Origin of the sequence: Rhodococcus sp. NPDC056516 (assembly GCF_042794655.1) — a bacterium.
Taxonomy (GTDB): domain Bacteria; phylum Actinomycetota; class Actinomycetes; order Mycobacteriales; family Mycobacteriaceae; genus Rhodococcus_F.
In genome coordinates, this window is the sequence record NZ_JBHTTG010000006.1 from 172388 (window position 1) to 400476 (window position 228089).

219 protein-coding genes and 2 riboswitches (2 of these 221 running past the window's edge) are annotated in these 228089 nt (G+C 63.0%); of the genes, 104 read left to right on the forward strand and 115 right to left on the reverse strand.

Going from position 1 to position 228089, the window contains the following annotated elements:
* Positions 1–364, reverse strand: the start of a protein-coding gene (locus ACFQ6Y_RS19435; protein ID WP_374227984.1) for a DUF3152 domain-containing protein. It extends 683 nt beyond the left edge of the window; only the first 364 of its 1047 coding nucleotides appear in the window; the start codon lies at positions 362–364; its stop codon lies off the left edge, out of view.
* 330 nt (positions 365–694) lie between these two features.
* On the opposite strand from ACFQ6Y_RS19435, the gene ACFQ6Y_RS19440 reads away from it, so the two are divergent.
* The gene (locus tag ACFQ6Y_RS19440) at positions 695–1366 is read left to right on the forward strand and encodes a TetR/AcrR family transcriptional regulator (protein ID WP_230812633.1); all 672 of its coding nucleotides are present in this window, start codon (positions 695–697) and stop codon (positions 1364–1366) included.
* Between the two features lie 70 nt (positions 1367–1436).
* Here the strand turns inward: ACFQ6Y_RS19440 and ACFQ6Y_RS19445 are convergent, their stop codons facing one another.
* Together ACFQ6Y_RS19445 and ACFQ6Y_RS19450 are read right to left on the reverse strand one after the other, a co-directional pair.
* Entirely contained in the window at positions 1437–1667 is a 231-nt protein-coding gene (locus ACFQ6Y_RS19445) for a DUF3107 domain-containing protein (RefSeq protein ID WP_214886142.1), read from the reverse strand.
* Positions 1668–1774: 107 nt separating this feature from the next.
* Entirely contained in the window at positions 1775–2470 is a 696-nt protein-coding gene (locus ACFQ6Y_RS19450) for a ferritin-like fold-containing protein (RefSeq protein WP_029255047.1), read from the reverse strand.
* Between the two features lie 400 nt (positions 2471–2870).
* Here ACFQ6Y_RS19450 and ACFQ6Y_RS19455 point away from each other — a divergent pair, with 400 nt between their 5' ends.
* Both ACFQ6Y_RS19455 and ACFQ6Y_RS19460 read left to right on the forward strand, forming a co-directional pair.
* Positions 2871–4460 carry a DEAD/DEAH box helicase gene (locus ACFQ6Y_RS19455; RefSeq protein ID WP_378636770.1) on the forward strand — a complete coding sequence of 530 codons (1590 nt, stop codon included), beginning with the start codon at positions 2871–2873 and terminating at the stop codon, positions 4458–4460.
* A 9-nt stretch (positions 4461–4469) separates the two neighbouring features.
* Positions 4470–5672, forward strand: coding sequence for a hypothetical protein (locus ACFQ6Y_RS19460; RefSeq protein WP_378636047.1), 1203 nt, complete (start codon positions 4470–4472; stop codon positions 5670–5672).
* A 15-nt stretch (positions 5673–5687) separates the two neighbouring features.
* On the opposite strand, the gene ACFQ6Y_RS19465 is transcribed toward ACFQ6Y_RS19460, so the two are convergent.
* Positions 5688–6485: a ParA family protein gene (locus tag ACFQ6Y_RS19465; protein WP_378534032.1), complete on the reverse strand. Its 798-nt coding sequence runs from the start codon at positions 6483–6485 to the stop codon at positions 5688–5690.
* Between the two features lie 71 nt (positions 6486–6556).
* On the opposite strand from ACFQ6Y_RS19465, the gene ACFQ6Y_RS19470 reads away from it, so the two are divergent.
* The gene (locus tag ACFQ6Y_RS19470; protein ID WP_378544871.1) at positions 6557–7180 is read left to right on the forward strand and encodes an acid phosphatase; all 624 of its coding nucleotides are present in this window, start codon (positions 6557–6559) and stop codon (positions 7178–7180) included.
* 10 nt (positions 7181–7190) lie between these two features.
* A complete protein-coding gene (locus ACFQ6Y_RS19475; RefSeq protein WP_378636052.1) occupies positions 7191–7670 on the forward strand; it encodes a GNAT family N-acetyltransferase in 480 nt (159 codons plus the stop codon).
* A 41-nt stretch (positions 7671–7711) separates the two neighbouring features.
* Here the strand turns inward: ACFQ6Y_RS19475 and ACFQ6Y_RS19480 are convergent, their stop codons facing one another.
* Entirely contained in the window at positions 7712–8188 is a 477-nt protein-coding gene (locus tag ACFQ6Y_RS19480) for a hypothetical protein (RefSeq protein WP_378636057.1), read from the reverse strand.
* Positions 8189–8229: 41 nt separating this feature from the next.
* Here ACFQ6Y_RS19480 and ACFQ6Y_RS19485 point away from each other — a divergent pair, with 41 nt between their 5' ends.
* Together ACFQ6Y_RS19485 and ACFQ6Y_RS19490 are read left to right on the forward strand one after the other, a co-directional pair.
* Positions 8230–9186, forward strand: coding sequence for a diacylglycerol kinase family protein (locus ACFQ6Y_RS19485; protein WP_230812617.1), 957 nt, complete (start codon positions 8230–8232; stop codon positions 9184–9186).
* Between the two features lie 255 nt (positions 9187–9441).
* Positions 9442–9696 carry a WhiB family transcriptional regulator gene (locus ACFQ6Y_RS19490; protein WP_003940950.1) on the forward strand — a complete coding sequence of 85 codons (255 nt, stop codon included), beginning with the start codon at positions 9442–9444 and terminating at the stop codon, positions 9694–9696.
* 155 nt (positions 9697–9851) lie between these two features.
* Here the strand turns inward: ACFQ6Y_RS19490 and ACFQ6Y_RS19495 are convergent, their stop codons facing one another.
* Both ACFQ6Y_RS19495 and ACFQ6Y_RS19500 read right to left on the reverse strand, forming a co-directional pair.
* Positions 9852–11354: a sensor histidine kinase gene (locus ACFQ6Y_RS19495; RefSeq protein ID WP_230812615.1), complete on the reverse strand. Its 1503-nt coding sequence runs from the start codon at positions 11352–11354 to the stop codon at positions 9852–9854.
* A gap of 8 nt (positions 11355–11362) precedes the next feature.
* Positions 11363–11578 carry a biotin/lipoyl-binding carrier protein gene (locus ACFQ6Y_RS19500; RefSeq protein ID WP_007731208.1) on the reverse strand — a complete coding sequence of 72 codons (216 nt, stop codon included), beginning with the start codon at positions 11576–11578 and terminating at the stop codon, positions 11363–11365.
* Between the two features lie 136 nt (positions 11579–11714).
* Here ACFQ6Y_RS19500 and ACFQ6Y_RS19505 point away from each other — a divergent pair, with 136 nt between their 5' ends.
* Positions 11715–11789 carry a 50S ribosomal protein bL37 gene (locus ACFQ6Y_RS19505; protein WP_022597109.1) on the forward strand — a complete coding sequence of 25 codons (75 nt, stop codon included), beginning with the start codon at positions 11715–11717 and terminating at the stop codon, positions 11787–11789.
* Positions 11790–11891: 102 nt separating this feature from the next.
* Here ACFQ6Y_RS19505 and rsrA read toward each other — a convergent pair whose 3' ends face one another.
* Entirely contained in the window at positions 11892–12173 is a 282-nt protein-coding gene (gene rsrA, locus ACFQ6Y_RS19510) for a mycothiol system anti-sigma-R factor (protein WP_003940722.1), read from the reverse strand.
* Positions 12170–12871: a sigma-70 family RNA polymerase sigma factor gene (locus ACFQ6Y_RS19515; RefSeq protein ID WP_378447603.1), complete on the reverse strand. Its 702-nt coding sequence runs from the start codon at positions 12869–12871 to the stop codon at positions 12170–12172. The genes rsrA and ACFQ6Y_RS19515 overlap by 4 nt, the downstream gene beginning before the upstream one ends.
* 207 nt (positions 12872–13078) lie before the next feature.
* On the opposite strand from ACFQ6Y_RS19515, the gene ybaK reads away from it, so the two are divergent.
* Positions 13079–13573: a Cys-tRNA(Pro) deacylase gene (ybaK, locus tag ACFQ6Y_RS19520; protein WP_378636061.1), complete on the forward strand. Its 495-nt coding sequence runs from the start codon at positions 13079–13081 to the stop codon at positions 13571–13573.
* Positions 13574–13597: 24 nt separating this feature from the next.
* The gene (locus tag ACFQ6Y_RS19525) at positions 13598–14329 is read left to right on the forward strand and encodes an SIMPL domain-containing protein (RefSeq protein WP_378534043.1); all 732 of its coding nucleotides are present in this window, start codon (positions 13598–13600) and stop codon (positions 14327–14329) included.
* Positions 14330–14332: 3 nt separating this feature from the next.
* Here the strand turns inward: ACFQ6Y_RS19525 and ACFQ6Y_RS19530 are convergent, their stop codons facing one another.
* Entirely contained in the window at positions 14333–15085 is a 753-nt protein-coding gene (locus ACFQ6Y_RS19530) for an SOS response-associated peptidase (RefSeq protein ID WP_378534046.1), read from the reverse strand.
* Between the two features lie 49 nt (positions 15086–15134).
* Between ACFQ6Y_RS19530 and aroA the strand changes: the two genes are divergently transcribed.
* A complete protein-coding gene (aroA, locus tag ACFQ6Y_RS19535) occupies positions 15135–16448 on the forward strand; it encodes a 3-phosphoshikimate 1-carboxyvinyltransferase (RefSeq protein WP_378534048.1) in 1314 nt (437 codons plus the stop codon).
* Positions 16397–17434: a ribosome small subunit-dependent GTPase A gene (gene rsgA, locus ACFQ6Y_RS19540; protein WP_378447608.1), complete on the forward strand. Its 1038-nt coding sequence runs from the start codon at positions 16397–16399 to the stop codon at positions 17432–17434. The genes aroA and rsgA overlap by 52 nt, the downstream gene beginning before the upstream one ends.
* Positions 17435–17518: 84 nt before the next feature.
* Here rsgA and ACFQ6Y_RS19545 read toward each other — a convergent pair whose 3' ends face one another.
* From ACFQ6Y_RS19545 to ACFQ6Y_RS19570, 6 genes are all read right to left on the reverse strand, one after another.
* Positions 17519–18760, reverse strand: a complete 1242-nt coding sequence (locus ACFQ6Y_RS19545) for a fatty acid desaturase family protein (RefSeq protein ID WP_378544887.1) — start codon at positions 18758–18760, stop codon at positions 17519–17521.
* 138 nt (positions 18761–18898) lie between these two features.
* Positions 18899–20161, reverse strand: a complete 1263-nt coding sequence (locus ACFQ6Y_RS19550; RefSeq protein WP_378636065.1) for a fatty acid desaturase family protein — start codon at positions 20159–20161, stop codon at positions 18899–18901.
* Between the two features lie 24 nt (positions 20162–20185).
* On the reverse strand, positions 20186–21304 hold the full coding sequence (locus tag ACFQ6Y_RS19555) for a ferredoxin reductase (protein ID WP_230812599.1): 1119 nt from the start codon (positions 21302–21304) through the stop codon (positions 20186–20188).
* A 92-nt stretch (positions 21305–21396) separates the two neighbouring features.
* On the reverse strand, positions 21397–21897 hold the full coding sequence (locus tag ACFQ6Y_RS19560) for a DUF6912 family protein (protein WP_020969223.1): 501 nt from the start codon (positions 21895–21897) through the stop codon (positions 21397–21399).
* Positions 21898–21938: 41 nt separating this feature from the next.
* Positions 21939–23348 carry a wax ester/triacylglycerol synthase family O-acyltransferase gene (locus ACFQ6Y_RS19565; protein WP_378636070.1) on the reverse strand — a complete coding sequence of 470 codons (1410 nt, stop codon included), beginning with the start codon at positions 23346–23348 and terminating at the stop codon, positions 21939–21941.
* Entirely contained in the window at positions 23342–23767 is a 426-nt protein-coding gene (locus tag ACFQ6Y_RS19570) for an HAD-IA family hydrolase (RefSeq protein ID WP_378534052.1), read from the reverse strand. The genes ACFQ6Y_RS19565 and ACFQ6Y_RS19570 overlap by 7 nt, the downstream gene beginning before the upstream one ends.
* 131 nt (positions 23768–23898) lie before the next feature.
* On the opposite strand from ACFQ6Y_RS19570, the gene ACFQ6Y_RS19575 reads away from it, so the two are divergent.
* Entirely contained in the window at positions 23899–24417 is a 519-nt protein-coding gene (locus ACFQ6Y_RS19575; RefSeq protein ID WP_378636073.1) for an Rv3235 family protein, read from the forward strand.
* 36 nt (positions 24418–24453) lie between these two features.
* On the opposite strand, the gene secA is transcribed toward ACFQ6Y_RS19575, so the two are convergent.
* From secA to ACFQ6Y_RS19665, 18 genes are all read right to left on the reverse strand, one after another.
* Positions 24454–27297, reverse strand: a complete 2844-nt coding sequence (secA, locus tag ACFQ6Y_RS19580) for a preprotein translocase subunit SecA (RefSeq protein ID WP_378636078.1) — start codon at positions 27295–27297, stop codon at positions 24454–24456.
* A 131-nt stretch (positions 27298–27428) separates the two neighbouring features.
* Positions 27429–28109 carry a ribosome hibernation-promoting factor, HPF/YfiA family gene (hpf, locus tag ACFQ6Y_RS19585; RefSeq protein ID WP_378636083.1) on the reverse strand — a complete coding sequence of 227 codons (681 nt, stop codon included), beginning with the start codon at positions 28107–28109 and terminating at the stop codon, positions 27429–27431.
* A gap of 175 nt (positions 28110–28284) precedes the next feature.
* The gene (locus ACFQ6Y_RS19590) at positions 28285–28998 is read right to left on the reverse strand and encodes a ComF family protein (protein ID WP_378636087.1); all 714 of its coding nucleotides are present in this window, start codon (positions 28996–28998) and stop codon (positions 28285–28287) included.
* A 48-nt stretch (positions 28999–29046) separates the two neighbouring features.
* Positions 29047–30825 carry an MtrAB system accessory lipoprotein LpqB gene (gene lpqB, locus ACFQ6Y_RS19595; RefSeq protein WP_378534061.1) on the reverse strand — a complete coding sequence of 593 codons (1779 nt, stop codon included), beginning with the start codon at positions 30823–30825 and terminating at the stop codon, positions 29047–29049.
* The gene (mtrB, locus tag ACFQ6Y_RS19600; protein WP_269590691.1) at positions 30822–32561 is read right to left on the reverse strand and encodes an MtrAB system histidine kinase MtrB; all 1740 of its coding nucleotides are present in this window, start codon (positions 32559–32561) and stop codon (positions 30822–30824) included. The genes lpqB and mtrB overlap by 4 nt, the downstream gene beginning before the upstream one ends.
* Positions 32558–33235, reverse strand: a complete 678-nt coding sequence (mtrA, locus tag ACFQ6Y_RS19605; RefSeq protein WP_003941013.1) for an MtrAB system response regulator MtrA — start codon at positions 33233–33235, stop codon at positions 32558–32560. The genes mtrB and mtrA overlap by 4 nt, the downstream gene beginning before the upstream one ends.
* A 116-nt stretch (positions 33236–33351) precedes the next feature.
* A complete protein-coding gene (locus tag ACFQ6Y_RS19610) occupies positions 33352–33993 on the reverse strand; it encodes a dTMP kinase (RefSeq protein WP_378534063.1) in 642 nt (213 codons plus the stop codon).
* Between the two features lie 80 nt (positions 33994–34073).
* A complete protein-coding gene (ahcY, locus tag ACFQ6Y_RS19615) occupies positions 34074–35552 on the reverse strand; it encodes an adenosylhomocysteinase (protein ID WP_003940766.1) in 1479 nt (492 codons plus the stop codon).
* Positions 35553–35612: 60 nt separating this feature from the next.
* Positions 35613–36284, reverse strand: coding sequence for a TetR family transcriptional regulator (locus tag ACFQ6Y_RS19620; protein ID WP_378636092.1), 672 nt, complete (start codon positions 36282–36284; stop codon positions 35613–35615).
* 48 nt (positions 36285–36332) lie between these two features.
* Entirely contained in the window at positions 36333–36515 is a 183-nt protein-coding gene (locus ACFQ6Y_RS19625) for a rubredoxin (RefSeq protein ID WP_317825444.1), read from the reverse strand.
* On the reverse strand, positions 36512–36697 hold the full coding sequence (locus ACFQ6Y_RS19630; protein WP_003940827.1) for a rubredoxin: 186 nt from the start codon (positions 36695–36697) through the stop codon (positions 36512–36514). Before ACFQ6Y_RS19630 ends, ACFQ6Y_RS19625 begins: the two co-directional genes overlap by 4 nt.
* Positions 36697–37923, reverse strand: coding sequence for an alkane 1-monooxygenase (locus ACFQ6Y_RS19635; protein ID WP_378636096.1), 1227 nt, complete (start codon positions 37921–37923; stop codon positions 36697–36699). The genes ACFQ6Y_RS19630 and ACFQ6Y_RS19635 overlap by 1 nt, the downstream gene beginning before the upstream one ends.
* Before the next feature lie 111 nt (positions 37924–38034).
* Entirely contained in the window at positions 38035–39531 is a 1497-nt protein-coding gene (locus tag ACFQ6Y_RS19640) for an amino acid permease (protein WP_378636100.1), read from the reverse strand.
* Between the two features lie 86 nt (positions 39532–39617).
* Positions 39618–40574 (reverse strand): cation diffusion facilitator family transporter, encoded by a 957-nt coding sequence (locus ACFQ6Y_RS19645; RefSeq protein ID WP_378447621.1) that lies wholly within the window; start codon positions 40572–40574, stop codon positions 39618–39620.
* Positions 40575–40582: 8 nt separating this feature from the next.
* Complete coding sequence (manA, locus tag ACFQ6Y_RS19650; protein ID WP_378636107.1) at positions 40583–41800, reverse strand: mannose-6-phosphate isomerase, class I; 1218 nt, start codon at positions 41798–41800, stop codon at positions 40583–40585.
* Positions 41801–42895, reverse strand: coding sequence for a tobH protein (locus ACFQ6Y_RS19655; RefSeq protein ID WP_378447623.1), 1095 nt, complete (start codon positions 42893–42895; stop codon positions 41801–41803). It lies immediately after the preceding gene.
* A 163-nt stretch (positions 42896–43058) separates the two neighbouring features.
* Complete coding sequence (locus tag ACFQ6Y_RS19660) at positions 43059–44432, reverse strand: phosphomannomutase/phosphoglucomutase (protein ID WP_378534073.1); 1374 nt, start codon at positions 44430–44432, stop codon at positions 43059–43061.
* 126 nt (positions 44433–44558) lie between these two features.
* Complete coding sequence (locus ACFQ6Y_RS19665; RefSeq protein ID WP_007731177.1) at positions 44559–44945, reverse strand: DUF3499 domain-containing protein; 387 nt, start codon at positions 44943–44945, stop codon at positions 44559–44561.
* Between the two features lie 80 nt (positions 44946–45025).
* Between ACFQ6Y_RS19665 and ACFQ6Y_RS19670 the strand changes: the two genes are divergently transcribed.
* On the forward strand, positions 45026–45514 hold the full coding sequence (locus ACFQ6Y_RS19670) for a metallopeptidase family protein (RefSeq protein WP_003940797.1): 489 nt from the start codon (positions 45026–45028) through the stop codon (positions 45512–45514).
* A gap of 195 nt (positions 45515–45709) precedes the next feature.
* Here the strand turns inward: ACFQ6Y_RS19670 and ACFQ6Y_RS19675 are convergent, their stop codons facing one another.
* A complete protein-coding gene (locus tag ACFQ6Y_RS19675) occupies positions 45710–45988 on the reverse strand; it encodes a WhiB family transcriptional regulator (protein WP_020907098.1) in 279 nt (92 codons plus the stop codon).
* A gap of 380 nt (positions 45989–46368) precedes the next feature.
* Here ACFQ6Y_RS19675 and cofD point away from each other — a divergent pair, with 380 nt between their 5' ends.
* Genes cofD through ACFQ6Y_RS19690 form a run of 3 tightly spaced genes read left to right on the forward strand, consistent with a single transcriptional unit; the run spans position 46369 to position 49292 of the window.
* Positions 46369–47361 (forward strand): 2-phospho-L-lactate transferase, encoded by a 993-nt coding sequence (gene cofD, locus ACFQ6Y_RS19680; protein WP_378447627.1) that lies wholly within the window; start codon positions 46369–46371, stop codon positions 47359–47361.
* A complete protein-coding gene (locus ACFQ6Y_RS19685) occupies positions 47358–48728 on the forward strand; it encodes a coenzyme F420-0:L-glutamate ligase (protein WP_378636111.1) in 1371 nt (456 codons plus the stop codon). The genes cofD and ACFQ6Y_RS19685 overlap by 4 nt, the downstream gene beginning before the upstream one ends.
* A 3-nt stretch (positions 48729–48731) precedes the next feature.
* Positions 48732–49292 (forward strand): NUDIX domain-containing protein, encoded by a 561-nt coding sequence (locus ACFQ6Y_RS19690; RefSeq protein ID WP_317553315.1) that lies wholly within the window; start codon positions 48732–48734, stop codon positions 49290–49292.
* Here the strand turns inward: ACFQ6Y_RS19690 and ACFQ6Y_RS19695 are convergent.
* The 4 genes from ACFQ6Y_RS19695 to rfbD are packed head-to-tail and all read right to left on the reverse strand — an operon-like array spanning position 49283 to position 52962.
* Positions 49283–50053: an SGNH/GDSL hydrolase family protein gene (locus ACFQ6Y_RS19695; RefSeq protein WP_378534078.1), complete on the reverse strand. Its 771-nt coding sequence runs from the start codon at positions 50051–50053 to the stop codon at positions 49283–49285. The genes ACFQ6Y_RS19690 and ACFQ6Y_RS19695 overlap by 10 nt on opposite strands.
* Positions 50054–50085: 32 nt before the next feature.
* Positions 50086–51168, reverse strand: coding sequence for a sugar phosphate nucleotidyltransferase (locus tag ACFQ6Y_RS19700; RefSeq protein ID WP_378374021.1), 1083 nt, complete (start codon positions 51166–51168; stop codon positions 50086–50088).
* Positions 51165–52079 carry a glycosyltransferase family 2 protein gene (locus tag ACFQ6Y_RS19705; RefSeq protein WP_378534079.1) on the reverse strand — a complete coding sequence of 305 codons (915 nt, stop codon included), beginning with the start codon at positions 52077–52079 and terminating at the stop codon, positions 51165–51167. The genes ACFQ6Y_RS19700 and ACFQ6Y_RS19705 overlap by 4 nt, the downstream gene beginning before the upstream one ends.
* Before the next feature lie 43 nt (positions 52080–52122).
* Positions 52123–52962: a dTDP-4-dehydrorhamnose reductase gene (rfbD, locus tag ACFQ6Y_RS19710; RefSeq protein WP_378636130.1), complete on the reverse strand. Its 840-nt coding sequence runs from the start codon at positions 52960–52962 to the stop codon at positions 52123–52125.
* 114 nt (positions 52963–53076) lie between these two features.
* On the opposite strand from rfbD, the gene ACFQ6Y_RS19715 reads away from it, so the two are divergent.
* Together ACFQ6Y_RS19715 and ACFQ6Y_RS19720 are read left to right on the forward strand one after the other, a co-directional pair.
* The gene (locus ACFQ6Y_RS19715) at positions 53077–54561 is read left to right on the forward strand and encodes an LCP family protein (protein ID WP_378636775.1); all 1485 of its coding nucleotides are present in this window, start codon (positions 53077–53079) and stop codon (positions 54559–54561) included.
* A gap of 21 nt (positions 54562–54582) precedes the next feature.
* On the forward strand, positions 54583–55296 hold the full coding sequence (locus ACFQ6Y_RS19720; protein WP_378636135.1) for a TIGR03089 family protein: 714 nt from the start codon (positions 54583–54585) through the stop codon (positions 55294–55296).
* Positions 55297–55299: 3 nt separating this feature from the next.
* Here ACFQ6Y_RS19720 and ACFQ6Y_RS19725 read toward each other — a convergent pair whose 3' ends face one another.
* The 7 genes from ACFQ6Y_RS19725 to ACFQ6Y_RS19755 all read right to left on the reverse strand — a co-directional run bounded on the left by ACFQ6Y_RS19725 (position 55300) and on the right by ACFQ6Y_RS19755 (position 62717).
* The gene (locus tag ACFQ6Y_RS19725; protein WP_378636152.1) at positions 55300–57750 is read right to left on the reverse strand and encodes an ABC transporter permease; all 2451 of its coding nucleotides are present in this window, start codon (positions 57748–57750) and stop codon (positions 55300–55302) included.
* Positions 57747–58544 (reverse strand): ABC transporter ATP-binding protein, encoded by a 798-nt coding sequence (locus tag ACFQ6Y_RS19730; RefSeq protein ID WP_378636156.1) that lies wholly within the window; start codon positions 58542–58544, stop codon positions 57747–57749. Before ACFQ6Y_RS19730 ends, ACFQ6Y_RS19725 begins: the two co-directional genes overlap by 4 nt.
* A gap of 135 nt (positions 58545–58679) precedes the next feature.
* Positions 58680–59372 (reverse strand): response regulator transcription factor, encoded by a 693-nt coding sequence (locus ACFQ6Y_RS19735; RefSeq protein WP_003940960.1) that lies wholly within the window; start codon positions 59370–59372, stop codon positions 58680–58682.
* Positions 59373–59407: 35 nt separating this feature from the next.
* Complete coding sequence (locus ACFQ6Y_RS19740) at positions 59408–60595, reverse strand: histidine kinase (protein ID WP_378636160.1); 1188 nt, start codon at positions 60593–60595, stop codon at positions 59408–59410.
* A gap of 41 nt (positions 60596–60636) precedes the next feature.
* Entirely contained in the window at positions 60637–61014 is a 378-nt protein-coding gene (locus ACFQ6Y_RS19745) for a hypothetical protein (RefSeq protein ID WP_378636164.1), read from the reverse strand.
* A gap of 7 nt (positions 61015–61021) precedes the next feature.
* A complete protein-coding gene (purE, locus tag ACFQ6Y_RS19750) occupies positions 61022–61534 on the reverse strand; it encodes a 5-(carboxyamino)imidazole ribonucleotide mutase (RefSeq protein WP_283303547.1) in 513 nt (170 codons plus the stop codon).
* Complete coding sequence (locus ACFQ6Y_RS19755) at positions 61518–62717, reverse strand: 5-(carboxyamino)imidazole ribonucleotide synthase (RefSeq protein ID WP_378447830.1); 1200 nt, start codon at positions 62715–62717, stop codon at positions 61518–61520. The genes purE and ACFQ6Y_RS19755 overlap by 17 nt, the downstream gene beginning before the upstream one ends.
* 191 nt (positions 62718–62908) lie before the next feature.
* Here ACFQ6Y_RS19755 and ACFQ6Y_RS19760 point away from each other — a divergent pair, with 191 nt between their 5' ends.
* Positions 62909–63526: a GtrA family protein gene (locus ACFQ6Y_RS19760; RefSeq protein WP_378636170.1), complete on the forward strand. Its 618-nt coding sequence runs from the start codon at positions 62909–62911 to the stop codon at positions 63524–63526.
* A gap of 8 nt (positions 63527–63534) precedes the next feature.
* On the opposite strand, the gene ACFQ6Y_RS19765 is transcribed toward ACFQ6Y_RS19760, so the two are convergent.
* The 5 genes from ACFQ6Y_RS19765 to ACFQ6Y_RS19785 all read right to left on the reverse strand — a co-directional run bounded on the left by ACFQ6Y_RS19765 (position 63535) and on the right by ACFQ6Y_RS19785 (position 67790).
* A complete protein-coding gene (locus ACFQ6Y_RS19765) occupies positions 63535–64857 on the reverse strand; it encodes a HAMP domain-containing sensor histidine kinase (RefSeq protein ID WP_283303545.1) in 1323 nt (440 codons plus the stop codon).
* A 26-nt stretch (positions 64858–64883) separates the two neighbouring features.
* Positions 64884–65564 carry a response regulator transcription factor gene (locus tag ACFQ6Y_RS19770; protein ID WP_003940916.1) on the reverse strand — a complete coding sequence of 227 codons (681 nt, stop codon included), beginning with the start codon at positions 65562–65564 and terminating at the stop codon, positions 64884–64886.
* Between the two features lie 37 nt (positions 65565–65601).
* On the reverse strand, positions 65602–66168 hold the full coding sequence (locus tag ACFQ6Y_RS19775; RefSeq protein ID WP_378636174.1) for a PH domain-containing protein: 567 nt from the start codon (positions 66166–66168) through the stop codon (positions 65602–65604).
* A 74-nt stretch (positions 66169–66242) separates the two neighbouring features.
* Positions 66243–66818 carry an HdeD family acid-resistance protein gene (locus tag ACFQ6Y_RS19780; RefSeq protein ID WP_230812521.1) on the reverse strand — a complete coding sequence of 192 codons (576 nt, stop codon included), beginning with the start codon at positions 66816–66818 and terminating at the stop codon, positions 66243–66245.
* Positions 66819–66935: 117 nt separating this feature from the next.
* Positions 66936–67790 (reverse strand): biotin--[acetyl-CoA-carboxylase] ligase, encoded by an 855-nt coding sequence (locus ACFQ6Y_RS19785; RefSeq protein WP_378447640.1) that lies wholly within the window; start codon positions 67788–67790, stop codon positions 66936–66938.
* Between the two features lie 115 nt (positions 67791–67905).
* Between ACFQ6Y_RS19785 and ACFQ6Y_RS19790 the strand changes: the two genes are divergently transcribed.
* The 3 genes from ACFQ6Y_RS19790 to ACFQ6Y_RS19800 are packed head-to-tail and all read left to right on the forward strand — an operon-like array spanning position 67906 to position 70544.
* A complete protein-coding gene (locus ACFQ6Y_RS19790) occupies positions 67906–69546 on the forward strand; it encodes an acyl-CoA carboxylase subunit beta (RefSeq protein ID WP_378544939.1) in 1641 nt (546 codons plus the stop codon).
* A complete protein-coding gene (locus ACFQ6Y_RS19795) occupies positions 69543–69884 on the forward strand; it encodes an acyl-CoA carboxylase subunit epsilon (RefSeq protein ID WP_230812517.1) in 342 nt (113 codons plus the stop codon). Before ACFQ6Y_RS19790 ends, ACFQ6Y_RS19795 begins: the two co-directional genes overlap by 4 nt.
* 18 nt (positions 69885–69902) lie before the next feature.
* The gene (locus tag ACFQ6Y_RS19800) at positions 69903–70544 is read left to right on the forward strand and encodes a nucleoside triphosphate pyrophosphatase (protein WP_007731146.1); all 642 of its coding nucleotides are present in this window, start codon (positions 69903–69905) and stop codon (positions 70542–70544) included.
* A 124-nt stretch (positions 70545–70668) separates the two neighbouring features.
* Here ACFQ6Y_RS19800 and ACFQ6Y_RS19805 read toward each other — a convergent pair whose 3' ends face one another.
* On the reverse strand, positions 70669–71967 hold the full coding sequence (locus tag ACFQ6Y_RS19805) for a DUF222 domain-containing protein (protein ID WP_378636177.1): 1299 nt from the start codon (positions 71965–71967) through the stop codon (positions 70669–70671).
* A gap of 62 nt (positions 71968–72029) precedes the next feature.
* Positions 72030–73727: an MFS transporter gene (locus ACFQ6Y_RS19810; RefSeq protein ID WP_378636179.1), complete on the reverse strand. Its 1698-nt coding sequence runs from the start codon at positions 73725–73727 to the stop codon at positions 72030–72032.
* Positions 73728–73876: 149 nt separating this feature from the next.
* Here ACFQ6Y_RS19810 and ACFQ6Y_RS19815 point away from each other — a divergent pair, with 149 nt between their 5' ends.
* From ACFQ6Y_RS19815 to ACFQ6Y_RS19855, 9 genes are all read left to right on the forward strand, one after another.
* Positions 73877–75373 (forward strand): condensation domain-containing protein, encoded by a 1497-nt coding sequence (locus ACFQ6Y_RS19815; RefSeq protein ID WP_378636182.1) that lies wholly within the window; start codon positions 73877–73879, stop codon positions 75371–75373.
* Positions 75373–76836: a condensation domain-containing protein gene (locus ACFQ6Y_RS19820; protein ID WP_378636185.1), complete on the forward strand. Its 1464-nt coding sequence runs from the start codon at positions 75373–75375 to the stop codon at positions 76834–76836. The genes ACFQ6Y_RS19815 and ACFQ6Y_RS19820 overlap by 1 nt, the downstream gene beginning before the upstream one ends.
* Before the next feature lie 118 nt (positions 76837–76954).
* Positions 76955–77860 (forward strand): sulfurtransferase, encoded by a 906-nt coding sequence (locus ACFQ6Y_RS19825; protein WP_378544955.1) that lies wholly within the window; start codon positions 76955–76957, stop codon positions 77858–77860.
* The gene (locus ACFQ6Y_RS19830; RefSeq protein WP_378636188.1) at positions 77857–78273 is read left to right on the forward strand and encodes a SufE family protein; all 417 of its coding nucleotides are present in this window, start codon (positions 77857–77859) and stop codon (positions 78271–78273) included. Before ACFQ6Y_RS19825 ends, ACFQ6Y_RS19830 begins: the two co-directional genes overlap by 4 nt.
* A gap of 4 nt (positions 78274–78277) precedes the next feature.
* Positions 78278–79678: a condensation domain-containing protein gene (locus ACFQ6Y_RS19835; protein WP_378544958.1), complete on the forward strand. Its 1401-nt coding sequence runs from the start codon at positions 78278–78280 to the stop codon at positions 79676–79678.
* Between the two features lie 138 nt (positions 79679–79816).
* Positions 79817–81613 carry an acetyl/propionyl/methylcrotonyl-CoA carboxylase subunit alpha gene (locus tag ACFQ6Y_RS19840; protein ID WP_378534113.1) on the forward strand — a complete coding sequence of 599 codons (1797 nt, stop codon included), beginning with the start codon at positions 79817–79819 and terminating at the stop codon, positions 81611–81613.
* 76 nt (positions 81614–81689) lie between these two features.
* Positions 81690–82115, forward strand: a complete 426-nt coding sequence (locus ACFQ6Y_RS19845; protein ID WP_378447649.1) for a DUF1707 domain-containing protein — start codon at positions 81690–81692, stop codon at positions 82113–82115.
* Positions 82115–82465 (forward strand): hypothetical protein, encoded by a 351-nt coding sequence (locus tag ACFQ6Y_RS19850; RefSeq protein ID WP_378447650.1) that lies wholly within the window; start codon positions 82115–82117, stop codon positions 82463–82465. The genes ACFQ6Y_RS19845 and ACFQ6Y_RS19850 overlap by 1 nt, the downstream gene beginning before the upstream one ends.
* Positions 82462–82824, forward strand: a complete 363-nt coding sequence (locus ACFQ6Y_RS19855; protein ID WP_378534119.1) for a VanZ family protein — start codon at positions 82462–82464, stop codon at positions 82822–82824. The genes ACFQ6Y_RS19850 and ACFQ6Y_RS19855 overlap by 4 nt, the downstream gene beginning before the upstream one ends.
* Here the strand turns inward: ACFQ6Y_RS19855 and ACFQ6Y_RS19860 are convergent, their stop codons facing one another.
* Positions 82825–83625: a tyrosine-protein phosphatase gene (locus ACFQ6Y_RS19860; RefSeq protein ID WP_378636191.1), complete on the reverse strand. Its 801-nt coding sequence runs from the start codon at positions 83623–83625 to the stop codon at positions 82825–82827.
* A gap of 116 nt (positions 83626–83741) precedes the next feature.
* Between ACFQ6Y_RS19860 and uraD the strand changes: the two genes are divergently transcribed.
* The 6 genes from uraD to ACFQ6Y_RS19890 are packed head-to-tail and all read left to right on the forward strand — an operon-like array spanning position 83742 to position 90442.
* The gene (uraD, locus tag ACFQ6Y_RS19865; RefSeq protein WP_378636193.1) at positions 83742–84260 is read left to right on the forward strand and encodes a 2-oxo-4-hydroxy-4-carboxy-5-ureidoimidazoline decarboxylase; all 519 of its coding nucleotides are present in this window, start codon (positions 83742–83744) and stop codon (positions 84258–84260) included.
* The gene (uraH, locus tag ACFQ6Y_RS19870; protein WP_378534128.1) at positions 84257–84586 is read left to right on the forward strand and encodes a hydroxyisourate hydrolase; all 330 of its coding nucleotides are present in this window, start codon (positions 84257–84259) and stop codon (positions 84584–84586) included. The genes uraD and uraH overlap by 4 nt, the downstream gene beginning before the upstream one ends.
* Positions 84587–84620: 34 nt before the next feature.
* Positions 84621–85553 (forward strand): factor-independent urate hydroxylase, encoded by a 933-nt coding sequence (gene pucL / locus ACFQ6Y_RS19875; protein ID WP_378534573.1) that lies wholly within the window; start codon positions 84621–84623, stop codon positions 85551–85553.
* Between the two features lie 53 nt (positions 85554–85606).
* Positions 85607–86920 (forward strand): 8-oxoguanine deaminase, encoded by a 1314-nt coding sequence (locus tag ACFQ6Y_RS19880; RefSeq protein WP_378636780.1) that lies wholly within the window; start codon positions 85607–85609, stop codon positions 86918–86920.
* 7 nt (positions 86921–86927) lie between these two features.
* A complete protein-coding gene (locus tag ACFQ6Y_RS19885) occupies positions 86928–87737 on the forward strand; it encodes an FAD binding domain-containing protein (RefSeq protein ID WP_378636196.1) in 810 nt (269 codons plus the stop codon).
* On the forward strand, positions 87734–90442 hold the full coding sequence (locus ACFQ6Y_RS19890; RefSeq protein ID WP_378636199.1) for a molybdopterin-dependent oxidoreductase: 2709 nt from the start codon (positions 87734–87736) through the stop codon (positions 90440–90442). The genes ACFQ6Y_RS19885 and ACFQ6Y_RS19890 overlap by 4 nt, the downstream gene beginning before the upstream one ends.
* Here the strand turns inward: ACFQ6Y_RS19890 and lat are convergent.
* The gene (gene lat / locus ACFQ6Y_RS19895) at positions 90439–91767 is read right to left on the reverse strand and encodes an L-lysine 6-transaminase (RefSeq protein ID WP_378636202.1); all 1329 of its coding nucleotides are present in this window, start codon (positions 91765–91767) and stop codon (positions 90439–90441) included. The two genes, ACFQ6Y_RS19890 and lat, sit on opposite strands and share 4 nt — an antisense overlap.
* 65 nt (positions 91768–91832) lie before the next feature.
* The gene (locus tag ACFQ6Y_RS19900; RefSeq protein ID WP_003940830.1) at positions 91833–92297 is read right to left on the reverse strand and encodes an Lrp/AsnC family transcriptional regulator; all 465 of its coding nucleotides are present in this window, start codon (positions 92295–92297) and stop codon (positions 91833–91835) included.
* Positions 92298–92327: 30 nt separating this feature from the next.
* Here ACFQ6Y_RS19900 and ACFQ6Y_RS19905 point away from each other — a divergent pair, with 30 nt between their 5' ends.
* A complete protein-coding gene (locus tag ACFQ6Y_RS19905; protein WP_378636205.1) occupies positions 92328–93629 on the forward strand; it encodes a 2-oxoadipate dioxygenase/decarboxylase family protein in 1302 nt (433 codons plus the stop codon).
* A complete protein-coding gene (locus tag ACFQ6Y_RS19910; protein WP_378636208.1) occupies positions 93626–95131 on the forward strand; it encodes an aldehyde dehydrogenase family protein in 1506 nt (501 codons plus the stop codon). The genes ACFQ6Y_RS19905 and ACFQ6Y_RS19910 overlap by 4 nt, the downstream gene beginning before the upstream one ends.
* Here ACFQ6Y_RS19910 and ACFQ6Y_RS19915 read toward each other — a convergent pair.
* From ACFQ6Y_RS19915 to ACFQ6Y_RS19925, 3 genes are read right to left on the reverse strand one after another with little or no spacing between them, the layout of a single operon-like run.
* On the reverse strand, positions 95082–95867 hold the full coding sequence (locus ACFQ6Y_RS19915) for an alpha/beta fold hydrolase (protein WP_378636211.1): 786 nt from the start codon (positions 95865–95867) through the stop codon (positions 95082–95084). The two genes, ACFQ6Y_RS19910 and ACFQ6Y_RS19915, sit on opposite strands and share 50 nt — an antisense overlap.
* Entirely contained in the window at positions 95864–96928 is a 1065-nt protein-coding gene (locus ACFQ6Y_RS19920) for an isopenicillin N synthase family dioxygenase (RefSeq protein WP_378636214.1), read from the reverse strand. Before ACFQ6Y_RS19920 ends, ACFQ6Y_RS19915 begins: the two co-directional genes overlap by 4 nt.
* Complete coding sequence (locus ACFQ6Y_RS19925; protein ID WP_378636217.1) at positions 96909–98300, reverse strand: uracil-xanthine permease family protein; 1392 nt, start codon at positions 98298–98300, stop codon at positions 96909–96911. The genes ACFQ6Y_RS19920 and ACFQ6Y_RS19925 overlap by 20 nt, the downstream gene beginning before the upstream one ends.
* A gap of 134 nt (positions 98301–98434) precedes the next feature.
* Here ACFQ6Y_RS19925 and ACFQ6Y_RS19930 point away from each other — a divergent pair, with 134 nt between their 5' ends.
* The 3 genes from ACFQ6Y_RS19930 to ACFQ6Y_RS19940 are packed head-to-tail and all read left to right on the forward strand — an operon-like array spanning position 98435 to position 101183.
* The gene (locus ACFQ6Y_RS19930; RefSeq protein WP_007727247.1) at positions 98435–98998 is read left to right on the forward strand and encodes a helix-turn-helix domain-containing protein; all 564 of its coding nucleotides are present in this window, start codon (positions 98435–98437) and stop codon (positions 98996–98998) included.
* Between the two features lie 60 nt (positions 98999–99058).
* The gene (locus ACFQ6Y_RS19935) at positions 99059–100057 is read left to right on the forward strand and encodes an acyl-CoA dehydrogenase family protein (protein ID WP_378636784.1); all 999 of its coding nucleotides are present in this window, start codon (positions 99059–99061) and stop codon (positions 100055–100057) included.
* Between the two features lie 34 nt (positions 100058–100091).
* Positions 100092–101183 carry an N-formylglutamate amidohydrolase gene (locus tag ACFQ6Y_RS19940; RefSeq protein WP_378636223.1) on the forward strand — a complete coding sequence of 364 codons (1092 nt, stop codon included), beginning with the start codon at positions 100092–100094 and terminating at the stop codon, positions 101181–101183.
* Position 101184: 1 nt separating this feature from the next.
* On the opposite strand, the gene ACFQ6Y_RS19945 is transcribed toward ACFQ6Y_RS19940, so the two are convergent.
* The gene (locus tag ACFQ6Y_RS19945) at positions 101185–102516 is read right to left on the reverse strand and encodes an anaerobic C4-dicarboxylate transporter family protein (protein WP_378447664.1); all 1332 of its coding nucleotides are present in this window, start codon (positions 102514–102516) and stop codon (positions 101185–101187) included.
* 106 nt (positions 102517–102622) lie between these two features.
* Here ACFQ6Y_RS19945 and ACFQ6Y_RS19950 point away from each other — a divergent pair, with 106 nt between their 5' ends.
* On the forward strand, positions 102623–107170 hold the full coding sequence (locus ACFQ6Y_RS19950; protein ID WP_378636227.1) for an ATP-dependent helicase: 4548 nt from the start codon (positions 102623–102625) through the stop codon (positions 107168–107170).
* 63 nt (positions 107171–107233) lie between these two features.
* A complete protein-coding gene (locus ACFQ6Y_RS19955) occupies positions 107234–108025 on the forward strand; it encodes a DNA-formamidopyrimidine glycosylase family protein (RefSeq protein WP_378545006.1) in 792 nt (263 codons plus the stop codon).
* Here ACFQ6Y_RS19955 and ACFQ6Y_RS19960 read toward each other — a convergent pair.
* The gene (locus ACFQ6Y_RS19960) at positions 108012–108581 is read right to left on the reverse strand and encodes a TetR/AcrR family transcriptional regulator (protein ID WP_378545009.1); all 570 of its coding nucleotides are present in this window, start codon (positions 108579–108581) and stop codon (positions 108012–108014) included. The two genes, ACFQ6Y_RS19955 and ACFQ6Y_RS19960, sit on opposite strands and share 14 nt — an antisense overlap.
* A 103-nt stretch (positions 108582–108684) precedes the next feature.
* Here ACFQ6Y_RS19960 and ACFQ6Y_RS19965 point away from each other — a divergent pair, with 103 nt between their 5' ends.
* The 3 genes from ACFQ6Y_RS19965 to ACFQ6Y_RS19975 all read left to right on the forward strand — a co-directional run bounded on the left by ACFQ6Y_RS19965 (position 108685) and on the right by ACFQ6Y_RS19975 (position 111167).
* Entirely contained in the window at positions 108685–109626 is a 942-nt protein-coding gene (locus ACFQ6Y_RS19965; RefSeq protein ID WP_378636232.1) for an oxygenase MpaB family protein, read from the forward strand.
* Positions 109627–109643: 17 nt separating this feature from the next.
* A complete protein-coding gene (locus ACFQ6Y_RS19970) occupies positions 109644–110180 on the forward strand; it encodes a hypothetical protein (RefSeq protein ID WP_378534156.1) in 537 nt (178 codons plus the stop codon).
* 102 nt (positions 110181–110282) lie between these two features.
* Positions 110283–111167: an aldo/keto reductase gene (locus ACFQ6Y_RS19975; protein WP_378636237.1), complete on the forward strand. Its 885-nt coding sequence runs from the start codon at positions 110283–110285 to the stop codon at positions 111165–111167.
* 36 nt (positions 111168–111203) lie between these two features.
* Here the strand turns inward: ACFQ6Y_RS19975 and ACFQ6Y_RS19980 are convergent, their stop codons facing one another.
* A complete protein-coding gene (locus ACFQ6Y_RS19980) occupies positions 111204–111947 on the reverse strand; it encodes a 3-hydroxybutyrate dehydrogenase (protein ID WP_378636240.1) in 744 nt (247 codons plus the stop codon).
* Positions 111944–113320, reverse strand: a complete 1377-nt coding sequence (locus ACFQ6Y_RS19985) for an MFS transporter (protein ID WP_378447674.1) — start codon at positions 113318–113320, stop codon at positions 111944–111946. The genes ACFQ6Y_RS19980 and ACFQ6Y_RS19985 overlap by 4 nt, the downstream gene beginning before the upstream one ends.
* A gap of 114 nt (positions 113321–113434) precedes the next feature.
* Here ACFQ6Y_RS19985 and ACFQ6Y_RS19990 point away from each other — a divergent pair, with 114 nt between their 5' ends.
* Positions 113435–114415 (forward strand): LysR family transcriptional regulator, encoded by a 981-nt coding sequence (locus ACFQ6Y_RS19990; RefSeq protein ID WP_378636245.1) that lies wholly within the window; start codon positions 113435–113437, stop codon positions 114413–114415.
* Here the strand turns inward: ACFQ6Y_RS19990 and ACFQ6Y_RS19995 are convergent.
* The 3 genes from ACFQ6Y_RS19995 to ACFQ6Y_RS20005 all read right to left on the reverse strand — a co-directional run bounded on the left by ACFQ6Y_RS19995 (position 114391) and on the right by ACFQ6Y_RS20005 (position 117542).
* Positions 114391–115107 carry a GAF and ANTAR domain-containing protein gene (locus ACFQ6Y_RS19995; protein ID WP_378534166.1) on the reverse strand — a complete coding sequence of 239 codons (717 nt, stop codon included), beginning with the start codon at positions 115105–115107 and terminating at the stop codon, positions 114391–114393. The two genes, ACFQ6Y_RS19990 and ACFQ6Y_RS19995, sit on opposite strands and share 25 nt — an antisense overlap.
* Positions 115108–115157: 50 nt before the next feature.
* The gene (locus tag ACFQ6Y_RS20000; RefSeq protein ID WP_019747713.1) at positions 115158–115700 is read right to left on the reverse strand and encodes a hypothetical protein; all 543 of its coding nucleotides are present in this window, start codon (positions 115698–115700) and stop codon (positions 115158–115160) included.
* Positions 115701–115799: 99 nt separating this feature from the next.
* On the reverse strand, positions 115800–117542 hold the full coding sequence (locus tag ACFQ6Y_RS20005; RefSeq protein ID WP_378534168.1) for a glycerol-3-phosphate dehydrogenase/oxidase: 1743 nt from the start codon (positions 117540–117542) through the stop codon (positions 115800–115802).
* Positions 117543–117650: 108 nt separating this feature from the next.
* Here ACFQ6Y_RS20005 and glpK point away from each other — a divergent pair, with 108 nt between their 5' ends.
* A complete protein-coding gene (glpK, locus tag ACFQ6Y_RS20010) occupies positions 117651–119141 on the forward strand; it encodes a glycerol kinase GlpK (protein WP_378636250.1) in 1491 nt (496 codons plus the stop codon).
* A 204-nt stretch (positions 119142–119345) separates the two neighbouring features.
* A complete protein-coding gene (locus ACFQ6Y_RS20015) occupies positions 119346–120761 on the forward strand; it encodes an MFS transporter (RefSeq protein WP_378636255.1) in 1416 nt (471 codons plus the stop codon).
* On the opposite strand, the gene ACFQ6Y_RS20020 is transcribed toward ACFQ6Y_RS20015, so the two are convergent.
* The gene (locus ACFQ6Y_RS20020) at positions 120758–121654 is read right to left on the reverse strand and encodes a LysR substrate-binding domain-containing protein (protein ID WP_230812442.1); all 897 of its coding nucleotides are present in this window, start codon (positions 121652–121654) and stop codon (positions 120758–120760) included. The genes ACFQ6Y_RS20015 and ACFQ6Y_RS20020 overlap by 4 nt on opposite strands.
* Positions 121655–121738: 84 nt before the next feature.
* On the opposite strand from ACFQ6Y_RS20020, the gene ACFQ6Y_RS20025 reads away from it, so the two are divergent.
* Together ACFQ6Y_RS20025 and ACFQ6Y_RS20030 are read left to right on the forward strand one after the other, a co-directional pair.
* Positions 121739–122653 (forward strand): CoA transferase subunit A, encoded by a 915-nt coding sequence (locus ACFQ6Y_RS20025; protein ID WP_378636259.1) that lies wholly within the window; start codon positions 121739–121741, stop codon positions 122651–122653.
* The gene (locus tag ACFQ6Y_RS20030) at positions 122650–123435 is read left to right on the forward strand and encodes a CoA-transferase subunit beta (protein WP_378636264.1); all 786 of its coding nucleotides are present in this window, start codon (positions 122650–122652) and stop codon (positions 123433–123435) included. Before ACFQ6Y_RS20025 ends, ACFQ6Y_RS20030 begins: the two co-directional genes overlap by 4 nt.
* On the opposite strand, the gene ACFQ6Y_RS20035 is transcribed toward ACFQ6Y_RS20030, so the two are convergent.
* Complete coding sequence (locus ACFQ6Y_RS20035; protein ID WP_378636269.1) at positions 123416–124597, reverse strand: PLP-dependent aminotransferase family protein; 1182 nt, start codon at positions 124595–124597, stop codon at positions 123416–123418. The genes ACFQ6Y_RS20030 and ACFQ6Y_RS20035 overlap by 20 nt on opposite strands.
* Positions 124598–124778: 181 nt before the next feature.
* Positions 124779–126182: an NAD(P)H-quinone dehydrogenase gene (locus ACFQ6Y_RS20040; protein WP_230812434.1), complete on the reverse strand. Its 1404-nt coding sequence runs from the start codon at positions 126180–126182 to the stop codon at positions 124779–124781.
* 154 nt (positions 126183–126336) lie between these two features.
* Here ACFQ6Y_RS20040 and ACFQ6Y_RS20045 point away from each other — a divergent pair, with 154 nt between their 5' ends.
* On the forward strand, positions 126337–126807 hold the full coding sequence (locus ACFQ6Y_RS20045) for a gamma-glutamylcyclotransferase (RefSeq protein ID WP_003940753.1): 471 nt from the start codon (positions 126337–126339) through the stop codon (positions 126805–126807).
* Between the two features lie 38 nt (positions 126808–126845).
* Here the strand turns inward: ACFQ6Y_RS20045 and ACFQ6Y_RS20050 are convergent, their stop codons facing one another.
* Genes ACFQ6Y_RS20050 through ACFQ6Y_RS20065 form a run of 4 tightly spaced genes read right to left on the reverse strand, consistent with a single transcriptional unit; the run spans position 126846 to position 130993 of the window.
* The gene (locus tag ACFQ6Y_RS20050; RefSeq protein WP_378636274.1) at positions 126846–127922 is read right to left on the reverse strand and encodes a hypothetical protein; all 1077 of its coding nucleotides are present in this window, start codon (positions 127920–127922) and stop codon (positions 126846–126848) included.
* A 54-nt stretch (positions 127923–127976) separates the two neighbouring features.
* Entirely contained in the window at positions 127977–129125 is a 1149-nt protein-coding gene (locus ACFQ6Y_RS20055) for a M20 family metallopeptidase (protein WP_003940741.1), read from the reverse strand.
* Positions 129122–130282 carry a M20 family metallopeptidase gene (locus ACFQ6Y_RS20060; protein WP_378636278.1) on the reverse strand — a complete coding sequence of 387 codons (1161 nt, stop codon included), beginning with the start codon at positions 130280–130282 and terminating at the stop codon, positions 129122–129124. The genes ACFQ6Y_RS20055 and ACFQ6Y_RS20060 overlap by 4 nt, the downstream gene beginning before the upstream one ends.
* A 12-nt stretch (positions 130283–130294) precedes the next feature.
* Positions 130295–130993: an enoyl-CoA hydratase-related protein gene (locus ACFQ6Y_RS20065; protein ID WP_003940710.1), complete on the reverse strand. Its 699-nt coding sequence runs from the start codon at positions 130991–130993 to the stop codon at positions 130295–130297.
* Positions 130994–131060: 67 nt separating this feature from the next.
* On the opposite strand from ACFQ6Y_RS20065, the gene ACFQ6Y_RS20070 reads away from it, so the two are divergent.
* Both ACFQ6Y_RS20070 and ACFQ6Y_RS20075 read left to right on the forward strand, forming a co-directional pair.
* A complete protein-coding gene (locus ACFQ6Y_RS20070) occupies positions 131061–131858 on the forward strand; it encodes a purine-nucleoside phosphorylase (RefSeq protein ID WP_378636283.1) in 798 nt (265 codons plus the stop codon).
* A complete protein-coding gene (locus ACFQ6Y_RS20075) occupies positions 131855–133447 on the forward strand; it encodes a phospho-sugar mutase (protein ID WP_378636287.1) in 1593 nt (530 codons plus the stop codon). Before ACFQ6Y_RS20070 ends, ACFQ6Y_RS20075 begins: the two co-directional genes overlap by 4 nt.
* Here ACFQ6Y_RS20075 and upp read toward each other — a convergent pair.
* Positions 133444–134067, reverse strand: a complete 624-nt coding sequence (gene upp / locus ACFQ6Y_RS20080) for a uracil phosphoribosyltransferase (protein WP_007727319.1) — start codon at positions 134065–134067, stop codon at positions 133444–133446. The two genes, ACFQ6Y_RS20075 and upp, sit on opposite strands and share 4 nt — an antisense overlap.
* An 81-nt stretch (positions 134068–134148) precedes the next feature.
* On the opposite strand from upp, the gene ACFQ6Y_RS20085 reads away from it, so the two are divergent.
* Genes ACFQ6Y_RS20085 through ACFQ6Y_RS20105 form a run of 5 tightly spaced genes read left to right on the forward strand, consistent with a single transcriptional unit; the run spans position 134149 to position 137366 of the window.
* The gene (locus tag ACFQ6Y_RS20085) at positions 134149–134463 is read left to right on the forward strand and encodes a type VII secretion target (RefSeq protein WP_378636290.1); all 315 of its coding nucleotides are present in this window, start codon (positions 134149–134151) and stop codon (positions 134461–134463) included.
* Positions 134460–135434 carry a C40 family peptidase gene (locus ACFQ6Y_RS20090; RefSeq protein ID WP_378636295.1) on the forward strand — a complete coding sequence of 325 codons (975 nt, stop codon included), beginning with the start codon at positions 134460–134462 and terminating at the stop codon, positions 135432–135434. The genes ACFQ6Y_RS20085 and ACFQ6Y_RS20090 overlap by 4 nt, the downstream gene beginning before the upstream one ends.
* Before the next feature lie 8 nt (positions 135435–135442).
* Positions 135443–135784, forward strand: coding sequence for a hypothetical protein (locus ACFQ6Y_RS20095; RefSeq protein ID WP_378636300.1), 342 nt, complete (start codon positions 135443–135445; stop codon positions 135782–135784).
* Between the two features lie 17 nt (positions 135785–135801).
* Positions 135802–136080, forward strand: coding sequence for a YbaB/EbfC family nucleoid-associated protein (locus ACFQ6Y_RS20100; RefSeq protein WP_378545071.1), 279 nt, complete (start codon positions 135802–135804; stop codon positions 136078–136080).
* 47 nt (positions 136081–136127) lie between these two features.
* Positions 136128–137366: a primosomal protein gene (locus tag ACFQ6Y_RS20105; protein WP_378545074.1), complete on the forward strand. Its 1239-nt coding sequence runs from the start codon at positions 136128–136130 to the stop codon at positions 137364–137366.
* Between the two features lie 15 nt (positions 137367–137381).
* Here ACFQ6Y_RS20105 and ACFQ6Y_RS20110 read toward each other — a convergent pair whose 3' ends face one another.
* The 3 genes from ACFQ6Y_RS20110 to ACFQ6Y_RS20120 are packed head-to-tail and all read right to left on the reverse strand — an operon-like array spanning position 137382 to position 140169.
* Positions 137382–138467: an adenosine deaminase gene (locus tag ACFQ6Y_RS20110; protein WP_378447694.1), complete on the reverse strand. Its 1086-nt coding sequence runs from the start codon at positions 138465–138467 to the stop codon at positions 137382–137384.
* A 9-nt stretch (positions 138468–138476) separates the two neighbouring features.
* Positions 138477–139772 (reverse strand): thymidine phosphorylase, encoded by a 1296-nt coding sequence (locus ACFQ6Y_RS20115; protein WP_378636303.1) that lies wholly within the window; start codon positions 139770–139772, stop codon positions 138477–138479.
* Entirely contained in the window at positions 139765–140169 is a 405-nt protein-coding gene (locus ACFQ6Y_RS20120; protein ID WP_378636307.1) for a cytidine deaminase, read from the reverse strand. The genes ACFQ6Y_RS20115 and ACFQ6Y_RS20120 overlap by 8 nt, the downstream gene beginning before the upstream one ends.
* Before the next feature lie 253 nt (positions 140170–140422).
* On the opposite strand from ACFQ6Y_RS20120, the gene sdhC reads away from it, so the two are divergent.
* From sdhC to ACFQ6Y_RS20140, 4 genes are read left to right on the forward strand one after another with little or no spacing between them, the layout of a single operon-like run.
* A complete protein-coding gene (gene sdhC, locus ACFQ6Y_RS20125; protein WP_020969155.1) occupies positions 140423–140827 on the forward strand; it encodes a succinate dehydrogenase, cytochrome b556 subunit in 405 nt (134 codons plus the stop codon).
* A 1-nt stretch (position 140828) separates the two neighbouring features.
* A complete protein-coding gene (locus ACFQ6Y_RS20130; protein WP_003940699.1) occupies positions 140829–141284 on the forward strand; it encodes a succinate dehydrogenase hydrophobic membrane anchor subunit in 456 nt (151 codons plus the stop codon).
* A 15-nt stretch (positions 141285–141299) separates the two neighbouring features.
* Positions 141300–143051 (forward strand): succinate dehydrogenase flavoprotein subunit, encoded by a 1752-nt coding sequence (sdhA, locus tag ACFQ6Y_RS20135; RefSeq protein WP_019747692.1) that lies wholly within the window; start codon positions 141300–141302, stop codon positions 143049–143051.
* Positions 143051–143818 (forward strand): succinate dehydrogenase iron-sulfur subunit, encoded by a 768-nt coding sequence (locus tag ACFQ6Y_RS20140; protein ID WP_003940925.1) that lies wholly within the window; start codon positions 143051–143053, stop codon positions 143816–143818. Before sdhA ends, ACFQ6Y_RS20140 begins: the two co-directional genes overlap by 1 nt.
* Before the next feature lie 56 nt (positions 143819–143874).
* On the opposite strand, the gene ACFQ6Y_RS20145 is transcribed toward ACFQ6Y_RS20140, so the two are convergent.
* Complete coding sequence (locus tag ACFQ6Y_RS20145; RefSeq protein ID WP_378636787.1) at positions 143875–144897, reverse strand: LacI family DNA-binding transcriptional regulator; 1023 nt, start codon at positions 144895–144897, stop codon at positions 143875–143877.
* A 75-nt stretch (positions 144898–144972) separates the two neighbouring features.
* On the opposite strand from ACFQ6Y_RS20145, the gene ACFQ6Y_RS20150 reads away from it, so the two are divergent.
* Genes ACFQ6Y_RS20150 through ACFQ6Y_RS20165 form a run of 4 tightly spaced genes read left to right on the forward strand, consistent with a single transcriptional unit; the run spans position 144973 to position 148665 of the window.
* On the forward strand, positions 144973–145764 hold the full coding sequence (locus tag ACFQ6Y_RS20150) for an SDR family oxidoreductase (RefSeq protein WP_075832802.1): 792 nt from the start codon (positions 144973–144975) through the stop codon (positions 145762–145764).
* On the forward strand, positions 145764–146804 hold the full coding sequence (locus ACFQ6Y_RS20155; RefSeq protein WP_378545086.1) for a Gfo/Idh/MocA family oxidoreductase: 1041 nt from the start codon (positions 145764–145766) through the stop codon (positions 146802–146804). Before ACFQ6Y_RS20150 ends, ACFQ6Y_RS20155 begins: the two co-directional genes overlap by 1 nt.
* Positions 146801–147667 (forward strand): TIM barrel protein, encoded by an 867-nt coding sequence (locus ACFQ6Y_RS20160; RefSeq protein ID WP_378447699.1) that lies wholly within the window; start codon positions 146801–146803, stop codon positions 147665–147667. Before ACFQ6Y_RS20155 ends, ACFQ6Y_RS20160 begins: the two co-directional genes overlap by 4 nt.
* Positions 147664–148665, forward strand: a complete 1002-nt coding sequence (locus tag ACFQ6Y_RS20165) for a Gfo/Idh/MocA family protein (protein WP_378636311.1) — start codon at positions 147664–147666, stop codon at positions 148663–148665. Before ACFQ6Y_RS20160 ends, ACFQ6Y_RS20165 begins: the two co-directional genes overlap by 4 nt.
* Before the next feature lie 58 nt (positions 148666–148723).
* On the opposite strand, the gene ACFQ6Y_RS20170 is transcribed toward ACFQ6Y_RS20165, so the two are convergent.
* The 4 genes from ACFQ6Y_RS20170 to ACFQ6Y_RS20185 form a co-directional block, all read right to left on the reverse strand.
* The gene (locus tag ACFQ6Y_RS20170; protein WP_007727336.1) at positions 148724–149536 is read right to left on the reverse strand and encodes an ATP-binding cassette domain-containing protein; all 813 of its coding nucleotides are present in this window, start codon (positions 149534–149536) and stop codon (positions 148724–148726) included.
* A 3-nt stretch (positions 149537–149539) separates the two neighbouring features.
* Entirely contained in the window at positions 149540–150598 is a 1059-nt protein-coding gene (locus tag ACFQ6Y_RS20175; RefSeq protein ID WP_069145865.1) for an ABC transporter permease, read from the reverse strand.
* A gap of 63 nt (positions 150599–150661) precedes the next feature.
* Entirely contained in the window at positions 150662–151663 is a 1002-nt protein-coding gene (locus ACFQ6Y_RS20180; RefSeq protein WP_378636315.1) for a substrate-binding domain-containing protein, read from the reverse strand.
* A gap of 160 nt (positions 151664–151823) precedes the next feature.
* Complete coding sequence (locus ACFQ6Y_RS20185) at positions 151824–152819, reverse strand: LacI family DNA-binding transcriptional regulator (protein ID WP_378636319.1); 996 nt, start codon at positions 152817–152819, stop codon at positions 151824–151826.
* Positions 152820–152941: 122 nt separating this feature from the next.
* Between ACFQ6Y_RS20185 and ACFQ6Y_RS20190 the strand changes: the two genes are divergently transcribed.
* Entirely contained in the window at positions 152942–153967 is a 1026-nt protein-coding gene (locus ACFQ6Y_RS20190) for a Gfo/Idh/MocA family oxidoreductase (RefSeq protein WP_378636322.1), read from the forward strand.
* A complete protein-coding gene (locus ACFQ6Y_RS20195; RefSeq protein ID WP_378534240.1) occupies positions 153964–154740 on the forward strand; it encodes a TIM barrel protein in 777 nt (258 codons plus the stop codon). The genes ACFQ6Y_RS20190 and ACFQ6Y_RS20195 overlap by 4 nt, the downstream gene beginning before the upstream one ends.
* On the opposite strand, the gene ACFQ6Y_RS20200 is transcribed toward ACFQ6Y_RS20195, so the two are convergent.
* Positions 154737–155777 carry a Gfo/Idh/MocA family protein gene (locus ACFQ6Y_RS20200; protein ID WP_378636327.1) on the reverse strand — a complete coding sequence of 347 codons (1041 nt, stop codon included), beginning with the start codon at positions 155775–155777 and terminating at the stop codon, positions 154737–154739. The two genes, ACFQ6Y_RS20195 and ACFQ6Y_RS20200, sit on opposite strands and share 4 nt — an antisense overlap.
* An 80-nt stretch (positions 155778–155857) precedes the next feature.
* On the opposite strand from ACFQ6Y_RS20200, the gene ACFQ6Y_RS20205 reads away from it, so the two are divergent.
* From ACFQ6Y_RS20205 to def, 4 genes are all read left to right on the forward strand, one after another.
* Positions 155858–156880, forward strand: a complete 1023-nt coding sequence (locus ACFQ6Y_RS20205; RefSeq protein WP_378636332.1) for a Gfo/Idh/MocA family oxidoreductase — start codon at positions 155858–155860, stop codon at positions 156878–156880.
* A gap of 69 nt (positions 156881–156949) precedes the next feature.
* On the forward strand, positions 156950–158134 hold the full coding sequence (locus tag ACFQ6Y_RS20210) for a phytanoyl-CoA dioxygenase family protein (RefSeq protein ID WP_378636335.1): 1185 nt from the start codon (positions 156950–156952) through the stop codon (positions 158132–158134).
* 61 nt (positions 158135–158195) lie between these two features.
* Positions 158196–158513, forward strand: a complete 318-nt coding sequence (locus tag ACFQ6Y_RS20215; protein WP_378534248.1) for a hypothetical protein — start codon at positions 158196–158198, stop codon at positions 158511–158513.
* A 133-nt stretch (positions 158514–158646) separates the two neighbouring features.
* Positions 158647–159222, forward strand: coding sequence for a peptide deformylase (def, locus tag ACFQ6Y_RS20220; protein WP_378636339.1), 576 nt, complete (start codon positions 158647–158649; stop codon positions 159220–159222).
* Positions 159223–159257: 35 nt separating this feature from the next.
* On the opposite strand, the gene iri is transcribed toward def, so the two are convergent.
* The 4 genes from iri to ACFQ6Y_RS20240 all read right to left on the reverse strand — a co-directional run bounded on the left by iri (position 159258) and on the right by ACFQ6Y_RS20240 (position 164215).
* Entirely contained in the window at positions 159258–160685 is a 1428-nt protein-coding gene (gene iri, locus ACFQ6Y_RS20225) for a rifampin monooxygenase Iri (RefSeq protein WP_378636341.1), read from the reverse strand.
* Positions 160686–160806: 121 nt separating this feature from the next.
* On the reverse strand, positions 160807–162192 hold the full coding sequence (locus ACFQ6Y_RS20230; RefSeq protein ID WP_378636346.1) for an MFS transporter: 1386 nt from the start codon (positions 162190–162192) through the stop codon (positions 160807–160809).
* Positions 162193–162222: 30 nt separating this feature from the next.
* Positions 162223–163371 carry a Gfo/Idh/MocA family protein gene (locus tag ACFQ6Y_RS20235; protein ID WP_378636351.1) on the reverse strand — a complete coding sequence of 383 codons (1149 nt, stop codon included), beginning with the start codon at positions 163369–163371 and terminating at the stop codon, positions 162223–162225.
* A gap of 106 nt (positions 163372–163477) precedes the next feature.
* A complete protein-coding gene (locus tag ACFQ6Y_RS20240; RefSeq protein ID WP_283303395.1) occupies positions 163478–164215 on the reverse strand; it encodes a GntR family transcriptional regulator in 738 nt (245 codons plus the stop codon).
* A 201-nt stretch (positions 164216–164416) separates the two neighbouring features.
* Here ACFQ6Y_RS20240 and iolC point away from each other — a divergent pair, with 201 nt between their 5' ends.
* Genes iolC through ACFQ6Y_RS20280 form a run of 8 tightly spaced genes read left to right on the forward strand, consistent with a single transcriptional unit; the run spans position 164417 to position 173620 of the window.
* Positions 164417–165421, forward strand: coding sequence for a 5-dehydro-2-deoxygluconokinase (iolC, locus tag ACFQ6Y_RS20245; protein WP_003940877.1), 1005 nt, complete (start codon positions 164417–164419; stop codon positions 165419–165421).
* Positions 165414–166313, forward strand: a complete 900-nt coding sequence (locus ACFQ6Y_RS20250) for a hypothetical protein (RefSeq protein ID WP_021332504.1) — start codon at positions 165414–165416, stop codon at positions 166311–166313. Before iolC ends, ACFQ6Y_RS20250 begins: the two co-directional genes overlap by 8 nt.
* Positions 166314–166334: 21 nt before the next feature.
* Complete coding sequence (gene iolB / locus ACFQ6Y_RS20255; protein ID WP_378636356.1) at positions 166335–167207, forward strand: 5-deoxy-glucuronate isomerase; 873 nt, start codon at positions 166335–166337, stop codon at positions 167205–167207.
* 14 nt (positions 167208–167221) lie between these two features.
* Entirely contained in the window at positions 167222–169177 is a 1956-nt protein-coding gene (iolD, locus tag ACFQ6Y_RS20260) for a 3D-(3,5/4)-trihydroxycyclohexane-1,2-dione acylhydrolase (decyclizing) (protein ID WP_378636360.1), read from the forward strand.
* Positions 169178–169229: 52 nt separating this feature from the next.
* Positions 169230–170135 carry a sugar phosphate isomerase/epimerase family protein gene (locus ACFQ6Y_RS20265; RefSeq protein ID WP_378636363.1) on the forward strand — a complete coding sequence of 302 codons (906 nt, stop codon included), beginning with the start codon at positions 169230–169232 and terminating at the stop codon, positions 170133–170135.
* 26 nt (positions 170136–170161) lie between these two features.
* Positions 170162–171202 carry a Gfo/Idh/MocA family protein gene (locus tag ACFQ6Y_RS20270; protein ID WP_378636365.1) on the forward strand — a complete coding sequence of 347 codons (1041 nt, stop codon included), beginning with the start codon at positions 170162–170164 and terminating at the stop codon, positions 171200–171202.
* Between the two features lie 3 nt (positions 171203–171205).
* Positions 171206–172090 (forward strand): sugar phosphate isomerase/epimerase family protein, encoded by an 885-nt coding sequence (locus ACFQ6Y_RS20275; RefSeq protein WP_378636370.1) that lies wholly within the window; start codon positions 171206–171208, stop codon positions 172088–172090.
* Between the two features lie 24 nt (positions 172091–172114).
* A complete protein-coding gene (locus ACFQ6Y_RS20280; RefSeq protein WP_378545140.1) occupies positions 172115–173620 on the forward strand; it encodes a CoA-acylating methylmalonate-semialdehyde dehydrogenase in 1506 nt (501 codons plus the stop codon).
* Positions 173621–173682: 62 nt separating this feature from the next.
* Here the strand turns inward: ACFQ6Y_RS20280 and ACFQ6Y_RS20285 are convergent, their stop codons facing one another.
* A complete protein-coding gene (locus tag ACFQ6Y_RS20285) occupies positions 173683–174255 on the reverse strand; it encodes a dihydrofolate reductase family protein (protein ID WP_019747666.1) in 573 nt (190 codons plus the stop codon).
* Positions 174256–174451: 196 nt separating this feature from the next.
* Here ACFQ6Y_RS20285 and ACFQ6Y_RS20290 point away from each other — a divergent pair, with 196 nt between their 5' ends.
* Positions 174452–175762 (forward strand): D-alanyl-D-alanine carboxypeptidase family protein, encoded by a 1311-nt coding sequence (locus ACFQ6Y_RS20290; protein ID WP_378636375.1) that lies wholly within the window; start codon positions 174452–174454, stop codon positions 175760–175762.
* Here the strand turns inward: ACFQ6Y_RS20290 and yhjD are convergent.
* The 7 genes from yhjD to ACFQ6Y_RS20325 form a co-directional block, all read right to left on the reverse strand.
* Complete coding sequence (yhjD, locus tag ACFQ6Y_RS20295; protein WP_378447719.1) at positions 175759–176793, reverse strand: inner membrane protein YhjD; 1035 nt, start codon at positions 176791–176793, stop codon at positions 175759–175761. The genes ACFQ6Y_RS20290 and yhjD overlap by 4 nt on opposite strands.
* Before the next feature lie 51 nt (positions 176794–176844).
* A complete protein-coding gene (gene trpS / locus ACFQ6Y_RS20300) occupies positions 176845–177879 on the reverse strand; it encodes a tryptophan--tRNA ligase (protein WP_378545155.1) in 1035 nt (344 codons plus the stop codon).
* Between the two features lie 26 nt (positions 177880–177905).
* Positions 177906–178400, reverse strand: coding sequence for a barstar family protein (locus ACFQ6Y_RS20305; RefSeq protein ID WP_378636383.1), 495 nt, complete (start codon positions 178398–178400; stop codon positions 177906–177908).
* Positions 178400–178936, reverse strand: a complete 537-nt coding sequence (locus tag ACFQ6Y_RS20310; RefSeq protein WP_378534282.1) for a ribonuclease domain-containing protein — start codon at positions 178934–178936, stop codon at positions 178400–178402. The genes ACFQ6Y_RS20305 and ACFQ6Y_RS20310 overlap by 1 nt, the downstream gene beginning before the upstream one ends.
* 8 nt (positions 178937–178944) lie before the next feature.
* Positions 178945–179790, reverse strand: a complete 846-nt coding sequence (locus ACFQ6Y_RS20315) for an exodeoxyribonuclease III (RefSeq protein WP_378636387.1) — start codon at positions 179788–179790, stop codon at positions 178945–178947.
* A gap of 36 nt (positions 179791–179826) precedes the next feature.
* Positions 179827–180966: an MFS transporter gene (locus ACFQ6Y_RS20320; RefSeq protein ID WP_378636792.1), complete on the reverse strand. Its 1140-nt coding sequence runs from the start codon at positions 180964–180966 to the stop codon at positions 179827–179829.
* Between the two features lie 199 nt (positions 180967–181165).
* Positions 181166–182389: an NADP-dependent isocitrate dehydrogenase gene (locus ACFQ6Y_RS20325; RefSeq protein WP_378447725.1), complete on the reverse strand. Its 1224-nt coding sequence runs from the start codon at positions 182387–182389 to the stop codon at positions 181166–181168.
* 305 nt (positions 182390–182694) lie between these two features.
* Positions 182695–182835: riboswitch (SAM riboswitch) on the forward strand.
* Positions 182836–182978: 143 nt separating this feature from the next.
* Between ACFQ6Y_RS20325 and ACFQ6Y_RS20330 the strand changes: the two genes are divergently transcribed.
* The 4 genes from ACFQ6Y_RS20330 to ACFQ6Y_RS20345 all read left to right on the forward strand — a co-directional run bounded on the left by ACFQ6Y_RS20330 (position 182979) and on the right by ACFQ6Y_RS20345 (position 187960).
* Positions 182979–184304, forward strand: a complete 1326-nt coding sequence (locus ACFQ6Y_RS20330; RefSeq protein ID WP_378534288.1) for a bifunctional o-acetylhomoserine/o-acetylserine sulfhydrylase — start codon at positions 182979–182981, stop codon at positions 184302–184304.
* A complete protein-coding gene (locus ACFQ6Y_RS20335) occupies positions 184301–185437 on the forward strand; it encodes a homoserine O-acetyltransferase (protein ID WP_378636392.1) in 1137 nt (378 codons plus the stop codon). Before ACFQ6Y_RS20330 ends, ACFQ6Y_RS20335 begins: the two co-directional genes overlap by 4 nt.
* Positions 185438–185555: 118 nt before the next feature.
* Positions 185556–187385, forward strand: a complete 1830-nt coding sequence (locus ACFQ6Y_RS20340) for a DEAD/DEAH box helicase (protein ID WP_378636396.1) — start codon at positions 185556–185558, stop codon at positions 187383–187385.
* Positions 187385–187960 carry a hypothetical protein gene (locus ACFQ6Y_RS20345; protein WP_378636401.1) on the forward strand — a complete coding sequence of 192 codons (576 nt, stop codon included), beginning with the start codon at positions 187385–187387 and terminating at the stop codon, positions 187958–187960. Before ACFQ6Y_RS20340 ends, ACFQ6Y_RS20345 begins: the two co-directional genes overlap by 1 nt.
* Positions 187961–187965: 5 nt before the next feature.
* Here the strand turns inward: ACFQ6Y_RS20345 and ACFQ6Y_RS20350 are convergent, their stop codons facing one another.
* A complete protein-coding gene (locus tag ACFQ6Y_RS20350; RefSeq protein WP_230812347.1) occupies positions 187966–188250 on the reverse strand; it encodes a DUF3017 domain-containing protein in 285 nt (94 codons plus the stop codon).
* 5 nt (positions 188251–188255) lie between these two features.
* Complete coding sequence (locus ACFQ6Y_RS20355; RefSeq protein WP_378636405.1) at positions 188256–189113, reverse strand: bifunctional methylenetetrahydrofolate dehydrogenase/methenyltetrahydrofolate cyclohydrolase; 858 nt, start codon at positions 189111–189113, stop codon at positions 188256–188258.
* 31 nt (positions 189114–189144) lie between these two features.
* Between ACFQ6Y_RS20355 and ACFQ6Y_RS20360 the strand changes: the two genes are divergently transcribed.
* Together ACFQ6Y_RS20360 and ACFQ6Y_RS20365 are read left to right on the forward strand one after the other, a co-directional pair.
* Positions 189145–189657, forward strand: a complete 513-nt coding sequence (locus ACFQ6Y_RS20360; RefSeq protein ID WP_378636410.1) for a GNAT family N-acetyltransferase — start codon at positions 189145–189147, stop codon at positions 189655–189657.
* Positions 189658–189689: 32 nt separating this feature from the next.
* Positions 189690–189965 (forward strand): DUF1905 domain-containing protein, encoded by a 276-nt coding sequence (locus tag ACFQ6Y_RS20365; RefSeq protein ID WP_378636415.1) that lies wholly within the window; start codon positions 189690–189692, stop codon positions 189963–189965.
* A gap of 6 nt (positions 189966–189971) precedes the next feature.
* Here ACFQ6Y_RS20365 and ACFQ6Y_RS20370 read toward each other — a convergent pair whose 3' ends face one another.
* Together ACFQ6Y_RS20370 and ACFQ6Y_RS20375 are read right to left on the reverse strand one after the other, a co-directional pair.
* Positions 189972–190592: a pentapeptide repeat-containing protein gene (locus ACFQ6Y_RS20370; protein WP_378636796.1), complete on the reverse strand. Its 621-nt coding sequence runs from the start codon at positions 190590–190592 to the stop codon at positions 189972–189974.
* Between the two features lie 51 nt (positions 190593–190643).
* Positions 190644–191318 (reverse strand): DUF2510 domain-containing protein, encoded by a 675-nt coding sequence (locus tag ACFQ6Y_RS20375; protein WP_378636418.1) that lies wholly within the window; start codon positions 191316–191318, stop codon positions 190644–190646.
* Between the two features lie 135 nt (positions 191319–191453).
* Here ACFQ6Y_RS20375 and ACFQ6Y_RS20380 point away from each other — a divergent pair, with 135 nt between their 5' ends.
* The gene (locus ACFQ6Y_RS20380; RefSeq protein WP_378545187.1) at positions 191454–191918 is read left to right on the forward strand and encodes a tRNA (cytidine(34)-2'-O)-methyltransferase; all 465 of its coding nucleotides are present in this window, start codon (positions 191454–191456) and stop codon (positions 191916–191918) included.
* A 6-nt stretch (positions 191919–191924) separates the two neighbouring features.
* Here the strand turns inward: ACFQ6Y_RS20380 and ACFQ6Y_RS20385 are convergent, their stop codons facing one another.
* The 3 genes from ACFQ6Y_RS20385 to ACFQ6Y_RS20395 all read right to left on the reverse strand — a co-directional run bounded on the left by ACFQ6Y_RS20385 (position 191925) and on the right by ACFQ6Y_RS20395 (position 198281).
* A complete protein-coding gene (locus ACFQ6Y_RS20385; RefSeq protein ID WP_378636423.1) occupies positions 191925–196109 on the reverse strand; it encodes a molybdopterin-dependent oxidoreductase in 4185 nt (1394 codons plus the stop codon).
* Between the two features lie 179 nt (positions 196110–196288).
* The gene (locus tag ACFQ6Y_RS20390; RefSeq protein WP_378636427.1) at positions 196289–197122 is read right to left on the reverse strand and encodes a DUF3626 domain-containing protein; all 834 of its coding nucleotides are present in this window, start codon (positions 197120–197122) and stop codon (positions 196289–196291) included.
* Positions 197123–197129: 7 nt separating this feature from the next.
* Entirely contained in the window at positions 197130–198281 is a 1152-nt protein-coding gene (locus tag ACFQ6Y_RS20395) for an FAD-dependent oxidoreductase (protein ID WP_378636430.1), read from the reverse strand.
* A gap of 71 nt (positions 198282–198352) precedes the next feature.
* On the opposite strand from ACFQ6Y_RS20395, the gene ACFQ6Y_RS20400 reads away from it, so the two are divergent.
* On the forward strand, positions 198353–199033 hold the full coding sequence (locus tag ACFQ6Y_RS20400; RefSeq protein WP_378636435.1) for a TetR/AcrR family transcriptional regulator: 681 nt from the start codon (positions 198353–198355) through the stop codon (positions 199031–199033).
* Between the two features lie 12 nt (positions 199034–199045).
* On the opposite strand, the gene ACFQ6Y_RS20405 is transcribed toward ACFQ6Y_RS20400, so the two are convergent.
* A complete protein-coding gene (locus ACFQ6Y_RS20405; protein WP_230812341.1) occupies positions 199046–199957 on the reverse strand; it encodes a LysR family transcriptional regulator in 912 nt (303 codons plus the stop codon).
* A 90-nt stretch (positions 199958–200047) separates the two neighbouring features.
* Between ACFQ6Y_RS20405 and ACFQ6Y_RS20410 the strand changes: the two genes are divergently transcribed.
* Positions 200048–201133: a TDT family transporter gene (locus ACFQ6Y_RS20410; protein WP_378636440.1), complete on the forward strand. Its 1086-nt coding sequence runs from the start codon at positions 200048–200050 to the stop codon at positions 201131–201133.
* Positions 201134–201221: 88 nt separating this feature from the next.
* Entirely contained in the window at positions 201222–201863 is a 642-nt protein-coding gene (locus ACFQ6Y_RS20415) for a dihydrofolate reductase family protein (protein WP_378636442.1), read from the forward strand.
* Between the two features lie 48 nt (positions 201864–201911).
* Here ACFQ6Y_RS20415 and ACFQ6Y_RS20420 read toward each other — a convergent pair whose 3' ends face one another.
* Positions 201912–202220, reverse strand: coding sequence for a rhodanese-like domain-containing protein (locus ACFQ6Y_RS20420; protein ID WP_230813203.1), 309 nt, complete (start codon positions 202218–202220; stop codon positions 201912–201914).
* 85 nt (positions 202221–202305) lie between these two features.
* Between ACFQ6Y_RS20420 and ACFQ6Y_RS20425 the strand changes: the two genes are divergently transcribed.
* A complete protein-coding gene (locus ACFQ6Y_RS20425; RefSeq protein ID WP_378636445.1) occupies positions 202306–203145 on the forward strand; it encodes a CPBP family intramembrane glutamic endopeptidase in 840 nt (279 codons plus the stop codon).
* A gap of 33 nt (positions 203146–203178) precedes the next feature.
* The gene (locus ACFQ6Y_RS20430) at positions 203179–204069 is read left to right on the forward strand and encodes an alpha/beta hydrolase (RefSeq protein WP_378636447.1); all 891 of its coding nucleotides are present in this window, start codon (positions 203179–203181) and stop codon (positions 204067–204069) included.
* Here ACFQ6Y_RS20430 and ACFQ6Y_RS20435 read toward each other — a convergent pair.
* The 4 genes from ACFQ6Y_RS20435 to ACFQ6Y_RS20450 form a co-directional block, all read right to left on the reverse strand.
* Positions 204056–205063, reverse strand: coding sequence for an NAD(P)-dependent alcohol dehydrogenase (locus tag ACFQ6Y_RS20435; RefSeq protein ID WP_378636450.1), 1008 nt, complete (start codon positions 205061–205063; stop codon positions 204056–204058). The genes ACFQ6Y_RS20430 and ACFQ6Y_RS20435 overlap by 14 nt on opposite strands.
* 55 nt (positions 205064–205118) lie before the next feature.
* Positions 205119–205889, reverse strand: a complete 771-nt coding sequence (locus ACFQ6Y_RS20440) for an SDR family oxidoreductase (protein WP_378447743.1) — start codon at positions 205887–205889, stop codon at positions 205119–205121.
* 14 nt (positions 205890–205903) lie between these two features.
* Complete coding sequence (locus ACFQ6Y_RS20445) at positions 205904–206251, reverse strand: hypothetical protein (RefSeq protein WP_378545216.1); 348 nt, start codon at positions 206249–206251, stop codon at positions 205904–205906.
* Positions 206252–206466: 215 nt separating this feature from the next.
* Positions 206467–209754 (reverse strand): error-prone DNA polymerase, encoded by a 3288-nt coding sequence (locus tag ACFQ6Y_RS20450; RefSeq protein ID WP_378636452.1) that lies wholly within the window; start codon positions 209752–209754, stop codon positions 206467–206469.
* Between the two features lie 268 nt (positions 209755–210022).
* Between ACFQ6Y_RS20450 and phoA the strand changes: the two genes are divergently transcribed.
* Complete coding sequence (gene phoA / locus ACFQ6Y_RS20455; RefSeq protein ID WP_378636456.1) at positions 210023–211555, forward strand: alkaline phosphatase; 1533 nt, start codon at positions 210023–210025, stop codon at positions 211553–211555.
* 37 nt (positions 211556–211592) lie between these two features.
* Here the strand turns inward: phoA and ACFQ6Y_RS20460 are convergent, their stop codons facing one another.
* From ACFQ6Y_RS20460 to ACFQ6Y_RS20475, 4 genes are read right to left on the reverse strand one after another with little or no spacing between them, the layout of a single operon-like run.
* Entirely contained in the window at positions 211593–212363 is a 771-nt protein-coding gene (locus tag ACFQ6Y_RS20460) for a (2Fe-2S)-binding protein (protein ID WP_378636460.1), read from the reverse strand.
* On the reverse strand, positions 212360–213157 hold the full coding sequence (locus tag ACFQ6Y_RS20465; protein WP_378636464.1) for an ABC transporter ATP-binding protein: 798 nt from the start codon (positions 213155–213157) through the stop codon (positions 212360–212362). The genes ACFQ6Y_RS20460 and ACFQ6Y_RS20465 overlap by 4 nt, the downstream gene beginning before the upstream one ends.
* Positions 213158–213189: 32 nt before the next feature.
* Positions 213190–214230 carry a FecCD family ABC transporter permease gene (locus ACFQ6Y_RS20470; protein WP_378636469.1) on the reverse strand — a complete coding sequence of 347 codons (1041 nt, stop codon included), beginning with the start codon at positions 214228–214230 and terminating at the stop codon, positions 213190–213192.
* The gene (locus tag ACFQ6Y_RS20475; RefSeq protein ID WP_378447836.1) at positions 214227–215222 is read right to left on the reverse strand and encodes an ABC transporter substrate-binding protein; all 996 of its coding nucleotides are present in this window, start codon (positions 215220–215222) and stop codon (positions 214227–214229) included. The genes ACFQ6Y_RS20470 and ACFQ6Y_RS20475 overlap by 4 nt, the downstream gene beginning before the upstream one ends.
* Positions 215223–215337: 115 nt before the next feature.
* Positions 215338–215484: riboswitch (cobalamin riboswitch) on the reverse strand.
* 71 nt (positions 215485–215555) lie between these two features.
* On the opposite strand from ACFQ6Y_RS20475, the gene ACFQ6Y_RS20480 reads away from it, so the two are divergent.
* The 3 genes from ACFQ6Y_RS20480 to ACFQ6Y_RS20490 all read left to right on the forward strand — a co-directional run bounded on the left by ACFQ6Y_RS20480 (position 215556) and on the right by ACFQ6Y_RS20490 (position 219987).
* Positions 215556–217676, forward strand: coding sequence for an MMPL family transporter (locus tag ACFQ6Y_RS20480; RefSeq protein WP_378636473.1), 2121 nt, complete (start codon positions 215556–215558; stop codon positions 217674–217676).
* Between the two features lie 143 nt (positions 217677–217819).
* Positions 217820–217942 (forward strand): hypothetical protein, encoded by a 123-nt coding sequence (locus ACFQ6Y_RS20485; RefSeq protein WP_003940840.1) that lies wholly within the window; start codon positions 217820–217822, stop codon positions 217940–217942.
* Positions 217943–217992: 50 nt separating this feature from the next.
* Positions 217993–219987, forward strand: a complete 1995-nt coding sequence (locus tag ACFQ6Y_RS20490) for an SDR family oxidoreductase (protein WP_378636477.1) — start codon at positions 217993–217995, stop codon at positions 219985–219987.
* Positions 219988–220097: 110 nt separating this feature from the next.
* Here ACFQ6Y_RS20490 and ACFQ6Y_RS20495 read toward each other — a convergent pair whose 3' ends face one another.
* Positions 220098–220781, reverse strand: a complete 684-nt coding sequence (locus ACFQ6Y_RS20495; protein ID WP_378636482.1) for a response regulator — start codon at positions 220779–220781, stop codon at positions 220098–220100.
* Between the two features lie 41 nt (positions 220782–220822).
* On the reverse strand, positions 220823–222016 hold the full coding sequence (locus tag ACFQ6Y_RS20500; protein WP_378636485.1) for a sensor histidine kinase: 1194 nt from the start codon (positions 222014–222016) through the stop codon (positions 220823–220825).
* Between the two features lie 277 nt (positions 222017–222293).
* On the opposite strand from ACFQ6Y_RS20500, the gene ACFQ6Y_RS20505 reads away from it, so the two are divergent.
* The 4 genes from ACFQ6Y_RS20505 (at position 222294) to ACFQ6Y_RS20520 (ending at position 227525) form a co-directional block, all read left to right on the forward strand.
* Positions 222294–223379, forward strand: a complete 1086-nt coding sequence (locus tag ACFQ6Y_RS20505) for a serine hydrolase domain-containing protein (RefSeq protein WP_378636490.1) — start codon at positions 222294–222296, stop codon at positions 223377–223379.
* Positions 223380–223607: 228 nt separating this feature from the next.
* Positions 223608–224792, forward strand: a complete 1185-nt coding sequence (locus ACFQ6Y_RS20510) for a serine hydrolase domain-containing protein (protein ID WP_378636495.1) — start codon at positions 223608–223610, stop codon at positions 224790–224792.
* A 100-nt stretch (positions 224793–224892) separates the two neighbouring features.
* Positions 224893–226089, forward strand: a complete 1197-nt coding sequence (locus ACFQ6Y_RS20515; protein ID WP_378636499.1) for a serine hydrolase domain-containing protein — start codon at positions 224893–224895, stop codon at positions 226087–226089.
* Between the two features lie 284 nt (positions 226090–226373).
* Positions 226374–227525 (forward strand): MFS transporter, encoded by a 1152-nt coding sequence (locus ACFQ6Y_RS20520; RefSeq protein ID WP_378636503.1) that lies wholly within the window; start codon positions 226374–226376, stop codon positions 227523–227525.
* Between the two features lie 93 nt (positions 227526–227618).
* Here the strand turns inward: ACFQ6Y_RS20520 and ACFQ6Y_RS20525 are convergent, their stop codons facing one another.
* On the reverse strand, positions 227619–228089 hold the final stretch of the coding sequence (locus tag ACFQ6Y_RS20525) for an amidohydrolase family protein (protein ID WP_378636505.1). The gene runs 1155 nt beyond the window's last position; 471 of the gene's 1626 nt are visible here — the last part of the coding sequence; the start codon falls outside the window, past its right edge; it ends in the stop codon at positions 227619–227621.

Consider the following 228089-nt stretch of genomic DNA (forward strand, 5'->3'; position numbering starts at 1 on the left):
TGACGTCGGTTCCGTCGGTGCTGTGCGCGAGGTCGGCGGTGGCCGACGTCTTACTCGCGGACTCGGTGGTGTCCGGACGAACTGCATCGACGATCACGAGGATGGTGAGCACCACGAGAACCGGGATCGCGTAGGCACGCCAACCGTACGTCGAGACGAAGCGCCCGAGTTTGCTCTGCTTTCGCGCTGCCCGGTCCGGCCGCGGATTGCGCGGCGTACGACCCACTTCTCGTTTGGTCGGATCCCATTGGGCACGCAAAGGCTGATGGGAGGAAATGCCTCGATAGTCGCGTTCGCCGTAGGCACGATCGTCCGGCACCTCCGGCCGACGTTCGTCGCGGGGCGCACCAGTTCCGCTACGCATTCGAAGTTCCTCACGATCAGGGTTCTGCGTAGTTCGTCCACGCATGCGCGGTCCCCCTGGGTCAGTCACGTCGTCCAGAATCTCACACACGGCAAGTCGCTCGCCCAGGCTGACCGAAACCTGCTGGTCCTGGCGTGTCATGGCAACCCGCTCTGTAACGAGAAAGACCGCTGGTCTCGCTCACCGAGGCACACGCGGCTCGCCCGGGCGACACACGGTATCGTTCATTCGGTTACGACCGGTGTGACGGAGGATACTGGCGGGTACGCACACGCGACTCGCGGATCCGCGCGCCGACCGAATTTTACTTTTGCTCAGATTGGAAGCGACATGACAGAACTCGCGGATCGGACAGACTCCGATCGCGGTACAACGGCCGGCAAGCCTGCCGGAACACGTCGCAGCACCCGCCTCCCCCGCGATGCGCGCCGCCTCCAGCTCCTCGCAGCGGCAAGCGAGGTCTTCGTCGCGAACGGGTACCACTCGGCCGGTATGGACGAGATCGCCGAATGCGCCGGTGTCAGCAAACCAGTCTTGTACCAACATTTCCCAGGCAAGCTCGAGCTGTACGTAGCGGTTCTCCAGAGCTACGTCGACAGTCTCATCTCGGGAGTGCGCCAAGCTCTGCGATCGACGACGGACAACAAACAGCGTGTCCGCGCCGCAGTCCAGGCGTTCTTCGACTTCGTCGACAACGACTCGCAGGGTTTCCGCCTGGTGTTCGAGTCCGACATCATGGGCGAGCCCCAGGTGCAGACGCGCGTCGAACAAGCCACCGAAGCGTGCGTCGACGCCGTGTTCGACCTGGTCAGCCAGGATTCCGGACTCGATCCGTATCGCGCACGCATCCTTGCCGTCGGGCTTGTCGGTGCCAGCCAGTTCACCGCGCGGTACTGGCTCGAAGCTGCCCGGCCCATTCCCAAGGAAGAAGCCGTCGAGATCACGGTGGCACTGGCGTGGGGCGGCCTCTCTCACGTGCCGCTGCAGGCCGAAACCAAGTAACCGAACCCAGAACGAGAATGGGCGGGCAGTCGTAACGACTGCCCGCCCATTCTGCTGTTACAGCTGCGCGTCAGACGGTAGGCGCGAACCCGACCTTGCGGATATCGGACGGGCCGATCTCCACGTACGCCACACGAGAAGCCTGCACCAGGAACTTGCGGCCCTTGTCGTCGACGAGTGCCAGAACCGGCTCACGGCCACCGAGGACAGCCGCGACCTGTGTCTCGACCTCGTCAGGGGTCTGTTCGCTGTTGACGATGAGCTCACGCGGGCTGTCGATTACACCGATCTTGACCTCCACGGTCAACCTCCGAACTGTTCGTGAATTACATCCGTTGTCGACGCAAGGCTAATGCAGCAGCGACTGCCCACGCTCCTCTGCACGCTGTGCCCAGAGCGAACAGGCGCCTAAACGAGTCCGAGGATCGCCATCCGCTCGGCGTGCTTGGCCTGCATACCGTCGAACAACGCAACAACTCCGTTGAGATCGCCGGAGGCCGAGATCACCAGATCCGTGAGGTCCTCACGCTGAGCCAGCACGAACTGCGCCTGTGTGATCGCCTCACCGAGGAGTCGGCGTCCCCACAGCATCAACCGGTCCTTGGCGCGGGTACTGGCCTCTACTGCAGCCTTCACCTCGAGCACCACGAACTCCGAGTGGCCCGTCTGAGAGAGCACGTCCTCCACGATCTCGGCCACATCCGCCGGGAGTGAATGCCCGATCTCGCGGTAGAAATCGGCAGCGATTCCGTCTCCGACATACGCCTTCACGAGCGATTCCAGCCACGTCGACGGCGTGGTCGACGCGTGATAGTTGTCGAGAGCGCGAACGAACGGGTCCATGACGGCAAAGATCTCGTGGCCACGTTCCGTCAACGCTGTTTCGAGAGTCTCGAAGTGGTCCATCTCGGCGGCGGCCATGCTGGCGAACGCCACCTTGCCGCGCAGGTCCGGTGCCATTTGTGCGTCTTCCGCCAAACGGTAGAACGCCGAAATCTCGCCATACGCGAGAACGGCAAACAAATCGATCACGCCAGGGTGATCGGAAGCGACTCGGCCTCCGGTTCCAGCGTCCGTCGAAGCATCAAGATCGTGTGCGCCCATGACTACGAACTGTAGTGCTTCGACGGCCGACGCGACCGCCAAGGACCGCATGTCCGATTCGGTGATCTTCGACATGTCATCGCGAGGGGCGGACAATGTGCAGCTACAATGGTCTTGGGAGTTCGCCAGTTCCCCCGGCTCTTATGGTTAGCCGGGACGGCTGCTTTAGATCAGCCGACACGACTGTGCTCACGCGGACCCCACCGATAATGTGCGCGCACCTGCATCGACGGTTGTTGCCCGCTTCGCCGAGATCTCCGGACGGTTCGAATTCGTCCGAGTGGAATTCAGTGCTGAGGCGTAGGCATGACCGAAGAAAAAGAGGGCATCGACATCGGCCGACTTACGGCCTGGCCCCTTACCTTGTGCGTGCGTACCGCCACGAGGAAAGGCTAGTCCCCTGAGCAAGATCACTGTCGACCACGAAGACGAAGCAACCGAGAACACCGTTTCCGTCCAGCTCGACGACACCCACGTACCCCCGACCTTTGCCGAGCTCGGTGTCCGCGACGAAATCGTCCGCGCGCTGAACGAGATCGGCATCGAGCGCACCTTCGCCATCCAGGAACTCACCCTTCCATTGGCTCTCGCCGGTGACGACCTCATCGGTCAGGCACGAACCGGAATGGGCAAGACCTTCGGTTTCGGCGTCCCGCTTCTGCATCGCATCGTCACCGCGGAGAACGGCACGGCTGTCCTCGACGGCACGCCCCGCGCCCTGATCATCGTTCCCACCCGCGAACTGTGCATCCAGGTCGCCCGCGACCTCGAGAACGCCAGCAAGTACCTCCGCGTCGGCGATCGTGGTCTCCAGGTTCTGCCGATCTACGGCGGCCGGCCGTACGAGGCGCAGATCTCGGCACTCCAGAAGGGCGTCGACGTCGTCGTCGGTACCCCGGGCCGCCTGCTCGACCTCGCCAACCAGTCGCATCTGATCCTGGGCAAGGTCGGCGTCCTAGTCCTCGACGAGGCCGACGAAATGCTCGACCTCGGCTTCCTGCCCGACATCGAACGCCTCATGGGCATGGTCCCCGACAAGCGTCAGACGATGCTCTTCTCCGCGACGATGCCCGGCCCGATCATCACCCTGGCGCGCACCTTCCTGACGCAGCCGACGCACATCCGTGCCGAGGAAGCCGAATCGTCCGCCGTGCACGATCGCACGAGCCAGCACATCTACCGTGCACACGCACTCGACAAGGCCGAGATGGTCGCCCGCGTGCTGCAGGCCGAAGGTCGCGGCGCGACGATGATCTTCACCCGCACCAAGCGCACCGCCCAGAAGGTTGCCGACGATCTTGCCGAGCGCGGCTTCTCCGTCGGTGCCGTCCACGGTGACCTCGGACAGATCGCCCGTGAAAAGGCGCTGAAGGGCTTCCGTAACGGAAAGGTCGACGTTCTGGTCGCCACCGACGTCGCTGCCCGCGGTATCGACATCGACGACGTCACCCACGTCATCAACTACCAGTGCCCCGAGGACGAGAAGACCTACGTCCACCGCATCGGTCGTACCGGCCGTGCAGGCCGCACCGGCATCGCGGTCACACTGGTCGACTGGGACGACATCCCTCGCTGGCAGCTCATCGACAAGGCCCTGAGCCTCGGAATCCCCGACCCGGTCGAGACGTACTCGAGCTCGCCGCACCTCTACGAAGAGCTGTCGATTCCGGCCGATGCCAAGGGCACCGTTCGCAAGGCGAAGGCTGCGCCCGAGAAGGCCGCAACGGACAAGGCAGACGCGCCGAAGACGACCGACTCGGACGGTACCGAGGAGAAGGCCGCTCCCCGCCGCAACCGGACCCGTCGCCGCACCCGCGCCGGCGCTTCGGCCGACGCCGCGACCGGCACCACCGCTACCGCGACCACCGCTCCCCCTTCGGCACCCGCCGCAACCGGTACCGAGAACACGGACGACGACGGAGCAGCCAAGCCGCGTCGACGTCGGCGTCGTCGCCCCGCGGCTACCGCGACGGCAGGCGCCGCAGAGTAAGCTGCCGATGTGCTGGCTCCTGAAAGGCGTACTCGCTCAGATCTGATCGGTGCGCTGGCTCTCGCGCTGGCCGTAGTCGTAGCGGTGACCGTGGTGTGGTTGCGCAGTGATGCGCACGGAACCACCTCGGTCACCGCTGACACGTCACTCCCACCTCTGTCGACGTCGGTGTTGTTGCCCGACATCCTGAAGCAGACGTGGGAATCCCCCAGCGCCGCCTCGACGGCGCCCATCACCGTCGGAAATGCCGTCGTCACCGCCGACGGTTCCGAAGTGATCGGCCGCGATCCGGCTACGGGCGAAGAAGTGTGGCGGTACGCACGCAACATCCCTCTGTGCGGCGCGATCGGTTCGTGGGATCGCGTCGTCGGTGTCTACCAAGACAATCGTGGTTGCTCGCAGGTCACGTCACTGGTCGCCGACACCGGTGCCCGCAAGGACCAACGCAACAGCGACGCCGATTCCGCGGTCAGCCTTTCAGCGGACGGCACCTACCTGATTTCGCGCGGCAGTGAGCGAATGGAACTGTGGCGCTCGGACCTCGTCCGAACCCTCGAGTACGGCCGGGTCGACGCGAAGGTCAACCCCAACAAGCAACCCCGCACCGGATGCACGCTGCTCGATGCTGCGTCGAGCGCCAACCGAGTCTCGGTACTCGAACGCTGCCCCGGTGAAGCCTCCAACAGGTTGACGGTGATGAATCCCGCACCCAAGGACGCCCAGGAACCCGAAGAGTACGGATCCGCGATTCTCCTCGACTCCGAGGGCGCCCGCCTGCTTGCCGTGGCCGGCGAAAAGACGGCGGTCTATCTCCCAGCAGCCAACGGAACCGTTTCTCGCATAAGCATTTTCGACGGATCCGGCAATCCGATCGTCGACTATCCGATCGAGGGAGCGGTGACCGAAGGCGCCCGCACCCACGCCGACAAGGCTTCGATCACGTGGTGGACCGGCTCCCAGACCGTCAACCTACGCCTGAGCGATCTAGCTCCGACGTGGATCGTCAACGGAACGTCAGGGCCCGGAAGCATGGTCGCCGGTCAGATGCTCATCCCCGTTCCGGGCGGCATTGCAGCCGTCAGTCCTTCGGACGGAACGGTTCAGCGCATGATCGCCGTCGACCGCGGTGAGACGACGACACCGATCGTGCTCGCCAGTGCGGGCGAGACGATTCTCGAACAGCGCGGCGACACCGTGTTCGCGCTGCGCTAGTACTTCTCGCTGCGCTCAGAGCGTCAGTTCCGGCGCGAAAGTCACGACTTCGTTTCCAGCCCAATGCTTCAAAAGATTGTCGGCGAGTTCACGATAGGCGTCCGCGCCCTTGTTCTTTCGTCCCGCGAGCACCGTCGCACCCGAAGCAGAGGCCTCCGCGAACTTGACTGTGCGTGGGATCGGCGGCGCCAGAACGGCCAGGGAGTAGCGGTCGCTGACGTCGGCGAGCACGTCGCGACTGTGAGTGGTCCGAGCGTCGTACAGAGTCGGAAGTGCGCCGAGCAGAACAAGATCCGGGTTGGTGATGGCCTGGACTTCACGAACCGTACGCAGCAGCTGTCCGACGCCGCGGTGCGCGAGGGTCTCGCATTGCAACGGGACCAGAACCGACTGCGCCGCAGTCAATCCGTTGAGAGTGAGCACTCCCAACGACGGCGGGCAGTCGATGATGATGACGTCGTAACTACCCAGGAGCGGAGACAGCGCCCGCTTGAGCGCGAACTCGCGACCGGGTCGCATCAGGAGCAGGGCTTCGGCGCCCGCGAGGTCGATGGTCGCCGGCAGGAGGTCCATGCCGTCTTCCGTCTGCAGCACGGCGTCAACCGCGTCGAGATCACCCGCCAGGACCTCGTTGACCGAACGCTCGAGGCGATCCGGATTGTGTCCGAGCGAGAACGTCAGGCAGCCCTGCGGGTCGAGATCCACCACCAGGACTCGCTGTCCGAGCGCGGACAAAGCCGCACCGAGGGAGGCGACCGTGGTGGTTTTAGCCACGCCGCCCTTTTGATTCGCCACTGCGAGAACCGTCGTCACACGTAGATCCTTGCGCACTTCGCGCCAGGAGGCGAGCTACACACGCGAGGCAGCCTGCAATGATGGTCCACATGGCTTCCCAGTCCGCCCCCTCGGCTATCCCCCTCGACGCCCGCGTCGTACTCATGCGCCACGGTGAAACCGAGTGGGCACGCACCGGGAAACACACGGGACGGACCGAGGTTCCGCTGACTCCGCTCGGCGAGATGCAGGCCACCGCGACCGGAAACCGCCTGCGGACACTCGACCTCCGCAATCCCATGATTCTCACGAGTCCTCGCTTGCGCGCTCAGTTGACCGGTGATCTCGCCGGCCTTCCGGAGGAGCGAACCTGGGATGCGCTCTCCGAATGGGACTACGGCGACTACGAGGGCCTCACGACGCCCGAGATCCGCGCAACAGTGCCCGACTGGACCGTCTGGACGCACCCGTGCCCCGGCGGCGAGCAGTCGGATCAGATCCATGCCCGCACCGACATGGTGCTGTCGATGGTGCGTTCACAACTACCCGAGCGGGACGTGATCTTGATCGGGCACGGACACTTCTCGCGCGCACTCATCGCACGCTGGCTCGAGCTCCCGGTGACGGAAGGAAAGCGTTTCGCATTGTTCCCGGGTGCATACACGGTTCTCGGCTACGAGCACGGCGCCACCCACCTCGTTCATCACAACGTGCCGCCACTGGTCGAGGCTTAAGATTCTCTCCATGATTCGACGCGCCACGCCCGCAGACGTCCAGCCGATCACCGACATGATCTACGAGTTGGCGGACTACCAGAAGGCCCTCGACGAGTGCACCGTGAAGGCGGAACAGATCGGCGAGGCTCTGTTCGGGCCGGCCGCGACGGCCTTCGCACACGTAGCTGTGAATTCAGCCGACGACGTCGTCGGCATGGCGCTGTGGTTTCGCAATTTCTCGACCTGGGACGGCGCGCACGGCATCTACCTCGAAGATCTGTACGTCCAGCCCAGCCAGCGCGGATCAGGGCACGGGAAGGCTCTTCTGGCCGCACTTGCCAAGGAGTGCACCGACAACGACTACACGCGGCTGTCCTGGTCGGTGCTCAACTGGAACACCCCCTCGATCAAGTTCTACGAGTCACTCGGCGCCGACGCGAAAACCGAGTGGACCACGTATCGCCTGACCGGCGCCCACCTCGGAGCTCTCGCCGCCGAAGCCGAGTAGGCCCAAACAAAGTTGGTCCGAAGCAGAGTTGGCGGTCAGCCCTACTTGTCCCGCGGCTCTTCGGGCTCGTCAGCGCCGGGGTTTCCCTCTTCCGGCGATACCTCGTCTGCGTACGCGCCGTACTCCGCTGCCATCCACCGAGACGTCGGCGCCGAGAACAGGCAACCGAGAGCGCCGAGAACGACGACACCCAGAACGACGCCGAGCGGCACCTGATGCGAATCGGTCAGCAGCGACCAGGCGACAGGTAGGAGCAGCAACTGGGCGACGACGGCGATTGCGCGGCCCCATCGGCGACCGTTCAGCAAAGCGATACCGGCAGCCAACACCGCGCCGCCGAGAATCGCGACCCAGGCGGCGAAGCCGTACCCGTTGGTGACGCTCTGATCGTGCCCGGTTGCGCCGCGAATCACCGCGACGATCGCGAACCCGGCGGCAATCAGCCCTTGCAGCGTCACGAGGGCACCTGCCCATCTGACTGTCTTGGGCAGGGCGTTCGGACTGGCGGTATTCGGCACGAGGCCAGCCTAGAACACGACACCGGATAGGCTCATGCCCCGTGCGCGCACTGCTGATCGTCAATCCCAATGCCACCTCCACCACCGCCGCCGGTCGTGACCTGTTGGCACACGCCCTCGAGAGCCGGGTGCGACTTACTGTGGCGCACACCACACATCGTGGACACGCTGCCGAACTGGCGCGCGAAGCCCACGAAGACGGCTTCGGCTCGGTGATCGTCCACGGCGGCGACGGAACGGTCAACGAAGTGGTCAACGGGCTGCTCGGGGCACCGCATCCCGCGTCGATGAAATCGGTTCCGGTCGGTCCGATCCCGACGATCGCGGTCGTTCCAGGGGGCTCGGCAAACGTTTTCGCGCGTTCACTCGGTATTGCCGCCGACCCGATCGACGCCACAAACCAACTCGTCGACCTACTCTCGGAGCGGACGAGACGCCGAATCGGGCTCGCACATTGCGACAACCGTTGGTTCACGTTCAATGCCGGAATGGGCCTCGACGCCGATGTGTGCGAAGCCGTCGACGCCAGCCGCAAGAATGGTGACGCTGCCACTCCCGCCCGATATGTCCGAACCGCGATCGCAGCGTTCTTCCGCGCGAAGCGGGCCGAACCAGCCCTGACAGTCCACCTTCCCGATCAGGATCCCGTCTCCGGAGTCCACTACGCGTTCGTGTCGAACTCGAGCCCGTGGACATATCTGGAAGAGCGTCCCGTACACACCAATCCGGGAACCACCTTCGACAGTGGACTCGGAATCTTCGCCATGACGAGCACCAAAGTCCTACCGTCCCTGCGGGTTGTGCGGCAGCTCCTCGCACGCGGCGCAGAGCCGAAATCGAAGGTCCTCCTACGCACCGACGACGTCCCGACAATCACCATCGAATCGTCGCGACCGATCGGACTCCAGATGGACGGCGACTACATCGGACTTCGCGAAAAGGTCGAATTCACCTCGGTCCCGGATGCACTGGAAGTGTTCGCGCCGATTACGACGTGAGTCAGGCAACACGTTTGACCTGCAAAAACTCTGGTGCCGAATAGCCAAAATCGGGTAAAATGCCGGTGACGACCAGGTGGCCGTCAGGTGTGTCACAAATTAGTGAGTTGGCCCACGAACCCGTTCAAACCTATTGACATACCGCGAGTTCGTGAAAGCATTCACAAGTAACAGTGCGGAAACGTTGATGACGCACACACAAACTCATTGGTACCAAATGGTGTGAATACACACCCAATTAAGGAGCGAAAAAAGATGGACTGGCGCCACAACGCAATCTGTCGCGACGAGGATCCCGAACTGTTCTTCCCCGTGGGAAACAGTGGACCGGCCCTCGCTCAGATCGCTGATGCCAAGGTTGTCTGCAACCGCTGCCCCGTCACCGCCGAGTGCCTGTCCTGGGCCCTCGAGTCCGGTCAGGATGCAGGCGTCTGGGGCGGAATGAGCGAAGACGAGCGTCGCGCACTCAAGCGTCGTAACGCACGTACCCGTGCACGCACTTCCGTCTAGGTAGAACCGAGACGTTCGACTCGCGGCGGAGAACAGCCCCTCCACACAGTCGAAGACGACAGCCCGGCACCACATGGTGCCGGGCTTTTTGTCTGCTCGAATTAACAGCGCTGCTCGAATTAACAGCGCTGCTCGAATTACCGGCGCTGCTCGAATCAGTAACGCGCAGTGCGTCTACCGAGCGGCACACGCAGAACCGCGTCGGTGCCGCCGCCACTTCCCGGGTGCAGTCCGAGCGAGCCGCCGAGTTCGGCGCCCAGCAGAGTCCGCACGATCTGGAGTCCGAGGCGATCGGACTTCTCGAGGTCGAAGTTCTCCGGCAGGCCGCGCCCGTTGTCGTGGATGATCACGTCCAACCAGCGCGCAGAACGCTCGGCACTGAGTGTGACCGTGCCGGTGAGTCCCGGATCGAAAGCGTGCTCGATCGCGTTCTGCACCAACTCGGTCAGCACCATGACCAGCGGGGTGGCGCGCTCGGCGGAGAACACTCCGAAACTTCCCTCGCGCCGAATCGTCACCGGCACACCCACTCCCGCGACATCGGAGAGCATGGGAACCAACCGGTCGATCACCTCGTCGAGATCCACCTCTTCGTCCACCGACATCGACAGGGTGTCGTGGACGAGGGCGATGGATGTCACGCGTCGCACCGATTCCGTCAATGCTTGTCGCGCTTCGTCGTTGCCGGTTCGCCTGGCCTGTAGACGCAGCAGCGCCGCGACGGTTTGCAGGTTGTTCTTCACTCGATGGTGAATCTCGCGGATGGTCGCGTCCTTGCTCAGGAGCGCGCGATCACGACGCTTGACCTCGGTGACGTCGCGAACCACGACCGCAGCACCGACGTGCCGACCACCCGGCTTGAGTACCAGAGCGCGCAGCAGAACGGTCGCCCCACGCGCCTCGATCTCCATCCGACGGCCAGGCTTGTCCGCCAACGTATCTCGGATGTAACCCGCAGCTTCCTGAGACTCGAACGGGTCGGTGACCAACGAACGGGTCAATGCCGCGAGATCTTGTCCCACCAGATCCGAACTCAGACCCATCCGGTGATACGCCGAGAGAGCGTTCGGGCTCGCGTAGACGACGGTGCCTTCGGTGTCGAGACGGATGAAACCGTCGCCGGCACGTGGGCTCGAGTTCGTGTCGGAGCGCGATTCTCGGATCGGGAAGGTTCCGTCGCTGATCATCTGACACAGGTCTTCGGCGCAATCGAGATACGCGAGCTCGAGCGGACTCTGCGCTCGCTGGTGCGACAGATTGGTGTCGCGGCTCAGAACCGCGATGACTCGCCCGTCCAGACGCACCGGAACCGCTTCCTTACGCGGCGGCATTCCTTTACGCCACGTCTCGTCTTCCCCACGCACGACGCGCCCCTCGACAAGAGCGCGAAGGACCTGCGGATGCTCGGACTCGGAAACGACCGTTCCGACCGCGTCCTCCGGGAAAGCCGTCGATGCCGTGGTCGGCCGGCAGTGCGCTACGCAGATGACCGTCCCTTCGGATCGGTTCTTCTCCGATTCGGTGCCCACCCACAGGAGAACGTCTGCAAAAGAGAGGTCGGCGAGCAGTTGCCACTCCCCCACGACGCGCTGGAGATGGTCGACCGCCGCACCCGGCAGATCGGTGTGTTCGGCGAGGAGGTCACTGAGAGTGGACATCGGCTTACTTAGGAGATCACGGCGATCAGATCGCCTTGCTGAATCACGTCGCCGACCTTGACGCCCACCGTCGTCACCGTTCCCGGAACCTCGGCCAGGACGGGAATTTCCATCTTCATCGATTCGAGGATGACCAGGGTGTCGCCGTCCGCAACGACGTCTCCCTCGCTGACGACGACCTGGTAGACCGTCGAAACCATCTCGGCGCGCACGTCTTCTGCCATCGTGAACCTCACTTCTGTCGGAACTGCACTCTGACCACGAAAATACGTCGACGGATTACTCGATCGACCTGCCAATGGAACCACACCGGCATCGGCGTGAAACAATGACGCGAAAGAAACAGAAGGGAGACCAATCATGGGTAAGCGTGGTCGTAAGAAGCGCAGCCGTAAGGGCAACGCCGCTAACCATGGCAAGCGTCCAAACGCCTGACATGTAGCGCAACAAAACGTCCGAGGGGCGGGGAAGCAATGCTTCCCCGCCCCTCGGCGTTACTGCCTTCCGACTACTGCCGCTCAGATCTTCGCTGACGGGCTAGCTGTCGGTTTCGGTAGTCGTGATGACGATGGTTCGACGCAATTCGACGGTGAGCCGCTGACGCAGGCTTTCCGGTGCGTGATCCCCGCCGCACTTGCGGTTGATCAGGCTCTTGACCTTCTCCTCGATCCCGTAGGCCTCGAGGCACGATCCGCAGTCGTCGATATGACGTTGCAGACGAGCGCGACTGGAATCGTCGCATTCACCGTCGAGCATCAACCAGACGTCGGCGATGACTGCCGAGCAGTCGAGCCTTTCGAATTCGTCCTGCTCACTCATCGTTTGACACCTTCCGCCTCGGTGGCTGCGCCGGCCGTGGCCGTGTCGACCGCGCCGTCCCGATTGAATCCACGATCTTTGGCGACATCGGCCAAGAGACCACGCAATTGCTTACGACCACGATGCAGCCGTGACATCACCGTTCCGATGGGTGTGCCCATGATCTCCGCGATCTCCTTGTACGGGAATCCCTCGACGTCGGCGTAGTACACCGCCATCCGAAATTCCTCGGGCAGCGACTGCAGCGCCGCCTTGATGTCGTCGTCCGGCAGCGCGTCGAGCGCCTCCACCTCGGCCGAACGCAGCCCGGTGGACGTGTGCTCTGCGGTGGCGGCCAACTGCCAGTCGGTGATCTCGTCCGTCGGATACTGCGCGGGTTGGCGCTGCTTCTTGCGGTACGAGTTGATGTAGGTGTTGGTGAGAATCCGGTACAGCCAGGCTTTCAAGTTGGTACCGGCACGGAACGAGCGGAAAGCCGTGTACGCCTTGACGTACGTCTCCTGCACTAGGTCTTCGGCATCAGCCGGGTTCCTCGTCATGCGCAGTGCAGCGCCGTACAACTGGTCGAGCAACGGGAGCGCGTCACGCTCGAACCGGGCAATCAACTCATCCGCAGTTTCGGGCGTTTCGGACACCGCACCATCGACAGGTTCGGAAACCTCCGACGGTTCGTCCTTGGGCCGGTCGTGTTCCAGCACTCTGATCCCTTCACTAGCCGTAGGGATCAAGGTTACCGCCAACTGAAGATCCGACCCACGGGCCGGTGGTGGCTCACACACAGCCAGCACGGTCGCTCCTTCGCTTCTCGGGACAAGTTTCATCAACTGTTACCAACACGGGAGTCTGCGACTCTGTTCCCGGCCTGGTCGGAGTCCTTATAGAGGGGTCCACCTAAGGTCTTCGTCATGGCTGGAACAGCGACCCCTGCAACCGCACTGCTCGGCAAGTCGAAGACACCGCACCGCGTTCACAGCTACGACCACGACCCCCGCGCCGAATCGTTCGGCGACGAGGCGGTCACGGCGCTGGCCGAGTTGGTAGGCGTCGAGGCCGCCCAGATCTTCAAGACCTTGGTCGTCAAACTCGACACGGGCAAGCTCGCCGTCGCGGTTCTGCCGGTACCGGCCAAACTCTCACTCAAAGCTGCGGCCGCTGCCCTCGGCGCAAGCAAAGCCGTCATGGCAGATCGCGCCGAAGCCGAGCGCTCGAGCGGCTACGTCTTCGGTGGTATCTCACCGCTCGGCCAACGCAAGAAGCTGCCGACCGTGATCGACGCCTCGGCTCTCGACTGGGATCGGGTTCTCTGTAGTGCCGGACGACGCGGCCTCGAAATCGAACTGGCTCCGGCCGACCTTGCTCAGCTGAGCGGCGCGGTCACCGCACAAATCACCGCGGGCTGAGGATCCGGTCGCTACGGTCTGTTCATGCGTCCACAAACCAAGCGTCCACCCGTGAAAATTTTTGCACTGACCGCTGCAGCGGCGGCCCTCACCGTCTCGTTGACGGCCTGCGGGAGTTCCGACAGCGCCGCCAAGGAAGTCACGGTGGTCGGATCAGGACAGGTCCGCGGGGCGCCGGACATCCTCAACGCGGACATCGGCATCGAGGTTGTCGCCGCGGATGTATCGGGAGCGGTTTCCGAGTCGAATGACAAGGCCCGCCAGATGATTGACGCGATAGTCAATGCCGGCGTGGCCGCCGAGGACGTGCAGACAAGCGATCTGTCGGTTCAGCCGCAGTACGACGCCAGTGGTGGGCCGTTCGTCGGCGGCAACGTGACGGGCTACCGGGCAACCAACTCGGTACGGATCGTCGTCCGCGATCTCGACAAGGCTTCAGGTGTCCTGGACGCCGGTATCGCGGCGGGTGGAAACGCAGCGCGACTCGGCAACGTCGCCTTCGCCATCGACGACAACTCCCAGCTTCTGGCCGACGCACGCACTCGGGCTTTCGAGGACGCGAAGAACCGTGCCGAGCAGTACGCGGATCTGTCGGGTACGTCATTGAAGAACGTCGTGACCATCACCGAGGCGCACGACACGAGCGGTGGCCAGACCATGCGCGCTCCCGGCGACGCCTCGATGTCCGACATCGTTCTCGCCCCGGGAACCCAGCAGGTTTCGTTCGAAGTGACCGTCACCTGGTCTCTCGGCTGACCGCTAGAGCAGACTGATCTGCTCTCCGGCACGGTCGATGTCCGGCTCGATCAATTCGTGTCCATTGTTCTTGACACTGTTGACCAGCGGCCGGACTCGAGCGATGTCGATCCGCTCGAAAAGGTCCGGGGTCGGTTCGAGCAGGGCCGAATCGACTGTGTTGTCGGGATCGAGCCACGCCTCCCAGCGGTCACGAGGCAGGGCTAGGGGCATCCGGTCGTGAACCTGCTCCAGATGACCGAGTGAGTCGACTGTGACGATCGAGCAGCTCAGGACGGGGCTCGCATTCTCGACCTTCGGGTCTCGCCAGGCAGACCACACACCAGCCATGAACAGCCGTGATCCGTCGTCGGGGTGCATGTAGTAAGGAATCTTCGCTGCCTTTTTCCCGCCAGTGGCCTCGGTCTGCCACTCGTACCACCCGTCCATCGGGACCAGGCAACGCTTGAACTTGAACGCGGTCCGAAACGCGGGCTTGTCCGCCAACGAGTCGGCACGCGCGTTGAACAGGACCGGGCCTTTACCCAGTTCCTTGGTCCACGAGGGCACCAATCCCCAGCGCATCCGCCGAATCCTCTTGGTCGGATCGCTGTCGGGGTTTTCCCGATCGTGGCGTTCCACGACGGTCAACACCTCGGTCGTCGGAGCCACGTTGTAGTCGGCTTCGACGGGCGCCGAGTGGTCGGTCTCGTCGAGCGCATCGAGTTCCACCGCCAGGGTGGCCGGGTCCGCTGTGGTCGCATACCTTCCGCACATGACACCCAGGGTGGCACGGTTTCGACCATTCCCCCACCGATGAGAGAAGATGGACCATGTGAGTCTGAGTCTGTGGAGCGCCCCGAGGGCCCAAGCACCCGTCGATGCAGTGGTGACGCTGCCCGGATCCAAGTCCATCACCAATCGAGCTCTGATTCTGGCCGCGCTGGCGGATGGCCCCTCCACGATCACGGGTGCACTCCGCAGTCGTGACGCAGACCTGATGATCGCCGCTTTGCGCGACCTCGGTATCGGCGTCGAGGAAGCCGGCGATCCGACCACACTTCGCGTAGTTCCCGGTCCCCTCCGCGGCGGAGACGTCGACTGCGGACTCGCCGGCACCGTCATGCGCTTCCTGCCGCCGCTCGCCGCGATGGCCGACGGAATCGTCCACTTCGACGGCGACGAGCAGGCACGCACACGACCTCTCGGCACCATCCTGGAGGCACTGCGCGGACTCGGCGCACACATCGAGGGTGACGCACTCCCGTTCACCGTTTCCGGAACCGGATCCCTACGCGGCGGGACGGTCACCATCGACGCATCCGGTTCGTCGCAGTTCGTCTCCGGTCTCCTCCTCTCAGCCGCCGCCTTCGAGGAGGGTGTCACCGTCCATCACGACGGCAAGCCAGTTCCCTCCATGCCGCACATCGACATGACCGTCGAAATGCTCAGGCAGGCCGGCATTTCCGTGACGACGCCCGCCACGGGTGGCGACGCTGACACCTGGCGAGTGGCACCGGGGCCCGTACGCGCCGTGGACTGGGCCATCGAACCCGATCTCTCCAACGCCACACCGTTCCTGGCCGCTGCCGCAGTCACCGGAGGAACCGTCAGTGTCCCGATGTGGCCGTCGTCGACGACACAGCCTGGTGACGCGATCCGCGGGATCCTCGCGTCGATGGGCGCCGACGTCACTCTTGCCGACGGCGTGCTGACTGTTCGCGGTCCGGAGAAATTGCGCGGCATCGACATCGACCTCCACGACGAGGGAGAACTCACCCCCACCGTCGCGGCACTGGCCGCTCTCGCCGAGGGCACCTCGCACCTACGAGGTATCGCGCACCTGCGCGGGCACGAGACCGACCGTCTGGCCGCCCTAGCCGACGAGATCAACAAGCTCGGCGGCTCCGTCACCGAAACCGACGACGGACTGACCATCGTCCCCGCGGAACTCCATGGCGGACAATGGCTCTCGTACGCCGACCACCGCATGGCGACAGCCGGTGCCATCATCGGCCTGGTCGTCGACGGCGTCGAGGTCGACGACGTCGGAACCACCGCCAAGACGTTACCCGGCTTCGAGAACATGTGGGTCGACATGCTCGAAAGTTCGACCGCGACGCCGAAGGCAAGCTTCTGACTCCGCGGCAGTACGACGAGTCCGACGTCCGGGTACGCCCTGGACGCGGATCACGCCCCCGTACGAAGACACGGCCCGAACATCTGTCGGCTGAATCGGGGATGGTGGTGTCGAAGGATCGTGGCCGTTGGGGTTGCGTCCTGGGCGGCGATCCCGACCGGCTGATCGTGACGATGCGCGCCCGCGAGCTGGGCCGCACCCCCATCGTCGTCGGCGATCAGGTGGACATTGTCGGCGACCTGTCGGGCAAAACCGACACCCTCGCTCGCATCATCCGGGTCTCCGAGCGCTCGACGGTTTTGCGCCGAACAGCCGACGACACCGATCCCTTCGAACGCATCGTCGTCGCGAACGCCGAGCAGTTGCTCATCGTCGTGGCACTCGCGGATCCCCCACCGCGCACCGGCTTTGTCGAGCGCGCACTGGTCGCCGCCTACGTGGGTGGCCTGACGCCGATCGTCTGCCTGACCAAGAGCGACCTCGAACCACCCGAGGAATTCGCGAGCACTTTCGCCGACCTCGACATCCAAGTGGTCGTCGCCGGCCGTGACGATCCCCTCGACGAACTGACGCAGATCCTCGAGCACAAGTTGACCGCCCTGATCGGGCATTCCGGCGTCGGAAAGTCGACACTGGTCAATCGCCTTGTCCCCGACGCCAATCGGGCGGTCGGCATCGTGTCCGGCGTCGGCAAGGGGCGGCACACTTCGACCCAATCGGTGGCGCTCCCCCTAGCCGGTGGCGGCTGGGTGATCGACACCCCCGGCATCCGTTCATTCGGTCTGGCGCACATCTCACCCGAGAACGTGGTGGCGGCGTTCTCGGACCTGGCTGCGGCCATCGAGGATTGCCCGCGCGGATGCACGCACCTGGGGCCGCCGGCAGATCCCGAATGCAAGCTCGATCTGTTGGAAGGCAAATCGGCGCGACGCGTCGTTGCTGTGCGACAACTGTTGGAAGCGATCAAGTCCAACGATCAGTACTGAGCAAGACCCCTGAGCAAGAGAAGCGGCCCGACACCACTGAATGGTGTCGGGCCGCTTGTTTCCTCTTGTCAGCGAAGTCGGGAATCAGCGCAGGCCGAGGAGGCTGCGCAGCTTTCCACTCTTACGCTTACGTGCGATGGCGCTCTTGAGACCGTTACGACGTCCGGTCACGGGATCGACAGTCGACGTCGGATCCCCGTCGAACATCCGCTCCGACGCAGTCTCGGGCGCATTGTCGACGGTGTCCTTGAGGTACTTGTTGGGCAGCGACAGCTTGGCGATGGTGCGCCACGACTTGGCGTACTGCACGGCAAGCGGGCCCGTCGTGTACGGCAGGTCGTACTTGTCCGCGAGCTGACGCACCGTGACCGCGATGTCCTTGTAGCGGTTGCTGGGCAGATCGGGGAAGAGGTGATGCTCGATCTGGTAGCTCAGGTTGCCCGTCATGAAGTCCATGAGCGCGCTGCCCTCAATGTTGGCGCTGCCGAGCATCTGGCGCAGGTACCACTGAGCCTGCGTTTCCTTGTCGATGTCTTCCTTGGTGAACTTCTCGGCGCCGTCCGGGAAGTGGCCGCAGAAGATGACCGCGTTGGTCCACACGTTCCGCAGGGTGTTGGCGGTGAAGTTGGCCGACAACGTGCTCTTCCACGCCGGGCCGGTGATGGCCGGGTAGATGACGTAGTCGCGCAGGACCTGCTTGCCGATCTTCTCGCCGACCTCACGGAGCTTGCGCTGCGTCTCTTCCTTGTCGGCGCGGCCCTTGGCCACCTTGCCCAGCTCGAGGTGCTGAGCAGCGATGCCGTACTCGAAGAACAGGGCGAGCAGGGTGTTGTAGACCAGGTTGCCGGCGTTGAAGGGCTTCCACCGCTGATCGCGGGTGACGCGGAGGAGCCCGTATCCGACGTCGTCGTCCATTCCGAGGACGTTGGTGTACTTGTGATGCAGGTAGTTGTGGGTCTGCTTCCAGTGCGCAGACGGGCCGGTGACATCCCACTCCCACGAGGTGGAGTGGATCTCCGGGTCGTTCATCCAGTCCCACTGCCCGTGCATCACGTTGTGCCCGAGTTCCATGTTCTCGATGATCTTCGAGAGCGTCAGCAGGCCCACTCCGGCGAGCCACGCCGGACGGCGACGGCTGGCGAAAAGCACTGCACGGCCGCTGATTTCGAGCGAACGCTGCAGGCGAATGACGTTGCGCACGTAGCGCGCGTCCTTCTCGCCGCGCGACTCCTCGATGTCGCGACGAATCGCGTCGAGTTCGCGGCCGAGCGCCTCGATGTCAGCGTCCGTGAGATGTGCGTATTCCTTGACATCTGCAATCGCCATGGAAAGCCTCCTAGCAGTGAGTTAGGCGCAAAGTAGTAAGTGCAGAACGATCATGATTTCGAATCGTTCAGATCAACTGCACCTACTGTAGCGTAACTTACGGCACCGTAGGTTAGGTTTTTCCCGATGTAACCTATATCACTTCCGGCGCTTCGGCATGCGGGAACGGGCCTGCGACTTGAGTGCAGTCAACAATCCCAGACGCTTACCGGTGACCGGATCGGTACGCAGGTCCTCGACCATCGCCATGGCTGCATCCCGGAACCCTGAGTCACGGAAACGTAGTTCCGAGGACGTTTCCGGAGCATTGTCCGAGGTCGCAGTGAGCCACTTGTCCGGCAATGCCAGCTTGTGGATCGTGCGCAGTGCCAGAAGGTACTGCTTGAAGAGCGAACCGGTGGTGTACGGGAGATCGAACTTCTCGCACAGCGCACGCATCTTCACGGCAATCTCGGGGTAGCGGTTGCTCGGCAGATCAGGGAACACGTGGTGCTCGATCTGGTAGCTCAGGTTGCCACTCATGAGTCCCATGAGCCTGCCGGAATTGAAGTTCGCACTTCCGAGCATCTGGCGCAGGTACCACTCGTGACGAGTCTCCTGCTCGAATTCGGCAACTGTGAACTTCTCCGCGCCGTCCGGGAAGTGGCCACAGAAGATGACGACGTACGCCCACAGGTTGCGCACGAGATTCGCAGTGGCATTGGCCGTCATGGTCGACTTCCACGCCGGCCCCGTCAGCGCCGGGAACAAGATGAAGTCTTTGCCGACCTGACGAAAGATCTTGCGCGCGAAGTCTTTGTTCGCCTGCGAGTTCAGTTGGCCCTTTTCCGCGCCCTCCAACTCGGCTGCCGCTGTGAGGTCGTGCAGCGCGATACCCCACTCGAACGTGGCCGCCAAGATCACGTTGGCGATCGGCTGGAAGAGGTTGATCGGCTTCCACGGCTCGTCACGCGTCATACGCAGAATCCCGAAACCGAGATCCTCGTCCATCCCTACGACGTTGGTGTACGTGTGGTGCTGGTAGTTGTGTGCACGCTTCCAGTGCTCGGAAGGACCGGTCTGATCCCACTCCCACGAGACGGAGTGAATCTCGGGATCGTTCATCCAGTCCCATTGCCCGTGCATGACGTTATGCCCGAGTTCCATGTTCTCGATGATCTTCGACAGGCTCAGCAGGGTTGTACCGACCAGCCACGCCGGTCGATACCGACTGCCGAACAGCGCGATACGCCCGCCGAGCTCCAACGCGCGTTGCACGCGAATGACGCGACGAATGTAGCGGGCGTCCCGGATTCCGCGAGAGTCTTCGATGTCGAGTCGAATCTGATCGAGTTCACGTCCGAGAGCTTCGACATCGGCCTCGGTGAGGTGCGAAAACTCTTTGATATCGGTGATGGCCACCGTGGTCCTCCGTGTGCCTAGAAGCTATGCGTCCAGCGTACAGTCGCCCGCGGCGGCGGAGATGCACGTCTGGATGCGCTCACCCTCCGCGTGCTGTTTCCCCGAGCGTAGATCGATCGCGTGACCGGCAACGAGAGGTACGACACACGTCTGGCAGATGCCCATGCGGCAACCGAACGGCATCAACGCACCGGACTGCTCGCCGGCCTCCAGAAGCGTCGTCGCGCCGTCGACGGTGATCGTCTTACCCGACTTCTCGAACGTGACCGTGCCGCCGTCCGCCGAAGCGTCGATGCGCGATACCGCGAATCGCTCCATGTGGAGGCGATCCTCGATACCTTCCGCCTTCCAGACATCCTCGAGTTCGTCGAGCAACGGAAGCGGTCCGCACGCCCAGGTGTGGCGCTCGCGCCAATCGGGGCAGACCGTGTCGAGAGAGCTGAGTTTGAACTTTCCGTCACGCCGTGTGAGTTGGACGTGGCTGACGAAGTCCTCGTGCTCGACGTGCAGCGCCGTGAGTTCGTCGGCGAACATGACGTCGGATTCCGTCGGAGCCGAGTGGATGTGCATGACATCGGGCAATTGCCCGCGACGGTTCATCGTCCGCAACATGCCCATGACCGGAGTGATGCCACTGCCCGCAGTGATGAACAGGATCTTCTCCGGCGGCGGATCCGGCAGAGCGAAGTTGCCGGACGGCGTGGCCAGTCGAACGATGGTTCCCGACGGGACCGCGCCACTGACGAGGTGGCTCGACAGGAAGCCCTCGGGCATGGCCTTGACCGCGATGGAGATTCGCTTGTTCTCCCAGTTGGGCGGAGAAGTCAGGGAGTACGAGCGCCAATGCCAACGACCGTCGATGTGGAGGCCGATACCGATGTACTGCCCCGGCTGGTAGTTGAAGTCGAATCCCCAACCCGGCTTGATGACGATGGTCGCCGAATCCGTGGTCTCGGGCCGTACTTCGACGATCTGACCACGCAACTCGCGGGCCGACCACAACGGATTTGCGAGGTGGAGATAGTCGTCGGGAAGCAATGGTGTGGTCAGCCGAGCCGCCGCACCGCGAAGCAGATTGAGCTTCGACCGCGCTGCCGGAACTACCGACGCTGCCGGTGCCTCGATCCAGTCCTTCAGACCCATCAGACCTCCACCTCTCACCTTCCGAACCCACTGCCTACGGTACCGTAGGTTATCAGGTTACGGTACCGTAGGTTACTTAACAGTAAGCACATTCACAGCAGGTCGAGCAAGAACGGCAACTCCTGCGCGGCATACCACGCCAACTCGTGGTCCTCCGCGTCGCCGAGCGTGAACTCGGCATCGGCATCACCGAGATCCGCCGCGTCGACTATGCCAGCAGCGCGCTCGATGTCCGATTCTGCCTGTTCGAGGTCGACATGCACAGATGCGACCTGAGCCATCGTGACGGGACCTGCCAGTCGAACCACCGAATCGTCGAGATCGGGCCGCAGTTTGACGTCGGCATCGTCGACGTCGGCAGCGACGACGGCGCGCCGGAAGGTGACGTCACCCTCGGTTCCGGCGATCAATCGCAGCGACGCACGCGCAGCCTCACCCATGGCGACCTCGGCCAACTCGTCGTCGTCCCCCGCCGCATACGACTCGCGCAGAGTCGGGGTGACCGCAAAAGCCGTCCGGCTCATCGGGTCGAACTCCTGATCTGCGACCAACTTCTGCAAAATCTCGACCGTCGCCGGCACGTACACCCTCATGAGACCACCTTCATGCTCGTTCGTCCCTGCTCGTTCGTTCGTCACCGACTCGCATCCGTCAATTCCTCCAGTGACTCGAAGATCAGCGAACGAACGACGTCGACGTCCGACATCGCGTCACGGTCGGCATTCAAACCGTAGTAGACATTTCCGTCGTACGACGTCAGGGCGATGCTGAGTGTCTGATTCTTGAGCAGTGGCGACACCGGATACATCTCCAGCATCCGAGCCCCGCCGAGGTAGAGCGGGAACTGCGGACCCGGTGCGTTGGTGATCATCAGATTGAACATTCGCTGCGAGAGACTGCTGGCCGCACGTGAGCTCATCGCATGCAGCGTCGCCGGCGCAAACCCGGACATTCGGACCATCGTCTGCGCGGTGACCCGCCGGCCCTGGCGTGCAAACGCCTCCGTCGCATGCGCAACGTGCGAGAGCCGAACCACCGCGTTGGGTTCACCGACAGGCAGGTCGATCAGGAACGAGGAAACATGTCCCGGCGCCTGCGGATCGTCGACGTCGGGACTCTCGGGGCCGTCCGTGTAGACCGACATGGGCACCATCGCCCGCACGATGGTCGCCTCGGTCACCGGTTCGCCGCGCGAGAGCAGCCAGTTCCGCATCGCACCTGCGATGACTGTCAGAATCACGTCGTTGATCTCGCACCCGTACCTCGCCCGAATACGTCGGTAGTCCTCGAGAGACGTCTTGGCCACCGCAAGGCGTCGATTGCGCGAGATAGTGGCGTTGAGCGGGCTCGACGGAGCCACCTGCGTCGCCGTTCGGACCACTTCTGCAAGTTTTCCGAGTGCACTGACCGCCTCGGTGACGGACGTCGTCACGTCGTTGAACGTTGCTCGGGCCCGTGCGATCCCCTCCCCCGGGCTCGTCACGAGATCTGCCAGTGCACTGACCAACAAGCTGGTGTCGCTCGGCGGCCTGGCCGGCATCCACAGTTCCTCCGGTCCGGGCGCTCGATTCTTCTCCGGATCGAAGATCACCTGGCTGATCTCGGGAGCCGCTTCGCCGTCGACCAACGACGAATGAGACTTCGTGAAGATGGCAAATCTGTTTCTGGCCAGCCCCTCGACCAGGTACATCTCCCACAACGGCCTCGTGCTGTCGAGCGGTCTGGACGTCAGCCGGGCGATCAGATCCATCAGCTGTTCGTCGGAACCGGGCTTGGGCAGAGCCGATCGGCGGACGTGATAGGTGATGTCGAAATCCGAGTCGTCCACCCACACCGGACGGGCCAGGCCGAACGCCACCTCACGAACCCTCTGGCGGTACCGCGGAACCGATCCGAGCCGATCTTCGACCAGACGAAGCAATTCCTCGTGATCGATCCCGTTTCGCAGTTGCCTGAAAATCCCCAACGAGCCGACATGCATCGGCGTCGTCCCGGCTTCGAGGAAGTAGAAAGCCGCGTCCTGAGTGGTCAGTCTGTTCACCATGGCTTCGTGTCCCCTCCTTCGCCCAGATCGAACAGAATCGACAACTCCTCGATCGTGGATTCCGAGCCGACGTGATGGACGCCGACCATCCCGACGGCCACCGCCGCGCGCACGTTGACCTCGAGATCGTCCACGAAAACGAACTCCCCCGGGTCGACGCCCAACCGACTCGCCGCCAGCAGATAGATCTCGGCATCCGGCTTCGCCATCTCCACGTCACCGGACAGGATCACGTCGTCGACCAAGACCCCGTCGCCGAGATCCCGCAACCACTGAGCACTGGCGCCGCCGGGATCGTTACTGACGATTCCCGTCACGATTCCGCGGGCCCTCACAGCGCGCACGAGCGCGCTCAAGCCCTCGAGATCCGATCCCGGACCGAACAGCACGCCACCGACATCCAACAGAAGTCCCCGCACGCCATCACCCTAAGTCGCGATGGTGATCACGGCGACATCTCGAGCATTTCGTGTCATGCTTCTCACCATCGCTCGGGGGAGCGAAAGTCCGAGTCGGCCAACTCGGACGCACGATCATCCGGGGGGATGTCATGGAGCAGGACTGCAAAATTGTTCTCGAGCCGGCACCACAATTCGAGCCTCACGCGCACACCGTCGTGCTGTCGCGGCCGCAGTGCCGACCAGACCTGACGCAGTGCCGAACAGACCGGATGCTGCGTCGCCCGCGAAAGACGCCACACAACGGAACATCGCCCAGTACCGGGTTCACTCACGCTCCGGAACCGCGGCTGGCAGGTGCCGACATCTTCTGGAACCGATCACTGCGTCTGGTTCTCGAAACCGTCGACCGACGACGAAATCCACGCCAGCTCAGCGGCGTACTGACGCCAGGAGTCCTGGAAGTTGTTGCGCGACTTTACACTTCAGACCATTCGGCCCGAAAGATGGGCGGCGCGGCCGTTCACCGCACCCACGTTCAAGCGGTTTCGGAGCGCACCGCCGAAGTCTGTGCGACGTACACACGAGGCAAGCAGACATTTGCCGTCGCAGGTCGGATCGACCACACAGACGGAACAGGCTGGACGGTCACCGCACTACACGTGGTGTGACCGTCCAGCCTGTCGAGCACGATCCGTACTGAAACCTCAGCGCTTGCGCTTGGACTTCGGAGCTCGGTTGCTCTTCGACTGCGTCCGCGCTGCCTCACGACGTTCGCGACGTGAGGCTGCCCCGTCACCGGAGTCGGCGGCCGAGTCGCGGGTTGCCTTCGCCTTGCCGTCCTCGTCCGGGCCGGTGTACGTCAATCGTGACGGACCTTCGTCGTCAAGTCCCTTGGCGCGCAACGCCGTCGGGGCAGCCGTGCCGGTTGTCCTGGCCGCGGCTTCCTGCGTCGGGAGCGGCTTGGGCGCCGTGGCGGAAGCCGCAGCAGCCGAGCCCGCCGTGACGGAAATTCCGCTCGCGGGCTGTGCCGGAGCTGCCTCGACCTGCAGGTTGAAGAGGAATCCGACGGACTCTTCCTTCAATCCGTCGAGCATGCCGATGAACATGTCGTAGCCCTCGCGCTGATACTCGACCAGTGGGTCACGCTGGGCCATCGCACGCAGGCCGATTCCCTCCTTGAGGTAATCCATCTCGTAGAGATGCTCACGCCACTTGCGGTCCAGGACCGAGAGGAAGACACGACGCTCGAGTTCACGCATGCCGTTTTCGCCGGCGATCGCGTCGATCTCGGCTTCGCGCTTCTTGTACGCCGCGTGGGCGTCTTCGAGCAACGCGGTGCGCAGGTCGTCACGGCTCAGGTCGCTGTTGATACCTGCACCGTCCTCCCCCGCCAACGCCTTGTGATCGATGCCGACCGGGTACAGCGTCTTCAGCGCCGTCCACAGCTGCTCGAGATCCCAGTCCTCGACGTAGCCCTCCGCGGTGGCACCGTCCACGTAGGCGGTGACCACGTCGGTGATCATCTGCTCGACCTGGCCCTCCATGTCCTCACCCTCGAGGATCTGGCGGCGCTCCTTGTAGATGACCGTTCGCTGCTGGTTCATGACCTCGTCGTACTTGAGGACATTTTTGCGAATTTCGAAGTTCTGCTGCTCGACCTGCGTCTGAGCGCTCTTGATGGCCTTCGAGACCATCTTGGCTTCGATCGGGACGTCGTCAGGCAGGTTGAGGCGCGTCATGATCGACTCCAGTGCCGACCCGTTGAAGCGGCGCATCAGCTCGTCACCGAGCGAAAGGTAGAACCGCGATTCGCCGGGATCACCCTGACGTCCGGAACGACCACGCAACTGGTTGTCGATACGACGCGATTCGTGACGCTCGGTGCCCAGGACGTACAGGCCACCGGCATCGCGGACCTTCTCCGCGTCTTCCTTCACTTCAGCCTTGACCTCGTCGAGGACGGCGTCCCAGGCTGCCTCGTACTCGTCCGGCGTCGTCACCGGGTCGAGGCCCTTCTTGCGCAGCGCGATGTCCGCGATGATGTCCGGGTTACCACCGAGCACGACGTCGGTACCGCGGCCGGCCATGTTGGTCGCGACGGTGACCGCACCGGAGCGGCCGGCCTCGGCGATGATGGTCGCTTCCTTCTCGTGGAACTTCGCGTTGAGGACGTTGTGGGCAACGCCACGCTTGGTGAACTGCTTGGACAGGTACTCCGAGCGCTCGACGCTGGTGGTACCGATCAGAACGGGCTGGCCGTTCTCGTGACGCTCGACGACGTCGTCGACCACCGCGTCGAACTTGGCTTCCTCGGTCTTGTAGATGAGGTCGCCGTTGTCGACTCGGACCATCGGACGGTTGGTCGGGATCGGGATAACGCCGAGGGTGTAGGTCTGGTGAAGCTCGGCAGCTTCCGTCTCGGCGGTACCCGTCATGCCTGACAACTTGTCGTACAGACGGAAGTAGTTCTGCAAGGTGATGGTGGCGAGGGTCTGATTCTCGGCCTTGATCTCCACCTTCTCCTTGGCCTCGATCGCCTGGTGCATGCCCTCGTTGTAGCGGCGACCGACCAGCACGCGGCCGGTGAACTCGTCGACGATGATGACCTCGCCGTCGCGGACGATGTAGTCCTTGTCCTTGGTGTAGAGCTCTTTGGCCTTGATCGCGTTGTTGAGGTAACTCACCAACGGCGAATTCGCGGCTTCGTACAGGTTGTCGATACCGAGCTGGTCCTCGACCAGTTCGACGCCCGCCTCGTGCACACCGATGGTGCGCTTGCGGATGTCGACCTCGTAGTGAACGTCCTTCTTCAGCAGCGGCGCGATGCGGGCGAACTCGCTGTACCACTTGCTGGAGCCGTCGGCCGGGCCCGAGATGATGAGGGGGGTTCGGGCTTCGTCGATGAGGATCGAGTCGACTTCGTCCACGATGGCAAACGCATGGCCACGCTGGACCAGGTCGTCCAACGAATGCGTCATGTTGTCACGCAGGTAATCGAAGCCGAACTCGTTGTTGGTGCCGTAGGTGATGTCCGCTGCGTAGGCGACGCGGCGCTCGGCCGGCGTCATGCCCGAGAGGATCACGCTGGTCTCGAGGCCGAGGGCGCGGTGAACGCGGCCCATCCACTCGGAGTCGCGCTTGGCGAGGTAATCGTTGGTCGTGACGACGTGAACGCCGTCGCCGGCGATCGCGTTGAGGTAGGCCGGAAGAACCGAGGTCAGGGTCTTGCCCTCACCGGTCTTCATCTCGGCGACGTTGCCGAAGTGCAGGGCCGCGCCACCCATGATCTGCACGTGGAAGTGCTTCTGATTGATCACGCGCCACGACGTCTCACGGGCCACGGAGAAAGCCTCGGGCAGCAACTCGTCGAGAGTTTCCCCGGCGGCGTAGCGCTCACGGAACTCGGTGGTCTTGGCTTTGAGTTGCTCGTCTGTCAGGCCTTCGACATCGGGCGACAGAGATTCCACATGCTCGGCGATGTGCTTGAGCCGCTTGACCATGCGACCTTCACCAACACGGAGCAGCTTCGATAGCGACAGCGACGGCACAGTCTTCTTCGTCCTCAATCTTCGGCGACAGGGGGTCACACACTGAAAATCCGGCCGGGGTCCGAAAACTCCGGCCGGATTCCATGGTAGGCGCTACCGGCGGCGAGCGAGCAAACCCACCACCGATTGGGTCATGTCAGGCGGATCAATCCGTAGTCGAAAGCGTGACGACGGTAGACGACGGACGGCTTGTCCGACTCCTTGTCGTGGAAGAGAAAGAAGTCGTGTCCGACCAGTTCCATCTCGTAGAGAGCGTCGTCGATGGTCATCGGCTCGGCTGGGTGATCCTTCGTGCGGACCACGCGTCCCGGGCCGTCGTACTCGTCCGGTTCTTGACCGTTCAGCGAAATGTCCGGTGTGACTCCGAGTGAGTCTGCGTCGACGAGAGAGGCGGTTGCCTCCGCGACGGACACCGGTCGCTTGTCACCGTAATGGACCTTCTTGCGGTCCTTGGTTCGACGGAGGCGACTCTCGAGCTTGTCGATCACCGATTCGAAGGCGGCGTAGAAGCTGTCTGCGGACGCTTCGGCTCGGGCCACCGGGCCTTTACCTCGAGCGGTGATCTCGACGCGCTGGCAACTCTTGGCCTGTCGTCGGTTGCGTTCATGTTGGAGTTCCACGTCGAAGTGGAATATGGAGGGGTCGAAGTGTTCGAGTCGCGCCAGCTTTTCCGAAACGTAGATTCGGAAGTGATCGGGGATCTCGACATTTCGTCCCTTGACTACGACGTCGGATCTCGGAACTGCGGCATTCTCGGAACGCTCGATGGTGGCGTCCTCGATGAAAAACGAGGCTTGCGAAGGGGTCGTCACTCGTACCTCCCAATTACGGCCCCGCCCCACGGTGGGCGGCGGCAAATTCTGCAAGTACCGAGAGGGGATCCGCCCGGCACCAGTATCGAAGTACCACCTCCTACCAGTATTTTCGGGTGTGCCGCCGACGCTAGTACGTAACGCGCGCGAGTGCCACTGTTCCAACGAAATTCATCTAAGCCCCTGCAAGTACGAGCACGATAGTTGTCCGAATCCCACGGAGCGAGAGAGCCCGAACCGACTCTGCCGCAGTCGCTCCCGTCGTCAGGACGTCGTCGAGCAGGACGATGGCGCTGTCCCCCGCAATGGAACGGATCGCAGTGGTGTCGAGAGACACATGACCGTTCACATTGGTCACTCGGTCGGCCGCGGACAGTCCGACCGAGTCACGTACGCCTCGCGTCATCCGGAGAATCGGACACACTTGTATCGGGCGCCCCTCGACACAACCGGTTTCCCACGCTTCCACTCTGCGCTTGTCTCGCACACTTTCAGCTATCCGGCGAACCGGGTCACCTCCGCGAGATCGCGCCGCCCGGGCGCGCGTGGGAGCCGGAACCAGGACGATTGGCGCACGATTTCCGCCACCGAGCTCGCCCCACCGTTCCAGCATGGCCAGTGCACCGGCCACAGCGGCCCCCAGAGGCATCGCGAGATCGCGGCGACCGCGTTCCTTCATCTCGATCACACTGCGACGCCTGGGGCCGTCGTAGCGGCCGAGTGCCCACACCGGTACGCCCGGATCGACGCGCGGACTCAGTTGAACCGGATGGTCGCTCAGCAGCTCCGCGCACTCACGACACCACAGAGTCCCGCTGCGGGCGCACCCACCACACTCGCGTGGCAACAACAGATCGAGCAGGCCGGCACCGAATTTCTTGTCCCCCATGGCCGAATCATGAATGAGAGCACCGACATGAACAAGAACACCGACAAGTCAGCCAGGTAGAACCGGAATCGCTTTCTGTCCGGTCAGCACAGTCACTTCACGCCAACGACGATCGCCTGCAGGGTCGTTGTTGTTCAGTTGGAACACCGCACGCGCGTCGGCGACGTACTCGGTGGTCGGCGACGCATCCACGGAGGTGACGGGAGCGGTCAGGTTTCCACTGGGCAGCGCGTCCATTCGGGAACCGTCGATCGCAACCTGGACGACCGGTATGTCAGCGCCACTGCGTGCGATGACGATGGTGTCGCTGTTGCTCCAGTCGAGTGAGAGCGCGGTGCTTCCCAAGCCAGAGGCCACCGCGCGTGGACTCGTCAGGGCATAGACCCCGCTGGCGGTGCGCACGACCACAGCCAGGTAAACCTTGCCGTCGATGATCATCGCGGCTCGCACGCCGTCGCGCGAGAGACGCAGTTCGGAGATCGTGGAACCGACCGACGAGAGGGCCCCGACGTCGACATTGGTGACCGACACTCGACCTGTCCCGGGTTCGCGGACGACCCGAACGACGGTATTGCCGTTCACCGCCGCCCAGACCGCGTTGTTGTCCAGCTCCCACGAAGGTCGGGTAATGGCGCTGCCTTCGAGTACCGGAACGGAACCATCGCCGTATGTCCCGAGTGACAAGTCGAACCTGGTGCCTGGATCCGGCCGAGCGGTGTCCGCAACGGCTGCCACCAACTTGCCGTCCCGTGAGAGAGCAGCCGCCGTGAGGTTGCCCGCGTTGCCTGCGAAACCGGGCACCGGAGTCGCCTCCTGCTCGGTGACGCTCACCAGTGAACCGTTGCGCAAGGCATGCAGTCCGACGGTCGCACTGGTGGTGGCCAGCGGGTTGGTGGATGCGACGTCGGCAGTGGTCCAGCCGTCCGCATGAGCGGCGTCGAGTGGTTCGCCGTCGATCTCCAGAACGTACGGCCCCGCGACATCGGCATTGGCGAGCGTCCAAATGACCTGCGCTGCAAACAATCCGCGAGTCGCAGCATCCATCGGGTTGTCCAGGCGGAAGTTGATGCGCACGCCACCGAGACCGACTCCGACCTGCCCAGGCTTGCCGTCGGCCTTGGTGATCGGACCTATCACCGACACACCGTTGCCGAGCTCGTTTCGTACGGCCGGTGCCAGCGCCGCCTTCGGTCCGTCGATCATCAGACCGATCAACTGAGCCGCTACCTGGTCCTGACCGCCGGAGATCCAGCGAAGGTCGGGGACGACTGTCTGACTCGTCGGGTCGAGGAAGAACAACGACTTCCGCTGATAGGCGCCGAGGAACTGTGGGCGTTCCATGATCACACCGGGAGGCAGATCACTGATCCGCCATTCGCCGTCGGTCAACGTCAGCGTCATCCTCGCTTCGAAGCTGCCCTCTTCGGGAACATACAGCCCGCCCGGGTCGAGGCGACCGACCTTGTTCACACGAATCGTGTAGACGGCTTCGGTGCTGGTTCGAGAAACCGAGAGCACGTCGACCTTGTCGACGATGACAGCGCTGGACGCGTCGTCCCAGCGCGCCGACGCGTCTTTGGTGAGGTACTGACGTGCTGCGGCATGCCGGTTCGACGGGTCGGTACTCGCCTTGACGAAGTCGCGTACCAGTAGGTCCGGCTCTCGCCCCGATGCCGGTGATTCGACGGACGTCCCGGGCACGGCAGTTGCCAGAGTTCCGATTGCCTGCGGCGACGAGGACTCCGGCAAACTGGCGCACGCACCGGTCAGCAACAGCACGCTGAGCGTGGTTGCAAGAAGTCCCAGACGACGGCGGGCTGCGATCATGATCGATCACCACCGTTGGACTCGTTCCGTGAGTCCGGTTCGCGCGGAGTCGGCAGTGACGACGTGACCTCGCCGACGGTATCGGCGACGATGTCGGCTTCGCTCGGCGTGCGCACGAATTTGGTGGTCGTCGGCTTGAGCGGCAGCGGACTCGACACGACTTTCTTGCCGCGGGTACGCGAGAGCGTCAGCCGGAAGCAGGCGCCAACTCCCGGTTCGCCCCAGGCCTCGAGCTTGCCGTCGTGCAGATTCGCGTCTTCGACGCTGATCGCGAGGCCGAGTCCCGTGCCACCACTGCGGCGTACGCGGGACGGGTCCGAGCGCCAGAACCGGTTGAAGACCAATTTCTCCTCGCCCGGCCGCAACCCCACGCCGCTGTCGCGGACGATGAAGGCGAGGGCATTCTCGTCGGCGCGAAGGCGAAGCAGAATCGGCTTCCCCTCACCGTGGTCGATGGCGTTGGCCAGGAGATTTCGCAGGATGCGTTCGACGCGGCGCGGATCCACATCTGCCATGACCGGCTCGTCGGGCATGTCCACGATCAGCTCGGTGCCGGATTCGCGGGCGAGATGGCGAACGGTGGAGACCGCCGCTCGCGCACACATCCGCACGTCGAGTTGTTCGGACGCCAGCTCCGCGACACCGGCATCGTGGCGGGAGATCTCGAGGAGATCCGCCAGGAGCCCTTCGAACCTGTCCAGTTCGGCGACAAGCAGTTCCGACGACCGGCGCAGCATCGGGTCGAGGTTCTCGCTGCCGTCGTAAATCAAGTCAGCAGCCATTCGGACCGTGGTCAGCGGTGTGCGGAGTTCATGGCTGACATCGGATGTGAAGCGTTTCTGGAGACTGCCGAACTCCTCGAGTTGGGTGATCTGTTTGGACAGACTCTCGGCCATCTCGTTGAAGGACATGGCCAGGCGCGCCATGTCGTCCTCGCCGCGGACCGGCATGCGTTCCTTGAGTCGGCCGTCTGCGAAGCGCACCGCGATTCGTGAGGCCGAGCGGATGGGAAGCACGACCTGCCTGGCAACCAACAGCGAAATCGCTGCGAGGAGCACCAGCAACACGGCTCCACCGATCAGCAGGGTGCTTCGAACAAGTGACAGGCTTCGGTCTTCACTGGCGAGCGGGAAGATCAGGTACAGCTCGAGTCCCGAGATCGACGACGCGGTGGGGCTGCCGATGATCAGCGCGGGACCGGAGTAACCGTTCGGGTTGGACACCGTCGCGAATTGGTAGCTGATCTGGCCTCGCTTGACGAACTCGCGGAGGTTGTCCGGGATCTGCTCCACCGGTCCCGAACTGGTGGGCTGGCGCGGCCCGTCCCCTGGGACGATCAGTACCGGGTCGAAGGTGCCGGCAGACCCGGAGGCTTGGCCCGAGGTCTGGTTTCGACGACTCGTCAGTCCGGACGCAGCGCTTTCCAATTGGACGTTGAGCGCCGTCGAATCGTCGACGCCCGCGAGTTGGTCTTCGACGATGCCGCGGGCACGGTCCATTTCCTCGGTCGCTGCGGTGATCTTCGTTTCCAACAGCCGATCGGTGATCTGGCTGGTGAGCACGACACCGAGAATGACGATGACGATCAGAGACAACGTCAAAGTCGAGACGACCACTCGCAACTGGAGCGAGCGTCGCCACGTGTGCGCGAGGGTGTTGCTCATCGAGTGACACCACCGCAGAAATGGCGTCAGCCGTCGGTTGAGACGACGACGCCACCTGGAAACTCCGCTCACGGCGGTCCGGCCTTGTAGCCGACCCCCCTGACCGTCAGAACCACTTCGGGATTCTCGGGATCAGTTTCGACCTTGGCGCGCAAACGCTGAACGTGCACGTTCACCAGACGGGTGTCGGCGGCGTGGCGGTATCCCCACACCTGCTCGAGAAGGACTTCACGGGTGAACACCTGGCGCGGCTTGCGCGCCAATGCGACCAGCAGGTCGAATTCGAGTGGTGTGAGCGAGATCTGCTCGCTGCCGCGGCTGACCTTGTGAGCCGGAACGTCGATCACGATGTCGGCGATGCTCAGCAGCTCCGCCGGCTCCTCTTCGGTGCGGCGCAGACGAGCGCGCACCCGCGCCACCAATTCCTTCGGCTTGAACGGCTTCATGATGTAGTCGTCCGCGCCGGATTCGAGGCCGAGCACGACGTCGACAGTGTCGGTCTTGGCCGTCAACATCACGATGGGCACACCGGAATCTGCACGCAGAACCCGGCATACGTCGATCCCGTTCATTCCGGGAAGCATGAGATCGAGCAGGACGAGATCGGGGCGAGTCTCACGCACTGCCGCGAGCGCCAGGGTTCCGTCGCCTACCACGTAGGGATCGAAACCCTCACCACGCAGCACGATCGTGAGCATCTCGGCGAGTGCCGTGTCGTCGTCGACAACCAGAATCCTTGGTTTCATATCCCTATCGTTGCATCTCGGAGCGATGAATCAGACCGTTACGAGGCCGTGCGGCGTGCCGCGTCTTTCCCTCTACTGTGCCGGAAAGTTCGAATCCCGGCTGCAAGGGTGACCGATCACGCGAAATCCGCGAGCCTGCGCGCCAGGTCGGCCGGGTCCGTCTCCGGCCCCACGATCCACCAGGGTGAGACCCAGTCCGTCGCTGCCAACTGGGTGTACAGCTCACCGGTTCGGGCCTGCAGGCCGCCGTCACGCTCGTACGCGTCGAGCTGACGCGACGCGTCCTCGGCCTCGCGGGAGCGGGCGCGCTGCTCGGCGAGCGCTACCGGTACGTCGAGGTACAACTGCAGATCAGGAGAAGGGAGAGCGAGTCGGCCCAGCTCCAATTCACGGACCCAGGCGACCATCTCGCCGTCCACACCCTGATGCACCCGCGCCGCGTTGTAGGCAGCGTTGGACGCCACGTAGCGATCGAGGAGAACAATGTCGTTGGTGGACAACAGTTCCGATATCTGACCTGCAGCACCGGCGCGGTCCAAGGCGAACAGTACTGCCATCGCGTTCACGGACTCGGCCAGGTCTCCGTGTGAACCTTTGAGCGCCTCAGCAGCAAGATCCGCGTGGATCGACTTTCCGTACCGCGGAAAATCCAGAGTCGCGATCGACGTGCCGCCGCGGCGGAGTTCGCCCTCCACTTTGCCGATCAACGTCCGCTTTCCAGCTCCGTCGAGACCTTCCAATGCCACCAGTGTTCCCACGGCGGACAAGCCTATCCCCCGGCCTGCTTGCGCAGACCGGGGGACGGCGGGCACTACATCCTCAGCGATGAATCACCGGGTCAGTAGCGGTAGTGCTCCGGCTTGTACGGGCCTTCGACGTCGACGCCGATGTACTCTGCCTGATCCTTGGTGAGCTTGGTCAGCGTGCCACCGAGTGCCTCGACGTGGATCTTGGCGACCTTCTCGTCGAGGTGCTTGGGGAGGCGGTAGACCTCGTTGTCGTACTCGTCCGGCTTCGTCCACAGTTCGATCTGCGCGATGACCTGGTTGGAGAAGCTGTTGCTCATCACGAACGACGGGTGGCCCGTCGCGTTGCCGAGGTTGAGCAGGCGGCCTTCGGACAGCACGATGATCGAGTGTCCGTCGGCGAACGTGAACTCGTCGACCTGCGGCTTGATGTTGATCCGCGTGACGTCGCCGGACTTCTCGAGGCCGGCCATGTCGATCTCGTTGTCGAAGTGTCCGATGTTGCCCAGGATGGCCTGGTGCTTCATGGCCTTCATGTGCTCGAACGTGATGATGTCCTTGTTACCGGTGGACGTGATCACGATGTCGGCCCAGCCGATGGCCTGCTCGACCGTCTTGACCTCGAAGCCGTCCATGAGCGCCTGAAGGGCGTTGATGGGGTCGACCTCGGTGACCGCGACGCGAGCGCCCTGGCCACGAAGTGCCTCGGCACAACCCTTGCCGACGTCTCCGTAACCGCAGACCAGCGCAGCCTTGCCACCGATCAGAACGTCGGTGCCGCGGTTGATGCCGTCGAGCAGCGAGTGGCGCGTGCCGTACTTGTTGTCGAACTTGCTCTTGGTGACCGAGTCGTTGACGTTGATCGCGGGGAACGTGAGTTCACCGGCAGCGGCAACCTGATACAGACGCAGAACGCCCGTGGTGGTCTCCTCGGTGACGCCCTGGACGGACTCGGCGATCGCGGTCCACTTGCCCTTGTCGGACTCGAGGGACTGACGCAGAAGTGCAAGGAAGACCTTGTACTCGTCGGAATCCTGGTCGTCGTCCGTCGGCGGCACGACGCCGGCCTTCTCGAACTGTGCGCCCTTGAGCACCAGCATGGTGGCGTCGCCACCGTCGTCGAGAATCATGTTGGCAGGCTCACCCGGCCAGGTCAGCATCTGCTCCGCCGCCCACCAGTACTCCTCGAGGGTTTCACCCTTCCAGGCGAAAACCGGAACGCCCTTGGGCTCTTCCGGGGTGCCGTGCGGACCGACGACGATCGCGGCGGCAGCGTGGTCCTGTGTGGAGAAGATGTTGCACGAAGCCCAGCGCACCTCGGCACCGAGCGCGGTCAGCGTCTCGATCAGAACTGCGGTCTGAATGGTCATGTGCAGCGAGCCGGAAACGCGAGCGCCCTTGAGCGGCAACACCTCTGCGTATTCGCGACGAAGCGCCATGAGGCCGGGCATCTCGTGCTCTGCCAGACGGATTTCCTTGCGACCGAACTCCGCGAGCGAAAGATCTGCAACTTTGAAGTCGATGCCGTTACGGCTCTCGGCCACGGGCGTTGTTGAAACTGAGGTCGTCATCTGCCTCTCCTGGTTGACGTGCATACTCTGCACAAGCCTATCGGTGCACAAGGCTATCGGTTAGACGCCCTCTCCCGCCCGCCCCTCTACTGCGCGGCCCTCTACTGCGCGGCCCTCTCCTGCCCGGCCCGCGCGCGCCACGTCGATGAACGGTCCGAGCAAAGTACCCAGATCCTCCGCGACCGAAGCTCCGGACTCGGGCGGCATCGAAATGTAGCTCAGCCCGAGGCGCGCAATCGCCCTCGCCAGAATCCCGGCATCAGCAGGTGACGCTTGAATCCACCCTCGCTGGAAACTCTCCGCAAGCCGCGACGACGCCCGCTCGATGATGACCGCACTGTCGGTGGTGATCAGGCGAAGCAGGTCCGGCTTGGCCTCACCGGTGAGCAACGAGATCACCAGCGGGTCGGTGGCACTGGAGGCGAAAAACGACCCGAAGCCTGCCATCAGTGCTTCGACTGCACGCCCCTCGTGCGCCACCATGGCCTCGTCCACCGCGTCGACGAAGCCGTCGGCGAGCCTGAGCGCGTACGCCTCGGCGAGCCCTTGCCTCGAACCGAACTCGTTGTAGAGCGTCTGACGGCTCACACCTGCGTGCTTGGCCAGAACCGTCAGGGTCACCTCGGACCAGTCGCGTTCGGTCAACAATTCACGCATCGAATCGAGCACCGAGGTACGCAGCAGCAGGCGCGACGCTTCTTTCTGCGGCAGGCGGGTGGGCGTCGAAGTCATGGTGACGACATTACCGCCGCACCTAGGTCCGTTCGACGCCGACGCATCTCACTGCCGCTCGACCTCCACCATGAAGAAGTCGCTCTTCGCCGCCCCGCAGTCGGGGCAACTCCAGTCTTCGGGAATGTCGTCCCAGCGAGTCCCCGGTTCGATACCGTCCTCCGGCCAGCCGACCGCCTCGTCGTACTCGAATCCGCACTGCGCGCACTGATACAGCTTGTAGTCGTTCATGATTCACTCCCCGCCGTTGCCGGCATCGGCTCGAAGTCCAGCTTTTCCCTCACGCCGCAGTCCGGACAGCACCAGTCGTCCGGAACGGCATCCCACGGCGTTCCCGCCGGAAACCCTTCTCGTGGTGCACCCTTGGACTCGTCGTAGACGTATTCGCACACCGGGCATCGGTAGCTGCTCATCACGCTGCCCCGTATCGGGCAAGGATGCGATCGCGCTTGGACGGCTGAACGTTGACTCGGGTGATGTCACCGTCGTAATGGGCAAGCACTTTGGGGTCCATGACTTTTCGCCACAACGGCGGAACGTAGGCGAGCATGATCATGCTCGCGTACCCACTGGGCAGGTTCGGCGCACCGTCCATGCTTCGTAGCGTCTGATATCGACGCGTCGGGTTCGCGTGATGGTCACTGTGTCGTTGGAGGTGATACAGGAAAATGTTGGTGCAGATGTGATCGCTGTTCCAACTGTGCTCCGGTGCAGCGCGCTCGTACCGCCCACTGTCCAAGCGACGACGCTTCAGTCCGTAGTGCTCGAGGTAGTTGACCGTTTCGAGCAAGCAGAACCCGAACACGGCCTGCAGCACCAGGAACGGCAGCACCGAGAGCCCGAAAACGGCGACGAGGACACCGAAGAGCACAACGGACATCAACCACGAATGCAGGACGTCGTTGCGAATTGTCCACGGCTTCTTACCCAGTCGATCCAGTCTGGCTTTTTCCAGTGACCACGACGAGCGCAGGGATCCCCACACGCTGCGTGGGAGGAAGGTCCAGAAGCTCTCACCGAAGCGAGACGACGCCGGATCCTCGGGTGTGGCGACACGTACATGGTGTCCGCGATTGTGCTCGATGTGGAAGTGGCCGTAAAACGACTGCGCCAGAGTGATCTTCGACAACCAGCGCTCGAGATCGTCCTTCTTGTGACCGAGCTCGTGTGCGGTGTTGATCCCGATTCCCGCGACACAACCGATACTGATCGCCAGACCGATCTTGGAGATCAGCCCCAGCCCCCCGTCGATTCCGAGCCAGGACAGGTCCGCCGCCGACCAGAGATAACAGGCCAGGACCAGGCTGGCCAACTGGAACGGTATGTAGATGTACGTGCAGTACCGGTAGTACCTGTCGTTCTCGAGACGCTCCATCACCTCGTCCGGCGGATTCTCGCCGTCGGGGCCGAAGAAGATGTCGAGGATCGGGAGCAGGATGTAGACGAGCAGTGGCCCGATCCACCACCACACCGGCGAGACAGCATTCCAGCCGAGGCTGTTGAACAACGCGACCAATCCGACGGCGATGAAAACCGCCGTCGGCGGCACCAGGCCGAGCAGCCAGAGATACCTCTTCTTGTCCCGCCACTGCTCCGGCGGGAGCGTCTGCCCGGAGTGCGAGTTCACGTGCGTCGACACGGTCTACCTCCTCGATTCGGACCGACTCGACAACTGTGAGTCAGTTCACTATGAGGTAGACAGTACTACTTGATTTGTACAAGTGATAGACAAATAGCAAACTTTGTACAATTACTCGATTTCGCCGCGTTCACGCTTTCCGATCAACGAATGCTGTCTGCTGTAGGCGAAGTAGATGACCACACCGAGGGCCATCCAGACCACGAACCTCATCCAGGTCTCCACCGACAGGTTGAACATCAACCAAAGACACGCGAGTACGGCCAGGATCGGGATCAGCGGGACCAGCGGCACCCTGAAACCGCGGGGTAGGTCCGGCCGCGTCCGACGAAGCACGAGAACCCCCAACGACACGAGAACAAACGCGAACAGCGTGCCGATGTTGACCATTTCCTCGAGGGTTCCGATCGGAAACACTCCGGCGAGCACCGCGACCACAACGCCGACCAACACGGTGATCCGCACCGGCGTTCCGTGCTTGCCGGTCGGCGCCAGGCGTCGCGGCATCAGACCGTCGCGTGCCATCGCGAAGAGCACCCTGGTCTGACCGAGCATCAGCACCATCACCACTGTCGTCAGGCCGGCCAACGCACCGAACGAGATGACATTTTTCGCCCACGTGATGTCGTGGAAGGCGAATGCCGTTGCCAGGTTGGAGGTATCGCCCTCGAGTTCGGTGTATTTCACCATCCCCGTCAGCACGAGTGTCACCGCCACGTACAGAACCGTGACGATCAGGAGAGAGCCGAGGATGCCGCGTGGCAACGCCTTCTGCGGTTCCTTCGCCTCCTCCGCCGTCGTGGCGACGACGTCGAAGCCGATGAACGCGAAGAACACCAGACTGGCCGCCGCGAGCAATCCGTACCACCCGAACGTGCTGCCACCGGCCCCCGTCACGTACGAGAACAAGGACTGGTGGATGCCCTCCCCCGTCGATCCCGGCTGAGACGGCGGAATGTACGGCGAGTAGTTGTCGGTGTCGATGTAGAAGAGACCGACGATGATCACCAGCAACACCACCGCGACCTTGATCGCCGTGATCACCAGCGAAACCCTCGACGAGAGTTTGGTTCCGGTCGCGAGCAGCACCGTGATGACCACGATCACCAGGACCGCTCCCCAGTCGAAGGAGATCGGCCCCAACTCGACGATCGGACTCCGCGAGCCCATCACTTCGCCGAGGTACAGCGACCAGCCTTTTGCGACCACCGAAGACGCCAAGGCGAATTCTAGGATGAGATCCCAGCCGATGATCCAGGCGACGAATTCGCCGAACGTCGCGTACGAGAAGGTGTAGGCACTCCCGGCGACCGGCACCGTCGATGCGAACTCGGCATAACACAGCGCTGCCAGTCCGCAGGCGATGGCGGCAATGACAAACGCCAGGGACACCGACGGCCCGGCGACATTTCCCGCCGTCCGAGCCGTGAGTGTGAAGATGCCCGCGCCGATGACCACCGCGACACCGAACACGGTGAGATCCCACGAGTTCAGTTCTTTCCGGAGTTTGGTTTCCGGTTCATCCGTGTCCTTGATGGACTGCTCGATCGATTTCGTTCGAAACAGCTTCGACCGTCCAGATCCGGCCTGCTCGTCCTTGACAGCCATTGCCGCCTCCTTGCTGGGGACCAGCAGGTCCCACTATGGGCAAGTAGAGAGATGGCATCAGCCTAAGCCCGCAGGCGCGGCTTTGTTCAGGGTTTGTCGGGAGCCTGTAGATCTGTCCCAGGTCGATCTGTCCTGAGACGATCCAGGTCCGGCTCGAGGTAGATCACCCGCGCCGCAGGTACGGCAGCGCGCACGCGGGACTCGGCCTCGTCGATCGCCGTCGCCACATCCGAGATCGTCGATCCGATCGGCACCGCAACCTTGGCAGCAACAAGAATCTCCTCGGGACCGAGGTACTGCGTCTTGCAATGAATGACGCGTTCGATACGAGTTCCGTCGACCAGGGCGTTCAGGATCAGTTCGGTCTCCACCGCCGTTGCGCCCTCACCGATCAGCAGCGACTGCATTTCGATGATCAGAATGATCGCGATGATTCCGAGCAGGACACCGATGCACAGAGTTCCGATACCGTCGAAGACCGGATTTCCGGTCACCATCGTGAGGCCGACGCCGCCGAGTGCAAGGACCAGACCGATCAATGCGCCGGTGTCCTCGAGCAGCACAACCGGAAGTTCCGGGCTACGAGAGGTTCGGATGAAGTTCCACCACGACGCGTTTCCCTTGAGCGGTCGTGATTCCTTCGCTGCGGTCCGGAAGCTGTAGCCCTCCAGACAAATCGCGATGACAAGAATCGCAATTGCCACGAAGGCCGAATTGAGTTCTTCCGGATGCTGAATCTTGTGAATACCTTCGTAGATCGCGAACAGCGAGCCGAGGGTGAAGAGCACCAGTGCCACGACAAACGAATAGAAGTATCGGTTACGCCCGTAGCCGAACGGGTGCAGTTGATCTGCCTCACGTTCTGCCTTCTTCTGTCCCAGGAGCAGCAAACCTTGATTGGACGTGTCGGCCACCGAGTGCACCGATTCGGCGAGCATCGACGACGATCCGGTGATCAAGAATCCGGCGAACTTCGCTACGGCAATTCCGGCGTTGGCTGCGAGAGCCGCCAGAATTGCCTTCTTGCCACCATGAGCCGACACACGCTCTCCTAGTTCCCGACTACTGCACTGAAAACCTGCGCAGTCGGAGTCCGTGCGCTCAGGTGTATCGCGGGCTCGTCGGCCGCGATCCACGCCGCTCGGCCCCGATCGAGGTCGAGAGTGTCGGCGCCGCACGTCGCAGTGACCGCGCCGTCGGTGCAGATCAGAATCCGCGGGCCGGAAGAATCGACCACGAGGTCGGTGGAATTCGAGTCGAACTCCAGACGCGTCAGACGAAATTCGGGCGCCGGCGTGACGTACTCGTATCTACCCGAACCTGGGGCCGGAGCCGGATCGAGCACTTCGATGTCCGCCCCGACGAAGTCCAGAACCCTCAGCAGTTCGGGCACGTCGACGTGTTTGGGCGTCAGTCCCCCGCGTAGCACGTTGTCGGAGTTGGCCATGATCTCCACCGCGAGTCCATGGAGATACGCATGGAGATTGCCGGCAGCGAGGAACAGTCCCTGTCCGGGCTCGAGTGTGACGCGGTTGAGCAGCAGGGCCGCCAGTACGCCGGCGTCGCCGGGGTATGCCTCGCTCAATTCCAACGCGGTGCGGATCTCGGTCACGAATTCGGCGTCGTGATGCGCGACATAGGCGATGCACCCGGCAAGTACGGCAGGGAGCAACGTCCCGAGCACCGTGGACGGCAGCGTGATCCATGTGGTGAACAACGCCCGGAGCCCGTCGGAATCGGGTTGGCCTTCGAGCAGACCGATGTACGGCTCCAACTCGTCGACGGCCAGAGCGCGCAGCAATTTGACAGTGCGCGTCGGCTCACGGAATCCGGCAAGAGCTTCGAATCTGCTTAGCGCGACAACGAGTTCGGGCTTGTGACTGCCGTCCTTGTAGTTGCGAATCGGCGATTCCATGGGAACGCCGAGAGCGTTCTCACGACGAAAGCCCTCGTCGGCTTGAACCGCACTGGGATGAGCCTGAAGCGACAGTGGTTCTTCCGCCGCAAGCAACTTGAGCAGGAACGGGAGTCGCTCACCGAAAGCCTCGAGGTTCTCACGCCCGAGTTCACGCTCGGGTTCGCGGTGCAGGACCTCGAGCAACGACTCGCTTCCGGATTCGCTGATCACGCGCGCCGGGTCACCCGGATGCGCGCCCAACCACAACTCCGCTTCGGGATGATTCGACGGGGTCGCGAGGCCGCGCAGTTCGGCGATTGCCGTTCGCGAACCCCACGCGTAAGAACGAAGTGCACCTTCGAGTTCACGCACTTACTTCGCACCACCCGTCAACTGCACGTACGCCGCAGCCATGTCTACTCGAGACGCCAACACGAACACCTGCTCCATCTCCGATATCACCACGTTGGTCTGGTCTTCGTCTGCCGCCACCACCAGATCCGCGTCGGCCAGTGCGTCCATCCGCCGTTTCGCCTCCCCGCGCGTGGATTCGGTCGCGAAAACGAACGCCCGCGCCGGCGCGGTCGGCAGTGCGCCGTCCAGTTGCGGATCGTGAAAGAACGGGTCGTGGAAAACCGAATCACGCGAAGCTGCGTCGGGCGCGAACAACGCTCGTGCCGAACGGATCACCTCCGACATCTCGGCGGCAGCGGCGTTCAGGCCCGAGCTCATCAGCGAAACACTCGAGAACTCTGCGAGTGCTGTTGTCACGGAACCACTTCCGCACAGAACGACGCGTCGACCGCTCATTCTGGTGGCCAACGACTTGGCCGGGTTGTGGAATACCTCGTTGGCCGGCCCGTCCCGCAACGCTTCCGTGTCAACCGCGTCGGCGATTCGACCGAGCACCGCCGAACGGTCCTCGATCGATCCCTTGCCCTCGATTTCGGCGGCAACCGCGAGGAAAACGGCGAGGAACCGTGTCATCGTGTGCCTCGGCGAGGCGTAGAGCCGCGGCGGCAACGGCATGGTGCGCCCGGCCGCCACAGCTCGCATGGGCCCCTCGTCCGGAACGGCGACAACAACTTCGGCGCCACGGCGAACGGCACTGTCGACCGATTCGACAAGGCGTGGATCACCGGCATCGTCACCGGCGACGACGATCACGTCCAACGGTCCGGCCCACGACGGCGTCCGGTCGAGCACGATGAGCGGACACCCGATCGAATCTCCGACGAGGGCGAGCGCGATCCTGGCTCCGTGTCGAGCGCCACCGGCGCCGGCGATCAGCACGACGCTGCGCGGACGCAGACCGGCCAGCCGAGAGATCACACCCTCGCCGACGGCCGACGCGGTGGCTCGAATCTGTGCGCCCCCCATGGCCACAGACCGCAGTAGCCCCTCCGAATCGGCAGCCGACAAACCCTCGCTGTCGTCGAGGTCGAGAAGCGGCATCGGCGCTGTCATCTCACCGCACCCCCTTCTCCGTTAGCAGTTCCCGCACCATCCAGCATTCCAGCTCTACGCGGTTCGTGGTGGCAAAGCCTTCGTTCCCGACGCCGTCGTTCCCGAAACAGTCCCTCAACTATCCCAGGGCTTCGGCTCACCGACAAACCGATCAGACTCGGATTCAAGCCCGGACGATCGCCAGAATTTCGTTCACCAATGCGTCGACATCGGCGGACGTGGGTGCTTCGACGTTGAGTCGCAGCAAGGGTTCGGTGTTGGACGCGCGCAGGTTGAACCAGGCATTTCCCTCGAGGCTGACCGTGACTCCGTCGAGGCGATCCACCGACTCGGTGCGGTCCGCGAATGCTGCCAGGACGGCGGCCGTGCGATCGGCTGCGTCCGCCACCGTGGAGTTGATCTCGCCCGAGGCCGCGTAGCGCGTGTACTCCGCCATCAACTCCGACAGCGGGCGGTCCTGCTCGCCCAGTGCAGCGAGTACGTGCAACGCCGCGAGCATGCCGGAGTCGGCGCCCCAGAAGTCGCGGAAGTAGTAGTGAGCGGAGTGCTCGCCGCCGAAGACGGCACCGGTCTCGGCCATCTCCTGCTTGATGAACGAGTGGCCGACCCGGGTGCGAATCGCGACGCCGCCGAGTTCTTCGACCAGTTCGGGCACTGCCCGTGACGTGATCAGGTTGTGGATGATCGACGCGCCCGGTTCCTTCGCAAGTTCACGCTTGGCGACAAGAGCCGTCACCGCGGACGGCGAGACTGGGTCACCCTTCTCGTCGACGACGAAGCAACGGTCGGCGTCACCGTCGAACGCCAAGCCGATGTCTGCTCCGGTTTCACGCACGTAGGCCTGCAGGTCGACAAGGTTGGCCGGATCGAGCGGATTGGCTTCGTGGTTGGGGAACGTGCCGTCGAGCTCGAAGTACAGCGGGAGAACCTCGAGAGGCATCGGCCCGAATACGGCCGGAGAGGTGTGTCCACCCATGCCGTTGCCTGCGTCGACTGCGACCTTCAGCGGACGCAACGCAGCCAGGTCGACCAATCCGCGTAGGTAGCTCGCGTATTCCTCGAGGACGTCCTTGGTGGTGGCGGTGCCTGCCGGCCCGTCGTACGCGGGCACACCCGAGACGACCTCGGCGGAGATGGTCGCGAGACCGGTGTCCTGACCGACCGGCTTGGCGCCCGCCCGGCACATCTTGATGCCGTTGTACTTGGCCGGATTGTGACTCGCTGTGAACATCGCGCCAGGGCAGTTCAGCAAACCGGATGCAAAGTAGAGCTCGTCCGTCGACGCCAATCCGATGTAGACGACGTCGAGCCCTTGAGCGAGCACGCCGTCACCGAAAGCCGAAGACAGTGTGGGCGACGATGCACGCATGTCGTAGCCGATCACAACCGTCGTGGCGGCGCCGGCCTCGTCGCGGACCAGACGGGCGAACGATGCACCGACGTCGCGGACAAAATCTTCGTCGATCTGCTCACCGACCACGCCGCGCACGTCGTACGCCTTGATGATTGCAGCAACCGACTCGGCTGTTCGCCCCACTGAAAATCTCCTTGTGCATGCACCCTCACAGACGGGAACGGCCGGGCGCGTAGCGTCCGGAGATTCGCAGTACTCGGGTGTGGAAGTACTCGGTCGAGCCTAGCGTCTGCGGCGACGAATCTCGCGTCAGTTGGACGGGTCGGGCAGAACGCGGAGGTGTCCACGACGCCCTGTACGGGCAGTACTCGGAGCTGCGGGACGTATGTCCTCATCTGCGTCGACGTTGGACTTGCTGCGATCTCCGAGACCGGCTTCACGTACAGCTTCGGCCAAAGCGGTCAGATCGTCTTCGTCGGGAGTGCTCGACGCGAATCCGCCTTCGTGGCGGACGAGTTCCCAGCCCTTCGGGGCAGTGATTCGCGAACCGTGCGTGTCACACAAATCCCACGAATGAGGCTCGGCGACGGTTGCCAGCGGCCCGACAACCGCAGTGGAGTCCGAGTAGACATACGTAAGCGTCGCGACGGCGGGGTTCTTGCACCCGGGGCGGCAGCAGCGACGCAGAGATCTCACAGGTACGGAGCCTAGCCCTCCCCACGTCCGGAACCTACTCGGACACACCGAGCAGTTTCTTCTGTCGTAATCTGGGCGCCATGCCACAAGCCCGCCGCCGACGCTCGGTCACCACTCGTTCCATCGAGCGACACGGCCGTGGCCTGCGCGGACCGCTACTTCCCCCGGAGGTGCCCGCACGGCGTACCCGGGCCGAGAAGTTCGATCTCCTGGTGCTCGACGCCTTCTCGCCAGTCGACCTCGCGTGGCACGACCGGTTGACGAAACTCGACATCGCAGTCGACGAAGTCCCGAAGATTCACGCGCACGATCCGGAGTCCGTGACGTGGCCACCGGAGGTCATCGCAGACGGCCCGGTTCCACTGTCACGACTGATTCCGGCCGGAATCGACCGTCACGGAAATACCACTCGCGCAAGAATTGTGCTGTTTCGCCGCCCGCTGGAGCAGCGTGCGAAGGATCCGGAAGAACTCACGGATCTGGTGCACGACGTGTTGGTCCATCAAGTCGGCACATATCTGGGCGTCGACCCACAGGTCATCGACCCCACACTGCCCGACGAGGACTGAAACTTCCTGAACAGGACGGATACTGCCCGACGAGGACTGACGCACTGTCAGACGAAAAAACTGATGTCACACGAAGATGTAAATCCACACGAAGAACAAAACAGTCGTTGCTTGACCTGCAATTCCCCGTTGCAGGTCAGACTTTCGAAGACCGCCCGTCAGCCCCGACGCTGACAGAACCGATTCAGCAGCAGATCAGATGATCCCCCGCTTGAGTCGCCGACGCTCGCGCTCGGACAACCCTCCCCAGATTCCGAACCGTTCGTCGTTCGCGAGCGCGTACTCGAGGCACTCGTCACGAACTTCACAACCGAGGCAGATCCGTTTTGCTTCCCTCGTCGATCCGCCCTTTTCAGGAAAGAACGCTTCGGGATCGGTCTGCGCGCAGAGAGCACGCTCCTGCCACTGATCCTCGATGGTGTCGAACAATTCTTCGAAGCCGGTGACGAGACTCAGCACTGGCCGAGTACTCATACCGTCGAACTCACTGCTGCAGGCACCTTCTGCTGCGCCTGCTCGGGAATCGGTCTGCGGTTCGTCGCTTACTGTCATTGCGAGAGAACTGATCTCGACATTTTCATTGGGCATCGTTCCGCCTCCTCACCTGTAATAGCGCAGAATTTTCACTCCATCTTCAACCCCACCCCGTCGACCGTTCGAAACTGTGTTCGAAACCGGCCCCGCTGCAAGTGAACTCACAAGTAGCGGTTGGAATGACACATTTGAGATTACACACGTCCAGCGTGTCGCGGTCAAGCTAAACGAGATGAATCCATTAGTATTCCGGCCCCCAATTGACGGGACCTTCTGCCCGCCAGACACGACGACGCGCCGACCGCCTAGGCTCTGTTGTCGTGAACGTGACTGTATTGGTTGGCGGCGTCGGCGGGGCCCGTTTCCTTCAAGGTGTGCAAAATGCGCTCGGAATCGTCGGTGGTGAATCCCTCGAGAAATACGAAGGCCCACATCGCATCACGGCCGTCGTCAACGTCGGGGACGACGTCTGGATGCACGGTCTGCGTATCTGCCCCGATCTGGACACTTGTATGTACACACTCGGCGGCGGTATCGACACCGAACGCGGGTGGGGGCACGCCGGCGAAACCTGGAATGCGAAAGAAGAACTCGCGGCATACGGAGCGAAGCCGGACTGGTTCGGTCTCGGAGATCGCGATATCGCAACACATTTGATTCGCAGCCAGATGCTCCGAACGGGATATCCGTTGTCCGCGATCACCGAAGCGTTGTGCAATCGCTGGAATCCAGGTGTCGCACTGCTTCCCGTGAGCGACGACCGCAGCGAAACACACGTCGTGATCACCGATCCGGAAGACGGTGAGCAGAAGGCGATTCATTTCCAGGAGTGGTGGGTACGCCATCGAGCACAGGTGGAAACCCACAGCTTCGCTCACGTCGGCGCCGAGCAGGCCAAGCCCGCGCCAGGGGTGGTCGAGGCGATCGACGGTGCCGACATCGTGCTGATCGCACCGTCCAATCCCGTCGTGAGCGTCGGCGCGATCCTCGCGGTGCCCGGAATTCGCGGAGCCCTGCGAACCACTGCAGCGAAGGTTGTCGGGCTCTCCCCCGTCATCGGCGGAAAACCGTTGCGCGGCATGGCTGACGAGTGCCTCGACGTAATCGGGGTCGACACGACTTCCGAGGCGATCGGCCGCCACTACGGAGCCCGTTCGATCAACGGCATTCTCGACGGCTGGCTCGTCGACGAAGGTGACACGGCCGACATCGACGGGGTGGACGTGCGAAGCATCCCACTTTTGATGACGTCCCCCGAAGAGACCGCAAAAATGGTTCGAACTGCTTTCGAGATCGCCGGAGTCGAACTGTGACCGAACCCGGAGCTCGAGCAAACCAGGACAGAGATCACTCCCCCGGCGCCGCAATCGAAATCATTCCCGTGCTCGGCCTTCCCGAGTTCCGGCCCGGAGACGACTTGGCCGCCGCTGTCGTCGACGCGACGCCGTGGATCGAGAACGGCGACGTCGTTGTCGTCACGAGCAAGGTGTTCTCCAAAGTCGAGGGTCGCATCGTTTCCTCGCCGACCGATCCGGAAGAGCGCGACGCAGCACGGCGCCTCCTGGTGGATCAGGAAGCCGTCCGCGTCGTGGCGCGCAAGGGCCGCACTCTGATCACCGAGAACAAACTCGGGATCGTGCAGGCCGCATCGGGCATCGACGGCTCCAACGTCGACGGTGCCGAGTTGGCTCTGCTCCCCGTGGATCCCGATGCAAGCGCTGCGGGTCTGCGCGCCCGGATCCTCGAGAGCACGGGCAAGTCCGTCGCCGTCGTCGTCACCGACACGATGGGTCGTGCGTGGCGCAACGGGCAGACCGACGCCGCAATCGGTTCGTCCGGCATTGCGGTCTTGCACGGCTATCTCGGAGCACAGGACAGCCAGGGCAATGACCTGATCGTCACCGAGATCGCGATCGCGGACGAGATCGCCGCTGCCGGCGATCTGGTCAAGGGCAAGCTGGGCGGCGTTCCCGTCGCCGTTGTTCGCGGGCTTCGGTTCGAGGACGACGGTTCCAGCGGCCAGGATCTGATCCGCCGCGGCCCGGACGATCTGTTCTGGCTGGGCACCGAGGAGGCCACGGTGATGGGCCGCGGCCAGGCACTGCTGCTGCGTCGGTCGGTTCGGCAGTTCGCAGCTGACCCCGTCGACGCGGAGATCATTCGCAGCTCGATCGCCGAGGCACTGACCGCTCCCGCACCACACCACACGAGACCGGTTCGATTCGTGTGGCTGCGTAACGAGTCCGTCCGCACGGCTCTCCTCGCGAAGATGCGTGAGCAGTGGGCCGCCGATCTTCGCGCCGACGGTCGCAGTGACGAATCCGTCGACGCCAGGGTTGCACGCGGAAACATCCTGTTCGACGCCCCCGAGGTCGTCATTCCCTTCTGCGTGCCCGACGGCGCACACAGTTATCCGGATGCCCGACGTACCGCCTCGGAGTCCACGATGTTCACGGTTGCCGCCGGCGCGGCAGTACAGGGCCTGCTGGTCTCGCTGGCCACACGCGGCGTGGGAAGCTGCTGGATCGGCTCGACCATCTTCGCCGCCGACCTCGTACGTGACCAGCTCGATCTCCCGGCGGACTGGCAGCCACTCGGCGCGGTCGCAATCGGGCACCCACTCGAGCCCCTGACTCCGCGCACCGTCTCCGCCCCCGGGGACGCGTTGGTGGAGCTGTAAGTCATGTCAGCCGAATCGCTGCACGCCTCGGCCAAGGGCGTTCTGGAGGACTGGGCGACATCCTCCGAAGCGGACGAGTCACTGCGGCACACGATGCTCGCGTTCCTCGATTCGGCTCCGGACGGATGCCTTCGTCGCCATGCACCGGGACACATCACCGCATCGTCTCTGGTTCTCGACGAGAGTGGCTGCCACGTCCTGTTGACCCTGCATCCCAAGGTGGGCAGGTGGATTCAGCTCGGCGGTCATTGTGAGCCCGACGACGAGACGGTGGTCGATGCGGCCTTGCGTGAAGCTCGCGAAGAGTCAGGTATCCACGACGTTCGGATAGACGCGGACCTACTCTCCGCCCACACACATCCGATCACGTGCTCGCTCGGGGTTCCGACTCGCCATCTCGATCTACGGTTTCTTGTTGTGGCACCGGACAATTCGCATATCGTCCGGAGCGCGGAGTCCACCGACCTCCGATGGTGGCCGGTGGACGCGCTGCCGCCGACTGCCGAACGCGAGACCATCGACCACCTGGTCGCGCTCGCACATCAGCGCAAGAATCAGGACTGAAACGGAGACAGTTCGGGTTGCTTGGCACTCACGCCGTCGCCCGAAGACGTTCCCTTCACTCGCCGAGCTACCCACGGCACCAAGAACTCTCGCGCCCATTGACGATCCTCGCGGCGAGTTTCGGCTTTGGTGAGAACCGGCGCCGGCCCCAGATCTGGTGGGATCAAACCGTGTTCGACGCCCAGGACGTCGAGCACCCGCATCGCCATGTTCTCGTGCCCGGCGGGCGACATGTGCAGTCGGTCCCAGTCCCACATCCGCAGGTCCTGATACTCGGAGAATCGCCAGAAGTCGACGAGGGTCGCGCCGTGACGGTCCGCGACCTCGCGAACAAGCTCGTTGTAGATCGCCAAGCGTCCGCGGAGCTTGCCGAAGAAGGCGGACCATCCGGTGTCGTACGCGGTGAACATGAGAACCCGCGCGCCGGAAGCCGTGAGCTGGCCGATTGCCGAATCGTAGCGGGCGACGACCGCGTCGATGTCGAGCTTGGGACGCATCATGTCGTTTCCGCCGGCGTAGATGGTCACCAGATCGGGCTTCAACGCCAGAGCCGGTTCCACCTGCTCGTCGATGATCGGTCCGAGCAGGCGACCACGAATCGCCAGGTTGGCGTAGCGGAACTCGGGGTTGTTCACCGCCAACTGCTCGGCCACTCGGTCTGCCCACCCGCGCAGACCGTTGGGGAATCGTTCGTCGGCGTCGCCGACGCCCTCGGTGAACGAGTCACCGAGGGCAACGTAACGGCTCGGAAGAGAAGTCATACCCGCCAGTATTCCAGTAGGTCAGCTAACGATCACACATCTGTGCTGAAGCGCACGCCACCGTCCGGCAGCGTCACCCCCGGCCACACGCGTGCGCCGCGCAACAATTCGCACCGCGCACCGATGTCCGCGCCGTCACCGATGACGGCGTCGCGGACCAGCGCTCGGGGTCCGATACGGACGCCGAATCCGAGGATCGATCGCTCGACCACCGCACCGGCTTCCACTACGGCGCCGTCGAAGAGAATCGCACCGTCGAGACGCGCACCTGCGCCGACTTCTGCGCCTCGACCGACAACCGTGCCGCCGATCAGGACGGCCCCGGGTGCGATTCCGGCTCCGGGGTGCACCAACGACTCGCCGCGCGGACCCTCGAGAGCGGGTGAGGGCGCGATACCTCGCACCAGGTCGGCGGAACCGCGGACGAAGTCCTCGGGGGTTCCCATGTCACGCCAGTACGACGAGTCGACGTGGCCGAACACCCGCTTGCCCTCGGCGAGGAGATTCGGGAACACCTCGCGCTCGACCGACACCGGTCGTCCCTCGGGGATCTGCTCGATGATCTCGCGCTTGAAGACGTAGCAGCCGGCGTTGATCTGATCCGTCGGCGGATCCTGGGTCTTCTCCAGGAATGCCGAGACTCGTCCGTCCTCGTCGGTCGGAACACAACCGAATGCACGCGGGTCTCCCACGCGAACCAGATGCAGGGTCACGTCGGCGTCCGTCTTCTCGTGGGTCTCGAGAATGCCGTTCAGGTCTGTGCCACCGAGCACGTCACCGTTGAACACCATGACGTTGTCGCCGCGCAACTTCGGGAGCACGTTGCGAATTCCGCCGCCGGTGCCCAGCGGTTCGGTCTCGAAAACGTAGTCGATCTCGAGGCCCATCTTGGAGCCGTCGCCGAAGTAATCCTCGAATACCTCTGCCTTGAAGGACGTTCCGAGCACCACGTGCTTGATACCGGCCGCCTCGATCCGGGCGAGCAGGTGTGTCAAGAACGGCAAGCCGGCGGTCGGAAGCATCGGCTTGGGCGCAGACAACGTCAGCGGACGCAGCCGAGTGCCCTTGCCGCCTACCAGGATTACGGCGTCGGTCGGATTCTGATCGGACATCATTTTCCCCCGTGGTTCGAAACTGATGGGTTGTCGGTGGAGTTGTCGGTGCGAGCGCGCTCGCGAACAGCAGAAGCTACGGCGATCTTGGACCGCACGGCCAGGCCACCGCGCAACGCGAGTCGCAGCGGAGCCTGCCACCAGTGCGGATGGCGATCGGCCTGGAACTGATAGGCGCTGCGATGATGAGCGGGCAACATCAGTTCCGGATGACGTCCTGCCGCATGGCCTTTGGCATGCGTGACGACGGCCGAGGGGACGAAGACGTTCAGCCAGCCGGCTTTTCCGAGGCGGTCACCGAAATCGACGTCCTCCATGTACATGAAGTATCGCGAGTCGAACCCGGAGATGGAGTCGAAGGCGTCGCGTCGTACCAGCAGGCACGAGCCGGAAAGCCAGCCCACTGCGCGCTCGGTGACGGCCTCGTTCTCCTGACGGTACCGAGCAGTCCACGGGTTTTTCGGCCACACGGTGCCGAGCAATGCGTGCCCGACGCCCGAGGTGATGTCGGGCACGGTTCGCGCCGACGGATAGACGCTGCCGTCCGGTTCGAGGACCTTCGGCCCGAGTGCACCGGCCCTTGGCCACCGATTTGCCGCGGCGACCAATTCGTCGAGTGAACCGGGTGCCCATTGGACGTCTGGATTGGAAATCACGACAAATTCGATAGACGAATCGATCTCCGCAACTGCCCGATTTATCGCTCCGCCGTAGCCGATGTTTCCACCGGTTCGAAGCAGACGGACATGCTCGTACTTGGCATCAGCGGCCTCGGGGGCGCCATCGGTCGACCCGTTGTCGGCCATGATGACCTGGGGTTTTTCTGTCGTCGCCACGGCGAGCGTGCTCAAGAAATTCTCGAGATGCTCGCCTGGCGAGTAGGTCACCGTTACCACGGCCAGCTTGGGACTCACGCCGGTCAGCCTAGCCGTCCGCGGGCACTGCCCCGAACAAAGCTCACGCCAGAGCGGCGTGCAGAGCCTCTCGCCACGGACGCAGCGGCGTCATTCCCGCGGTAACCCACGCGCGCTCGGACAAGACCGAATACGCCGGGCGGGGAGCGGGGCGCACGAAGTCCGCGCTGCTGCACGGCCGCACCCGCGTCGGGTCTGCGCCGATCTCCTCGAACACAGCGCGTGCCAACTCGTACCAACTTGCCTGCCCACCGTTGGTCACGTGGAATGTCGACGAACCCGTGAAGTCCCGCAGCGCGAGTTCGACGATCCCGCCCGCCAGGTCGAGGCTGTAAGTAGGTGACCCGACCTGATCGTCCACGACGTTCACGAATTCACGTTCGGCTTCGAGCCTTCGCATCGTGGCGACGAAATCCGAGCCGACACCGGAATACACCCACGCGGTACGGACAACCGCCACGTCTGCCCCGGACTCCCGGACAGCTACCTCGCCGGCCAGTTTCGTTCGTCCGTATACCGTCGCCGGACCGGTCGCTGCGTCGACGTCGTACGGTGTGCTCGCGTCGCCGGGAAACACGTAGTCGGTCGAGACGTGGATCAATCGCGAACCCACCCGCGCACAGGCTTGCGCGAGATTCCCCGGTCCGATCTCGTTGACGGCCTTCGCTGCCTCCTGGTCGGTCTCGGCGGCGTCGACGGCCGTGTACGCGGCGCAGTTGATCAGCACCGAACCGGGCGAGACGAATTCGTCGACGGCGTGGCTGTCGGTGATGTCCAGCTCGTCGGATCCGACGGCCGTGACGGGAAGACCCGCCGAGGTAGCGAGGGCTTCGACACGGGTCCCGAGCTGCCCTCGGGCGCCGGTGAGCAGGATATTCGTCACACGGTTCAGTCTGGCACGCCGCGTCGAGGTACCCGCGGCCGAGCATCGGACCAGTAACCTGAAGGGGTGTCCCACCAGCAACCGCAGCGCCGCGCGCGTCCACGACCTGCGCCGATTCGGACCAAGACGAGCCCGGCTCGCATAGCGGTCGCGGTGCTCTCCGTGCTCGTACTGCTGGTCACCGGGTTCGCATGGCGGGGTGTGGACTCGTTGAGGAACAGCCTTGCCACTGCCAGCGGCCTCGGCCTCGGTGGCGGCAAGGACGGCGCCATCGACATCCTGATGGTGGGAACCGACAGTCGCACGGACGCACACGGCAACCCGCTCTCACAAAGCGAACTCGACTCGTTGCGCGCTGGTGAGGAAGTTGCGTCCAACACCGACACCATCATCTTGATCCGCGTCCCCAACGACGGAAGTTCCGCGACCGCGATCTCGATTCCCCGCGATGCGTACGTCAACGTCCCCGGTATCGGTATGTCGAAGATCAACGCCGCGTTCGGTGCCACCAAGGAAACCGAGCGACTGAAGTTGGTCAACAACGGGTCGTCCGACAGCGACGCCGACAAGAAGTCGACGGAAGCCGGCCGGACCGCGCTCATCGGAGCCGTGGCGAATCTGACCGGAATCACCGTCGATCACTACGCCGAAGTCGGTCTGCTCGGATTCGTCCTGCTGACCAACGCAGTGGGCGGAGTCGACGTCTGCCTCAACGCGCCGGTCGACGAACCGATGTCCGGGGCCAACTTCGCAGCCGGGAAACAGACACTCGACGGTGCCGACGCGCTGAGCTTCGTGCGACAACGACACGATCTTCCTCGCGGCGACCTGGACCGAATCGTGCGCCAGCAGGTGTTCATGGCTTCTCTCGTCAGCAAGGTGCTCAGCGCAAAAACCCTCAGTGACCCCAGCAAGCTCAGTCAGTTGACCTCGGCTGTCCAGCGTTCCGTCGTGATCGACGACGACTGGGACATCATCGAATTCGCCAAGCAGTTGCAGAATCTGGCCGGCGGCAAGGTGCAGTTCGAGACGATTCCCGTCCTCGACATCAACGGCATGACGGACTACGGCGAGTCCATCGTCAAGGTCGATCCCAAGGCCGTCAAGAAGTACATCGCCGGATTGGTCGGCGCCGACAGCGAGGACTCGGACGAGACCTCCGAGGCACCGACCACGGTGAATGCGTCCTCGATCACGGTCGACGTCGCAAACGCCAGTGACATCGCAGGATTGGCCAGTGGGGTCTCCGAGGCCTTGAGCGCCCTCGGGTACAAGCAGGGTCAGGTCGGCAACAACACCGGAGCGGACGTCACCGAATCCACGGTGTTCGCAAAGTCTGCGGACGACGACGCTGCACTCGCAGTCGCCGAGGCACTCGGCGGCCTGACGGTCAAGGCCGATTCGTCACTGTCCTCCGGCAAGGTTCGTGTTGTCATCGCCGAGGACTACAGCGGACCGCAGTCCGCCGACGCGGTGTCCCCGTCCGGCGGGGCGTCAACCACCACTGAATCGGCGAGCACCACCGAGACCAGCCCCACCCCGGCCCCTCCCGGTCCCCCGATCGACGCAGCCTCCAACGGCCCGCGCTGCGTTAACTGAACCGCTGCGTAAGCTGATCGGGTGCCTTCGCCTGTAGACAACCTGACCGATGCCCTTCTCGGACCGATCTTGACTGCCGACCCGGCCGGGCCTCGCGTGACCTACTACGACGACGCCACCGGCGAGCGCATCGAATTGTCTGCGAGCACGCTGGCCAACTGGGCGGCAAAGACAGCGAACATGGTTCGAGACGAGTTCGCTCTCGAGCCCGGCGGCAAGGTTGCCGTGCTGCTTCCCGCGCACTGGCAGAGCGTCGCTGTGCTGTTGGGTGTGTGGTGGGCAGGCGGCGAGGTGGTCCTCTCCCCCGACGCTGATGCCGAACTCGCTTTTGTCACTGTCGACCGCCTGGAAGATGTTGCGGACGTACCCGAAGTCGCCGCGCTCTCGCTCGACGCGTTCGGCAAGGGCCTGAGCGATCTTCCGCTCGGTGTTGCCGACTACGCGACCTCCATTCGAGTACACGGCGACCAATTCCGTAGCGCCGGAGCCGGTTCGGCACTGGAAGGCCGGTCTGTTGCGGACACGATCGACGCGGCCCGGGAATCGGCGAAGAACTCCGCACTGGCATCGACAGATCGTGTCCTCTCGAGCCGCACGTGGGAGACGGCAGACGAGTTGATCGACGGACTTCTGGCAGTTCTCGCTGCAGGCGCCTCACTCGTGCAAGTGGCCCACCCGGACGCGGAAGCTACCGCGCGCCGAGTGGGCACCGAAAAGGTCACGAAGCAGTTCTGAGTGTCAGCTCGCGAGAGCTGTCACCGGCGAGACCAATCCCGCCCGCCGAGCGGGGAGCAGTGACGCGATCACGCCGCAGATTCCGCCGATCAACACGATGGCCACCAACTGCACCCACGGGACTGCGCTGAGGGCGACGTCCTCGATCCCGAACACCGAAGCGGTACCGGCTACGCCGAACACCATCCCGAACAGCACTCCGATCACCGATGCAACTCCTGCCACCAGCAGTGCTTCCCAGATCAACATGGCTCGAATTCCCTTCCTGGTCAGTCCGAGTGCGCGAAGCAGTCCGGATTCGCGGCGCCGTTCGAGAACGGACAACGCCATGGTGTTTCCGACGCCGATCAAGGCGATCAACACCGCTACCGACAGCAATCCGGCAACCACCATGAGCATGGTGTCGAGGATCGAATCGAGGGCCGAACGCATTTCGGTCATCCCCTGAACTTCGCTCCCCGGGGCTTCCTGGCGTGCGAGTTCGGTGATGCGGTCGGTGGTGGCCAAAGCCTGTTCGTCAGTGTCCGTGCCCAACCTGACCCAGTACGAATCGGTGGTGGGCGCGGAGGCCGCTGCACCGAGATCTCCTCGATCCAGCAGTGCTGGTTGACCTTTCACCCCTTCGATCACGCTGACGTTCACGGCGCCGCGATCCCCGCGCACCGTTGCCGTATCGCCCGCCGAGAGGTTGTATCCGCTCAGATCGGCCGGAGAGAGCACCAGTTGACCGGCAGCAGGTACCGAGATCTCGGTACGCAGAACATCTTTCACCTGGGCAGCGTCGACACCGAATCCGGCCAACGAGCCGCGCCCGTCGATCGTCAGCTCGGCTTTTTCCAGACCGCTCACTGCGCCGACCCCGTTGACGGCGGCGATGTCGGTCCCCAAACCGGCCGGAAGGGGCGCCGAACCGGAACTGCTCACCATCACGTCGACGGGGAATTGGCTGTCCATCGCCGCGGGTGCAGCTTCCTTGACCGTCGCGATTCCCACGACGAGCGTGCTCGTCAAGGCGACGCCGATCAGCAGTGCCGTGGCTGTTGCCGAGGTGCGGCGTGGATTCCGGCCGGCGTTGCCTGCTGCCAGGCTGCCCACGGGACCGATCACCCTCGCCAACACTCCGCCGGCTGCATTGATCAGGGCAGGCACGATTCGACCGGACAGGGCTGCAATCCCGAGGAACGAGAACAGTCCACCAGCGGTCGCCGCCAGAACCTGCTGATTCGTCACTCCCAGGACGGTCATCGCGATGCCCGCGAGCAGGATCACTATGCCGAGAACCCGTCGGACCACCGATACCTGAACGCTCTCGGGCTTGGACTCCATCGGCTGCAGTGCTGCCAACGGGGACAGCCTCGTTGCCGCGCGACCGGGCGCAGATGCAGCGAGCATCGTCATCACGATGCCGACTGCAAGGCCGACCAGCACGGTCACCGGGGTGACGCTGAGTGACGAAAGTGGAACCGGCACATCCGCGGCCGTGGCCACGCGACCGATCGCCCAGGCGAGTCCGATACCGAGCCCGACGCCGATCACCGAGGCGATCACACCGACCGCCGCGGCTTCGCTGCGAATGCTCCGGCGAACCTGCTTGGCCGTGGCGCCGACGCACCGGAGCAACGCGAGTTCCTGAGTGCGCGCCGCGAGGAGCACGGCAAACGTATTGGCGATCACCAGCGCGGCAACAACAACGGCGATAGCGCCGAAGGCGAGCAGCACCGTGCTGAGGATCTTGGTGCCGCCCATGTACTTCGCTGCCGCGTTGTCGGTAGCTTCTTCGCCGGTCAGCACCGTGGAGTCCGCAGGCAACGCGCTCTCAACCGAATCCACCAACTGCTGCTGCGAGCGAGAGCCGTCACCGGCTACGCGGAATTCACGTGCGGCGCTGTCTCCGGCCCAAGCGCTCACTTGCTCGGCAGTGGTGAACACTTTCATCCCGCCCAGGCGCTGCGCCGAACCGGAGAGATCGACCAGTCCGACAACCTGCGCAGTGGGCGCAGCGGCACCTACCGTCGAATCCCGTGCCGTGACAGTGATTCGGGCACCCACCGGTATACCGGAGTCCGCACTCACCAACGCCTGACCGAGACCGACAGGGAGCGAACCCTCCGACAGCTTCTCCCAACGCAATTCGGGGTTGTCGGCGATCGAGAGCGCGTCCCCGTAGGACGCACCCTTCGCCTCGGAATCGACACGAACGTACGTCGACACGTCCTCGGCCACCGCCGAGACACCCGGCACTGCGCTCAGCAAGGCTTCCGTCACGCCTGGACCGGAGGCGACAACGTCCGTGGTTTCGTATTGCGACGCAAGTGATTTACTCACACTCGCGTCAACCGTCGAGCTCAATGTCAAAGTCGCGACGATGTATCCGACCGCGATCACCACGGCAAGTATCGACGCCACATAGCGCCCGGCATGCGCCCGCGCCTGGGCAAACGCCAGACCCTTCATCGCAGTGCGCCCGAAGCTACGGGAACATCGGCCAGGTCGTCGGCACCGAGGGCTCGCATGGCACTGATCACCGAGTCGACAGTGGGAGCGTCGATCTCGCCGGCAATGCGCCCGTCTGCGATCAACACGACGCGGTCCGCGTACGACGCCGCCACCGGATCGTGCGTCACCATGACGACGGTCTGACCGGTCTCCCGGACACTGGTGCGCAAGAGACCCAGAACCTCTGTCCCGGAACGGGAATCCAGGTTGCCGGTGGGCTCGTCGGCAAAGATCACGTCGGGCTGCGGCAGTAGTGCGCGGGCGACGGCTACGCGTTGTTGCTGACCGCCCGACAATTCGTGCGGCAGGTGATCGAGACGCTGCGACAGGCCCAGCTTGCCGATCACCTCGTCCATCCACTCGGGCGAGGGTTCACTGCCCGCCAACTTCATCGGCAGCAGCATGTTTTCCCGAGCAGTGAGCACCGGTAGCAGGTTGAACGCCTGGAAGACGAACCCGATTCGCTCGCGCCGCAGTTCGGTGAGTTCGGTGTCGCCGAGTTTCGTGACCTCGGTGTCGCCCAGGAAAACCTGCCCACCCGAGACCGTGTCGAGTCCGGCAAGGCAGTGCATGAGCGTCGACTTTCCGGAGCCGGACGGGCCCATGATCGCGGTGAAGCGCTCGCGCCCGAAGTCCACGTCGACTCCGCCGAGCGCGTGCACCGTGGTTTCACCGGTGCCGTACACCTTGGTGACGCCGCGGGCAGTGATCGCCGACACTTCGGCTGGTTCCGTCGTGGTGTGCGCATGCATTCTTTTGCCCTCCGTAAAGCTTCTCGCTATGACGGAATCGACGTTATTGCAGCGCAAGTGGTCTCCGCGTCGGAGCGCGGGGCGATCTTGGAAAGCCCGGTGTCATCCCGGGGTAGGACTGAACAGAGCTGCTCGTCAGCCCTCGGTACCGAGGAGATCCGCGCGCCGGACAAGTCCGATCTGGAAAGCGAAGACGACTGCCTGCACACGATCGCGTGAATGGGTCTTTGAAAGAACCCGTCCGACATGGGTTTTCACTGTCGTCTCGGAGACGTGGAATTTCGCGGCGATCTCCGAATTGGACAGCCCGTACGCCATGGCCTCGAGCACCTCTACCTCGCGCGGTGTCAACTCTTCGGGCAACTGCGCTTCGGGCGCCGAGCCTTCCAGGAGCGGACCGACGTGCTGTAGCAGGCGCCGAGTGGCCCGGGCTTCGATCACCGCGTCCCCGCGGTGCACGGTGCGGATGGCGTCGAGCAACTGCTCCGGTGGCACGTCCTTGAGCAGGAATCCACTGGCGCCCGCCCTGATGGCCGACATCACGTACTCGTCGTTGTCGAAGGTGGTGAGCACCACGACCTTCGGCGCATCGGGGTCGGCCAGGAGTCGACGAGTCGCCTCGATGCCGTCCATCTTCGGCATCTGGACATCCATCAGGACAACGTCGACGTGACGGGCGGCCAACTCGGTCAACGCCTGCTGACCGTCCGAAGCCTCGACAACCACCGACAGATCCGGCTGTGAGTCGATGACCATTCGAAAACCTGCGCGGACCAGCTGCTGATCGTCGATCAGTGCCACTGCGATCGGAGCCACGTGTTCGTCCATGCCACTCACCTTAAGACCTTCGGACGTTTCAAGACCTACCCAGACGTTCGTTCGTACGGCAGGACGGCCCGGACGCTGTATCCGCCGCCCGATTTCGGTCCGGCGGTTACTTTGCCTCCGTGCAGTTTGGCTCGCTCGGCCATCCCGATCAGTCCCTGTCCGCCTGGTGACGATTCGACCAGCGCGGCGCTGCCGCCTCGTCCGTCGTCGGTGATACCGAGAACGAGTTCGGTTTCAGCCCACGTCATCTCGACGCTCGCCTGTGCTCCAGGCCCCGCATGTTTGAGAACGTTCGTCAGCGATTCCTGCATGATGCGATACGCCGTCAACCCCGCACCCGCAGAGAGTTCGCGTGGTTCCCCGGTCACGCTGACGGCGATGTCGAGTCCGCTGCTGCGTAACTCGTGGAAGAGACTGTCGATGTCGCCGGCGCCCGGTATCACCGAGAAATCGCGGGGCGTGTCCTCACGCAGGACGGACAGCAGCGATCGCATGTCGGTCAACGCCTGGCGCCCGGTGGAGGCAATGGTTTCGAGTGCCTGAATTGCAGCCTGAGGATCTTTGGCCGCGCTGTAGCGTCCGCCGTCGGCTTGGGCGATGACAACCGTCAACGAGTGGGCGACGATGTCGTGCATCTCGCGCGCAATCCTCGAGCGTTCGCTGATCGTCGCAATTTCCGCTTCCTGCGCACGCTCGAGTTCGAGAAGCCGAGCACGCTCGGTCAGACCTTCCAACTGTTTGGTGCGCACTCGGCGCAGATCGCCGAACGCCCAGACAGCAAGCATGAAGATCATGACGGCCACGGACTGCATGACCTGCGAAGACACGGTGATTCGGTCGTAGCTGAAGTATCGAACACTCCCGGCGATCGACCCGAGCAATGCCAGCACCAGGCCGGTGAGGGAACTCCACCGTGCGCCGTAGGCAGCAAGTGCATACAGAGAGATGGGAACTACGACGGCGGACGCGAGCAGCGTATTGCCGATGACGATCACGTGCAGAACCGCGAACGCCGCGATGACCATGCCGGAGAGTTCCGGCCGTGAGCGTCGCCATGCCAGCGGAACGGTCATTCCCAGCGAGATGAACACCGCAAGTGGACTCGCCTCGACCGCAACGACAACGCTGAACAGTGCGGCAACCGTCGCAATGCAGATGTCCACACCGCGAGCATGATCCGCGCTCCAACGGACGAAGCGCTCACTAGTCGGAAAACGAGCCATGCCGCCAACAGTAGCTTTTACTCAGCTTCGGCAACTTCAACTCAGGCGCGGTAACCGCCGTCTTCGAGTCCGGCCTCGATTTCGAATCGGTTCCGCGGCCCCCTGTGACGCAGTTCCTCACGCAGGTACAACAACCCGAATGCGATTCCGTACCTGGCCCATTGGTCTGCGTGAACGGCCTCGTGACGAAGGACGGATCGAGTCGTGTTCCGTCGGGTGAGATATACACCACCGAGAGTTGTTCCGCCTCTGGCGAACCCGCGGCGCAGTCCGGAGGCGACAAAGATTCCGGACTCGTCGTCGAAGCGGATGTCCGCGCCGAGAATCCTGGCGTACAGCAGGGCGACGCGGGTGACGAACGCGGACTGCGTGCTGCCCCGACTCGCTCGGATCAGCGGCAGCCCGCGGCGTGCACACACGAGAAGATCAGCCCAGCAGTTTTTCGCGGAGCGCCTTGTCCTTGTCGAGCACCATGGACTCGAGGCTCTCCTGGAACGCCACCATCCGCTGCTGCAGTGCGGGATCCGAAGCACCGAGAATCCGAGCAGCCAGCAGACCGGCGTTACGAGCGCCACCGATCGACACTGTCGCCACCGGGACGCCGGCAGGCATCTGGACGATCGAAAGCAGCGAATCCATACCGTCGAGGTACTTGAGCGGCACCGGAACACCGATGACGGGCAACGGCGTAGCCGAGGCAACCATGCCCGGAAGATGCGCGGCGCCGCCGGCACCGGCGATGATGACCTTGATTCCGCGGCCGGCAGCTTCCTTGGCGTAGTCGAGCATCCGCTGAGGCGTGCGGTGCGCCGAGACGACACCGACCTCGAAGCGGATACCGAACTCCGCAAGAGCTTCGGCTGCAGCTTCCATGGTCGGCCAATCCGAATCGCTGCCCATGATCAGGCCGACCTGCGCGCTCTCACTCACCGTGTACATCCCATCCGTCGGTCCAAACTGCGTACGAAAGCCAATGTGCTGCGCGCTCGGCGCGTTCCCGAACTGCGGCAACGTAATTCGGATCGTCGATGGATCCGGCGCCGCCCACGATGTTGACGTGCCCGATCTTGCGATCCTTGCGCTCACCCTTGCCGTACAGGTGGATCTTCGCGTCAGGCATCCGCGCGAACAGGTGATGGACGCGCTCGTCCATCGTCATCTCGGGAGCTTCGGGCGCACCGAGAACGTTGGCCATCACGGTGACCGGCGCGATCGGCGACGTATCGCCGAGCGGGTAGTCGAGAACCGCGCGCAGGTGCTGCTCGAACTGAGAGGTGCGGGCGCCGTCCATCGTCCAGTGGCCGGAGTTGTGCGGGCGCATCGCCAACTCGTTGACCACGAGAGTGCCGTCGGTCGTCTCGAACAGTTCGACGGCCATCGAGCCGACCACACCGAGCTCCGACGCGATGCGCAGCGCCAACTGTTCGGCTTCCTCGGCAACGGCACTCGAAAGCTCGGGGGCAGGTGCGATCACGACGGCGCACTGGCCGTTGCGCTGAACCGTTTCCACGACCGGCCACGTAGCGCCCTGCCCGAACGGCGACCGCGCCACCATGGCGGACAGCTCCCGACGCATCGAGACCATTTCCTCGACGATCAGCGGAACACCCTTGTTGAGCTGCTCGGTGACGATGGCTTCTGCTTCGTCCTGATCGTCGGTGATCCAGACGCCGCGGCCGTCGTAGCCTCCGCGTGTTGCCTTGATGACGAGCGGCCAACCGTGTTCGGAGCCGAAACGCACGACGTCTTCCGCCCACGTCACTTCGGCGTACGCGGGTACGGGTGCGCCCAGTTCGGCAAGTTTGCGACGCATCAGCAGTTTGTCCTGAGCGAAGATCAGAGCCTGCGGCGGCGGCTGAACGTTCACGCCTTCGGCAACAAGAACCTCGAGGTGCTCGGTCGGCACGTGCTCGTGGTCGAACGTCAGTGCATTGGAACCGACCGCTGCACGGCGGAGAGCATCGAGGTCGGTGTGGCTTCCCAATACGACGTCGGGGCTGACCTGAGCCGCCGGTTCGTCCGCGGTCCCGGAGAGCACTCGGAGCGTCTGGCCCAGGGCCACCGCCGCCTGGTGCGTCATCCTGGCCAACTGTCCGCCACCGATCATGGTGACGACGGGCATGGATGCTTTTGCCGGTCGGGGGGTGGTCGGGCGGGCGGGGATCTGCGCGGGATCGTTGTTGCCGGTCACGGCTCTCTATGTTGTCATGTGCCGCGTTCGCCCGTTCATTCAGCGTTCCCAATCTGTGATTCTGCTGATGATTCCGCGGCAAATTGGTGGTAACGCGGTTTCGTTTCGTAAACTCATCTGTTGTGCCATTTGTCGACGGGGTCATTGCCCGAATACCCCAACCGTTTCGTGACATCGCTCTGCGTCACAGCGAGCTGATCAAATTCGCGATCGTCGGCGGCACGACCTTCCTGATCGACTCCGGCATCTTCTACACACTCAAGCTGTCGATCCTCGAATCCAAGCCGATCACGGCCAAGATCATCGCCGGCGTCGTCGCGGTCATCGCGTCGTACATTCTCAACCGGGAGTGGTCGTTCAAGAACCGTGGTGGCCGTGAACCAGCGCACGAAGCTGCGCTGTTCTTCATCATCAGCGCCATCGGTGTGGTCATCAGCTTCATCCCGCTGTACATCTCCAGCTACGTCTTCAACCTGCGCGTACCCGAAGTCAGCTTGGCGACGGAGAACATTGCCGACTTCATCAGTGCATACGTCATCGGCAACCTGCTGCAAATGGCGTTCCGATTCTGGGCGTTCCGCAAGTTCGTGTTTCCCGACGAGAATCCCGAACCGCTCGAACTGTCCGATACCACAGGATTGTCCGGAACCACAGCGTTGTCGGAAACCACAGCGCTATCGGAAACCACCGCGCCTGACCCGGTAATTCCGGATGCCGAAGAGGAACTCGGACACTCCTGAGTTTTCGGTCAACGCGGTTCGCGGTGCGGAACGACGTCCGCGGGCGGAGCAGTGTTGGCCACCGGCAGGAAGACCGCGAACAAGGCAGGCTTACGCCGCTGCAGTTCCAATCGCCCCCCGTCGGCTTCGATCAGAGCGCGTGCGAGCGCCAACCCGACGCCGGTGGACCCGGCGCCCGAGAATCCTCTGTCGAAGATATGGGGCGCAAGATCGTTCTCCACGCCGGCGCCTTCGTCGGTGACCTCGACGCACACCATCGAGTCACGACGAGACGAACTGCGCCCGGCACCGTCGATCAATCGGACAGACACCGTGCATGTGCCTTCACCGTGTTCGAACGAGTTGTCGACCAGAACGGAAACAGCTTCACGCAGACGCGATCCGGTGGTCGCGGCCATCACCGTGCGATCGCCTCGTAGGCGGAGCCTGCGCCCCTCTCCGTCGAACTGAGCCTGCCAGTCGCGGGTCACCTGTTCCAGCTCGCCGACTACCGACACCAAACTCGCCGATGACCCGCTGGTACGCGACGAGCGAATCAGATCGTCGATTCCGTCGGTGAGCCTGTCGACTTGAGCCATGGCTTCCTCTGCCTCGTTCACAACGTCAGGATCTTCGTGAACGGACAACTCGTCCAGGCGCAGCCGCACCGCGGTCAGTCGACTGCGCAGTTGATGCGAGACGTCCGCGACCAGCGCGCGCTCTCGTTGCAGCCGCACGGAGATCTCCACGGTTGCCGCGTCGAGGACGTCGGAAACGCGGTCGAGTTCGGGGATGTCGTGCCGACGAGGATCTGGACGGAAGTCACCTTCGGCGAGGCGCGCCGCCCTGTCTGCTACATCCTGCAGCGGATCGGCAAGCCGACGCGCGGTGACCACGGCGACCACGGTGCCTGCCGTGATGGACAGAAGCACGAGTACGCCGACCGCCATCACCGCCTGCTTCTGCTGGGTGCGCAGGTTCTCCGACGGCACCTCGAGGCGCAACGAGCCGGAGGTGCCCATCGCGAGCGATTCGACGAGTGCGTTCTTGACCGTCGCCTCGCCGACGTCGACACGCGCGGCGCCGTCGACGGCAGTCGGATACACGACAACCAGGCGCCCGTCGTTGGGAGTGAGGACTTTGAGCGAATCGGTGTTCAACGCACCTTCGACGAGTCCGTTGGTCCCCTCTTGCGCAATGACCTCAGCGGCCATCCGGTCGAGTCGCACCCGGAGATCACTCCGCGTGACGTCCTCCACCCAGAGCCACGCCGTGTAGATCAGCGGAACCCCCAGCAGCAACGCCGTCATGATCACGACAGCGAGAATCGACTGCAATATGCGACGCCGCATGCCGGCAGTTCCTGATTCTCGAGAAGCTAATCGGTGTTGATTCGGAAACCGACACCGCGGACGGTGGCGATTCTGCGTTCCACGGCCGGGCCTTCGTCACCGATCTTTCGGCGCAGCCACGACATGTGCATGTCGAGTGTCTTCGATCCACGTAGCTCGACGTCGCCCCACACCTCGCGAAGGATCGTATCGCGCGAGACTACTTCCCCGGCATGCTCGAGGAGGACTCGCAGAAGTTCGTATTCCTTGTTGGCCAAGGCGATTTCGGAGCCGTTGACGAGTACGCGACGCGCCGCCGGCTCGAGCCTGATGCCACCGACCTCTACGATCGTGTCCTCGCGGCCACCGTGGCGACGCAAGAGTGCTCGCACACGTGCCATCAACTCGGCGAGACGAAACGGCTTACTGACGTAGTCGTCAGCGCCAGCGTCCAGGCCGACCACGAAGTCGACTTCGTCGGTTCTGGCGGTCAGCATCAGCACGGCGAGCGAGGTGCGATGCGCACGAATCTGTCGACACACTTCGAGGCCGTCCATACCGGGAAGGCCGAGATCGAGAATCAGCAGATCGAAATCACCTTCGAGCGCCTGCTGCAACGCAGCGGGTCCGGTCGGTTCGACCGTCACCGAATACCCTTCACGCCCCAATGCGCGGGAGAGGGGTGCAGCAATGGCCTCGTCGTCTTCGGCTAGCAATACGGCAGTCACACGAACAGACTACGGACAACACGCCTTTGCACGTTGATTACCAGCCATTTCGATCGTTCGGGTCGTCGCTTTCACCTGGCGGCCGCTGTGGTGGAGGCGGTGGTGGCTGCTGCGTGGAATCGAAAACCTGGTGATACAGCAGGGCGTGAACGTGCTCGACATCCGGAATGTCGTCGAATTCGAGCGGATCGTCACTGGCAGAAGCGATGACCAGAGTTCCGGTCTTGAGCATTCGATCGACCAGGCCGTGGCGGAACTGAACATTGCTGATCCGCCCCATGGGAATGTCGATACCGGTGTGCGTGAGCACTCCGTGGCGGATGAGTACACGTCGATCGGTGACGATGAAATGCGTGAACTTCCAGACCGTGAACGGCGCAATCGATCTCCACGCCACGACGGCGAGCCAGACGATTCCGACGGCGATGGACGACACGGCCCGAGCCGTGCCGTCCAATCTCGTCTGAGCGAGGCCCAACAAGAACCCGGCGACGGCCGTGGCAAGCACGAACGTCAGCGCCGGAAGCACCAACATCTTCCAATGAGGATGGCGATGCAGTATCAGTTCCTCGTCCTGAGCGAGGGCGTCTTCGGGATATCCCATGACCGGAAGTCTGCCATCCCGCACCGACTTTCAGGCACACCGACTTTCAGGCACACCGACTTTCGGGCTGATGCTCAGGGCTGCGCGATCTTTCGCAGCACCAGCGGGGTCACGACGATGATGATGCCGTAGAGCACCATCCACACACCGACCACGATGCGGAAGACGTCGAGCGAAAGTTCCGGCTGCAACAGGACGATTGCACCGGCAACGATGCTGATGACTCCGAGCACGATCGACAGGCCGCGATCGACCGTGTGGCCGGATGCTGCATCGACCAGGTCGAGCACGCCTCGGAACACCCACCACGCGCCGATCACCAATGCGATCAGGACCACGGTCTGCAAAGGGCTTCGGAGAACGAGGAATCCGAGGAGCACTGCCAACGCTCCGGAGATCGCGACCAACGTCCGGGTTCCACCCGTAGCCGTCACGTCTGCGAACGAACGAATGATCTGGACGAGTCCGAATCCGAACAGCTGAATCGCGATGACAACCGCCACCACGAACAGGGTGGCATCCGGCCACGCGAGTACCGCGATACCCAGGCCCAATGTGAGGACACCGAGCAGCACCGTCACGCCGGTGAGTACGCGGCGGGCGCTCTCGGCCGTCTCGGCTTCAGTCGGAACAACGATCGGTGTGGTCATGACGCCCCTAGGCAGCTAAGTAGATCCCGCAGTCGAGTGAAATGAAGGACGGACGGTTGGTTCGAAACAGGTCCGGGCCAAAAATTAGCACTTTGGTGCCAGAAAATCCGGCAAGGCTCACGATTCGGTTACCGGGGCGGCCCGAAGGTGTGTGATGTCACCCGCTGCGACCGCAAAGGTCTCTCCTTCTGCTCCCTCGATTTCGATGACGACGCGGCCGGAAGTGTCGACGTCGGTCGCGATACCGAACACCTCCTTGTCGCCCGGCAAAACCGCGCGGACTCGTTTACCCAGCGTCCCGCAGCGCTGCCGGTACTCGGCAGCCAACACAGATGTATCCCATTTCGATGATTCCCAAGCACGGAATTGCGTCGCCAACTCACGGGCGATTGCTCGAACGAGGGTGTCACGGTCGACGGTCGATGCTTCTTCGATCAGGAGCGATGTGGCGGTCGGGACGGGCAGTTCCTCGACACCCAAGCTCACGTTCAGTCCGATGCCCACCACCACCGCGGGATCGGGCGCCGTCCTTGCCACCTCGGCCAGAATTCCGGCCACCTTCTTGTCACCGATGAGAACGTCGTTCGGCCACTTGAGTTCTGCGGGCACTTCCGCCACGTTGCGCAATGCATCGACGACCGCGATTCCCGACAGCAGCGGGAGCCAGCCCATGTCTGCGAGATTCATTCCGGGCATCGACAACAGAACCGACATCGAGATCTGCGCTTGGGGCGGACTCACCCAAGTGCGCGAATGCCGGCCGCGCGCACTCGCCTGATATTCGGCGATCAGAACATGACGGTCGGCATCCGGATCTGCCGCTCGCGCAAGGAGATCCGCGTTCGTCGAACCGGTCTCCGCGACCACGTCGAGGCGGTTCCAGAAAACGCGCGCGTCGTCGTTGTCGCTGCGCACGAGTGCGCGGCGTAGGGCATTGCCGTCGAGGGGCGGTCGGTTCAAGTCGGTCCACATTGCCCCAGCCTATGACGACGGCGAGAATGTACTGGTCAGTAGCTTGAGCCCGCGAAACCGCGACAATCGGACCTGCCTTCGAAGCCCCCCACACACTCTCGTTAAGCTCACGTCCATGACCACTGTCCAAGAGCCGAACGCGCCGGAGGCGGCGGCCGCACCCGATATCCACACGACCGCGGGAAAGCTCGCGGACCTGCGGAATCGCCAAGCCCAGGCGCAGGCACCGAGCGGCGAAGCCGCCATCGACAAGGTGCACGCCAAAGGCAAGCTGACCGCCCGCGAGCGCATCACCGCCCTCCTCGACGAGGGCTCCTTCGTCGAACTCGACGCACTGGCACGGCACCGAAGTGTGAACTTCGGTCTCGCTGACAACCGCCCGGTCGGCGACGGCGTCGTCACCGGTTACGGCACCATCGACGGCCGCGACGTCTGTGTCTTCTCGCAGGACGCCACCGTCTTCGGCGGATCGCTCGGCGAAATCTACGGTGAGAAGATCGTCAAGGTCATGGACCTCGCGATCCGCACCGGTCGCCCCCTCGTCGGCATCAACGAAGGTGCAGGCGCGCGCATCCAGGAAGGCGTCGTCTCGCTCGGTCTCTACGGCGAGATCTTCCACCGCAACGTCCAGGCCTCGGGTGTCATCCCCCAGATCTCACTGATCATGGGGCCCGCCGCCGGCGGCCACGTCTACTCCCCCGCGCTGACCGACTTCGTCGTCATGGTCGACGAGACCTCCCAGATGTTCGTCACCGGCCCCGACGTCATCAAGACGGTCACCGGTGAAGACGTCACGATGGAAGACCTCGGCGGTGCTCGCACCCACATGGTCAAGTCCGGTGTCGCCCACTACGTCGCTTCCGGCGAGCAGGACGCACTCGACTACGTCAAGGACCTGCTCAGCTACCTGCCGTCCAACAACCAGGCAGCAGCTCCCCGCGGCGAGATCACCGACCCCATCGTCGGTTCGATCGAAGAAAGCCTGACCGCCGAGGACATCGAACTCGACACACTCATCCCGGATTCGGCCAACCAGCCGTACGACATGCACGAGGTCATCCGTCGCATCCTCGACGACGACGAGTTCCTCGAGGTCCAGGCCGAGCGCGCGATGAACATCATCGTCGGTTTCGGTCGCGTCGACGGACGCTCGGTCGGCATCGTCGCCAACCAGCCCACCCAGTTCGCCGGCTGCCTCGACATCGACGCGTCCGAGAAGGCCGCTCGCTTCGTGCGCACCTGCGACGCGTTCAACGTCCCGATCATCACCCTCGTCGACGTTCCCGGCTTCCTCCCCGGAACCGAGCAGGAATACAACGGCATCATCCGCCGCGGCGCGAAGCTCCTGTACGCGTACGGCGAAGCAACGGTCGGCAAGATCACGGTCATCACCCGCAAGGCGTACGGCGGAGCGTACGACGTCATGGGCTCCAAGCACATGGGCGCCGACGTCAACCTGGCATGGCCCACCGCTCAGATCGCCGTCATGGGTGCATCCGGAGCAGTCGGATTCGTCTACCGCAAGCAGCTTCTCGAAGCCGCCAAGAACGGCGAAGACGTCGATGCATTGCGCCTCAAGCTTCAGAACGAGTACGAGGACACACTCGTCAACCCGTACGTCGCCGCTGAGCGCGGATACGTCGACGCAGTCATTCCCCCGTCGCACACCCGCGGACAAATCGTTTCCGCATTGCGACTGCTCGAGCGCAAGGCCGTTTCCCTTCCGCCCAAGAAGCATGGGAACATTCCCCTATGACCGCAACCACCGAGGACATTCTCAGCGAAGATGTCGCACTGGCGGAGACTGCACCGACCAACGGTGCAGTCGTCGAGGGAAGCGCGACGGACGTCTCGCTCACCGAGCTGACCGAGACGTCGACCTCCGACGCGTCGGTCATCAAGATCGTCAAGGGTTCGCCCACCGACGTCGAGATCGCGGCACTGGTCAGCGTGCTCGCTGCAGCTGCCGGCAGCGGTCAGGCTCCCGAGTCCAATGTTCCCGCGGAGACCTGGGGCGATCCGACTCAGTTCCACCGCACGCGTGCGCCGTTCTCGCCGTACGCGTACCTGAACCCCGCGATCCGTCGCAGCTGACAATCAGTATCTGCTGACGTGACTCAACTGGTTCTAGCTTCCGCGTCCCCGGCACGCCTCGCAGTTCTGCGGGCGGCCGGGGTTTCGCCGCTTGTCCGTGTCTCCGGTGTCGACGAGGACAAGATTGCCGACAACCTCGGCCCCGACGCCGCTCCCGAAAAAGTCGTGACGGTGTTGGCCGAAGCCAAGGCCGCCGAAATCGTCCCCGGCCTCGCCGCCGACAATCTCACCGACGTAGTCGTTGTCGGGTGCGATTCGATGCTCCTGATCGACGGGCAGCTTCAAGGTAAGCCGGGCAGCGTCGATATCGCCCGAAAGCGATGGGCTGCAATGGCCGGTCGCAGCGCCACCCTCTTGACCGGGCACTGTGTCCTGCGCGTGGCCGACGGCCGCATCGTTCGCATGGCCTCGGATCACAGCGCAACGGTCGTTCATTTTGCGCAACCTTCCACCGAGGATCTCGAGGCATACCTGGCAACGGGAGAGCCGCTCCAAGTTGCCGGAGCATTCACACTCGACAGTCTCGGCGGCTGGTTCGTGGAGAGGATCGAGGGTGATCCCTCGAGCGTCATCGGTATCGGATTACCTTTGGTGCGAACACTTCTCGAGCGCGTTGGAGTTTCCGTCTCGGATCTCTGGCGCACGCAGAGCATCTTCTGACGCGTTTTTCTTCAAGCCCGTTTTCCCCAAGCACGTTTTCTCCAAGCACCACTGACCAGCCCCGCATCGGGTCCATGCCGATGCGAAGCTGGTCTTTTTGTTGTCTCCGTAGAGGTTTGCGCCTTCAGGTTTTGAAGGTGGTGTTCGCCGGCCGCGGGTGCCGCTGCGGGTCGATCGAGGGCGGCGGGATGAACCACGGTTTGTTGTCGATGCCTATTCGGATTTCCCATTTTCCGACGAACCCGGATTTGCGGTGCATCAGCCGGTGATGCGAGCGGCACAGCAGGACAAGGTTGTTCATCACCGTCGGGCCGCCGTTCGCCCAGTGCTTAATGTGGTGCGCATCCGTCCACGCGGGCACGCATGAACACCCCGGGAAGGCGCAGCCTTTGTCGCGGGCGATCAGCGCCACTCTCTGTTCGGCGTTGACCAACCGTTTTCCGGGTCTCGCATCCAACGGCGCGCCGTGAGCGTCCAGTAGAACAGTCGACAGGAAACAATCGCACCCCAACAACCTCGTCTGCGAGACGGACAGCGGTCCGAGCCATGGCATGTGCCCGACATCAAGATCCGACCGAGTATCTCCACCATTCGAGGGCGCGGCGGCGCAGTCCCGATGCTCAGCGAGATCGCGAGCGTCGATGTGCACGTTCACGTGCGGGCGTTGGCCGCCGTCGGTACCGGTTTTCGCGCAGTCCAGATACCGGCGGATCAGTTCGGTGAACCCGTCCGCCGTCCGCTTCGCCGCCGACCGGGCATCGGGAGTTCCATCGGGCGCCGGGGTCGGCATCGTCAGATTCGACAACGCCGACAACAGCATTTCGCCGGTGAGAGCGTCGAAATCACCGCGCACCACCACCCGACCATTGAGCGTCGACGCGATACGGAGCTCGTTCCGATCCACATCTTCGGCAGGTGGAATCTCATCGGACTCGAACACCCGCTCCAAGGTCGCGATAACGTGCCGCACCTTCGTCGTTGTCGCCTCCGCACCCGACGCAGCCGCAAGCAGCAGGTCGATGCAGCGTGGCAGTGCTTCCTCCGGCATCCCCTTCGGCGGGGATTCACAGAACGCGACGATCAAAACGGCGTGATCGAACGAGCAGTCACCATCATCGAAGCCTGCTGCCACGGCCGGGAACGCGCGTAGCGCGGCGCCCAGGGCGGCGATCTTCTTCCCGTCCCGAACCTGCAGCATCGTGTTTGCTGCCAACCATGACCCGACACCGCGGCTGGCAATCACCTGATCGTCGGGACGAATCGAGAGTTCGTCTACCACCGCCACCCGAACGGCTTCCAGGCGCAGAATCTCCGCACTCGACGACACCGCAGCCTCACGTAACTCGGCAGCAGTCAACCGCCACAGGCGTCCGCGCAACCCCACCGCAGAACCCGAAACCACTTCCGACGACAAGACACTCATAGAATCCCCCGATCCCCTACACACAGGGTACTCGAACACTCGTTCGAGTCAAGGGCAAATTCTCAGACTGGCGAATTGACCCGAGGTAGGGCAGTCGACGCCAACCCGATGCCGAGCGCAATTGCTGCGATGATCGCGAGTACACGGCGCTGAGCTTCGAGAAACGCTTCGCCGGCAGCGGCCCGAGTGGATGCGTACGCGGCATCAACTGCCACCTGAACGGATTGACCCCCGGCACCGGCGGAGCTGTCCCGGCGACATTCCGGCGCCACCTCCATCGGTGTTCCCGATGCCAATTGGCTTGTCGCGCAATCGACAAAGGCCCTTTCGGCGATGTCGATCAGGCCGGGACCAACGCCGGCAGCTTCAAGGTTCGCAACGTACTCGGGCCGCTCCCCCTGCACCGCTTGCGGAGCCTGCCCTGCCACGAGCGAGAAGAACACCACGCCGATCAATGCCAGTCCGATGGAGCTACCGACCTGCTGAACGGTCGGGAGAAGCCCGGACACCGAACCTGCGTGCGCCGGCTCGACCGTCGAGAGAATCGCGGTTTGCAGAGGTGCCACGAACAGTCCCAGCCCAGCGCCTCCCAGAAGCAGTGGCCCGGCGAGCGCCAGCCAGCGCGGATCAGTTCCCTCGTGTTCGAGGATCACCGACAATGCGATCAGCGAACCGGCAAAAACCACCATCCCCAGAATCAGGACACGGTTTCCGAGCATCCGGTACACCGCCGACGAGAGAACTGCCGCCACACCCATGCCGACAGCCCACGGCAGCGTCATCACGCCCGCCCTCAGCGCGGAGAATCCGAATCCGAACTGCAGCGTGAGGCTGATGGTGAAGATCAGCGAAGTCAAGGTCCCGAAGAACACGAAGGCAAGAATCGCACCGATGGCAAAGGCTCGGTCGCGGAAAAGCTCGAGACGAAGGACGGGATCGCCGCCTCGTTTCCCCAGACGCGATTCGTAGAGCACAAAGGCCAATGCCACCGGCACAGACATCGCGAGCATCACCACCAGCCCTGCCGGCCATCCACGCGCCCTGCCCTCGGCCAGGGGAAGGATCAGCAAGAACAGCGCCAGCGACGACAGCGCAGCGCCGATGAGGTCGAGTGAGCGCACATGCTCCGCGCGAGCATCGACGAGATGGAAGAAGCCGAGGATCAAGGCGGCGATACCGATAGGGACGTTGACGAAGAAGATCAGGCGCCAACCCCAGTCGAACAGATTCCATTCGATGAGCAGCCCGCCGACCAGGGGTCCACTTACCGTTGCCAGTCCTATCGTCGCGCCGTAGATCCCGAACACCCGCGGATGCCTCGCCTTCGGGAACAGACCCGAGATGATGGCAAATGTCTGCGCGGACATCGAACCGGCCGCCAACCCTTGCAGGCCACGGAAGACGATCAACATGGTCGCACTCTGAGCGAGCCCGCACAGCAACGAGGCTGCGACGAATACGGACAGGGCGGTCAGAAATACAACCCTGCGACCGAACAGGTCCCCCAGCCGGGCCGCGGTGATCAAGGAACACGCGAAGGCCAGGATGTACACACTGACCATGAGCAACTGCGCTGAGACGCCGGCTTGAAGATCGACGGCGATGCTCGGAAGCGCGACATTGACGATGGTTGCGTCGAGCAACTGCATGAACGCCGCCGCCAGACTCGTGGCCAAACCGAGCCAGGGCGTCAGAGAAGTTGATCGCCGTCCGCCCTTGTGGTCGGCGCCGACAGCGTCACCTAAGGGGTCCGGAAGCACCGAATAATCCTAATCGACAAGAGGCTTCTAGAACCTGTTCTTGTTTAGATTGCGGTATTTCGGACAATTCAGTCCCGCAGATGGGATAGTTCGGCGTCTGCCCATTTTCAGAGCAGGCTTCTCGACGACACACGCAGGAGTTCTACTCGATGGATCTGAACTTGATCACCCATTGGCACCCGCTTCCTGGACGGGTAATCGAATGGGGCGTCACGCATGCTTCCGCTCAGCGAGCCGCCGAAGCCGAGATCGACCGAGAACTACCCCCGACCACGATGCAGGACCGCCACCTGCGACGCGCCCGCGTCACCGCAGAAAAGGGCGATCCTCAGTCTCCGTGGATCGGTATCGCCTTCGATTTCGCCGGAACCCTCGACCGCGACGCCATGACGCGAGCCCTGCAGCGATACGTCCGACGCCACGACACACTGCACAGCTGGTTCTCCTTCGACGAGGCCACCACCGACGCAGCGGACACCTCGTTCGAGGTCCGTCGACACGTCGTGCCGGTCGAGAGCGTCGAACTCGAGTACCGCCTCGGCGAGGACGTCTCCGAATCCGAGGCGATTCGCGCGCTCGTCGCCACCAAATTCGCCACGGAAACCAGCGCGCTGCAGTGGCCGGCATTCGTTTTCGGCGCCGTCGAGCACGATCACACGCACACGGAAGCCGAGCCGAGTTTCACCCTGTTTCACGCCGTCGACCACGCTCACTCGGACATGAACTCGATGGTCCTGATGTACGCAGAATTGCGTCAGTTGTACGCAGCGGAAACGACCGGGTCACAGCCCGAGCTGGGTCCCGCGGGAAGCTACGCACAGTTCGGTCGTGTCGAGCGCGCGCGAACAACCGAGCTGACGATGCAGTCACCCGCAGTGCATCAGTGGCTCGGTTACCTCATGCGCAGCGGCGGCTCGTTCCCCGGATTTCCCCTCCCGCTCGGCGCCGACGACGCCCCCAAACCGGCTATCGGTTCGCGATTCGACCTGGCCGACGACACCGAGTGCGAAAAATTCGGTGCGATTTGTAAAGCCAACGGCGCCAACTTCATCGGCGGAATTTTCACCGCCCTCGCGATCGCGGAATTCGAACTGGCCGGACGCGACAAGTACATCGCTCTCTCGCCGGTCAGCACGCGAACCGAGGCCGACTCGTTTGCGCAGGGTTGGTACATCAATCTGATCCCCGTCGGCATCGACGTCGACGACAAACGACGTTTCACCGAATTGGCGAAAGTCGGACAGCAGGGTTACCACGACGGCAAAGCGCTGCTGGACGTTTCCGTTCAGCAGGTCATCGATCTCGTACTCTCCAGCATGTCGGACGAGAACTCCTCAGCACCCGGCGGACTGTCGAAAACGCTCACGCCGCCGCCGATCGTCTCGTACATCGACGGTCGACGGATGCCGGATCCATACAGTTACGTCGAGACGAAGGCAACGGGAATCGTCGGCGGCAAAGAGACTCAGATCGCGTCGATGTGGATCAACCGGATGCACACCGGCACCTGGATTGCCGTGTCGCACCCCGACACCCCCATTGCCCACGAATCGGCCACCCGCTTCGCCGAGCACGTCTCGAACATCATCAAAACAGTTGCAGCTCAGGGCGACTACTCGTTCTCCGCACCAGAGGGAGTGTCCTGATGCATGTCACCTCGATCGATCGATACGGACTCGACCCCGGAATCGTCACCGAATGGTCGCTCCAACCCGCTGACGGCGCCGTCACGGAGTCGGAGGTACCACCGTCGTACAACCAGCATTTTCATCTCGAAACTGCGCGAACACACGGCATGGGCCGGAGTGTGTGGATGGCAGCCGCATTCGACCTTCCCGGCGAGCTGAATCGGCCGGCACTCGATCTCGCACTGCGCCTGTTCATCAGTCGCCATGACACGCTGCACACTGGATTCGAGGTGGGCGAGTTCACCACCACCCGTATGGGACTCGACCCTGACGGCACACACATCGAGACTTCCGAGCCTCTGAAATTCGATTCCACCGAAGAACTACGAGCGCACCTCAAGAAGCGATTCACGACGGTGTGCGATCCCCTGACCTTCCCTGCCTACACGTTTGCCACGGTCGAACGCGAAGAGCACTACACGGTTCTGAGCGCGTTCGATCACACACTCGTCGACGGCTATTCGTTGGTCATCGCCCTCGGGGAACTGCGACAGATCTACGAGGGACTGATCGTCCTCCCCGAACTCGGCGACCGCGAGGCCGTCGACGCAGTGATGAACCGGTTGGGTGACCCGGGAAGTTTCGTGCGGTACTGCGAATTGGAGGCCGACGCTCTGCTTCCCGTCGACAACGACCCCCGAATCCGCGAGTGGGCCAGGTTCTACGAGATCTGCGGTGGCACCTCGCCGAGTTTCCCCTTGGATCTCGGCGTCGAGGGCGGAAAGCCCGCGCCGCAGGGCGCCGATGTACGCGTGCTTCTCGACGAAGAACTGACGGCGACGTTCGACGAGATTTGCCTCTCCGCCGGCGGTAGCGTTTTCACCGGAATCCTCACTGCGATGGGCCTTTCCGTTCACTCGTACACTGGACAGTCGACACTTCCGCTGCAATTCCCGCTTCACATCCGCAAAGATCCTCGATGGGCCGACGCGATCGGTTGGCTCACCACGAGTGCGCCGATCACGGTGCAGATCACTCCCGATACGGATTTCGGTGCATCCCTTGCACATACGCACGCGTCGTTCCGAGTTGCGTTGACGCTCGAAGGCGTCACCATGGCTCAGGTTCGAGATGCTTTGGGCGACAAGATTCGACGCACGCGCACCGACGTCTTCATGGTGTCGTACATCGATTACCGCAAACTGCCCGGCACCGACGATCACGATCTCCTCAACGCTCATCACATCAGCAACGTTACGGTCGCCGACGATGCCCAGTTCTGGATTTCGCGGACGAACCGCGGTCTCTCGCTGCGCTCTCGCTTTCCGGACACCGACACCGCAAACGAAACCATGGTGAATTTCCTCACCGAGCTCGACCGGATTCTGAGAGAGGTCTGCGCCCGGGGCGTGACGCCGATCGGAAGTGTCACCGAACAATTGAGAGATTCGAGCGTCGGAGCAGGAACACCGAGAATTTAGTTTCGGCAACGGGTACGAGCAGGCAGAACCTGCTTCCAGGCGTCTCGCCTTGCGCACAGCGCATAGAATCGATCAAGTCCGTGTTCGAACCGAACGATTCGTCTTCAGGAGTACGCCCGTGCCCGTTGCCCCCGATCCCTCCACCGCGTTTGCCGAGTTCGCGCATCCCGACCGGTTGGTCTCGACGGAATGGCTCTCGGCGAATCTCGGTGCGCCGGGTCTCAAGGTCGTCGAATCCGATGAAGACGTGTTGTTGTACGACGTCGGCCACATCCCCGGTGCCGTCAAGATCGACTGGCATCTCGACCTCAACGATCCGGTCACCCGCGACTACATCGACGGCGCAAAGTTCGCGGAGTTGATGAACCGCAAGGGCATCAGCCGCGACGACACCGTGGTCATCTACGGCGACAAGAGCAACTGGTGGGCCGCGTACGCACTGTGGGTCTTCACCCTGTTCGGCCACGAGGACGTCCGCCTGCTCGACGGTGGCCGCGATGCGTGGATCGCCGAGAACCGCGACACCGCTTTCGACGTTCCCGACATCACGTCGACCGATTACCCGGTCGTCGAGCGCAACGACGCTCCCATTCGCGCATTCAAGGACGACGTCCTCGCACACTTGGGCGACGGGCCGCTCATCGACGTGCGATCTCCGCAGGAGTACACCGGCGAGCGCACCCACATGCCCGACTACCCCGAAGAGGGTGCGTTGCGCGGTGGACACATCCCCAGCGCTCTCAGCATTCCCTGGGCGAAGGCAGCGGCCCCGGACAGCCGCTTCCGCACCCGCGCGGAACTCGGCGAGATCTACGGCGACCTGTCCGCCGACGACGACATCGTCGCGTACTGCCGCATCGGTGAGCGTTCCAGTCACACCTGGTTCGTGTTGACCCATCTCCTCGGCTACCCGAACGTTCGGAACTACGACGGTTCCTGGACCGAGTGGGGCAATGCCGTGCGCGTCCCGATCGTCCAGGGCGAACAGCCCGGCGCCGTTCCTTCCTCCGTATCGGCGTCATGAGCGTTCTACCTTCGGCTCTGGCCGAAATCGTCGAAGACTTCGCAGCCGTCGGAGCCTCGGACAAGCTCACCCTTCTCCTCGAGTTCAGCCGAGAATTGCCGCCGTTGCCGGCGGAGCTCGAACAGAGCGCGATGGAGCCGGTCCCCGAATGCCAGTCGCCGCTGTTCCTCTCGGTCGACGATTCGGACCGCGACAATGTTCGCCTGTACTTCAGCGCTCCCCCCGAGGCCCCCACCACGCGTGGTTTTGCATCGATCCTCGCGCAGGGGCTCGACGGTCACAGCGCCGACGAGATTCTCGGTGTACCCGACGACTTCTATTCGGCACTCGGTCTCGCAGAAGCTGTGAGCCCGCTCCGTCTGCGCGGAATGTCGGCCATGCTCGCGCGCATCAAGCGGCACTTGCGGGGCTGAAAACATGGAGTTCACCGAACTGGCCGACTATGCGATTCCGGCCGGCGCACTCGTCGAATGGTTGCCGTGCGCAACCGGGCCCTGGGTTCCGGATCCGCGGCCCGTCTCCTACATTCACGAGGCACATCTCAACCGTTCCGCTGCCGGCGCAGGCGACAAGTCTTGGCTGGGAACAGCTTTCGAGATTTCCGGCCCGCTCGACGTCGACGCCTTCCGAGTTGCACTCGGCCGGTGGATCGACCGTCATGAAGTTCTGCGCTCGCATACCGTCCTCGAACCCTCGAGCGGCGAGATCACCCGGCACACCGTCCCGATCGGCGGCATCGACATCGGGGTCGTCAGCCACGGCTACGACGCGTCCAGCCAGGACAACTTCGATCACCTTCACCGCCTGTTCGACGACTACGCGTCGCCGCACAGTTGGCCGTCGTACGTCTTCGCGACGTTGACGCCGCGCGGTGGCGACGGTCCGTTCACCGTGTTCTTCGCAGCGGACCATTCGATCATCGACGGGTTTTCCATCGTGCTCGTCGCTCACGAGATCGCAGCGCTGTACCGCGAGGCGACGACCGGCAGTGCGGCGAATCTGTTCCCCGTGGGCAGCTACGTCGATTTCGGTGCCGTCGAACGCGAGCAGATGGCCGACATGGAGGCCGAAAAGGCTGCGGTCGAGATCTGGCGCGGCGCGCTCGGCAGTGACGGATTACCCCAGTTCCCGCTACCGATCGGTGAACGTGGAAATGAATCTCAGAACGGCTTGTCGACCTGGCTTCTCGACGCTGACCAGTCCAAGGCCTTCAGTTCTACGTGCGCAGCCTCTGGCGTGGGGTATTTCGCCGGACTGCTCGGCGGCCTTGCCGCCGTGGGTCGTGAAGTCGCGGCAGCCGATCGATTCGAGGTCGTGACTCCGGTTCACACCCGTAGCGCCCAGGAATGGGCGGGTGCGCTGGGCTGGTTCGTCGGACTGTGCCCGGTCGAGTTCGTGGTCGGATCGGACTGTTCGTTCGGCGACCTCGCGAAGCGCGCCGCCGACTCGATCGCTTCGGTCAAGCCTGCCGCCGCTGTCCCGTTCGATCGGATCGGCGAGCACCTCGGAACGCCCATCCGACCGCGATTCGTGGTGTCCTACATGGACGTTCGCTTTGTACCCGAGGCCGCACAGTGGCCCGAATGGAACGCCAGAGCACTCCGAAGCAAGGCATACACACACGACGTCTACATCTGGATCAACCGCACACCCCAGGGCCTCAACCTCGCAGTCAGGTACCCAGGCAACGAGACGGCGAATGCCGCGGTACACGCCTACGTGGCCGCACTGCGCCGGACCGTCGAAGAAATCGTCACCGAACCGGACACCGGCACCCCCGACAGCTACTCATCGGTAGTTTTCGAAACCGTTTCCTAAGCCGGAGTGGGCTTTAGCGATCCGGTTACAACCAGCCCCGAAGCGATGCATACACTCCGAAGTGATGCCAATCCCCCGATGGTGAAATCCCAGAGGAATACACCGCGGAGACAGACTATGCGAACCACAGGAGGCTCAGTGCCCAGTCATGCCAGCGCGCACATTACGAAGGTGCTTGTCGCGAACCGCGGTGAAATCGCGGTACGGGTCATCCGGGCGGCCAAGGATGCCGGCTACGGCAGCGTTGCCGTCTACGCCGAGCCCGATGCAGAAGCGCAGTTCGTGAAGCTCGCAGACGAGGCATTCGCCCTCGGTGGACAGACGTCCGCCGAGTCCTACCTCGTGTTCGACAAGATCCTCGACGCAGCCAAGAAGTCCGGCGCCGACGCCATCCACCCCGGCTACGGTTTCCTCTCCGAGAACGCCGACTTCGCCCAGGCCGTCATCGACGCGAACCTGATCTGGATCGGTCCCTCGCCGCAGTCCATCCGCGACCTTGGCGACAAGGTCACCGCTCGCCACATCGCGGAGCGTGCGAAGGCACCGATGGCGGCCGGCACCAAAGATCCCGTCAAGGGCGCCGACGAGGTCGTCGCATTCGCCAAGGAATACGGCGTACCGGTTGCGATCAAGGCTGCCTTCGGCGGCGGTGGACGCGGCATGAAGGTCGCGCAGACCATCGAGGAAATCCCCGAGCTGTTCGAGTCGGCAACCCGTGAGGCCATCGCAGCCTTCGGTCGCGGCGAGTGCTTCGTCGAGCAGTACCTCGACAAGGCCCGCCACGTCGAAGCTCAGGTCATCGCCGACCAGCACGGCAACGTCGTCGTCGCCGGTACCCGCGACTGCTCGCTGCAGCGTCGCTTCCAGAAGCTCGTCGAAGAGGCTCCGGCCCCCTTCCTGACGGACGACCAGCGCGCACGCATCCACGCGTCCGCGAAGGCCATCTGCAAGGAAGCCGGCTACTACGGCGCCGGAACGGTCGAGTACCTGGTTCAGGGCGACACCATCTCCTTCCTCGAGGTCAACACCCGCCTCCAGGTCGAGCACCCCGTCACGGAAGAGACCGCGGGCATCGACCTCGTGCGTCAGCAGTTCCTCATCGCCAACGGCGAAGAACTCTCCATCAAGGAAGATCCCACCCCGCGTGGACACTCCTTCGAGTTCCGCATCAACGGTGAAGACGCCGGACGCGGCTTCATGCCTGCCCCCGGCCCGGTCTCCGTCTACCGCGAGCCCACGGGCCCCGGCGTTCGCGTCGATTCCGGTGTTGTCGCCGGCGACGTCATCGGCGGACAGTTCGACTCCATGCTCGCCAAGCTCATCGTCACCGGAGCCACGCGCGAAGAAGCCCTCCAGCGGGCTTCGCGCGCCCTGGCCGAGTTCGAGATCGACGGCCTCGCGACCGTCCTCCCGTTCCACCGCCACATCGTCGAGAACCCGGCATTCGTCGGTGACGGCGAGAAGTTCGACATCTACACCAAGTGGATCGAAACCGACTGGGAAAACCCCATTGAGCCGTACGCCGGTTCCGGTGCTCCCGCGGACGACGAGGACGAGGCTCTGCCGCGTCAGAACGTCGTCGTCGAGGTCGGTGGACGTCGCGTCGAGGTTTCTCTCCCGGGTCAGTTCTCGCTCGGCAACGGCGGCGGCGCTGCCTCCGGTGCGATCCGCAAGAAGCCGAAGGCGCGCAAGCGCGGCGGCGCAGGCGGAGGTGCAGCATCGGGTGACGCTGTCACCGCTCCGATGCAGGGCACCGTCGTCAAGGTCGCAGTGACCGAAGGCCAGGAAGTCGCCGAAGGCGATCTGATCGCGGTTCTCGAAGCGATGAAGATGGAAAACCCCGTCAACGCGCACAAGGCCGGTGTCGTCACCGGACTGTCCGTCGAGCCGGGTGCAGCAATCACGCAGGGAACGGTTCTCGCTGAACTGAAGTAAGGCCTCCGGCCCCGTGCGCCTTTCCGGTAGTCCCCACTACCGGAAAGGCGCACAGTCGTTTGAGTAGGCTGTAACGATGGCTGACGTCCCCGACATTCGCATCGGCACTGCAGAACGCGAGCAGGCACTCGATCTCCTGAGCGAGCACTTCGCGGCAGGGCGCCTCACCGTCACGGAATTCGACGAGAGAAGCGGAATAGTCAGTGCCGCAACAACTCGCAGTGAACTCGTTCCGGTGTTCGCCGATCTACCGGGCAACTATCAAGCCCCCGGCACCGCTCCCCTGTCGATGGTGACGCCTCCCGACGCACCGGCGGAGCGAGGCTTCAACCCCGACTGGTCCGGACGGATCATGGCCGTCATTCCGATTCTCGCGGTGATCCTGTTCTTCGTCACCGGTACCTGGTTGTGGTTCCTCGCCATTCCCCTTGCCGGTGCGCTGCTGTTCGGCACCGACAGGGAACGCAAAGCCAAGCGCCGCCGCGAGCGGGGCTCCGACTGATGGAGCCGATCGAGATCAACGCAGGTGGCTGGTATCTGCGGGCGTTGCGCGCAGACGAGCGTGTGGACGACCGCCCAGCGCTTGCCGACGGCGGTATCACCGACCCCGAGTACGTGAGTCAGCGGAGCGTTCAGTGGCACGAAAACAGCGTCTACTCCTGGGCCGTCTGCCAACCCAACACCGGTGAGCTTCTCGCCGAGGTCGTTCTGACGCCTCTCGACTCCACCGCCCTGCTCACCGGCTGGGCCCGCGACGGGCACACCGAGGCACTGGCAACAGCTGCCGAGGCCGTCACGAGGTTCGCCGAAGGTGCACTCGGACTCGTTGTCGTCGAGGGGCAGACGAATTGAAGAACAGCCGATACTGGCCGCTGGCGATAGCCGTGGTCATTGCTCTGATCATGCTGTTCTCTCCGGGCTCCACCGTGCCGTCGAGCCCGGAGAACACCGACAAGATCACCCACACGTTGATGTTCGCGGTGTTGGCGATCACCTCGCTGCACGCCCGGATCCCGGCGTGGCTCACGGCGGTGTGGTTGGTGATCTTTGCCGCGACATCCGAGGTTCTTCAAGCAGCGCTGCCCATTTCGCGTTCGGGTTCGATCTGGGACGGCACCGCCGACCTGCTCGGCATTGCCATCGGAATCGGTATCGTCAGCCTCGTGATGCGGCGTCGAAGCGCCCGCGACGACGAGCCGAGCAGGTCCTGATCAGCTGAGCAGGTTGCTCCGCAATTGTTCCTGGGTCGACGCGTCGATCTTCAAGCCGTCGGTGAAGTAGGCCTCGATCGATCCGTGGACCTGCGCAAGCTCTGCCATCGACGCCTCCAGGTACTCGCGCCTGACACCGAGGACACCTTCGAGCAGGGTGGGGTCGATACCCTTCGCCTCGAATCGTTCGAGGAGTGGCGCGAACATCGGCAACAGAATCTTGTTGGTTTCGAGGTAGTCCGCGAAGACCGCGTCCTCGGAGGCACCCAGGAACAGCAATAGCGCGGCTGCGGCCCAACCCGTGCGATCCTTGCCCGTGGTGCAGTGAACGAGTGCCGGCGAACTGGACGGCTGCGCCAAGTCGACGAACAGTTGCCGGTACGACGCGACCGCACTCGGCAAGGTCACGAAATCGCGGTAACTTCCCTGAAAGTACTCGAGCGCCTGGCCGCTACCCAACGCTTCGGCAGCGAATGCCGGGTCGGCGATCATCTGCTGCATCTGAGCTGGAATGGCGCGATACTGCTTGTCCGCCAATACGTCCAGACCGAGTTCCCGGATACCGTCCGGTGTCAGGTCCGGCGCCGTCTCACGTTCGGATTCGGTGCGCAGATCGTAGATCGTGACGATTCCCAGATCGGTGAGGGTCTGTGCGCCCTCCGCACTGAGCGACGCCAGGTCCGTGGAACGAAACACGCTCCCGGTGCGCACGGTGCCACCGAAGCTCGATTCGGTGCCACCGATGTCTCGGAGGTTCGCCAGTGACGGTACGACGGAAGACAACTTGGGAGTATCGGTCATACCTAAGAATGTATCCGTCACCGGAAAAGGGCGGCCGGAGAAACAAGATCGAGACACATCATCTCCCGTAATTGCTGCGCTACAGATCCGTAACATGCTCAAGTAATCCTGTGGACATGCCTACAACGAATTCCAGTGGTCTCGGAGCCTTCGATGCGCTCGGTGACCACCAGGCAGTCGCGGCGCTGCTCGAGTGTTGCCATTCCGCCGTGTGGGCACAGGAAATCGCCTCGTCTCGCCCGTTCACCGATCTGGAAGCTCTGTTCGACAAAGCAGATGCGGTGCTGGCCGAGCTTCCCGAGTCCGAGATCGACGACGCACTGTCCGGCCACCCACGAATCGGTGAGCGAAGCGAGAGCGCGTCCTCGACCCGGGAACAGTCAAGCGTTTCGTCCGCGACAGAAGACGTACTCGCGAAACTTCGGCAGAAGAACGCCGAGTACGAGGACAAATTCGGCCATGTTTACCTGGTCTGCGCGTCGGGGAAATCTGGAACGGAGCTCCTCGACATCCTTCGAGGCCGTCTCCGAAACGACCCGGCGACCGAGCGTTCCGTGCTTCGAACCGAATTGGCCGCCATCAATCGGATCAGACTTACCCGTCTGATCGATTCACTCGCCGGAGGCGCAGCATGAGCAAGTCCCTGAGCACGCACGTTCTCGACGCGACGACAGGCAATCCCGCGGCGGGGATTCGCGTCGAACTTCGTGATCGAGGCGGCGCCACGATCACCACTGCCGAGACCGATTCCGACGGCCGCATCCCCGAACTTGCTCCGGGCGGCCTGACCGCCGGTCACTACACCCTGACTTTCGACACCGGAACGTATTTCGAGACCAACGGACAAGAGAACTTCTACCCGGAAGTGACAGTGACCTTCCGGGTGGACGACACCGCACGGGGCTATCACGTCCCATTGTTGCTGTCGCCCTTTGCTTATTCCACCTATCGCGGGAGCTGAAAACGTGACTACCGAAAACATCACAACCGGCAACATGACGACTGGCAGTACGAACACCGACCGGTTGAGCGGATCCATCGAACTCTCGGGCCACCAGTACGGCAAAGCGGAAAATCGGGTAGTCCGAATCTATCGCGACACTCCTCGTCACGAGATCCACGACATCAACGTCTCCACCTGCCTGCGTGGAGATTTCGCCGACGCGTACCTCACCGGCGATCAGTCGAAGGTTCTGCCGACCGACACGCAGAAACAAACGGCCTATTCCTACGCCAAGGAAAAGGGCCTGATCTCGATCGAGACGTACGGACTCGAACTCGCCCGTCATTTCGTCGACGACATCGAACCGGTCAGTGGCGCGCGGATCGAGATCGAGGAATATGCCTGGGAGCGTGCGGTTGTCGACGGCAGCGAGCACGACTACACCTGGATCCGGAAGGGTCAGGAAGTTCGAACGGCGTCGATCACCATCTCCGATACCGGGACATGGGTGATCGGTGGCTTGAAGGACCTGGTGATCCTCAAATCGACCGGTAGTGAGTTCTCGGGTTTTCTCGAAGACCCGTACACCGTTCTCGAGCCGACCGACGACCGGGTCATGGCAACGACGTTGGTCGCCCAGTGGCGATTCGTCACCACCGACGTCGATTGGGAATCGGTCTACGTGGGCATCAAGGCACAGATCGTCAAACAGTTCGCACAGGTACATTCACTTGCCCTGCAGCAGACACTCTTCCACATCGGTAAGGCAATTCTCGAGGAATTCCCGATCATTGCGGAGGTTCGACTCTCGGCACCCAACAAGCATCATTTCGAATATGCACTCGGCCGCTTCGGTGTGGAGAACGACAACGAGGTGTTCCACGCTGCGGATCGTCCCTACGGGCTGATCCAAGCTGCGGTCAGCCGATCCGACGCGCCGGACGCAGGACCGTCGTGGACCACCTATGCCGGTTGGTTGTCGTGACCGAATCAGCCCCAGGGGCAACCCTCGTCGTCGCAGGCGCCCATGTGGTCACGATGGACGGTGACCGCTCCGAGTACACCGACGGCTATGTGGTGATCTCTGGCAACAAGATCGTCGACGTCGGCGCCGGAAAGCCACCCGAATACCCGGGTGCGCAAGTGATCGACGGGAGTGGTTGCCTGATCACGCCGGGTCTGGTCAACACACATCATCATCTCTACCAATGGATCACCCGAGGCCTGGCCGCGGATTCGACGCTTTTCGAGTGGCTGACCACCCTGTACCCCGTCTGGGCGGGTATCGACGCCGACGCCGTACACGTGGCGGCCACGGGCGGGCTCATCTGGTTGGCAAAGACCGGGTGCACGACCACCACCGACCACCACTACGTCGTTCCCCGCGATGCCGGGGACGTTTTCGAGGCCGAGATCAATGCTGCCGCACAGGTCGGTCTCCGATTCCATCCGTGCCGTGGGTCGATGGATCTCGGCCAGAGTTCCGGCGGCCTACCACCGGATCACGTCGTGGAGAACCTCGATGACATCCTGACCGGAACGCAGGCCGTCATCGATCGCTGGCACGACCCGAGTCCCGGATCGATGCTGCAGATCGCGGTTGCACCCTGCTCACCCTTCTCGGTGACGGAGTCGTTACTCCGCGAGTCCGCGACGCTGGCGCGTGAAGCCGGTGTCAGGATGCACACGCATCTGGCCGAGACGTTGGACGAGGAAAGCTTCTGCAAAGAGCTTTTCGGTTGCACACCTGTCGAATACATGGAACGCGTCGGCTGGGTGGGCCCGGACGTCTGGTACGCACACGCAGTCCATCTCGACGACGCCGGTATCGAGACGATGGCGCGAACCGGAACTGCGGCGGCGCACTGCCCGACCTCCAATGCGCGACTGGGAGCCGGTATTGCCCGTGCCGTGGATCTGGTGAACGGCGGGGTCACCGTGGGCCTCGGTGTGGACGGTGCGGCGAGCAACGAAGCGTGCAGCCTGATCGAGGAGTCGCGTCACGCACTTCTGTTCGCTCGTGCCAAGGGCGGCCCGCAGGCGATGACCGTGCGAAAAGCATTGGAACTTGGCACTGTCGGCGGCGCACGAGTTCTGGGCCGCGACGCCGAGATCGGATCGATCGAGGTGGGGAAGCTTGCCGACCTGGCGGTGTGGAAGCTCGACACCGTCGCCCATGCCGGCATCACCGATCCGGTGGCGGCGCTCGTACTCGGCTCGACTCCCCCGTTGAAGTTACTGCTCGTGAACGGTCGAATCGTCATTGCCGACGGCCGAGTCACCACCGTCGACGAGGATGTCGCGGCCTCGGATGTCGCACGAGCACACCGCGACCTCCTCGGAAAGGCGTGACGGCGCGATGGATCTGCACAGTGTCGACGAAGTACTGGTGCCGCGAAGCCGAGCCGAGATCCCCTGCGCATCAACCGGAATCGGGTTCATCGGCGGTGGCACCTGGCTGTATTCCGAACCGCAGCCACACCTGACCACGCTCGTCGACCTGTCGGGCCTCGATTGGGAAGCCGTCGAGGTCAGCGATCACGGTATCGAGATCGCGGCCACCTGCACCATCGAGGAACTCTGCCGCGCCGAGCTGCCCGCGTCGTGGACCGCCGCTCCGCTCTTCCGCCAGTGCGCCGATGCATTGCTCGCATCGTGGAAAGTGCTGCGATACGCGACAGTCGGCGGCAACATCGCACTGTCCTTCCCGGCCGGCGCCATGACGACGCTGTGCACTGCCCTCGATGCCGATCTGACGATCTGGCGCCCGGACGGAACCGAATACTCGTTACCCGTAGTCGAATTCGTCATCGACGATTCTCGCAACGTCCTCGGCCCCGGCGAGATCATCCGCAGTATCCGGATTCCCGCACACGCATTGACCGCACGCACCGCGATGCGGAAACTGGCGCAGACGTCGCTCGGGCGCTCTGCCGTCGCCGTGGCCGGCCGGTGCGGCGTCGACGGTTTCACCCTGGCGGTCACCGCTGCCACCCGACGTCCGTACGCTCTGAAATTCGACAAGCTCCCCGACACCGCTGCACTCGCGAATGCGTTGCGCATCAGGATTCCGGAAGACGCCTACTTCACCGATGTTCATGGAACTGCGCCATGGCGGCAGGCGATGGCTGCGCTCCTCGCCGAAGAAATCCGAGGTGAACTGAAATGAAGTACTCGGTGGACGGAGTTCCCCGCGACGACCAACCCCGCCCTGGGCAGTGCCTGAGAACCCTCCTCCGCGAGCATGGAACGAACTCCGTCAAGAAGGGGTGCGACGCCGGGGACTGTGGGGCGTGCTCGGTGCTCGTGGACGGGCACCCGACCCACTCGTGCATCTTTCCAGCCCATCGCGTCGACGGCCGCGAGATCGTCACCGCCGCCGGTCTCGGTACGCCGGAGAGTCTGCATCCCACTCAACAGGCCTTCGTGGATGCGGGCGGCTTCCAATGTGGTTTCTGCACAGCAGGAATGGTGGTCACGGCATCGGCACTGTCTCCGGAGCAGAAGACCGATCTCACCTGCTCGATGAAGGGCAACCTGTGCCGCTGCACTGGGTACAGATCGATTCGTGACGCCCTGGCGGGTACTGCGAACACGGAGACGGCCGCGTTGGGCTCGGCCCAAGGCCGTTCGATCGCCGCGCCGGCGTCCACTCGAATCGTCACGGGTACCGAGCAGTTCACGATGGACTTCGCCCCGGGCGAGATGCCGAACGGCTTGCTTCACACCGCGGTGCTCGGGAGTCCGCACGCACACGCGCACATCACCGGGATCGACACGCTGGCAGCCGAAGCGGCGCCAGGCGTCGTGACGGTACTCACCTTCCGTGACAGTCCGGACGTGTTGTTCTCGACTGCTCGGCACGAGGACCGCAACGACGATCCCGACGACACACGGGTGTTCGATCGCACTCTCCGTTTCCGCGGCCAACGCGTCGCCGCGGTCATCGCCGAAACCCCTGAGCAGGCTTGGCGTGCCCTCGCCCTGATCGAGGTGGATTACGAGGTCGTCGACGCGGTTTTCGAACCCGACCGTGCGCGCTCCCCCGGCGCTCCGCTCCTGCACGGTGACAAGGACGAGAGTTCCCGGATCGCCGCGGCCTCCCGCAATGTGGTTGCAGCACTTCACGATGGTGTCGGTGACCTGGATCGCGCGCTGCAGGATGCGGCTGCCGTCGTCGAGGGCACCTGGCAAACCGCACGGGTCCAGCACGTGGCATTGGAAACCCACGGCGCAGTGGGATGGCTCGACGAGGATGACCGCCTCGTCATCAGAAGTAGCACGCAGGTGCCGTTCCTGGTTCGCGACGAGTTGGCCCACATCTTCGACCTCGACCGCAGCGGCATCCGCGTGTTCGCCAAGCGGGTGGGCGGAGGTTTCGGCGGGAAGCAGGAACTACTCACCGAGGATCTGGTCGCACTGGCCGTCCTGCGAACCGGCAGACCCGTTACCTACGAGTTCAGTCGAAGCGATCAGTTCACCCTCGCACCGTCGCGGCACCCGATGCGGGTCTCGGTACGTGCCGGCGCCGATGCCGACGGAACTCTCACCGCGCTCGCCATCGACGTCCTTTCCGACGCCGGGGCGTACGGGAACCATTCGATCGGAGTCATGTTCCACGGTTGCGCCGAATCCATGGCGGTCTATCGCGCTGCGACAAAACGCGTCGACGCCGAGGCGGTTTACACGAACAACGTTCCGTCCGGGGCCTTCCGTGGTTATGGACTCGGTCAGATCATCTTCGCCGTCGAGTCGGCCATGGATCAGCTCGCGGAGCGTCTCGGCATGGACCCCTTCGATTTTCGGCGGCGCAACGTCGTCCTGCCTGGAGACGACTTCGTCGACTGGCACGTCGAAGACGGCGATCTCGAGTTCGGCAGCTACGGGCTGGACCAGTGCATCGACCTCGTCGACGGTGCGCTCGCGAGCGGACGCGGAGAACGGGCACCGACCGGGTCCCGTTGGAAGACCGGCCAGGGCATGGCGATTGCGATGATTGCGACGATTCCGCCGCGCGGTCACTTCTCCGACACCTCCGTCACACTCGAGGTCGACGGTCGGTACGTCGTGAACATCGGGACCGCCGAGTTCGGCAACGGAACCACCACGGTTCATCAACAGATCGCTGCCACGGAATTGCGGACGACAGTGGATCGCATCAGGATTGTTCAATCCGACACCGACACCGGTGGATACGACACCGGAGCGTTCGGGTCGACGGGAACGGTAGTTGCCGGAAAGGCTCTCCTGATCGCCTGCGAACGCCTCCGTGAGCGGATACTGACCCGCGCTGTACGAGTGAGCGGGCACGGAGCGCAGGTCCGCGATCTTTCGCCGAACGGGGTCGAATCCTCGCTCGGTTGCATCGATTTCCCGACACTGCTCGAAGGCGGCCCGCTCACCGCGGACGGCCGTCACGACGGAACGCCCCGCTCGGTCTCCTTCAATGTCCACGGTTTTCGCGTCGCCGTCGACACGTACACCGGCGGGGTGAAGATTCTGCAGTCCGTTCAGGCCGCCGACGCCGGAACCGTCATGAACCCGGCCCAGCTCCGAGGGCAAGTGGAAGGCGGTGTGGGACAAGCCCTGGGTGCTGCACTGTCGGAGGAAATCGTCATCGAGGAAGGCCGGGTGATCAATCCGCAGCTGCGCAATTACCACGTTCCACAGATCGGGGATCTGCCGATCACCGAAGTTTTGTTTGCCGACACGTACGACAAGCTGGGGCCTTTCGGCGCAAAATCGATGAGTGAAGCGCCCTTCAATCCGGTGGCACCGGCGTTGGCAAACGCAATCGCGAATGCATGTGGAGTTCGGATGTACTCCACTCCGATGACACCGGACCGGGTGTGGGGCGAGCTGCAGAGACCCTAAGTCTCGCGAGCAAGTACGCGCTCGACTGCATCGACTGCGTCGTCCAGCTCTCCGGTCGTCACGGTCAGCGCGGGCCGGAATCGGATTCCCCTCTTCCCGGTGGGCAGAATCATCACGTGCTCGTCTTCTCGTAGTCGCTGCACGACGCGATCGCGAAGGTCGCTGTCTGCCAACGTGATCGCGCACATCAGCCCACGACCTCGTGGCTCGGTCGCCGCCGCGTACTGTTCGCAGACTTCGGTCAACCGGGCAAGGAGATGCGCACCCGTGAATCGCGCCCGGTCGATCAGTCGGTCCTGCTCGATGACTTCGAGTATTCGCCGGGCACGAACCATGTCAGTGAGGTTGCCACCCCACGTCGAATTGATCCGGGAACTGACGTGAAACACGTTGTCGCGCACCTCATCCACGCGACCACCAGCCATGATGCCGCACACCTGCGTTTTCTTGCCGAAAGCCACCACATCCGGATGCAGACCCAATTGTTGGTAAGCCCAGGCAGTTCCGGTGATTCCGCACCCGGTTTGCACCTCGTCGAGAATGAAGAGGGCGTCATTTTCGTGGCACAACTCCTGCATCGCCTGCAGAAATTCCGGCCTGAGGTGATGGTCGCCGCCCTCACCCTGGATCGGTTCTGCGATGAAACAGGCGATGTCGCCGGGGTTGTCGGCAAACGCTTGGCGCGCTTGCCCCAGAGCTTGCCTCTCCGCCGCTTCGACATCGCGGCCGTCGGCGAGATACGGTGAACCGATTCGTGGCCAGTCGAACTTGGGGAATCTCGCGACCTTGCCCGGTTCGGTGTTGGTGAGTGACATCGTGTAGCCACTGCGACCGTGAAAAGCCTCGCTCAGATGCAGGACCTTCGTCCCCAGATCTTCTGACAATCCACGACTTTCGTTCAACCGACTCTTCCAGTCGAAGGCAACCTTGAGCGCATTTTCCACCGCAAGGGCTCCGCCGTCGACGAAGAACAAGTGTGGAAGTGCCGAATCCCCCAGGATGCGAGCGAAAGCCGCAACGAAGCGCGCCATGGGTTCGGTGTAGATGTCGGAATTACTCGGCTTGTTGGAGGCCACGACTGCCAACTCCTGCTGGAACTCCTCGTCGCCTGTGATCGCCGGGTGATTCATCCCCAGAGCGGAAGAGCCGAAGAACCCGAACATGTCCAGATACTCGGTTCCGTCCCGCAAGTCGCGGAGATAGGAACCCCTCGACCCTTCGACGTCGAGAATCAGATCGAATCCGTCGACGAGGATGCTGGCCTTCAACACCTCGTAGACCGGAAAGAGCGCACTGTCACCGAAGTCTCGCACCGCAGTACTCATACGCGAAGATTATGTCAATTTTACGAAAGTGTCGATAGAAGGCCGTAAAAGTTACGGAACGTCCGTCATTCGTCGTAAAAAGTTTGTAGGATGATGGTGCTTCGTGTGTTGACGTTGGCTGCCGTACGGATCTCCTGCAGCAATCGCTCCAACGCCCGAGGTGACGCCACCCGGACCAGGAGGACGTAGCTTTCACTCCCGGCTACCGAGTGACATGAGACGACCGCCGGCAGATGACGCAAGCGAGCAGGCGCATCGTCGGGCTGCGAAGGATCGAGAGGAGTGATGGCGACAAATGCGGACAAATTGTGACCGAGTGCCTCCGGATCGATCTTCGCCGAGTACCCACGAATCACCTTGCGAGATTCCAAACGACGCACTCTCGACTGGACTGCGGAGATCGAGAGTCCAGCCTTCTCAGCAAGACTCGCGAGAGTGGCACGCCCGTCCAAGACCAATTCACGCATCAAAAGTCGATCGGTTTCGTCGACCGGAACACCGGCAACGTCACTGGTTTCTGTTTCTCGCACCTGCGCAGGCTAACGCAATCGGACATTCGTATGGTTGAAACCTCGGAGCTACGTGCACGGTTCGCTGCGACGCTTGCACGGATGTACGGCGAGGAGGTCCCCGCTTACAACACGCTGGTAGACGTAACGCTGCAGGTGAACCGTAATTTTGCCGCGGCACATCCGGATTCTGCGGAGCGTCTGGGCACTCTCGCGCGGGTCAGCGCCGAGCGTCACGGGGCCATCAGACTGGGCACCCTCGACGAACTGCGTGACGTGGCCATCGTCTTCGGCGGATTCGGTATGTTTCCGGTCGGCTACTACGACCTCCGGCTCACGGACTCCCCTATTCCTGTTGTCTCGACAGCATTTCGCCCGACCGATCCCGCCGAACTCGCCCGGAACCCGTTTCGCGTTTTCACCTCGGTACTGACCATCTCCGATTCCAGGTTCTTCGACACCGACCTCGAGCGTCGGATCACTGCGTTTCTGCGTCGCCGCACCCTGTTCTCTCCCGAACTTCTTCAATGGGCACGGCAATCGAGCCGCGAGGGCGGCCTGCCAGAGCCCGAGGCGACACACTTCGTCGACGCGGCGACCTCCGCGTTTCGGCTCGGCACCGATCCCATCGACGCGGCCTGGTACCGCGAACTCGCCGCGATCTCACCGGTCGCTGCAGACATTGCGGGGCAGGGCTCGACACATGTCAATCACCTCACCCCGCGGGTACTCGACATCGACGAGTTGTACCGCCGCATGACTGAGCGCGGCATCACCATGATCGACCGCATCCAAGGCCCGCCGAGATGGAGTGGACCGCCACTGCTTCTGCGGCAGACGTCGTTTCGCGCATTGGCCGAAGACAGGCGCTTCCGCCGGCCGGACGGATCGATCACCACAGAACCGGTCCGCGTCAGATTCGGTGAGGTGGAGGCCCGCGGAATCGCGTTGACCCGCAGCGGTCGAGAGATCTACGACCGACTGATCGCCAGGCCGGAGGATGCACACTGGGACAGCGAATTTCCGCACTCCGAGGACGGACTCGATGCGGCGGGGTTGGCCTACTTCACGTACCGAAACGAAGGGTCGACGCTCGTCCGCGATCCCATCGTCTACGAGGACTTCCTACCGGCCTCCGCGGCCGGCATCTTCGCATCCAATCTCGATTCGGTGACCGGATTCGTTTCCGATGCGCCCGGCGCCGAATACGGGCAGGATCGATTGGAGGGCGCCATCGACCACACCATCGAAGATCCGTTCGAGCTGTACCACGCACAACAAGAGGCGTCACGTGCCGCGCTTTCTCCCGCCTACAACCACTCCCGCCCACAACAACAGAGGACTCCCCAGTGAACCTGCCTGATTCTTCGAGCCTCGCCGATCGCGCCGAAAGCGCCCTTGCCGCGTGCGGTGTCGAGTGGCCCGCCGGCGACCTGAGCGCACATACCCCGATCACCGGTACGCAACTGCGTACCGTTCGGCAGCACTCCGCCAGAGAAGTCGACGACGCCGTCGGCGCGGCGCATCGCGCGTTCCTCACCTGGCGCACCGTCCCCGCTCCGGCGCGCGGCGCAGTCGTGCGCCGGCTGGGCAGCCTACTGACCGAGCACAAGGAGGACCTCGCGGAGATCGTGACCCTCGAAGCAGGCAAAGTCACCTCGGAGGCTCTCGGCGAGGTACAGGAGATGATCGACATCTGCGAGTTCGCCGTCGGTCTCTCCCGGCAGCTCTACGGACGCACCATGCCGTCCGAGCGTCCCGGACACAGGTTGACGGAAACGTGGCACCCTCTCGGCGTTGTCGGGGTCATCTCCGCGTTCAACTTTCCCGTCGCGGTGTGGTCGTGGAATACCGCCATCGCTCTCGTGTGCGGCGACGCCGTCGTCTGGAAGCCTTCGGAGACCACGCCGCTGACTGCACTGGCATGTGACGCCCTCCTCCGACGCGCACTCGCCGACTGTGATGCACCGATCGACGTGCACCAGTTGATCATCGGCGGACGCGATGTCGGTGAGGCCTTGGTGGACAACCCACTGGTAGCCTTGGTCAGCGCCACCGGTTCCGTGCGAATGGGCCGCGCCGTGGCTCCGCGGGTCGCCGAACGCTTCGGGCGAAGCCTCCTCGAGTTGGGTGGCAACAACGCCGCAGTCGTCACACCGTCGGCAGATCTCGAGCTTGCCGTACGCGGAATCGTGTTCTCCGCCGCCGGAACTGCGGGGCAGCGCTGCACCTCACTTCGTCGGCTCATCGTGCACGAGTCGATCGCCGATCACGTCGTCGAGCGCGTTGCGGCCGCGTACGCACAGCTCGAGGTCGGCAGTCCCTTCGATTCCGGTGTTCTGGTCGGGCCGCTGATCAACGAGGCTGCGTTCGAAGCGATGCAGAAGTCCCTCTCGGCCGCGCGCGCCGACAGCGGCACCGTGGTGTGCGGCGGCGACCGTGTCGGCGATTCCGGGTTCTACGTGACGCCCGCTCTCGTTCGTATGCCCGCACAGACCGAGGTGGTGCGGGCGGAGACGTTTGCACCCATCCTCTACGCCTTGACATACACCGATTTCGACGACGCCATCACGCTACACAACGGTGTACCTCAGGGACTTTCATCCTCGATCTTCACACTCGATCAGCGTGAAGCCGAGCGTTTTCTCGCCGCCGACGGCTCCGATTGCGGTATCGCGAACGTGAACATCGGAACGTCGGGTGCGGAGATCGGCGGCGCTTTCGGCGGGGAGAAGGAGACCGGTGGCGGTCGCGAGTCGGGTTCGGATTCGTGGAAGGCCTACATGCGCCGAGCCACCAATACCGTCAACTACTCGGACCAACTGCCGCTGGCTCAAGGCGTCGAGTTCGGTTGAACACCAGCTGGGTGAAATCGGTGATCGCGTCGATCAGCTCCGAGAGCGCCGACAACTGCGGTGCGTGATCGGTGTCCAGGCTGACCACCTGGGCGCCGGGGACAAGTCTTTGCATGGCACGTTGAGCCTCGATCGGCACGGTTCGATCCAGGGTGCACTCGACATAGCGCCTCGGCACGGTTCCGAACCGCTCTTCGGTCCAGACCGGGGCCATCAGGCGGGCGGACTCCAATTGTGGGGCCAGCATGCGCGCTGCACCGATCGCATCGGCGACCGGCGCTTCGTGGAAGAACACGGCGGCACCGGCTTCCGGCGGAACTGCCGTTGCGTCGCCGTCGCCGACGGGGACCAGCCAACGCGAGATTCCGACCGGACTTGCCAAACCGACTTCTGCACAGAGCATTCCGAAATCCATCTGCGACGGCAGCATCATCCCTGCGACGTACACGAGACCCGCTACTTGCGAAGGTATCCGCTCGGCCACCTGTGAGGCCACGATGCCGCCGCCCGAGTGGCCGACCAGGACTGCCGGACCGTCCAGTGACTCGACCACTGCCACAACATGTTCGGTAACAGCGGCAAGATCGATCACGTCGTCGGGGTTCCAACTCCCCGTGCCGGGAAGCTCCACCACAACAGGATCGAAGCCGGCGGTCTTCAAAGGGCCACACACGCGATCCCAGACCCAACCACCGGCCCAGGCGCCGTGTATCAAGACGATGTTCCGAGCGCTCACTGCTTGACCTCGAGCTCTGCAGCCGAAAGTACCCGAGCCGCCTCACGAACTGCGGCGGTATTGGACTTTCCCTGCCTCGACCCGGCCAATTTGGCCTTGATGTGATCGCGAACGGTAATGGGTTCGTACTCCAAGCCGGAGCCGTCCTGAAAACTCGGCAAGGTCGCAATCACCGCGTCGACGTTTCCGTCATGGAAGAAGGCCGCCGATCGCCGGCGCTTGACGGTGCCGTTCACCACCGGAGGCGCAACTCGGTGCAGCGTGGACATCCACCTGTCGTTGGTCAGTCGCGCGGTGAGATCCCCGAGGTTGACCAACAGCGCATCGTCATCCGGCCAGACATCGTGCCAGCGTCGGTCGCTCCCGAGCACTTGCAAACCCTCGACCTGATCCGCCCACAACACGGTGACCAGACCGAAATCGGTGTGTTCCCCCATTCCCTTCAACTCGCCGTCCAATGTCACAGTCCCCTGCGGCAATGCGTAGTTGTTCATCCGCAGTACGTCGATGGAATGGTCGGTGATCGACTCGAAGAATCCTGGGGTCAGCCCGAGCGCGTCTTCGAAAATGGTGGTCAGTGTGCGTGCCACCCGCTCGCCATGGGCGTAGTAGTCCTCTACGCGCTCCCTGAATCCGCGAACAGCGGGCCACAGGTTGATTCCGTAATCCTCCTCCGAGAGTTCGAGTTCGGTGAACGATCGAGCTTCGGTTCCTATGTTGAACGCCTCGAAGAAGTCGTTCATCCGAGTCGCGGATTCGACGCCCAGACTCAGGCTCAGCGACTCGCTCTTGGGCGGACTGTATCCGCGATTCGCACCTTCGACACGATGACCCGACTTCGTCTCCATCGGCAGCCCGAAGAAGTCGTCCATGGCCTCGGCGAGACCGGCGGATACGTCGGCCGGCACACCGTGGCCCCGAATCTGCATGAAACCTACAGTCCGACAGGCATGGTCGACTTCGGCAGCCACTCGCGCCCTGTCCTCGTCGGCGCCTCCGAGCACGTAAGGCGAGATGTCGACGACGGGAACTTCGAAAATTTCAGACTGTGACGATGGCACTGGCGTCTCCTGCAGAGCTGGTAGCGGGTTCAGTATATGCAGTGGAGTGGAGGCTCTCGCGTGATCGCCTGGCGAGTTCACCGAGCCTGGTGTGGTTGAACAGTAGGTTGAGCGAGAAAGCCGAGGCCGCAGCCAAGGTGATGCCGCTACCGAGGAGGATCTGGGCCGAGGAGGGGAACCGCTCGAACATGCCCTCCGCAAATTCCGGCAAGATACCGATCCCCACGGATACGGCGGCGATCGTGGTGTTGATCGGGTCGCTGAGGTCGACCTTGCGCAACGTGTTGATTCCGACCACCGCGACCGTCGAGAACAAGATGATTCCCACGCCGCCGACCACCGGATCGGGAAGGGCGGCAACCACTTCACCCATTCGCGGGATCAGACCGAGGACGATCAAAATGGCGCCGCTGGTAGCGGTCACGTACCGGCTGTACACCCTGGTAGTGGCAACGGCGCCGACATTCTGCGAGAAGACGGTGTCGACAAACGCGTTGAAGATCCCGCCCAGAACTCCCGACATACCGTCGGCCACCAGCCCTCGTGCGAGATCTGCTTTCTTCAAAGGCTTTCCGGTGATCTCGCTGACGGCGAGCATGCTGGCCGTCGATTCGGCGAAGACGACTGCCATGACGATACTCATCGCCACCACGGCGGTGACGGGAAACTCCGGAGCACCGAAGTGGAACGGCATCGGGAAGCCCACCCACGCCGAGCCGCCGACGCCACTCAGATCGATCAGCCCCATCGGGATGGCGATCACGGTACCGATCACCAGTGCCATCAGCACACCGAGCTGCGTCCACATCCCTCGGCCGAGGCAGATGAACGCCACCGCGACTACAACGACTGCCGCAGCCAGCGCCAGGTTCTTCGGGTCGGCGAACGACGGGGAGGTGGGGTCGTTACCGACGATCAAGCCTCCTGCGACCCCGATCAACGAAATGCCGATAACGGTGAGGACGACGCCGGTGACCAGGGGCGGGAAGTATCGGACGATCTTGGCGAACGGTACGGCCAAAGCTATGCCGACAACACCACCGACCAGCATGGACCCGTACACGGCCTGCAGGCCGTACTCCTTGGCGATCAGAATCATCGGCGTCAGCCCGGCAAACGTCGCACCGCAGACGATCGGCAGGCGCACACCGGCGACTTTCCCGACGCCCAGGCTCTGGATGATCGTGATGATGCCTGCAACGAGTAAGTCCGCACTGATCAGCATCGCTACCGTGCTGCGGTCCAGTCCTACTGCCGCACCGAAAACCAGCGGAACCGTGATGCAGCCGGTGTACATGATGAGGACGTGCTGAAGAGCAAAAGCAGACTGGCGGGCAAATGGGAGCCGCTGGTCGACAGGATGGATGGCCATGCGCCGATCTCCGTCCGAAGCTGGAAGTGTTTCGTGTACGGGACTATTCAGCACGTCGATAATTTCTTACCGTGGTCGAATTTGTTTCGTCTGTGTAATCAAAACTTTCACCAGAGCACTGCTATCTTCGGCACATGGACGACGACCAGAAGGCGATAGCGACCGCAATCGGGGCTGCCGTGCGGACGGCGCGAAAAGAAGCCGGACTGACGTTGCGCGAGGTTGCCGTGAAGTCGGGCTTGTCGCAGCCCTTCCTGAGCCAGACCGAAAACGGCCACGCAGTACCCAGTGTCATGAACCTTCATCGCCTCGCGCAATCGCTCGGCACCACGGCGCACGCACTCTTGGCACAGGGTGAGCGAACTCCGTCCAGCCTCGTCCGCGCCGGTGAGGGGCGAACCTTCGAACTGGCACACGATTCGGTGATTCGATTCTGCTCCACCGGCTCACGGACAATGGAACCCAACGAGATCACGGCAGCACCTCATTCCGAGGCAGGTGAGCACACAGAGCACGCCGGCGAAGAGTTCATTCATGTTCTCGAAGGATCTGTCGAGGTCGAGGTGGGACTGGACGAGCATCACGTTCTTCACGTCGGCGACACCCTCCTCTACACCTCGACCATCCCGCACCGGTGGTTCAATCGCACCGATGCGGTCGCAAGATTCCTCATCGTGAGCTCACCTCCCTCGTTCTAGATGCGCGGCTGTAGTTCCACACCACAACCCACGCTCACGGCTTACCCTGACAGCGTGACCATGTGGCCGGAACTTGCGCGCGAAATCGCCGACACCGTTCTGTTTCCCGTCGCCGACAGCGTCGACGCCGACGGAGAAATCCCCAGCAGCCATTTCGACGCGCTCGCCGCCGACGGCTTCTACGGCATCGCAGCCCTCGGTGACGGTGGCCCCACCAGCGAAGAACTGGTCGACGTCCTCGAAACCTTGTGCGGCGGTTGCCTCGCGACGACGTTCACCTGGATGCAGCATCACGGCGTCGTCGGAGCCCTGGCAGCCAGTCCCAATATGTCTCTGCGCGAACAATACTGGGATGGCCTCGTTTCCGGAACGATTCGCGGCGGAGTTGCGTATGCCGGCGCCATCCCCCGCCCGCCCCTCCTGTGGGCAAAGCGGGTGCACGACGGCTACGTCCTCGACGGAATCGCACCCTTCGTCACCGGTTGGGGCATCGTCGATGTTCTCCTGGTGTCGGCGCGGGACGAGTTCGACAATTCCATCGTTCATTCCGTTGTACCGGTTGGCGAAGCGCCGGGGCTGACGATCGAGGAGCTTCCCCTGATCGCGGCGCGCGGGAGCAACACTGTCCGAATCGTGTTCGACGCTTTCGAAATCCCCGATACCGACGTCTGTTCCGTCGTCAGCGACGAACAGTTTCAGAGCACCCAGCTACCCGGACTGTGGCTCAACGGCGCGATGGCCATGGGCATCACCCGCCGCGCTGTTACCGAACTTGCGGATCTCGGCGTCGACGCCGGCGCTTTCGAAGAACAAGCCGCCAGGGCGCGCACAGACCTTGATTCCGCTTTGCGCGATCGAGGCGACATGTCAGCCGCCCGCGCCCGAGCGTCGGAACTTGCGATACGAGCGTCGGCCGCACTCGTGACTGCGACCGGAAGTCGCGCCCTGGTCGGCAGCAACACCCCCGAGCGGCTCATGCGAGAAGCCACCTTCACTCTTGTCGCGGCTGGTCGACCGGAGATCAAGACAGCTCTCGTGGAACGACTCAGCGGATACTGAGTCTGCACGGTTACACTCGATTACGCTGGGGCTCATGACCAGTGGAGAACCAGTACTCATCCCGGCCGGAACCGTGTTCACGCCGGAGGACCTGACGTTCTATGCCGATCGTGACTCCCGCAGTCTCGACGACGCCATCGTCGAAGCCGACCTTCTTGTCAGTTGCCCACACTCGGGTTCCGCGATTCCGGCAGAACTCTCACGCTTTCTCGCACCCGAGTTCACCCAGCGACTGCAGTTCGACTTCACCGACATGTCCACCAGTCCCATCGTGCGCCGCTGGGCCGAAATCGATTCGCGCATCGTGTACGTGGAGAACCCACACCCCCGCATGATTCGTGATCCCAACCGTGCAAAGCCCGAAAACCTGGAGGCGTCACTACGCGAAGCCTTCGCGCGCGTGCACAAGGCCGGAGCGGGAAACAAGGCGGACCTCACCGGCGTCGACGCAGTTCGCCCTGTCACCTTCTCGTTCTACCCACTACTGCTCGAGCCGACCGACGACGCGGGCTGGAAGAACCTCGCCGAGACCTTCACCGAGACAGCCGAACACGGTTTGGGCGTCTACGAGAGAACTCGCGACGCACTGATCGAAACCATGGTGGAGAAGAGCTTCGAACTCGGCCGTTCGTTCACGACGTTGTCGTTCCACGACACGATGAACCACACCACTCGCCGCAACGGCGCCGTCAATGTCGAACGGCCGGAAGCAGATCGACTCCCCGACGTCGTCGCACTCTCCAATCGTGGCGATCACGACGGTAATCGACGCGCAGACAATCCCGTGACGATGGATCCGGCGCTCATTCGCGCACTCGCGGTCTCACATCGCAAGGGATTTCAGGTCGACGATCCGGATGCCGTCGCTCTCAATCAGCCGTACCTCGGCAGTTTCGAAATCATCGCGGCCGGAGCCAGATTCGCCGAATTGAGCGCCCGCGCCGCCGAAGCCGGGATCACGTTGAGCGCGGTTCAGGCCGAATTCAAACGAGAATTCTTACTGGGAGACGAACTGGCCGCCTACATCATGGAACCCGGCGTCGACTGGCCTACACCCGACGCCGAACGGGTGGACCAGCTCGCCCACGCGTGCAAGGCGAGCTGGGACCACTACCGCAACAGCTGACTCAGCCGAGCACCACTCCGAACACCGCACCGGCCGCAATCGTCGTCACGGCCAAAATGATGGTCGGCAGGAAGAACGAGTGGTCGACGAGCTTGGAACCGAGCTTCGTGCTGCCGGAGAGGTCGAAGTTCGCAGCCGCGATCTGCGAACCGTTTGTCGGCAACAGATAGACGCCGGCAAACGCTCCGGCCCACATTCCGCTCACCAGACCGGGTGCAATCCCGGCAGCGAGACCGATCGGCACGATGGTCCTCGTAGCCGTCGACTGACTGGTCGTCAGTACGCAGACCAGGAAAACACCGAGCGCGAAGATCCACGGCGCGGCGTTGACCCAGTCGCCGACGGTGCTCGTGATCAGCTCGGAATGGGCGCTGATGAACGTGTCCGTCAGCCATGCCAGACCGAACAACGCGATGGCCGAGACCATACCGGCACGGAAGACTGTCGAGGACGGCACGTCGGCGACATTCGGGCGGCACACCAACAGGATCAACGTACCCACGACGAACATCAGCATCTCGATGATCGGTGTCATCCCCATCGGAGTGCCGTCGGCGGCTTCGGGGCGAATTCCCTTGAACAGACCGAAGATCACGATGGCCAGAACGCCGGCCAGGAAGATCAGTGCCGCGTTTCGTCCGGTCTTCGTCGAGACGAGTTCGGTCTTGGACGCTGCACCCGGTCCGGCCAACTCGCCCGACTTCAACTTCGCCTGTATCTCCGGGTCGTCGTCGAGGTCCTTGCCCAGGCGGTTGACCGCGATGGACGAGAGGACGATGCCGACCACGGCCGCCGGGAACGTGATCTTGATGATGTCGATGAGTTCGAAATCGTAGGGCGCGACGTCGGTGAGTGTGACCATGGCCGCCATCGCCGCTGACACCGGGCTACAAGCCAACGCCACGCCGGTGGAGACGACCGACAGCGACAGCGGCCGTGACGGCCGCACACCGTTCTTGTACGAGACGTCGTAGATGACGGGAAGCAGCGGGTAGAGGATGTTGGACGTACCGGCACCGACCGAGAACAGGAACGACACCAACGGCGCGATCAGCGTGATCTGTTTCGGTCGGGATTCGATCAGTTTGGCTGCGATGGTGACCATCCAGTCGATACCACCGGCCGCTTGCATCATCGACGACGCGAGAACGACGGACAGGACGATGAGTAGAGCGTCGACCGGCGGACTGCCGACGTCCTCTCCGAAGACGAACACGAGGACGGCAACACCCGCGCCGCCCCACAGACCGAGAGCGACACCGCTCGATCTGGTACCCATGACAATCGCCCCGAGCACTACCGCCAGCTCGAGGACAATCTTGACTGCTTCCATCAGGCACTCGCCTTCTCGATAACAAGAGAATCGCTATAACAGGGCAAATAGTATGCTCTGCACTTCGGCTGCGGGCACGAACACGCTGTCGGTGGGAAGGGGCAATATGGTGGTCGTGACCAATGTCCTCGACAGATTCTCGCCCGCAACACGCGAGTGGTTCGGCGGTGCTTTCAGCGCTCCCACCGCTGCGCAGCTCGGTGCCTGGGAATCCATCGCGAGTGGCTCTCACACACTTGTCGTCGCACCCACCGGCTCCGGCAAGACATTGTCCGCCTTTCTCTGGGCGCTCGATCAGCTCGCAGCCAAGGACGAGGGCGAACGCACCACGAAAGTCCTCTACATCTCGCCGCTCAAAGCGCTGGGTGTGGACGTCGAACGAAACCTTCGCGCACCGCTGGTCGGCATCACACAGACTGCGAAGCGTCTGGGCCTCACTCCGCCCGAGATCACCGTCGGTGTCCGTTCCGGTGACACTTCCCAGGCCGATCGGCGCTCGTTGATCAAGCGGCCTCCGGACATCCTGATCACGACGCCGGAGTCGTTGTTCCTGATGCTCACCTCCGCTGCTCGGGAAACACTGGTCGGCGTCGACACCGTGATCGTCGACGAGGTTCACGCGGTGGCGGGTACCAAGCGGGGTTCACACCTTGCGCTCTCCCTGGAACGTCTGGACGGCTTGCTCGACCGTCCGGCGCAGCGCATCGGATTGTCGGCCACGGTTCGTCCGCACGAGGAGGTCGGGCGCTTCCTCGCTGGTTCGGCACCCATTCGGATCGTGGCGCCGCCTGCCGCCAAGACCTTCGACCTCACCGTCCGTGTTCCCGTCGAGGACATGACCGAATTGGGTATCGCGACGCCGGCCGACGGTTCCGAATCCCCCACCCCGCAAGCCGGTTCGATCTGGCCCCACGTCGAGGAACAGATCGTCGACCTCGTTCTCGATCACCGATCATCCATCGTGTTCGCCAACTCTCGCCGCCTCGCCGAACGATTGACGGCCAGACTCAACGAAATTCATGCCGAGCGCGCCGGCCTCGTCGTCGACAAGTTGCCACGACCACCCGCGCAGATCGGGGCTCCCACCGAGGTCAACTACGGCGCGGAACCTCTCCTTGCTCGCGCCCACCACGGATCGGTCAGCAAGGACCAGCGCGCCCTCATCGAAGACGACCTCAAATCGGGTCGATTGCGATGCGTCGTCGCCACCAGCAGTCTCGAACTCGGAATCGACATGGGCGCCGTCGACTTGGTCATTCAGGTCGAGGCACCGCCTTCGGTTGCCAGCGGGCTGCAACGTGTCGGTCGCGCCGGCCACCAGGTCGGTGAGATATCGCGAGGCGTTGTCTTCCCCAAGCATCGCACCGACCTGATTCATTGCGCGGTGACGGTCGAGCGCATGGTCCAAGGCAAGATCGAAGCGATGGCCGTTCCGGCCAATCCCCTCGACATCCTCGCCCAGCAAACTGTTGCGGCCACCGCCCTCGAACCGATCGACGTCGACGACTGGTTCGAGACCGTGCGCCGAAGCGGTTCCTTTGCAACGCTTCCCCGTTCGGCGTACGAGTCGACTCTGGATCTGCTCGCCGGGCGGTACCCCTCGGACGAGTTCGCCGAATTACGTCCGCGCCTGGTGTGGGATCGTGAGTCCAATACTCTGACGGGGCGCCCGGGTTCGCAGCGTTTGGCCGTCACTTCCGGCGGCGCCATCCCCGACCGCGGCCTCTTCACCGTCTACATGGTGGGCGAGAAAGCGTCACGCGTCGGCGAACTCGACGAGGAAATGGTCTACGAGTCCCGGGTCGGCGACGTCTTCGCGCTCGGCGCTACCAGTTGGCGGATCGAGGAGATCACCTTCGATCGGGTTCTGGTCAGCCCCGCCTACGGCATGCCGGGTCGTTTGCCCTTCTGGCACGGCGACGGACTCGGCCGCCCTGCCGAACTCGGGCAGGCGTTGGGACAGTTCGTCCGCGAGACGGCCCTCGGTAACGAGGCCGACGTCGTCGAGCGTTGCCGAGTCGGCGGGCTCGATCACAATGCCACCAACAATCTGATTCAACTCGTCGGCGAGCAGAAGAATGCCACCGGTCAGGTGCCGTCGGATCGCACGCTGGTGGTGGAGCGTTTCCGCGACGAACTCGGTGACTGGCGTCTGGTGCTGCATTCCCCGTACGGCCAACGGGTTCACGCGCCGTGGGCCCTCGCGATCGGCGCACGCCTCCAGGAACGATACGGCGTCGATTCCAGCCCGACGGCCTCCGACGATGGCATCATCATCCGGCTCCCGGACACCGAGAACGAACCTCCCGGCGCCGAACTGTTCACCTTCGACGTCGAAGACATCGAAGATCTGGTCACCCAGGAGGTGGGCGGCTCCGCGCTGTTCGCTTCCCGATTCCGCGAATGTGCCGCCCGCGCACTACTTCTCCCGCGCCGTAATCCCGGAAAACGTGCACCGCTGTGGCAGCAGCGTCAGCGGTCAGCACAACTGCTGGACGTCGCCCGCAAGTTCCCGACATTCCCGATCCTGCTCGAGACGGTGCGGGAGTGTTTGCAGGACGTCTACGACCTGCCTGCACTGAAGGAACTGTTCGGCGAGATCGAGAAACGGCAGATCCGGATCGTCGAGGTGGAGACGGCCTCGCCGTCTCCGTTCGCGAGTGCGCTCCTGTTCAACTATGTGGGCGCATTCATGTACGAGGGCGACAGCCCCCTCGCCGAGCGACGCGCTGCCGCACTGTCGTTGGACTCCACGCTGTTGGCCGAACTGCTGGGGCGCGTCGAACTGCGCGAGCTACTCGACGCCGGAGTGATCGAGCAGGCCGAAAGTGAGCTGCAACGGCTCGCGCCCGACCGCAAGGCCAAGGATCTCGAGGGTGTTGCCGACCTCCTGCGCATGCTCGGCCCGCTGACCACCGAAGAAGTCACCGATCGTTGTCTCGAGGACCCGCTCTCGTGGCTCGAGAAGTTGGTTACGGACAAACGTGCCCTCCACGTCTCGTATGCGGGCGAGAGCTGGTGGACCGTCGTCGAAGACGCCGCGCGCCTTCGCGACGGACTCGGCGTTCCCCTACCGATCGGCGTTCCCGCCGCGTTCATCGAGCCGGTCGATCAACCTCTCGATGATCTCTTGAGCCGTTATGCCCGCACCCACGGCCCCTTCACCCTCGCCGACGCTGCCGCACGGTTCGGTATCGGTGTTTCCGTCGCACGTGACGTTCTCGGTCGACTCGCACTCGAAAAGCGTGTCCTCGAAGGCGAATTCCGTCCGGCGTCAACCGGAAGCGAATGGTGCGACGCCGAGGTCCTGCGCCGCCTACGCCGCCGCTCGCTCGCCGCTGCACGCCAAGAGATCGAGCCGGTCAGTACCGCAACGCTCGGACGATTCCTTCCCAGCTGGCAGCACGTGGGCGGCACGCTGCGAGGAATCGACGGTGTTGCAACGGTGGTCGATCAACTCGCCGGAGTTCCGATTCCGGCGTCGGCTCTCGAATCGTTGATCCTGCCGAGTCGTGTCGCCGACTACTCTCCCGCGATGTTGGACGAACTCACGTCGACCGGTGAAGTCCTGTGGTCCGGATCCGGAGCAATCTCCGGCAAGGACGGGTGGGTAGTGCTGCACCCCGCCGACCTGGCACCGATCACGCTCAATTCGCCCGCCGACACCGACGTCTCGGAGTTGCAGAAGCGCATCCTCGACCTGTTGTCCGGCGGCGGTGCCTACTTCTTCCGACAGTTGGTCGACGCGTTGCGAACTACGGAGTCGGCTGCGGACACGGTCGACAGCGCGGTGACGACGGCACTGTGGGAGTTGGTGTGGCTCGGACACATCGGTAACGACACCGTCGCACCGCTTCGCGCACTTCTCTCCGACACCACTAGAACAACAACCAGTCACCGATCACCTCGCCGTGTTCCGCGGGCCCGTCCGTACCGCGGAATGGCCCGCGCTTCCACGCCCGCTCGCACCGGACCGGCAACTGCCTCCGGTCGGTGGTTCCAACTGCCAGCCGTCGAACCGGATCCGACCATCCGGGCGCACGCCACGGCCGATCTGTTGCTCGAACGGTACGGCGTGGTCACCCGCGGTTCGGTGATGAGTGAGAACGTGCCGGGCGGCTTCGCGTTGATCTACAAGGTACTGAGCACGTTCGAGGACAACGGCCGCGCTCGACGCGGATACTTCGTGGACACCTTGGGCGGCGCCCAGTTCTCCACGCCTCCCGTGGTGGACCGCTTGCGCACGTTCGGTGATTCCATCGAGGGACGCCACACCTCTTCGGCTGCAGTCACTCTCGCGGCGTGCGATCCGGCAAACCCGTACGGCGCGGCGCTGCCGTGGCCGGCGTCGGGGGGCGAGGAAGCCCCTGGGCACCGGCCCGGACGAAAAGCCGGCGCATTGGTAGTTCTGGTGGAGGGTGAGTTGGTTCTGTTCGTCGAGCGCGGCGGTCGCACGATCCTGACATTCACCGACGACGGCGGAACGTTGCGCATGGCAGCACTGTCACTTGCTCAGAAGGTGACTTCTCGCGCTATCGACAAGTTGGTAGTGGAGAAGGTCGACGGAGAGACCATCCACGGCAACGACTTCGCTCCGGTCCTGGTCGAAGCCGGCTTCGCGGCCACCCCTCGCGGATTCCGGTTGCGGTCATGAGGATTGGGGTCATGATGATTGAGATCGTGGCAGTTGAGATCCTGAAGTGTGGGAGCGGCGACCATGCCTGAGGGCGATACCGTGTGGCGGGCCGCCAACGAACTGCGAGCGGCCCTAGCCGAGAAGGTACTCACCACCTGCGACGTCCGCGTTCCTCGTTATGCCACCGTTGATCTGTCGGGCCATCGCGTGGATTCCGTCGCCAGCCGCGGAAAGCATCTCCTGATCAGAGTGGGCGAGGCGTCCATTCACACGCATCTGAAGATGGAAGGTCAGTGGCAGATTTATCGCCCCGGCGAGCGCTGGCGCAGACCAGCTCACCAAGCGCGCATCATCTTGGCCACCGAAGACTCTGTAGCAGTGGGTTTTTCACTGGGAATCACCGAGATCCTCGAACTCGGGCAGGAACAGGAGGCGCTCGGGCATCTCGGACCGGATCTGCTCGGGACCGACTGGGACAGTTCCGTGGCCGCCCGAAATCTTCGGGCTGCCGACTCCGAACCGATCGGAATCGCGCTCCTGGATCAGCGGGTGATGGCCGGACTGGGCAACGTGTACCGCAACGAGATCTGCTTCCTACGAGGCATTCATCCGAAAACACCGACGCGCCTCGCCGGAAATCTCGACGCGATAGTGGACTTGTCGTTCCGTACCATCAACGTCAACAAGGCGCGTCGCATCCGGGTCACGACCGGCGACACCCGTCCAGGTAGGCAGACGTGGGTGTACGGCAGGCGCGGAAAACCGTGCCGCCGATGCGGAACCCGCATCAGAGAAGATACCCTCGGACCGGATCAGCTCACCGAGCGAAATATCTTCTTCTGCCCGGCCTGCCAGCCCTTCACGCCCGGTTAGCGTTGATCAGCAGCCTGACGCAGTGGCGGACAAATCGTTCGCGGTCTACCACGATCGTGCCGTCCAGGTAACCGATGAACAGCGTGAACAACGCCCCGACCAGTCCGACGGCCACCAGTTGCTTGTCCACGGGATCAGCGATCTCGGACAACTGGTCGTACACCAGATCCACGAACGCCGGCATCGATTCGATACCACGTCCACTCAAGACAGGTTCGGAGAGTGGAGCGATCAAAAGCACTCTCCCCATCGCCGGATCGTCGACCATGAGCTTGACGAAAGCGTCGACCGCAGCCGTGGCGACGGCCTCGGATGTCGTCTCCGACTCCACTGCCGACGCAAGCGCCGACTGCGCGCGCTCGGCGACAAACGTGTGGACCGCAACAACGTACTGATCACGATCGGTGAAACTCTCGTAGAAATACCGCTCGGTCAGACCGGCGGCCTTGCAGACCGCACGCACGTTGACGGCCGGACCGTCGACCGCACCGAGCAGTGTCACTCCGACGTCGAACAACGTCGCCTTTCGAGTGGCCCTGCGTTCTTCGATGCTCACAACTTCCCCACTTCGCCGATACTGGCTCTTCGATGCAACCGGAATTCGATTCAACCGGTAGCCGATCCTTGACTACCGCTGTTGTCGATCCTAATCTGACAACATGCGTAGTCAACTTGACGACAGCAGCACCCCGGTTCCTCTCGGCCCGGATTCCCTGACCTGGAAGTATTTCGGCGACTGGCGCGGGATGCTCCAAGGCGTCTGGGCCGGTTCGATGCAGAACATGCACCCAGGGCTCGGCGCCGGCGTCGAGGAGCACTCGCAGTTCTTCGACGAGCGCTGGGAACGGCTGTACCGATCGCTGTATCCCATTGCGGGCGTGGTGTTCGACGGCGATCGCGCGCAGCAGACAGCCGAAGAAGTCCGCGGATATCACACGCGAATCAAGGGCGTCGACAAGTTGGGGCGCCGATACCACGCCCTCGATCCCGACACCTTCTACTGGGCACACGCAACGTTTTTCATGGGCACCATCGTCACGGCCGACAACTTCTCCGGTGGCTTGACCGAGGCCCAGAAACGACAGCTCTTCACCGAACACATTCAGTGGTATCGCCTGTACGGGATGAGCATGCGCCCGGTTCCCGAGACCTGGGAAGCATTTCAGGAGTACTGGGACCGCATGTGCCGCAACGTACTCGAAGACAACAAGGCAACCCGCGACGTCCTGGACCTGTCCGGCCTCGGAAAGCCCCCGTACATGACCTGGCTTCCCGATCCGTTGTGGCGACTCGCGCGGATCCCCCTCGCACGCGGATTCGTGTGGCTGACGGTGGGCATGTACGACCAACCTGTTCGCGACCTTCTCGGCTACTCGTGGAGTAGCCGAGATCAGAGAATTCACACCACTGTCGGCCGAAGCGTCAACGCCGTCTTCCGATTGGTGCCGTGGCGTTACCGGTATCAGCCACGCGCTCGCGCCGGATGGGATCGAGCGAGCGGCCGAATCCCCGCCGACACACCACTGGTCCACACGCCGGCGCGCAATCTACCCCCGCTCCAGCAGCGAGATAATCCGATGCACTACAGCCCGAGGGTCTGATCTGCCATGCTCGGAGCATGGAGTGGGACCTGCGAACCCTGCTGAACCGGCCGATCACCTCTCACGGTTCGCCGCTGGGACAAGAACGTGTAGCGGCGAGAACCACCGCGTACATCTACGGCAACATACTTGTCCTCGCTGCACTCATACCGGTGACGAAATCTCAGGAATCGCTGGGCGCCGCGATCGTGGTCGGCACGGCATTGTCGACATACATCGCCCACACATTTGCCGAGAGCGTCGGCGAAAGCATTCGCAACGACCGCCGCCTGACCACCGCGGAAAGAATCGACTCGCTTCGCGATTCCGTCCCGATCCTCACCTCCGCGGTCGTTCCTGTCGTCATTCTCGCGACGGCGTGGTTCAACATCCTGGAACCGCGGACGGCGCAGTTGATCGCGGAAATCGTCTTGATCCTGCGCATCGGGTCCACCAGTTACGTGATCAGCCGACTTCACGGTGAGAAAGTCGGTACTAACACACACCTCGCGGCCCTTGCCCTGGCCGCCGTCGCAACTCTGATCGTCGGATTGAAGATAGTGCTCACTCATTGACGAGTCTCCCGATCGCGAATTCCCTGGCATGAAGGGGTACTGCCGTTACCCGGCTGAGCAGTCACTCCCGCGGAACCCCCGGCCGCCGCTACCGTGGACGACATGAGCATTCCGAGCCTGAAACTGAATAACGGCGTCGACATCCCCGCGCTGGGCTTCGGCGTCTACCAGACACCGCCGGACGAAACAGTCGCCGCCGTCGAGTCCGCGCTGTCGACGGGTTATCGCCACATCGACACTGCTGCGGCCTACGGCAACGAGAAGGGCGTCGGTGAGGCGATCCGGCGATCCGGCCTCGATCGCGACGAGATCTTCGTGGAAACGAAAGTCTGGATCACCGACTACGGATACGACGAGACTCTGCACGCCTTCGACAAGAGCGCAGGCAAGCTCGGTGTCGAACACCTTGACCTCCTCATCCTCCACCAAGCCTTGCCGAGCGAGTTCGAACGCACCATCGACGCGTACAAGGCGCTGGAAACGCTGCTGGCAGACGGCAAGGTCCGTGCCATCGGAGTCAGTAACTTCATGCCGGATCACCTCACCCGACTCTTGGGCGCAACGTCCGTGGTGCCGGCGGTCAACCAGATCGAGGTCCATCCGTACTTCAGGCAGTCGGCCTTGCTCGAGGCCGACGCCGATCACGGCATTCTGTCGCAGGCATGGTCACCGATCGGCGGGATCACGTTCTACCGCGACGGGTCCCACGGTTCGACTCTCGAAGACGCCACCATCGCAGCGATCGCGGCCGCTCACGGCAAGTCTCCCGCGCAGGTGATGCTGCGCTGGCACCTTCAGCAAGGCCGTCAGGTGATCCCCAAGTCGGTGACTCCCTCGCGCATCGCGGAGAACTTCGACGTGTTCGACTTCGAACTCACAGCCGAAGAGCTCTCCGCAATCGACGCACTCGACACCGGAGTGCGCGGCGGTCCCGAGCCCGAGGTCATCACCCGCGAGAAGTTCGGAATCGAGATTCCCGAAGCCTGAACCCGGCAGCCTGAACAACTCAGCAGCCTGAGTGGTTCAGCTGGCGCTCCACCCACCGTCGATGGTGTACGACGCCCCCGTCACCATCGACGCCTCGGTCGACGTCAGCCATCCCACCAGGGATGCCACCTCCGCCGGCTCGACCATCCGTTTGATCGCGCTCTCGGTGAGCATCACCTTCTCGACAACCTCGGATTCGCTGATGCCGTGAACCTTTGCCTGGTCGGCAATCTGGGATTGGACGAGGGGTGTCAGGACGTAGCCCGGATTGACGCAGTTGCTGGTGACACCGTGTGGGGCGCCTTCGAGCGCAACAACTTTCGACAGTCCTTCGAGTCCGTGCTTCGCCGTGACGTATGCACTCTTGAATGCCGAAGCGCGGAGCCCGTGGACCGAGGAAATGTTCACGATGCGGCCGAAACCGTTGCGGTACATGTACGGCAGGGCAGACCGAGCGAGGAGGAACGGCGCTTCGACCATGAGGCGCTGGATCTTCCGGAAGTCCTCGACGTCGAAATCCTCGATGGGACTGACCCGTTGAATACCTGCATTGTTGACGAGTATGTCCGTCTCGAGCGCCATATCTACGAGTTGGTCGGTGTCGAGGAGATCGACGGCCCATGCGGTGCCGTCGATCTCCTCGGCCAGCGCCTTCGCTGCGACGTCGTCGAGATCAGCGACGGTGACGCGGGCGCCGCGGGCAGCGAGCATCCGTACACAAGCCTCGCCGATCCCGCTCGCACCACCGGTGACCAGTGCCGATTTGCCAGAGAGCGTCACGCGGGAACACCGGCCCGCTCGTTGGCGAGAACACGGGCGTCAGCGGCATCGACGGACTCGAGCGAGATCCCTTTGGTCTCACGCGCGAAAATGACTGCGACGATGGTGACCAAGGAGGCCAGCAGCAGATAGATCGCGATGGGGACCGAGGAGTCGAACTTGCTCAGTAGTGCTGTCGCGATGATCGGAGCCAGCGAGCCGGCGACGATCGAAGTCACCTGATACCCCAGGGAGACACCGGAATAGCGCATCCGGGTCGGGAACATCTCGGCCATGATCGCGGGTTGTCCGGCGTACATGAAGGCGTGGAAGACAAGTCCGATGATGATTGCCGACAGGATGACGGCGTTGTGCCCGCTGTTCATCATCGGGAAGGCGAAGAATCCCCACGTTCCGGCTGTGACGGCGCCGATCATGTACACCGGGCGTCGACCGATCGTGTCGGACAGCTTGCCTACCAACGGGATCACCGCGAAGTGCACGGCATGTGCCATCAGCATCCACCAGAGAATGTGCGCCGTGTCCGCATGGACGACGACCTTGAGATAGGTGATCGAGAAGGTCACCACGAGGTAGTACATGACGTTCTCGGCGAAACGCAGTCCCATCGCGGTCAGCACTCCGCGTGGGTAGCGCTTGACCACCTCGAAAACACTGTACGACGTTGCCTTGACCAGCTCTGCTTCCTTCTGTGCCGCAATGAAAATGGGAGCGTCGGTGACCTTGGTCCGAACGTAGTACCCGACCAGAACGATGACCGCGGAAAGCCAGAAGGCCACGCGCCAACCCCAACTCATGAACGATTCGTCCGAGAGCGTCGACGTCAAGATCAACAGCACAACCGTCGCGACCAGATTGCCCATCGGCACGCCGGCCTGAGGCCAGGACGACCAGAACCCGCGAGATCGATTCGGGCTGTGTTCGGCGACAAGGAGTACCGCCCCACCCCATTCGCCGCCCACTGCAAATCCTTGGATGAAGCGCAGCGTGACCAGCAGTGCCGGTGCCCAGTAGCCGATCTGACCGTAGGTCGGTAGGCAGCCCATCAGGAATGTCGCGGCACCGACAAGCAGCAAACTGAACTGCAGCAACTGCTTCCGACCGAACTTGTCTCCGAAGTATCCGAAGACGATCCCGCCGAGTGGTCGGGCGGCGAATCCGACGGCGTAGGTGATGAAAGCAGCGATGATCGCATCCAGCTCATTGCCGCCGCCGGGAAAGAAGACCTTGCTGAAGACCAGCGTGGCCGCCGTGCCGTACAGAAAGAACTCGTACCACTCGACCACGGTGCCCGCCATCGAGGCGCCGACCACCTTCTTCAGCCCCGATGGTGGGGCTTGGCTCTCGGGCTTCGGCATGTTGTCGACGCTCATCGTGGACTCCCTCGTCTTCAGTTCGCGATTCGCCTGCTCTTCACGATCAGGAATGTGACCGCTCGCACATTTTTTGTGACTCGATGAGTATCAGTGCAGATTCTTGGCACGACAATGACAAATCTCGCACCATATAGGTGCAAAAATGCAGATATGAATCTCGGACTGAGCCCGGATGACCTACTGGTGCTTCTCGCGGTCGGTCGCACCGGTCGCTTCAACACCGCCGCCGACGACTTGGGCCTCAATCACACCACTATCTCGCGCCGCATCGCCTCGCTCGAGAAGAGCCTCGGCGGCCGTGTCCTGGTTCGCTCGTCCGGTGGATGGGAGTTGACCGACCTGGGCAGACAAGCCCTCAGCGCAGCCGAGCGCATCGAGGCCGCAGTGAACGAACTGGCACTCGACTCCACCGGTCAGCAGCAACTCGACGGCGTCGTGCGGGTCTCGGCCACCGACGGCTTCAGCGCCTACATCGCGGCCCCCGCCGGCGCAGCGGTTCGCAGACGCCATCCCCGTGTCAGCGTGGAGATAGTTGTCGCAACCAGAAAGGCGTCACAGATACGCTCGGGGCTCGACATCGAGGTCGTGGTCGGCAAGCCTCAAGTTCACCGCGCCGAGGCAGTCCATCTGGCCGACTATGCGCTGGGCTTGTACGCATCCCGAGACTATCTACGTCAGAATGCTGTTCCCGAGAGTGCCGCAGATCTGGCCGATCACTCGCTCGTGTACTTCATCGACTCGATGCTGCAGGTCGACGAACTCGATCTGGCTCGCAAGCTCACGGTCTCCATGAGGGAGGCCGTCACGTCCACCAACGTGTTCGTGCACATCGAGGCAACGCGGGCCGGCGCAGGTATCGGCCTGCTCCCCTGCTTCATGGCCGAGCAGCACGACGATCTGATTCGCGTGCTACCGGCTCACATCGAGGTCAGACTTTCCTACTGGTTGGTGGCCCGTTCGGAATCTCTGCGACGCCCGGAAGTGGCAGCTGTGGTGACGACTCTCCGAGAGACTGTGGATCGCAAGCGATCTCAACTGCTCGGCTCGCCCCCCGGCGAACGAAGCGCTCAGTCGAGAGTCGAACGATGCTGAACAATGACTTTGCGTGCCAACTCGGCGATCTTGACGTTCATGTTCTGCGAGGTTCGCACCAGGATGTCGAAGGCCTCGTCGTCGGACACACGATGTAGTCCCATCAACAGACCAACTGCCTGACCGATTTCTCGGCTGCTGGCCAGACCGCGCCGCAGCGAATCGGCATCCTCGCCTCGCGTGAGCGCAGTGACTGCCACGGACGCAAACGACGCCAACATGATCGCGTGGTCGGCAGCGGATTCCGTGAAAGCCCCCGGAGTATCCGAGAAGAGGTTGAGGGCACCGAACTTCTGACGATCGACCATCAGTCGGAACCCCATGGATCCGCGAATGGGTGTCTCCGCCACTACTTTCCGAGCGAATTCAGGCCACTGACTCGGTGTGCGAAGGTCCGACTCGAGTTGCGGCGCCTCCGTGTCGAGGGCGTCGATGCACGGCCCCTCCCCCGTGGCCCGCTCGAGATCGTCTGCGTGCTCGGCAATCTCGTCGCTTGCCGCTACCGTGACGTTGGTGTTTCCCCGTCGCAGCATCAGGCTTGCGTGATCGCAACCGGGAATCAACTCGACAGCCGCCGAACAAATCGCGGAGTACACCTCGGCGCTCTCTGTTGCGGAGTACAGGATCTCCGCCAACGCCGCGAACACTGCCTTGGGATCTGTCAGTGCTTGGTCGCGCTCAGCCATCTCCATACACCTCGGGGTCTACCGTTCATCGAATTCTTCATCGAACGGTACAAACCTTACTTACTCGAGCGGATGGGGTCGCCGCCGCTCGCCGATTCCCGCCCGTCCGTCCCCTGAAAAGCTTCCGTGGCTGCGCGGTGATGCAGAGCCGTCACGGTGGTGATCTGCTTGGACACCAGGTCGTTGAGCTCGCGGTACTGCTCCTCCGTCTCCCCCGCCGGAATGTCTCGCAGGACCTCCCACATCGCACTCTTGCCGCACAGAGCAGTCCGCATGATCTCGAGTGTTGCCAACTTCACGAGGCGGTTGCGCCAGATGGCGTCGACGTGGACGAGACGTCTGATCCGATTGACAGTCGCGTCGATCTTCGAGTACCGCGGCAGCGATATGCCCTGCGTGTCCTCGATCAGTTGGAGCAGCTGTTCGATCTCGTACTCGAGCTCGCCCGGCAACGAATCCAGCTCACCGTCAGCCCAGACGCCGTACGAGTCCGAGAGCGACCGCGAGAGCTGCAGCCCCACCATCGCCCCGCACAGGTGAGTGACCAGATAGCCGGTAGCTATGTGTTCCTCAGCAGATCGCGACCGATTACCGAACATTGGGATCCTCCTGGGCGACGCTCGACCGGTCTGTGCTGACACGGGTGGTGATTCGACACCCGTCTACCCACGGCGGACCGAGAACAAACGACAGGCGACTCAAACCCGATCCGGCACCACGACGACAGGCTCGAGGATCTCGGCCCTCGACTCCGGCGCTGCGGCGCGCAAGGCATCGGCCGACTCGTCGTCCGGTTGGGTTTGAGACTCGATTTCCGCTTCGACGCGCGCTCGATACGTGTCGACCTCGCGTTCGACGGTGGCGGCATCCCAACCGAGAATCGGGGCCACCAAGCCGGCGACCTGCTGCGCGCAGTTGACACCGCGATGCGGATATTCGATCGCGATGCGCATGCGGCGGGCCAGGATGTCGTCGAGGTGCAGTGCCCCCTCGGCCGCAGCCGCGTACACAGCTTCGACCTGAAGGTAGTCGGGCGCATCCGTGATGGGCTGCAACAACTCCGGCGTCTGCCGGCCGAGTTCGAGGACCTCGGTGATGAGCGACCCGTACCGGTCGAGCAGGTGCTTGACGCGATACGGATGCAATCCGTACTGCTCACCCAATTGCATGGTCTGATTGACCAGTGCGAAGTATCCGTCGGCACCGACGAGCGGTACCTTCTCCGTGATCGACGACGCCACTCGCGCCGGAATGTCTTCTGCAGCCACATCGACGGCGTCTTCCGCCATCACCCGATACGTCGTGTACTTTCCTCCGGCGATGGCGACCAGGCCGGGAGCCACCCGGGCGACAGCGTGCTCGCGCGACAGCTTCGACGTCTCGTCGCTTTCACCGGCGAGCAGCGGACGCAGACCCGCGTACACACCGTCGATGTCGGCGTGCGTCAACGGCGTGACCAGGACGGAGTTCACATGTCCGAGGATGTAGTCGATATCTGCTTTGGTTGCCGCGGGGTGGGCGAGATCCAAGTTCCAGTCGGTGTCGGTGGTGCCGATGATCCAGTGACTGCCCCAGGGAATGACGAACAGCACCGACTTCTCGGTACGCAGGATAATGGCGGCTTCACTGACGATGCGATCGCGCGGGACGACGATGTGTACGCCCTTCGACGCTCGCACCCGGAACCGTCCGCGCTGACGTGAGAGCGCTTGGATCTCGTCCGTCCAGACACCGGTCGCGTTGATGACGACGTGACCCTTGACCTCGGCGGTACGTCCGTCTTCGCAGTCGCGGACACGAACTCCCGAGACCCGGTCCGCCTCCCGCAGAAAGCCCACGACCTGCGTCGACGTTCGCACGACTGCGCCGTAATGTGCAGCGGTGCGTGCGACGGTCATGGTGTGCCGAGCATCGTCGACGACGGTGTCGTAGTACTGGATGCCACCGGTCAGCGAACTGCGTTTGAGACTCGGCGACATGCGCAGCGCGCCCGCCCGGGTCAGGTGCTTCTGGGAGGGGACCGACTTTGCGCCACCCATCCGGTCGTAGAGGAAGATTCCCGCGGCCATGTACGGGCGTTCCCACACGCGGTGAGCCAAGGGGAAGAGGAACTTCAGGGGCTTGACCAGGTGCGGCGCCAGCGTGGTCAGCGAGAGTTCGCGCTCACGCAACGCCTCACGAACGAGACCGAATTCGAGTTGCTCGAGATAGCGGAGACCGCCGTGGAACATCTTCGACGAGCGGCTGGACGTGCCGGATGCGTAGTCACGAGCCTCGACCAACGCAACCTTGAGTCCGCGGGTTGCCGCATCGAGGGCAGCTCCGACACCGACCACACCGCCACCGACCACGACGACGTCGAATTGCTCGGTCTGAAGTTGTTCCCAAGCAGCTTCACGCTGCTGCGGGCCGAGAAACTGCGCACCTTGCTGCTTACTCAACCCGGTCTCCTGTAAGTCGACGACGAATCCGTTTACAGGCTAGTAGCTTGATCCACATACTGCGACAGCGCACGGATTACTGCGAACGCGCCCGAACCTAGGAGCACAGTGAATCAATACATCGCCGCCATCGACCAAGGCACGACGTCGAGCCGCTGCATGATCTTCGATCACGACGGCGCCGTGGTGAGCGTTGCGCAGAAAGAACACGAACAGATTTTCCCGCGCGCCGGTTGGGTCGAGCACGACCCGGTCGCGCTGTGGATCAACACCCGAGAGGTGGTCGCCGGAGCGCTCGCGAAGGTCGATCTCACACGCGCCGACATCGCTGCCGTCGGAATCACGAATCAGCGTGAGACGACCGTCGTTTGGGAGCGTTCGACGGGCAAGCCGGTCTACAACGCGATCGTGTGGCAGGACACGCGCACCGATCAACTGTGCGTCGAACTGGGCGGAGACGAGGGGCCGGACAAGTACCGAGACAAGACCGGACTACCGCTCTCGACCTACTTCGCCGGGCCGAAGATCCGCTGGATTCTCGACAACGTCGACGGAGCGAGAGACAAAGCGGAGGCCGGGGAGCTGTGCTTCGGCACTGTCGACACGTGGATCGTGTGGAACTTGACCGAGGGCGTTCACGTGACAGATGTCACCAATGCGTCACGCACGATGTTGATGGATCTGGAGACCCTCCAGTGGGACGAATCGATCTGTGCGGACTTCGGAATCCCGATGTCGATGCTCCCGGAAATCCGTAGTTCTTCCGAGGTGTACGGCACCGGCCGCCCTCGCGGCAATCTCGCCGGAGTACCGGTCGCCGGAATTCTCGGTGACCAACAGGCAGCGACGTTCGGTCAGGCCTGCCTCTCCGAGGGTGAAGCCAAGAACACCTACGGCACCGGCAATTTCATGCTCCTCAATACGGGAACGAAGCCTGTTCACAGCAAGCACGGACTGCTGACCACCGTCTGCTACAAACTCGGCGAAGCCCCCGCCGTCTATGCACTCGAAGGTTCCGTCGCGGTGACGGGATCCTTGGTCCAGTGGCTTCGGGACAATCTCGGAATCATTCAGAACGCCAAGGACATCGAGCCGCTCGCCGCAAGTGTCGAGGACAACGGCGGCGCCTACTTCGTGCCCGCGTTCTCGGGACTGTTCGCACCTCGGTGGCGACCGGACGCACGCGGCGTCATCGTCGGCCTGACGCGCTTCGTCAACAAGGGACACCTTGCCCGCGCGGCACTCGAGGCGACGGCATACCAAACCCGCGAGGTCATCGACGCGATGCGTGCGGATTCGGGCGTCGAACTGTCCGCCCTGAAGGTCGACGGCGGCATGGTGGTCAACGAAACCCTGATGCAGTTCCAGTCGGACATCCTCGGAGTTCCCGTCATCCGTCCGGTGGTCAACGAAACAACAGCACTCGGTGCTGCATACGCAGCGGGCCTTGCCATCGGTTATTGGGCGGACACCGAAGACATCCGCAACAACTGGGCCGTCGGCCAGACGTGGGAACCGGCGATGAACGAGTCCGAACGAGCACGGCTGTACGCGGAGTGGAACAAGGCCGTCGAAAGGACGTACAACTGGTCCGAGTAATCACCCCGATCGCTCGGACTGACACCGGCTCCCCCGTCAGACATCTTCCATACCGGAACAGTTGATCCTGGTCGCCTATTGATACTCCAGAGGTATCAATAGGCGACCAACTTGGTATTGGACGTGACCTACACCACTCTGCGAATCTCATTCAGGCGCGCCACGTTTCGGCGCCGCGAATGATGCAGAGAAAGGTCGCCACGCATGAGTTCACCCTCTCGCAGTTCCGAGGAGATCAACGCCAAGGCACGAAGAGCCGGTATCGCTTCGTTCATCGGAACCACTATCGAGTGGTACGACTTCTACATCTACGGCACCGCAGCTGCCTTGGTGTTCGGCGACATCTTCTTCTCCGACACTCTCCCGAGCGGGGTCGGAACGCTCCTCGCCTTCATCACTCTGTGGGCAGGCTTCCTCGCCCGGCCGATCGGCGGGATCATCTTCGGACACCTCGGCGACCGGATCGGACGCAAGAACACTCTGGTCATCACCTTGATGATGATGGGCGTCGCCACCGTCGGCATCGGACTCCTTCCTACCTATGCACAGGTAGGGATCTGGGCGCCGATCGGCCTGGTCACCCTTCGCGTCATCCAGGGAGTCGCAGTCGGTGGCGAATGGGGCGGCGCAGTGCTCATCGCCAGCGAGAACGCACCGAAGGGCAAGAGCATCCTCTACTCCGCGTTCGCTCAACAAGGCTCCCCCGCGGGAAATCTGTTGGCCACCATCGCATTCTTCCTGCTGTCTTCGATGCCGACGCCGTCATTCCTTCTCTACGGCTGGCGCATCCCATTTCTCGTTTCGGCATGCCTGGTCATTCTCGGAATGATCATTCGCCTCAAACTCGAAGAGTCCGACGAGATGAAGGCCGTTCTCGCCCGCAAGAAGGTCGTCAAACTTCCGCTCGCCGAAGTGTTGCGCAAGCATTGGGTACTGGTACTGCTCGGCGCCGGCGCACTCCCCCTCGCGCAGGTCACCTACTTCAAGAACACCTTCGCATTGTCCTGGGCTACGAAAGAACTCGGATACGACCGAGGAACCTTCCTCGCCGCCATCGCGATCGCGCTCGTCGTGCAGTTCATCGTCCAACCGTTCGGTGCCGTCCTTGTCTCCAAGATCGACATGCGAAAAGCCATGTGTCTGATGGTGATACCGGAGTTCGTTCTCATGCCCGCGATGTTCTTCGCCATCAGAACCGGGAACTTCACCATTGCAGTCGTCGCGATGTGTCTGGCCACGATCCCGCACTCGATGTTCTACGGCGCGATCGCCGGCGTTCTCGCTCGGGCTTTCCCCGCCAACATCCGCTACACCGGTCTGTCGACGGCGTACCAACTGTGTTCCCTCATCGTCGGCGGCGGAACTCCGGTACTGGCGCAGTGGATGCTCAACACCTCCGGCAACATCGTCGGGGTCGCGATCGTGTCCGGGCTGTACGCACTTGTCTCGCTGATCTGCACCCTTCTCCTGCTCCGCCGTACCGGATACAACGCAAGCGAACTCTCGACGGCCGAGCAGGCGGATTACGACGAACTCGAACTCGAGAACACCCTTGCCGAAACTGCGAACTCGCCGAAATCCGAAGCGGGTGAGATTCCTTCAGGTCGGGCAACCGTCTAAGCCAGGGACGGCAGCGCCTGCTCGGACAATTTCAACACTTCGAGAAGAGCAGGTCTGTCGTCTCCCTCTCGCCAGGCGATACGCAGTTGAAGAGGAGGAGGTGGATCCATGACGGGAACAAAGACCACATCCGGGTTCACGATGCTCTGGGCTACCGAGGAAATGGTCAACGAGCATCCGATTTCCGCGGACACCAGCGCGATCAACGACATCGAATCCGGTGCCGTCTGCACGATTCGGGCGAGGAACCCTGCGTTCTTCGACGCAGTGAGCAGAGATTCCCGCAGAATCGACCCGGGTTCCGCCGGAAGCGTCACCCAATTCTCGGACTCCAATTCGATCAACCGAACCGAGTCCCTCGACGCCAACGGGTGGTCTTTCGACATGGCAACCAGAAAGTCCTCCTCAGCGATCAGCCTCGACGTGATCCCGAGCGGTGGGACGGTCCACCGCACCATCCCGATATCGAGTCGTCGATCGAGCAGCATCAACAACGCCTCGTTCGCGAAAGCGGAACTGTCGAGCACGAATTCGATACCGGGATTGGTCTTTCTCACCAATTTCGCCCACCGCCCGACGAGCAGATGCGACGAGGTACCCGCAAAACCCAGGCGAACGCGACCTGTCGTTCCCTTGCCTGCCGCGGACACCGCGATCTCGGCCATCCGGCACGCGTCCAGTATCTCGCGCGCCGGAAGCAGCAGCGCTTCGCCGGCAGCAGTCAACCGCACGGTTCGAGTACTTCGATCGAACAACGGCGAACCGAGCTGTTTCTCGAATTGCCTGATCGTTCGACTCAGTGGCGGTTGCGCAATCCGAAGCCGCTGCGCCGCACGGCCGAAATGTAGCTCCTCAGCCACCGCGAGAAATGCGTTGATCTGATGAATTTCCACCCGACATTGTTGCGCCACGCCGGCCGACCCTGTCAAGTTTCCGAAACCGACCGAGTGCGCGAGAGAACAAGAAGAGGTACACACGTGGACAAGACCCTCTCGATGAAAGAGGCCATCGGTCGATACGTCGGAGACGGCATGACTGTTGCGCTGGAGGGATTTTCGCATCTCATCCCCTTTGCCGCGGCACACGAGATCATCCGGCAGGGCAGGAAGGACCTCACGCTGTGCCGAATGACGCCGGACATCGTTTCCGATCAGCTCGTCGCCGCCGGCTGCGTCCGAAAGCTGGTTGCATCGTTCTTCGCCAGCGGGTCCGCGGGGTCTCTGTACGAGTTACGCAGACGCATCGAGAACCAGGACCCGCTCCCCCTCGAGGTCGAGGAATACAGCCACTACGGCATGGTCTGCCGGTATCAGGCTGGAGCCGCCAGGCTTCCTTTCTTCCCTCTACGGTCGTACGCCGGGAGTGATCTGCCCGCGCTCAACCCGCAACTGAGACTCGTCGACGACCCGTACGGCGGCGGGAGCGTCTACGTCGTGCCGCCACTGAATCCGGATGTGACGATCATCGGTGCACAGCGGGCGGATTCGTCCGGGAACGCACAGATCTGGGGCATCGCCGGTGTGCAGCAAGAAGCCGTGTACGCCGCGAAGAAGGCGATCGTCGTTGTCGAAGAACTGGTCGACGACGAGGTCATCAGGTCCGACCCCAGCCGAACTCTGATTCCCTCGCACGCGGTCGACGCGGTTGTCGTCTGCCCGCGCGGCGCGCACCCGTCGTACGCACAGGGATACTACGACCGCGATTGCGGCTTCTACCGACGCTGGACCGAAATCTCCAAAGATCCTTCACGGCTGAGAGATTGGCTCGACGATTGGGTGTACGCACTCGACAGTCACAGCGAGTATCTCGCCAAACTCGGAGCAGACTACTGGACCGATCTCGAAGTCGGATCAAAACTTTCCACACCTGTCGACTACGGGAGCAGACTATGACCACCACGATCGACACCGGGGCTACCACCTCCACCGAGACCATCGTCGCCGTCGCGGCACGCGAATTGGCCGGTAAGCGCCGAGTCTTTGCCGGAGTTGGGCTACCCACGCTCGCAGTCGATCTCGCGAGGCACACGTCGAATCCGGACGTCGAGCTGATCTACGAGTCCGGGGTGTGCGGCGCGCACCCGTCAGCCATGGCCGAGGGTATCGCCGACTCCGTGGTTGTCTCCGGCGCCGAATCCGTGCTGAGCATGGCCGCGCTCTTCGGCTATGTCCTGCAGGGTGGCAACGTCGACGTCGGATTTCTCGGGGCCGCTCAAATCGATCGAACGGGCAGTCTGAACACGAGTTTCATCGGTGACTGGAAGAATCCGACGGTCAGACTGCCCGGAGCGGGCGGAGCTGTCGAGATCATCGCGAACGCCGCCGAAATCTTCGTCGTGATGCGTCGCCACGACCTCAGTTCCTTTCCGGCCGAGCTCGACTTCTGCACCTCACCGAGCCCCGCCCGCGCCCTCGCCAGCGGAAAGGGCATCATGCCGGCAGGTGCAGGAGTGAGAAAGGTATTCACCAACCTCGGCGTCCTGACACACCAGGGCCCCGGCGGCGAACTGGAGTTGACCAGCGTCCACGAGGGAATCTCTGTCGATCAGGTACGGGAGTCGACGGGATGGGACCTGGCCGTCGCCGACCATGTCACCGTCACCACTCCACCGTCGAGCACGGAGATCGATCTGCTCCGCAACACGATCGACAAGGTCAGGCTGTACCTGCGCTGACACTGTCCCGGAGCCTGCCGACGGCATCGACCAGCACGGCTTCGGGATACGTCGCGAAACACAGTCGAGCGCTTCGGCTGAGGTCCGCTTCGACTGCGAACGCCGAACCTGGGACAAAAGCGACTCCGTATTTCAGTGCGACCCCCAGGAGTTCGGTGGTATCGACGTCGTCGAGAAAATCCATCCAGCAGAACATGCCGCCGCGGACCTCGGAAAAGCGTGCACGACCACCCAATTCCGTCTCGGCGGCTGTGACCATTGCCTTCGCTCTGGCTCCGTACCCCGCCCGGAGGTTGTCGAGGTGCGCGTCGAACCACTCCCGGTCGGAGAAGAGGTCAGCGGCGATCTGCTGGGTGAGCGAAGAACCGCACAGATCAGCGCCTTGCTTGATTAGTTCGACGGCCTCGCAGACTCGCCGATCGCCGTGCAGCCAGCCGACGCGCAGCGCCGGCGCCAACACCTTGGAGGCACTGGACAGCCGAATCACCCTGTCCGACAGCGCAGCCAGCGGCGCGGGCGGTTGGTCGCCGAAGTACAGCTCGCCGTACGGGTCGTCCTCGAGAACCCAGAATCCGTATCGGTCGGCCAGTGCGGCCAGGTGCGTTCGGCGCTGCGCGGAAAGCACCGCGCCGCGCGGGTTGTGGAAATTGCTCACGGTGTGAACAACTTTGGGCCGAAGACCGGCGTCGAGTTTCGCCTCGAGCGCGGCAATGTCCATCCCGTCCTCGTCCAGCCGGACCGGAACGAGACGGGCCTGCGCCGTCCGAAAGACCTGCAGCGCACCGGTATACGCCGGTTCCTCCACGACAACGACGTCACCGACGTCGAGGAGCACCTGCGCGAGCAAGCTCAAACCTTGCTGAGAACCGTGTGTGATCACAACTTCGGACGCGTCGAGTGATCGCCCGATTTTCGTGGATTCACGCTCGGCGATCACCTCACGGAGGCGCCGCAGGCCGGAGGTCTCGCCGTACTGGACGGACGAGGGGTCACCGAGTGCGTCGTGCGCCGCCTTCGAGATTCGTTCCCGCGGAATGAAATCGGGGTCGGGTAGCCCGCCGGCCAAACTGATGACGTCGGGTCGGGCAGTCAGAGTGAGTAGATCGCGAATTGCAGAACTACGGAGTCCGTCCATACGAGCGGACAGCGCGGCGTGTGTCATGTGAAGCTCCCAGGCACGCAGAATGAAGGTCAGAGGAATAACACCCTGAGCCGTCCTGGGTCAACGGGGCGGGAGAGCGCCGAGATACCGACCCTTGATTCGGTCGGTATCTCGACTATCTCACCAATACTTCAGTATGTGAAACAGAGTTCTCACATTGTAAGAAAATTCTGGTCGGTTGTCAGTCCAGGTCGTCGTGACGCATGAGCTGACGAGCAGCTTCGGTGATCGACCCGGTCAACGACGGGTACACCGAGAACGTCTGAGCCAGGTCGTTGACCGTCAAGTTGTTCTGCACAGCGATCGCGATCGGCAGGATCAGTTCCGAAGCGGTGGGTGCGACCACAACACCGCCGATAACCACGCCGGTAGCCGGGCGGCAGAAGATTTTCACGAAACCGCGACGCAAACCGGACATCTTGGCACGCGGGTTGGTGTTGAGCGGCAACATGACGGTGCGAGCAGGCACCTCTCCGTTGTCGATCGCCGCCTGCGAAACACCCACCGTTGCAATTTCGGGGCGCGTGAAGACGGCCGACGCGACAGTCTTCAGCTTGATCGGGCTGACGCCTTCACCGAGTGCGTGGTACATCGCGATGCGTCCCTGCATCGCCGCCACCGAGGCGAGCGGAAGAAGCCCGGTGCAGTCACCGGCTGCGTAGATTCCGGAAACCGTGGTGCGCGAAACCCGGTCGACACGCAGGTATCCACCCTTGTCCAGCTCGATGCCGACCCGTTCCAGGCCGAGACCGTTGGTGTTGGGGACGGAACCGACGGTCATCAAAGCGTGGCTTCCTTCGACCGTGCGGCCGTCGGAGAGCTTGACGACGATGCCCTTCTCGGTGCGCTCGACGGCGTCCGCGCGGGCGTGCTTGACGAGGGAGACGCCGCGCTCGGCGAGGGCGTCCTCGAGTACGAGTGCCGCATCGGCATCCTCGCCGGGCAGAACACGATCACGACTGGACACGAGAGTGACCTTGACGCCCATCTCGGTGTACGCGGAGACGAACTCGGCACCGGTGACACCGGAACCGACCACGACCAGGTGCTCGGGCAGCTCGTCCAAGTCGTAGAGCTGACGCCACGTCATGATTCGCTCACCGTCGGGCTCGGCTCCCGGGATGATGCGGGGGCTGGCGCCGGTGGCGATCAACACGACGTCTGCGTCGATGGTCTTCTGCTCGCCGCTTCCGAGCGTCGCGCGAACCTGGTGCGCCGCCATTCCGAGGAGCGGATCGGTGAGTTCGGCGGTGCCGGAGAGAACCTCGACACCAACCGTCTGCAACCGTGCGCGAATGTCCGAGGACTGGGACAACGCGAGACTCTTGACTCGGGAGTGGATCTTCGGCAGTGAAACCGAAGCCTGCTCCGGATCCAAGGTGATGCCGAGATCGGATGCACGACGCATGTCGGTGCGGATTCCGGTGGACGCGATGAATGTCTTCGACGGAACACAGTCGAACAGCACACACGCACCGCCGACGCCGTCCGAATCGACCAGGGTGACCGTGGCCCCGTGCTGCGCGGCTACCAGTGCCGCCTCGTAGCCGGCGGGTCCGCCACCGATGATCACGATCCGGGTCATGTGTCCTCCAAGTCCTCGCGTGGCCGGCAGGGGTCTCCCGTCGACCAGTGTCACGCTATTCGAGCACTACGTGTCGCGCAGTGCTTGTACCAGATTACTTGCGTCCGGTGGTCCGCTTCGCCACACCCTCGGACCACGGTTTAGGCTTGCGCCCGTGTCGATTTATGCCGCTTACGGTTCCAACATGCATCCCGAGCAGATGTTGTTGCGCTGCCCACACTCGCCCATGTCCGGGACAGGGTGGCTGCGAGGCTGGCGCCTGACCTTCAGCGGCGAGGACCTCGGCTGGGAGGGTGCTCTCGCCACCGTCGTCGAAGATCCTGACTCCAGTGTTTTCGTGGTTCTCTACGACGTCCCGGAAGAGGACGAAGTAAGCCTGGACCGCTGGGAAGGCGCCGAACTAGGTCTGCACCGCAAGATCCGAGTGCGGGTCGACACGGCCGGCGATGCAGTCCTCGCGTGGCTCTATGTCATGGATGCGTACGAAGGTGGACTGCCGTCCGCCCGCTACATCGGCGTGATGGCCGACGCTGCCGAGATTGCCGGAGCGCCGGCCGAGTATGTACGAGAGTTGCGGACGCGAAACAGCCGCAACGTTGGTCCGGGTAACGGAGTTACCGATTAAGCGCTGTAACGGAGTGACGGACTAGATTGCCGTCCTGCTCAAAGCAGCAGGAAATACGCGAGCACCGCGAGTGCCGCGAGCACGACCACAATCGCGACTCCGACGAGAACGCGCTTCGAACCGCGCGACGCCGATTCGCCTGCGACAACTGCAGTTTCCGGCTCGGCTGTTGCCACCCCGGCTGCGGTTTCAGCCGCCACCTTCTCGCGTCCCAGAGTGTCGAACACCTCGGTCACGTCATGTGAAGGCGGCAACCCGATCGGCACGATCGTGTGCGACGTCGAGGTGAATCCGGCAGCGAGGATTGCAGCTCCCAGCGCGGCCGACTGCTCGGGTCCGGGGCCGAGTTCACATCTGACACCGAGCTTTTCGGCAATCCCGGCAGCTATGGACATCATGGCTGCTTTGTCCGTCGCCGGTTCTCCGTCACCGGTGACGACTACGGCGTCCAGGTTCTCCGGCATCCAGCCGAACGCACCCAGGGCTGTCGCGAGGCGTGAACTCGGCGAACTCCCGTCGCCGGCAAAGCCGAATGCGCGGCCCGCGGCGACACCCGAACGCACCAGCGTGACCGCTGCTCCGGTGTCGTCCACGTGATAGATGCCGATGAGCGTGCCGGCGAGCGCCGCGATTTCCGACTCGAACCACGCCGAAACCGCCTCGGCATCCGAGACGAGTGTGACTCGTTCGAGGCCCGCGTAGACCAGAGAATCCTGCATGAGGGCGGCAGTGGACGAGTCCCAGCGCGACGGGTACGTGGCGACGATGTCGGGGGCTCCCCCGCTCCGGCCACCGCGATCGGGCAGCGGCTCACATTCCTGCAACAGACAGCGAATCGAGGTCGCCACCAAATCCTCGGCGCGGTAACGAGTATCGGCCGTTCCTGCGACGCCACTCGGGTCCCCGACGCGACCGACAAAACCCGACCAGCTCTCGGCGAACTCACGACCGGCACCCAGTTGCTCGGTGCCTCCGAGCACCGTCGTTCCGTCCTTGCGTTGATTGAGGATCGTGTCCCGAACCAACACCACCGGATCGGCCGAACCCGGATCGTTCGACGCAACGACAGCCGTCGACACCAATGTGCCGATTCGCACTCCCACACCTATCGACATGCCCGTACCTTCACTCGAACGAACGAAAAACGGTACCCCCGACGGGAACCGGAACTATCCCAGAACCAGGCTCGTGAGAACCTTCACACCGACGCCGAGTGCACGCTCGTCGAGATCGAAAGTGGGTTGGTGGATATCGAGCTGGTCGCCTTCACCCGACCACACACCGAGCCGCGCCATGGCACCCGGCACGGTTTCGAGGTACCACGAAAAGTCTTCGCCACCACCGGATTGCGGGGTGTCCGCCAGAGCATCTTGTCCGACGGTCGCGATGGCGTCCTCGAACATCCGGGTGGACACCTCGTCGTTGACGACCGGTGGCACTCCGCGACGATAGTTGAGTTGGTAGCGAACGCCGGTGGGTGCGAGCAATCCGTGGACGATTTCTTCCACGAGCGGTTCGAGCAACTCCCACGTGTCGTGATCGCCGGTACGTACCGTGCCCGTCATCATGCCGGTCTGCGGAATCGCGTTGGGCGCCTGACCTGCACTGACCGCGCCCCACACCATGACGGTGCCGGTACGCGGATCGATACGACGGCTGAGCATTCCAGGCAGCCCGGTCACGACTGTGCCGAGTGCGTAGATCAGATCCGTGGTCAGGTGCGGCCTCGACGTGTGCCCACCCGGAGAATCGAGGACGACCTCGATGGTGTCTGCAGCAGAGGTGATCGCGCCAAGACGCATGCCCACCTGGCCTGCCTCGAGTCGCGGATCGCAGTGCAGAGCAAAGATTCTGGACACACCGTCGAGCGCACCGGCGGCGATGACGTCGAGTGCTCCGCCAGGCATGACTTCCTCGGCGGGCTGGAAGATCAGCCGAACCCCGACGGGAAGTTCGGGCAGCGTGGCCAGAGCCAGTCCGGCGCCGAGCAGGATGGTGGTGTGGGCGTCGTGCCCGCATGCATGGGATACACCGGGGACCGTGGACGAATACGTCGCCCCTGTCGCTTCCTGCATCGGCAAAGCGTCCATGTCGGCGCGGAGTGCGATTCGTGGACCTTCCGGTCCGATGTCGCACGTGAGGCCGGTGCCACCGGGAAGGATCTTCGGCGACAGCCCAGCGGCAGTGAGGCGGGTCGCGACGAATTCGGTGGTCGCGTATTCGCGGCGAGCCAACTCCGGGTTGGCATGGATGTGTCGGCGCCACGCGACGAGGTCGTCGGTGTGCGCGTGAATCCACGTATCGATTGCCGCGTTCACCGGCGATCTACCCCTTCCAACAGACGGGCGCGTTGTTCTGGATCGGACGCTACCCGGACAGCAGTGCGGGCCAACGCAATTGCACCGTCGACTACCGCTCGATCTGCGGAGGTGGTGATACACGCCGCCGCGAACTCCGGCTGATGTGTCACTGCCCCCGATGAATCCAAGCCTATGACCGGGTGAATTCCCGGAATCACATTGGTCACATTACCCATATCCGTACTACCCAGCGGACGGGAGCGCTCCCATTCCACCGCCAGTGGCACCCGTCCGAGATCGACGATCTGTTCACGGTACGCCGCCGCCAGCCACGGATCGGGGGTCAACTCGGTGTAAGTGGGCGATACCGTGCGGATTTCGTGGGTGCATCCGGTGCCGAGTGCGCCCGAGGCGAAGCAGGCGTCAGCACGCTCGGACAGATTGGCCAACGACGCGGCCGTCTCGGCACGCAGGTAGTAGAGCAGTTCGGACCGGGCCGGAACGATGTTGGGAGCTGTGCCGCCATCACTGACGATTCCGTGAATCTGCTGGCCTGGCTGCAGGTGCTGACGCAACAGCCCGACCGCCACCTGAGCGAGCGTCGCCGCGTCGGCGGCATTACGACCGAATTCAGGCGCAGCAGACGCATGCGCCTCGCGACCGTGATAGCTGACCGCGATGTCCGCCAGGGCCAGCGAGGTGGCACCGATGATGTCGATCGGTCCTGGATGAACCATCATGGCCGCTCCGACGCCGTCGAATGCACCACGCTCGAGCATCAGAACTTTGCCGCCACCGGTTTCCTCCGCCGGAGTACCGATCACTCGGACGGTGATCCCCAGTTCATCGGCCACGGTAGCCAACGCGATGCCGGCTCCGACCGCGGCTGCGGCAATGATGTTGTGCCCACAGGCATGACCGATCTCGGGCAGCGCGTCGTACTCGGCGCAGATCGCGATGACCAACTCTCCGCTGCCGTAGGTGGCATCGAAAGCCGTCGGCAGATCGACGATCCCGCGAGTGACCGCGAAACCGTGCTGCGCCAGCAGGTCCGACACTTTGGCAGCGCTGCGGAACTCCTCGAAGGCGAGTTCCGGGTCGCTGTGAATCGAATGCGACAGCGCAATCAGATCGGCCTCTACAGACCTGACTGCACTGTCGACATTCTGATTCACGCGATCATTGTCTCACCCGAAGGAGAAGTTGCTCTTGTCAGTCACCTGAGCGAGGTCCGCAAGTGCATCGCGGTGGATGCCTGCCTTGATACCCGCCAAGTTCTTGCCGTGAGTCGACGTCAATGCCGACGCCTTGGCCACTGCTGCCGCGAGCACTCCGTCGCCGTCGACCGTTTCCTGCACGATGCCGGCAGCAAGCGCGTCGGCGCCGCCGAATCGACGCCCCGTCGTCATCGCGTCGACCGCCGTCTGCTTGGGCAGACGACTGTTCAGCAATGCAGACATCCCGACTGTGAACGGCATGTTCAGTCCGACCTCGGGAAGGCAGTAGAAGCCGCGATCCGCGCGCATGATCTGGAAATCGTGCGAGGACGCGAGCATGGCGCCGGCGCCGAATGCGTGCCCCTGCACGGCCGCGACCGTGGCCATCGGGAAGGTCAGCAGCCGGCTGTAGATGGTGTGGACCTTGTCCAGGTAACCGGGAAGACCGTCGAGATTGCCGAAGATCCACGTCGTGTCCAGGCCGTTCGTGTAGAACTTGCCCGTCGCCGTGGTCACCAGGGCTGCCGGCCCCTCGTGCGCTTCGACCTCGTCCAGCTTGCTGTGAACAGCGTCGATCCACTCGGGGCCGAAGCGGTTCTCGTTGTCCGTTTCGCCCTCGTTGCCGAGGTACAGGATGAATACGTCGCCGTCGCGTTCGAGATAAGGCATGGATGGGAGAGTAACGCCCGCCAACTCACCCGACGAACCGACCCGACTCCTCAGTAGGGTTGCTCACATGGGAACGATCGCCGAGGCCGCCGCCGCTGCTCTGTCCGCCATGACGGGTTCTTCGTCACCGTCAGTCGCCATCGTGCTCGGGTCGGGGTGGACCGACGCCGCAGACGTGTTCGGCGACGCCGGTGCGGACGTGACGGCTGAAGTCTCGATGGCCGATCTGCCTGGCTTCGCCCCACCGTCGGCGCTCGGGCACGCGGGCACCATTCGTTCGGTGCGCGTCGGGAATACCGAAGTCCTGCTGCTGCTCGGGCGCGCGCATGCGTACGAGGGCCACGATCTCGGCACCGTCGTCCACCCGGTCCGGACGGCCATCGCTGCCGGCGCCGACACCGTCATCCTCACCAACGCGGCCGGCGGTATTGCTGGAAACTACGCCGTCGGCCAACCGGTGCTGATCAGCGACCATCTGAACCTGACGGCCAGGTCCCCGCTCGTCGGCGCGGAGTTCGTCGACCTGGTCGACGCCTACTCGCCGGAACTGCGCGCGCTGGCTCGCTCGATCGACCCGGACCTTGCCGAGGGTGTTTACGCCGGGCTTCCCGGTCCGCACTACGAGACTCCGGCCGAGATTCGAATGCTTCGTACACTCGGCGCCGATCTGGTCGGCATGTCGACGGTGCACGAGACCATTGCGGCCCGCGCGCTCGGCGCCCGCGTTCTCGGCATCTCGATGGTCACCAACCTGGCCGCCGGAATCACTGGGGCCCCGCTGGACCATCAGGAGGTGCTGGCGGCAGGCAAAGCGTCGGCAGCGCGGATGGGAGTGCTGTTGCGTCAACTGGTCGAGCAACTGTGACACCTACCCACGTCACCGAGTGGATCGACGCCGATCCGGACCCAGTCACCCGCGCAGAACTGACAGTCCTTTCGGAACATGAACTGGCCGAACGCTTTTCCGCGCCACTGGCGTTCGGCACCGCTGGGCTTCGCGGGCCGGTGCGCGGCGGCCCCAACGGCATGAACCTCGCGGTCGTCATCCGGACCACGGCCGGTCTGGCGGCCTGGCTGACAGCTCGCTGCCAGGGCGGCTCCCGCGTTGTCGTCGGCCGCGACGCCCGGCGCGGTTCCGAGGAATTTGCTCGCGCCGCCGCTGAAGTCATGGCGGCGGCCGGGTTCGAGGTGACCCTGCTCCCCCGTCCGTTGCCGACACCGCTGGTGGCGTTTGCGGTGCGCAGGCTCGGCGCAGCGGCAGGTATCCAGATCACCGCCTCCCACAATCCTGCTGCCGACAACGGCTACAAGGTGTACCTCTCGGGTGGGGCGCAACTCGTCTCCCCCGCCGATCGTGAAATCGAGAGCGAGATCGCCCGCATCGGTGGCGCCTCCGACGTCCCTCGAATGCCGGTGTTTCCCGTCGACGATTCCCTGGTCGAGGAGTACATCGCGCGCATCGCGACCCTCCCGCACGGCGACGCCCGCTCGATCCGGATTGCGCTCACGGCAATGCACGGCGTCGGCGGCGAGACCGCGACAGCTGCTCTGCGAGCAGCAGGATTCGAGGACCTGCACGTCGTGGCGGAGCAGTTCGATCCCGACCCGACGTTTCCGACCGTCGAGTTCCCCAATCCCGAAGAGCCCGGCGCCGCAGACCGGCTGCTCGCACTCGCCGGAAGTGTCGACGCGGATCTGGCGATCGCACTCGACCCGGATGCCGACCGCTGCGCCGTCGGAGTTCTCGACGGTGGTCAGTGGCGCATGCTGCGCGGCGACGAAACCGGGGTGCTTCTGGCCGACCACGTGCTGAGCACGGCGCCCGAAGATTCGTTGGTGGCGACGACGATCGTCTCCTCGACTTTGCTCTCGAAGTTGGCGAAAGCCCGCGGAGCGCGGTTTGCGCAGACACTCACCGGGTTCAAGTGGCTCACGCGCGCCGGCGACGGTCTGGTCTATGCCTACGAGGAGGCGATCGGGCACTGCGTCGATCCGGATGTGGTGCGAGACAAGGACGGCATCTCGGCTGCCGTACTGGTGGCCGACTTGGCTGCCACCCTCGCGGGCAGCAACAGAACCCTCTTGGATGTTCTGGGCGACTATGCCGTCGAATTCGGACTGCATCGCGGGGACCAAGTATCCCGCCGCGTCGAGGACTCGAGCGACATCACCGAAATGATGGAACGGTTACGCGCCGATCCGCCCGGCCAGCTCGCGGGTGAGCCGGTGACCGTCGAAGACTTGTCCCTGGTTCGCGGCGGTATGCGCACCGACGCAGTGATATTCGACGGACCGTCGATCCGCGTGGTTGTGCGACCGTCCGGCACCGAGCCCAAGGTCAAGTGCTATCTCGAAGTCGTGGTCCCGGTAGCCGACCGCAGCGATCTCGCGAACGCGCGCGAGCAGGCGAAGGCCCGGCTGGCCGAACTCCGAACCTTCGCCCTCTCGCTCTAGCGGGGTCCGAACTGCCGATCGCCGGCGTCACCGAGTCCGGGGACGATGAAAGCGTTCTCGTCGAGTCCGTCGTCGATGCTCGCGATGACCAGACGCACCGGGTGTCCGGAGGCTGCCAGCGCATCGACGCCGGCCGGAGCAGCTACGACGCACACTGCCGTGACATCGGTCGCGCCACGCGCAACCAGCAAGTCGATGGTGTGCACCATCGAACCACCGGTCGCGAGCATCGGATCGAGCACGAATACCGGGATACCGGACAGATCCGCGGGCAGGGATTCGAGGTACGGAACCGGCTGATGTGTCTCCTCGTCACGGGCCATTCCGACAAAGCCAACCCCGGCCGACGGGATCAGTGCACTGGCTTGTTCGACCATGCCCAGACCCGCGCGCAGCACCGGTACCAGCAAAGGCGGCTTCGCGAGCCGGATGCCCGTCGTCGCTGCTACCGGGGTGTCGACCGGGAACTCCTCTACCTCCGCGTCACGCATGGCCTCGTAGACCAGCATGTGCGTGAGCCTGCGAAGTGCGGAACGAAACGTCGCGTTCTCACTGCGTGCATCACGCATTGTCGTCAAGAGGGCCGCCGCGAGCGGATGGTCGACTACGTGCGTTTGCATGACCATCAGAATAGTTCCTCGGGAACCGAAGCACCCCGCGCGGCGTCCAAGAAGGAGTAAGCGCAACGGGGGGAAGACAAGTTGACAAATCTGGATCTACACACCGAAAGCATCGCGGAGTTCGCCGCGCGGTTGGGCACCGTTGCCGACAACGTCGCGCAGGCCCGACAGCATGCGTCCGGCGGCGATCACACCGCTCTGTCCGCTGTGCTGGGGCTGATCGGCGGAGACTTCGTTCGCGTCGCGGGCCGAGCACAACAAGCGCATGTCGACGACATCGATCGACTGTCCGCTGTGGTCTCCAGCGTCCAGTCAGCCACCCGCGACGCTCACGCTGCCTATCGGGACTCCGAGGAATCGGTACGAATGGCTCTCGTCGAAGCCACACGCTCATGATCGACGTCGACGCACTCGCACGACCGATCATTGATCTGGTCGACACTGTCGGGACTGGCGTCCCCAGCACAAGTGGACCCGACGTCGGCATCCGAATCGCTTCGGACGCCCTCGAGATCGCCTACCAATTGGGAAGCGCCGCACTGAGCGAACTGGCGTCCACCCAGAGTTCGTCGAATGCTCTCACCGCCGCTGTGACCAAAACCGAGCAGACGCAGACGTCGACGCGAAACCTCGCCGATCGTGGGAGCAACATCGCCGGCGTCGTGGACGAAGCCACAACGTCCGTGTCCGCGGGAATGACCGAACTCGGTGAGATTCTTCAGTCCTTTCTGGCGCTCGCCGTCAAGGCCGGGCCGACGCTCGCGACGCCGATGGGGCAATTGATGTTGCTGTCGGCCGCGTTGGAGCACCTCGGGCGGGCGGTCTCGGTAGTCGAGCGGGTACGCGGTGAACTGGCCGGGTCGACCGACAAGATGTCCGCGCTGATCCCACCCGTCCCGATACCGGAACCCGCGCCAGGCGCCTCGGGTTCGGCGGGCACCTCCGGTTCCGCTGGTGGTTCCGTTTCCGCAGGCGGTGTAGAGGTTGAACTCCCCGACGGCTCGATCGCCACCGCACCGAACGCCGAGGCCGCTGCCGCCGTACGCAACGCGCTCACTCAACAGGGTGTCCCGTACGCCTGGGGAGGCACGACACCCGGAGTCGGACTGGACTGCAGCGGGTTGACGCAATGGGCGTACGGCCAAGCCGGAGTCGATATTCCGAGGTTGGCCCAGGAACAAGGAATCGGAAACCAGGTCGATCAGAACGATCTGATGCCGGGCGACCTCGCAGTCTGGGACGGACACGTCGCCATGGTGATCGGCAACGGTCAGATGGTGGAGGCCGGTGACCCTGTCGAAGTCAGTTCCATCCGAACCACGAACAGCGGCATGGGCTTTCACGGCTTCTACCGCCCGACAGAATGACAGGAAACATGTCCGAGAACCTCCGGGAATCGCCGCCGATCATCACAGCCGTCGCCGTCAACCGCGCCGGAACCATCGCGGTCCGCGCCACGGAGCATGCTGTCCCCGTGGACCTGCGGATCAGCCAGGGCGAACTGCGGTACGGCGGCGCACGGTTGGCGCAGCAGATACTCGCTCTGTCCTCGAAAGCTGCAATCGAAGCCGGTGTACGCCATCGTGTGGAGCTCGAGCAGACCGGCGCGCCGGCGGCGATCCTCGATCGACTCGGTCTCGCGACGCGAGACGAACTCGCTGATGTCGACGCCACAGAGGACCAGAGCCTGCCGTCGAGCTGGATGCGTTCGATATGAACGAGATGGATCGAATCATGGAGCTGGCGAAACACCGGACCGGGCTGTTGCAGGACGCCGTCGACGGGGTCACCGCTCTGCGGGCAGTCGTCGCGAGTGAAGGTGGGATAGTGACAGCGACTGTCGACGGGCTGGGCGCTCTGGTCGACTTGCGGATCACCGATGCGATCACCGCCATGGATTCGCGCACGGTAGCCGCACTGACGGTGGCAACCATTCACCAGGCAGTTCAGCAGTCCAATGATGAACGAGAACGGCTGGTGGGTGAGCTCCGCGTGTCGCTGAAACAAACGTGACCAACCCCCGCTATGCCTTTCGCTCTGCGGTGGATAGGCTTCCGCCCATGGCTGGAGACATCGTCCCTATCGAAATCGGACTCACCGACGGAGACCTCGTCACTTTGTGGGCACCCCGCTGGCGCGAGGGCGACGACGAGTGGGAAGCGTTTCTCGGCCATGAGGAAGACCTCTACGGGTTCTCCTCCGTCGCGGAGCTCGCGGCCTTCATCCGCACCGACTCGGACAACGACCTGGTCGAGCATCCGGCGTGGGCCGTCGTCTCCGGACTGTCGGCAGCCGAACTCGAGCCGGAAGAGAACTTCACCTTCGACTTCGTCGGCGTGCCCGAGCTGGCCGCAGGTGACCCTGAGCCACTGGTGGTCTCGGAACTCGAAGACACCCTGAACATGGCTCGCAACATCGGTGAGGTGTGCGAACTCGACGCCGTCATCCGCTTCTTCAGCGGCCATCCGGTACTCGGCGCGCTGGCCACTGGCGCCGGCACCTTCGAAGGTCGCGAAGGACTGGAGCTGTGGGATCAGGTTGGCGCCGCAATCGTCAAGGACTGGGACGCCGTTCTCGACGCCATCGACAAGGTGGTCACCTCCCCGAAGGTCGACGCTGCCGCCGTCGCGGTCGCCGAAGCTGAACTGCTCGCTGCTGCCGAGAACACCGTCGACGCCGACGATGTCGCCGAGGAGGGCGAGGACGAGGAATTCGACGAGGACGACCTCGACGAGGACGAAGACGAAGTCGAGACCTTCTGGGGCGAGGTCGGCGTCGATCCGATCCGCATCATCACCTCGGCCGAGACTTTCTACACTCTGCGCTGCTACATGGGAGATCAGGCGATCTTCCTCGGCAAGGACGGACTGATCACCGTCTTCCGTAGCGAGCGCGCACTCGCTCGTTATCTCGCGGACAACCACGAACACGATCTCTCGCAGGTCAGCACGTACGGCGAGATTCAGAATGCTGCCGTCGACGGTTCACTCGAAATCGAAGTCACGGACGAGAACGTCTACGTTCTGCCCGGCATCGCCGACGACCTCGCGCAGGGCCCGGACGTGGTCGATGCCGAGCAGTTGGAGCTTGCCGTCGAATTGTTCACCGATGCAGCGGATTTCGCCGACGACGACTCCACCGAGGAAGTTCTGTCCGCGTCGAACGAGCTGGGTTGGTACGTCTCCTACCTTCTCAATCCCGATCCGTCCCGGATGGCCCCGAGTGCGCCGTTCACCAAGGAATCCGAGGCCTGGCGTGAACTCGAGCGTGAGTTCGAGGCCCGGTTGCGACCTGAGTAGTCGGGTCCACGTCATCTATCCGATGAGCACGGCGTAACCCGGCTTGATGACGTCGTCGATCAATGCGAGGCGCTCGTCGAACGGGATGAAGGCCGACTTCATCGCATTGATGGTGAAGCGTTCCAGATCGGTCCAGCCGTAACCGAAGGTCTCGACCAACGCCGCCATTTCCCGGCTCATGCTGGTGTCGCTCATCAGCCTGTTGTCGGTGTTGACGGTCACGCGGAAACGCAAGTCCGCCAACAGTCCGAACGGATGGTCCGCCAGGGCGGCTACGGCTCCGGTCTGTACGTTCGAACTCGGGCACAGTTCCAGGGGAATGCGCATGTCACGGACGTAGTTTGCGAGCCGACCCAACTCTGCCCCACCGTGGCCGCCTACCTCGATGTCGTCGACGATCCGCACGCCGTGTCCCAACCGGTCCGCACCGCAGAACGCGATCGCTTCGTGGATCGACGGCAATCCGAAGGCCTCACCCGCGTGGATCGTGAAGTGAGCGTTCGCATCACGCATGTATTCGAAAGCGTCGAGATGCCGGCTCGGTGGGTTTCCGGCCTCGGCGCCGGCGATGTCGAACCCGACCACTCCTCGGTCCCGGAATCGCACCGCGAGTTCGGCGATCTCGCGCGACCGGGCGGCATGCCTCATCGCCGTCAGGAGACACCCGATTCGGATCTCCCGTCCCGCGACCCTGGCGGCGGATTCGCCGGCTCGGAAGCCCTCGAGCACGTGCTCGACGACCTCGTCCAAACTCAGGCCCTGTTCCAGGTGCTGCTCGGGCGCAAAACGGATTTCGGCATAGACGACGTTGTCGTCGGCCAGATCCTCGGCGCACTCACGTGCCACCCGCGCAAGCCCTTCCGGGGTCTGCATCACGGCGACGGTGTGCGCGAACGTTTCGAGGTAGAGCTCGAGCGAACCGCTGTCAGCGGCAGTTCGGAACCATTGTGCCAGTTCGGATGCCGAATTCGCCGGCAGCTCGTCGTAGCCACACTGCTCGGCCAGTTCGAGAACGGTCTCGGGTCGGAGTCCTCCGTCGAGATGGTCGTGGAGAAGAACTTTGGGTGCGCTGCGGATCGTGGTCAACTCCGGTGCGTTCATTCGCCAACGCTAACGCGAATCACCCACAATTCGCTCGATGAGCAGCGGCCGCGAAACGGTGTCGGATTCGGTCCCGATGGACCAGCCACCACCGAGGCTTCGACGCGCTGCGTCAAATCTCTCGGGAGTGTCCGTGTGCAATGTCATCAGCTTCTGCCCGGCGCGGACCACTTCGCCCGGCTTTGCGTGCATCTCGATGCCGGCACCGGCCTGCACGGCTTCACCCTGCCGTTCGCGTCCGGCTCCGAGTTTCCAGGCTGCGACGCCCACCGCCATGGCGTCGAGTCGAGTCAGCACACCGTCTCGGTCCGCGGTGACGACGGCGCTGTGCCTAGCCACCGGCAGTGCTGCGTGCGGGTCCCCACCTTGTGCGCCGATCATGGCGCGCCATCGGTCCATGGCCGTGCCGTCGGCAAGTTTGTCTGCCGGGTCGATACCGTCGATCCCGGCCGCGGACAGCATTTCCCGAGCCAGGACCAGGGTCAGCTCGACGACGTCCGACGGACCCCCGCCGGCCAGCACCTCGACGGATTCTCGTACTTCGAGAGCGTTGCCGGCCGTCAGTCCCAGTGGAGTGTCCATCCCGGTGATGAGTGCGCTTGTGCGCACACCGGCGTCGTTGCCCAATTCGACCATCGTGCGAGCCAGCTCGCGGGCGTCGCCGAGGTCCTTCATGAACGCTCCGGAACCGACTTTGACGTCGAGCACCAGGGCGCCGGTCCCCTCGGCGATCTTCTTGCTCATGATCGAACTTGCGATCAGCGGAATGGATTCCACCGTTCCGGTCACGTCGCGCAGCGCGTAGAGCTTCTTGTCGGCCGGGGCCAGGTTCGCTCCGGCAGCGCAGATCACGGCACCGATTTTCGGGTCCGAGAGAATGTCGACCATCTCCGCCGCCGTGAGGTCTGCGCGCCAACCCGGAATGGCCTCGAGCTTGTCGAGTGTTCCACCGGTGTGGCCCAGTCCACGTCCCGACAACTGCGGGACTGCAAGACCGCAAGCAGCGACGAGGGGCGCGAGCGGAAGGGTGATCTTGTCCCCCACTCCACCTGTCGAATGTTTGTCGACGGTGGGCAGCGGCAAGTCCGAAAAGTCCATCCTCCCGCCGGATTCGATCATCGCCTCGGTCCATCGACCGGTCTCCGCCCGCGACATTCCGCGGAAATAGATTGCCATCGCGAGCGCCGACATCTGTTCGTCGCCGACGACCCCCTGCGTGAACGCCTGAACTATCCAGTCGATCTCGGTCCCCGACAATTCGCGGCCGTCACGCTTGGCGCCGATGATGGAAACTGCGTCAAACATGGCGGAGCCCCTCTGCTTGTTCCGGCCCGAAAGCATCGGGCAACAGCTCGCTCAGCGGCCTGAAGCCGCTGCTGGTGTCGACAAGCATCTCACCCCCGCCATGCTCGAGAAGAAGCTGTCTACACCTGCCGCAGGGCATCAGAATCGCGCCCTTCGCGTCGCAGCATGTGAAGGCCACCAGCCGTCCACCCCCGGTGGCGGCCAAGTTACCGACGAGTCCACATTCGGCACACAGGCTCAAACCGTATGAGACATTTTCCACATTGCATCCTGAGACGATTCGACCATCGTCTACCAGGGCCGCTGCACCCACCGCATACCCCGAGTACGGCGCATAGGCCTGCCGCATGACCACTTGCGCGTTGTGCCGCAACAACTTCCAGTCGATGTCACCCATGGTTCGTTATCCAATCACGCTGACTGAATGGATGCAGAAACCACGCCGTAACCGTCTCACGGAGATTGGAAAGGCAAACCTTACAAAGAGTTTGGTACGCGTACGAATCCCGCATCTGATTAGTTCCCGGTTTCACATAGGTTTAGAGTCTGAGTCAAGTCGGTTCAGGATCCCGTCGAGCCCGGGCTGAGGTACATCGAAGCTCTCTGCAGGCTCGACGCGTCCACCAATGACGTTGGAGGCACAGCACTCGATGAGTACTACGACTGAAGCCGCTCCTCAGAAGGAGCGCACGAGGTCGCTTTACCGGGGCGACCCCGGAATGTGGTCCTGGGTTCTACACCGGATCACAGGCGTCGCTACTTTCTTCTTCCTATTCGTACACGTTCTCGATACGGCACTCGTTCGGGTCAATCCCGATACGTACGACGCCGTCATCGACACGTACAAGAACCCCCTCGTCGGCCTCATGGAGATCGGCCTCGTCGGCGTAGTCCTCTACCACGCCCTCAACGGCGTGCGCGTGATGTTGGTGGACTTCTGGTCGAAGGGCCCGAAGTACCAGCGCGTCATGCTCTGGACCATTCTGACGATCTGGTTCCTGGTGATGATCCCAGGCGCCGGACGCATCCTCATCAACATGTTTGCGGAGCACTGACATGGCGACTACTCACGGACCCGAAGCCAAGAGCCTGGGCACCTCATACGACCGTCCCGCAAGCCTGGACAACCCGCGGTCCCCGCGTGCGAAGGCTCGGAACAACTTCGAGTTGTACGCATGGCTGTTCATGCGCTTCTCCGGCGTCGCCCTGATCGTTCTGGTCCTGGGCCACATGTTCATCATGCTGATGCTCGACGGTGGCGTTCACCGTCTGAACTTCGCATTCGTCGCAGGTCGCTGGTCCAGCCCGTTCTGGCAGTTCTGGGACCTGACGATGCTGTGGCTGGCACAGCTGCACGGCGGCAACGGCCTGCGCACGGTCATCGCGGACTACTCCCGCAAGGACTCGACGCGCTTCTGGCTGACCACGATCCTCGTTCTCTCGATGATCCTGATCATGGGCCTGGGCACGTACGTCATCTTCACCTTCGACCCCAATATCTCGGCGAGCTAGGGGAGCACAGACTTCATGCAGGAACATCGTTATGACGTGGTCATCGTCGGCGCCGGCGGCGCAGGCATGCGTGCGGCAATCGAAGCTGGCCCCCGTGCCCGCACGGCCGTACTGACCAAGCTCTACCCCACCCGCAGCCACACCGGTGCGGCCCAGGGCGGCATGTGTGCCGCACTGGCGAACGTGGAGGAAGACAACTGGGAGTGGCACACCTTCGACACCGTCAAGGGCGGCGACTACCTCGCCGACCAGGACGCCGTCGAGATCATGGCCAAAGAGGCCATCGACGCGGTGCTCGACCTCGAGAAGATGGGCCTGCCGTTCAACCGCACGCCCGAAGGCAAGATCGACCAGCGTCGATTCGGTGGACACACCCGTGACCACGGCAAGGCACCCGTCCGCCGTGCGTGTTACGCAGCCGACCGCACCGGTCACATGATCCTGCAGACGCTTTACCAGAACTGCGTCAAGCACGACGTCGAGTTCTTCAACGAGTTCTACGCGCTCGACATCGCCATCACCGAGACCGAGGACGGCCCGGTTGCCACCGGTGTCATCTGCTACGAGCTCTCGACCGGCGAGCTGCACATCTTCCACGCCAAGTCGATCATCTTCGCGACCGGCGGCTCGGGACGCATGTACAAGACGACGTCCAACGCGCACACCCTCACCGGTGACGGCATGGGCATCATCTTCCGCAAGGGCCTGCCCCTCGAGGACATGGAGTTCCACCAGTTCCACCCGACAGGACTCGCCGGTCTCGGCATCCTGATCTCGGAAGCTGTCCGTGGTGAAGGTGGCATTCTCCGAAATGCCGACGGTGAGCGCTTCATGGAGCGCTACGCCCCCACCATCAAGGACCTCGCTCCGCGTGACATCGTGGCTCGTTCGATGGTCCTCGAAGTCCTCGAAGGCCGCGGCGCCGGCCCGAACAAGGACTACGTCTACATCGACGTGACGCACATCCCCGAGGAAGTTCTCGACGAGAAGCTCCCGGACATCATGGAGTTCTCGCGCACCTACCTCGGCGTGGACCCCGTCAAGGAGCCCGTGCCCGTCTACCCGACGTGCCACTACGTCATGGGCGGTATCCCCACCAAGATCAACGGTGAGGTTCTGCGCAACAACGACGAGGTCGTCAAGGGCCTGTACGCCGCCGGCGAATGTGCCTGCGTCTCCGTGCACGGCGCAAACCGCCTCGGCACCAACTCGCTCCTCGACATCAACGTGTTCGGCCGCCGCGCCGGCATCGCTGCCGCCGAGTACGCGAACTCCACCGAGTTCGTCGACCTGCCGGAAACCCCGGCCGCGATGGTCGAAGACTGGGTCGGCGTCATCCTGTCCGATCACGGCCACGAGCGCGTTGCGGACATCCGCACCGAGCTGCAGCAGTCGATGGACAACAACGCCTCCGTCTTCCGCACCGAAGAGCGCCTCACCCAGGCACTCAAGGATGTGCGTGCTCTCAAGGAGCGCTACAACCACATCACGGTCCAGGACAAGGGCAAGCGCTACAACAGCGACCTGCTCGAGGCCATCGAGCTGGGCTTCCTCCTCGAAATGGCAGAGGTCACCGTCGTCGGTGCCCTCAACCGCAAGGAATCGCGCGGCGGCCACGCTCGCGAGGACTTCCCGGATCGCAACGACGCCGAGTACATGAAGCACACGATGGCGTACAAGGAGGGTGACGGCCTGCTCTCCGACATCCGTCTGGACTACAAGCCGGTGATCCAGACCCGCTACGAGCCGATGGAGCGTAAGTACTGATGTCTGCGCCTGCTGTAGATGCACCAAAACTCCCCGCTGTTCCCGAGGGCGCCGTCATGGTCACCCTCAAGATCGCGCGGATGAACCCCGAATCGGGCGAGGGCCAGCACTGGGACAGTTTCCAGGTTCCGGCACTGCCCACCGACCGTCTGCTCAACCTGCTGCTGTACGTGAAGGGCTACCTCGACGGCACCCTCACGTTCCGTCGCAGCTGCGCACACGGTGTCTGTGGATCGGACGCGATGCGGATCAACGGTGTGAACCGTCTGGCCTGCAAGCTGCTGATGAAGGACATGCTCCCCAAGGACGGCAAGCCTGTCACCATCACGGTCGAGCCCATCAAGGGCCTGCCCGTCGAGAAGGACCTGGTTGTCGACATGGAGCCCTTCTTCGACGCATTCCGCGCAGTGAAGCCGTTCCTCATCACCAGTGGCAACGAGCCCACTCGTGAGCGCATCCAGAGCCAGCACGACCGTGCTCGTTTCGACGACACCACCAAGTGCATCCTCTGCGCATGCTGCACCACGTCGTGCCCCGTGTACTGGAGCGACGGCAGCTACTTCGGTCCCGCTGCCATCGTGAACGCACACCGGTTCATCTTCGACAGCCGTGACGAGGCCGCTTCCGAGCGTCTCGACATCCTGAACGACAAGGACGGCGTGTGGCGTTGCCGCACCACGTTCAACTGCACCGACGCGTGCCCCCGCGGCATCCAGGTGACAAAGGCTATTCAGGAAGTCAAGCGAGCGCTGCTCTTCGCTCGATAGTTGGCCTTCGGCCTGTGCGCGGTTAGGGAGTCTCCGGACTCCTTGACCGCGCACAGCTATGTCGGGGGCATGTTGAGCGGAGTCACGACCTGAACCGGTGACGTCGTAAAACCGAAGTGGGCGCCCATGGCGCCGTGCTCTTTCATGACCACCTGAGCAGCAGTGCGAAGATCCGCCCGCAGATCGTGGTGTAGCACCGCCGATATTCGCCTCTCCCCCAGCAACTTTCGATTGTCTCCGTCGAGATCGTGGGCGACGAAGACGGAGCACTCTCGATTCAGTTCTTCGAACGCGTCGACCGTGGCCAGGTTGCCGCCACCGATCGAATACACAGCACGGATCTGCGGATCGGATTCGAGCGCTGCCCGCACCAGTTTCCTACTCGTCTGGTCCAAACCGTCACTGTTCGGAATGTCGATCAAACGTCGATGCGGAGCCGAAACGCGCATGGCGGAGCGAAATCCCATCTCCCGTTCTTCCTCTCCGCGAAAGAATCCGCTGCTCATGCTGACCAGCACGTTGCCGTCCCGATCCCCCAGCCACCGATCGATCAAATACGCGGCGGTGGCTCCGGCGGCGCGGTTGTCGATGCCGATGTAAGCGGCTCGCCTGCTGCCGGCAACGTCGGTCACCAACGTGACGACCGGAATCTTTGCCGCCACGAGCCGATCGATCGCCGCCACGACTTCCGCAGTATCGGGAGCCTTGACGATGACACCGTGGGACCCGCGTCGGCGAATCTTGTCGAGCGTCGATGTCATCGCTTCTACCGAACCGGTCTCACGAAAGTGAAACCGGGACCGCACCACAGCGGGCGCAAGGGTCGGCAGTTCGGCCTCGAGCGCGTCGCGGACGGCGTCGGAAAACCGTGCGGGAGTTTGCAACACGACGTCGACGATGAATGTTCGACCGACCAGTTTCAGTTGCGAGCGTTGACGTTCCAGGTCCGTGATCGCCTGGCGAACCTCCGATCGTGTGCCGTCGCGAACTCCGGGACGGTCGTTGAGCACCCGGTCGACGGTGGCCTCACTCAGGCCCGACTGCTGGGCGATCTCCCGCACTTTGAATCGATGCGCCACAACTACCTCACAATGATGGATATTTGATGGTTTTTCGCTGTTGCTCGAGGTCTTCGTCACAGCCAGACTAAACCCATGACTTCTCCGCCGGGCGTAATCAGGCCTGCACTCCTAGCCGACACTGTCGTACTGGTCAGTGGCGGCTCGCAAGGCGTCGGCGCCGGCGTCGTACGCGCCGCTGTCCGTGAGGGCGCTCAGGTGGCTTTCACCGGCCGACGCCCTGACGTCGGAAAGACTCTCGAGGCAGAACTTCCGGGAACCCATTTCATCGAAGCCGATGTGGCACAGACGGATTCCGCACTCGCCAGCGTGGCCGAGACGATCTCGCATTTCGGCCGCGTGGATGCCCTCGTCAATTCTGCCGGGCTCACCTCGCGCGGCACGCTGCTCGACACCACCGAAGAACTCTTCGACCAGCACATCGCGGTGAACCTTCGCGGTCCGTTCTTCACGATGCAGGCAGCAGTCAAAGACATGCGCGAGCGTGCGGTCCCCGGGTCCATCGTCAACATCATCTCCACGTCCGAACTTGGCGGCCAGCCATATCTCGCGCCGTACGTGGCAGCGAAGGCCGGGCTGGCGGGTCTGACCCGCAACGCCGCCCATGCGCATCGCTGGGATCGTATCCGGATCAACGGTCTCGACATCGGGTGGACACAGACCGAGGGAGAAGACCTCACGCAGAGAGCTTTTCACGACGCCGGTGACGATTGGCAGGAACGTGCAGGCAGCACCCTCCCCATGGGCAAGCTCGGACAGGTCGACGAAATCGCCGACTTCGTCGTCTTCCTGCTCTCCGATCGCAGCGGAGTCGTGACGGGTTCGATCATCGACTGGGACCAGAACGTCTTCGGAGGGTTGGACTGATGGGCGCTCGCATCGGAGTCATCGGGCTCGGAAGAATCGGCAGCTTCCACGCCCGAAACCTGCTCACGATGGACGGCGTCGACTCGCTGGTGGTCACCGATGCCGACGCATCTCGCACCTCCGACGTGGCAACCGAACTCGACGTGGAGTCCGCCGCCGACCCAGAGTCTCTTCTCGCCTCGGGAGTCGACGGCGTTCTGATCGCCGCGTCGTCGAGTTCGCACGCCGACTTGATCGAAGCCGCTGTCCGCCGGGGTATCCCGACGTTCTGCGAAAAGCCGGTCGCCGACTCCATCGAATCTTCCGTTCGTGTACTCGAGGCTGTCGAGCAGACCTCAGTACCGGTCCAGATCGGATTTCAGCGCCGCTTCGATCCGTCATTTGTGGCGGCATACGACGCAGTTCGATCCGGACAGCTCGGTTGGATCCACACTCTCCGATCGACCACCCTCGATCCTGCTCCCCCACCGATCTCGTACATCGAACACTCCGGCGGCATCTTCCGCGACTGCTCGATCCACGATTTCGACATCGTCAGGTGGGTCAGCGGCCGCGAAGTCACCACGGTCTTTGCCACCGGCTCGAATCAGGGTGATCGCGCGATCGCCGATGCCGGTGACGTCGACACCGCTGCAACGGTTCTCACGTTCGAAGGCGGGACCATCGCGGTCGTGTCGAATACTCGCTACAACGGCCGTGGCCACGACTGCCGGCTCGAAGTCCTCGGCTCGAGAGACTCCGTCGCTGCGGGACTCGACGACCGTTTGCCACTCCGCTCGCTCGACCCCGGAATCTCGTTTCCCTCGAAGGAGCCGTACACGTTTTTCATGGACCGTTTCACTTCCGCCTACCGTGCCGAACTCGAAGCATTCCTCGGCGTTGTCGCCGGGCGTCGGGAATCACCCTGTACTCCCGCGGATGCAGTCGAGTCGGCCTGGATTTCCGAAGCTGCAACGTACTCGCTGCACCAGGGTAGGCCCGTGGCGATCACCGAAGTCAAAGATCTGTTCCTTCACAACAAGAATGAGGCACACACATGAGCACTCCCCGCATCGCCGGCGCACCGATCTCCTGGGGTGTGTGTGAAGTCCCGGGTTGGGGCTACCAACTCGACCCCGCGCAGGTTCTCCGTGAAATGCGCGAAGTCGGCCTCGCGGCAACGGAAATCGGTCCGGAGGGCTTTCTGCCGACAGCACCCGCCGAGATGGCCAAGGTGCTCGCGGATCACGACCTGAGCGCAGTCGGCGGGTTCGCACCGGTTCTGCTGCACGATCACGATCATGATCCGGTGCCAGGCATCTCCCCGATCCTCGACGGTTTTGTCGCCTCGGGTGCCGAGGTTTTGGTTCTCGCTGCCGCGACGGGTTCCGACGGCTACGATTCACGTCCGGAATTGGACGAGCAGAGTTGGAAAACCCTGCTGCACAATCTCGATCGGCTCACCGACGCCGCGGCCGAGCGCGGCATTCGAGCAGTCGTCCACCCTCACGTCGGAACGATGATCGAGCAGCGCGACGAGGTCCTGCGCGTGCTCGACGGCTCGGCCATCCCACTGTGTCTCGACACCGGCCACCTGTTGATCGGCGGCACCGATCCGGTCGACCTGGCGCGTCAAGCTCCCGAGCGCATTACCCACGTACATCTCAAGGACGTCGACGATGCCCTCGCATCACGCGTTCGCAGCGGCGAGCTCACCTACACCGACGGCGTCAAGGCAGGAATGTACCGTCCGCTCGGTGGTGGCGACGTCGACATCGCCGGTGTCACTGCCATCTTGCAGCGACACGGTTTCGACGGGTGGTACGTCCTCGAGCAGGACACAATTCTGACCGAGGCGCCATCGGACGAGGGGCCGGTACGCGACGTGCGAGCCAGCGTCGAGTACCTGCGGTCGGTTCTGTGACACCTACCCCGTTGCGAATAGGCATTCTGGGAGCCTCACGAATCGCCGAGAACGCGATGATCAAACCCGCAACGGCCACCGGGCACCGCCTGGTGGCCGTTGCCGCACGCAACCCCGAGCGTGCCAGAGCCTATGCGGCACAGCATGGGATCGAACGGGTGGTCGGTTCGTACGCGGAGCTGATTTCGGATCCGGAGGTGGACGTCGTCTACAACGCGCTGCCCAACAGCCTGCACGGCCCGTGGAATCTCGCCGCCATTCAGGCGGGCAAGCACGTGCTGACGGAGAAACCGTTTTCGAGCAACGCGGCGGAAGCACAGGCGGTAGTCGAGGCAGCACGCGTGAGCGGAGTGACGCTGCTCGAGGGTTTCCACTACCTCTTTCATCCGGTGAACCGGCGCCTGCTGGATCTGGTTCGGAACGGCGCCGTCGGCGAACTAACTCGAGTGGAAACGGTACTGCGGATGCCGACCCCCGCCGAGAACGATCCGCGGTGGGAACTCGCGTTGGCGGGAGGGTCTCTGATGGATTTGGGCTGCTACGGATTACACGCTTCCCGGATGCTGAGTGACGTGTGTGGTGGGGCGCCGGTGGTGACCGCGACCCGTCACGAGGAATACGTTCCGGGAGTTGATTCGTGGTTCGACATCGAACTCGAATACCCCAGTGGCGCCACGGCATCCGTGGTGACCACGATGTTGGACGAGCGTTATCACTTCACCTTCCGAGTCTTCGGCACGGAAGGTGACGTCCTGGTGCACAACTTCCTGCAGCCGGACGTCGACGACCGCGTCTCCGTCACGGCCGGTGGGCGCACGATCGTCGAGCATCTGGGCACCACGTCGTCGTACACCTACCAACTCGAGGCCCTGGCCGATCATCTGGCCGGGGACTCGACACTTCCCATCGGCCCGGCCGACGCGCTCGCCAACATGACGATGATCGACGAGGCGTACATGCATTCCGGCCTCGGGGTTCGGCCGACTACCACCCTCTGACGAAACGACTACTGCCTCGGTTCGATTCGAACCGAGGCAGTAGTCGTGACGTTCTGATCTAGCGGCGAAGCTCGTGGGTCAGTGTCTCGAGCTCGTCACCGCCTGCCATCTCCTTGGTCAGTTCTTCGAGCGAGATGTCGTCGTACTTGGCGTCGAGCTTCTGACGACCTCGGTTGAGGAGAACGAAGTGATCGCCGACCATGTACGCGTGGTGCGGGTTGTGCGTGATGAAGATGACGCCGAAACCCTGTTCCTTGGCAGCGGTGATGTAGCGCAACACCATTCCCGACTGCTTGACGCCGAGCGCTGCTGTCGGCTCGTCGAGAATCAGCACGCGCGCGCCGAAGAAGATGGCGCGGGCGATGGCTACACACTGACGCTGACCGCCGGAGAGGCTGCCGATCGGTGCGTCGACGTCGGGCAGTTCGATGCCCATCTTCGACAGTTCCGAGAGCGTCGTCGCGCGCATGGCGTTGGCGTCGAGCGACTTGATGAGTCCGCCCTTGCGAAGTTCCTGCCCGAGGAAGAAGTTGCGCCACACCGGCATCAGCGCAACAACGGCGAGGTCCTGATAGACCGTCGCGATGCCTTTGCCGAGGGCTTCTTTCGGAGAATGGAACGTCGTCGGTTCGCCGTCGACGAGCAGTTCACCTTCGCTCTGCTGGTGCAGGCCGGCGATGATCTTGATCAGTGTGGACTTGCCTGCGCCGTTGTCACCGAGCACGCCGGTCACCTCACCCGCGCCGACGCGGAGGTTGATTCCCTTGAGCGCGATGATGTTTCCGTATTGCTTACCGACGTCCTTGAGCTCGATCAGTGGCACGTTGCCGCCCGAGTTCGAGAGAGCGGGAACTTCAGCTGTGGTACTCATGTGTCACCTTTTCGCAGCGTAGTTGCGGAATGCGTTGTTGGCGATGACCGCGAAGAGCAGCATGGCGCCGAGGAAGAACTTGAACCAGTCCGGGTTCCAGCCTGCGTAGACGATGCCCTGGTTGGTCATACCGAAGATGAATGCGCCGATCGCAGCGCCGATCGCGGTTCCGTAACCACCGGTGAGCAAGCAACCACCGATGACTGCGGCGATGATGTACAGGAACTCGTTACCGACTCCCTGACCGGACTGAACGGTGTTGAACGAGAACAGCAGATGCATGCCCACGAACCAGGCCGCAAAGCCGACGGTCATGAACAGACCGATCTTGACTGCCGTCACCGGCACACCGATCGCGCGTGCGCTGTCCTGATTACCACCGACCGCGAAGATCCAGTTGCCGATCTTGGTCTTGAACAAGATGAACGTGGCAATCGCGGTGAACAGCAGCCACCACACGACGGTGATCTTGACGGACACGCCGAATACCGAGAAGGACGACGCGAATACCTTTTTGGCGGAATCGAATCCGGCCATGTCGGAGACGCTGGGTGTGGCCACTTGACCACTCACGAGCTTGGTGACGGCCAGGTTGATGCCGGTCAACATCAGGAACGAACTCAAGGTGATGAGGAAGCTGGGGATCTTCGTCTTCATGACGAGGTAACCGTTGAAGAATCCGACCGCGAGTGAAACCACCAGCGCCAGAATTGCGCCCACCCACAGATTGAGGTGCAGGTTGTAGGCGATCATGGACGCTGCCAGCGAGGACGTGGTGACCGCGACGCCGGCGGAGAGGTCGAACTCGCCGCCGATCATGAGCAGGGCGACCGCGCAAGCCATGATGCCGATCGTGGAGCTGGAGTAGAGCACTGTCGCAAGCGCTTCCGGCGTACGGAACGGCGCCGCGACGATACAGAAGAAGATGAAAATAGCGATGGCGCCGACAAGTGAACCCATCTCGGGGCGGAGCAGCAGACGCTGAATGCGCTTCTGCTCCTTCACCCGTTCATCGGTCACGACTTTGTGGGCGGCAAGGTCGAGATCTGCCTGAGTGGACATGATTTCCCTTCCGTGCTGGACAGGCGCACGGCGGGCGGATTCTCAGCCCTCCGTGCGCCCGGATCAGCGAGTTCCGTTCTTGGCGTACTCGGCGACCGAGTCGATGTTGGTGTTGTCGATGAACGCGGGTCCGGTCAGCGTCGGCAGGCCGCCGCCGATCACGTTGCCGTTGTTGAGGTAGAGCCACAGCGAATCGATGGCGAGGTAGCCCTGCAGGAAGGGTTGCTGGTCCACTGCCCACTGCACGTCACCGGATTTGATGGCGTCGACGAGAGCCGCGTTGGTGTCGAAGGTGACCACCTTCGCCTTGCTGCCTGCGTTGCCGACCGACGTCACGGACGTCAATGCAAACGGCGCACCGAGAGCGAGGACTCGATCGATGGCCGGGTCCTGCTGAAGCTTCGCGGTGATGGTCGACTCCACCGACGGCATGTCCTTGCCGTTGACGTTGAGAACCTCCGTCGCTCCCTTGAACGACTTCTTCACACCGGCACAACGTGATTCGAGGCTCACGTTGCCCTGCTCCTGAATGACGCACAACACCTTGGTCGCTCCTTCGGTGTTGAGTCGCTCGCCCGCAGCTCCACCGGCAATCGACTCGTCCTGACCGAAGTACTCCTTGACGCCCATGTCCTTCCAGGTTTCGAGGCCCGAGTTGAGGGCGACCACCGGAATGCCCGCGGCGGTGGCACTTTGGACCGCGGCAACCATGGCGTCAGGCTTCGCGAGGGTGACTGCAATCCCGTCGACCTTGCTGTCGATCGCGCTCTGAACCAGGTTGGCCTGATTCGGTGCCTCGGGATCGGCGGAGTACCGAAGTTCGATGTTGTCCTTCGCCGCTGCGGTTTCGGCGCCCTTGCGCACCAGATCCCAGAACGTGTCACCGGGAACTTCGTGGGTGATCATCGCAATGGTGGCGCGGGGCGTGTCCGCTGTACCCGCGCCCATTCCGGATCCGGAAGAATCCGGCTTACCGCCGGTGCTTGAACAGGCGGCCAGACCCAAGACCACGACTGAGGCTCCGGCCAGTACGGCAACGCTCTTGCGCCCCGTGAGAAACGACATGTGAACTCCCTCTCGACATCAACCAACGGCCCGCGAACGGATGGTGCTCGGTTGTATGTGAAAGATGTAATACCCGTCACAGTCGAATGTCAATAGTTTGTTCTGACATTAGGACTGCTTATCAAAGACGGGACAAACCGGATCCCGTGGAAACGCCAGGTCAACGCGCTGCAGGTCCAGTTGAACCTCGAACTACTAGTTGTGGCTGCGCGACTATGTCCTTGCCCAAGAGTCCACTTCCGCCGTCGAGGCGTTCGGAGATCCGCTCCACCGCGGCGCCGCCCAGAAACGCCGTGTCCTGCCCGACACTGGTCAGATCGATGTGCGTCAAACCTGCCAATGCACTGTTGTCGAATCCGATCACGGAGACGTCACCGGGCACCGAGACTCCGGAACGCAAGAAGACGTCCAGGACTCCGAGCGCGCAACGATCATTGAAAGCGAAGACCGCACTGGGAAGCCCTTCTTCGACCATCGACCGCGCGGCGCCTGCCCCGAACGCCTCCGTGAGACCGCCGGGAAGGATCCGCGATTCCAGACCGGTCGCCCGCATGGCCTTCCGGTAGCCCTGACGCCTCTCCTGGGCACCCGGACCGCGTCCGCCGTCGACGTGGACGATCGAGCGGTGCCCGAGTTCGACGAGATGATTCACGGCCATCACGGCGCCCGCCTCGTCGTCCGTGCGGACAACGTCCACATGCACTGAGGGCATCTTCCGCGCGAGCACGACGACGGGAACCTTGGCCGCCAGGTCGACGATCTCCGATTCCGGCGCCTGCGAACCCAACAGCAAGATCGCCTCGCATCGGTCATCGAGAAGGGTACGCACAGCGCGCGAGCCAGGCCTGCGATCCGAGACGGCACTGAGGACGACGTCGTAGCGCAACCTTTCCGCTGCGTCGTAGATCTCATCGAGCAGTTCCGCGTGAAATGTTTGCGCCGCAACGTAACTGACACCGATCAAGCGGCTGCGATGTTGACGCAGCAGTCGCGCAGCGTTGTCGGGTCGATAGCCGAGTTGGTCCGCGGCCGCCTTGACTCGTACACGCGTCGCATCGCTGGCACCCGGGACATCACGAATGACGATGGACACCAGTGCGCGTGACACTCCGGCCAGATCGGCAACATCCTGCAAGGTGGGGCGTCGACTGTTCACCTCAACAGACTAGATCGTTCCAGCAAATACGCACGCAAACGTTGACGCGCGCCGCAACCGGCGCTTTACTGGCACCACTAGAACGATCTAGTTCCTCATTCTCACTCCGAACGGAGCCCCCCATGTCTGCCTCTGTTGCAGTCGGTCTCATCGGCGCCGGATGGATCGGCCGTTTCCACGGCGAGTCCGTCGCGCTGCGCATCCCCGGCACCCGTCTGGTCGCCGTCGCCGACCCCGCGCCCGGCGCTGCGGCGTCATTGATCGAGCGTGTCAGTCCCGACGCTCGCCCGTATACCGATGCACTCGAACTGATCGCCGATCCGAACGTCGAAGCGGTGCTCATCAGTACGCCCGCATCAACTCACACCGATCTCGTGGTGGCAGCAGCGGAGGCCGGCAAACATGTCTTCTGTGAAAAGCCGATGGCCTTGACGCTCGAAGACGCCGATCGCGCAATCGGCGCGTGCGCTGCGAACAACGTTGCGCTGCAGGTCGGTTTCAATCGGCGCTTCGCCGCTGATTTCGCGGCAGCCCACGACGTGATCACCACCGGCGGGATCGGGACCCCACAGCTACTGCGTTCCCTGACCCGCGATCCGGGCATCACCGCCGACGTCGCTGCTCGGGTCAAGCCGTGGACCATCTTCAACGAGACGCTGATTCACGACTTCGACGCTCTGCTCTGGCTCAACCCGGGGGCACGCGTCGTCGAGGTGTTCGCGCAGGCCGATGCTCTCATCCATCCGCAGTACAAGGAGCAGGGGTACCTCGATACGTCGATGGTTCAGTTGCGCTTCGACAACGGCGCCCTCGCGTCGGCCGAGGCCAACTTCCAGGCCACCTACGGCTATGACGTGCGCGGTGAAGTCTTCGGTTCCGGAGGAATGGTGAGTGCAGGAGAGGTCACTCGGACCGCGATGCGTCATTACAGCTCGCCGGGTGTTCTGGCCGACACACCCCGGGTGAACATCGAACTCTTCCATGACGCATATGTCGCTCAGCTGGCACACTTCGCCGATTGCGTCCGCTCCGGTACTGCGCCGTCAGTTGACGGTCTCGATGCCCGCAACGCGCTGGAAATTGCCTTGGCTGCAAAAGAATCCGTGGAAACCGGGCTGCCGGTGTCGCTACTGTCGGTGCCGCGATGAGCCCGTTCGACTTGGCGGTCTCCGCCGAAATGACGTTCACCGAACTCCCCTTCGTCGAGCGTGTTCGGCGGATCTCGGATGCGGGATTTGCTGCAGAGATCTGGAGTTGGCAGGACAAGGACCTCGACGCTCTTGTCGCCACCGGAGCTCGGTTCTCCTCGATGACCGGCTACCTGCACGGCGATTTGTTCGACGAGGCGGGCAGCGCCGAACTGGTACGCACGGCGCAGCTGTGCCTCGCTCCGGCAGCGAAACTCGGCGTTCCCCGGCTGAACTTCCACACCGGTGAGCTGATCGACGGGCAGGCTGCTCGCCCGCAGTATCGAACTACCGGGGCGATGTGGCTGACCGCCGGCCGCGCACTCGAGAAGATCGCGCGCCTCGGCGAAGACGCCGGAGTTGTCTTCTGCCTCGAGAATCTCAATACGATTGTCGATCACCCCGGAGTTCCGATGGCCCGAGCCAAAGACACTCTGGCACTGGTGGAATCCGTCTCACACCCGAACCTCAAGATGATGCTCGATCTCTACCACGCACAGATCGGCGAAGGAAACCTCATCGAACTCGTGCGGCGTTGTGGTGACAACATCGGCGAGATTCAGGTGGCCGACGTACCCGGTCGATGCGAACCCGGAACCGGCGAGATCAACTACCCCGCCATCGCACGCGTGCTCGCTGACCAGGGATACACCGGCACAATCGGTTTGGAGGGTTGGGCGTCGGGAGACAGTGACGTCGCGCTCGCTGCCTTCCGGAAAGCCTTCACGCTCTAGGCCTCCCCCGGGAACGTGATCCCTACCTGACGGCGGATCTCGTCGAGGATGTCGAGCGTCGCAATGGCCGCGTCGAGCGGATGGACCGGCGACTCGACATCCCCGGCGGTGATCCGACGCGCCGCCTCGGCCGCCTCGAACGCGAGACCTCCGACGTATCCGTCGACCGGGTCGTCGTAGCGCGCAGATCTTCCGTCTCCGAGCCGGACCGTAAAGGACCCGGGGCGGTAGAACGTCGAGTCCAGAACGATCATCCCCTTGTCACCGCAGATCGACGCGGTGTTGGGTGTGTCAGCGAGGATGGTGGTGCTCAGACTGGCCTGAGCTACACCGGACCACGAGAGCACCGCGGAAATCTGGCCGTTCACTTGGTGGTTGGCCGGTTGGCCGAGAGCGAAAACCGAACTCGGAACACCTAGTACGCGATGCGCAAGACTGACCGGGTAGGTCCCGAGGTCGAGAAGCGGCCCGCCCGCGAGCGCCGGATCGTAAATACGGTGATCGGTCTCGAACCGTTCACCGTGATCTGCCAGAACCGTACGTATGGTTCCCAGAAGTCCAGCCTCGATGATCTGGTCGATCACATCGAACTTGGGCAGGAAGGACGTCCACATCGCCTCCATGCAGAACAATCCGAGCGCTGCTCCCCTCTCTTGAATGGCACGTCCCTGTCCGCCGTTCAAGGCAAGTGGTTTCTCGATCACAACATGCTTTCCGTGATCCAATGCCGCCATCGCGCAATCGAAATGAGCAGTGTGCGGGGTTGCGACATAGACGACGTCCACCTCCTCGGAGGCAAGCAAAGCTTCGTAACTGCCGTGAGCGCGTCGGATCCCCCACTGGTCCGCGAAGGCCTGCGCTCGGGCCAGTCCGCGCGAAGCAACTGCCGTCACCTCCTGAGCTGTATTGGCCTGCAGGGATTCCACGAAGCGTTGTGCAATCCAGCCGGGACCGAGAATCCCCCAGCGCAAAGTCGGGGCATCGATCGGATCGGCAACCCTGGTCCGAGGAAGTTCCAGAACTGTGGAAGAAGTCATGCCTCGAACTGTAGAGTCGAATCGCGAAATATGTAAGGACATTATGTTGTCCAATTAAACTCTCTGGAAGTAGGAACCTCATGTCGATTCGTGTCGGTGTGATCGGAACCGGCGTCATGGGCGCCGACCACGTCCACAATCTGCATTTCACGGTCTCCGGGGCAACGGTCTCAGTGGTCGCAGACCTCGATCAGGACCGGGCAGTGTCGGTTGCGTCGGCAGTCGGAGCACGGTGGGTGACCGATCCCTTGGAACTGATCAACGACGCCGACGTGGATGCCGTAGTCATCGCTTCCCACGATTCGACGCATGCCGACCTCTCCCTTGCTGCGATCGAAGCCGGAAAACCGGTTTTGTGCGAGAAGCCTCTTGCAGTGACAGCGCAGGATTGCCGACGCGTTGTTGCAGCCGAGAACCCCGAAAGCCCTCTGGTGAGCGTCGGCTTCATGCGTCGGTTCGATCCGGGATACGTAGCGCTGAAGGCCGAAACACATTCCGGCCGTATCGGAGACCCACTGATCGTGCACTGCTCGAGTCGAACAGTCAGCACCTACCCAGGCGGCCGTTCGGAATCCACGGTGACCAACTCCGCGATTCACGAACTCGACATCGTGCCGTGGATCCTGAACTCCCCCGTCGTTGCGGCCAGTTGGCACTGCGGGCGCTCCAGCTCACTCGTGACCGATCGCCAGGATCCGCAAGTGATCATGCTTCGCACCGCCGACGGCGTTCTCACCACGGTCGAGATCTTTCTGAACGCGCGGTACGGCTACGACACTCGGTGCGAGGTCGTCGGCGAAATCGGCGCGGCTCGCCTCGCCGAACCCGTGGTCATTCACACCGACACGGACCGCTCACACTCGTACGGCTATGCGGCGGATTGGATTCCGCGTTTTGCCGAGTCGTATCGGCGCCAACTTCACGAGTGGATCGACGCGTTGAGCACCGGTAGACCGTCGACGTTGGCCACAGCAGCCGACGGACTGCAGGCAAACCTCGTGGCTGCGGCAGTGATCAAGTCGATGCACTCCGAAGGAGAAACTGTCTCGGTCGAATCCATAGGGGACGTTTCTCGAGGTCTTTTTGATGGATTTCAGGGGTAGTTTCGATGGCTTTTCCTTGGCAGTGTTTGAGTCACAGCACATCTTGAACACTGCAGGAAAGGTCCCCGAATGACTCCAGCACTGACCGACCACACCGTGCCGTCCGCGGGTAGGTTGCACCGGCAAAACTGCAACATCGAAGACTTCGCCGCTTTGGTCGCACACGAGACAGACCTCGCCGATTACCCGTACGCCGATTCTGTGGCCGACGGGGTTCTCTTGTACGACTCGAAGGCATTGGTCGAGCAATCGTCGAATCCTGAAATCCGCGCGGAGATTCAGGACGAGATCGCCCGTGCGTTACTCACCGGGCCCGGCATCACGGTCTTCCAAGGCGCATTCGACGCGGAGGTATTGGATCGCGCCAGTGCAGTCTTTCGTGAACTCATTGCGCGCCAACACGAATCCGGCGTGACGTCCGGGGATCACTTCGCCAAACCCGGAGCAAATGACCGGATCTGGGGAGCACAACTGAAGTTGGCGCTCGAAGATCCCAAGGCTTACGTCGACTACTACGCAAACAGCATTGTCGCTTTAGCTTCGGAAGCCTGGCTCGGCCCCATGTATCAGGTGACGTCGGACGTCAACGTCGTCAATCCCGGTGGCGCCGCACAGAATCCACATCGCGACTACCACCTCGGTTTCATGTCGAGCGACGTCGCTGCGAAGTTCCGGGCGCACGTTCATCGCTTGACCCCCGCCCTCACCTTGCAAGGTGCAGTCGCCCATGTGGACATGCCGGTCGAGACGGGCCCGACAAAATATCTGCCGTACTCCCAACAATTCGAATCCGGATACCTCGCGTTCGAGCGTCCCGAGTTCAAGGAGTTCTTCGAGGCCAATTACGTCCAATTACCTTTGGAGAAGGGAGATGCCGTCTTCTTCAACCCTGCACTGTTCCACGCCGCCGGCCACAACAAATCCGCCAACGTCCTGCGCATGGCAAATCTTCTTCAGGTGTCGTCAGCCTTCGGTCGCGCCCTCGGAACCATCGACCGGGAGGCGCTCGTCAACGCGATCTATCCGGCACTGCTCGCCCTCAGCGAAGCAGGTTCCGACGAGTCCGTTCGGTGTGCCGTCGCCGCTTCCGCTGAGGGCTACGCCTTCCCGACCAATCTGGACCGAGACCAACCGATCGACGGCCTCGCGCCTCAGACGCAGGCCGAACTAGTGATGGAGGCAGTTCGCGAGCGGATCTCGCCTGACCATCTGGCCGAGTTGCTGAAGGCACAGTCCGAGAGGCGAATGAGCTGAGGGACGGCAGCGCTGAAAAGACTTAGGCCGCTTAATGCCGATCGGTCGGTACGCTCGTGGCATGGGGTGGGACTTGTTAGTGCTGTTCGCCATGATCGGCCCGTTGGCGGTGTTCGGGTGGGCGGCTGTTCGGGCAAGGCGCCGCGGGCTTGGGGGGTCGTTCGTCGGGCCGTTTCAGGAGATGTTCGATCCCGGTGCGGCGCGAGCACAGACTGTCATCGAACAGATCGCGGAACTTCCGGATCCTGCGGACTCCGGCGACCCGGACAACGACGACGATGTGCCGTACACAGTCGCCTACGAGGGTGTTCGGCTCCACATCAATCCCGGTAGGGCTCGACAGCGCGGAGGCGAAGGGACAGCCAAGCACGCTGACTGAAAGTTGCACCAGATCCAATGTTCAGACAGCGGTCCGCGCGACGCGGGAGAGTAAACCGGCTCTGCACGGCAGTGAGGTGCATAGCGGCCGAACGCGAACACTCTCGTTGCGTTGGGCAGGAGCAGAGCGGAACATGAACCTCATGCCTGTCTCCGAACTTCTCCGCCTAGGTACCGCGCAACCGATCATTCGCTGGGGCACCCCTGTCCTTCATGCGCCAGCTCGGCCAGTGACTGAATTCGGCAGCGATCTCCAAGATCTGCTGGCAGACATGTTCGCTACCAACACCGCCGCACACGGCGCAGGACTCGCAGCTCAACAGATCGGCGTCGACCTCGCGGTGTTCATCTACGACTGCACTGACGAGGTAGGGACGCAACGCACCGGCGTCGTCTGCAACCCGGTCGTTGACCTTCCTGAAGGAGTCGACCGGCAGCTGGTCGACTACTGCGAAGGCTGTCTGTCCCTACCCGGTGCCTACACAGACCTCGCACGACCCGACTTCTCCACCTGTCGCGGAAACGATCAATACGGCAACCCGATCGAAATCACTGCAGGTGGCACCCTCGGGCGCTGCTTCCAACACGAAACTGACCACATCAACGGCATTGTCTTCGGCGACCGACTTCCAACGCGCAAACGCAAACAGCTCTATCGCGACCACGACGAAGTATCGGATCAATACACAGCCCATTGGCCGGCGTGTTAAGCGACCAGTCGGCTTAGAGGTAGAACCAGATAGCCCTACGCCGTTGGCCGGCCGAAACACTTAAACAGCTGAGTATCCAACTCCGCCTGCGTATCCCCGACCCATGCCACGTGACCGTCCGGCCGAAGCAGGACAGCCGGTGCGTCCAATTCGGTGCTGGTATCGACCACGTGGTCGACTCGATCGCTCCAACCATCTACCGCCAGTTGGCTACCCTGGTCGAGAAGAAGTCCGCGGCCGGATCGCATCAGGTCATAGAGGTTGCCGCGCGTCAACGCGATGTTCCGCAGCCGCCGACCGAGTAGGTCGTCGCCTTCGCCGAAGTCGTAGCGAATCGAGATCGCAGTGATCTTCTCGGTCAGATAACGCTTGACGTCTTCGAAGTCCATCAGCTCGGAGATCAAGCGTCGCACGGCTTGTGGACCGGCCGCGGTGGAGATCAGCTCCGCCTGCGCGCGCGTGTTATCGAGAACGTCGGCAGCCACCGGACGCCGTTCCGATTCGTAAGTGTCGAGCAGGCTCTCCGGTGCCCAGCCGTTGATCTCTGCGGCGAGCTTCCAGCCTAGGTTGAAGGCGTCTTGGACACCGAGATTGAGGCCTTGCCCGCCCATCGGTGGGTGGATGTGAGCGGCATCGCCGGCGAGGAAAACCCGGTCACGGCGGTAGTGCTCCGCCAATCGGGTGGCGTCGCCGAAGCGCGAGAGCCACCGCGGCGAGTGCACACCGAAGTCGGTGCCGGCGATGGCCAGTAGCTGCTGCTTGATGTCGTCGAGGGTGGTCGGAACCGCGCGACCGTCGGCAACTTCGGCCGCTGGTACCACGACGCGAAAAGCACCATTGCCGGCGGGACCGACTCCGAATCGTTTGTGCGTTTCCCGGATTTCGGCGACAACGGCGGCCATTTCATCAGCCGGCATGGTCACGTCCATTTCGCCGATCAGCGTGTCGGCGCTCGACGGCTCGCCGGGAAACCCGACGTCGATCAGCTTCCGAACGGTGCTACGCCCACCGTCGCAGCCTACGAGGTAACGCGCATGAAGTGTTGTGCCGTCCGACAATTCCGCTGTGACGTTGTCACTGTCTTGACGGATTGCGACGACGCGCTTCCCTCGCTGAATGTCCGCGCCGACGTCGGTGGCGTGTTCGGCAAGAATCCTGTCGATCTCGGGCTGAGGTATGCCGAGGACGTATCCGTGCGCAGTATCGAGGTGAGCGGGTGCCGGCTTGCTGATCCCCGCGAAGAATCCGCCGAGCGGGTACTTGCGGCCGTGCGCGAGGAACTTGTCCAGCAACCCGCGCTGTTCCATGATTTCGATGCTGCGGACGTGAATGCCGAGGGCACGGACGAACCGGGTCGGCTCCTCGTCCTTGTCAATGACAACGACGTCGACGCCGTGTAGCCGGAGCTCGCCTGCCAGCATCAATCCGGTTGGTCCGGCACCGACGATGATGACGTCACTCATGCAAACCCCTCCTCCGGGCAAGGCATTTGCTTGCTCGCAGCAGCCGAGTCTGCACCATCACCCGGGCCTTGCCGCAAGCCCCCGGTCCCGCGTTATGATGAAAGTGGCGGGAGGCCCCTCTTCATCGGCGCGCCAACACCGCAGCGCCTGTACCGTGCGGGAGCCGCCAACTCTCGATCACCGTCGGCACCAGCATGAGCCCGAGAACACCCAGTGTCAGCGAAAACGGCACTCCTCCGCCAAGATCGCCGGACTCCGCCAGCGGCGTACAAAGCGTGATCACCAACGCGGACAGCGCAATACCCAGACCGGACGCCAGCTCCTGCAGGGTTGCATGCAAGGTGTTGGCATCGGTCAGCTCCCCCGAGTCGACCTCGGCGAATGCCAAGCTGTTGTACGCGGTGAACCCGATTGATCGCAGCGCGCCACTGACGAACAGCGCCACGGCGACAACTCCGTCCGGTGTCGACGACGAAATCAGTGCAAGCGCACCGAAGCACACCACCGACAGAACGCCGTTCCCCACCAGAACTCGTCTGATCCCGAACCTGCGCATGAGCGGCGTGGTGAGCGGTTTGATCGCGATGTTGCCCACAAACAGAGCCATCACCAGCAGACCGGCCTTGAACGCCGACATTCCGAATCCCACTTGGAACAACAGCGGCAGCACAAACGGCACACCCATGATCACGAGCCGGTACAGCGAGCCGCTCGACGCGACAATCCGAAAGGATCGGAGCCGCAGGACCCCGAGCGCAATGAGCGGGTGATCCGACCGGAGGAGGTGAATGACGGCCAAGGTCAACAAGATCAGAGACACAACGATCCCGAGTCCCACTCGAATCCAATCGGTCCCGGAACTGTGCACGCTGTCGAGTGCCACAACGAGCACGGCGACGCCCGCTCCGATCGCCACCAGGCCCAGCCAGTCGAGGCTTCGTTTCTGCGCTGCCCGAATTTCAGGCACCATGCGCAATGCAAGGAGAAACCCGACGATCCCGATCGGGACGTTGATCAGGAATATCCAGCGCCACGACGCGATCGACACGATGGCTCCACCCAGAGCGGGCGCGAGAACCGGCGCTGTGAGCGCCGGCCACGTCAGGTAGGCGATAGCCCGTACCAGTTCCGCCTTCGACGTCACCCGCAATACTGCGAGCCTCCCCACCGGCACCATCATGGCGCCGCCTACCCCTTGTAATGCGCGCATTCCCACCAGCATCGGGAGCGACGTACTGAGTGCACATCCCACCGATGCCACCGTGAAAACAGCTATGGCGAAGATGAAGACACGCCGCGTTCCGAATCTGTCGGCCATCCATCCGCTCGCCGGAATCAAGACTGCCAACACCAAGAGATACGAAGAAACGGCGACATTGACGTCGACGGCAGCGACTCCGAATGATTCGGCGATCGACGGCAGCGCCGTTGTGAGAATCGTCGCGTCGAGCATCTCCATGAACAGCGCTGCTGCCACCAGCAGCGCCAGCCCGCGGGGAAATGTCACTGCGCCAGAGCCTTTCGGAGACGCTGTCGATCAGCCGAGAGTGATCCAACCGCCGGAGGACACCGAGGCGACCATCGCGTCCAGAGCCTGCGCCGACGCGACAGCATCAGCGATGGTCGCGCCCTGCGGCGCTCCGTCCACGATCGAAGAGATGAAATTGCGAGCCTCGATCACTTTCAGGTCGTCGTAGCCCATCGCGTTGGCCGCGCCGGGCTGGAAGCGGCCGAACTCACCCGACTCTGGGCCGACCAAAACCGTCGTGACGGATTGGTCCTGGTACTTCGAGCCGAGGCTGGTGCCCAGTTCACCCATCCGGCGGTAGTCCCAGAACACGGCGCCCTTCGTGCCGTGAATCTCGAATCCGTAGTTGTTCTGCTTTCCCACGGCGACTCGGCACGCTTCGAGGGTGCAGCGGCCACCCGAACCGAGGCGCAGCAGTGCACTGACGAAGTCCTCGTTCTCGACAGCCCCCATCTCTCCGCCGCTGGCGCGGGCATGTCCACTGGTTGCTGCGGACGGTCGCGCCCGCTCCGGGATGAAGATGGCAGTATCCGCAACGAGGGCGTCGACGTCGCCGAGGAGATGACGGATGAGATCGATACCGTGCGAAGCCAAGTCACCCAGGACGCCGGCGCCGCCGCGCTCACGCTCGTACCGCCAACTCAAAGCGCCTTCGGGGTGCGCCGCGTAGTCGCTGAGGAAGCGAAAACGCGAATGAGTGATCGTGCCCAGCTCCCCCGACTCGATCAGGCTTTTTGCCAGGGCCACGGCCGGCGCATTTCGATAATTGAAGCCGACGCTCGACTGCACACCTGCCTTCGAGACAGCTGCTGCAACAGCTTTCGCGTCTTCCGTGGACAACCCGACGGGCTTCTCGATCCAGATGTGTTTGCCGGCCTCTGCCATGGCGACGCCGATTTCACGGTGCAAGAAGTTCGGGGCCGTGATGCTCACCGCGTCGATCGCCGGATCGGCTGCGATATCGCGCCAGTCCTGGGTGAAAGCGTCGAAACCGAATTGGTCCGCTGCTTCCTCCCCTCGGCCCGGCACTTCGTCGGCGACGGCAGCCAGGCGGATCACGGGAAGCTGGGGATAGTGCTGCCGCAGACGCAGATACGCCTGCGTGTGTACGCGGCCCATCCATCCGAATCCGGCAACTGCTACAGAAATGCCTGTCATGAGGCTCCGTTCGGGTCAAATGATCGAAGGATCGCAGAAATTCTGGGGTCACAAATCACCCCCACTGACTCAGTCAGGCGGGTACTCGTGTCACCGGGATCGAGATCTAGCGGTCGACCACAGTGGTGTCGAAGTAGTAACGCGACGCTCGGTAGCAGTGGCTGCCGTACTCGACGGCACTACCTGAATCGTCAAATGCAGTGCGGCTCATGGTCAAGAGGGCAGCACCCACTTTCTCGTCGAGCAATCCTGCTTCTTCGCGAGTCGCCGCCCGGGCGCCGATTCGCTGCCGAGCCACACGAATGTGCACGCCGCGAGTTCGCAAGGTCTGGTAGAGCCCTTGCGTCTCCAACTCCTCGGGATCGGGTGCGATGTCCACCGGAATGTAATTGGTCATCACTGCCAGTGGTTCGCCGTTGGTGCTCCGCAGACGCCTGATGGTGGCCACTTCGGCGTCAGGTTCGAGGTTGAGCTCCGCGGCAACGTCCTCGCCGGGAACTCCCACCGTGAACTCGAGGAGCTTGGTCGTCGGAGCCTGGCCTGCCCTCGCCAGGTCGTCGAACAGGCTGGTGAGCTCGACAGGGCGGTGCACGGGACTCTGCACCACCTGAGTTCCGACACCCCGCTTGCGAACAAGTAAGCCCTTGTCCACCAATTCCTGGATCGCGCGCCGTGTGGTCGGACGCGAGAGATTGAGCCGTTTGGCCAACGCAAGTTCGTTCTCGAAGCGATCGCCTGGGGCAAGGTCGCCACCGAGAATAGCGCCCTCGATTGCCTGGGCCAGCTGAAAATACAGCGGCACCGGGCTCGAGCGGTCCAACTCGACGGCGAGTGCTGCGACCACGGTCAACTCCGATCTCTGACTTGGGAAGGCGCCGTATCGACGCTACTTCTCTCGGCAGTGTATGCGAACACTAACATTCACTTGACCGCAAGTCATAATGTCCAGACAAACTATTGACAATCGCTGTGTCGCGGCGCACAGTTTCAGTCATACATCGGTGCCCTGCGTGGGCAACCCACCACGAACTCTCGGGAGTCAGTTTTGACAAGCATCAACACTCACCAGAGCGGGTCGCACATCCCTGACGCACCCTTCGACGTGCTTGCCATCGGCCGATCGGGTGTGGACATCTACCCACTTCAGACCGGTGTCGGACTCGAGGACGTCGAGACGTTCGGCAAGTTCCTCGGCGGCAGCGCAGCCAATGTCTCGGTGGCGGCCGCGCGCCTCGGTCGGCGAGCAGCATTGATCTCCGGCGTCGGCAACGATCCCTTCGGGAAGTTCGTCACACGCGAATTGGCACGTCTCGGTGTCGACAACAGGTTTGTCGTCACCAATTCGGAGTACCCGACACCGGTGACGTTCTGCGAAATCTTCCCCCCGGACGACTTTCCTCTGTACTTCTATCGCAAGCCGCATGCGCCTGATCTTCGGATCACCCCGCAAGACATCGACCTCGACGCCGTTCGAACAGCCTCGCTGTACTGGTCGACTGTGACGGGGCTGTCCGAAGAACCGAGCCGCAGCGCACACTTCGCCGCTTGGGAAGCCCGCGAACGGCGCCCGCTCACCGTTCTGGACCTGGACTACCGCCCGATGTTCTGGTCGACGCCGCAGGACGCGACCACGCAGGTACAGCGCGCCCTCGCACACGTGACAGTAGCCGTGGGGAACCGTGAAGAGTGCGAAATCGCTGTCGGTGAGACCAACCCGAACAAGGCTGCGGACGCGCTTCTCGACCTCGGAGTCGAACTGGCCATCGTGAAGCAGGGCCCGAAGGGTGTACTCGGCAAAACGCGAAAGCAGTCGATCACCGTGCCGCCCAACACCGTCGACGTGGTCAACGGGCTGGGAGCAGGCGACAGCTTCGGCGGATCACTGTGCCACGGACTGTTGGCCGGATGGCCGCTGGAGAAGGTACTGCGCTACGCCAACGCGGCCGGCGCGATAGTCGCATCTCGGCTCGAATGCTCCACCGCGATGCCGACCGCCGAAGAAGTCCACGATCTCGCCGAAGCCACAGCCACGGAGGCAGTCAATGTCTGACAAGCTCGCCGCCCGCCCCCTCGCCACCACCTACGCCGAAGTGACGGAACTGCGTGCGAGCGATCCGCAGATCATCGAAAAGGCCTGGGCTGCAAGAACTCCTCGCGCCACTGTTCGAGGCAACGGCCGGCTCATGATCGTCGCCGCCGATCATCCGGCCCGTGGGGCGCTGTCTGTCGGCGGCAAGCCGACAGCGATGAACAGTCGTACCGATCTGCTGGACCGGTTGCGCACTGCTCTCGACAATCCTGGAGTCGACGGCGTTCTCGGTACTGCGGACATTCTCGACGATCTGCTCCTCCTCGGCGCCCTCGACGACAAGGTCGTCTTCTCGTCGATGAACCGCGGCGGCCTGGCAGGCGCCAGCTTCGAACTCGACGACCGCATGACGGGATACACCGCGGCCGGCACCGCAAAGTTCGGCATGAACGGCGGAAAGATGCTGCTGCGCATCGCACTCGACGACGCGGGCACTCTGCCCACCATGACGGCATGTGCGGAAGCCGTGGACGAACTGGCCGCGGCCGGACTGATCGCGATGCTCGAGCCGTTCCTCTCCAGTCGCGTAAACGGCAAGGTGGTCAACGATCTCAGCCCCGACGCCGTCATCAAGTCCATCCATATCTCCCAGGGCCTCGGCTCCACCTCGGCGTATACGTGGATGAAGTTGCCAGTCGTCGACGAGATGGAACGGGTCATGGATGCGACGACTCTCCCGACGCTCCTGTTGGGCGGCGACCCGCAGATCGCGCCGGAAGAAACGTACGCAAAGTGGGACGCTGCCCTTCAGTTGCCGTCCGTGCGCGGATTGATAGTCGGGCGCGCGCTGCTCTACCCACCCGACGGTGACGTGACCGCGGCCGTCGACACCGCAGTCAAGCTCGTCCACTAGAACCGACCTGGCAGGAGCAAGATGTTCAGCAAGTACTACGTCCCCGCCGACTCTTCCGCCGACGGTGATTTCACGACAGTGGTCACGCCGGAGTCTGCCGGGTGGACCGAATCCAGCTTGTGGACACTCCAACTCGCCCCGGGTGCGAACGTCCACCTGCAGTCCGGCGAGAACGAGATCATCGTCGTTCCACTGGCGGGTTCGGCCCTGGTTGTTGCCGAGGGGACCGAGATTCCCCTGACTGGTCGCGCATCGGTTTTCGACGGTCCGAGTGATTTCGCGTACGTAGGACGCGACGTCGACTACTCGGTCAGCAGCACTGACGGGGGCCGCTTCGCTCTGTGCGGAGCCCGCGCCCGCGCAAAGCTCCCCCATCGCTACGGTCCCGCATCAGGAGTTGCGGTCGAGCTCCGCGGTGCCGGGAACTGCAGCCGACAGGTTCACAACTTCGCCACCGCAGACACCTTCGAGGCCGACTCCATCATCGCGTGTGAGGTCATCACCCCCGGCGGGAACTGGTCGTCGTATCCCAGCCACAAACACGACGAGAACAGCGACGTCGAATCGGCCCTCGAAGAGATCTATTACTTCGAGATCGACCGAAGCCCGACCGGCACCGAAGGATTCGGCTACCACCGCGTGTACGGAACCGCCGAGAGACCTATCGAGGTGCTCGAGGAAGTCCGCTCAGGCGACGTCGTCCTCGTGCCGCACGGCTATCACGGCCCGTCCATCGCAGCGCCGGGGCACCACATGTACTACCTCAACGTCATGGCAGGTTCGGGCGAGATCCGGGCGTGGAACATCTGTGACGATCCGCAACACACCTGGCTGCGCGGAAGCTGGGATCACCAGGACATCGACCCTCGACTGCCGTTGCAGTCCCACAACTGACGGAAGTGAAAGCTGTGGCACCCACCAACAACACAACCGGCAATCGTCCACCTCGCGACGAGCCGACCGTATACCTCACCGTTTCTCAAGCTGTCGTCCGCTTCCTCGCCAACCAGTACACCGAACGCGACGGCCAGCGCACCAAGCTGTTTGCCGGCTGCTTCGGAATCTTCGGGCACGGCAACGTCGCCGGACTGGGGCAGGCACTCTTGCAGGCCGAGATCCAGGATCTCGACGCCGGCCGTGAGCCGACGCTCCCCTACGTGCTCGGACGCAACGAGCAGGCGATGGTGCACTCGGCAGTCGCCCACGCCCGCATGAAGGACCGCCTGCAGACGTGGGCGGTCTCGTCCAGCGTCGGCCCGGGCGCCACCAACATGATCACCGGCGCGGCACTGGCCACCATCAACCGTCTACCTGTATTACTTCTGCCCGCAGACACTTTCGCGACCCGGGCCAGTGCCCCGGTCCTGCAGGAACTCGAACTCCCGTCGAGCGGTGACGTCACAGTCAACGACGCTTTCAAACCGGTCTCGCGATACTTCGATCGGGTATGGCGCCCGGAACAGTTGCCGAGTGCTCTGATGGCCGGCATGCGAGTTCTCACCGACCCCGTCGAGACCGGCGCAGTCACCATCGCCATCCCGCAGGACGTACAGGCCGAGGCTTTCGACTGGCCAGAGTCGTTCTTCGCCGAACGAGTCTGGCACGTGGCCCGTCCGCTCCCCGAGAGATCGGTGATCGAACGCGCCGTCGCGATCATCCGTTCGGCTCGCAAGCCGCTGATCGTCGCGGGCGGCGGCGTCATCTACAGCCAGGCCACGGACTCTCTGGCAGCGTTCTGCGCGCAGACCGGAATCCCCGTGGGGCAGAGCCAGGCCGGCAAGGGTTCCTTGGTCTACGACCATCCACAATCCGTCGGAGCAGTGGGGTCCACTGGCACCACCGCTGCAAACGCTCTGGCCACCGATGCGGACGTCGTCATCGGAATCGGTACGCGGTACAGCGATTTCACGAGCGCATCCCGCACCGCCTTCACCAATCCAGACGTTCGCTTCGTCAACATCAACGTCGCTTCACTGGATTCCGTGAAGCAGGGCGGTGTCAGTGTGGTGGCCGATGCGCGTGAGGCTCTCGACGCCCTGGCACTCGCACTGAGCGACTACCGGGTGGACGACGAGTACGCGTCCAGGATCGGTGAACTCGCTCGCGATTGGGATGCTGTCGTCGAATCCGTCTACAACCCGGCCGAACCTGCAGCCGACGGGTCGCTGAATCAGAATCAGGTGATCGGTCTGGTCAACACTCTGTCCGATCCACGTGACGTCGTGGTGTGCGCTGCCGGGTCCATGCCCGGTGACCTCCACAAGCTGTGGCGTACTCGCGATTCGAAGGGATATCACGTCGAATACGGATACTCCTGCATGGGATACGAAGTTGCGGGAGGTCTGGGCGTCCGGATGGCTTGTCCCGATCGCGACGTGTTCGTCATGGTCGGCGACGGTTCCTATCTGATGATGGCCACCGAATTGGTCACCGCCGTGCAGGAACGCCTCAAGGTCATCGTCATTTTGGTGCAAAATCACGGATTTGCCTCCATCGGTTCGCTGTCCGAGTCGCTCGGTTCCCAGCGCTTCGGCACGCAGTACCGCTACCGCTCGAATGACGGACGTCTCGACGGAGGGGTTCTCCCGGTCGATTTGGCCGCGAACGCCGCCAGCCTCGGTGTCGACGTCATCCGCGCCAACACCGCTGCCGAGTTCGCCGACGCGATCAAGGTTGCCAAAGCAAGCGAGACCAGTACGGTCATCCACGTCGAAACCGATCCGCTGATCGGCGCCCCGGACAGCGAATCCTGGTGGGATGTACCGGTATCGGCCACCTCCGAACTGGAGTCCACCAAGAAAGCACGGGCAACTTACGAGTCCTGGAAGAAGATCCAGCGACCGTACCTACGTCCATCCGAATGAAAATTCCGCACAACCACACCCCATAAAGCTTGCCCGCGAAAGGAATCTAGACATGAGCGCGATTCGCGTCGGATCAGCCCCCGACTCCTGGGGCGTGTGGTTTCCGGACGATCCACAGCAGACCCCTTACACACGATTCCTCGACGAGGTATCCGCGTCGGGATACGAATGGATCGAACTCGGCCCGTTCGGATACCTTCCGACCGATCCAGCCAAGTTGACGGACGAACTCGGTGCCCGCGGCCTGAAGCTTTCGGCCGGTACCGTTTTCGAACATCTGCACCAGGACGATTCCTGGGATGCCGTCTGGAATCAGATCAAGGATGTCGCCAAGTTGACCGCAGCCGTCGGCGGCAAGCACGTGGTGGTCATCCCTGAGATGTGGCGCGACCCTTCCACCGGAGCGGTACTCGAAGACCGCAATCTGACGCCCGAGCAGTGGCGTAAGAAAACCGACGGCATGAACGCTCTCGGGAAGGCAATGCTCGAGGAGTACGGCGTCATGGCGCAATACCACCCTCATGCCGACAGTCACGTCGACATCGAGGACAACGTCTACAAGTTCCTCGAAGGGACCGACGAGCGTTTCGTGAATCTGTGTCTCGACACCGGCCACATCAGCTACTGCGGCGGCGACAATCTCGCAATTATCGACAAACATCCGGAGCGCATCGGGTACCTACACCTCAAGCAGGTGGATCCGGCGATCGTCGCCAAGGTTGAGGCGGAGGACCTGCCGTTCGGTGAGGCCGTCAAACTCGGTGCCATGATCGAACCGCCGCGCGGAATCCCCGCCATGCCAACGCTTCTGGAGGCCATCGAGAAGCTCGGCATCGACGTGTTCGCGATCGTCGAGCAGGACATGTATCCCTGCCATCCCGACACACCGCTGCCCATCGCAGCGCGCACCCAGAAGTACCTGTCCACCTGTGGCGTCCCCGCCGTCCGTTTCAGCTGAGCAACACAATCGAGGAGTACCACCGCATGTCTGACAACCAGGATCTCCGGATCGCAGTGCTCGGCGTCGGCATCATGGGGGCCGATCACGTCGACCGCATCACCAACAAGATCGGCGGTGCCCGCGTCACCGTCGTCAACGACCACTCGCTGGCCCGCGCCGAGGAAATCGCAGCACTGACGCCAGGGTCGCGCGTCGTCGTCGACCCGTTCGATGCCATCGCAGCCGAAGACGTCGACGCCGTTGTTCTCGCAACCCCGGGCCCGACCCATGAGAAGCAGGTTCTTGCCTGCCTCGAAGCGGGCAAGCCTGTTCTCTGCGAAAAGCCGCTGACCACCGACGTGGACAGTTCGCTCGCGATCGTGAAAGCCGAAGCAGCGCTGGGCAAGAAGCTGATCCAGGTCGGCTTCATGCGGCGATTCGACCACGAATACACCCAGCTCAAGGATTTGATCGACAGTGGCGATCTCGGTCGCCCGCTCGTGGTGCACTGTGCGCATCGTAATCCTGCGGTTCCGAAGGGTTTCGACAGCGCGATGATCGTCAAGGACTCACTCGTCCACGAGGTCGACGTGACACGTTTTCTGCTCGACGAAGAAATCACCTCCGTCCAGATCATCCGACCGGCCGCGAATTCGCTGGCTCCCGCGGGTATTCAGGACCCGCAGATCGCGATCTTCGAGACCGAATCCGGTAGGCACGTCGACGCCGAGGTTTTTGTCACCACCGGCGTCGCCTACGAGGTGCGCACCGAGGTTGTCGGCGAACTCGGCAGCGCGATGATCGGACTCGACGTGGGGCTGATCCGAAAGAGCAAGCCCGGCAACTGGGGTGGGCAGATCACCCCAGGATTCCGCGAACGCTTCGGGCAGGCGTACGACACCGAGTTTGCCCGCTGGATCAAGGCCGCCAAGACCGGCGCCGACACCGGTCACTACATCGACGGCCCCGGCGCCTGGGACGGCTACGCCGCGGCCGCGGTCTGCGCCGCCGGTGTGAAGTCTCTGGAGTCGGGTCAGCGCGTCGTTGTCGACATGGTTCCGCGAACCTCGGTAGCCGGAGCGTAAACGATGAAGGTCGCGCTCGATCCCACACCGTTCCACCACGATTACTCACTGCTCGAGCTTCCTCAGGTTGTTGCCGATCTCGGGTACGAGTACCTGCAACTCACACCACACGTCGACATGATCCCGTTCTTCAATCACCCGAAAGCTGACGACGCACTCGTTGCCAAATTCCGGAAGGCTTGCGCGAGTGCGGGAGTCGGCATCGCTTCGGTGCTACCGGTCCTTCGCTGGTCCGGCCCGGACGAGGACGCCCGCGAAGCAGCAGTGCGGTACTGGAAACGGGCCATCCAGATCACCGTTGACCTCGGCGTCAACGTCATGAACACCGAATTCTCCGGCCGCCCCGAAAAAGCCGAAGAGTCCGAGCGTGCGTTCTATCGTTCGATGGAGGAACTGGTTCCGATCATCGAGCGCGAGGGAATCGACGTCCTGATCGATCCACACCCGGACGATTTTGTCGAAGACGGACTTGCCGCGATCCGCACGATCCGCGGCGTGAACTCCAAGAACCTCGGCATGGTGATCGTGGCGTGCCACCAATTCCATATGGGTGGGAACCTTCCCGCTATCATGGAGGCCGCCGGCGACATGGTCCGACTCGTTCATGTGGCGGACACCATGGACCATCACCGTTCCCACGGACTGCGCTACATCACCAACCCGCCAGGCAACGCCGTTCGAGTGCATCAACATCTCAAGATCGGTGACGGAGACGTCAACTGGGACGAATTCTTCGGAGGCCTGGGAAAACTCGGCTTCTACGAACGTGAGAACACCGTGATGGTGTCGAGCGTCTTCGCCGAGAACGAAAACGCGCACGAGGTTTCCCGATACCAGCGCGAGACGATGAACGACTACGTCGCCAAGTACACCTCCCCGAACTCCTGAGTCACCGGACCACTAGGAAATACCATGACCAGCACTGATACTCGTGTCATCGCGCACTGGTTGGACGGCAAGCCGTTCGCCGGAACGTCCGAGGACACCGCCCCCGTCACCAACCCCGCCACCGGACAGATCACCGGCCGACTGGCCCTGGCAAACCTCGAGGACGCCCGCACCGTCATCGACGCGGCTGCCGCGGCCTTCCCCGCCTGGCGTGACACCTCATTGGCCCGGCGCACACAGATACTGTTCAGCTTCCGCGAACTCCTCAATGCTCGCAAAGGTGAACTCGCCGAGATCATCACAGCCGAGCACGGCAAGGTTCTCTCCGACGCCCTGGGCGAAATCAGCCGCGGGCAAGAAGTGGTCGAATTCGCTTGCGGAATACCGCATCTCCTCAAGGGTGGGTACACCGAGAACGCCTCGACCAAGGTCGACGTCTACTCCATCCGCCAACCCCTCGGCCCCGTCGGCATCATCTCCCCCTTCAACTTTCCCGCGATGGTCCCCATGTGGTTCTTCCCGGTCGCCATCGCCGCCGGGAACACCGTGATTCTCAAGCCCTCGGAGAAGGACCCCACCGCCGCTATCTGGCTCGCCGAACTCTGGGCCGAAGCCGGTCTGCCTCCCGGCGTCTTCAACGTCCTCCAAGGTGACAAACTCGCCGTGGACGAGCTCCTGGAAAACAAAGCAGTCAAAGCGATTTCGTTTGTCGGTTCCACCCCTATCGCCCAGTACGTCTATGCCACCGGCACCGCCAACGGCAAACGCGTCCAAGCACTCGGCGGCGCCAAGAATCACGCGATCGTTCTACCGGACGCAGACCTCGACCTCGCCGCCGACGCAATGGTCAACGCGGGATTCGGTTCCGCCGGCGAACGCTGCATGGCAATCTCCGCCCTCGTAGCGGTCGGCGACATTGCAGATGAACTCGTGGCCAAGATCGTCGAACGCACCACTCCCCTCGTCACCGGCGACGGCACCAAGAACTCCGACATGGGTCCGCTTGTCACCCAGGCCCACCGCGACAAGGTCGCCTCCTACGTCGATGCAGGTGAGAAGGACGGCGCCACCATCGTGGTCGACGGACGCACAGTTCAGGCCGATGGTGGAGCTGACGGCTTCTGGCTCGGGCCCACCCTCATCGACCACGTCACCACCGACATGTCGATCTACACGGACGAAATCTTCGGACCTGTCCTGTCCGTCGTGCGTGTCGACACCTACGACCAAGCCCTCGAACTGATCAACAACAATCCGTACGGAAACGGCACCGCCATCTTCACCAACGACGGCGGCGCTGCCCGACGCTTCCAGAACGAGGTGGAGGTCGGCATGATCGGCATCAACGTCCCCATCCCGGTTCCCATGGCCTACTACAGCTTCGGCGGCTGGAAGAACAGCCTCTTCGGCGACACCCACGCACACGGGACCGAAGGTGTTCATTTCTTCACGCGGGGTAAAGCCGTCACCAGTCGCTGGCTCGACCCCAGCCACGGCGGTATCAACCTCGGCTTCCCCGAGAACAGTTAGCCGGCAAGACATCTGTGGCCGAGACTCTCGAAGAGGCTCGGCCACAGATTTTTTCGAGAGGTCTACGCGACCGTAGGGTGGTACGTCAGTACCTGAACTCCGGATTCGTACCGACGATCGTCCTTCAACTCGAGGTCGATCTTGTCGGCCGATTCGGGGAACACTCTCCCGCCGGACCCGAGAATGACCGGGAAGACCATCAGTCGCAGCTCGTCGACCAGACCGGCCAGCAACAACGCGTGGACGAGCGTCCGACTTCCCGCGACCAGGATTTCGCCGTCGATCTGCTCCTTCAGCTTCGGAACGGATTCCTCGATGGGACCGTCGAGCGCCGTCGAGTTGTTCCATTCGAGCGGTTCGGTCGAACTCGTGACGACGTACTTGGGCATCTCGTTCATCTTGTCCGCAAAGCCCTGGTCGTCTTCGCGCTCAGGCCAGGCACCGGCGAAGCTCTCGTAGGTCCGCCGACCGAGTAGAAGCACGTCCGCGGCGAGGGTTTCGTCGAGTTTGAACTTCATCTGATCGCCCTCCTGGTAGGGAAAGACCCATCCAGTGTGCGCATAACCCGGTTCACCACCGGGCGCTTCCATCACCATGTCCAAAGACACGAATTCTGTCACCACGATCTTGCCCATACCGATCCCCTGTCGTCAGTGCGTGTGCGCCATTCGAGTAGTCGACTACCCCACTGTTACAGACTCTGCGTGGTCGGGGAACTCATCCGGCGTCCGTCCACTATGACCGATGTACAAACCGAATCGTCTGTTTTCGGTCCCCACGCTTGCGTGGCGATTCGGACGTTCACTCTGGTTCGCATACCCTCGTATATCGATGATGTGGCGTCGAAAGTGTGCAGTGGCAGTAGCCGGAACAGTGCTCTCAGGGAGCATTGCGTTTACCGGTGTTGTAGGTAGCTCGGGAATCGCCGGCGCCCAACCGGCCCCGCCGCCGCCGACCACCACCGAGGCGCCGTTCACCACACCCAACACCGACAGCTGCCCCTTCACGAGTAGCCCGGCACCGGCGATCGATCTCTCCGAAGCTCCCGCGCCCGGATCCACGGTCCCGACTGCTGTCCCGATTCCGGAAAGCCCCGTCGGTGGAGACAAGCTCGGCGAGTGTGGTGTTGTGCTCCCAGACGGCGCTGCCCCGCTCCCGGCCGACATCGCGGCATCCGGATGGGTACTCGCGGATGCTGACACCGGCGAGGTCCTCGCCGCCAAAGACCCGCACGGTCGCTACCGACCGGCCAGCACCATCAAGATGCTGTTGGCTCTCGTCGCGCTCGACGAACTCGATCTCGACACCGAAATCACCGCAACGGCCGAGGACGCGGACGCTGAAGGTAGTGCCGTCGGCATCGGCAAGGGCGGTAAGTACACCAACCGACAGCTGATGCAAGGTCTGGTCATGGCGTCGGGGAACGATGCAGCGCATGCTCTTGCCCGTCAACTCGGCGGTGACGCTGCAGCCGTGTCGAAGATGAATGCCCTCGCCGCCGACCTCGGCGCCCTCGATACTCGCACGGCAACTCCGTCCGGACTCGACGGCCCGGGGATGAGCAGCTCACCGTACGACCTGGCCGTGATATTCCATACCGCACTGCAGAACCCGACATTCGCCAGTCTGATCCATACCGAGACCGTCGAGTTCCCCGGCTTCCCCAAGGACCCGACAATTCCCGATGATCAGGACCGGCCCGGATTCACTCTCGCGAACGACAATCAGTTGCTCTACAACTACGACGGTGCATTGGGCGGCAAGACCGGCTTCACCGACGACGCACGCCACACGTACGTGGGTGCCGCGGAACGTAACGGCCGGAAACTACTGGTGACATTGATGGGCGGCGAAGCCAAGCCGATCCGTCCGTGGGAGCAAGCTGCCCGTCTACTCGACTACGGATATGCACTCCCAGCGAGCACAACCGTCGGCTCGTTGACGGACCGTTCGACCGACGACGCCACGCCCGACGTCACCCGCACACCGTCTGCCGCTGTACCAGGCTCGATCTCGGCAGCACCCACCGCCACCGACAGCGAGTCGGACACCACGGACCGCATCCTCATCGGCGCGGTCGGTGGAGTAGTGGTGATCGCGCTGGTGGCGGGAGCCGTTGCCCTCAACCGTCGACGGCGCTAGCGCGGCCGACGACGCAGGAAGCCCGAAAGACCCAGGCCGGCAACCGCTCCCGTGGCGATCAATGCAACGGCACGCGACGGTGAGGCACCATCGCTGACAACCACGCGCGGCGAGATCACTGCGGGATCGGGCGGAGGAACGAAGGCCAAAGCCATACTTTCCTTTGTCGTCGCCGCCCACGCCGTGCAGAAAAGCAGCATCCTCGACGCCGTGAACACGAACACCAGCAAACCGATGATCGGGCCGAATGCCACACCCGCGGGGCCACCGGTGACGGCAGCGAGGTAGATCGCACCCACCTGCTTGAAGATCTCGAACACAACCGCGGCGATGAGCGCTGCCTGCGCGGCGCTTCGCAGCGTGACGGGCTCGCGCGGTAGCCGGGCGATCACCCACAGGAAGACCGCCCACGTCGCCAGGAGTGAGAGCAACAGTGAAACGACTCTGAGCCCCACACCGACACCGGTGATGTTCTCGAGGTTGAGCCACTTCACGATCTGAGTGGCTACCGGCCCGCTGCTCAGCGCCGACATTCCGAGCGAGACGACCATGGCGAGGGCCAGACCGATAAGTGCCCCTGCGTCACCGAGTTTGGTACGCACGAAACCCTTCGGCTCGCGCTTGCTCTCCCACATGGCCGTCAGCGCGTCGCGAACGTTTGCCATCCAACCCAGACCCGCGTACGCGGCACCCAGGAGACCGAAGATTCCGACGCTGGCGCGCGAATCGATAGCCGAATCGATCAGCGTGTTGATGGTGTCACCCAAGCTGCCAGGAATGCTCTTGGTGATCTGCTCCTGAATCGACTCCAGGTACTCGGGATGCCCGGCCAATACGAAACCAGCCACGGCAAACGCGACCATCATGATCGGAATCAGTGCCAGAACGCTGAAGTACGTGATTCCCGCAGCGTAGTAGTCGCCTTTTTGCTCTTGGAACCGTCCAGCAGCGCGAACCAGATGATCGAGCCAAGGTCGCGCTGCCCGTTGCTTCTCGAGAAAGCTGGGTGCGTCGTCGTCCGTGTCAGCCATTGCCGTCCCCCTCATGTTCGGTCAGGCGTCGTGAGTCCGAATTCGCGTCGGTCAGCCCTTCGGTGCCAGGAATCCGACCTTGTCATAGACAGCGGCGAGTGTGCGTGAAGACACCTCTCGGGCGCGGTGCGCTCCGGCCGCGATGATGCGATCCAGCTCCGCCTCGTCTGCGAGGTAACCGTCCACCTTCGCTTTGAGCGGGGTGACGAACTCGGTCAGGACATCAGCGGTATCGGTTTTGAGGTCGCCGTACCCCTTGCCTTCGTAACCGGCCACCAGAGTCTCGATCGGTACTCCGGAGAGAGCCGACTGAATGGTGAGTAGGTTGCTGACGCCCGGCTTGGCCTGCGGGTCGAAGCGAATCTCGCGCTCGTTGTCGGTGACGGCCGACTTGATCTTCTTCGCCGACACCTTCGGATCGTCGAGCAGATTGATCAGTCCGGCCGCACTGGCAGCGGACTTGCTCATCTTGGCGGTCGGATCCTGCAGGTCGTAGATCTTTGCCGTGCCCTTGATGATCTGCGGCTCGGGAACGACAAACGCCTTGCCGTAGCGGGTGTTGAACCGGCCGGCCAGATCGCGTGCGAGTTCGAGGTGCTGGCGCTGATCCTCACCCACCGGGACTCGCTGCGGGCGGTACAGGAGGATGTCCGCGGCCATCAGAACCGGATACGTGAACAAACCGACACTGGCGTTGTCGCTGCCTTGCTTGGCGGACTTGTCCTTGAACTGCGTCATACGGCTGGCTTCACCGAAACCGGTGATGCAATTCAGGACCCACGCCAACTGCGCGTGCTCGGGAACCTGACTCTGCACGAACAGCGTCGCCCGATCGGGATCGATACCCAGCGCCAGAAGTTGAGCCACCGCAACCTTGGTGCGACGACGCAGTTCCTTCGGGTCCTGCGTCACCGTGATGGCGTGAAGATCCGGAATGAAGTAGAAAGCGTCGAAATCGTCCTGCAACGGAACCCACTGCTGCAGCGCACCCAGGTAGTTGCCGAGGTGGAAAGAATCCGACGTCGGCTGGATTCCGGAAAGCACGCGAGGCTTTGCGGTGGGCTTCTGTTCTGCAGGGGTCGACATGGTTCCGATCTTTTCACGAGTGGAAATCAGTGCGGTGGCGTGGTGCCCGGGTAGTCGAGTTCGACGAGGTCTTCACCGGCGGCGCCCAGGTCGTCTTCACCGAACTGGTAGACGGTCCGGAAAACGACGGGTTCCCATTCTTCGGTGTAGAAGTCCATCGTTTCGCGGAACCACTCCAACTGATCCTGTTGCTCGGACAGTAGAGAACCCGCACCTCGGATCACAACTACATATCCGGCGCCCAATCCGAGTACGTCGTCCAGATCTCGCATGACGTCGTCGAAAGCATCCTTGTTTCGCCCGAAGTGGGACGGAAACTGGAAGGCCGCCGCGAACTCGTCGAAGACCTGCGACGTGGTCCGCATGTTCTCGCCACGAACCACCCGAACGACAAAATTCTCGCCACGGAGTTCACGTCCAAGATCATCTGCAACGGCCGGGTCGCCCTGCAGCGCCACCGAAGCGACATCCGAAGACGGATCCAGCCACTGCGCCACGCTGACGGTAGACGAGTCGGACATCAGCGAATCCTCACAAACGTGTCGTAGTGATCGAGGGTGTACCAGGCCGAACCGTCGTTGCCGGTGACGATTCGCTCGGCGTCGCGGCCTTGGCCGTTCTTCTTCGCGTTGACGTCCCATTCCTGATAGACGACACGTCCACCACCCGCCCCGACAGCAGGCAGACGCCCCTCGCTGTTGCGGAAGGTGATGCCGCCCTTGGTTCCCGGCGCGTTGGCGGAATCCGGCCACCTCCCGGCGTCGATCTCCACGAGCGTGGCGAGAACTCGCGCCGGCGCATCGCTGTTTGCCTGCTGCGTTGACTTGGCAGCGGAACTCGACGGCGCAGAACTCGACGGCGCAGCCTTGGTGGTGGCGCCAGGCTTGGCTTGAACACTCGAGGACTGAACGCTCGAGGACTTGGTGACCGACGACGCCGAACTGTCGGAGTCGCGTGAAGAAAGCGTCACCGCCAGCACAAGCGCCACCACGGCAACGACGACGGTGATGATGGCGTTGCGGGTTTTCGCGCTCGGCATCTTCAGACCTTCAGGCATGCGCGTTCCTACCGGTACGAGACGGTGACAGGTGCGTGATCCGACCAACGAAGGTCGTAGGACTCAGCGCGTTCCACGACCGCGACCTTGGCCCGCTCGGCGTAGCCGCGGGTGGCAACCTGGTAATCGATACGCCACCCCGAGTCGTTGTCGAATGCCTTGCCGCGGTACGACCACCACGAGTAAGGACCATCGACGCCAGGGTGAAGGGTGCGGAAGACATCGACCCACGCGGAATCGGCGGCGAACAGAAGGTCCATCCATGCGCGCTCCTCCGGGAGGAATCCCGAAGACTTCTTGTTGGTCTTCCAGTTCTTGAGGTCGAGTTCGGTGTGCGCGATGTTCCAATCGCCGCTGACCACCACGTGGCGATCGGCAGCCTCGGCCGCTGCGGCAGTGGAGGCGAGGTGAACCGCGAAGGACGCCATGAAGCGTTCCTTCTCCTCCTGCTTCGGTGTGAGTGCCTCCCCGGAGGGCAGGTACAGGCTCGCGACGGTCAGATCCGCGAAGTCGGCTTCGATGTATCGACCGGCGTCGAGAAATTCGTCGTCTCCGTGACCGATCCGCACGGCGTCAGGTTCGGTGCGAGAGAGCACCGCGACTCCGTTGCGGCCTTTGGCGGATGGCTCGGCCGAGACCAGGAACCATCCGTTGCCGAGCGCTGGCTCGAGGGTCTCACGAAGCTGATCGTCCGACGCACGCGTTTCCTGAAGGCAGATGAAATCCGCCGACGTCTTCTCCAGCCAGTCGAGCATGCCCTTGCGGGCCGCTGCTCGAACGCCGTTGACGTTCACGGACGTGATGGTGTGGGGAGCAAGAATGTGGGAGTCAGCAGTTTGTGGCACGGCAAGCACCGTAGCCGATTCCACCGACGTGGATCGGCGCCCAGGTCAGCGTACGGCCCTACGCTGCAGAATCACTGCAATCGCCAGCACGGCAAGACCCGCGACCGCCAGCAAAGACCCCACTGCCGCGGGCGCCGTGTACCCGTAACCGGCCGCGATCACGACGCCGCCGATCCACGCTCCGAAGGCGTTGGCGATGTTCAGCGCGGCGTGATTGAGGGAAGCAGCCAGGGTCTGAGCGTCCTCGGCGACGTCCATCAGCCGTGTCTGCAGACCTGGCACCATCGAGGACCCCGCGAGACCGATGAGGAAGACGAAGATCAGTGCCGTGTAAGGATTGCGCACAGCGATCACGAAGACCGCGAGGATCACCACGAGGGATCCCATCGACAAGAACAGGCCCTTCATCAGGGCACGATCCGCGAGGTATCCACCGACGAAGTTGCCGGCCACCATGCCCAGTCCGTAGAGCATGAGTGCCAGGGGAATGAACGAAGCGCCGAGCCCGGACACGTCGGTGAGCGTCGTACTGATGTAGGTGTAGACGGCAAACATGCCGCCGAACCCGACCATGCCCACGATCAGCGTCATCCACACCTGGACGCGGCCCAGCGCTCCGAGTTCGGTGATCGGATTCGTCACCGGCATGCCGTCCAAACGCGGAATCCAGACGAAGAGCGAAGCAACGGTTGCCACCCCGATCACGGCGACCAAAGCGAAGGCGCTGCGCCAGCCGAGTGCCTGACCGATCCAGGCGGCGACCGGTACCCCGATCACGTTGGCCACGGAAAGACCCATCATGACCATCGCCACGGCCTTGGCGCGTTTTCCCGGTTCGGCCAGGTGAGCTGCGACCAACGCGGCGACTCCGAAGTACGCGCCGTGCGGCAATCCGGCGACGAAGCGAGCCATCATCAGCGTCGCGTACGAGGGAGCGAAGACCGAGGCGGCATTGCCGACGGTGAAGGCGACCATGAGCGCGATCAACAGTGTGCGGCGCGGTACCCGTGCGGTGAGAGCAGCGATCAGCGGAGCGCCGACGACAACCCCGAGCGCGTACGCGGAGATCACGTGGCCTGCGATGGGTTCCGAGACACCGAGCCCGGATGCCATTTCCGGGAGCAGTCCCATGGCGACGAACTCGGTGGTGCCGATACCGAAACCGCCGAGGGCGAGAGCGAGCATCGCCGGACCTCTGGCGGAACGAACCCCGGGTGTCGAGGCGTCAGAACGGGAGAGGGTAGACGAAGTCACTGATCAATTGTGATCTCACACCTGGTTGAACTTCCAAGTGAGAGCGGGTGAGTTCACTCACGTGAGACCGCGAACACAAATGGGACGCCCGGTTTCCCGGACGTCCCATTCGAAAGGTGAAGCGGTGAATCTACTTCGCGGCCATGGCCTTCTGTAGGTTCACGTCGAGTGCGCCGAGGAACTCCTCGGTGGTCAGGTAGCCCTGATCTCCGCCGACCAGCATCGAGAGGTCCTTGGTCATCTGGCCGCTTTCGACGGTCTTGATGACAACGTCTTCGAGCGCCTGCGCGAAGCCGATGACCTCAGGGGTGCTGTCGAGCTTGCCACGGTGCTCGAGCCCACGGGTCCACGCGAAGATGGACGCGATCGGGTTGGTCGAGGTGGGCTTGCCCTGCTGGTGCTGACGGTAGTGACGCGTCACGGTGCCGTGAGCAGCCTCTGCCTCACAGGTCCGTCCGTCCGGTGTCAGCAGAACCGACGTCATGAGGCCGAGCGAGCCGAAGCCCTGGGCCACGGTGTCGGACTGGACGTCACCGTCGTAGTTCTTGCATGCCCAGACGTAGCCGCCCTCCCACTTGAGTGCGGAAGCGACCATGTCGTCGATGAGGCGGTGCTCGTAGGTCAGACCTGCGGCATCGAACTCAGCCTTGAACTCGGTCTCGTAGATGTGCTGGAAGATGTCCTTGAAGGCACCGTCGTACGCCTTGAGAATGGTGTTCTTGGTGGACAGGTACACCGGGTAGTTCTGCTGCAAACCATAGGTGAGCGACGCGCGAGCGAAGTCACGGATGGAATCGTTGAAGTTGTACTGCCCCTGAACGATGCCGCCGTTCTCGGGGAAGTTGACCAGTTCGTGCTCGATCGGTGCGCTGCCGTCCTCGGGCGTGTAGGTGATCATCACCTTGCCGGGGCCGGGGACCTTGAAGTCTGTGGCGCGGTACTGGTCGCCGAATGCGTGACGGCCGATGATGATCGGCTTGGTCCAGCCTGGAACGAGTCGCGGAACGTTGGAGATGATGATCGGTGCGCGGAAGATCGTGCCGCCGAGAATGTTGCGGATCGTTCCGTTCGGGGAACGCCACATCTTCTTGAGACCGAATTCCTCGACACGTGCCTCGTCCGGCGTGATCGTGGCGCATTTGACGCCGACGCCGTGCTTCTGGATCGCGTGCGCTGCGTCGATGGTGACCTGGTCGTCGGTCTCGTCGCGGTACTCGATACCGAGGTCGTAGTACTCGAGGTTCACATCGAGATACGGATGGATCAACTTGTCTTTGATGAACTGCCAGATAATGCGCGTCATCTCATCGCCGTCGAGTTCGACGACGGTGCCCTCAACCTTGATTTTGGACATGGGTGCTTCGCGTCCTCCTAGGAAGTTTCCCTGGTTACACGGTTGCGGTCACACTTTGTGAGTGGGTCCGCGAACGGTTCGATTATCAAACCTAGACGGTGTGGACTGATCTCGGGAGATGAGTCCCAAACAAGACAAGCGTACTGCTAACCCGTGAGGCCGCAACCGGCAGGTCCACTCATCGGTCTCTACTCGCGAGTAACTTTTGCCTGCTAGTGGGCTGCGTCGCTCTGCCTCGCGTGCGGTTGCGGCTCACATTTCGCCCCATGTCAGGACTGCGCTCACTTCCCGGTAGAATCCGACTTGGTCATGAGTGCCAGCGTCAAGCCCCGGCTCGCTGGACGGCAACCCTCCAACCGCGGTGGGGTGCCCCGGGTGATGACCAGGTTTCCCGACGTGGATCTGCTCACGCAGTTCCACCGCAATTCGGGTGACAAGCGCGGGTCCGACAGGGACGGACCCCAGACCGGGCCGAGCCCCACGGAGGTATTTCAGTATGTGTCGCACTTGTAGATAGACCCCAGCACGGGGCGGCGATCATTCGCCCCCGTCCGACATCTATCCGTCAGACCACTGGAGTGAACAAATCATGACCGACAACACAGCCGACGCCGCAGCAGCTTCGGATCCGACCGCGAACTGGTCGTTCGAGACCAAGCAGGTGCACGCCGGGCAGACAGCGGACACCGCCACCAATGCGCGCGCTCTGCCGATCTACCAGACCACCAGCTACGTCTTCGACAGCACCGATCACGCTGCCGCACTGTTCGGCCTGGCCGAGCCGGGCAACATCTACACGCGAATCATGAATCCGACGCAGGACGCCGTCGAGCAGCGGATCGCCGCCCTGGAAGGCGGAGTCGCCGCACTCCTCCTGTCCTCGGGTCAGGCTGCCGAGACCATCGCGATCCTCAACATCGCCGAGGCCGGCGATCACATCGTCTCGAGCCCGTACCTGTACGGCGGCACGTACAACCTCCTGCATTACACACTTCGTAAGCTGGGCATCGAAGTCACGTTCGTCGAAGATCCCGACGATATCGACCAGTGGCGCGAGGCCATTCGCCCGAACACGAAGGCGTTCTACGGCGAAACGATCGCCAATCCCAAGAACCACATCCTCGATCTACCTGGCATCTCGTCGCTGGCCCACGAGAACGGTCTTCCGTTGATCGTGGACAACACCGTGGCGACGCCGTACCTGCTCCGCCCACTCGAGCACGGCGCCGACATCGTCGTTCACTCCGCCACCAAATACCTAGGTGGACACGGCACCGCGATCGCCGGCGTCATCGTCGACGGTGGCACCTTCGACTGGACGCAGGGTCGCCACACCAACTTCACCACCCCGGATCCCAGCTACCACGGCGTCACCTTCGCGGACCTCGGCGCGCCGGCGTTTGCACTCAAGGCGCGCGTCCAACTGCTGCGCGATCTCGGCTCCGCCGTGGCACCGTTCAACGCGTTCCTCATCGCGCAGGGCATCGAGACCTTGAGCCTGCGCATCGAGCGCCACGTATCCAATGCGCAGAAGGTCGCCGAGTTCCTCGACGGCCACGGCGAGGTGGCCTCCGTCTCCTACGCGGGACTCCCCTCCTCACCGTGGTTCGAACGTGGAAAGAAGCTGACGCCCAAGGGAACCGGCGCCATCGTCACCTTCGAGCTGCCCGGCGGGATCGATGCGGGAAAGAAGTTCGTCAACGCCCTGACGCTGCACAGCCACGTCGCCAACATCGGTGACGTTCGCTCACTCGTCATCCACCCCGCGTCGACGACGCACTCGCAGCTCACCCCCGAAGAGCAGCTCGCTTCGGGCGTCACGCCCGGGCTCGTCCGCCTCGCGGTCGGCATCGAAGGAATCGACGACATCCTCGCCGATCTCACCGTCGGCCTGGCTGCGGTGGCAAACTCGTGACCGTGAACGAATTGGAGCCCAGGATCGACCTCCTGCCCCCGCCCGACGGCCAGGTGGGGTTCGTCGACATCGGCGCCCTGGAACTCGAGAGCGGCGCGGTACTCCCCTCGGTTTCGCTCGCCGTTCAGCGCTGGGGTGAGCTGTCCCCGAACCGCGACAACGTCGTACTCGTCGAGCACGCACTGACCGGAGACTCACACGTCACCGGTCCGATCTCCGCGAATCAGCCCTCCCCCGGCTGGTGGAACGGAATGGTCGGCCCCGGCGAACCGATCGACACCGGCGAATGGTGCGTCATCGCAACAAATGTCCTCGGTGGCTGTCGCGGCACGACCGGTCCCAGTTCACTGGCCGACGACGGCAAGCCGTGGGGCAGCAGGTTCCCGGAGATATCCATCCGGGATCAGATCGCGGCGGAGAAGAAGCTCGTCGATCTCCTCGGGATCGACCAATTGGCCTCTGTGGTCGGCGGATCCATGGGCGGCATGCGCACCCTCGAATGGGCAGTTACCTACCCGGACAGCATTCGCTCCGCGTTGGTTCTCGCAACCGGTTCACGGGCCACCGCCGATCAGATCGGCACCCAGACGACGCAGATCGCTGCTATCGTCTCCGATCCCGAGTGGCAAGGCGGTGACTACCACGGATCGGGCCGGGTACCTCGCGCCGGACTCGGCATCGCTCGCCGCATCGCGCACCTGACGTACCGCACCGAGTCCGAACTGGATGCGCGCTTCGAGAACTCCGCCCAGAACGACGAAAACCCGTGGAACGGTGGACGATACGCTGTGCAGAGTTACCTGGAACACCAGGCGGACAAGCTGGTCGACCGCTTCGACCCGAGCACGTACGTCCTCCTGACCGAAGCCATGAACCGGCACGACATCGGCCGAGGACGCGGCGGCGTTGCAGCGGCGTTGGCATCGATCACGGCACCGGTCGTCGTGGGCGGCGTGGATTCGGATCGGCTGTATCCCCTCCGTTTGCAGGAGGAGATCGCCGACGGAATTTCCACGTGCAGCGGCCTCGAGATTCTCAAGTCCAAGGACGGCCACGACGGCTTCCTGACGGAGGCGGACGCCGTCGCCGGACTGCTTCGCCGAACGATGGAGTTCGCACGCACGGCTCGCTGATCCGGCACAGAGCCACATTTTCAGAATTCGTCAATGTCGGGAAAACCACAGCTGATCTGCGGGTTTTCCCGACATTTTCATTGGCGAACGTGAACCGGCGCGGCTAGCATCGGCGAACGTGAATCAGCCATGCTCGACGCGCCTGCAGGCTACGTACATTCCCGAGCACATGTCCTTCGCGTTCTGGGGTGACGCAGACCCGGCAGCGCGACTGTCGGCACTGGGGATGCCGACCGGGTCGCCGGGCGTGTGCAGGCTTGCGATCCCGGTCGACGAGTCGATCACAGCAACCGACGTCGAAGCGCAACTGCTCGACCTCACAGCCGCGATCGACGCCTTCCATAACCTCGATGCAGGTCGCGGCGACCTCGGACCGTCGTTGCTCGCATGGAAGCGCGTCATCGAGACCGGCGCGCATGACATTCCGACCGCGGCGCATGCGGCGATCGACGGCGACGACACGAAGATCCGAAGCGCCCGGTCCACGGTGCGGTTGTTCACGGATGCGCGTACAGCCCTGGACAGCCTTCGCCGAGCAAGGATTCAGGCGACTCTGCGCCCGTATCAAATGCAGGGAGTTGCCTGGCTGACGGCGCTGTCGGGTTCGGGCGGTGGGATCTTGGCCGACGAGATGGGTTTGGGTAAGACACTGCAAGCGATTTCGATGATCGCGATCCGCGCCGACGACGGTCCGCATCTGGTTGTGTGTCCCACCTCGGTGATCGGAAACTGGCGCCGCGAGGTCGAGCGATTCGCTCCGCATCTACCACTGCATGTTCATCACGGGACTGCTCGCGCACTTCCCACTCGTATCCCCGCCGGCACCACTGTTCTGACCAGCTACAGCGTCTTGCGTTCCGACACGGCCCAATTGACCCCGATCCACTGGAGTTCGGTGATCTTCGACGAGGCGCAGCAGATCAAGAACCCGTCTTCCCTCGCTGCGAAAGCGGCAATGCGGTTGTCGGCCGACATCAAGGTGGCGATGACCGGCACGCCGGTGGAGAACCGCCTCGACGAATTGTGGTCACTCTTTCGCGTCGCCAATCCCGAAGTCCTCGGAACTCGCGCGCGTTTTCGTCAACGCTTCGCCGTCCCGATCGAATCCGGTCGATCCGCCACTGCGGCGACCAGGCTTGCCGCGGTCATCGATCCTTTCATTCTGCGCAGAACCAAAGACACAGTGGCCAAGGATCTTCCGCCCAAGCAGTTCTCCACCATCTCGTGCACTCTGACATCGGAACAGGCGCGGATCTATCGGTCGGCAGTTGCCGATGCTTTCGACACCGGATTGGGCACGGGAATTGCCCGACGCGGCAACATTCTTGCGCTGCTGACCACCCTCAAACAGGTATGCAATCACCCCGCACAGGTGACCGGCGATACGGACGACCTTGACGGAAGATCCGGAAAGCTCGACCGCGCAACGGAAATGATCGCCGAGATCGTCGACGACGGCGATCGCGCGCTGATATTCACGCAGTACCGGACGATGGGCGAGATGCTCTCCCGGCACCTGGGATCCGAATTGGGAATCGGTGCCGTGCCTTTCCTTCACGGTGGCCTCAACACCGACAAGCGAGACGGGATGGTCGACGCGTTTCAGAACGACGCGGATTCCCCGCCGGTTCTGATTCTGAGCCTGCGCGCCGCCGGCTTCGGCCTCAACCTCACTCGCGCGAGTCACGTCGTGCACTACGACCGGTGGTGGAACCCAGCCGTCGAAGATCAGGCAACCGACCGGGCACACCGCATCGGCCAGAAGCGCACCGTCAACGTCCACACCTTGGTGACGGGCGGAACCGTGGAGGATCACATCGCAGCGATGCACGAGTCGAAACGAGCTGTAGCCGATGCTGTTTCCGGCAACGTGGAGGCCGCCCTGGCGGATCTTCCCGACACCGAATTGCGTGAACTTCTCGAACTCGACGGCGCGGTGATCATCTGATGGCCAACGAATTCGGTGTCACCGCTTGGGGTCGGGCGTGGCTGCGCACGGTGGAACGGACCGCGGCATCCGGTCCGAACCCGTCCCTGCCGACGGCTCGTGCCCTCGCACGCAACGGGTCGGTGGAATTCACCGTGGTCTCATCGGGGACCGTCGTCGCCGAGGTGAGCACCAAAGCAAAAACCTCGTCGGTGACGATTGGTGTCCCGCTGTGGAACAAATCCGAAATCGCTGCAGTGAAGAGCCTTCTCCGCTCGGCGGGAAAGGCCAACAGATCCGTCTCCACCGGCGAACTACCGGACAGCGTCGTCACCGAACTACTGTCTCGAAATATCGCAGTAGCCGTTGATCTTTCGGAGTGCATTGCCAGCTGCGACTGCTCAGGTCGACGCTCGCCGTGCGTTCACCATCTCGCCGCGATCTACGCCCTGGCCGGGCGAATCGACGAGGAACCGGTCCTCGCAGTTACGCTGCGAAGCGTACCGGACAAGGCCGGAAAGAAGTCGGCATCCGCACAGTCACCGGAGTGGATCCCTTTGAGCGACATCGACATCCGCTCGTTCTACGGGGACTGACCTTCTCAGTCGGTACCGAGCGGATCGATGGTCAGGGCAAGCGTCGCGATCAACGCTCCCATGACGCCCATCGCCGCAGTGTCGAAAACCCTCCCACGCACGGCAAGCAACCCCACACGATTCTCGGGAACGAACCACCGCGCGGCAGCACCGATGATGACGGCAACACCGAAGACGAGAGCACCGCGGCGCCACCGGTCGGCCAGCACGAGAACAACAGCTGCCGCGATCACGGCAAGGACCGCGAGCATGGGCAGATTCTTCTTCGCGAGGCCGACCAGTGAGGACATCGGACTCAGACTCCGGCCAGAACCCGCTCGGCGCGCTCGACCACGTTGGTGATCAGGAACGCGCGGGTCAGCGGCCCGACACCACCGGGATTGGGTGAGACGAACCCGGCAACCTCGTTGACGTCGGCTGCGACGTCGCCGCGCAGGCCCTCGTCGGTGCGACTGACGCCGACATCGAGGACCGCTGCTCCGGGCTTGACCATGTCGGCGGTGATGAGACCGGGAACGCCGGCGGCGGCGACGATGATGTCGGCGCGGCGAACCTCGGCTGCGAGATCGCGGGTACCTGTGTGGCAGAGGGTGACCGTGGCGTTCTCACTACGACGCGTCAGCAGGAGTCCGATCGGGCGACCGACCGTGATGCCTCGTCCGACGACCACCACGTGTGCGCCTGCAATCGGCACCTCGTAGCGACGCAGGAGATGCAGGATTCCACGCGGGGTGCACGGAAGGGGCGCTTCCTTGCCCAACACCAGACGACCGAGGTTGACCGGATGCAAGCCGTCGGCATCCTTGTCTGGGTCGATGCGCTCGAGGGCCGCGTTCTCGTCGAGGTGCTTGGGAATCGGCAACTGTACGATGTAGCCGGTGCACTCGGGATTGGCGTTGAGCTCGTCGATCGTCGCATTGAGCTGTTCCTGCGTGATGTCGGCAGGCAGGTCGCGTCGCAAAGAATTGATACCGAGCTTGGCGCAGTCGTTGTGCTTGCCGCGCACGTAGGCAGCGGATCCGGGGTCGTCGCCTACCAGAATGGTGCCCAAGCCGGGCGTGATGCCCTCTGCCTTCAGAGCGCTCACCCGCACCTTCAGGTCTTCGAAGATTTCGTCGCGGGTAGCTTTGCCGTCGAGGATCGTTGCAGTCACGGCGACCATTGTTCCAGGTTAGGGTCGATGAGTGACAACGGCTCCGGAACTACGCGGCCCGAGAGTGGTCCTCTCCCCGCTCGCGCCCGATCATCACGCCCGTCTGCGGGCAATTCACCTGCACCCGGACGTCGTGCAGTGGTGGCAAAATCCCGATGACGACTGGCCTGCGGCGCCGGAGGCCGGCACCACGCGCTACAGCATTTTCTACGGCGACCAACTGATCGGCTTCATCCAGTGGTACGAAGCTGAGGACAACCCCGACTTCCGCCACGCCGGGCTCGACTTGTTTCTCGATCCCGACTTCCACGGCCAAGGGTTCGGTCGCGATTCGATACGGGTGCTGTGTGCCCATCTGATCGACGACCTCGCATTCCACCGTCTTGTCATCGACCCCGAGGTCGACAACTCCGTCGCCATCGCGTGCTACCGATCTGTGGGATTCAAGGACGTCGGGGTGATGCGCGAGTACTCGCGAGATCGCCACGGTGTGTGGAAGGACGGACTGTTGATGGATCTCCTTGCTCGGGAATTCAACCGCTGATCGACTGGGACGAGCTCGAAAGGACCGACATCATGTTGCTGGACAAGGAATTCACGGCCACCCTGCAGAAGAGCGACGCCAAGGGCGGGTGGACTTATGTGATCTGGCCGGAGTCCGCCGAGTTCTTCGGCACCCGCGGCCTGGTCAAGGTGCGCGGGACGATCGACGGACATCCGTTCCAGAGTTCGTTCATGGCGTTGGGAGACGGCAACCACAAGCTGCCGGTCAAAGCCGATCTGCGCAAAGCCATCGGCAAGGACACGGGCGAGCGGGTGACCGTGCGCCTCGAGGAGCGCTTGCCGAGCTAGGCGTCACTACTTCAGGTCGACGACAAGACCATGCGCCGACGCGTACGCCACCGCCTGCATCAACTCGATCTGTGCGTTTCCGACGGATGCGGACGTCCACAGGCTCGGATCGATCCGCGCACCGCGCAGGTCTGCACCTTCGAGTTTGAGTCCACCCGTGCGAGCACCGGACAGATCCGCGGACGCCAGCACCGCGCCCCGCATGTCGGCCCGAACCAGGTTCGCTTCACGGAAGCGGCATGAGGTGAAGTCGATCTTCCTCAGGTCCGCCCCGCCGAGTGAGGTCAACGAGAAGTCGACTTCGTCGAGCGTCAACGGCCGGATGCGGCAACCGTCGAACGTCGACCCGAGCAGACTGCAGTTCCGGAACGTGCTGTGCCACAGACTGGTCCGCGCAAAATTGCAGGATCGGAACGCCGTTCCCGTATGTACGGACTCCCCCAGATCGGTGCCGGTGAAATCACAATCCGTGAACACCACCGACTCCGTCGTGAGTCCGGTGAGATCGGCGTCTCGGAAATTGCAATTGGTGAAAGTGCGCTGACGCCACTTCTGCCCGGCCAGCCGCGCGTCTGAATAGTCTTCGCCGACGACATCGTCGGATTCTTCGGGGAGCATGCCGTCCATACTGCCCCGCCGCACCGACACCGGTTCAGCGCCCCTGATGGCAGCCGACAATCAGCCGGCCGACACCCAGCGATCTCGTCCGTCGCTACCAATCCCACACACCATCGGAGTGCCCTTCTTTGTCACGCCTGTTGCTCCAGGGGTCGAACAGAACGACCCCGGATTCACCGTTCCTCCCGACGGTTTCGGTGGTACGTACGCCGGTTCTGTTGTCTTCGGGGGCGTGTAGGCCGGCGCGGGCGGAACGTACGGCGTTGTCGTGGTCTCCGGGACCTGAGGCACCAGCGGCACGATTGCCACGGTGGTTGTCGTGGTCGGCAGCGTCGTCGCGGTAGTCGTGGTCGGCGGGACGGACGACGTTGTGGTCTTTGTCGTCGACGGGACAGTGCTCTTGGTTGTCGTCGCTGCAGCTGTCGTCGAAGAGGTCGCAGCAGGCGTCGTCGCTTCTTCCGACTTGCCTGCTCCCGTCGCCGCAGCGATGGCCACCAGTCCCACGACTGCTGCGCCGGCGATCCACGGCCACTTCCGCCGCTTGCTTCCTTCTTCGGCGTTTGCGTCCGGCGCCGCCGATTCCGGTGCACCGAAGACCTGCGTCGGAGTACCGAATGCTTGAGTAGGTGCGTCGACGCCCTTGGGCCGTGTCTGTGCGGTCCACTGCTGACCGTCCCAGTAACGGTCGATCGTGGGGTCGAAGGGGTCGGGGTTCCAACCGGCGGGAGGGTTCATGAAAAGTCCGTTCTGAGAAGAGTGCCGGAAATAGGTTCGCACGGACTGGCCGGTTTGTTACCAATTCGCCCACACTTCTCAACCGCTCTTCTCGCAGACGCGGGTGCCGATATGCCGCCCGGTACAGTTCCTCGAGTGTTCCGAGTGATGTTCCACGAGCCCCGCATCCCACCCAACACCGGAAACGCGATCCGCATGGTCGCAGGCACCGGTTGCGAACTCCACCTGGTCGGCCCTCTCGGGTTCGACTTGTCGGAGCCGAAGCTCAAGCGCGCAGGCTTGGACTACCACGATCTGGCGACTGTCACGGTCCACGAAAACCTGGCCGCTGCCTGGGAAGCCGTCACCCCCGCTCGCGTATTCGCCTTCACCGCGCACGCGACCACGTCATATGCCGATATCGCCTACCAACCCGGGGATGTCCTGCTGTTCGGGCCCGAACCCACCGGATTGTCCGAGGAAGTGCTGACGGACCAACACATCACGGAGCGTCTGCGTATCCCGATGCTTCCCGGACGCCGGTCCCTCAACCTGTCCAACGCTGCCGCCCTGGTGACGTACGAGGCCTGGCGCCAGCATGGGTTCAAGGGCGCCGTCTGATCGGCGTCAGTAGACGTCTCGGACGTAGCGCTTCTCCGCCGAAAGAGCCTTCACATACGCCTCGGCACTACGAGGGGCCAGTTTTCCGTGTTGAGCAACTACACCGTTGAGGGCGTTGTCGACGTCCTTGGCCATCCGGTTGGCATCGCCGCAGACGTAGAAATGTGCGCCCTTCTGCAGCCACTCCCACAGCAGCGCGCCCCGCTCACGCATCCGGTCCTGCACGTAGACCTTGTCGGCTTGATCCCGGGAAAATGCGAGGTCGAGTTCGGTCAGGAAACCGTCCTTCCGCAATTCTTCGATTTCTTCGCGGTAGTAGAAGTCGGTCGCCGCATGCTGTTCCCCGAAGAACAGCCAGTTAGGACCCGTGTGCCCCAACGCCCTCCTCTCATGCAGGAAAGCGCGGAACGGCGCGATGCCTGTCCCCGGACCGACCATGATCATCGGGGTCTCGGGATCGGACGGAGGCCGGAAGTGAGTCGACTTCTGCACGTAAATTCCGATGTCATCACCGTCAGCGTGATCTGCGAGATACGTCGAGCACACTCCGCGGCGTGGGACGCCTGCCACGTTGTACCGAACGGCGGACACCGTCAACTGCACTTCGCGCGGGTTCTCTTTCGGGCTGGAAGAAATCGAATACAACCGCGGCTGAAGCGGTTTGAGTAACGAAAGCCATTCGTCGGTCGAAGCACGAACCGGCGACTGCGCAAGTACGTCGACGGACTGTCGTCCCCACGACCAGTCTTTGAGCGTGGAGATGTTCTCCGGCTTCATCAACTCGGCCAGGTCCGCATCGCGCGTTCGTTGATGCACGAACCGAATCATGTCGCTCGAGATTCGCGTGATCTCCAGGCGTTCCGTCAACGCGGTACGCAAGGTCATCGCGCCGTACTGCCCCAGATCGACGGTCTCCTCACCGTCGAGGCTGGTAAGGGTAAGCCACTCGTCGACAAACGGGGAGCTGTTTCGCGGCCAGACTCCGAGAGCGTCGCCGGCTTCGTAACTGACCGTGTCGTCCGGAAGGTGAAAACCCAACTGCCGCACGTCTTTGGAAGAGCCTGGCCGGTTGAGCACGACATTGCGCGTCAAAGCGGTGGTCAGTGGCGCCTTCTTGTTGTACTGCAGCGGCGCCGAAATCGCCGGTGACATCGACGCGGCCACAGCAGTTGTGCCGGAGTTATTCGTTGCGACGACGACGTCGGTCGGCTCGCCAGCCTCCGTGCTCTGAAGTTCGGCCGTGACCGCGTCGAGCCATCCAGCAGCAGTGTCTTCGAAATCGGGCTCGCAGTCGGCGCGATCGACAATACGACTGGCTCCCAGTTCAGCAAGGCGAGCGTCGAGTTTTCGGCCGTGTCCACAGAAGTCGTCGTAGTTCGAGTCACCGAAAGCGATGACTGCATAACGTGTTTCGCCCATCCGAGGCGCTGTGTCAGCAGCCAGGGCATCCCAGAAACCGCTGCCGTTGTCGGGGGATTCGCCGTCACCGGAAGTACTGGTGATCAGCAGGACCTCTCGGGTGGCCGCCAGGTCGGCAGCCGGGAACTCGTCCATTGCGTGCATCACCACGGGTAAGCCGACTTCGCTGAGTCGAGCAGCGCAGGCGGCGGCAAACTCCTCCGCGTTGCCGGTCTGCGATGCCCACAGCACGACGATCGGCGCCCGCTCGGAGGCAGTGTCCGTACCTGATGACAACGCGGGCCCGTCAGTGCCAGGGAGCGAGGCCCGTGAGTACAGGCCGGCCAAGACACCGTCTACCCACATCCTCTTTTCGGCATCGAAGGGTGCAGCCGGAGGCAAGGTCGGCACCCCGGGAGTGCGATCGGCATCCGCACGCAACGCCGCGAGAAGACCTGCCAGATAGCTCTGCTGTAGCGGATCGAATACCACTGCGGGTGTTCCTGTTTGACCGATGACATCAGCGAGGACATCTGTTCGCGACGACGCCCGATCATCCGCCACGGGAGCCACCCGCGGCGATTCGGCGAGCTCCGTTTCAGGCGTGTTCACGGCGACCTTCGTCATAGTGACGGCACAGGCTTTGAACTCCGGTTGCTGGGAGGCAGGGTCAATGGCGTCGTTGGTGACGGCGTTGATCGAGAGGTACTCGCCGAAGGCGTCGTTCCAGTGAAACGGTGCGAAGCAGTTTCCCGGACGCACTCGGTCGGTGACCACGGCCGGGAGCACTGCGCGGCCACGGCGTGAGGCGACCTCGATCGCGTCCTTGTCGACGACGCCGAGGCGTGTGGCGTCGTCGGGATGGATCTCGACAAATGGCCCGGGGTTGAGTTTGTTCAGCTTGGCCACCTTGCCGGTCTTGGTCATGGTGTGCCATTGGTGCGCAAGACGACCGGTGTTGAGCAGGAACGGGTAGTCGTCGTCGGGCATTTCGGCGGGAAGCATGTGTGGCCGGGCGAAGAACATCGCACGGCCCGTGGCGGTGGGGAACGCGAGACGCGGAGTGCTGCCGTCCTCTCGGACCAGAAGCCTCTGACTGACACCGTCATTGAGGTATCGGATGGGATGACGGTCTTGATTACTCTCGGGCGGGCATGGCCACTGGATCGGCGATCTGCGGAGGCGCTCGTAGGTGACGCCGCGTAAGTCGTAGCCGGTCTTCGGATTCCAGAACTGCTTGATCTCCTCGAACACCTCTTCGGCGCTGGTGTAGGTGAATGCATCCGCATAGCCCATCTCGCAAGCGATTCGGGCGATGATCTGCCAATCAGGCAGCGCCTGCCCGACCGGATCCAGTGCCTGTTGGAAGAGCGTCAGGTTGCGTTCGGAGTTGATCATCACTCCGTCGGACTCTGTCCACAATGACGCCGGCAGCAGGACGTCGGCGTATTCGTTGGTCTCGGTGCCCAAGAAAGCATCCTGGGTGATGACGAGGTCAGCCTTCTCCAATCCGTCGATGACGGTCTTGCGGTTGGCCACCGTCGCAACAGGATTGGTGCAGATGATCCAGCACGCCTTGATTTCACCCGCCGCCATTCGGGAGAACAGGTCGATGGTCCCACCGCCGGTTTCGGTGCGCAGCGAACCCTGCGGGATCCCCCATCGCTCCTCGACGAAGTCGCGATCGGCGTCGACCATCACGGCACGCTGACCTGGCAAACCTGGCCCCATGTAGCCCATTTCACGCCCACCCATGGCGTTCGGCTGACCGGTCAACGAGAACGGGCCGCTGCCAGGCGTGCAGATCGCGCCGGTCGCCAGATGAAGGTTGCAGATGGCGTTGGTGTTCCACGTGCCGTGGGTGCTCTGGTTCAGACCCATTGTCCAACAGCTCATCCAGTTGTCGGCCTCACCGATCCATTGCGCTGCGGTGCGAACGTCGACTTCGGGGATGCCGGTGATCTCGCTGACCTTCTCCGGTGTGTACTCCGCGAGGAAGCTGGGCATCACCTCCCAGCCTTCGGTGAATTCGGCGATGAAGTCCGGATCGATGTGCCCGTTCACGACGAGTAGGTGGAGAAGTCCATTGAGTAGTGCGAGATCGGTGCCGGGGGCGATCTGCAGGAACAAGTTCGCCTTGTCTGCGGTGGCGCTGCGTCGAGGATCCACGACGATCAACTTCGCGCCCGCCTTGACCCGCTCCTGCATTCGAAGGAAGAGGATCGGATGGCAGTCCGCCATGTTCGCGCCGGTCACGAAGAACACGTCGGCATGTTCGAAGTCCTGATAGGAACCGGGCGGTCCGTCGGCCCCGAGCGATTGCTTGTATCCGGTGCCGGCGCTGGCCATGCACAGTCGGGAATTCGATTCGATCTGATTGGTGCCGATGAAGCCCTTGGCCAGTTTGTTCGACAGGTACTGGGCCTCGAGAGACATCTGCCCGGACACGTACAACGCAAATGCGTCGGGGCCGTGCTCGTCGATGATCGCCCGCAGGCGGTGGGCAGTTTCGGTGATGACTGCGCTCATGTCCGCAGCTTCGATCGCCTCACCTCGGTGCGGACGCCGATACGCAGATTCCATGCGCCCCGGGCCGGCGAGCATGTCCGCCGTCGTGGTGCCCTTGGTGCACAAACGTCCGAAATTGGTGGGATGTGTCTTCGAACCGAACGACTTCGCCGCCTTCCGACGCCCGGTCTCGGGATCGGTGATGATGTCGAGGACAAGTCCACAGCCCACGCCGCAGTACGCGCAGAGGGTGTCGACACTGGTGGTAGTGAGTTGAGCGCCCATCGATTCATGCATCCCTTCGACCGAGGATCAAGGTCGACTTCCATCTTCGGATGCAGTTGTTTCGGGAGTTCATGCCCGATGTTGCGTATCAATCACTCTTTCCTCACCGCCGCCTTCGGACTGATGTGCGGTCCCGGAACCAGCAGTCGTTGACGGGCGGGATACGCGAATGCCCAGTTCTACGCCCTGCCGCCGAATCGAGCGATGCAATGCCAGACCTTTTTGACGTCCTGCGGATCGTAGGAGCCGCGCCGGGCGAGACCCAGGATGGCGGGCGTCAGTCGACCGTCGAGCGCAACCTCTCTGGCAAGGTCGACGATGGTTGCTCCCCGATAGTCGGGATGTTCGGCGACCTCGTCGGCGTCGACCGCGTAACCGTCGTGCCACAACACCGGGCACGTGAGCGAGTGGGCGATCTCTTCGACCTGTGTGCCCCGGTAACTCGGATCCAGAACGAGTGCCTCGACGTCCGTTCCGATGTCGACGACGCCGTGAACGTGCGCCTCGATGTAGTGGTCGAGCGGATCCGCGAACTCGGTGGCTCCTGCGGCGTCGACCAAGCTCATCGCTTCCGCCGTTCCGAAGAGGCTGGGCTCGAAGACGCTGTCCGGGAAGCAGAAAGTGGTGCGGTCGAGCGTGTGCTCGGCAAGCCGGAAGTAGGACGAGCCGAACCGAGGAGATGCACCGTACGGATCGGCGGAAAAGTTCAATGATCCGTACTTCGGCCGTTCCGACGGCTCTCGCTCGTCGTAGGCTCGGCCGAAAATCCGACTCTCCCAGCGCCAACGGTCGCCGCCGTGGTGTGCCGTCAGTCCCCCGTTGCTCGTACGAGTCTCGAACTGGGTCACGTAGGTGCCCTGACGTGCGATCGAAGCCAGTGTCAGGCCACTTTCAAATGGGAGGTCTGGATGAAAGTGCAACGTCACCCGGTGATTTCGGTCCAGCGGGCTGCCCTTCGAGAGGTCGTGCACGTGTGCAATCGCGGCAGACGCGGGAGAGGAATCGACAGGCATCCGCCCATTATCCGGATACGGAAGCAGCACCGGTGAAGAAGTCGACCAGTGAGTACGGTGCATGGTCACCGAGGCAGAGATCAAGGATCACGTGCGAGTCCGCGGCCTCGGATGCGCTGCGCACGAACATCGCTTCTTCGTACTCGGCGAGTGCCGCTTCGATGTCGTCGGGGTGCGCGGCGATCACCTTTCCCAGTTCGGCTCCGTCGAACATGGCCAAGTTCGCGCCCTCACCGGACGGGGTCATCAGGTGGGCCGCATCACCGAGGAGAGTCACCCCAGGCACGCGATCCCACCGGTGCGCGTCGGGAAGGGCGTGGATCGCCCGCGGAATCGGAGCCGTTTCGCCGTCTGTGATCAGCGCCGTGAGTTCCGTTGCCCAACCGTCGAACTCGGCCGCGATCCGCGCTGTCGCAGCGGGAGCGTCGGTGAAATCGATACCGGCAAACCATTCCGCGGAACGGTTCAACTGAACGTAGGTGTGCAGGATGTCCCCCGCCTCTCGATGCGCCGCGATCGCTTGTCCGGGCGCGGGCGCGTACATCGCCCCGTCACCGACCGCTGCGGCTGCCGCCGAGTGCTTCTCGTCGACGTCGTAGAGGTAGGTCTCGACGAACGTGGTTCCGACGTAGTCGGGCTTTGCATCGGAGAGCAGCGGCCGGATTTTCGACCAGGCACCGTCTGCACCGACGAGGAGGTCGGTGGTCACTGTCGAACCGTCGGCGAAGGTCAACTCGTGGCGGCCGTCGGCTGTGTCGGGTGAGCCGAGCGAGCGCACACTTTCGACCTTGCGTCCCCATTCGATCGTCCCGTCGGGAAGGGAATCGAGCAGGATTCGACGGAGGTCTCCGCGGAGCACTTCGGGACGTGTTCCCGTGCCGTCGTCGGGTTCGTCGAGGAGCACGGCGGCGTGTTGATCGAGTACGCGCGACGCGGCGCCGCCCTCGTGGATGATCGCGCGAAATTCGTCGGTGAGGCCGGCAGCCTCGAGCGCTGCCTGGCCGTTGTGTTCGTGGATGTCGAGTTGTCCGCCCTGCGTACGGGCCTCTGCCGACGGTTCCGCCTCGTAAATTTTCGCGGGAATTCCGTGGACGTGGAGTACGCGCGCGAGGGTCAGGCCGCCTAGGCCTGCCCCGATGATCGAGATTGACGTGTTCATGTTGATTCCTTCCAATGAATTGGAACGGCGTTCCAACAACAATCTTGGAACGCCGTTCCAGATATGTCAAGATGGTGCGTATGGCGACCAGAAATCAGCGGGCCGAACGACGCACGGATGCGCTCTCGAAGGAGCGGATAGTCGAGACCGCAATCGAGATCCTCGATTCCGAGGGTGAAGGCGCGCTGACATTCCGTGCTCTCTCCGCACGCCTGGCAACAGGTAGTGGGGCGATCTACTGGCACGTTGCCAACAAGAGCGACCTGCTCGCGGCGGCGACCGATGACGTCATCGCCCGCGTGACAACCGAAGGAACGGAGAGCGCAACACCGCGTGAGGCGATCCGGATCATCACCCTCGGCGTGTTCGACGCAATCGACGCCCACCCCTGGGTCGGCACCCAACTCTCACGTGAGCCGTGGCAATCAGCGGTGATGCAGATCTTCGAAAGTCTCGGCGAGCAACTCCAGGCGCTCGGCGTTCCCGAATCGGCACAGTTCGACTGCGCGTCCGCGCTCCTGAACTACGTGCTCGGACTCGCCGGACAGTACGCCGCAGGCGCCCGTCTGCTCCCCCGTGAGACAGATCGGTCCGCTTTCCTCGCGGGCGTCGCCACGCGGTGGGAAGAACTCGACTCCGCGAAGTACCCGTTCCTCAATCAGGTGACTGCACAACTGCGCGATCACGACGACCGCGAGCAGTTTCTGGCAGGCATCAACCTCATCCTCGCGGGGATCGACACCGTCACTTAACCGCCGGACCCGTCAGCGCGAATGAACAGCGGTGTTGGAACCGAGCGCGATGTCGAGGAAATCTCTTGCTGCACCGCGTAATCCGCGATCGGGATCCCAGACGGCCTGCAGTCGCCGCGGCATCCGCAAGCCGTCGACGTTGACCGCGACCAGTCGGCCGTCCGTCAGGTCGGCGGCAACAGCCAGCGACGACAGAACGGCCGGGGCGTTGCCTGCCACCACCGCAGCCTTGACGGCGGTGCACGAGGTGAGCTCGAGCAACGGCGGCACACAATCGGGAACAGCATTCTCGAGTGTCAGACGCGTGCCGGACCCTGACTCGCGCTGAATGAGCGGTGTGCGTGCGAGGTCCGCGACCGGAACAGGCGCACCATTCGCCCAGTCATGCCCCGGTGGAACCACCACCACGAGGTGATCACGCGCCACCTCGCACGACGCGAGCGCCGACGGCACATCCGGCCCTTCGACAAATCCGATATCAGCCTTACCTGCCTGGACTTGAGCGGAGACGTCCGAGGAATTGTGCAGACTCACCGACGCCACGACGTTGGGGAACTTGTGGCGCATCGCAACCGTCCACCCGGGGACCAGATACTCGGCAATGGTCATGCTGGCCGCGACCGTGACGGCCGCGTCGCGTTCACCGCGAAGAGCGGCAACTCCCGACGCCATTTCCTCGGCACTGACCAAAATATGGCTGGCCCATTCGAGAATCAGTCCGCCCTCGGCAGTGGGCCGTACACCCGTCGCTGCGCGATCGAAGACCTTGATTCCGAGCTGACGCTCGACCGAACGCACCCGGGCGCTGACTGCCTGCTGACTGAGCCCGTGCTCCCGGCCGGCAGCACCCATGCTGCCCAGACGCCCCACGGAAAGCAGGACGTCGAGGGCACTGAGTTCCGGCACCCGAGGAGACAACGACATAACCCAAGATTAGACCCACAAGGCGAGTTTGTGGGCATTCAAGGACAACCGGTCTACCGGTACGAACCGGATGAGACGACAGTGAAATACATGACCACCACCACGAGTCCCACCTTCGCCCACATCACCCCGAACTGGTTCGCGGCAGCGATGGGAACGGGAATCGTGTCGGTGGCCGCGGCTTCGCTCGAACCGGAGATCGAGGGCTTGAAACTGGTCTCGGAGATCTTCTGGGTCCTGGCGGTTCTCGTACTGTGCGCCCTGATCGGAGCATTCGCCACCCATTGGTCACAACATCGATGTCAGGCCCTCGCATACCTGCACAGCCCCGCGATGTTCCCCTTCTACGGCGCCGTCGCAATGGCACTTCTGACCGTGGGATCCGCAACCGGCATCACGGGCCCGGACTTCCTCGGCCACGACGTCGCGATCACCGTGTCGCTGACACTGTGGACAATCGGCACGGCACTCGGCCTGATCACCTACGTCGTGATGATGATTCGTCTGGTTCGAGATGCGGGAATGGCAACGGCTATGCCGTTCTGGCTAATGCCTGTGGTACCTCCGATGGTCTCGGCCACCACCGGCGCAGCGGTCAGCACCCACATGCCTGAAGGTGCACTGCGCATCGCGGTACTGGTCTTCTGCTACATCCTGTTCGCTCTGGCACTGACCGCCGCCATCGGCATTCTGGTGGCCGTCGCCAGGCAGTTCGCACGCAACCGGTCGGCCGGCGTTGACGTGATCCCGTTCAATGCCATTCCGTCACTGTGGATTCCGTTGGGCGTGATCGGACAGTCGATCGCTGCATCGAACTTGTTGGCCGCCGCCTCCCGGCATGCACTCAGTACCGAGCATGCCGACGCCCTGCACGAATTCGGAATCGCGTACGGAACCGTCGTCGGAATCATCGGCGTGATCGCCTTTGTCACCGTCACCACCGTCACCGTCCACGCACTGCGCCGCGGCTTGGACTTCTCACTCGGGTGGTGGAGCTTCACATTCCCCATCGGAGCCTGTGCTGTCGGCGCGAACGCCTTCGGAGTCGCCACTGGTTCCACAGCAATCCTGGGTATCGCGCTTGCACTGTTGACTGTGCTCATCCCGATCTGGGCAACCGTCGCGGTACGGACCGTCCGCTCGATCCGCAGTGGCGCTCTCCCCGCAGCAGCATGAATTTGTATCGACGAGTTTGCACCGATGAGTTTTGGCTCGCCGTACGGTCTGTACTCACGTAGACCATTGTCGAGAGCGGGAGTACACGGTGAGTCAGTTATTGCGAGTGCAGAATTTCGGCGTTTCCAGAGACGGAATAGCATGCGGTCCGGACCAAAGCTTCGAGAGCCCGTTCGGCCTCGACCACGGTGAAATGTTTGCGTGGGCGGGAGCTACGGCCAGCTGGCCCAATCGCACCGATCCCGGCGGCAGCCGAGGCCTCGACGACTATTTCACCCGGGACTTCTCCAACAACATCGGTGCCGAAATCATGGGCCGCAACAAGTTCGGCCCTCAACGTGGTCCATGGGAGAATCTCGAGTGGCAGGGCTGGTGGGGCGACGAGCCACCGTTCCACACCCCGGTTTTTGTATTGACCCACCACGTGCGGCCCTCGTTCACCCTCTCGGACACGACATTCCACTTCGTCGACGCCGACCCCGCGACGGCCCTCGAGCAGGCACGTCAGGCGGCGCAGGGCAAGGACGTTCGGCTCGGCGGCGGAGTCAGCACTATCCGTGAGTTCCTCGACGCCGACCTTGTCGACGCCATGCACGTGGTCGTCTGCCCGGTCGAATTCGGATCCGGTCTACGGCTGTGGGAGTCACCCGACGAGCTACGAGACCGCTTCAACCTCGAAACAGTGCCGAGCCCGAGCGGCGTGACGCACCACTTGTTCTGGCGAAAGTGACCTGGTGGGGCAGCTCCGGAAAACTGGAGTTGCCCCATCAGTTGCGCCTTAGGCCCCGGTCTCGACCTGGCGCCCCGACTGGTACCACGCCATCGTTCCACCGGCCACCGAAACAGCATTGATGCCGCGAGCCTGCAAATACTCTGCCGCTTGCAAGCTACGGCCACCGACAGCGCAGATGACGTAAACAGTTTCGGCGTCCGGAATCTCGCCTACACGAGCGACGAATTCGCTGAGCGGAATGAGCGTCGCACCCGGAACTCGAACCTGAGCGAACTCGTCGGCCTCACGGACGTCGATCAACGGCTCACCCGCTGCCAAAGCCGTGTCCAGTGCATTCAAATCGACTTCCAACATTGTTTCTGCGCCCGCCTTCATGTTCGCTGCTGTCCGGATAGACGGTACCCGCGCGCGTTCCTGCGACTCCCTTTACGATCTGACAATGACCAATACGGTTCCCGAAAAGTCCGGTTTTTGGAGTCGCCCCACGGTGTGGAAAGTACTCCTGCTGATCGTCGGCTACCTGGCCTTCTATCTCGCTGTCGGGCAGGTTACCTCTCGGGTTTTTGCAGACCAGATCGACACGGACAACGTCGTCGCGAGGGCCTCCAGCATCATCTTCGGCGTCGCATTGCCCATCGCGATCGGCGGAATCGCCCTGCTGGTTTTCGCGACCAAGGTCGGCTGGCTGCGCGATATCTTCGGCCCACAGCCCATTCGTGGGCGGGGTTGGATGTGGATCGGTCCGATTATCGTGGTCGCCGCCATTGTTGCGCATCTCGCGGGAACTGACTGGAGCGCGTGGACCACCGGCGAGATAATCGCCCTGCTGGTACTCGGTGCGTGTGTCGGACTGACGGAGGAACTGGCCACACGCGGTCTCGCAGTGAAGATGCTGCGCGACGCCGGCCACCGCGAGCGCTTTGTCGCCGTCGTGTCTTCACTGGTGTTTGCACTCATGCACACGGTCAACCTGATCGCCGGGATGAAGCCGTCGACCGTCCTTGTCACCGTTGTCTACACGTTCGGATTCGGCATGTGCATGTACCTGACCATGCGTGTGACGGGCACGATCTGGGCCGCAATGGTGTTACACGGCCTCACCGACCCCACCACCATTCTCTCGACCGGCGGGCTGGACACCTCGGTGACGACGGAAGTGAGTGGCGCCGCCGCCATCACCTCTCTACTCACGGTCCTCTTGGTCGTCTTCGGGGTAATCGCCATCTTCCTCATCAAGGATCGAATCGGCGAAGAACGGCCCACACGCGTCTCGGCCTGACCGACCGCGACCGTACAAGACATACTTGTGCCCATGCCTTCTCGAACCACATACTCGATCGCCGTCGTGACTGCATCGTGTGTACTGGCGCTCTCGGGTGCCGTCACTCATGCCACCGCGGGGGTTCCGACAACTTCCGACGTGTCCACGACCGAGGCCGTTGTACAGCAGTCGGTCAGTGAGATATTCGCGAATCCGGGTTCCCACGAGGTCACCGAGGAATCGGTGACGGGGTATCAGCTCTTCTATCCCACCGATATCGCCACAGTCGAGGAACGGCATCCCGTCGTCACCTTCGGCAACGGCAGCTACGCGACCTACGAGGAGTACGAAGCGCTCCTGCAGCATCTCGCTTCTTGGGGTTTTGTCGTTGTGGTGGCCGACAGCAGCGTCACCGGCGACGGGACGGAGATCTTGGGGGCTGCCCAGTACGTCGTCGATCAGAACACCAACGCTGAGAGCATTTTTCACCAGCGGATCGACACCGACAACATTGCCTCGGTCGGACACTCCCAGGGCGCCGGTGGCGCGATCAACGCGGCAACCCAGTCCGCGAATCTGATCACCGCCACGGCGGTACTCGATTTGCCTGACCCGTGGTGGGCCTCGCGACCTGTCGACGTGATCGACGTGGCCCAGTTGACCGGACCGACGTTCTTCATGACCGGCGCCGACGACCCGGTCTCCACCGCCGATCCGCAAGCTGAGTACTTCGAGAAAACCACTGGGCCGGCGGTCCGCGGCAGACTGCTTGGAGTCAGCCACAATTGGGCCGCAGACGGTGAAGGATTTCGTGGCTACCTCACCGCGTGGCTGAGGTTCACTCTGAGCGGCGACCAGACTGCTGCACCTGCCTTTGTCGGCGACTCGGCGGAAATTCTCACCGATCCCCACTGGGACCGGCAAGCCGTCAAGGGTTTGTGATGACGATCTTGCCGTAGGCCTGCCCTGATTTCTGTTGCTCGAAGGCGTCAGCGAGGCGGTCGAGGCTGTAGGAAGAATCGATGACGGGACGAAGCGCGAGGCTCTCCAACCCGGCGACCATCTCCTCCTGGTGGGCACGACTGCCCACCAGGACACCTTCGATGGTGACCTGTTTGGTCAGTAGCGAACTCAGGTCGATCGACGACGAGGGGCCGTTCATGATGCCAAGCGCGCAGATCCGCCCGCCTGGTCTGACTGCCGCCAGAGATTGGCCGAGGGTGGACGGCCCGCCGACGTCGAGGACGAGGTCGATCCCGCCGCTGAGCCGCATCGCTTCCGTTCCCCAGTCCGGGCGCTCACGGTAGTTGACCACGTGATCGGCACCGAGTTCGACCAATCGTGCCATCTTGCCGGGGGCCGACGACGTTGCGATCACCTGAGCTCCAACAGCTTTGGCCAGCTGGACGGCAAACAGCGCTACCGTGCTGGTCCCAGGGATCAACACCGACGAACCGGGGATGATCGGGACGCCCGCGAACAGTGCACGCCACGCAGACAATCCTGCGGTAGGCAGGGTCGCGGCTTCCTCGTAGGTGTAGTTTCGCGGCATCGCCGTCACGGCCGATACCGGCACGGTGACGGTGTCACGGGCGAACCCGTCGACACCGTCGCCGGGCGAATTTCCGAATCCGTCGAAATCCGGTGCACCGCTGCGCCAATGCGGCAGGTAAGTGCTCATCACGCGGTCCCCGACAGCGAACTGCGTGACGTCGTCTCCGACTGCGATTACCTCACCGGCAGCATCGGACAACAGGATCCGCGGACCGTCGGTCGTTATCTCGCCGGTCGCTACGAGGTAGTCATGGTGATTGAGCGAATTCGCGTGGATCGCGATCGTCACCTCACCCACACCCGGCCCGGGGGTCTCGACCGTCCTCGATTCGAGGTTGTTCAAACCTCCAGGCGGAAGTACGTACACGGCGCGGTTGGTCATGGTGTGGATCCTCGCACGAATGATGATCGGGTGATGTTCGGAAAGGTGCTGCGACTCAGAGGAGAGAGGCGGTAAAGCCTCCGTCGAGAACCAGACTGCTGCCGTTGCACCACGACGATTGGTCGCTCGCAAAGAACACTGCTGCGGCGGCCACTTCCTCGGTCCGCCCATAGCGCGTTTGCTTGGTGACCATCAAGTCGTCGAATCCCCCGGACTCGAGGCCGAGGGCGTTCTCGAAGTCTTGCTGGTGACTCTTGACCAGGTCGGTATCGATGAATCCGGGCAGCAACGCGTTTGCGCGGATTCCATGGAAGCGAAGTTCGGCCGAGAGGGTTTCGGTGAGATTGCGAACCGCAGCCTTGGCGGCGGCATAGCTGCCGATCAAAGGCGAGCCGGTGGTCGACGAGATCGACGAAATGTTCACGATCGAACCGCCGCCGGATGCGACGAGCGCGGGTAACGAATGGCGGACGGTCAAGAACACTCCGTCGAGGTTGACGGACATGACTTTCCGCCAGTCCTCGAACGAGGTCTCGATCAGTGGAGTCGTGGTGGCGATGCCGGCGTTGGGCACTACGACGTTCAGTCCGCCGAACTCTTCGACCGCTCTGGCGACAAGATCTTTGACCTGCTGTTCGTCGGTGACGTCCGTGGTGACCGCGATGGCGCCCTCGATCGAGTCCGCCACGGTCTGTGCTGCGTCACCGTTGATGTCGGAGACTACGACGCGTGCACCCTCCGCCCCGAATGCCCGGGCAATGGCCGCACCGATGCCTGCGCCTGCTCCGGTGACGATCGCGACTTTGTTCTCGAGTAGATCTGACATGTCGGCTGCTTCCTTCAGTTCTCGGTCGGGACGTAGAAGAGCAATTCGGGTCCGGTGTCACCGGTGGTCGCGATGGCCTCGGACATGTCGAGAGTTCCGTCGCCCAAAGCACTTCCCAATGCCTGGGCAGTCCCTGCGAGATCTTCCGTGTCGAGCTGATAGATGCTCAGGTAGCGGCGAGCGGGCAAGGCCTCCTCGGGCAGCAACTGCACATCCGCGAGAGAGAATCTGGAGGCGGAGACAACCCCGGGCACTCGTTCGACGACCTGCGGAATATGCACGTCGTCGTACCAGCGGTTGAATGCTTCCTCCGAAGACGGATCGGTGGGGTGTACGTGTGCGACGAGGATCGCTGTGCTCATGGAGTTCCTGTTCGATTCGAAGTGCTTTGGGTTCAGCGTGTTTGGAAGGCGACAATATTCACCTGCAAGGCAACTGGCCCTGGCTGCGTGTGGTGAATCGATCGCGCTCAAGCGACAACCCTAGGGAGTAAATGTGACCCGCGCCATATGCTCGGGGGTCAGAGTTGCGCTCGACATTTGTCCCCTCGGCACAAAACTCCGATCAGAATCGGGCATTAGCGAAAGTCTCGCGATTTGGCCGTGACTCGCAGATCCATCAGCTGCATCCGGTCTGCCACGACGGTGACAGCGCCTTCTGCATTTTGCACCTTTCCTCGAATAAGCAACGCCGGCGCCGTATTTGCCAGTTTTCGGTACTTTGCCCACAACCCCACCGAACACACGACGTTGACCATGCCGGTTTCGTCCTCGAGGTTGATGAACGTGACGCCAGCAGCTGTTGCCGGACGCTGCCGGTGTGTGACCGCTCCCCCCACCAGCACACGGTCACCGTCCGGGATGTCGAGAAGTCTCGACGCCGGCACCACGCCGAGCGCGTCTAGCTGTGGGCGAAGGAATTGTGTCGGGTAGGTATCGGGAGATACTCCTGTCGCCCAGACATCCGCTGCCGCCAATTCGACGTCGCTCATGCCGGGCAGAGTGGGAGCTGTGACCGATGCACCGATACCGGGCAAGCGGTCGGGACGCTCCCCCGCAGCAGCGCCCGCTGCCCACAGCGCTTCTCTACGCGAGATACCGAAGCTGGCCAGCGCCCCGGCGGTCGCCAGCGATTCAGCTTGTGCGGTAGTCAGTTCCACCCGCCCGGTCAGATCGAGAAACGACGTGAACGGTCCACCGAGGTCGCGCTGTTCGACGATCTTCTCGGCCAGTGCATCGCCGATGTTGCGCACTTCCCCTAATCCCAGCCGAACCTCGAATCCACCTGCTTCGACAGTGGCGTGCGCGAGGCTGACGTTGAGATCGGCACCGTGTACCTGCACTCCGTGCCTGCGCGCATCGGCAACCAGGGACTGCGGTGAGTAGAAACCCATGGGCTGCGCGCGCAGAAGCCCAGCGCAGAACGCAGCGGGGTGATGGAGTTTGAACCACGAGGAGTAGAAGACCAGCGCGGCAAAACTTTGTGAATGGCTTTCCGGGAAACCGAAATTGGCAAACGCATACAGCTTTTCGTAGATCCGGTCGGCAACCTCGTCACCGATACCGTGTAGGTCTCGCATGCCCTGGTACAGCCTCGCCCGCAGTTGCTCCATCTTCTCGGTCGAGCGTTTCGATCCCATTGCCCGACGCAATTGGTCGGCCTCGGACGGTGTGAAACCCGCAACGTCGACGGCCATCTGCATCAACTGTTCTTGGAACAGCGGAACTCCCAGCGTGCGTTCGAGTGCCTTCTCGAGCGAAGGATGTTCGTAGGACACAGGTTCGAGTTTGTTGCGCCGACGAATGTACGGATGCACTGATCCGCCTTGAATCGGCCCCGGCCGGATGAGCGCGACTTCGACCACCAGGTCGTAGAAGTTTCGAGGCTTCAGACGCGGCAGTGTCGCCATCTGCGCACGTGATTCCACTTGGAACACCCCCACCGAATCTGCCCGCTGCAGCATCTCGTACACCGCTGTTTCCGACAGATCGAGTTGCGCCAGATCGACTGTGATGCCTTTGTGTTCGGCCACCAGATCCATCATGTAGTGCAAAGCGGAGAGCATGCCGAGACCGAGCAGATCGAACTTGACCAGCCCAGCGGCAGCACAATCGTCCTTGTCCCATTGCAGGACACTGCGATTGGCCATCCGCGCCCACTCCACCGGGCAGACGTCGGCGATGGGACGATCACAGATGACCATGCCGCCTGAGTGGATGCCCAGGTGCCGCGGATAGCCTTCGATCTGCGCCGCCAGTTCGAGTACCGGACGCGGAATATCGGTATCCGCGTTCTTGTCGATACCACCCCACCGGCCGACCTGCTTACTCCACGCATCTTGCTGGCCCTGCGAAAAGCCAAGTGCCCGAGCCATGTCCCGCACCGACGACTTTCCTCGATAGGTGATGACATTGGCGACCTGCGCGGCATACGTACGCCCGTACTTCGCGTACACGTGCTGGATCGCCTCTTCCCGGCGGTCGGACTCGATGTCCACGTCGATGTCGGGCGGGCCGTCACGTTCGGGCGCAAGAAACCTCTCGAACAGCAATTTGTTGCGAACCGGATCGACATTGGTGATGCCGATCGCATAACACACCGCCGAGTTCGCGGCGGAACCTCTTCCCTGACAGAGGATGTCGTTGTTCTTGCAGAACGAGACGATGTCATGCACCACCAGGAAGTATCCGGGAAAATTCAAACCCGCGATGATGGCAAGCTCGTGTTCGAGCTGTTTGTATGCCTTCGGTGCACTTTCCGGTGGGCCGTAGCGTTCCATGGCTCCCACCATGGTGAGCTCACGTAACCACGACGCCTCGGTATGCCCGGCGGGAACGTCGAACGGTGGCAATTTGGGTGCGATGAGTTTGAGGTCGAAAGCACACTCGCGTCCCAGATCGGCGGCACCACTGACGGCCTCGGGATAGAGCGAGAACAGTGTCGCCATCTCCGCGCCGGATCGCAGGTGCGCTCCGCCGGTAGGGGCCAGCCATCCGGCCGCCTCGTCCAAACTTTGACGCGATCGCACAGCTGCCATCGCCATGGCGAGGCGTCGACGCGGCGGAGCGGCGAAGTGCGCGGCGGTGGTCGCCACCGTGCGTAATCCACGCTCTCTCGCCAGTTCGGCCAGAACTGCATTGCGCTCGTCGTCCTCCGCCAACCCATGATGGGTGAGCTCCACCGACACTCGCTCCGCCCCGAAACGCTCAACCAGATCCTGCAAGGCCTCCGCCGCAGCTTCGCGACCACCCGACGTCAAGGCCTGCCGCACATGACCTTTGCGGCACCCGGTCAGGATCTGCCAGTGCCCACCGGCCGCTTCGGTCAGCACGTCGTAGTTGTACTGCAGTTTGCCCTTCTCACCGCCGGCCAAATGCGCGGCGGCGATCTCCCGCGAGAGACGGCGATACCCTTCCTGCCCACGGGCAAGTACCAGGAGGTGCGTTCCACCGGGATCAGCCGTCCCGGTTCTGGGTACCGAATCCAGGGACAACTCGGCCCCGAACACGGTGCGCATTCCCCATTCACGTGCGGCTTCCGCAAACCTCACCACGCCGTAGAACCCGTCGTGATCGGTGACGGCGATAGCTTCGAGCCCGAGACGCACTGCTTCTTCGACCAGCTCTTCCGGCGGCGATGCGCCGTCGAGGAAACTGAAGGCCGAGTGAGCATGCAACTCTGCGTAAGGAACCACGCCGGTGCCACGGGTGAGCTCGCCAGCGTGGTACTCGCCGCGCTTTCGCGACCAGGCGGGGCTGTCGCTTCCATCGCCGGGGAACAAATCCTCGTGTTCCACGCGGCCGGGCCGCCCTGAAAGCACCCGTTCCATCTCGGACCACGTCGGCGGCCCATTTCCCCAACCCACACTGACCTCGCACCTGATCGAGCCGGCCGTCACGGACGACCGACTGCTCGAGGATGCTGAAAGGGAAGACGCACCACATGCATCGAACTGATGTTCGATGCAGTTTCAGTCTGACAGGTCACTCACTCGCAGTCAACAGAGCGAACCCCAACCCTCACCGTCTCGTCACATTCAGATGTACGCATGTCTGCACTCCGTTCACTTTGGACCCAGATCATTAGCGGCGTTCATCATCTCCATCCACACTGTTTCCAGGAGTACTACTCGTATGTCGTTCTCGCGCAACACACGTAGGTTGACGGCCGTCGCCGGCGCCGTCGCCGTTCTGGCCGCTGCCGGCTGCAGCAGCAGTGCCGACGAGGCAACAGGCTCGAACGGAACGACCGTCGATCGAGCCGCGACCGGCGAACTGTCCTCGAACGGTGGTGCTCGCCGTATCGACGGTGATCAGTCGGCCGCAGTGCGCGACGCCGTCAACGCCTCCGGAGCGAAGAACGTCATTCTCTTGATCGGCGACGGCATGGGCGACTCGGAGATCACCGCCGCGCGCAACTACGCCGAGGGTGCTGCCGGCAGCTTCCCCGGTCTCGACGCCCTACCGATCACCGGCCAGTACACGCACTACGCACTGACCAAGGACGGCAAGCCCGACTACGTCACCGACTCCGCAGCCAGCGGATCGGCGTGGTCCACCGGCACCAAGACCTACAACGGCGCGATTTCCGTCGACATCAAGGGGCAGGCCCAGTCGACCGTCCTCGAGATCGCCAAGGCGAACGGCAAGGCCACCGGCAACGTCTCCACCGCCGAGGTGCAGGACGCCACCCCCGCAGTGCAGGTCGCGCACGTCAGTGGCCGCAAGTGCTACGGCCCGGAGGCGACGTCCAAGTCCTGCCCGGAGAACGCCCTCGAGAACGGCGGCAAGGGATCGATCAGCGAACAGCTCCTCGACACCCGCGCCGACGTCACCTTCGCCGGTGGTGCCAAGTCCTTCGCCGAGACTGCGAAAGCCGGTGACTGGCAGGGTAAGACGCTCAACGAGCAGGCCGCAGCTCGCGGCTACCAGCTGGTGAAGAACGCCGCCGAGATGAACGAGGTCGGCAAGGCCGATCAGGATGCGCCCGTGCTCGGCCTGTTCGCCGAGGGCAACATGCCCGTCCGCTGGGAAGGATCCGTCGCCACCCGCGACGGTTACCTGCAGCCCGCCGAAACCTGCGTCGACAACCCCAAGCGAACCTCCGACGTACCCAAGCTCGCGGACATGACTCAGAAGGCCATCGATCTGCTGAAGGTCAACGACAACGGTTTCTTCCTTCAGGTCGAAGGTGCCTCGATCGACAAGCAGGATCACGCAGCCAACGCGTGCGGTCAGATCGGTGAAACCGTCGACCTCGACGAAGCTGTGCAGAAGGCACTCGAATTCGCGAAGACCGACGGAGAAACCCTGGTCATCGTCACGGCCGACCACGCTCACACCAGTCAGATCGTCACCAATGTCAGCGCCGACGACATCGCCACCATCGCCAAGGACCAGAACATCCCGGTTGAGCGCGCCCAGGAAATCGTCTACCCCGGCCTGACCCGCAAGCTGACCACCAAGGACGGCTCGGAGATGACGATCAGCTACGGAACGTCCGAGGATCCGGCCGTCGAGTCCGAAGGCCATACCGGAACTCAGTTGCGCGTGGCAGCTTTCGGCCCCCACGCGGCCAACGTCAGTGGCCTCACGGACCAAACCGATCTGTTCTTCACCATGACCGACGCGCTGGGTCTCGACCGTTCCAAGGTCGCAGCGCACTGACCTGAGAAACACCCGACCCGGTAATTTCTGGGTCCAGTCACACCAGAGCTGCCAAGGCGCGCACCCGATCTTCGGGTGCGCGCTTCGGGCAACTGGTGCACTTGCCTTCACCGGGCACCTCGTAGATCAGGCAGCACGACGCCCGCTGCGTGAATCTACGTCGCCCGAATGCCACCGGCACCAATGGATTGGAAACGCGCACAACACTTTCACTGCGGTCGACATCAACGAAACGCGGTGCCGGAATGCCCGGGTTCTCACCGCGGAGAACATCGATCAGGCCGGCAGCAAATGCACTTCCACGCTCCCGCGCGCTACCGGCCGCGTCAAGGCTGCGATTGGCGATGGAGTCCGTCGCGATCGCCCACAGCGCCTGCTGCCGAACGCCGGACACGTCGGCGAGTACCTCGATCACGGGACCGAGCGAGCCGAACATCGCGCGACCCAACTCCGCCACACTCTGCGAGATCGGGATGACCGAACCGGCAGCAAACCCACCCAGATAGCCGTTGTCACGCAGGAAGATACGTCCACCATCCAGCGACGGATCGGCCGCGAACCCGGTAACCATTCCGGTTCCGATCGGAATGCCTGCCAGCGTTGAGCTGGCCGAGTACCACCACAACGTGCCGTTGACTCGACTGTCCGCGCTCCCCCATCGCCTGGCCGTATCGGCGACGCGAGCTGCCAACCACTGGGGGTCGGTCATCAACACCGCGGGTACCGTTTCCGGATACGCGGTCAGGTCGTCGAAGAACGGCACAGCTGCTGCCATACGGGCGTAGACCCCGGGTATAGATTCCGTCATGCCAGCCCCAATATCTCCATCCGCGGGCGTACTCCGTGTTCGACTCGCGCCCTGATACCGAAAACCTCGGCCAACAACGGCTCGTCCAACACCTCGACGGTAGACCCACACGCGCGGAGTTCACCATCGGTGAGCACAGCAAGGTTGTCGCAGTACTCGACTGCCAACCGTAGATCGTGCATCGTGACCACAACCGCGAGCCCCGCCGAAGCAAGCTCGGCCAGCAATTCCATCACGATCAGCTGGTGCCGAAGATCGAGGTGGTTGGTCGGCTCGTCCAACAGCAGAACCTTGGGCTCCTGAGCCAACGCGCGAGCTATCGAGACACGTTGCCGCTCACCACCCGACAGGGTCGACACGTCTCGTCCGGCAAGTTCGACCAAACCGACCTGCTCGATGCACCGGTCCACGATGGCGGTGTCCCGCTCCGTGCTTCGGTCCAACCAGCTACGGTGCGGAGTTCGTCCGAGTGCGATCGATTCACGAACCGAAAGACCCGCCGAGACAGTAGGTTCCTGGACGCTCGCCGAGATGGTTTTGGCGATGTCCTTGCGCGAGAGCGTCGTCGAGTCGGTCTGATCGATCAGAACTGCGCCACCTGTTGGCGTCAGGGCGTTGTAACAGCAGCGCAGCGCCGTCGTCTTGCCACTGCCGTTCGGCCCGACCAAGCCCAATATTTCACCGGACGTAACTGCGAAAGTGATGCCGCGCAACACTTCGCGATTACCCAGCCGCGCCCGGGTCTCCACGAGTTCGAGCAGTGGCGCAGCTTCGGCATCCTTCGTGAGTGTCACTGTTCTGGCCTGTGTCACTGCTCTGGCCTGTGTCACTGTTCGAGCCTCCGATACTGCCGGTAGAGCATCCAGACGAAAATCGGCGCACCGACGAGGGCGGTGATCACCCCGACCGGGACTTCAGTGGATTGCGCCACCGAGCGCGCAGCGGTATCTGCGGCAACCATGGCGACAGCGCCCAGCAAGGCTGCGGCAGGGAGCAGTCGAATTGCTCTGGTGCCGACGATGAAACCGGCCAGATGTGGGATCAGCAGACCGATGAAACCGATTCCGCCGGCAACGCTGACAGCTGCGCCGGCCAGTACGGAGACCGCAAGCAAGGACAACACACGAAACCGTCGGACGTTCATACCGAGTGCAGCAGCCCCGTCGTCACCGGTCTGCAACACGTCCATCCATCGCGAACTGAGCAGAAGCGCGGTACCGACGACGACCAGCGTGATTGTCGGGAAGATCAGCGTCGACCATCGCGCATCACCGAATCCGCCGGCAATCCAGTGCATCACCGACGTCACGTGCCGATCGTCGGCCAACACCAGGATGCAAAAGGTGATGAGCGCCGAGAATATCTGGGCGAGCGCGACACCCACCAAAATGATCGCGGTCGGCTGCGGATACCGGCCGCCGATCAGCAGTGCGAGAAACAACGGGATCATCGCCCCGACGAATGCTGCGACCGGAATCGTGAAAACCCCGAGGAGGCCGGCGCCGAAACCCAGCACCGACACGAGCACCACCATGAATCCCGCGCCCGACGAAACTCCGAGCAGATACGGGTCGGCAAGAGGATTCCGTGTGACAACCTGAGCAACAGCACCCGACATCGCCAAGGAGGCACCCACCACCGCAGCCGTGAGGGCACGAGGTAAGCGAGAATCGATCACGATCGACTCCCGCGCCGCGGTCCACCATGTCTCGAAAGTCCCTGGCGCCAAACGGGCTCCGACTATCGCCCACACGTCACCGACGGGGATGCGAACCGATCCCAAGGAGACGGCCAACCCCAGTACGATCGCCAAGGCGCACGCCAAGCCGACGAGCAGGGCGCCGTACCCGTAACGCGTGCGAGTCACTTCGCCGCGTCAGCGCCCGGATGAAAGGCCGTCGCGATGGTCTGTGCCGAACGCACCAACCGCGAACTCTCGAACAGGTCCGCGAGAGGGACCACGACGAACCGGTTCTGCTGCACAGCAGGGGTGGTCGCCATCAACGGCTGGGCACGGAGGAAGTCGATCTTCTGCTCGGCTGTCTTGTCGCCGTAGTCGATGACCACGATCGCCTGGGGCGCACGCTCGGCAACAGCTTCCCACGATGCGTCGATGTAGGGCTTTGTCCCTTCGGCGAAGATGTTCGAGACACCGGAGTATTCCGCGACCAATTGACCGACGCCGACTCCGCCGATTGTCGTCGGGACCTGGTCACCGCTGTCGTAGAAGAAAGTCGGCACCGGCGCTGCGTCCCCGACCGATGCGCGGACGGAATCGAGACCACTGCTGATCTCTTCGGCTACCTCGCGGGCCGAATCTTCGACGCCCAGGAGTCGACCGAGTTGTGTGTAGTCGTTCTCGAGCAATCCGATGTCGGGAAAACCGGTGCCACAGTATTCGGAGAAGAGGAAGGTGTTGATTCCTCGCTCGCCGAAGGCGTCTCGTGAACGCCCTTGCTTCTCGTTGAAGGCACTGGTCATTCCTCCGACCACGAAGTCGGGATCGACGTCGAGGACTTGCTCCATGCTGGGGAAGGTGTCGGAGAGACTGGGAATGTTGTTGAATTGATCGGCGGTCTCAGCAGTTGGTGGGTTGTCGCTGTAGGCCCGACCGACAATCCGATCACCAGCGCCGATCTCGATAAGGGCTTCGGTGACGTGTCCGTTCAAGGACACGATGCGCTGCGGCGGCGAATCGAAGGTCATCTCGCGATCGCAGTTGGTCACGGACACCGGCTGTGCGAAGGATTCCGCAGCAGACGCTGACTCTGATTCCTGACCTTTGGAACAACCTGCCGAAACCAAGGCGACCGCAACAAGAACGGCGGCGGCACGGGACGGGGAGAACTGAAGTGACACGGGGACCTCGTAAGGGCTCTGAGCCACGAATGAGAATCCGACAGACAACTCCGCCCGCACGCTGATCCTCGGCCAGAGCTCCTGCTGGACTTCCTTTTCGTAGACCACGACGAATGGATGTCGCACACCGCGCGGTGGGTAATCGGGCTTGCCGACGCTCGGTGACTACCGAGAATCGACCTACCGTTGCGGGTCAGCGCCGGATTCGGACCGGCTTCCCCCACACGCGTGGCTTGCAAGTGCTTCGAGCAGTATGCATGACGTTTCCGATTCAAGACCAAACGCCCACTACAGTCGATCTGGCCAGACGCCCCCACACACCGGAGTTGATACATGACACGCTGGGCCCAAACCGTCGTTGCCCGGAAATGGTGGGTACTGAGCCTCGCGGTTCTGATAGTTCTCATCAGTGGGGTGTGGGGACTCGGAGTGTTCGGCAAGCTCAGCCAGGGCGGATTCATCGATCCGGGCAGCGACTCCGCGAAGGTCGCCGACATCATCGAAGACAATCTCGGCCCACAGACCCCGGACATCATCGCGATCTATTCGCCCACGGGCGGTAAGACCCTGGACGACATCGGGCCGGCAGTGACGGCCGCGGTCGACCAGTTCAAAACGGAAGTGCCGACGGCGTCGGTGAAGTCGTATTGGGGAACGGACGCGGCAGCCAAGGCCAGTCTGCTCTCGAACGACGGATCCATGGGCGCCGTTGCGATCACGTTGGCACCGGACTCGGGAGTCACGCCGGCCACTTTCGCCGATCTCTTGCCGAAGCTCGAAGTCGAAGGCGCCGAGGCACAATTCGCGGGCAACACCGTCGTCGGCGTCGCATTCAACACCAAACTCGAGAAAGACCTGGTTGTCGCCGAGGCCATCGCCATTCCGATCACTCTGGTGCTGCTGGTCTTCATCTTCGGCGGCGTCGTCGCTGCCGCGGTTCCGGTGTTCGTGGGTGTACTCAGTGTCCTGAGCGCATTGGCGGTTCTCCGGATCCTCACCTTGATCACCGATGTGTCCTCATTCTCGATCAACGTCGCTTCTCTTCTCGGGTTGGGACTGGCGATCGACTACGGACTCTTCGTGGTCGGCCGGTTCCGTGAAGAACTGAATTCAGGCTCGGATCCGGGAGCTGCTGCCCAGCGAACAGTTCTGACGGCGGGTCGCACCGTCATGTTCTCGGGTCTACTGCTGATCTGTGCGTTCAGCGGCATGCTCGTTTTCCCCCAGGCCGTCATCCGATCTCTGGGCTTCGGCGCGATCGCTGCGGTACTGAGCGCGGCCGTCCTGTCGCTGACTGCTGTGCCTGCGCTGCTTGCCATTCTGGGTCACCGCATCAATGCCCTGACGTGGCGCAAGGACGCGGCACAACGCGGCGAGGAACGCTCGCGCAAGTTCTGGGGCCGCGTCGTCACGTGGGTGATGAAGCGTCCGGTGGCGGTCTCGGTGACGATCGTCGCCGTGCTGCTCGTGATGGCCTCACCTCTGCTCGGCGCCCGTCTGGGAGAGCTCTCGTACACCGCCCTGCCGGACAACGACCCCGCTCGAGTCGCGATGGATACTTTGGTCAACGACTTCCCGCAGACCGGAAACGGCGCGACGATGATCCTGCAGGCCGAGGACGGGAACACTCTCACCCCGGCCGAAGGTGCAGCGATCGCCGAGTCCGCCGGTCAGGTCGAGGGCATCGGTCAGGCAACCGTGGTTGCGAGCACCAATCAACTCATCGCGGTTCAGGCGCTGTACAGCGAGGGGTCCACGCCCCAATCGCAGAGCGCCGCAGTCACGGATCTACGAGCGATCTCCGCTCCGGACGGAACGGTGCTGCTTGTCGGCGGCGGTCAAGCCATGGTCGACGACGGCAACAACGCCGTCCTGCACTGGCTACCGGTGATGATCCTCATCATGGTCGGATCCACCCTGATCCTGTTGTTCCTTGCATTCGGGTCGGTGGTCCTGCCCATCAAGGCGGTGCTGATGGCAGCCCTGAGCCTCGCGACCACCTTCGGCGTCCTGACCTTCGTCTTTCAGGACGGACACGGCGTCGAACTCCTCGGGGTCAGTCAAACTCCGCTGGAAGCGACGTTCGTCGTGCTCATCCTGGCGGTGGTCTTCGGATTGTCCACGGACTACGAGGTTTTCCTGATGTCAAGGATGGTCGAGGCCAAGAACGCGGGTGCGACGACAGAGGAAGCGGTCAAGTTCGGAACCGAGCGCACCGGCCGCATCGTGACGGCTGCCGCCTTACTCCTGATCGTGGTGACCGGGGCCTTCGCGATGTCCGGGCTGTCGGTGATGAAGTTCCTGGGCGTCGGCATGATCGTCGCACTGATCGTCGACGCGACCATCATCCGTATGTTGCTCGTGCCCTCGCTCGTGAAGTTGATGGGCGAAGCGAACTGGTGGGCTCCCGCGTGGATGAAAAAGGTTCATGCGAAGGTCGGCATCGGCCACTGATTTTGGGCCACTGATTTCTGGCCACTGATCGCGCACTAGTGGATTTCCCTGATCGGGCAGTCGTCCTCGAGGATGACTGCCCGATCGTCTAAATCGCTCCGCAGGGCGATGTTCTCCGAAGCTGATTTCGTCAGACTTGGAGCATGACAATTTTCGAATGGATCCTTGCTATCCCCGCTCTTGCGCTTGCCGTCGCGTTCTTGTTCTCCGGAATCATCTCCGCGGGCATCGACTTCGACGCCGAGGACGGGGTCATGACGCATTGATGTTCGTTTCCCTCTAGCCGCTGATCTTACTTTGGAGTAAGTTACCGACTATGGCCACATACATCGTCACTGGCGGTACCGGATTTCTCGGACGAGCTGCACTGCCACTCCTGCTCGAGCGTGATCAAACTGCTCAGATCCATGTGCTGGTCAGAGCCGGTTCTGTCGCCAAACTCGAAGAACAGGTGTCGGCAATTCCCGGCGGCGATCGCGTGCATCCGCTCATTGGAGATCTGACGGAGCCTGGGTTGGGCATCGATTCTCCCCCACCTGCCGACCACGTCCTTCACCTCGGCGCGATCTACGACATCACCGCCGGAGACGAGCAGGCTTCGACGAATGTCGAGGGCACACGCTCCGTGGTCGACCTTGCCGCACAGCTGAGAGCCACTCTTCATCACGTGTCATCAGTCGCAGTTGCGGGCGACTACCCGGGAACCTTCAGCGAAACCGATTTCGATTGCGGTCAAGGCTTTCCCACGCCGTACCACCGAACCAAGTTCGAGGCCGAGAAAATCGTTCGGGAACGAGAAGGCCTCACCTGGCGTGTCTATCGACCCTCTGCCGTGGTCGGTAACTCCGTCACCGGAGAGATGGACAAGATCGACGGTCCGTATTACTTGTTCCCAGGACTGGCGCTACTCGCGAAACTACCTGCAGCACTCCCCGTCCCGATCCCCAACCTCGGCGCGACCAACGTGGTGCCCGTCGATTACGTGGCCGCCTCCCTCGTCGAATTGATGCATGTACCCGGCCATGACGGCGAAGCATTCCATCTCGTGAATCCGAAACCTCAACCGGTACGCGAAATCTATGCCGGACTCGCCAAGGCCGCCGGAGCGCCGCGGCCCGCACTCAGCCTGCCGGGCGTGATCGCCAAACCCTTCGTCTCGCCGTTGCCGATGGATTCGGCAGAATCGGCACGGAAGGTCTTCCTCGATCGCATCGACATGCCTGCAGCATTACTCGACAACATGACGATGGCGCCGACATTCACCTCCGCGAGAACCGTTGCCGCCCTATCCGGATCGGGACTGGCGGTCCCCGAGTTCGGGTCGTACTCGACTGTGTTGTGGAAGTACTGGCGCGCAAACCTCGATCCCAATCGCGCACGTCGCAGGCATCCCGAAGGACCACTCGTCGGTCGGATAGTTCTGATCACCGGAGGCTCGTCCGGAATCGGCAAGGCATCTGCCATTGCCGCCGCTCAGAAAGGCGCCACCGTTCTCCTGATCGCGCGCCGCACCGACGAACTCGATGCCGCGGTACAGGAGATTCGATCAGCCGGAGGCAAGGCGTTCGGTTATCCCTGCGACATCACCGACGACGAATCGGTCCAGCACACGATCAAAAGCATTCTGGCAGAGCATGATCACGTGGACATGCTGGTCAACAACGCCGGCCGATCCATCCGGCGCGGTATCTACCACTCCACAGATCGTTTCCACGACTACGAACGAACGATGGCCGTGAATTACTTCGGCGCTGTGCGATTGGTTCTGGCATTGTTGCCGACCATGCGTTCTCGGCGCTTCGGCCACATCGTGAACATCAGCAGCGCGGGAGTTCAGGCGGCGACGCCCCGATTCTCGGCCTACGTGGCGAGCAAAGCTGCCCTCGACGGTTTCTCGGACGTAGCCGCCTCCGAAACCCTGGCAGATGGAATCACTTTCACGACTATCCACATGCCGCTGGTCGAAACACCGATGATCGCTCCGACCGGCGAATTCAACAACGGCCCGATCACGAGCCCGGAAAAGGCTGCGGCAATGGTTATCCGCGCGCTGATCAACCGCCCCAAACGCATCGACGTGCCACTGGGAACTCTGGGCGATCTGGGAACCCTGTTCGCACCGCACACCAAGGACCGGATTCTCAACCAGATGTACCAGGCCTTCCCAGATTCTCCGGCGGCAAAGGGTCAGGTAGACAAGGAAACTCCGGCAGACGTTCCGGCAACACCGACGCGACAGCACCATTCACGCTCACGAATTCGCAAACTCGGCCGACGAGCCGCCCGACTCGTGCCCGGTACGCACTGGTGATCGGTCGTGCGACTTCGCCCCCGAGGGCGTTCGCAAGAGGAACGGACAAGAGGAACGGGTCTGCGGGTTCAGTCGGCGAATCCTCACCGGGGTCACGCTGGCAAAAGCAATCAACCGCCAGCTGCACAGGGTTCCGTATCGGTGCCTGATCGCGGGACCACCAGACCAGACTCGTAGGCGATGACGACAGCGTGCGTTCGATTCTGAGCACCGAGCTTTGCCAGCACATTTCCAACGTGCGTCTTCACCGTCTCCAGGCTCACGACCAGAACCTGAGCAACATCCGAGTTGGACAGCCCGGTGGCCATCAACCGCAATACCTCTTCCTCCTTTGCTGTCAGCGCTGCATTCGGGAACGCCTCAGCGGAAACCAATGGGCGGGGCGTAACCATCCGGCGCAGCGCGGCAGGGAACAGGATCACTTCGCCCGCCGCCACCACACGTACTGCCGCTGCGATCTGCGGGACTGGGAGCCGCTTCAGCACGAAGCCACTCGCACCCGCACTGAGTGCGGCCGTGACGTAGCCATCGTTCTCGAAAGTGGTGATTACCAAGACTTTCGGCGGTTCGGTGCACTCGGCCTGGAGGTGCCGAGTTGCCTCTATACCGTTGCGCAGCGGCATCCGCACGTCCATCAGCACCACATCCGGACGAAGTTGCCGCGAAAGCTCCACTGCTTCGATACCGTCGGAAGCCTCGCCGACGACCACAATCCCGGGCTGAGCTGCGAGCAGCATACGCAGGCCGCTGCGGGTGACGTCGTCGTCATCCGCAATCAGCAGGGTGACTGGCATGCTTGCAAGGTTGGAGGCGTCCTCACTCCGATTGGCTTCGGTCATCGTGCCACTCGTACCGGCAACTGAACACTCAATCGCCAGCCCTGGGCTCCGTCCGGTCCAGCCTTGAACTCACCATTCAAGAGTCGCACGCGCTCGGCCAGACCTCCCAGGCCGCGCCCTGATCTTCGAACTACGTCTTCCTTTCCCCCGGTCACTGCCCCGATGCTGTTGACCACTCTGAGCTCGACGCTCTCCGAGCCGACTGCCACCGTGATTTCGATCGGCCCGCTGTCCCCGTGCCGCAGAGCATTGGTCGTCCCCTCTTGCAGGATCCGGTACGCCGCGCGAGAGAGTGTCCCCTGGATCTGTGAAAAGTCACCCGACAGGTTCACCTCCACAACCGCCCCCGCATGCCGCAACCGATCAATTAACGCGGGCAAGTCCGACAGCGTCCGAGAAGGTACAGCCCCAGGCCTCTCCTCGCGAAGTACACCCAGTACGTAGTCCAGGTCCTCGAGCGCGGCCCGTGTCGACTCCTCGATGCTACGCATGGCGGCCCTCGCGGCGGCAGGATCGGAGGCGAGCACCTCGCCCGCCACCGCCGCTTGGATCGTGGCGGCGGTGAGCGTGTGCCCGATCGAGTCGTGCAACTCGTGAGCGACCCGATTACGTTCGGCCAGTTGCAGTTCACGTTCTTCCGCCAGCGCGAGCCGTTCGGCCGTGGACGGCCCCAACAGTCGTGGCGCCAGCCACCTCAGCAGTGTTGCCACCAGGACACAAATTCCTGCCGCAAGCAGGAGGCAGCCGGCCGCCACGACCCAGGTCCATCCACCGGTCACGTCAACCGACGTATCGAACAGACTGATTCGCGCCGTGCCGCCGAGCCAGTTCCCCGGGAGCGAAATCCCCATGATGAAAAGGACGATGGTCGCGAGCGCCGCCATCCAGCCCACCATGACATGCAGGACAATCCAGAGCGGGGCACGCCAGCGATCAATGTCCGAGAGGTTGGGAGTACGGTGTCCGAGCGCTGGGCTCGGCAGCGACACCTGCAGAAGTCGGCGGGCAGACACGATGAGCGCGCGTCGCACAGGATGCGCCAGGCCGAGTGCTCCTACCAGAGTCACCCATATGAGCAGGACCGAAAGCGCCCGGACGAACTCGGGTGCGGATTGCCACGCGAGAGCAGGCAACATGGCAACCACCAGAAGTGGCACGCTCGCCAACACACCACAAACGGCGAAAAGCACAGCTGAGTATGTAGAGCCCCGCATCAGCGGTCGTAATCCTGTGATCATGATTCGACCAGTATGACTGGGCCGCTCGGCGATGGCCTCCCCCAATCGAGGGAGATGGTTTTCCCGCGTCGGAGCGATGCGCGACCGATCCTCCAGCAGACACGATCGTGTCCAGACCGATCAATCTCTCCAAGGAGTTCTACTGATGCATCGCCACAGTCGACAGGGCCAACCTAACTCACCCCGAAGACAAGGCCGGAAACGGCACCGCGCCCTCTGTTCCGTCGCAATGACTCTCAGCGTGGTCACCCTCGGTGCGTGCTCGTCGACCGCCGATACTGCCGCTGCGGGGCACGATACGGTTCAACGCTCCCTCGACGCGCTGGTGAGCGAGGACGGACTACCCGCCGCCCTCGCAAGCGTCCAAGACCGAAACGGTAACTCCCGCAACTACACCGCAGGAGTCGGTGACCTGACCACCGGATCAGAGGTGCCGCACAACGGCCAGATACGGATCGGCAGCAACACCAAAACCTTCACCGCAGTAGTGGTCCTGCAACTGGTCGCCGAAGGAAAGATCGAACTCGACACCCCCATCGAGACCTACCTACCCGGACTCGTCCGCGGAGAAGGGATCGACGGCCACAACATCACCATCCGCCAACTCCTCCAACACACCAGCGGCCTCCCCAACTACAGCAACTACCTGGAAGACGAAGTCCGATACTACGATCCACGCGAACTTCTCGACATCGCGCTCGAACATCCCGCCGACTTCGCCCCCGGAACGAGTTGGAAGTACAGCAACACCAATTACGTCCTCGCCGGCCTACTCGTACAGAAGATCACCGAAAAACCCCTCGCCGAGGAGATGAACCGGCGAATCTTCGCGCCGATCGACTTGCAGCACACGTACTTTCCTGAACCATACGACGAGAAGATCTCGGAACTCCACCCCCGCGGCTACTACCGGGAGTCATCGGATGCGCTTCCCGTCGACATCACAGAGATAGACCCCTCGTGGGGATGGGCCGCAGGACAATTGATCTCCACCACCTCGGACCTCAACCAGTTTCTCCACGCACTCCTCGGCGGACGACTGCTCCCCGCAGTCCAACTCGACCAGATGCGCACTACAGTCCCCGCGGAGGAAACCTTCGGACCCGAGGCCCGCTACGGACTTGGATTGGTCAGCCGTCCGCTACCGTGTGGCGGCCTGTCCTGGAGCCACGGCGGCAGTTTCCCTGGATACGAGACACGCGGGGGCGCTACCGACGACGGACGCGAAGCGAACCTCGCGGTCACCATGCAAGTCGCCGACGATGCCACCCGGAGAAAACTCGAACACGCGGTGGATATCGCCCTTTGCCGCTGAGGCTCTCCTGTCAATCGCCAAAAGTCGCCTACTCCGGAATAACTCGTCAAACCGACAGTATCGGGTGCGAGACGCGGGACTCCGAGGTGCAGCCAGCTACACCCCGTACGCTCCGGCACGCACCACCGAGAGACTGCACTTCGCACCATGGAGGAGGCGTACGCACGTCAATACTGTTCTCTGCATATGGAACTCACCATGAGATCCGACAACAGGAGGCCACAACCAATGACCACCCTTCGACGTCGCCCCCTGCTCACCGTACTTCCGGCAGTCACCGCTGCAGCCCTCATATTGGGCGTCAGCGGATGTGGTGGCACCACTGACTCCACTGATTCCACTCGGCAAAGCGACGCTGCCGTGCAACAGGCGCTCGACGGCGTCATCGAGCAGGGGATCCCCGGCGCACAACTCGTGATCTCCGACCCGCCGCGGGGCACTCGCATCATTCGTGCGGGAATGGGAAACACCGCCACCGGCGAGCCTGTCCCCGATGATGCGCGGGTCCGAATCGGCAGCAACACAAAGGCCTTCGTCGCGACCGTCGTCATGCAACTCGTCGACGACGGACTGCTCGACCTCGACATGAGCATCGAGCACTACCTGCCCGGAACCGTCGTAGGCAACGGGAACGACGGCAACCGAGTCACCATTCGAGATCTCTTGCAGCACACCAGTGGACTGACGGACTACCTCGCCGCCGGCGGAGCACGGCCGGAAGACGTCAAGCCCGGCCAGCTGCTGGTGGGGACAAGCGCACAACCATCGGAGCACTTCTCCCCCACCGAACTGGTCGATATCGCGATGTCCCTTCCACCCGGCCCGGCCGCCAAAGACAAGGCTGTCTATTCGAACACGAACTACATTCTGCTCGGGGTGCTCATCGAGAAGGTCACAGGACGCCCTGCCGCGCAGGAGATCACCACCCGCATAATCGATCCGCTCGGACTGAAGGACACCTATTTTCCCGCCTCCCGCGAGACACAGATCCGCGGTTCTCATGCACAGGGCTATCACCCGATCGGCGGCATTCAGGTCGATGTCACCGATGGCGACGTGTCGTGGGCCGACACCGCAGGTGCGATGGTCGCAACCGGCGCCGACCTCAACACTTTCTTCACGGCTTTGCTACGCGGCGACCTCGTCTCGAATGACAGGCTCGCCGAGATGAAACACACCGTGCCGTTCGACAGGAGCCCGCAGGACAGCTACGGACTCGGACTGGTCCGCGTGAACAGCTCCTGCGGGAAGGAGATCTGGGGTCACGGCGGCGGAATCCCTGGCTTCGGTACCTCGGGCGGAGTCGATACCACAGGACGCGCTGTGACTCTCACCCTCAATCACATCCCGATGAGCGAGGACGCCTTCGTAGCAGCACAGCGAGTTGTCGACGCAGCGATGTGCGCGGAGTGAAGGAAACATGTTCGTGCACGACTTCGCGCGCAACATCGAACAACAATTCTTCCCGATCGAACGATGTCCCGACCCCTACCAATCCTCAGGAGTTCTACTGATGCGTAACAATATTCGAAAGGTCTTCCCTTCCTCAGATCGCCGGCAGGCCCGCAAACAGCACCGGACCTTTTCGGTCGTTACCGCGATGGCCCTCGGTGCCATGACGCTGGCGTCCTGCTCGCCGTCATCCGCCCTCAGTCCCGATACCGTCGGTTCTTCCTCCACCGAGTCCGACGCGGTTCAACGCTCCCTCGACGCACTGGTGAGCGAGGACGGACTACCCACCGCCCTCGCAAGCATCCAAGACCGAAACGGCAACTCCCACAACTACACCGCAGGAGTCGGTGACCTGACCACCGGATCAGAGGTACCGCACAACGGCCAGATACGGATCGGCAGCAACACCAAAACCTTCACCGCAGTAGTGGTCCTGCAACTGGTCGCCGAAGGAAAGATCGAACTCGACACCCCCATCGAGACCTACCTACCCGGACTCGTCCGCGGAGAAGGGATCGACGGCCACAACATCACCATCCGCCAACTCCTCCAACACACCAGCGGACTCCCCGAGTACGGAATACACGTCAATGACGAAGAGATCAGATACCGCTACGCCGACCCCCACGATTTGCTCGACATCGCCTTCCAGCACCCCGCCGACGCACCGCCCGGAGCGACTTGGGGGTACAGCAACACCAACTACATTCTGGCCGGCCTACTCGTACAGAAGGTTACCGGCCGCCCCCTCGCCGAGGAGATGAATCGACGTATCTTCGCGCCGATCGGCCTGCGCGACACCTACTTCCCATCCCTGGGCGACATGACCATCCGGGGTCCCCATCCCAAGGGATACCACCGCACCGCACCAGACAGCCCACTGAGTGACGTCACAGAGATGGATCCGTCGTGGGGATGGGCCGCAGGACAATTGATCTCCACCACCTCGGACCTCAACCAGTTCCTCTACGCACTCCTCGACGGACGACTGCTCCCCGCAGCCGAACTCGACCAGATGCGTACCACCGTCCACGTCGGCGGGCCCACCGGACTCGAGTACGGTCTCGGCCTCACCAGCAGGACTCTCTCGTGCGGCGGGGTCTACTGGGGCCATGGCGGCGACATAGTCGGTTACGAGACCCGCGGCGGCATCACCGACAACGGGCGCGCCGTGAACCTTGCGGTGACTGCTCTTCCCTCGACTGCGTCCGCCACCCAACACGTCGCAGACACCGTGGACAAAGCTTTGTGCAGCTAGCTCTGGTGACAGCGTCACCCGGAATCTCACCCGAGTGACGCTGTACCGACCGACGAAACATTCGGTCGGTTATTGGCCGAACGGACCAATGCGGCCAACGTGTCCGCTGCCACACTTCATCAGTCCATGCGGCACAACGCAATTCAGGAGGCATGATGAAGTCGGAACGCGCCACAGTCGAGGAACCCTCGCATAGCGGCGGCAAGTCGATACAAAACATATTGGACAACAAGTCAATTCGTCGAACAACGACTATGACTGTTGGGCTGCTCAGTACAATCTGGATGATCGACATGATAGATCGCGTGATGATCGGGCTTGCACTGCCGATGATCGGAGACGAATTCTCCCTCAGCAATACGCAATTGGGCGGAGTCGTGTCGATCTTCGCCATCTTTTACATGCTCGGGCAGGTCCCCGGCGGCATGCTGGCCGACCGATTCGGACCCAGGCCACTGTTGATCGTCGCGTTGATCCTGTGGTCGGTATTCACCGCACTGACAGGATTCGCCTGGGGCCTCGTCTCGCTGATGGTCATGCGTGCGATGTTCGGGCTCAGCCAGGGTCTCTTCCCAGCAGCGTCGTTCAAAGCTCTGGCTGAGCGAACCCGTCCGAAAACTCGCGCCACGGCCATGGGCTTCATGATCGGTGCAAACAACCTGGGCCCCGGCATCGCACCATTGATCATCGCCCCAGTTCTCATGGCCGTCGGTTGGCGGGACGCATTTTGGCTGGTGGCCATAGTCGGCGCCGTGATCGGCACAGTCGTCTGGTTGGTGCTCCCGGCGCCGTTGGACACAGAGATCACGGAAGATCCGGAGGCCGCACTGCAACCGCTCGCCAGTGAACACTCACGCGCCGCGGTGTTCAAGTCCGCTTCGGTCTGGAAATTCGCACTTCTGTTCTGCCTGGCCAACATGGCCGGATATGGGCTGTTGACCTGGGTGCCGAGCTACCTCCTCAACGAAAAGGGACTCTCGCTGATCGATACGGGAATCTTCGCGGCGATCCCGTTCATCGTCACGGCATTGGCCATCGTCGTCGGTGGACGTCTGGTGGACAAGTACTTCCACGACAGCGCGCGCATTCTGCTCGTTCCGTGCATGGCCACCTCCGCCATTCTGCTGTTCTTGATGACTACCACCGATACCGTCGCGATGTTCACGTTCTATCAAACCCTCGCGATGGGCGTCAGCGGACTGTGCTCGATGTCGATCTTCGCCCTCCCGTTGCGGGCGCTGCCAGCCGAATTCCTCGGTTCCGGAATGGGTTTGATCAACGGTTGTGGACAGCTTGCCGGTTTCATCACCCCTCTCGTCATGGGATGGATGGTGGACCAGTTCTCGTACATGGCCGCGTTCGGAGTCCTGGTCGGCGCGACGGCTGCGGCGGCTTTGGTGGCCATGATCGTTCCACAGACCCCGGCGAAATTCTGAGGGCTCTCACGTAGTCCGGCGAAGTGGCCGCTGAAGGGTCGTTCCCGGCAGTGGCCGCTTCGCCGATCCGGAGCTGACCCCGGTGCCAGCTCGTCACCTCACTGCATCGAACCCGTTGCGCGAGCGCCGAAGTGCGCGCCCTGCAAGCTTCCCCGTCGGCACCCCGTCCGACAGTGCCGGTTGCCCATTGACCACAACGTGCCGCATTCCGGTCGCATACGCTCTTGGGTTGTCGTATGTCGCGAGATCCTCTACCTGCGAGGGGTCGAAGATCGCCAGATCGGCGTATCCCCCTGGCGCAATGTAGCCCCGCTTCGCCAAACCGAAGTTTTCAGCAGGAAGGCTGGTCATTCGGCGAACGCATTCCTCGACTGATTGCCCGCCAATGCCGTGGGTGTAGCGGCTCAGAATACGGGCGAAAGTTCCGAATGAACGGGGGTGGACGGGTTGCCCCGCGAAAAGGGTCTCCGTGCTTTGAGCATCGGCATCGGAACCAACCGAAACCCAGGGACGCTCGAAGGCAATTCGCGTGTTGTCCTCCGACGCAATGAAATAGGCAGCTTC

What these genes read in the sequence shown, in the direction of transcription:
- ACFQ6Y_RS19440 (WP_230812633.1), top strand. Translation starts at nt 695, where the DNA reads ATGACAGAACTCGCGGATCGGACAGACTCCGATCGCGGTACAACGGCC.
- ACFQ6Y_RS19450 (WP_029255047.1), bottom strand. Translation starts at nt 2,470, where the DNA reads ATGGGCGCACACGATCTTGATGCTTCGACGGACGCTGGAACCGGAGGC.
- ACFQ6Y_RS19470 (WP_378544871.1), top strand. Translation starts at nt 6,557, where the DNA reads ATGGCTTCCCAGTCCGCCCCCTCGGCTATCCCCCTCGACGCCCGCGTC.
- ACFQ6Y_RS19475 (WP_378636052.1), top strand. Translation starts at nt 7,191, where the DNA reads ATGATTCGACGCGCCACGCCCGCAGACGTCCAGCCGATCACCGACATG.
- ACFQ6Y_RS19490 (WP_003940950.1), top strand. Translation starts at nt 9,442, where the DNA reads ATGGACTGGCGCCACAACGCAATCTGTCGCGACGAGGATCCCGAACTG.
- ACFQ6Y_RS19495 (WP_230812615.1), bottom strand. Translation starts at nt 11,354, where the DNA reads ATGTCCACTCTCAGTGACCTCCTCGCCGAACACACCGATCTGCCGGGT.
- ACFQ6Y_RS19500 (WP_007731208.1), bottom strand. Translation starts at nt 11,578, where the DNA reads ATGGCAGAAGACGTGCGCGCCGAGATGGTTTCGACGGTCTACCAGGTC.
- rsrA (WP_003940722.1), bottom strand. Translation starts at nt 12,173, where the DNA reads ATGAGTGAGCAGGACGAATTCGAAAGGCTCGACTGCTCGGCAGTCATC.
- ybaK (WP_378636061.1), top strand. Translation starts at nt 13,079, where the DNA reads ATGGCTGGAACAGCGACCCCTGCAACCGCACTGCTCGGCAAGTCGAAG.
- ACFQ6Y_RS19525 (WP_378534043.1), top strand. Translation starts at nt 13,598, where the DNA reads ATGCGTCCACAAACCAAGCGTCCACCCGTGAAAATTTTTGCACTGACC.
- ACFQ6Y_RS19530 (WP_378534046.1), bottom strand. Translation starts at nt 15,085, where the DNA reads ATGTGCGGAAGGTATGCGACCACAGCGGACCCGGCCACCCTGGCGGTG.
- aroA (WP_378534048.1), top strand. Translation starts at nt 15,135, where the DNA reads ATGGACCATGTGAGTCTGAGTCTGTGGAGCGCCCCGAGGGCCCAAGCA.
- ACFQ6Y_RS19545 (WP_378544887.1), bottom strand. Translation starts at nt 18,760, where the DNA reads ATGGCGATTGCAGATGTCAAGGAATACGCACATCTCACGGACGCTGAC.
- ACFQ6Y_RS19555 (WP_230812599.1), bottom strand. Translation starts at nt 21,304, where the DNA reads ATGGGTCTGAAGGACTGGATCGAGGCACCGGCAGCGTCGGTAGTTCCG.
- ACFQ6Y_RS19560 (WP_020969223.1), bottom strand. Translation starts at nt 21,897, where the DNA reads ATGAGGGTGTACGTGCCGGCGACGGTCGAGATTTTGCAGAAGTTGGTC.
- ACFQ6Y_RS19565 (WP_378636070.1), bottom strand. Translation starts at nt 23,348, where the DNA reads ATGGTGAACAGACTGACCACTCAGGACGCGGCTTTCTACTTCCTCGAA.
- ACFQ6Y_RS19575 (WP_378636073.1), top strand. Translation starts at nt 23,899, where the DNA reads ATGGAGCAGGACTGCAAAATTGTTCTCGAGCCGGCACCACAATTCGAG.
- ACFQ6Y_RS19590 (WP_378636087.1), bottom strand. Translation starts at nt 28,998, where the DNA reads ATGGGGGACAAGAAATTCGGTGCCGGCCTGCTCGATCTGTTGTTGCCA.
- lpqB (WP_378534061.1), bottom strand. Translation starts at nt 30,825, where the DNA reads ATGATCGCAGCCCGCCGTCGTCTGGGACTTCTTGCAACCACGCTCAGC.
- mtrA (WP_003941013.1), bottom strand. Translation starts at nt 33,235, where the DNA reads ATGAAACCAAGGATTCTGGTTGTCGACGACGACACGGCACTCGCCGAG.
- ahcY (WP_003940766.1), bottom strand. Translation starts at nt 35,552, where the DNA reads ATGACGACCTCAGTTTCAACAACGCCCGTGGCCGAGAGCCGTAACGGC.
- ACFQ6Y_RS19620 (WP_378636092.1), bottom strand. Translation starts at nt 36,284, where the DNA reads ATGACTTCGACGCCCACCCGCCTGCCGCAGAAAGAAGCGTCGCGCCTG.
- ACFQ6Y_RS19625 (WP_317825444.1), bottom strand. Translation starts at nt 36,515, where the DNA reads ATGAACGACTACAAGCTGTATCAGTGCGCGCAGTGCGGATTCGAGTAC.
- ACFQ6Y_RS19630 (WP_003940827.1), bottom strand. Translation starts at nt 36,697, where the DNA reads ATGAGCAGCTACCGATGCCCGGTGTGCGAATACGTCTACGACGAGTCC.
- ACFQ6Y_RS19640 (WP_378636100.1), bottom strand. Translation starts at nt 39,531, where the DNA reads ATGGCTGTCAAGGACGAGCAGGCCGGATCTGGACGGTCGAAGCTGTTT.
- ACFQ6Y_RS19655 (WP_378447623.1), bottom strand. Translation starts at nt 42,895, where the DNA reads ATGACAGCGCCGATGCCGCTTCTCGACCTCGACGACAGCGAGGGTTTG.
- ACFQ6Y_RS19670 (WP_003940797.1), top strand. Translation starts at nt 45,026, where the DNA reads ATGCCACAAGCCCGCCGCCGACGCTCGGTCACCACTCGTTCCATCGAG.
- ACFQ6Y_RS19675 (WP_020907098.1), bottom strand. Translation starts at nt 45,988, where the DNA reads ATGAGTACTCGGCCAGTGCTGAGTCTCGTCACCGGCTTCGAAGAATTG.
- ACFQ6Y_RS19690 (WP_317553315.1), top strand. Translation starts at nt 48,732, where the DNA reads ATGTCAGCCGAATCGCTGCACGCCTCGGCCAAGGGCGTTCTGGAGGAC.
- ACFQ6Y_RS19695 (WP_378534078.1), bottom strand. Translation starts at nt 50,053, where the DNA reads ATGACTTCTCTTCCGAGCCGTTACGTTGCCCTCGGTGACTCGTTCACC.
- ACFQ6Y_RS19700 (WP_378374021.1), bottom strand. Translation starts at nt 51,168, where the DNA reads ATGATGTCCGATCAGAATCCGACCGACGCCGTAATCCTGGTAGGCGGC.
- ACFQ6Y_RS19725 (WP_378636152.1), bottom strand. Translation starts at nt 57,750, where the DNA reads ATGAAGGGTCTGGCGTTTGCCCAGGCGCGGGCGCATGCCGGGCGCTAT.
- ACFQ6Y_RS19730 (WP_378636156.1), bottom strand. Translation starts at nt 58,544, where the DNA reads ATGCATGCGCACACCACGACGGAACCAGCCGAAGTGTCGGCGATCACT.
- ACFQ6Y_RS19735 (WP_003940960.1), bottom strand. Translation starts at nt 59,372, where the DNA reads ATGGACGAACACGTGGCTCCGATCGCAGTGGCACTGATCGACGATCAG.
- ACFQ6Y_RS19740 (WP_378636160.1), bottom strand. Translation starts at nt 60,595, where the DNA reads ATGGCTCGTTTTCCGACTAGTGAGCGCTTCGTCCGTTGGAGCGCGGAT.
- purE (WP_283303547.1), bottom strand. Translation starts at nt 61,534, where the DNA reads ATGTACACGGTGAGTGAGAGCGCGCAGGTCGGCCTGATCATGGGCAGC.
- ACFQ6Y_RS19755 (WP_378447830.1), bottom strand. Translation starts at nt 62,717, where the DNA reads ATGCCCGTCGTCACCATGATCGGTGGCGGACAGTTGGCCAGGATGACG.
- ACFQ6Y_RS19765 (WP_283303545.1), bottom strand. Translation starts at nt 64,857, where the DNA reads ATGCGGCGTCGCATATTGCAGTCGATTCTCGCTGTCGTGATCATGACG.
- ACFQ6Y_RS19775 (WP_378636174.1), bottom strand. Translation starts at nt 66,168, where the DNA reads ATGGGATATCCCGAAGACGCCCTCGCTCAGGACGAGGAACTGATACTG.
- ACFQ6Y_RS19780 (WP_230812521.1), bottom strand. Translation starts at nt 66,818, where the DNA reads ATGACCACACCGATCGTTGTTCCGACTGAAGCCGAGACGGCCGAGAGC.
- ACFQ6Y_RS19785 (WP_378447640.1), bottom strand. Translation starts at nt 67,790, where the DNA reads ATGTGGACCGACTTGAACCGACCGCCCCTCGACGGCAATGCCCTACGC.
- ACFQ6Y_RS19790 (WP_378544939.1), top strand. Translation starts at nt 67,906, where the DNA reads ATGACCACTGTCCAAGAGCCGAACGCGCCGGAGGCGGCGGCCGCACCC.
- ACFQ6Y_RS19795 (WP_230812517.1), top strand. Translation starts at nt 69,543, where the DNA reads ATGACCGCAACCACCGAGGACATTCTCAGCGAAGATGTCGCACTGGCG.
- ACFQ6Y_RS19805 (WP_378636177.1), bottom strand. Translation starts at nt 71,967, where the DNA reads ATGAGTGTCTTGTCGTCGGAAGTGGTTTCGGGTTCTGCGGTGGGGTTG.
- ACFQ6Y_RS19815 (WP_378636182.1), top strand. Translation starts at nt 73,877, where the DNA reads ATGGATCTGAACTTGATCACCCATTGGCACCCGCTTCCTGGACGGGTA.
- ACFQ6Y_RS19820 (WP_378636185.1), top strand. Translation starts at nt 75,373, where the DNA reads ATGCATGTCACCTCGATCGATCGATACGGACTCGACCCCGGAATCGTC.
- ACFQ6Y_RS19830 (WP_378636188.1), top strand. Translation starts at nt 77,857, where the DNA reads ATGAGCGTTCTACCTTCGGCTCTGGCCGAAATCGTCGAAGACTTCGCA.
- ACFQ6Y_RS19835 (WP_378544958.1), top strand. Translation starts at nt 78,278, where the DNA reads ATGGAGTTCACCGAACTGGCCGACTATGCGATTCCGGCCGGCGCACTC.
- ACFQ6Y_RS19845 (WP_378447649.1), top strand. Translation starts at nt 81,690, where the DNA reads ATGGCTGACGTCCCCGACATTCGCATCGGCACTGCAGAACGCGAGCAG.
- ACFQ6Y_RS19850 (WP_378447650.1), top strand. Translation starts at nt 82,115, where the DNA reads ATGGAGCCGATCGAGATCAACGCAGGTGGCTGGTATCTGCGGGCGTTG.
- ACFQ6Y_RS19860 (WP_378636191.1), bottom strand. Translation starts at nt 83,625, where the DNA reads ATGACCGATACTCCCAAGTTGTCTTCCGTCGTACCGTCACTGGCGAAC.
- uraD (WP_378636193.1), top strand. Translation starts at nt 83,742, where the DNA reads ATGCCTACAACGAATTCCAGTGGTCTCGGAGCCTTCGATGCGCTCGGT.
- uraH (WP_378534128.1), top strand. Translation starts at nt 84,257, where the DNA reads ATGAGCAAGTCCCTGAGCACGCACGTTCTCGACGCGACGACAGGCAAT.
- pucL (WP_378534573.1), top strand. Translation starts at nt 84,621, where the DNA reads ATGACGACTGGCAGTACGAACACCGACCGGTTGAGCGGATCCATCGAA.
- ACFQ6Y_RS19880 (WP_378636780.1), top strand. Translation starts at nt 85,607, where the DNA reads ATGGACGGTGACCGCTCCGAGTACACCGACGGCTATGTGGTGATCTCT.
- ACFQ6Y_RS19885 (WP_378636196.1), top strand. Translation starts at nt 86,928, where the DNA reads ATGGATCTGCACAGTGTCGACGAAGTACTGGTGCCGCGAAGCCGAGCC.
- ACFQ6Y_RS19890 (WP_378636199.1), top strand. Translation starts at nt 87,734, where the DNA reads ATGAAGTACTCGGTGGACGGAGTTCCCCGCGACGACCAACCCCGCCCT.
- lat (WP_378636202.1), bottom strand. Translation starts at nt 91,767, where the DNA reads ATGAGTACTGCGGTGCGAGACTTCGGTGACAGTGCGCTCTTTCCGGTC.
- ACFQ6Y_RS19905 (WP_378636205.1), top strand. Translation starts at nt 92,328, where the DNA reads ATGGTTGAAACCTCGGAGCTACGTGCACGGTTCGCTGCGACGCTTGCA.
- ACFQ6Y_RS19925 (WP_378636217.1), bottom strand. Translation starts at nt 98,300, where the DNA reads ATGGCCATCCATCCTGTCGACCAGCGGCTCCCATTTGCCCGCCAGTCT.
- ACFQ6Y_RS19930 (WP_007727247.1), top strand. Translation starts at nt 98,435, where the DNA reads ATGGACGACGACCAGAAGGCGATAGCGACCGCAATCGGGGCTGCCGTG.
- ACFQ6Y_RS19935 (WP_378636784.1), top strand. Translation starts at nt 99,059, where the DNA reads ATGTGGCCGGAACTTGCGCGCGAAATCGCCGACACCGTTCTGTTTCCC.
- ACFQ6Y_RS19940 (WP_378636223.1), top strand. Translation starts at nt 100,092, where the DNA reads ATGACCAGTGGAGAACCAGTACTCATCCCGGCCGGAACCGTGTTCACG.
- ACFQ6Y_RS19945 (WP_378447664.1), bottom strand. Translation starts at nt 102,516, where the DNA reads ATGGAAGCAGTCAAGATTGTCCTCGAGCTGGCGGTAGTGCTCGGGGCG.
- ACFQ6Y_RS19950 (WP_378636227.1), top strand. Translation starts at nt 102,623, where the DNA reads ATGGTGGTCGTGACCAATGTCCTCGACAGATTCTCGCCCGCAACACGC.
- ACFQ6Y_RS19955 (WP_378545006.1), top strand. Translation starts at nt 107,234, where the DNA reads ATGCCTGAGGGCGATACCGTGTGGCGGGCCGCCAACGAACTGCGAGCG.
- ACFQ6Y_RS19965 (WP_378636232.1), top strand. Translation starts at nt 108,685, where the DNA reads ATGCGTAGTCAACTTGACGACAGCAGCACCCCGGTTCCTCTCGGCCCG.
- ACFQ6Y_RS19970 (WP_378534156.1), top strand. Translation starts at nt 109,644, where the DNA reads ATGGAGTGGGACCTGCGAACCCTGCTGAACCGGCCGATCACCTCTCAC.
- ACFQ6Y_RS19975 (WP_378636237.1), top strand. Translation starts at nt 110,283, where the DNA reads ATGAGCATTCCGAGCCTGAAACTGAATAACGGCGTCGACATCCCCGCG.
- ACFQ6Y_RS19985 (WP_378447674.1), bottom strand. Translation starts at nt 113,320, where the DNA reads ATGAGCGTCGACAACATGCCGAAGCCCGAGAGCCAAGCCCCACCATCG.
- ACFQ6Y_RS19990 (WP_378636245.1), top strand. Translation starts at nt 113,435, where the DNA reads ATGACAAATCTCGCACCATATAGGTGCAAAAATGCAGATATGAATCTC.
- ACFQ6Y_RS19995 (WP_378534166.1), bottom strand. Translation starts at nt 115,107, where the DNA reads ATGGAGATGGCTGAGCGCGACCAAGCACTGACAGATCCCAAGGCAGTG.
- ACFQ6Y_RS20000 (WP_019747713.1), bottom strand. Translation starts at nt 115,700, where the DNA reads ATGTTCGGTAATCGGTCGCGATCTGCTGAGGAACACATAGCTACCGGC.
- ACFQ6Y_RS20015 (WP_378636255.1), top strand. Translation starts at nt 119,346, where the DNA reads ATGAGTTCACCCTCTCGCAGTTCCGAGGAGATCAACGCCAAGGCACGA.
- ACFQ6Y_RS20030 (WP_378636264.1), top strand. Translation starts at nt 122,650, where the DNA reads ATGACCACCACGATCGACACCGGGGCTACCACCTCCACCGAGACCATC.
- ACFQ6Y_RS20035 (WP_378636269.1), bottom strand. Translation starts at nt 124,597, where the DNA reads ATGACACACGCCGCGCTGTCCGCTCGTATGGACGGACTCCGTAGTTCT.
- ACFQ6Y_RS20040 (WP_230812434.1), bottom strand. Translation starts at nt 126,182, where the DNA reads ATGACCCGGATCGTGATCATCGGTGGCGGACCCGCCGGCTACGAGGCG.
- ACFQ6Y_RS20050 (WP_378636274.1), bottom strand. Translation starts at nt 127,922, where the DNA reads ATGTCGATAGGTGTGGGAGTGCGAATCGGCACATTGGTGTCGACGGCT.
- ACFQ6Y_RS20065 (WP_003940710.1), bottom strand. Translation starts at nt 130,993, where the DNA reads ATGCCTTATCTCGAACGCGACGGCGACGTATTCATCCTGTACCTCGGC.
- ACFQ6Y_RS20070 (WP_378636283.1), top strand. Translation starts at nt 131,061, where the DNA reads ATGGGAACGATCGCCGAGGCCGCCGCCGCTGCTCTGTCCGCCATGACG.
- upp (WP_007727319.1), bottom strand. Translation starts at nt 134,067, where the DNA reads ATGCAAACGCACGTAGTCGACCATCCGCTCGCGGCGGCCCTCTTGACG.
- ACFQ6Y_RS20090 (WP_378636295.1), top strand. Translation starts at nt 134,460, where the DNA reads ATGATCGACGTCGACGCACTCGCACGACCGATCATTGATCTGGTCGAC.
- ACFQ6Y_RS20095 (WP_378636300.1), top strand. Translation starts at nt 135,443, where the DNA reads ATGTCCGAGAACCTCCGGGAATCGCCGCCGATCATCACAGCCGTCGCC.
- ACFQ6Y_RS20100 (WP_378545071.1), top strand. Translation starts at nt 135,802, where the DNA reads ATGGAGCTGGCGAAACACCGGACCGGGCTGTTGCAGGACGCCGTCGAC.
- ACFQ6Y_RS20105 (WP_378545074.1), top strand. Translation starts at nt 136,128, where the DNA reads ATGGCTGGAGACATCGTCCCTATCGAAATCGGACTCACCGACGGAGAC.
- ACFQ6Y_RS20110 (WP_378447694.1), bottom strand. Translation starts at nt 138,467, where the DNA reads ATGAACGCACCGGAGTTGACCACGATCCGCAGCGCACCCAAAGTTCTT.
- ACFQ6Y_RS20115 (WP_378636303.1), bottom strand. Translation starts at nt 139,772, where the DNA reads ATGTTTGACGCAGTTTCCATCATCGGCGCCAAGCGTGACGGCCGCGAA.
- ACFQ6Y_RS20120 (WP_378636307.1), bottom strand. Translation starts at nt 140,169, where the DNA reads ATGGGTGACATCGACTGGAAGTTGTTGCGGCACAACGCGCAAGTGGTC.
- sdhC (WP_020969155.1), top strand. Translation starts at nt 140,423, where the DNA reads ATGAGTACTACGACTGAAGCCGCTCCTCAGAAGGAGCGCACGAGGTCG.
- ACFQ6Y_RS20130 (WP_003940699.1), top strand. Translation starts at nt 140,829, where the DNA reads ATGGCGACTACTCACGGACCCGAAGCCAAGAGCCTGGGCACCTCATAC.
- sdhA (WP_019747692.1), top strand. Translation starts at nt 141,300, where the DNA reads ATGCAGGAACATCGTTATGACGTGGTCATCGTCGGCGCCGGCGGCGCA.
- ACFQ6Y_RS20140 (WP_003940925.1), top strand. Translation starts at nt 143,051, where the DNA reads ATGTCTGCGCCTGCTGTAGATGCACCAAAACTCCCCGCTGTTCCCGAG.
- ACFQ6Y_RS20150 (WP_075832802.1), top strand. Translation starts at nt 144,973, where the DNA reads ATGACTTCTCCGCCGGGCGTAATCAGGCCTGCACTCCTAGCCGACACT.
- ACFQ6Y_RS20155 (WP_378545086.1), top strand. Translation starts at nt 145,764, where the DNA reads ATGGGCGCTCGCATCGGAGTCATCGGGCTCGGAAGAATCGGCAGCTTC.
- ACFQ6Y_RS20160 (WP_378447699.1), top strand. Translation starts at nt 146,801, where the DNA reads ATGAGCACTCCCCGCATCGCCGGCGCACCGATCTCCTGGGGTGTGTGT.
- ACFQ6Y_RS20170 (WP_007727336.1), bottom strand. Translation starts at nt 149,536, where the DNA reads ATGAGTACCACAGCTGAAGTTCCCGCTCTCTCGAACTCGGGCGGCAAC.
- ACFQ6Y_RS20175 (WP_069145865.1), bottom strand. Translation starts at nt 150,598, where the DNA reads ATGTCCACTCAGGCAGATCTCGACCTTGCCGCCCACAAAGTCGTGACC.
- ACFQ6Y_RS20180 (WP_378636315.1), bottom strand. Translation starts at nt 151,663, where the DNA reads ATGTCGTTTCTCACGGGGCGCAAGAGCGTTGCCGTACTGGCCGGAGCC.
- ACFQ6Y_RS20190 (WP_378636322.1), top strand. Translation starts at nt 152,942, where the DNA reads ATGTCTGCCTCTGTTGCAGTCGGTCTCATCGGCGCCGGATGGATCGGC.
- ACFQ6Y_RS20195 (WP_378534240.1), top strand. Translation starts at nt 153,964, where the DNA reads ATGAGCCCGTTCGACTTGGCGGTCTCCGCCGAAATGACGTTCACCGAA.
- ACFQ6Y_RS20200 (WP_378636327.1), bottom strand. Translation starts at nt 155,777, where the DNA reads ATGACTTCTTCCACAGTTCTGGAACTTCCTCGGACCAGGGTTGCCGAT.
- ACFQ6Y_RS20205 (WP_378636332.1), top strand. Translation starts at nt 155,858, where the DNA reads ATGTCGATTCGTGTCGGTGTGATCGGAACCGGCGTCATGGGCGCCGAC.
- ACFQ6Y_RS20210 (WP_378636335.1), top strand. Translation starts at nt 156,950, where the DNA reads ATGACTCCAGCACTGACCGACCACACCGTGCCGTCCGCGGGTAGGTTG.
- ACFQ6Y_RS20215 (WP_378534248.1), top strand. Translation starts at nt 158,196, where the DNA reads ATGGGGTGGGACTTGTTAGTGCTGTTCGCCATGATCGGCCCGTTGGCG.
- def (WP_378636339.1), top strand. Translation starts at nt 158,647, where the DNA reads ATGAACCTCATGCCTGTCTCCGAACTTCTCCGCCTAGGTACCGCGCAA.
- iri (WP_378636341.1), bottom strand. Translation starts at nt 160,685, where the DNA reads ATGAGTGACGTCATCATCGTCGGTGCCGGACCAACCGGATTGATGCTG.
- ACFQ6Y_RS20235 (WP_378636351.1), bottom strand. Translation starts at nt 163,371, where the DNA reads ATGACAGGCATTTCTGTAGCAGTTGCCGGATTCGGATGGATGGGCCGC.
- ACFQ6Y_RS20250 (WP_021332504.1), top strand. Translation starts at nt 165,414, where the DNA reads ATGTCTGACAAGCTCGCCGCCCGCCCCCTCGCCACCACCTACGCCGAA.
- iolB (WP_378636356.1), top strand. Translation starts at nt 166,335, where the DNA reads ATGTTCAGCAAGTACTACGTCCCCGCCGACTCTTCCGCCGACGGTGAT.
- ACFQ6Y_RS20265 (WP_378636363.1), top strand. Translation starts at nt 169,230, where the DNA reads ATGAGCGCGATTCGCGTCGGATCAGCCCCCGACTCCTGGGGCGTGTGG.
- ACFQ6Y_RS20270 (WP_378636365.1), top strand. Translation starts at nt 170,162, where the DNA reads ATGTCTGACAACCAGGATCTCCGGATCGCAGTGCTCGGCGTCGGCATC.
- ACFQ6Y_RS20275 (WP_378636370.1), top strand. Translation starts at nt 171,206, where the DNA reads ATGAAGGTCGCGCTCGATCCCACACCGTTCCACCACGATTACTCACTG.
- ACFQ6Y_RS20280 (WP_378545140.1), top strand. Translation starts at nt 172,115, where the DNA reads ATGACCAGCACTGATACTCGTGTCATCGCGCACTGGTTGGACGGCAAG.
- ACFQ6Y_RS20285 (WP_019747666.1), bottom strand. Translation starts at nt 174,255, where the DNA reads ATGGGCAAGATCGTGGTGACAGAATTCGTGTCTTTGGACATGGTGATG.
- ACFQ6Y_RS20290 (WP_378636375.1), top strand. Translation starts at nt 174,452, where the DNA reads ATGATGTGGCGTCGAAAGTGTGCAGTGGCAGTAGCCGGAACAGTGCTC.
- yhjD (WP_378447719.1), bottom strand. Translation starts at nt 176,793, where the DNA reads ATGGCTGACACGGACGACGACGCACCCAGCTTTCTCGAGAAGCAACGG.
- trpS (WP_378545155.1), bottom strand. Translation starts at nt 177,879, where the DNA reads ATGTCGACCCCTGCAGAACAGAAGCCCACCGCAAAGCCTCGCGTGCTT.
- ACFQ6Y_RS20305 (WP_378636383.1), bottom strand. Translation starts at nt 178,400, where the DNA reads ATGTCCGACTCGTCTACCGTCAGCGTGGCGCAGTGGCTGGATCCGTCT.
- ACFQ6Y_RS20310 (WP_378534282.1), bottom strand. Translation starts at nt 178,936, where the DNA reads ATGCCTGAAGGTCTGAAGATGCCGAGCGCGAAAACCCGCAACGCCATC.
- ACFQ6Y_RS20320 (WP_378636792.1), bottom strand. Translation starts at nt 180,966, where the DNA reads ATGCTCGCTCTCGCCCTCGGCGGTTTCGGTATCGGCACCACCGAGTTC.
- ACFQ6Y_RS20325 (WP_378447725.1), bottom strand. Translation starts at nt 182,389, where the DNA reads ATGTCCAAAATCAAGGTTGAGGGCACCGTCGTCGAACTCGACGGCGAT.
- ACFQ6Y_RS20330 (WP_378534288.1), top strand. Translation starts at nt 182,979, where the DNA reads ATGACCGACAACACAGCCGACGCCGCAGCAGCTTCGGATCCGACCGCG.
- ACFQ6Y_RS20345 (WP_378636401.1), top strand. Translation starts at nt 187,385, where the DNA reads ATGGCCAACGAATTCGGTGTCACCGCTTGGGGTCGGGCGTGGCTGCGC.
- ACFQ6Y_RS20350 (WP_230812347.1), bottom strand. Translation starts at nt 188,250, where the DNA reads ATGTCCTCACTGGTCGGCCTCGCGAAGAAGAATCTGCCCATGCTCGCG.
- ACFQ6Y_RS20365 (WP_378636415.1), top strand. Translation starts at nt 189,690, where the DNA reads ATGTTGCTGGACAAGGAATTCACGGCCACCCTGCAGAAGAGCGACGCC.
- ACFQ6Y_RS20370 (WP_378636796.1), bottom strand. Translation starts at nt 190,592, where the DNA reads ATGGACGGCATGCTCCCCGAAGAATCCGACGATGTCGTCGGCGAAGAC.
- ACFQ6Y_RS20375 (WP_378636418.1), bottom strand. Translation starts at nt 191,318, where the DNA reads ATGAACCCTCCCGCCGGTTGGAACCCCGACCCCTTCGACCCCACGATC.
- ACFQ6Y_RS20385 (WP_378636423.1), bottom strand. Translation starts at nt 196,109, where the DNA reads ATGGGCGCTCAACTCACTACCACCAGTGTCGACACCCTCTGCGCGTAC.
- ACFQ6Y_RS20390 (WP_378636427.1), bottom strand. Translation starts at nt 197,122, where the DNA reads ATGCCTGTCGATTCCTCTCCCGCGTCTGCCGCGATTGCACACGTGCAC.
- ACFQ6Y_RS20395 (WP_378636430.1), bottom strand. Translation starts at nt 198,281, where the DNA reads ATGAACACGTCAATCTCGATCATCGGGGCAGGCCTAGGCGGCCTGACC.
- ACFQ6Y_RS20400 (WP_378636435.1), top strand. Translation starts at nt 198,353, where the DNA reads ATGGTGCGTATGGCGACCAGAAATCAGCGGGCCGAACGACGCACGGAT.
- ACFQ6Y_RS20405 (WP_230812341.1), bottom strand. Translation starts at nt 199,957, where the DNA reads ATGTCGTTGTCTCCTCGGGTGCCGGAACTCAGTGCCCTCGACGTCCTG.
- ACFQ6Y_RS20410 (WP_378636440.1), top strand. Translation starts at nt 200,048, where the DNA reads ATGACCACCACCACGAGTCCCACCTTCGCCCACATCACCCCGAACTGG.
- ACFQ6Y_RS20420 (WP_230813203.1), bottom strand. Translation starts at nt 202,220, where the DNA reads ATGTTGGAAGTCGATTTGAATGCACTGGACACGGCTTTGGCAGCGGGT.
- ACFQ6Y_RS20425 (WP_378636445.1), top strand. Translation starts at nt 202,306, where the DNA reads ATGACCAATACGGTTCCCGAAAAGTCCGGTTTTTGGAGTCGCCCCACG.
- ACFQ6Y_RS20430 (WP_378636447.1), top strand. Translation starts at nt 203,179, where the DNA reads ATGCCTTCTCGAACCACATACTCGATCGCCGTCGTGACTGCATCGTGT.
- ACFQ6Y_RS20435 (WP_378636450.1), bottom strand. Translation starts at nt 205,063, where the DNA reads ATGACCAACCGCGCCGTGTACGTACTTCCGCCTGGAGGTTTGAACAAC.
- ACFQ6Y_RS20440 (WP_378447743.1), bottom strand. Translation starts at nt 205,889, where the DNA reads ATGTCAGATCTACTCGAGAACAAAGTCGCGATCGTCACCGGAGCAGGC.
- ACFQ6Y_RS20445 (WP_378545216.1), bottom strand. Translation starts at nt 206,251, where the DNA reads ATGAGCACAGCGATCCTCGTCGCACACGTACACCCCACCGATCCGTCT.
- phoA (WP_378636456.1), top strand. Translation starts at nt 210,023, where the DNA reads ATGTCGTTCTCGCGCAACACACGTAGGTTGACGGCCGTCGCCGGCGCC.
- ACFQ6Y_RS20460 (WP_378636460.1), bottom strand. Translation starts at nt 212,363, where the DNA reads ATGACGGAATCTATACCCGGGGTCTACGCCCGTATGGCAGCAGCTGTG.
- ACFQ6Y_RS20480 (WP_378636473.1), top strand. Translation starts at nt 215,556, where the DNA reads ATGACACGCTGGGCCCAAACCGTCGTTGCCCGGAAATGGTGGGTACTG.
- ACFQ6Y_RS20485 (WP_003940840.1), top strand. Translation starts at nt 217,820, where the DNA reads ATGACAATTTTCGAATGGATCCTTGCTATCCCCGCTCTTGCGCTTGCC.
- ACFQ6Y_RS20490 (WP_378636477.1), top strand. Translation starts at nt 217,993, where the DNA reads ATGGCCACATACATCGTCACTGGCGGTACCGGATTTCTCGGACGAGCT.
- ACFQ6Y_RS20495 (WP_378636482.1), bottom strand. Translation starts at nt 220,781, where the DNA reads ATGCCAGTCACCCTGCTGATTGCGGATGACGACGACGTCACCCGCAGC.
- ACFQ6Y_RS20505 (WP_378636490.1), top strand. Translation starts at nt 222,294, where the DNA reads ATGACTCTCAGCGTGGTCACCCTCGGTGCGTGCTCGTCGACCGCCGAT.
- ACFQ6Y_RS20510 (WP_378636495.1), top strand. Translation starts at nt 223,608, where the DNA reads ATGACCACCCTTCGACGTCGCCCCCTGCTCACCGTACTTCCGGCAGTC.
- ACFQ6Y_RS20515 (WP_378636499.1), top strand. Translation starts at nt 224,893, where the DNA reads ATGCGTAACAATATTCGAAAGGTCTTCCCTTCCTCAGATCGCCGGCAG.
- ACFQ6Y_RS20520 (WP_378636503.1), top strand. Translation starts at nt 226,374, where the DNA reads ATGATCGACATGATAGATCGCGTGATGATCGGGCTTGCACTGCCGATG.